General features: G+C 66.7%; 197 protein-coding genes, 4 tRNA genes and 1 pseudogene (2 of these 202 running past the window's edge). 115 read left to right on the plus strand and 87 right to left on the minus strand.

Annotated elements, in window-relative coordinates; all coding sequences use genetic code 11:
- The 7 genes from xrtB to OTERR_RS16155 all read right to left on the minus strand — a co-directional run.
- A protein-coding gene (gene xrtB, locus OTERR_RS09775; RefSeq protein WP_149425634.1) for an exosortase B crosses the window boundary here: on the minus strand, positions 1-610 show its 5' portion. It extends 362 nt beyond the left edge of the window; 610 of the gene's 972 nt are visible here — the first part of the coding sequence; it begins with the start codon at positions 608-610; the stop codon falls past the left edge of the window.
- Between the two features lie 7 nt (positions 611-617).
- The gene (epsG, locus tag OTERR_RS09780; protein WP_246154110.1) at positions 618-1526 is read right to left on the minus strand and encodes a chain length determinant protein tyrosine kinase EpsG; all 909 of its coding nucleotides are present in this window, start codon (positions 1524-1526) and stop codon (positions 618-620) included.
- 33 nt (positions 1527-1559) lie between these two features.
- Complete coding sequence (gene epsF / locus OTERR_RS09785; RefSeq protein WP_054621370.1) at positions 1560-3002, minus strand: chain length determinant protein EpsF; 1443 nt, start codon at positions 3000-3002, stop codon at positions 1560-1562.
- Between the two features lie 18 nt (positions 3003-3020).
- Complete coding sequence (epsE, locus tag OTERR_RS09790; RefSeq protein ID WP_082396998.1) at positions 3021-3944, minus strand: polysaccharide export protein EpsE; 924 nt, start codon at positions 3942-3944, stop codon at positions 3021-3023.
- 65 nt (positions 3945-4009) lie between these two features.
- Positions 4010-5029 carry an EpsD family peptidyl-prolyl cis-trans isomerase gene (locus OTERR_RS09795; RefSeq protein WP_149425635.1) on the minus strand — a complete coding sequence of 340 codons (1020 nt, stop codon included), beginning with the start codon at positions 5027-5029 and terminating at the stop codon, positions 4010-4012.
- Between the two features lie 324 nt (positions 5030-5353).
- A complete protein-coding gene (epsL, locus tag OTERR_RS09800) occupies positions 5354-6595 on the minus strand; it encodes an XrtB/PEP-CTERM-associated polysaccharide biosynthesis outer membrane protein EpsL (protein ID WP_149425636.1) in 1242 nt (413 codons plus the stop codon).
- 102 nt (positions 6596-6697) lie between these two features.
- Complete coding sequence (locus OTERR_RS16155; RefSeq protein WP_223115924.1) at positions 6698-6883, minus strand: hypothetical protein; 186 nt, start codon at positions 6881-6883, stop codon at positions 6698-6700.
- 6 nt (positions 6884-6889) lie between these two features.
- Between OTERR_RS16155 and OTERR_RS16160 the strand changes: the two genes are divergently transcribed.
- Entirely contained in the window at positions 6890-7666 is a 777-nt protein-coding gene (locus OTERR_RS16160; RefSeq protein ID WP_149425638.1) for a tetratricopeptide repeat protein, read from the plus strand.
- A 207-nt stretch (positions 7667-7873) separates the two neighbouring features.
- On the opposite strand, the gene OTERR_RS09815 is transcribed toward OTERR_RS16160, so the two are convergent.
- From OTERR_RS09815 to acs, 5 genes are all read right to left on the minus strand, one after another.
- Positions 7874-8137, minus strand: coding sequence for a DUF4212 domain-containing protein (locus OTERR_RS09815; protein WP_054621375.1), 264 nt, complete (start codon positions 8135-8137; stop codon positions 7874-7876).
- Positions 8138-10225, minus strand: coding sequence for a sodium:solute symporter family protein (locus tag OTERR_RS09820; protein WP_187775212.1), 2088 nt, complete (start codon positions 10223-10225; stop codon positions 8138-8140).
- Positions 10226-10238: 13 nt separating this feature from the next.
- Positions 10239-10949 (minus strand): 3'-5' exonuclease, encoded by a 711-nt coding sequence (locus OTERR_RS09825; protein WP_149425639.1) that lies wholly within the window; start codon positions 10947-10949, stop codon positions 10239-10241.
- 10 nt (positions 10950-10959) lie between these two features.
- Positions 10960-12870 (minus strand): DUF294 nucleotidyltransferase-like domain-containing protein, encoded by a 1911-nt coding sequence (locus OTERR_RS09830; RefSeq protein WP_054621376.1) that lies wholly within the window; start codon positions 12868-12870, stop codon positions 10960-10962.
- A 237-nt stretch (positions 12871-13107) separates the two neighbouring features.
- Positions 13108-15096, minus strand: coding sequence for an acetate--CoA ligase (gene acs, locus OTERR_RS09835; protein ID WP_054621377.1), 1989 nt, complete (start codon positions 15094-15096; stop codon positions 13108-13110).
- A gap of 292 nt (positions 15097-15388) precedes the next feature.
- On the opposite strand from acs, the gene OTERR_RS09840 reads away from it, so the two are divergent.
- The 3 genes from OTERR_RS09840 (at position 15389) to OTERR_RS09850 (ending at position 17958) form a co-directional block, all read left to right on the plus strand.
- Positions 15389-15913, plus strand: coding sequence for a TIGR00645 family protein (locus OTERR_RS09840; protein ID WP_054621378.1), 525 nt, complete (start codon positions 15389-15391; stop codon positions 15911-15913).
- A gap of 80 nt (positions 15914-15993) precedes the next feature.
- Positions 15994-17529, plus strand: a complete 1536-nt coding sequence (locus tag OTERR_RS09845) for a fumarate hydratase (protein ID WP_054621379.1) — start codon at positions 15994-15996, stop codon at positions 17527-17529.
- Between the two features lie 81 nt (positions 17530-17610).
- Positions 17611-17958: a RidA family protein gene (locus OTERR_RS09850; RefSeq protein ID WP_149425640.1), complete on the plus strand. Its 348-nt coding sequence runs from the start codon at positions 17611-17613 to the stop codon at positions 17956-17958.
- Between the two features lie 216 nt (positions 17959-18174).
- Here OTERR_RS09850 and OTERR_RS09855 read toward each other — a convergent pair whose 3' ends face one another.
- From OTERR_RS09855 to OTERR_RS09865, 3 genes are all read right to left on the minus strand, one after another.
- Positions 18175-20076 (minus strand): propionate--CoA ligase, encoded by a 1902-nt coding sequence (locus OTERR_RS09855; protein ID WP_149425641.1) that lies wholly within the window; start codon positions 20074-20076, stop codon positions 18175-18177.
- Positions 20077-20137: 61 nt separating this feature from the next.
- On the minus strand, positions 20138-21271 hold the full coding sequence (locus tag OTERR_RS09860; RefSeq protein ID WP_149425642.1) for a GGDEF domain-containing response regulator: 1134 nt from the start codon (positions 21269-21271) through the stop codon (positions 20138-20140).
- Complete coding sequence (locus tag OTERR_RS09865; protein ID WP_149425643.1) at positions 21268-22290, minus strand: oxidoreductase; 1023 nt, start codon at positions 22288-22290, stop codon at positions 21268-21270. Before OTERR_RS09865 ends, OTERR_RS09860 begins: the two co-directional genes overlap by 4 nt.
- Before the next feature lie 231 nt (positions 22291-22521).
- On the opposite strand from OTERR_RS09865, the gene OTERR_RS09870 reads away from it, so the two are divergent.
- Both OTERR_RS09870 and OTERR_RS09875 read left to right on the plus strand, forming a co-directional pair.
- Complete coding sequence (locus tag OTERR_RS09870) at positions 22522-23025, plus strand: C40 family peptidase (protein ID WP_054621384.1); 504 nt, start codon at positions 22522-22524, stop codon at positions 23023-23025.
- A 247-nt stretch (positions 23026-23272) separates the two neighbouring features.
- Positions 23273-24325, plus strand: a complete 1053-nt coding sequence (locus OTERR_RS09875) for a Fe(3+) ABC transporter substrate-binding protein (protein WP_149425644.1) — start codon at positions 23273-23275, stop codon at positions 24323-24325.
- Between the two features lie 313 nt (positions 24326-24638).
- Here the strand turns inward: OTERR_RS09875 and OTERR_RS09880 are convergent, their stop codons facing one another.
- Together OTERR_RS09880 and OTERR_RS09885 are read right to left on the minus strand one after the other, a co-directional pair.
- Positions 24639-25247, minus strand: a complete 609-nt coding sequence (locus OTERR_RS09880) for a hypothetical protein (protein WP_149425645.1) — start codon at positions 25245-25247, stop codon at positions 24639-24641.
- 284 nt (positions 25248-25531) lie between these two features.
- A complete protein-coding gene (locus tag OTERR_RS09885) occupies positions 25532-27169 on the minus strand; it encodes an ABC transporter permease (protein ID WP_425466036.1) in 1638 nt (545 codons plus the stop codon).
- 94 nt (positions 27170-27263) lie between these two features.
- Between OTERR_RS09885 and OTERR_RS09890 the strand changes: the two genes are divergently transcribed.
- The 14 genes from OTERR_RS09890 to OTERR_RS09955 all read left to right on the plus strand — a co-directional run bounded on the left by OTERR_RS09890 (position 27264) and on the right by OTERR_RS09955 (position 40831).
- Positions 27264-28406 carry an ABC transporter ATP-binding protein gene (locus OTERR_RS09890; RefSeq protein ID WP_149426505.1) on the plus strand — a complete coding sequence of 381 codons (1143 nt, stop codon included), beginning with the start codon at positions 27264-27266 and terminating at the stop codon, positions 28404-28406.
- On the plus strand, positions 28403-29140 hold the full coding sequence (gene aat, locus OTERR_RS09895) for a leucyl/phenylalanyl-tRNA--protein transferase (RefSeq protein WP_054621388.1): 738 nt from the start codon (positions 28403-28405) through the stop codon (positions 29138-29140). The genes OTERR_RS09890 and aat overlap by 4 nt, the downstream gene beginning before the upstream one ends.
- A 2-nt stretch (positions 29141-29142) precedes the next feature.
- Positions 29143-29901 carry an arginyltransferase gene (locus OTERR_RS09900; RefSeq protein ID WP_149425647.1) on the plus strand — a complete coding sequence of 253 codons (759 nt, stop codon included), beginning with the start codon at positions 29143-29145 and terminating at the stop codon, positions 29899-29901.
- A gap of 180 nt (positions 29902-30081) precedes the next feature.
- Positions 30082-31125: a quinone-dependent dihydroorotate dehydrogenase gene (locus tag OTERR_RS09905; RefSeq protein WP_149425648.1), complete on the plus strand. Its 1044-nt coding sequence runs from the start codon at positions 30082-30084 to the stop codon at positions 31123-31125.
- A gap of 154 nt (positions 31126-31279) precedes the next feature.
- On the plus strand, positions 31280-31864 hold the full coding sequence (gene rsxA, locus OTERR_RS09910) for an electron transport complex subunit RsxA (protein WP_054621391.1): 585 nt from the start codon (positions 31280-31282) through the stop codon (positions 31862-31864).
- Positions 31864-32454: an electron transport complex subunit RsxB gene (gene rsxB, locus OTERR_RS09915; RefSeq protein ID WP_054621392.1), complete on the plus strand. Its 591-nt coding sequence runs from the start codon at positions 31864-31866 to the stop codon at positions 32452-32454. Before rsxA ends, rsxB begins: the two co-directional genes overlap by 1 nt.
- Positions 32454-34409: an electron transport complex subunit RsxC gene (gene rsxC / locus OTERR_RS09920; protein ID WP_149426506.1), complete on the plus strand. Its 1956-nt coding sequence runs from the start codon at positions 32454-32456 to the stop codon at positions 34407-34409. The genes rsxB and rsxC overlap by 1 nt, the downstream gene beginning before the upstream one ends.
- Positions 34406-35449: an RnfABCDGE type electron transport complex subunit D gene (locus OTERR_RS09925; protein WP_149425649.1), complete on the plus strand. Its 1044-nt coding sequence runs from the start codon at positions 34406-34408 to the stop codon at positions 35447-35449. Before rsxC ends, OTERR_RS09925 begins: the two co-directional genes overlap by 4 nt.
- An 82-nt stretch (positions 35450-35531) precedes the next feature.
- Entirely contained in the window at positions 35532-36173 is a 642-nt protein-coding gene (rsxG, locus tag OTERR_RS09930) for an electron transport complex subunit RsxG (protein WP_149426507.1), read from the plus strand.
- Complete coding sequence (locus tag OTERR_RS09935; protein WP_149425650.1) at positions 36170-36859, plus strand: electron transport complex subunit E; 690 nt, start codon at positions 36170-36172, stop codon at positions 36857-36859. Before rsxG ends, OTERR_RS09935 begins: the two co-directional genes overlap by 4 nt.
- Positions 36860-36911: 52 nt before the next feature.
- Positions 36912-37514 carry an endonuclease III gene (nth, locus tag OTERR_RS09940; RefSeq protein ID WP_246154490.1) on the plus strand — a complete coding sequence of 201 codons (603 nt, stop codon included), beginning with the start codon at positions 36912-36914 and terminating at the stop codon, positions 37512-37514.
- Between the two features lie 10 nt (positions 37515-37524).
- The gene (locus OTERR_RS09945) at positions 37525-38628 is read left to right on the plus strand and encodes an FIST C-terminal domain-containing protein (RefSeq protein WP_149425651.1); all 1104 of its coding nucleotides are present in this window, start codon (positions 37525-37527) and stop codon (positions 38626-38628) included.
- Positions 38629-38657: 29 nt separating this feature from the next.
- Entirely contained in the window at positions 38658-39089 is a 432-nt protein-coding gene (locus tag OTERR_RS09950) for a DUF1841 family protein (RefSeq protein ID WP_054621461.1), read from the plus strand.
- A 95-nt stretch (positions 39090-39184) separates the two neighbouring features.
- Positions 39185-40831, plus strand: a complete 1647-nt coding sequence (locus tag OTERR_RS09955; protein WP_054621397.1) for a methyl-accepting chemotaxis protein — start codon at positions 39185-39187, stop codon at positions 40829-40831.
- 261 nt (positions 40832-41092) lie between these two features.
- Here the strand turns inward: OTERR_RS09955 and OTERR_RS09960 are convergent, their stop codons facing one another.
- From OTERR_RS09960 to acuI, 3 genes are all read right to left on the minus strand, one after another.
- Positions 41093-42172 carry a M48 family metallopeptidase gene (locus OTERR_RS09960; protein ID WP_187775214.1) on the minus strand — a complete coding sequence of 360 codons (1080 nt, stop codon included), beginning with the start codon at positions 42170-42172 and terminating at the stop codon, positions 41093-41095.
- 10 nt (positions 42173-42182) lie between these two features.
- Positions 42183-43514, minus strand: a complete 1332-nt coding sequence (locus OTERR_RS09965; protein ID WP_149425653.1) for a DUF898 family protein — start codon at positions 43512-43514, stop codon at positions 42183-42185.
- Between the two features lie 128 nt (positions 43515-43642).
- The gene (gene acuI, locus OTERR_RS09970; protein ID WP_149425654.1) at positions 43643-44641 is read right to left on the minus strand and encodes an acrylyl-CoA reductase (NADPH); all 999 of its coding nucleotides are present in this window, start codon (positions 44639-44641) and stop codon (positions 43643-43645) included.
- 210 nt (positions 44642-44851) lie between these two features.
- Here acuI and OTERR_RS09975 point away from each other — a divergent pair, with 210 nt between their 5' ends.
- The 6 genes from OTERR_RS09975 (at position 44852) to OTERR_RS10000 (ending at position 53608) form a co-directional block, all read left to right on the plus strand.
- Positions 44852-45928, plus strand: coding sequence for an alkene reductase (locus OTERR_RS09975; protein WP_149425655.1), 1077 nt, complete (start codon positions 44852-44854; stop codon positions 45926-45928).
- 9 nt (positions 45929-45937) lie between these two features.
- Positions 45938-46792 carry an AAA family ATPase gene (locus OTERR_RS09980; RefSeq protein ID WP_054621402.1) on the plus strand — a complete coding sequence of 285 codons (855 nt, stop codon included), beginning with the start codon at positions 45938-45940 and terminating at the stop codon, positions 46790-46792.
- A gap of 9 nt (positions 46793-46801) precedes the next feature.
- The gene (locus tag OTERR_RS09985) at positions 46802-48262 is read left to right on the plus strand and encodes a sensor domain-containing diguanylate cyclase (RefSeq protein WP_149425656.1); all 1461 of its coding nucleotides are present in this window, start codon (positions 46802-46804) and stop codon (positions 48260-48262) included.
- Positions 48256-49446 (plus strand): vWA domain-containing protein, encoded by a 1191-nt coding sequence (locus OTERR_RS09990; protein WP_149425657.1) that lies wholly within the window; start codon positions 48256-48258, stop codon positions 49444-49446. Before OTERR_RS09985 ends, OTERR_RS09990 begins: the two co-directional genes overlap by 7 nt.
- A gap of 193 nt (positions 49447-49639) precedes the next feature.
- Positions 49640-50470, plus strand: coding sequence for a substrate-binding periplasmic protein (locus OTERR_RS09995; protein ID WP_246154115.1), 831 nt, complete (start codon positions 49640-49642; stop codon positions 50468-50470).
- Positions 50471-50482: 12 nt separating this feature from the next.
- Positions 50483-53608, plus strand: a complete 3126-nt coding sequence (locus tag OTERR_RS10000; RefSeq protein WP_149425658.1) for an EAL domain-containing protein — start codon at positions 50483-50485, stop codon at positions 53606-53608.
- Between the two features lie 328 nt (positions 53609-53936).
- Here the strand turns inward: OTERR_RS10000 and tfpB are convergent, their stop codons facing one another.
- Positions 53937-55793, minus strand: a complete 1857-nt coding sequence (gene tfpB / locus OTERR_RS10005) for a type IV pilus assembly ATPase TfpB (RefSeq protein ID WP_149425659.1) — start codon at positions 55791-55793, stop codon at positions 53937-53939.
- A gap of 239 nt (positions 55794-56032) precedes the next feature.
- Here tfpB and OTERR_RS10010 point away from each other — a divergent pair, with 239 nt between their 5' ends.
- On the plus strand, positions 56033-56422 hold the full coding sequence (locus OTERR_RS10010) for a hypothetical protein (protein ID WP_054621406.1): 390 nt from the start codon (positions 56033-56035) through the stop codon (positions 56420-56422).
- A 131-nt stretch (positions 56423-56553) separates the two neighbouring features.
- On the opposite strand, the gene OTERR_RS10015 is transcribed toward OTERR_RS10010, so the two are convergent.
- From OTERR_RS10015 to OTERR_RS10035, 5 genes are all read right to left on the minus strand, one after another.
- Positions 56554-56937 (minus strand): VOC family protein, encoded by a 384-nt coding sequence (locus OTERR_RS10015; protein WP_054621407.1) that lies wholly within the window; start codon positions 56935-56937, stop codon positions 56554-56556.
- 331 nt (positions 56938-57268) lie between these two features.
- Positions 57269-59203: a molecular chaperone HtpG gene (gene htpG, locus OTERR_RS10020; protein ID WP_149425660.1), complete on the minus strand. Its 1935-nt coding sequence runs from the start codon at positions 59201-59203 to the stop codon at positions 57269-57271.
- 189 nt (positions 59204-59392) lie between these two features.
- The gene (locus tag OTERR_RS10025) at positions 59393-62032 is read right to left on the minus strand and encodes a diguanylate cyclase (RefSeq protein WP_149425661.1); all 2640 of its coding nucleotides are present in this window, start codon (positions 62030-62032) and stop codon (positions 59393-59395) included.
- The gene (gene greB / locus OTERR_RS10030; protein WP_054621464.1) at positions 62029-62598 is read right to left on the minus strand and encodes a transcription elongation factor GreB; all 570 of its coding nucleotides are present in this window, start codon (positions 62596-62598) and stop codon (positions 62029-62031) included. The genes OTERR_RS10025 and greB overlap by 4 nt, the downstream gene beginning before the upstream one ends.
- A 103-nt stretch (positions 62599-62701) precedes the next feature.
- Complete coding sequence (locus OTERR_RS10035) at positions 62702-63022, minus strand: hypothetical protein (protein ID WP_054621410.1); 321 nt, start codon at positions 63020-63022, stop codon at positions 62702-62704.
- Between the two features lie 184 nt (positions 63023-63206).
- On the opposite strand from OTERR_RS10035, the gene OTERR_RS10040 reads away from it, so the two are divergent.
- Genes OTERR_RS10040 through OTERR_RS10055 form a run of 4 tightly spaced genes read left to right on the plus strand, consistent with a single transcriptional unit; the run spans position 63207 to position 66140 of the window.
- Positions 63207-63419, plus strand: a complete 213-nt coding sequence (locus OTERR_RS10040) for a YdcH family protein (protein ID WP_149425662.1) — start codon at positions 63207-63209, stop codon at positions 63417-63419.
- A gap of 44 nt (positions 63420-63463) precedes the next feature.
- Positions 63464-64771 (plus strand): O-acetylhomoserine aminocarboxypropyltransferase, encoded by a 1308-nt coding sequence (locus OTERR_RS10045; RefSeq protein WP_149425663.1) that lies wholly within the window; start codon positions 63464-63466, stop codon positions 64769-64771.
- A gap of 20 nt (positions 64772-64791) precedes the next feature.
- Positions 64792-65580, plus strand: a complete 789-nt coding sequence (locus tag OTERR_RS10050) for an alpha/beta fold hydrolase (protein WP_149425664.1) — start codon at positions 64792-64794, stop codon at positions 65578-65580.
- 53 nt (positions 65581-65633) lie between these two features.
- A complete protein-coding gene (locus OTERR_RS10055; RefSeq protein ID WP_054621413.1) occupies positions 65634-66140 on the plus strand; it encodes a DUF3124 domain-containing protein in 507 nt (168 codons plus the stop codon).
- Positions 66141-66234: 94 nt separating this feature from the next.
- Here OTERR_RS10055 and OTERR_RS10060 read toward each other — a convergent pair whose 3' ends face one another.
- From OTERR_RS10060 to OTERR_RS10070, 3 genes are all read right to left on the minus strand, one after another.
- Positions 66235-66630 (minus strand): hypothetical protein, encoded by a 396-nt coding sequence (locus OTERR_RS10060; protein WP_149425665.1) that lies wholly within the window; start codon positions 66628-66630, stop codon positions 66235-66237.
- A gap of 135 nt (positions 66631-66765) precedes the next feature.
- Complete coding sequence (locus OTERR_RS10065) at positions 66766-67773, minus strand: inorganic phosphate transporter (RefSeq protein ID WP_054621415.1); 1008 nt, start codon at positions 67771-67773, stop codon at positions 66766-66768.
- Between the two features lie 9 nt (positions 67774-67782).
- Positions 67783-68421 carry a DUF47 domain-containing protein gene (locus tag OTERR_RS10070; RefSeq protein WP_054621416.1) on the minus strand — a complete coding sequence of 213 codons (639 nt, stop codon included), beginning with the start codon at positions 68419-68421 and terminating at the stop codon, positions 67783-67785.
- 291 nt (positions 68422-68712) lie between these two features.
- Here OTERR_RS10070 and fabI point away from each other — a divergent pair, with 291 nt between their 5' ends.
- Genes fabI through OTERR_RS10085 form a run of 3 tightly spaced genes read left to right on the plus strand, consistent with a single transcriptional unit; the run spans position 68713 to position 72156 of the window.
- A complete protein-coding gene (fabI, locus tag OTERR_RS10075) occupies positions 68713-69480 on the plus strand; it encodes an enoyl-ACP reductase FabI (protein ID WP_054621417.1) in 768 nt (255 codons plus the stop codon).
- Between the two features lie 43 nt (positions 69481-69523).
- Positions 69524-70942: a bifunctional enoyl-CoA hydratase/phosphate acetyltransferase gene (locus tag OTERR_RS10080; RefSeq protein ID WP_054621418.1), complete on the plus strand. Its 1419-nt coding sequence runs from the start codon at positions 69524-69526 to the stop codon at positions 70940-70942.
- A complete protein-coding gene (locus OTERR_RS10085; RefSeq protein ID WP_246154117.1) occupies positions 70939-72156 on the plus strand; it encodes an acetate/propionate family kinase in 1218 nt (405 codons plus the stop codon). Before OTERR_RS10080 ends, OTERR_RS10085 begins: the two co-directional genes overlap by 4 nt.
- Before the next feature lie 580 nt (positions 72157-72736).
- Here the strand turns inward: OTERR_RS10085 and OTERR_RS10090 are convergent.
- Complete coding sequence (locus OTERR_RS10090) at positions 72737-73465, minus strand: ABC transporter ATP-binding protein (RefSeq protein WP_149425666.1); 729 nt, start codon at positions 73463-73465, stop codon at positions 72737-72739.
- 443 nt (positions 73466-73908) lie between these two features.
- On the opposite strand from OTERR_RS10090, the gene OTERR_RS16375 reads away from it, so the two are divergent.
- Complete coding sequence (locus OTERR_RS16375) at positions 73909-74439, plus strand: arylesterase (protein WP_246154120.1); 531 nt, start codon at positions 73909-73911, stop codon at positions 74437-74439.
- Positions 74440-75160: 721 nt separating this feature from the next.
- Here OTERR_RS16375 and selD read toward each other — a convergent pair.
- Positions 75161-76216 (minus strand): selenide, water dikinase SelD, encoded by a 1056-nt coding sequence (selD, locus tag OTERR_RS10100; protein WP_149426509.1) that lies wholly within the window; start codon positions 76214-76216, stop codon positions 75161-75163.
- Positions 76217-76295: 79 nt separating this feature from the next.
- On the opposite strand from selD, the gene mnmH reads away from it, so the two are divergent.
- Positions 76296-77366 (plus strand): tRNA 2-selenouridine(34) synthase MnmH, encoded by a 1071-nt coding sequence (mnmH, locus tag OTERR_RS10105; protein WP_149425668.1) that lies wholly within the window; start codon positions 76296-76298, stop codon positions 77364-77366.
- A gap of 238 nt (positions 77367-77604) precedes the next feature.
- Here mnmH and OTERR_RS10110 read toward each other — a convergent pair whose 3' ends face one another.
- Positions 77605-78495: a DMT family transporter gene (locus OTERR_RS10110; protein ID WP_149425669.1), complete on the minus strand. Its 891-nt coding sequence runs from the start codon at positions 78493-78495 to the stop codon at positions 77605-77607.
- 294 nt (positions 78496-78789) lie between these two features.
- Positions 78790-79374, minus strand: coding sequence for a class I SAM-dependent methyltransferase (locus tag OTERR_RS10120; protein ID WP_149425670.1), 585 nt, complete (start codon positions 79372-79374; stop codon positions 78790-78792).
- 223 nt (positions 79375-79597) lie between these two features.
- Between OTERR_RS10120 and OTERR_RS10125 the strand changes: the two genes are divergently transcribed.
- From OTERR_RS10125 to OTERR_RS10170, 10 genes are all read left to right on the plus strand, one after another.
- The gene (locus tag OTERR_RS10125) at positions 79598-82285 is read left to right on the plus strand and encodes a bifunctional acetate--CoA ligase family protein/GNAT family N-acetyltransferase (RefSeq protein ID WP_054621423.1); all 2688 of its coding nucleotides are present in this window, start codon (positions 79598-79600) and stop codon (positions 82283-82285) included.
- 490 nt (positions 82286-82775) lie between these two features.
- Positions 82776-84392, plus strand: a complete 1617-nt coding sequence (locus tag OTERR_RS10130) for an ABC transporter substrate-binding protein (RefSeq protein WP_149425671.1) — start codon at positions 82776-82778, stop codon at positions 84390-84392.
- A 21-nt stretch (positions 84393-84413) separates the two neighbouring features.
- The gene (locus tag OTERR_RS10135) at positions 84414-85391 is read left to right on the plus strand and encodes an ABC transporter permease (RefSeq protein ID WP_149425672.1); all 978 of its coding nucleotides are present in this window, start codon (positions 84414-84416) and stop codon (positions 85389-85391) included.
- A gap of 4 nt (positions 85392-85395) precedes the next feature.
- On the plus strand, positions 85396-86226 hold the full coding sequence (locus OTERR_RS10140) for an ABC transporter permease (RefSeq protein WP_149425673.1): 831 nt from the start codon (positions 85396-85398) through the stop codon (positions 86224-86226).
- The gene (locus OTERR_RS10145; protein WP_149425674.1) at positions 86223-87884 is read left to right on the plus strand and encodes an ABC transporter ATP-binding protein; all 1662 of its coding nucleotides are present in this window, start codon (positions 86223-86225) and stop codon (positions 87882-87884) included. The genes OTERR_RS10140 and OTERR_RS10145 overlap by 4 nt, the downstream gene beginning before the upstream one ends.
- A gap of 22 nt (positions 87885-87906) precedes the next feature.
- Complete coding sequence (locus OTERR_RS10150) at positions 87907-88758, plus strand: VOC family protein (RefSeq protein ID WP_149425675.1); 852 nt, start codon at positions 87907-87909, stop codon at positions 88756-88758.
- 136 nt (positions 88759-88894) lie between these two features.
- Complete coding sequence (locus OTERR_RS10155) at positions 88895-90208, plus strand: NAD(P)/FAD-dependent oxidoreductase (RefSeq protein WP_149425676.1); 1314 nt, start codon at positions 88895-88897, stop codon at positions 90206-90208.
- Positions 90205-91398, plus strand: coding sequence for a M20 aminoacylase family protein (locus OTERR_RS10160; protein WP_149425677.1), 1194 nt, complete (start codon positions 90205-90207; stop codon positions 91396-91398). Before OTERR_RS10155 ends, OTERR_RS10160 begins: the two co-directional genes overlap by 4 nt.
- A gap of 525 nt (positions 91399-91923) precedes the next feature.
- Positions 91924-93438: an HD domain-containing phosphohydrolase gene (locus tag OTERR_RS10165; RefSeq protein ID WP_149425678.1), complete on the plus strand. Its 1515-nt coding sequence runs from the start codon at positions 91924-91926 to the stop codon at positions 93436-93438.
- Positions 93439-93442: 4 nt separating this feature from the next.
- Positions 93443-94648 (plus strand): HD domain-containing phosphohydrolase, encoded by a 1206-nt coding sequence (locus OTERR_RS10170; protein ID WP_149425679.1) that lies wholly within the window; start codon positions 93443-93445, stop codon positions 94646-94648.
- 90 nt (positions 94649-94738) lie between these two features.
- Here OTERR_RS10170 and OTERR_RS10175 read toward each other — a convergent pair whose 3' ends face one another.
- The 6 genes from OTERR_RS10175 to OTERR_RS10200 form a co-directional block, all read right to left on the minus strand.
- Positions 94739-94963, minus strand: coding sequence for a hypothetical protein (locus OTERR_RS10175; protein ID WP_246154122.1), 225 nt, complete (start codon positions 94961-94963; stop codon positions 94739-94741).
- Between the two features lie 233 nt (positions 94964-95196).
- Entirely contained in the window at positions 95197-95400 is a 204-nt protein-coding gene (locus OTERR_RS10180) for a DUF3460 family protein (protein ID WP_054621431.1), read from the minus strand.
- Positions 95401-95495: 95 nt separating this feature from the next.
- Positions 95496-95732, minus strand: a complete 237-nt coding sequence (locus tag OTERR_RS10185) for a DUF3567 family protein (protein ID WP_054621432.1) — start codon at positions 95730-95732, stop codon at positions 95496-95498.
- A gap of 118 nt (positions 95733-95850) precedes the next feature.
- Complete coding sequence (locus OTERR_RS10190; RefSeq protein WP_054621433.1) at positions 95851-96561, minus strand: 3'-5' exonuclease family protein; 711 nt, start codon at positions 96559-96561, stop codon at positions 95851-95853.
- 78 nt (positions 96562-96639) lie between these two features.
- Positions 96640-97605 carry a hypothetical protein gene (locus OTERR_RS10195; RefSeq protein WP_149425680.1) on the minus strand — a complete coding sequence of 322 codons (966 nt, stop codon included), beginning with the start codon at positions 97603-97605 and terminating at the stop codon, positions 96640-96642.
- 141 nt (positions 97606-97746) lie between these two features.
- Positions 97747-100077 carry a TonB-dependent receptor gene (locus tag OTERR_RS10200; protein ID WP_149425681.1) on the minus strand — a complete coding sequence of 777 codons (2331 nt, stop codon included), beginning with the start codon at positions 100075-100077 and terminating at the stop codon, positions 97747-97749.
- Positions 100078-100544: 467 nt separating this feature from the next.
- Here OTERR_RS10200 and OTERR_RS10210 point away from each other — a divergent pair, with 467 nt between their 5' ends.
- The 9 genes from OTERR_RS10210 (at position 100545) to OTERR_RS10250 (ending at position 109964) form a co-directional block, all read left to right on the plus strand.
- On the plus strand, positions 100545-101903 hold the full coding sequence (locus OTERR_RS10210) for a sialidase family protein (protein WP_187775215.1): 1359 nt from the start codon (positions 100545-100547) through the stop codon (positions 101901-101903).
- A complete protein-coding gene (locus OTERR_RS10215; RefSeq protein WP_149425684.1) occupies positions 101900-102409 on the plus strand; it encodes a TlpA disulfide reductase family protein in 510 nt (169 codons plus the stop codon). Before OTERR_RS10210 ends, OTERR_RS10215 begins: the two co-directional genes overlap by 4 nt.
- 176 nt (positions 102410-102585) lie before the next feature.
- On the plus strand, positions 102586-104622 hold the full coding sequence (gene siaA / locus OTERR_RS10220; RefSeq protein WP_054621438.1) for a biofilm regulation protein phosphatase SiaA: 2037 nt from the start codon (positions 102586-102588) through the stop codon (positions 104620-104622).
- Positions 104623-104654: 32 nt separating this feature from the next.
- Entirely contained in the window at positions 104655-105197 is a 543-nt protein-coding gene (gene siaB, locus OTERR_RS10225) for a biofilm regulation protein kinase SiaB (RefSeq protein WP_054621439.1), read from the plus strand.
- 2 nt (positions 105198-105199) lie between these two features.
- A complete protein-coding gene (gene siaC, locus OTERR_RS10230; RefSeq protein ID WP_054621440.1) occupies positions 105200-105577 on the plus strand; it encodes a biofilm regulation phosphoprotein SiaC in 378 nt (125 codons plus the stop codon).
- Positions 105578-105580: 3 nt separating this feature from the next.
- The gene (siaD, locus tag OTERR_RS10235) at positions 105581-106393 is read left to right on the plus strand and encodes a biofilm regulation diguanylate cyclase SiaD (RefSeq protein ID WP_149425685.1); all 813 of its coding nucleotides are present in this window, start codon (positions 105581-105583) and stop codon (positions 106391-106393) included.
- Positions 106394-106502: 109 nt separating this feature from the next.
- Positions 106503-107039 (plus strand): flavin reductase family protein, encoded by a 537-nt coding sequence (locus tag OTERR_RS10240; protein WP_149425686.1) that lies wholly within the window; start codon positions 106503-106505, stop codon positions 107037-107039.
- Positions 107040-107263: 224 nt separating this feature from the next.
- Positions 107264-108784, plus strand: a complete 1521-nt coding sequence (locus tag OTERR_RS10245) for an efflux transporter outer membrane subunit (RefSeq protein ID WP_187775216.1) — start codon at positions 107264-107266, stop codon at positions 108782-108784.
- A gap of 7 nt (positions 108785-108791) precedes the next feature.
- The gene (locus tag OTERR_RS10250) at positions 108792-109964 is read left to right on the plus strand and encodes an efflux RND transporter periplasmic adaptor subunit (RefSeq protein WP_149425688.1); all 1173 of its coding nucleotides are present in this window, start codon (positions 108792-108794) and stop codon (positions 109962-109964) included.
- Between the two features lie 205 nt (positions 109965-110169).
- Here the strand turns inward: OTERR_RS10250 and OTERR_RS10260 are convergent, their stop codons facing one another.
- The 5 genes from OTERR_RS10260 to clpB all read right to left on the minus strand — a co-directional run bounded on the left by OTERR_RS10260 (position 110170) and on the right by clpB (position 117609).
- Positions 110170-111330 carry a sensor domain-containing diguanylate cyclase gene (locus OTERR_RS10260; protein ID WP_149425689.1) on the minus strand — a complete coding sequence of 387 codons (1161 nt, stop codon included), beginning with the start codon at positions 111328-111330 and terminating at the stop codon, positions 110170-110172.
- 1 nt (position 111331) lies between these two features.
- Positions 111332-112528 carry an FIST N-terminal domain-containing protein gene (locus OTERR_RS10265; RefSeq protein WP_149425690.1) on the minus strand — a complete coding sequence of 399 codons (1197 nt, stop codon included), beginning with the start codon at positions 112526-112528 and terminating at the stop codon, positions 111332-111334.
- Positions 112529-112536: 8 nt separating this feature from the next.
- Entirely contained in the window at positions 112537-113097 is a 561-nt protein-coding gene (locus tag OTERR_RS10270) for an OsmC family protein (protein WP_054621447.1), read from the minus strand.
- Between the two features lie 56 nt (positions 113098-113153).
- Positions 113154-114698, minus strand: a complete 1545-nt coding sequence (locus OTERR_RS10275) for an NAD(P)-binding protein (RefSeq protein WP_054621448.1) — start codon at positions 114696-114698, stop codon at positions 113154-113156.
- A gap of 325 nt (positions 114699-115023) precedes the next feature.
- On the minus strand, positions 115024-117609 hold the full coding sequence (gene clpB, locus OTERR_RS10280) for an ATP-dependent chaperone ClpB (RefSeq protein ID WP_054621449.1): 2586 nt from the start codon (positions 117607-117609) through the stop codon (positions 115024-115026).
- Positions 117610-118216: 607 nt separating this feature from the next.
- Between clpB and OTERR_RS10285 the strand changes: the two genes are divergently transcribed.
- The 11 genes and pseudogenes from OTERR_RS10285 (at position 118217) to OTERR_RS10330 (ending at position 136317) form a co-directional block, all read left to right on the plus strand.
- Positions 118217-119614, plus strand: coding sequence for a GntP family permease (locus OTERR_RS10285; protein ID WP_054621450.1), 1398 nt, complete (start codon positions 118217-118219; stop codon positions 119612-119614).
- A gap of 60 nt (positions 119615-119674) precedes the next feature.
- Positions 119675-120427 (plus strand): beta-ketoacyl-ACP reductase, encoded by a 753-nt coding sequence (gene phbB, locus OTERR_RS10290; RefSeq protein WP_149425691.1) that lies wholly within the window; start codon positions 119675-119677, stop codon positions 120425-120427.
- 177 nt (positions 120428-120604) lie between these two features.
- Positions 120605-122026 carry a sigma-54 interaction domain-containing protein gene (locus tag OTERR_RS10295; RefSeq protein ID WP_281290330.1) on the plus strand — a complete coding sequence of 474 codons (1422 nt, stop codon included), beginning with the start codon at positions 120605-120607 and terminating at the stop codon, positions 122024-122026.
- Positions 122027-122315: 289 nt separating this feature from the next.
- Entirely contained in the window at positions 122316-123518 is a 1203-nt protein-coding gene (locus OTERR_RS10300; RefSeq protein ID WP_223115925.1) for an ABC transporter substrate-binding protein, read from the plus strand.
- Positions 123519-123528: 10 nt separating this feature from the next.
- A complete protein-coding gene (locus tag OTERR_RS16165; RefSeq protein WP_223115926.1) occupies positions 123529-125337 on the plus strand; it encodes a methyl-accepting chemotaxis protein in 1809 nt (602 codons plus the stop codon).
- A gap of 9 nt (positions 125338-125346) precedes the next feature.
- Positions 125347-126939 (plus strand): acyl CoA:acetate/3-ketoacid CoA transferase, encoded by a 1593-nt coding sequence (locus tag OTERR_RS10310; RefSeq protein ID WP_149425692.1) that lies wholly within the window; start codon positions 125347-125349, stop codon positions 126937-126939.
- A gap of 296 nt (positions 126940-127235) precedes the next feature.
- A complete protein-coding gene (locus OTERR_RS10315; protein WP_187775217.1) occupies positions 127236-128828 on the plus strand; it encodes a methyl-accepting chemotaxis protein in 1593 nt (530 codons plus the stop codon).
- Positions 128829-128999: 171 nt separating this feature from the next.
- A complete protein-coding gene (locus OTERR_RS10320) occupies positions 129000-130646 on the plus strand; it encodes a methyl-accepting chemotaxis protein (RefSeq protein ID WP_054620428.1) in 1647 nt (548 codons plus the stop codon).
- Between the two features lie 255 nt (positions 130647-130901).
- A pseudogene (locus tag OTERR_RS16730) lies at positions 130902-130982 on the plus strand (ESPR-type extended signal peptide-containing protein); the annotation flags it as partial.
- 24 nt (positions 130983-131006) lie between these two features.
- A complete protein-coding gene (locus OTERR_RS10325; RefSeq protein WP_246154124.1) occupies positions 131007-134687 on the plus strand; it encodes an autotransporter domain-containing protein in 3681 nt (1226 codons plus the stop codon).
- A 334-nt stretch (positions 134688-135021) separates the two neighbouring features.
- The gene (locus OTERR_RS10330) at positions 135022-136317 is read left to right on the plus strand and encodes a DUF805 domain-containing protein (RefSeq protein ID WP_149425695.1); all 1296 of its coding nucleotides are present in this window, start codon (positions 135022-135024) and stop codon (positions 136315-136317) included.
- A 177-nt stretch (positions 136318-136494) separates the two neighbouring features.
- Here OTERR_RS10330 and moaE read toward each other — a convergent pair whose 3' ends face one another.
- The 6 genes from moaE to yoaA all read right to left on the minus strand — a co-directional run bounded on the left by moaE (position 136495) and on the right by yoaA (position 142700).
- Positions 136495-136947: a molybdopterin synthase catalytic subunit MoaE gene (gene moaE / locus OTERR_RS10335; protein ID WP_149425696.1), complete on the minus strand. Its 453-nt coding sequence runs from the start codon at positions 136945-136947 to the stop codon at positions 136495-136497.
- A gap of 4 nt (positions 136948-136951) precedes the next feature.
- Positions 136952-137206, minus strand: coding sequence for a molybdopterin converting factor subunit 1 (gene moaD, locus OTERR_RS10340; protein WP_149425697.1), 255 nt, complete (start codon positions 137204-137206; stop codon positions 136952-136954).
- A gap of 26 nt (positions 137207-137232) precedes the next feature.
- Positions 137233-138471 (minus strand): molybdopterin molybdotransferase MoeA, encoded by a 1239-nt coding sequence (locus OTERR_RS10345; RefSeq protein ID WP_149425698.1) that lies wholly within the window; start codon positions 138469-138471, stop codon positions 137233-137235.
- Between the two features lie 19 nt (positions 138472-138490).
- Positions 138491-139009, minus strand: coding sequence for a molybdopterin-guanine dinucleotide biosynthesis protein B (gene mobB / locus OTERR_RS10350; RefSeq protein ID WP_425466037.1), 519 nt, complete (start codon positions 139007-139009; stop codon positions 138491-138493).
- A gap of 190 nt (positions 139010-139199) precedes the next feature.
- Positions 139200-140465 carry a circularly permuted type 2 ATP-grasp protein gene (locus tag OTERR_RS10355; protein WP_149425699.1) on the minus strand — a complete coding sequence of 422 codons (1266 nt, stop codon included), beginning with the start codon at positions 140463-140465 and terminating at the stop codon, positions 139200-139202.
- A gap of 123 nt (positions 140466-140588) precedes the next feature.
- Positions 140589-142700, minus strand: a complete 2112-nt coding sequence (gene yoaA, locus OTERR_RS10360) for a DNA repair helicase YoaA (RefSeq protein ID WP_149425700.1) — start codon at positions 142698-142700, stop codon at positions 140589-140591.
- Positions 142701-143110: 410 nt separating this feature from the next.
- On the opposite strand from yoaA, the gene OTERR_RS10365 reads away from it, so the two are divergent.
- The gene (locus tag OTERR_RS10365) at positions 143111-146008 is read left to right on the plus strand and encodes a bifunctional diguanylate cyclase/phosphodiesterase (RefSeq protein WP_149425701.1); all 2898 of its coding nucleotides are present in this window, start codon (positions 143111-143113) and stop codon (positions 146006-146008) included.
- 180 nt (positions 146009-146188) lie between these two features.
- On the opposite strand, the gene OTERR_RS10370 is transcribed toward OTERR_RS10365, so the two are convergent.
- Positions 146189-146431 (minus strand): hypothetical protein, encoded by a 243-nt coding sequence (locus tag OTERR_RS10370; protein ID WP_082396630.1) that lies wholly within the window; start codon positions 146429-146431, stop codon positions 146189-146191.
- Between the two features lie 797 nt (positions 146432-147228).
- Here OTERR_RS10370 and rlmD point away from each other — a divergent pair.
- Positions 147229-148617 carry a 23S rRNA (uracil(1939)-C(5))-methyltransferase RlmD gene (rlmD, locus tag OTERR_RS10375; RefSeq protein WP_149425702.1) on the plus strand — a complete coding sequence of 463 codons (1389 nt, stop codon included), beginning with the start codon at positions 147229-147231 and terminating at the stop codon, positions 148615-148617.
- 95 nt (positions 148618-148712) lie between these two features.
- On the opposite strand, the gene OTERR_RS10380 is transcribed toward rlmD, so the two are convergent.
- Positions 148713-149342 (minus strand): Bax inhibitor-1 family protein, encoded by a 630-nt coding sequence (locus tag OTERR_RS10380; protein WP_246154126.1) that lies wholly within the window; start codon positions 149340-149342, stop codon positions 148713-148715.
- Between the two features lie 304 nt (positions 149343-149646).
- Here OTERR_RS10380 and OTERR_RS10385 point away from each other — a divergent pair.
- A tRNA-Ser gene (locus OTERR_RS10385) sits at positions 149647-149734 on the plus strand.
- Positions 149735-149895: 161 nt separating this feature from the next.
- Here OTERR_RS10385 and queD read toward each other — a convergent pair.
- Positions 149896-150342: a 6-carboxytetrahydropterin synthase QueD gene (queD, locus tag OTERR_RS10390; RefSeq protein ID WP_054620418.1), complete on the minus strand. Its 447-nt coding sequence runs from the start codon at positions 150340-150342 to the stop codon at positions 149896-149898.
- Between the two features lie 87 nt (positions 150343-150429).
- Between queD and OTERR_RS10395 the strand changes: the two genes are divergently transcribed.
- On the plus strand, positions 150430-151275 hold the full coding sequence (locus OTERR_RS10395; RefSeq protein ID WP_149425703.1) for a radical SAM protein: 846 nt from the start codon (positions 150430-150432) through the stop codon (positions 151273-151275).
- 45 nt (positions 151276-151320) lie between these two features.
- Here the strand turns inward: OTERR_RS10395 and OTERR_RS10400 are convergent, their stop codons facing one another.
- Positions 151321-151626: a helix-turn-helix domain-containing protein gene (locus tag OTERR_RS10400; RefSeq protein ID WP_054620416.1), complete on the minus strand. Its 306-nt coding sequence runs from the start codon at positions 151624-151626 to the stop codon at positions 151321-151323.
- A gap of 301 nt (positions 151627-151927) precedes the next feature.
- Here OTERR_RS10400 and OTERR_RS10405 point away from each other — a divergent pair, with 301 nt between their 5' ends.
- From OTERR_RS10405 to OTERR_RS10515, 24 genes are all read left to right on the plus strand, one after another.
- The gene (locus tag OTERR_RS10405) at positions 151928-153160 is read left to right on the plus strand and encodes an aspartate kinase (protein ID WP_054620415.1); all 1233 of its coding nucleotides are present in this window, start codon (positions 151928-151930) and stop codon (positions 153158-153160) included.
- A gap of 92 nt (positions 153161-153252) precedes the next feature.
- Positions 153253-153345, plus strand: a tRNA-Ser gene (locus OTERR_RS10410).
- A 76-nt stretch (positions 153346-153421) separates the two neighbouring features.
- Positions 153422-153498 (plus strand) — tRNA-Arg (locus OTERR_RS10415).
- A 148-nt stretch (positions 153499-153646) separates the two neighbouring features.
- Positions 153647-153895, plus strand: coding sequence for an acyl carrier protein (locus OTERR_RS10420; protein ID WP_054620414.1), 249 nt, complete (start codon positions 153647-153649; stop codon positions 153893-153895).
- A gap of 3 nt (positions 153896-153898) precedes the next feature.
- Entirely contained in the window at positions 153899-155149 is a 1251-nt protein-coding gene (locus OTERR_RS10425; RefSeq protein ID WP_149425704.1) for a beta-ketoacyl-[acyl-carrier-protein] synthase family protein, read from the plus strand.
- A gap of 133 nt (positions 155150-155282) precedes the next feature.
- Positions 155283-155576, plus strand: coding sequence for a phosphopantetheine-binding protein (locus tag OTERR_RS10430; RefSeq protein ID WP_149425705.1), 294 nt, complete (start codon positions 155283-155285; stop codon positions 155574-155576).
- Positions 155576-156298, plus strand: a complete 723-nt coding sequence (locus tag OTERR_RS10435) for a COG4648 family protein (RefSeq protein ID WP_246154129.1) — start codon at positions 155576-155578, stop codon at positions 156296-156298. The genes OTERR_RS10430 and OTERR_RS10435 overlap by 1 nt, the downstream gene beginning before the upstream one ends.
- A gap of 17 nt (positions 156299-156315) precedes the next feature.
- A complete protein-coding gene (locus OTERR_RS10440; protein WP_223115927.1) occupies positions 156316-157740 on the plus strand; it encodes an AMP-binding protein in 1425 nt (474 codons plus the stop codon).
- Complete coding sequence (locus tag OTERR_RS16170) at positions 157737-158078, plus strand: ApeI family dehydratase (protein WP_223115929.1); 342 nt, start codon at positions 157737-157739, stop codon at positions 158076-158078. The genes OTERR_RS10440 and OTERR_RS16170 overlap by 4 nt, the downstream gene beginning before the upstream one ends.
- Entirely contained in the window at positions 158075-159025 is a 951-nt protein-coding gene (locus OTERR_RS10445; RefSeq protein ID WP_054620408.1) for a lysophospholipid acyltransferase family protein, read from the plus strand. The genes OTERR_RS16170 and OTERR_RS10445 overlap by 4 nt, the downstream gene beginning before the upstream one ends.
- A 23-nt stretch (positions 159026-159048) precedes the next feature.
- The gene (locus OTERR_RS10450; RefSeq protein ID WP_223115930.1) at positions 159049-159645 is read left to right on the plus strand and encodes a LolA-related protein; all 597 of its coding nucleotides are present in this window, start codon (positions 159049-159051) and stop codon (positions 159643-159645) included.
- Positions 159642-162056, plus strand: a complete 2415-nt coding sequence (locus tag OTERR_RS10455) for an MMPL family transporter (RefSeq protein ID WP_149425708.1) — start codon at positions 159642-159644, stop codon at positions 162054-162056. The genes OTERR_RS10450 and OTERR_RS10455 overlap by 4 nt, the downstream gene beginning before the upstream one ends.
- A gap of 2 nt (positions 162057-162058) precedes the next feature.
- Complete coding sequence (locus OTERR_RS10460; RefSeq protein WP_149425709.1) at positions 162059-162778, plus strand: alpha/beta hydrolase; 720 nt, start codon at positions 162059-162061, stop codon at positions 162776-162778.
- Positions 162775-163626 carry a polysaccharide deacetylase family protein gene (locus OTERR_RS10465; protein WP_149425710.1) on the plus strand — a complete coding sequence of 284 codons (852 nt, stop codon included), beginning with the start codon at positions 162775-162777 and terminating at the stop codon, positions 163624-163626. The genes OTERR_RS10460 and OTERR_RS10465 overlap by 4 nt, the downstream gene beginning before the upstream one ends.
- Positions 163627-163635: 9 nt before the next feature.
- Positions 163636-164370, plus strand: a complete 735-nt coding sequence (locus OTERR_RS10470) for a class I SAM-dependent methyltransferase (RefSeq protein WP_149425711.1) — start codon at positions 163636-163638, stop codon at positions 164368-164370.
- Positions 164371-164493: 123 nt separating this feature from the next.
- Entirely contained in the window at positions 164494-165693 is a 1200-nt protein-coding gene (locus OTERR_RS10475) for a beta-ketoacyl-[acyl-carrier-protein] synthase family protein (protein ID WP_149425712.1), read from the plus strand.
- 8 nt (positions 165694-165701) lie between these two features.
- Positions 165702-166526 carry a beta-ketoacyl synthase chain length factor gene (locus tag OTERR_RS10480; RefSeq protein WP_149425713.1) on the plus strand — a complete coding sequence of 275 codons (825 nt, stop codon included), beginning with the start codon at positions 165702-165704 and terminating at the stop codon, positions 166524-166526.
- A complete protein-coding gene (locus tag OTERR_RS10485) occupies positions 166520-166972 on the plus strand; it encodes a hotdog family protein (protein WP_054620402.1) in 453 nt (150 codons plus the stop codon). The genes OTERR_RS10480 and OTERR_RS10485 overlap by 7 nt, the downstream gene beginning before the upstream one ends.
- Before the next feature lie 20 nt (positions 166973-166992).
- Positions 166993-167712: a 3-oxoacyl-ACP reductase FabG gene (gene fabG / locus OTERR_RS10490; protein WP_149425714.1), complete on the plus strand. Its 720-nt coding sequence runs from the start codon at positions 166993-166995 to the stop codon at positions 167710-167712.
- Positions 167712-169028, plus strand: a complete 1317-nt coding sequence (locus OTERR_RS10495) for a cation:proton antiporter (protein ID WP_187775219.1) — start codon at positions 167712-167714, stop codon at positions 169026-169028. Before fabG ends, OTERR_RS10495 begins: the two co-directional genes overlap by 1 nt.
- A gap of 313 nt (positions 169029-169341) precedes the next feature.
- On the plus strand, positions 169342-169668 hold the full coding sequence (trxA, locus tag OTERR_RS10500; protein ID WP_054620400.1) for a thioredoxin TrxA: 327 nt from the start codon (positions 169342-169344) through the stop codon (positions 169666-169668).
- Positions 169669-170116: 448 nt separating this feature from the next.
- On the plus strand, positions 170117-171373 hold the full coding sequence (gene rho, locus OTERR_RS10505; protein ID WP_054620399.1) for a transcription termination factor Rho: 1257 nt from the start codon (positions 170117-170119) through the stop codon (positions 171371-171373).
- 103 nt (positions 171374-171476) lie between these two features.
- The gene (gene rpmE / locus OTERR_RS10510; RefSeq protein ID WP_054620444.1) at positions 171477-171692 is read left to right on the plus strand and encodes a 50S ribosomal protein L31; all 216 of its coding nucleotides are present in this window, start codon (positions 171477-171479) and stop codon (positions 171690-171692) included.
- A 201-nt stretch (positions 171693-171893) separates the two neighbouring features.
- Positions 171894-173567 carry a hypothetical protein gene (locus tag OTERR_RS10515; RefSeq protein WP_149425715.1) on the plus strand — a complete coding sequence of 558 codons (1674 nt, stop codon included), beginning with the start codon at positions 171894-171896 and terminating at the stop codon, positions 173565-173567.
- A 169-nt stretch (positions 173568-173736) separates the two neighbouring features.
- Here OTERR_RS10515 and orn read toward each other — a convergent pair whose 3' ends face one another.
- Positions 173737-174279 (minus strand): oligoribonuclease, encoded by a 543-nt coding sequence (gene orn, locus OTERR_RS10520; RefSeq protein ID WP_149425716.1) that lies wholly within the window; start codon positions 174277-174279, stop codon positions 173737-173739.
- 119 nt (positions 174280-174398) lie between these two features.
- Between orn and OTERR_RS10525 the strand changes: the two genes are divergently transcribed.
- The 6 genes from OTERR_RS10525 (at position 174399) to OTERR_RS10550 (ending at position 181957) form a co-directional block, all read left to right on the plus strand.
- A complete protein-coding gene (locus OTERR_RS10525; protein WP_149425717.1) occupies positions 174399-175652 on the plus strand; it encodes a M48 family metallopeptidase in 1254 nt (417 codons plus the stop codon).
- Positions 175653-175696: 44 nt separating this feature from the next.
- A complete protein-coding gene (locus tag OTERR_RS10530; RefSeq protein WP_149425718.1) occupies positions 175697-176026 on the plus strand; it encodes a cytochrome c in 330 nt (109 codons plus the stop codon).
- 66 nt (positions 176027-176092) lie between these two features.
- Positions 176093-176455 carry a 4a-hydroxytetrahydrobiopterin dehydratase gene (locus OTERR_RS10535; RefSeq protein WP_149425719.1) on the plus strand — a complete coding sequence of 121 codons (363 nt, stop codon included), beginning with the start codon at positions 176093-176095 and terminating at the stop codon, positions 176453-176455.
- A 61-nt stretch (positions 176456-176516) separates the two neighbouring features.
- Complete coding sequence (gene rsgA, locus OTERR_RS10540; protein WP_149425720.1) at positions 176517-177479, plus strand: ribosome small subunit-dependent GTPase A; 963 nt, start codon at positions 176517-176519, stop codon at positions 177477-177479.
- A gap of 132 nt (positions 177480-177611) precedes the next feature.
- Positions 177612-180044: a mechanosensitive ion channel domain-containing protein gene (locus OTERR_RS10545; RefSeq protein WP_149425721.1), complete on the plus strand. Its 2433-nt coding sequence runs from the start codon at positions 177612-177614 to the stop codon at positions 180042-180044.
- Between the two features lie 596 nt (positions 180045-180640).
- The gene (locus OTERR_RS10550; RefSeq protein ID WP_149425722.1) at positions 180641-181957 is read left to right on the plus strand and encodes a methyl-accepting chemotaxis protein; all 1317 of its coding nucleotides are present in this window, start codon (positions 180641-180643) and stop codon (positions 181955-181957) included.
- A 339-nt stretch (positions 181958-182296) separates the two neighbouring features.
- Here the strand turns inward: OTERR_RS10550 and OTERR_RS10555 are convergent, their stop codons facing one another.
- Positions 182297-183466 carry a mandelate racemase/muconate lactonizing enzyme family protein gene (locus tag OTERR_RS10555; protein WP_149425723.1) on the minus strand — a complete coding sequence of 390 codons (1170 nt, stop codon included), beginning with the start codon at positions 183464-183466 and terminating at the stop codon, positions 182297-182299.
- A gap of 244 nt (positions 183467-183710) precedes the next feature.
- Between OTERR_RS10555 and OTERR_RS10560 the strand changes: the two genes are divergently transcribed.
- From OTERR_RS10560 to OTERR_RS10570, 3 genes are all read left to right on the plus strand, one after another.
- On the plus strand, positions 183711-184625 hold the full coding sequence (locus tag OTERR_RS10560; RefSeq protein ID WP_149425724.1) for a LysR family transcriptional regulator: 915 nt from the start codon (positions 183711-183713) through the stop codon (positions 184623-184625).
- Positions 184626-184644: 19 nt separating this feature from the next.
- The gene (locus tag OTERR_RS10565; RefSeq protein ID WP_149425725.1) at positions 184645-185448 is read left to right on the plus strand and encodes a hypothetical protein; all 804 of its coding nucleotides are present in this window, start codon (positions 184645-184647) and stop codon (positions 185446-185448) included.
- Between the two features lie 198 nt (positions 185449-185646).
- Complete coding sequence (locus OTERR_RS10570) at positions 185647-186645, plus strand: virulence RhuM family protein/type II toxin-antitoxin system death-on-curing family toxin (RefSeq protein ID WP_149425726.1); 999 nt, start codon at positions 185647-185649, stop codon at positions 186643-186645.
- Between the two features lie 117 nt (positions 186646-186762).
- Here OTERR_RS10570 and rlmF read toward each other — a convergent pair whose 3' ends face one another.
- Positions 186763-188031: a 23S rRNA (adenine(1618)-N(6))-methyltransferase RlmF gene (gene rlmF / locus OTERR_RS10575; protein WP_149425727.1), complete on the minus strand. Its 1269-nt coding sequence runs from the start codon at positions 188029-188031 to the stop codon at positions 186763-186765.
- Positions 188032-189023: 992 nt separating this feature from the next.
- On the opposite strand from rlmF, the gene OTERR_RS10580 reads away from it, so the two are divergent.
- Together OTERR_RS10580 and OTERR_RS10585 are read left to right on the plus strand one after the other, a co-directional pair.
- Positions 189024-191906, plus strand: a complete 2883-nt coding sequence (locus OTERR_RS10580) for a bifunctional diguanylate cyclase/phosphodiesterase (RefSeq protein ID WP_149425728.1) — start codon at positions 189024-189026, stop codon at positions 191904-191906.
- 74 nt (positions 191907-191980) lie between these two features.
- Positions 191981-192415, plus strand: a complete 435-nt coding sequence (locus OTERR_RS10585; RefSeq protein WP_149425729.1) for a bacteriohemerythrin — start codon at positions 191981-191983, stop codon at positions 192413-192415.
- Positions 192416-192470: 55 nt separating this feature from the next.
- Here the strand turns inward: OTERR_RS10585 and OTERR_RS10590 are convergent, their stop codons facing one another.
- The 3 genes from OTERR_RS10590 to OTERR_RS10595 all read right to left on the minus strand — a co-directional run bounded on the left by OTERR_RS10590 (position 192471) and on the right by OTERR_RS10595 (position 194248).
- Positions 192471-193334 (minus strand): FUSC family protein, encoded by an 864-nt coding sequence (locus OTERR_RS10590; protein WP_246154132.1) that lies wholly within the window; start codon positions 193332-193334, stop codon positions 192471-192473.
- A 6-nt stretch (positions 193335-193340) separates the two neighbouring features.
- Positions 193341-193577 (minus strand): hypothetical protein, encoded by a 237-nt coding sequence (locus OTERR_RS16380; RefSeq protein ID WP_246154133.1) that lies wholly within the window; start codon positions 193575-193577, stop codon positions 193341-193343.
- Positions 193578-193873: 296 nt separating this feature from the next.
- On the minus strand, positions 193874-194248 hold the full coding sequence (locus tag OTERR_RS10595) for a hypothetical protein (RefSeq protein ID WP_054620385.1): 375 nt from the start codon (positions 194246-194248) through the stop codon (positions 193874-193876).
- A 218-nt stretch (positions 194249-194466) separates the two neighbouring features.
- On the opposite strand from OTERR_RS10595, the gene OTERR_RS16035 reads away from it, so the two are divergent.
- Positions 194467-194637, plus strand: coding sequence for a hypothetical protein (locus tag OTERR_RS16035; protein WP_187775220.1), 171 nt, complete (start codon positions 194467-194469; stop codon positions 194635-194637).
- A 157-nt stretch (positions 194638-194794) separates the two neighbouring features.
- Here the strand turns inward: OTERR_RS16035 and OTERR_RS10600 are convergent, their stop codons facing one another.
- The 8 genes from OTERR_RS10600 to OTERR_RS10635 all read right to left on the minus strand — a co-directional run bounded on the left by OTERR_RS10600 (position 194795) and on the right by OTERR_RS10635 (position 203385).
- Positions 194795-196237, minus strand: a complete 1443-nt coding sequence (locus OTERR_RS10600) for a DegQ family serine endoprotease (protein ID WP_149425730.1) — start codon at positions 196235-196237, stop codon at positions 194795-194797.
- 601 nt (positions 196238-196838) lie between these two features.
- A complete protein-coding gene (locus tag OTERR_RS10605) occupies positions 196839-198461 on the minus strand; it encodes a methyl-accepting chemotaxis protein (RefSeq protein ID WP_149425731.1) in 1623 nt (540 codons plus the stop codon).
- Positions 198462-198668: 207 nt separating this feature from the next.
- Positions 198669-198932 carry a DUF2249 domain-containing protein gene (locus OTERR_RS10610; RefSeq protein WP_054620382.1) on the minus strand — a complete coding sequence of 88 codons (264 nt, stop codon included), beginning with the start codon at positions 198930-198932 and terminating at the stop codon, positions 198669-198671.
- A gap of 330 nt (positions 198933-199262) precedes the next feature.
- Positions 199263-200441, minus strand: coding sequence for an acetyl-CoA C-acyltransferase family protein (locus OTERR_RS10615; protein WP_149425732.1), 1179 nt, complete (start codon positions 200439-200441; stop codon positions 199263-199265).
- 53 nt (positions 200442-200494) lie between these two features.
- On the minus strand, positions 200495-201484 hold the full coding sequence (locus tag OTERR_RS10620) for a CobD/CbiB family protein (RefSeq protein ID WP_054620380.1): 990 nt from the start codon (positions 201482-201484) through the stop codon (positions 200495-200497).
- A gap of 252 nt (positions 201485-201736) precedes the next feature.
- Positions 201737-202369, minus strand: coding sequence for a CoA pyrophosphatase (locus OTERR_RS10625; RefSeq protein ID WP_082396620.1), 633 nt, complete (start codon positions 202367-202369; stop codon positions 201737-201739).
- On the minus strand, positions 202366-202623 hold the full coding sequence (locus tag OTERR_RS10630; protein WP_054620378.1) for a hypothetical protein: 258 nt from the start codon (positions 202621-202623) through the stop codon (positions 202366-202368). The genes OTERR_RS10625 and OTERR_RS10630 overlap by 4 nt, the downstream gene beginning before the upstream one ends.
- A 117-nt stretch (positions 202624-202740) precedes the next feature.
- A complete protein-coding gene (locus OTERR_RS10635; protein ID WP_054620441.1) occupies positions 202741-203385 on the minus strand; it encodes a retropepsin-like aspartic protease family protein in 645 nt (214 codons plus the stop codon).
- 61 nt (positions 203386-203446) lie between these two features.
- Between OTERR_RS10635 and OTERR_RS10640 the strand changes: the two genes are divergently transcribed.
- Positions 203447-204205 (plus strand): type 1 glutamine amidotransferase, encoded by a 759-nt coding sequence (locus tag OTERR_RS10640; protein WP_149425733.1) that lies wholly within the window; start codon positions 203447-203449, stop codon positions 204203-204205.
- A 144-nt stretch (positions 204206-204349) separates the two neighbouring features.
- Here the strand turns inward: OTERR_RS10640 and OTERR_RS10645 are convergent, their stop codons facing one another.
- A complete protein-coding gene (locus tag OTERR_RS10645) occupies positions 204350-205651 on the minus strand; it encodes a Glu/Leu/Phe/Val family dehydrogenase (protein ID WP_149425734.1) in 1302 nt (433 codons plus the stop codon).
- A 242-nt stretch (positions 205652-205893) separates the two neighbouring features.
- Here OTERR_RS10645 and OTERR_RS10650 point away from each other — a divergent pair, with 242 nt between their 5' ends.
- Entirely contained in the window at positions 205894-206139 is a 246-nt protein-coding gene (locus OTERR_RS10650) for a pentapeptide MXKDX repeat protein (protein WP_054620375.1), read from the plus strand.
- Between the two features lie 86 nt (positions 206140-206225).
- Here OTERR_RS10650 and OTERR_RS10655 read toward each other — a convergent pair whose 3' ends face one another.
- From OTERR_RS10655 to OTERR_RS10690, 8 genes are all read right to left on the minus strand, one after another.
- Positions 206226-207842, minus strand: coding sequence for a cytochrome D1 domain-containing protein (locus OTERR_RS10655; protein ID WP_149425735.1), 1617 nt, complete (start codon positions 207840-207842; stop codon positions 206226-206228).
- An 8-nt stretch (positions 207843-207850) separates the two neighbouring features.
- Positions 207851-209083 carry a heme d1 biosynthesis radical SAM protein NirJ gene (gene nirJ / locus OTERR_RS10660; protein WP_149425736.1) on the minus strand — a complete coding sequence of 411 codons (1233 nt, stop codon included), beginning with the start codon at positions 209081-209083 and terminating at the stop codon, positions 207851-207853.
- A gap of 185 nt (positions 209084-209268) precedes the next feature.
- Positions 209269-209997, minus strand: a complete 729-nt coding sequence (locus tag OTERR_RS10665) for an HD domain-containing protein (protein WP_082396613.1) — start codon at positions 209995-209997, stop codon at positions 209269-209271.
- Positions 209998-210128: 131 nt separating this feature from the next.
- Positions 210129-210677: a siroheme decarboxylase subunit beta gene (gene ahbB, locus OTERR_RS10670; protein WP_223115932.1), complete on the minus strand. Its 549-nt coding sequence runs from the start codon at positions 210675-210677 to the stop codon at positions 210129-210131.
- Entirely contained in the window at positions 210674-211207 is a 534-nt protein-coding gene (locus OTERR_RS10675; RefSeq protein WP_149425737.1) for an Lrp/AsnC family transcriptional regulator, read from the minus strand. Before OTERR_RS10675 ends, ahbB (OTERR_RS10670) begins: the two co-directional genes overlap by 4 nt.
- Positions 211200-212303 (minus strand): siroheme decarboxylase subunit beta, encoded by a 1104-nt coding sequence (gene ahbB / locus OTERR_RS10680; protein ID WP_342780100.1) that lies wholly within the window; start codon positions 212301-212303, stop codon positions 211200-211202. Before ahbB (OTERR_RS10680) ends, OTERR_RS10675 begins: the two co-directional genes overlap by 8 nt.
- 9 nt (positions 212304-212312) lie before the next feature.
- Entirely contained in the window at positions 212313-213509 is a 1197-nt protein-coding gene (locus OTERR_RS10685) for a cytochrome D1 domain-containing protein (RefSeq protein WP_149426517.1), read from the minus strand.
- 379 nt (positions 213510-213888) lie between these two features.
- Positions 213889-214524, minus strand: coding sequence for a TlpA family protein disulfide reductase (locus OTERR_RS10690; RefSeq protein ID WP_149425738.1), 636 nt, complete (start codon positions 214522-214524; stop codon positions 213889-213891).
- A gap of 320 nt (positions 214525-214844) precedes the next feature.
- Here OTERR_RS10690 and OTERR_RS10695 point away from each other — a divergent pair, with 320 nt between their 5' ends.
- The 3 genes from OTERR_RS10695 (at position 214845) to OTERR_RS10705 (ending at position 216636) form a co-directional block, all read left to right on the plus strand.
- Complete coding sequence (locus tag OTERR_RS10695) at positions 214845-215372, plus strand: hypothetical protein (RefSeq protein WP_054620372.1); 528 nt, start codon at positions 214845-214847, stop codon at positions 215370-215372.
- A 5-nt stretch (positions 215373-215377) separates the two neighbouring features.
- Entirely contained in the window at positions 215378-216061 is a 684-nt protein-coding gene (locus OTERR_RS10700; protein ID WP_246154134.1) for an SCO family protein, read from the plus strand.
- An 80-nt stretch (positions 216062-216141) separates the two neighbouring features.
- Positions 216142-216636: a copper chaperone PCu(A)C gene (locus OTERR_RS10705; protein WP_149425739.1), complete on the plus strand. Its 495-nt coding sequence runs from the start codon at positions 216142-216144 to the stop codon at positions 216634-216636.
- Positions 216637-216745: 109 nt separating this feature from the next.
- On the opposite strand, the gene OTERR_RS10710 is transcribed toward OTERR_RS10705, so the two are convergent.
- On the minus strand, positions 216746-217138 hold the full coding sequence (locus OTERR_RS10710) for a hypothetical protein (RefSeq protein ID WP_054620370.1): 393 nt from the start codon (positions 217136-217138) through the stop codon (positions 216746-216748).
- A 108-nt stretch (positions 217139-217246) separates the two neighbouring features.
- A complete protein-coding gene (locus tag OTERR_RS10715) occupies positions 217247-217645 on the minus strand; it encodes a c-type cytochrome (RefSeq protein ID WP_425466013.1) in 399 nt (132 codons plus the stop codon).
- A gap of 338 nt (positions 217646-217983) precedes the next feature.
- Between OTERR_RS10715 and cobA the strand changes: the two genes are divergently transcribed.
- The 3 genes from cobA (at position 217984) to OTERR_RS10730 (ending at position 220533) form a co-directional block, all read left to right on the plus strand.
- Positions 217984-218841, plus strand: coding sequence for a uroporphyrinogen-III C-methyltransferase (gene cobA, locus OTERR_RS10720; protein WP_149425741.1), 858 nt, complete (start codon positions 217984-217986; stop codon positions 218839-218841).
- A gap of 364 nt (positions 218842-219205) precedes the next feature.
- Complete coding sequence (locus tag OTERR_RS10725; protein ID WP_149425742.1) at positions 219206-219991, plus strand: SDR family NAD(P)-dependent oxidoreductase; 786 nt, start codon at positions 219206-219208, stop codon at positions 219989-219991.
- Positions 219988-220533 carry a hypothetical protein gene (locus OTERR_RS10730; RefSeq protein ID WP_149425743.1) on the plus strand — a complete coding sequence of 182 codons (546 nt, stop codon included), beginning with the start codon at positions 219988-219990 and terminating at the stop codon, positions 220531-220533. Before OTERR_RS10725 ends, OTERR_RS10730 begins: the two co-directional genes overlap by 4 nt.
- Positions 220534-220721: 188 nt before the next feature.
- Here OTERR_RS10730 and OTERR_RS10735 read toward each other — a convergent pair whose 3' ends face one another.
- The 8 genes from OTERR_RS10735 to OTERR_RS10765 form a co-directional block, all read right to left on the minus strand.
- Positions 220722-221606, minus strand: coding sequence for an ethylbenzene dehydrogenase-related protein (locus OTERR_RS10735; protein WP_054620366.1), 885 nt, complete (start codon positions 221604-221606; stop codon positions 220722-220724).
- An 89-nt stretch (positions 221607-221695) separates the two neighbouring features.
- The gene (locus OTERR_RS10740; protein ID WP_082396610.1) at positions 221696-222319 is read right to left on the minus strand and encodes a NapC/NirT family cytochrome c; all 624 of its coding nucleotides are present in this window, start codon (positions 222317-222319) and stop codon (positions 221696-221698) included.
- Between the two features lie 147 nt (positions 222320-222466).
- Positions 222467-224164: a cytochrome D1 domain-containing protein gene (locus OTERR_RS10745; protein ID WP_054620365.1), complete on the minus strand. Its 1698-nt coding sequence runs from the start codon at positions 224162-224164 to the stop codon at positions 222467-222469.
- Between the two features lie 507 nt (positions 224165-224671).
- Positions 224672-226285: a rhodanese-like domain-containing protein gene (locus tag OTERR_RS10750; protein ID WP_149425744.1), complete on the minus strand. Its 1614-nt coding sequence runs from the start codon at positions 226283-226285 to the stop codon at positions 224672-224674.
- Between the two features lie 8 nt (positions 226286-226293).
- On the minus strand, positions 226294-226884 hold the full coding sequence (locus tag OTERR_RS10755) for a cysteine dioxygenase family protein (protein ID WP_149425745.1): 591 nt from the start codon (positions 226882-226884) through the stop codon (positions 226294-226296).
- Positions 226885-227009: 125 nt separating this feature from the next.
- Positions 227010-227234 carry a hypothetical protein gene (locus OTERR_RS16735; RefSeq protein ID WP_187775221.1) on the minus strand — a complete coding sequence of 75 codons (225 nt, stop codon included), beginning with the start codon at positions 227232-227234 and terminating at the stop codon, positions 227010-227012.
- Between the two features lie 159 nt (positions 227235-227393).
- Positions 227394-228254 carry a tetratricopeptide repeat protein gene (locus OTERR_RS10760; RefSeq protein WP_149425746.1) on the minus strand — a complete coding sequence of 287 codons (861 nt, stop codon included), beginning with the start codon at positions 228252-228254 and terminating at the stop codon, positions 227394-227396.
- Positions 228255-228819: 565 nt separating this feature from the next.
- A tRNA-Leu gene (locus OTERR_RS10765) sits at positions 228820-228904 on the minus strand.
- Between the two features lie 111 nt (positions 228905-229015).
- On the opposite strand from OTERR_RS10765, the gene queA reads away from it, so the two are divergent.
- A protein-coding gene (queA, locus tag OTERR_RS10770) for a tRNA preQ1(34) S-adenosylmethionine ribosyltransferase-isomerase QueA (RefSeq protein WP_149425747.1) crosses the window boundary here: on the plus strand, positions 229016-229301 show its beginning. Its footprint extends 785 nt past the window's final position; 286 of the gene's 1071 nt are visible here — the first part of the coding sequence; the start codon lies at positions 229016-229018; the stop codon falls past the right edge of the window.

Consider the following 229301-nt stretch of genomic DNA (forward strand, 5'->3'; position numbering starts at 1 on the left):
GCAACTGGTATTGCCCGACCGTGAGCATCACCCCGGTCCGCCCCACCGGATAGCCGGCGGCGTAGAGCAGCCGCTCCGCCAGGAACGACACCGCCTGCTTGAGCGGACTGGTCAGGGCATCGAGGATGGCCTCGGGGATCGGCACCATGAAGATCAGGAAGAACAGGGGAAACCAGAGCAGGCGCACCGCCGCGCCCCCCAGGTAGAGCAGGAGCACCCCCGCCAGCACCGGGATGAGGGACGACACCTCGAACAAGAGGATGTCCTGGGAACGTCCGAGCACGTAGCAGGCCAAGCCGAAGACCAGCAAGGTCCAGCCGGCCACGGGCCGCGGCTGGGGCAACACGGCCGCGAGGCGGCTGCGCTTCTGCCACATCAGCCAGAGGGCCACGGCCAGAACGATGGGGCCGTGGGCCTGCTCGTCGGTCTGCCACAGTCCCCGGGCCAGGCCGATCCAGGATGGCAGGTAGAGGACGGCCAGGCCGATCGCCAGGGGCAGCCACTCCAGCCAGCGCCGCGGGGCCCGGGGAGTCTCCCCGCTCCGCGGACGGCCGCTGTCGGCATGGATCACCAGGGCAGGCACCGGATAGGAGGCCACGGAGCGGGACATGGCGGCATCAATCGTCGTTGAGGACCGTGCCCACCACGGCAATGCCGGCTTGCTGCAAGGAGCGTCCCAGCCCGGCCAGGTCGGCGGCCAGGGTCATGCCCTTGCGCGCTACCAGCACCGCGCCGCCGGCCCGCCCCGCCAGGGCGCTGGCATCGGCATAGAGGGCCGCCGCCGGCGTATCGAGCAGGATCACGTCGAAGTTGCAGGCTACGTCGTTGAGCAGGGAGTTGAACTGGGGCCGGGAGAGCAATTCCTGGGGATTGGGCGGAATCGGCCCGGACGGCAGCACGGACAGATCCACCAGGGCGCCGATGCGCACCACCGCATCCGCCAGCCCGGCGCGTCCGGCCAGGATCGAGGACAAGCCGACCCGGTTTTCCAGGTGGAAGATATCGGCCTGATGCGGCGACCGCAGGTCGGCGTCGATCAGCAGGGTGCGCTCCCCCAACTGGGAAAACACCACGGCCAGGTTGGCGGCGATGAAGCTGCGCCCCTCGCCGTGCCCCGGGCTGAGGATGGGCAGGATGCGTCGGGCGCTGCTGGAGCCCGGCTCGCCATCGAACCAGCGCAGCATCAGCTGGCTGCGCAAGGCCCGCAGCTGCTCGACCAGGGGGGTGAAGGGCGAGAAGGCGGCCACCAGCTCCTTGCTGACGCTCAGATCGCCGGGCGCCAGGTAGGGGTAGTCGAACTGGCGCGACAGGGCAAACTGGATGTCCTCTTCGCTTAGCAAACCAAGACGCAGGGCGGCATCGCCGAAGCGGAGTCCCTCGTCGCGCTGGTTGCGCAGGATGATTTCCGCGTCTTCCGGCGTCAGCCGACCCGCATCCACCAGGATGGCTCCCATGGCCCGGTCATTGCCTGCGCCTCCCGGCGGCGGGCGACCACCGGGGACGATATAGGCGGCATTCATGTCCATGGAAATTCTCCCGAGTGGGAAAGAAGGAATGGGTCAGAAACCTGCCGGCTTGAACCCGGACGCGGAGGCATCGATCAGGCGGCCGTTACGCCGGCCGGGCAGCCGGGCAAGGCGACGCCAGCGCGAGATGCGCGGCGCGGCGTTGGCAAGCACACCGATCAGGGGCGCATCCACCGCCACCACCAGGTCGTCGGCAGAACGTACGCGGCGCTGGCGCACTTCCTTGGTGAGGGCCAGGCACACGCCCAGGAGCAGGCCGGCAAAGGCGGCCAGGATCAGGTTCAGGACGATCTTGGGCCGGGACGGCTGGAGCGGTTCGGTGGCCGGGGTGAGCACCGAGATATTGGTCTGGATCGACTGGCTTTCCAGCTTGCTCTGGGTAAGGCGCATGCTCACCGCGTCGTAGCTCTTCTGGGCCGACTCCAGGTCCTTTTGCAGCACCGACAGTTCGTCCCGCTGGCGGCGCAGTTCGAGCACCCGCTTCTTCTGCGCTTCCATGGCGGCGACGATCTCGCCTTCCTTGAGGCGGCTGGCCTTGCCCGAGGAACCGACGCTGTTGGCGATGTGGCGGCTTTCCGCATCGATGCGCTGCTTCAGCTCGGCGATTTCGCTTTCCTGGCGCTGGTACTGGGGATGGTTGGTGCCCAGGTTGACCGCCGTGTCCTTGAGCTTGGACTCCAGGCGCGCCAGGTCGATTTTCAGGCCGTTGATCAGGGGGCTCTGCACCACTTCGTTCAAGGTGTCCGAGGCACTGCCGGTGCGCTGCCGGGTCATCAGGTCCGCCGTCTGGTTCTGGGCCATGGACAACTGGGTCGACAACTCGTTGAGCTTGTTGGTCTCGTAATCGAGACGCTCGTCGGCCGCCACGATGCCGCTGCGTTGCTGGTATTCGGACAGGGCTTTCTGGGCCTTTTCCATCTGCTCGCGCAGCACCTTGTTCTGCTTCTCGAACCACAGGGCGTACTGGCGCGCCGGCTCGACCTTGAGTTCCAGGTTGATGTCGATGTAGGCCTGGGCGTACGCATTGGCGACCGTGGCGGCAAAGCCCGGGTCGATCGCCGAGTAGGCGATATTGAGCACGTTGCTGTCCCGGGAGGGTTTGACGTCGAGCTTCTTCTGCAGCACCTGCACCAGCCAGGTGCTCAACTGCCCCTTGCCATCGGTCTCGTCGAGCCATTGCTGGCGCACCGCCGGACTTTCGTCGAGGCGCAGCAGACGCACGACCCGCTCGGCCACCCGGTCGCTATTGACGATGTCCACCTGGGTGGCCATGTAGCCCGGGGTGATCAAGGCCGGCAGCACCATGCCGACGATCGGGTCGGGGGATTTGACGTCGAGCACGACCGAGGTTCCGGCGGTGTATTCCTTGGGCAGGATCAGGCTGATCACCAGGGTGCCAAGCATCGTCACCGCCAGGGTCAGCATCACCAGACGAAGGCGGGCGCGCAGGACGAGAATGAGTTGATGGAAGTTCATGGCGTCCCCGCTTTCGGCTCAGAAGAGGCTCTCGCGCACATAGAGGACGTCGTCGGCCCGTACCGCTTCGTCCATTTCCGGCGAGAGTTTTTCCAGGATGCCCTGGGCGTTGCGCCGGTGCAGCCGCAACGAACGCTCCGTACCCCGCACGGTGGGGCCGCCACCCTGGGCCAGGGCCTGCATCACGGTCATGTTGCGCTCGACCCGATAGGCCCCGGGACGCTGCACCTCGCCGTAGATGTAGAACATGGGCGCCCGGTGCACGTAGAGGGTGTCCCCCGGCGCCACGGCGATGTCGTCCTCGGACTGGTTGTTGAGGTACAGGGAGGCGACGTCGATTTCCTGGCGGAAAGGCTTGCCGTCCCGGGTCCCCATGACGATCACCGTGTCGGCGCCGGTCGGCGCAATCCCCCCGGCCTGGGCCAGGGCCTCGGAAACCCGGGTGTTGGTGGTTTCGAGCGGGAAACGCCCCGGCCGATTAACCTGGCCGAGCACGGCCACCTGGTTGCCGCGCACCTGGAGCAGCACGATGTTGACCTGGGGCATCTGCACGAAGCCACCCTTCTTCAGGGCATCGGCAATGCGCTTTTCGCCTTCGCCGAGGGGCAGGCCGCCGACCTTCACCGGCCCGACCAGGGGGTAGGTGATGACCCCGTTTTCGGAAACCCGGGTTTCCAGGGTCAGGTCCGGGTTCTGGAACACGACGATGCGGATGGCGTCGCCCGGGCCCAACAGATATTCCCGGGGCGTACTGGATGCCACCACTGCCGCGGCACCACTAGGAGCTGCCGCATTGAGCGCCACCTGCTGTTGCTGGGCGCCGGCTCCCCCCACTCCGAGCAGCAAGAATGCTGCCACCGTGCCGAGCAATCCGCGGGCCGTCGCCGCGATCAGGGCATGCCGCCACCCCCGCTTCGTCCATCCGGCTGTTGATCCGTTCATGATCCACCTCCGTTCATCCGCGGTGTGCCGGCCGGGCCATCCCGGCTGCAGACCGGGTTAAAGCCTCATTTCAGACCCGCCACGCCCTTGGCCACCGTGGCCTCGTGGGCGCCCTTGTCTGTCTTGGTCTGGCCATCCTTGGCCGGTTCGGCCGTGGTCGCCACCTTGACCCCTGTCCCGGCCTGGGCGGCGGGAGCGCTGGGAACGCTGGGAGCGGCGGCCAGGGGAGCGGAGAACTCGCCCAGGTATTCGATCTTGGCCTGGGTCCGGAGCTGTCCGATTTCCTTCTTGATCGCCTCCCCCGCCCGTTGGTTGGCGAGGAAGAGGCGAATCCGCGGCGTGGCGGCGGCCTCGTCCAGGGGCGCGGACTGGGAAGCCACGACCTTGATGACATAGGTCGTGGCGGCCGTATTCACCACACCCACCCGGCCATCGCGGATCTCGTACAGCTGTTCGAGGACATCGAGGGGTACCTGTTCGGCCGTGCGCACTCCGGCGCTGGCCGAGAACTTGACCTCCTTGCTACGCAGCCAATTGGCTGCGTCGTCGAAGCTCTTACCCTCGGCGATCATGTCCTGCAGCGGCTTGACCAGCTCCGGCTTGGCCGGAAAGGCCAGCTCTTGCAGGCTGTAGATGCGGCGTTTGGCGAACAGCTGCGGATTGTTGCTGTAGTAGCGGGAGATTTCCTCGGGGCTGGGCTTGGGCAGGGCCCCGGCCACCTGATCCAGGTAGGCCTGGGCCAGCACTTCACGCTTGGCCGCCTCCATGGCTTGGATCACCTCGGGAGTCCGGTCCAGATTCTTCTTCAGGGCCTGCTCCACCGCCAACTGCTGGTCCACCAGCCGGTCCAGCACTTCCCGGCGCACCTTGGGCACCATCTCGGGCGGTACGCCCCCCACCTTGGTCAGCACCGTGTTGATCTGGTGGATGGAGATTTCATCGTCATTGACCTTGGCCGCCAGCTGAGTGACCGGCTTCTTGCCGCTCCCTTCCTCGCCGCAGCCGCCGAGTGCCAGCGCGATAAAGGCGGCGGCAAGCAGGCCCGCGGTGGTCGTCGTTTGTGCATGACACCGATGGAAAACCATGGAAGTGACTCCCCCGAAGCCGGGGCCACTGCGGGACGGAAAGGTCGGGCAAGGATGGCCGCCGGTGATGGATGACGGGTAGAACCGGAGCAGAACAAGCGGGCTCCGCGCGTTCCGAACAGGGGGAGCGACACCTGAGCTAGGCTCGGGCCCCCTCTCCCACGCGGCTGAAGATTCTGAAACGATGCTATGCAGCCGGGGACGGGGGCGAAATAGTCCGGACGGACTAATGACAAATAAAACGCTGCGGAATCAAGGCGGCACCAGGTGGGCCACCGCATCGGGCCGTTGCAGCCCGATGCATGAAACGTCAAATAATGCCGATCAGAACGTAATCTGGCCCGACACGCCGACGGCGTTGCCGGAATAGTCGTAGCCGAAGAAGTTGGACACCCGGCTGTAATGCTGGATGAAGGTACTCAGCTGGATGGTGCGGGTGGGTTTCCAGTCGAGGGACAGCTGGGTGTTGCGCAGCACGTCACGGCGCGCCGGGCTGATGCTGAGCAGGCCGCCGCGGAAATCCCGGTAGATGTTGTCCCACTGCAGGCGCAACAGGGTGGTGTCGGTGATCTGCCAGGAGGGGATCACCGAGTAGGTTTCGGTGACCGTGTAGCTGGAGAAGAAGTCCTGGTAAGCCGCCAGGTCCCGGCTGCCCACCAGCTGCAGGCGCGTCTTGGCGGTGGCGTCCCAGTTCCATTCGAGACGCCCCTGGGTGCCGGAATAGTTGCGGCTGACAAAGTTCTTATGTTCCCGGGAAACGTAGTTGAGCTTGGCGTTCAGGCTGGTCTTGCCGGTGAGCTGCCACTGCACGCGCAACTCTTCCTCGCTCTGGGTGAATTCGCTGTCGAGTTGGTTGAAGGGGTTGGCCTGGCGCTTCAGGTAGTCGCCGCTGCCCTGGCGCGTCAGCAGGGTGACCGAATTGCCGGCCAGGGAGACGTAGCGCCCGCCGACTTCGTAGTAGCGCAGGCGGAAATCACCGTCCTGGAAGAAATTCTCGCTGTTGTTCTGGGTACGCTGGCCGATGGCCCCCACCAGGCGCCAGGTGCCCTGGGCATTGGCTTCCATGTCGAAGCGCTCGTTGCGGATGGTGCGCAGGTTGCGCGGGGTGGAGAAATCCCGGTAATCGACGAAGCTGTTGAGGAATTCCTGCCGGTCGGCAGTCAGGTTGCCCACCACGTTCGGGGTGAAGGCCCAGCGCCAGGCGCCGGTGTAGTTCTTGGCGGTGAAATCCAGGTTGCTGTAGGTGGCGTAGCGGTAGTTCACCAGGCGGGCGTCCAGCGTCACGCGCTGGGAGGCGAACGGTTTATCCACCCGCAACCCCAGGGTGCCGGCGGTGATCAGGTCGGAACGCTCGGACTTGCCGAACACCCGGTTCGCGTCGAAGCCCGTGGGCAGGCGAAAGAGGTTGCTGTCGTACTGGGAGGACAGCCCCGCCACCACGTTGACCACATCCTGGTCGTCGGCCCACAGCGGCGCGGAGCCGGTCAGCAAGGCCAGGGAAAGGCAGCAGCCCGTCCAGCGGGGCCGGGAAATGGAGCCGACGAGGGAAGCAGACCGGGTACGCATCACCAGTTCCTTGAGGTGAGGATTGTTAGGAGTGGAAGTGCCAGCATCCTAGGGGATTCGCCGGGCATTGCCAACGGCATCGGGGCCCCGGGCGGCAGGCGTTCATGCCGGGCAACCGGTTCCGCCGGCAATGCACAGCACCTGGCGCACGTAGGCCAGGGCCAGCCACAGCCAGAACAACACGAAGAAGGTCAGCAAGGGGACGTGGGCGTCGACGATGAAACGCGGCGTGACCCGGCGCATGGCCCGCACCACCGGCCCCGTGACCAGCTGGAAGAGCCGGTACACCGGGTTATGCTGCCGCGTCTTGCCCGCCAGCACAGCCAACACGCCCTGGCCGAGAAGCGCCATGCCGGCCACCTCGACGAGGGCGCGCAGGATGCTGATAATCAGCGGCAAACCTTCCATAACCCCTTCCATCGTCGCATCGTCGTCGAGACCTCGCCCCCGGAGCCGGCCCTGCAGCCCCCTACTTTCGAGCCCCTTGAATACTGGCGGCATTATGCCCGAGGCTGGCTGTGCCATTTCTTCGGCCGCGACGAACGGGCGGCGGCGGCCTACCGCGAGGCGGACGCCTTCCGCCCCGGCGACCCCGCCTGCCCGCGCCTGCTCGGCTACCTGGCGGCGCGGCGCGAGGATTGGGGTGAGGCCGTCGCCTGGTTCGCCTGCGCCGTGGAACGGGCCCCGGACCACGCCGAAAGCTGGTTCAACCTGGGTTTCGGCAAGGATAAGGAGGGCGACGACGAGGACGCCATCGCCGCCTTCCGCCGCGCCCTCGCCCTCAAGCCCGGCATGGACCGGGCCTGGTACGGCCTGGGCCTGTTACTGGCCCGCCAGGGAAAGCCCGACGAGGCGATTGCGGCGCTCCAGGAAGCCACCCGGCTGCAGCCGATGAACGGCGTCGCCTGGTACCAGCTGGGGCGGGCCTGCCATCAGGCCGGCGAGGATGCGCGGGTGGCGGAGATCATCGAACGCCTGGCCCGCTTCGACCCGCAGCACACCGCCGCGCTGGTCCGGGAGAGCGGCCGGACCGATCTGGCCCACCTGGTGGTGGAATTACCGGGACGCTGATCCGCCAAACCCTAGGCGGGGCGCCGATCTTCAGGCATGCCGCCCGGAAACCCAATAGGGACGCGGCTTTTCAGCCATACCCTCTGGAGATCGTTATCTGGCGCGGCGATCCGGGCAGCACCGCCGGAATTCATACGCACCTCCGCCTCCCTCGTCCCGTACGTCCCGCCGCGTCTACGCCCCCCTGGCCGGGTGCGCCGGTCATGCTCAGTCCTCGTCTTCGTTGACCCCGTATTCCCGGTCGAGGCGCTTCATGTAGCGGGCGTAGAACCAGATGATCAGCACATAGACGACCAGGGAGCCCTGGGCGGCCATGTAGAAGCCCAGGGGAAAGCCGGCGACGACGACCTGGTTCAACTCCCGGGCGTAGAAGCTGGCCACGAAGGTAACGATGAACCAGATGGCCAGCAGGACCCCGGTGATGCGCAGGTTCTTGCGCCAGTATTCCTGGTGCTTCTGGGTGAGCTTCATCTAGAACCCCTCCCGTTCAAGACGGGGGTAGCGAATCCGGGTCACCACGTTCTGGGTGGCGTGGGGCGGCGGCGGCGTGAGCAGGCTGACCACCACGATGGTGATGAAGCCCAGGGGCACCCCCCATACCCCGGCGGCGGTGGAGTCGATGCCGAACCAGGGGTCCATGGCGATGCCGTGCAGCCCCAGCCAGGGGATGCTGTCGAACTGGACCCGGACCATGTAGTAGAGGGTGATGGTCAGCCCCACCACCATGCCGGCCACCGCGCCCGCCCGGTTGGCGCGGCGCCAGAAGATACCCATCACCAGGGCGGGGAAAAAAGCCGCCCCGGCGATGGAGAAGGCCCAGGCCACCATGTAGAGGATGGTGGAAGGCCGCTGCGCCGCCAGGGTGGCGGCGCAGATGGCCACCACCAGCAACAGGGATTTCGATACCACCAGCCGCCACTGGGTCGAGGCTTGGGGACGGAAGATCTTGTAATAGACGTCGTGGGACAGGGCGCTGGTGATCACCAGCAGCAGCCCGTCGGCGGTGGACAGGGCCGCCGCCAGGCCGCCGGCAGCCACCAGGCCGGAGACCACATAGGGCAGGCCGGCGATTTCCGGGGTGGCGAGCACGATCACGTCCGGGTTGAGCGACAGCTCGGCCCATTGCAGCAGGCCGTCCCGGTTGATGTCCTCGATGTGTACCAGCCCCACCTTGCCCCAGGCCGCCACCCAGGAAGGCAGCTTGATGATGGGTGTATTGATCAGGTTGGAGAAGACTTCCAGCTTGGCGAACACGGCGTAGGCCGGCGCGGCGATGTAGAGCAGCAGGATGAAGAACAGGGACCAGAACACCGACTCCCGTGCTTCCCGCACCGTCGGCGTGGTGTAGTAGCGCATCAGCACGTGGGGCAAGGCCGCCGTGCCGACCATCAGGCAGAACACCAGGGACAGGAAGTTGAGCCGGGCATAGTGCGACTCCATTTCCGGTCGCTCGGGGAAAGCTTCGGCATGGCGGATCGGCTGGGCGCCCCGGTCCGCCGCCTCGCGCATCTGGGCTTCCCACTTCACCCGGGCCTCCTCCGGGCTATGGGGCAATTCGCGGCGGGCTTTTTCCACCGCCACGATGTCGCGCAGCAGAGCGTTGTTAGCCTTGAGGTCGTTGAGCTTGACGGTCAGCCGTGCCCGCTCTTCTTCCAGGGAATCGGGCAGGCGGACGATGCGTTCGTAGATGGCATCGGCCCGGGCCCGGTAGAGATCCCGGGCCTCCTTTTCCGCAGGCAGGTCGAAGATCTTTTCCTCCAGCCGGGAGACCTGCTGCACCGCCTCGCCGTAGGCCACCGGCGGGACCACGCTGCCGCTGACCTTGTAGCCGAGGATGCACACCGGGGTCAGGTAGGCGATGATCAGCACCACGTACTGGGCCACCTGGGTCCAGGTCACCGCCCGCATGCCGCCGAGGAAGGAACAGACCAGGATGCCGGCCAGGCCGACGAACACGCCGATCTCGAACTGCAGGCCGACGAAGCGGCTGGTGATCAGCCCAACTCCATAAATCTGGGCCACCACATAGACGAACGAGGCCAGGATGGCGGCACTCACGCCCACCAGCCGTGGCACGGTGCCGCCGTAGCGGGCGGCAAGAAAGTCGGGAATGGTGTACTGGCCGAACTTGCGCAGGTAGGGCGCCAGCAGCAAGGCCACCAGCACGTAGCCGCCGGTCCAGCCCATGACGTAGGCCAGGCCCTGGAAGCCGGACAGAAAGAGCATGCCGGCCAGGCCGATGAACGAGGCGGCGCTCATCCAGTCGGCCCCGGTGGCCATGCCGTTGAACAGGGCCGGCACGCGCCGCCCGGCCACGTAGTACTCGGTCACGTCGGAGGTACGCGACAGGATGCCGATGGTGGCGTAGAGCAGGATAGTGAACAGCAGGAACGCGTAGCCGATCCAGCGCGGCGGCATGCCCAGCTGTTCCAACCCGGCCAGGGCCAGGACGAAGGCGATGAAGCCCAGGGTGTAGGCCAGGTAGTAGCGGCGCAGTTGGGGAACGAAGCCGTTACCCCCGCGGATCGGACCAAACCAACGCAACCAGCCCCGTGCCATTGCTGCTCCCTGTTCAGGCGCTGCGGCGCAGCCAGCGCCGGGCCTTTTCGATTTCGATGAAGGACTGGGGCGTTTCCGACCCGCGCACCGAGGCCTTGGCCATCGCCACCTGGAGCAGCATGGCGGTAGCCAGGGCGTCGGAGACGGCGTTGTGGCGCAGGATGTTCTCGATGCCGAACAGGGCCAGCCAGTGGTCCAGGCCAACGTGGCCGTCGAGCAGATCCTTGTACAGCTCGGGCACCACCCAGGCCAGGTCGATCCAGGCGTGGTCGGTCTTTTTCCCCAGGTAGCGCAGCATCGCCCGCTCGATCATGGTCTTGTCGAACAGGGCGTGGTACGCCACCAAGGGGTCCTTGCCCACGTAGTCCAGGTAGGCGAGCAGGGCCTCGGCCGGATCCACGCCGCCCTGCTGAGCTTGGCCTCCAATGCCGTGGATGAGGATGTTCTCGGTGTCGCTGACCACGTCCTGGCGCAGGATGACCTCGAAGGAATCGGCCGGATCGATCACCCCGTTGGTCACCGCCACGGCGCCGATGGAGATGAGCCGGTCCTTGCCCATGTTGAGGCCGGAAGCCTCCACGTCCACCACCACGTAGCGGCTGCGGTAATGGGATTGCCCCAGGTCGGCGGCCGGCAGCGCCTGCCAGCGGTCCAGGCGGGCACTCAATTCCGGCGCAAGCTCCACCGCTGGCGCCCGGTTGAACAGTCTGCTCAGCCAGTTCATCGCCGGCTCCTCACAGCTGGTAATCCAGCTTGAGGCGCAATTGCAGCTTGCGCGCCTGACGGAAGGCTTCCTTGAGAATGCGCCGGTCCAGCTCGTTGAGTTTGTCCGGATCGATGCGGTTGTCCCCGGGGCGGCCGCCGTCGGTTTCCAGGTGCTGGTGGCGCAGGCGCAGCAGCTGGATGTAGTTGAAGGCTTCCACCACCGCCGAGACGTCGTCCTGGCCCTGCCCCAGCTTGTTGGCGGTCTGACGCAGACGCTGCACGGTGTTGGTGTTGTGCACGGCGGCGGCCAGGGAGTAGATGCGGGCCACGTCGATGAACAGGCGGGCGCCGTACTTCTTGAGGTCGATGGTGCCCGGGTAGTCGGGCTCCAGGTCGGTGACGAAGTCGCGGATCTTGCCCAGGGGCGGCACCACCTGCAGGGCGTTGGCCGCCATCATGCGCAGGAAGGAAGGATTGATCTGGGTCAGGTTGAACAGGGCCAGGCGCAGCCGGTCGGCCAGATAGCCTTTGCCGTAGAGGGGGCGGAAGTCGAAGAAGATGGTGGCGTTGAGCAGGGCCACCGGGTGGGGCTTGCGGATCCAGTCGAAGAAGCGTTCCTGCCACTCCTCCAGGGTCAGGCACCATTCCGGGTTGCTGGCCATGATGTTGCCCTTGCAGCGCGGGAAGCCGCAGGCATCCAGGTCGTCGTTCACGTCCCGGGCGAACTCCAGCAGGCGCAGTTGCAGCTGCTCCCGGTCCATGGTGTCCGGGCAGACGTAGATGATCCCGTTGTCCTGGTCGGTGCAGAAGGTCTGTTCCTCGCGCCCCTCGGAACCGAAGGACAGCCAGGCCCACTCGATGCCGTAGAGGTCGTGACGCACCAGGGCCAGTTCGATGATGCGCCGGGTCAGGGTGTCGTTGAGGGCCGAGATGAACTGGGTCAGCTGCTCGGCGCCAACGCCCTGGGCGAGCATGTTCATGGCCAATTGGGCCACGTCCTCGCTGGCCTGCTTGAGGGTCGCCATGTCCGGCGCCTTCTCGATCGACTGGCGGATCTGGCGCAGGCCCACCCGCTGCAGGGTGAACAGGTCGCGCTCGGAAATCACCCCCTGCAATTTTCCGTCCCCGTCCACCCCGAGCACGTGGCGAATGCCGTGCATGGCCATGGCCAGGGCCGCGTCGTAGGCGGTGGCCCCCAGGTGCAGGGTGTGGGGGTGGGCCGTCATCACCGCGGTGATGGGGCTTTCCAGGGAAACACCGGGCAGCACCACCCGCTTCAGCAGGTCGCTCTGGGTGAAGATGCCGATGGGCTTGCTCTGCTCGTCCACCACCACCATCGAGCCCAAGTGCTCCTCGGCCATGTTTTCCAGCACCTGGCGCAGGGTGGCGGCGGCGGTGACGGTCACCGGTGGGCGCTTGAGCAGGTTGGCCAGGGAGGTGTTGAGGGTCTGCTGCTCCGCCGCCCGCTGGGCGAACTGGACCTGCAACTGCTTGCGCGACTGGTTGAGCAGAGAGGCGATGTACTGGGTGCAGAACAGGTTGAAGACCTGGCTCATGCGCATCAGCGCGAAGAAATCGTCGGCGTCGAGCTGGTAGCAGAAGGTGTCTTCGAGAGCCGCGTAGAGGTTGGTCGAGGCCCGCTGGGCGGTCACCGCGCCGATGGGGAAGCACTCCCCTACCCCCAGGGTCAGGCTGGAGTACTCGGTGACGTTCACCTCTCCCACCTGGCTGGCACCGACCTTGCCGCGCTGAATGATGTAGAAGGTCTTGGGCGGCCCGGATTCCGGCGTCAGGATGCGGGTGTCCTTGGCAAAGTAGCCCAGCTTGGCCCGCTCGGCGAGAAAGCGCAGGGCCTCGGGCTCCATGCGGTCGAAGGGGGAGTGCTGGCGCAGGGAATCCGCTGTCGCCTTCACCAGCATCTGGGTCGCGCTGTTGCTCATGGTCTGCCTATTCTCCCTTGATCCGCCACTGCTGCGCCATGCCGCGGTTACCGCGGCGGAGGCAACCCCTGGCCTCCGCCGCGTTCGGCGCATAAAAGAATGAGGCCGACGCGTCTACACGCGCCGGCCCAAATGGCGGTTGGATTGTAATTGTCCGCCTGTCTCAGGGCTGCCGGACCCGTCCCCCGGGTCCGGCAGAGTCTCCCCCTCGCTCCTCGGATCTGTTCTTGAAGCGACTTAGCTGCCGGCCTGCTTGAGCTGGTCGAGAATGGCCGGGTTCTCCAGGGTGGAAACGTCCTGGGTGATTTCCTCGCCCTTGGCCAGGGAACGCAGCAGGCGGCGCATGATCTTGCCGGAACGGGTCTTGGGCAGGTTCTCGCCGAAGCGGATGTCCTTGGGTTTGGCGATGGGGCCGATTTCCTTGCCCACCCAGTCCTGCAGCTCCTTGATCACGGCCTTGGCGGCATCGCCATTGGGACGGGCGCCCTTGAGCACGACGAAGGCGCAGATGGCCTCGCCGGTCAGGTCGTCGGGACGGCCCACCACGGCGGCTTCGGCCACCAGGGGGTTGGAAACCAGAGCCGACTCGATTTCCATGGTGCCCATGCGGTGGCCGGAGACGTTCAGCACGTCGTCGATGCGGCCCATGATGGTGAAGTAGCCGTTCTTGGCATCGCGCACCGCGCCGTCACCGGCCAGGTACAGGGTGCCGCCCAGGTCTTCAGGGAAGTAGGACTTCTTGAAGCGCTCCGGATCGCCCCAGATGGTGCGGATCATGGACGGCCAGGGCTTCTTGACCACCAGGAAGCCGCCCTTGCCCCATTCCACGTCGGCGCCGGTCTCATCGACGATGGCGGCCTGGATGCCAGGGAACGGCAGGGTGCAGGAACCGGGCACCAGCGGGGTGACACCGGGCAGCGGGGTGATCATGTGGCCGCCGGTCTCGGTCTGCCAGAAGGTATCGACGATGGGGCAACGGCCGCCGCCCACGTTCTCGTAGTACCACATCCAGGCTTCCGGGTTGATCGGCTCGCCCACCGAGCCCAGCAGGCGCAGGGACGAGAGGTCGTAGCTCTTGGGCGCCACGGCCGGATTGGCCTCGGCCGCCTTGATCAGGGAACGGATCGCGGTGGGCGCGGTGTAGAAGATGGAGACCTTGTGCTCCTGGATCATCTTCCAGAAACGGCCAGCGTCCGGGTAGGTCGGCACGCCTTCGAAGACGATCTCGGTGGCGCCGCAGGCCAGGGGGCCGTAGGTGATGTAGGTGTGGCCGGTGACCCAGCCGATGTCGGCGGTGCACCAGAAGACGTCGTTGGGCTTGACGTCGAAGGTCCACTTGGTGGTCAGCACCGCGTGCAGCAGGTAGCCGCCGGTGGAGTGCTGCACGCCCTTGGGCTTGCCGGTGGAACCGGAGGTGTAGAGCAGGAACAGGGGATGCTCGGCATCGACCCACTCAGGCTCGCAGACCTCGGATTGGCTGTCGGTGATGTCGTGCCACCACACGTCGCGACCCGCCTTCATGGCGCAGGCGCCGCCGGTGCGCTTGTAGACGATCACGGACTTGATCGCGCTCTTGCCGGCGACCAGGTCGAGGGCCTCGTCCACCGCCGGCTTGAGGGGGATGTGCTTGCCGCCGCGGGCCTGTTCGTCGGCGGTGATGATGGCCACCGCGCCGGCGTCCAGGATGCGCTCTTCCAGGGACTTGGCGGAGAAGCCGCCGAACACCACGGAGTGGGTGGCGCCGATGCGGGCGCAGGCCTGCATGGCCACCACGCCTTCGATGGACATGGGCAGGTAGATGATGACCCGGTCACCCTTCTTGATGCCCTGGGCCTTCAGCGCGTTGGCGAACTTGGCCACGCGGGAGAGCAGATCCTTGTAGGTGACCTTGGTCACCTCGCCGCCGTCGGCTTCGAAGATGATGGCGACCTTGTCGCCGTTGCCGGCTTCGACGTGCTTGTCCAAACAGTTGTAGGAGACGTTGAGCTTGCCGCCGGTGAACCACTTGTAGAAGGGGGCCTCGGACTCATCCAGGGACTGGGTGAAGGGCTCCTTCCACACCACGTGTTCCTTGGCCAGACGGGCCCAGTAGCCAGCGTAGTCACGGTCGGCCTCGGCGCACAGAGCCTGGTAGGCTTCCATGCCGGAAACGGTGGCCTGCTTCACGAAAGCCTCGGAAGGGGCAAAGACCCGGTTTTCCTGGAGGACGGATTCGATCTGGGACATGCTACATCTCCTCTGTAATGTTCGTGTGCCGCGGCCTGCCCCGTTCCGGCCAAGGTTTGACCGGTGGTCAATTTGCCGTTGGGAGGCCGCGCACTGACTACTGCGGACTAGCGCGGTGACGACGATTTAACGCGTTACGCCTTACAGTGCCCTTACATTTTTGTGGTGCAGCGCGTCAATACCGAGCCGTATCCATCAAGCGTTTCGGCGATCTTTGGTGCTAAAATTTTGCAGTTTTGTGGGCCTACGGGGCCCAAAGTTTCCGCCCTCCTCTTTTTACCCACCTGTCCTGATGAAACCCGCCATTCAAAAGCTCGAAAACTTCATCTTTTTCAGCCGCTGGTTACAGGCCCCGCTTTACCTTGGCCTGATCGTGGCCCAAGGTATTTACGTTGTCCAGTTCATGGTGGAGCTGTCTCACCTGGTCGCCGACATCGGCCACCTGGACGAGACCAGGACGATGCTGATCGTGCTCGGCCTGATCGACGTGGTGATGATCGCCAACCTGCTGATCATGGTCATCATCGGCGGTTATGAGACCTTCGTCTCGCGCCTCGACCTGGAAGGACATCCCGACCAGCCGGAGTGGCTGTCCCACGTCAATGCCGGTGTGCTCAAGGTCAAGCTGGCCACGGCCCTGATCGGCATTTCCTCGATCCACCTGCTCAAGACCTTCATCAATGCCGCCCAGCTCGATGACCGGGTCATCATGTGGCAAGCCATCCTGCATGGCCTGTTCCTGGTTTCCGCCTTCATGATGGCGCTCACCGACAAGGTGATGAACCAGACCCTGCTGTTGCAGCACAAGGATCACTGAGCGGCGCGCCCGTTGCCGGCCGCTCCCGCCCTCCCTTTCCCGTTCGTCTTTTCGCGACCTTTCCACCCACGAGCCCAGCCATGACGACTATCCGCCAGGAAGACCTCATCCAGTCCATCGCGGACGCTTTCCAGTACATCAGCTACTACCACCCCCTGGACTACATCAAGGCCCTGGGTGAAGCCTACGAGCGTGAGGAATCCCCCGCCGCCAAGGACGCCATTGCCCAGATTCTGACCAACTCCCGCATGGCTGCCGAAGGCCATCGCCCCATCTGCCAGGACACCGGCATCGGCATGGTCTTCCTCAAGGTCGGTATGAACGTCCGCTGGGACGACGCCACCATGAGCCTGCAGGAAATGGTCAATGAAGGCGTGCGCCGCGCCTACGCCAACCCGGACAACCCCCTGCGCGCCTCCGTGCTGGCCGACCCGGCCGGCGCCCGCAAGAACACCAAGGACAACACCCCGGCCGTGGTGCACTTCGAGATCGTCCCCGGCGACCACGTGGAAGTGATCTGCGCCGCCAAGGGCGGCGGCTCCGAAGCCAAGTCCAAGTTCGCCATGCTCAACCCCTCCGACGACCTGGTGGACTGGGTCCTCAAGAAGATCCCCGAGATGGGTGCCGGCTGGTGTCCTCCCGGCATCATCGGCATCGGCATCGGCGGCACTCCCGAGAAGGCCATGCTGCTGGCCAAGGAGTCCATCATGGCCCCGGTGGACATCCATGATCTGCAGGACAAAGCCAAGAGCGGTGCCAAGCTGACCCGCGCCGAAGAGCTGCGTCTGGAACTGTACGAAAAGGTGAATGCCCTTGGCGTCGGTGCCCAAGGCCTGGGCGGCCTCACCACCGTGCTCGACGTCAAGGTGCTGGACTACCCCTGCCACGCCGCCAACCTGCCCGTGGCCCTGGTGCCCAACTGCGCCGCCACCCGCCACTGCCACTTCCACCTGGATGGTTCCGGCCCCGCCAAGATCGAGCCGCCCAAGCTGGAAGACTGGCCCGCCGTGACCTGGACCCCGGACCTGAAGGCCGCCACCCAGGTCAATCTGGATACCCTGACCAAGGAAGAAGTGGCTTCTTGGAAGCCGGGCCAGAAGCTGCTGCTCAACGGCAAGATGCTGACCGGCCGCGATGCCGCCCACAAGCGCATCGCCGACATGCTGGCCAAGGGCGAGAAGCTGCCGGTGGACTTCACCAACCGGGTCATCTACTACGTCGGCCCCGTGGATCCGGTGCGTGACGAAGTGGTCGGACCCGCCGGCCCCACCACCGCCACCCGCATGGACAAATTCACCCGCATGATGCTGGAGAAGACCGGCCTCATCTCCATGATCGGCAAGTCCGAGCGCGGCCCCGTCGCCATCGAGGCCATCAAGGACAACAAGTCCGCTTACCTGATGGCCGTGGGCGGTGCCGCCTACCTGGTGGCCAAGGCCATCAAGAGCGCCAAGGTGGTGGGCTTTGCCGACCTGGGCATGGAAGCCATCTACGAGTTCGAGGTGCAGAACATGCCCGTCACCGTGGCGGTCGACTCCTCCGGTACCAGCGTGCACAACACCGGCCCGAAGGAATGGCAGGCCAAGATCGGCAAGATCCCGGTCGCCGTCGCCTAACCCCTAGCCCGGCCTGGCATTTGCCAGGCGGTCAGCAAGAAGCCGGCCCCGCGCCGGCTTCTTTTTTATCTGGAGCTCCCCATGACCATCCAACGCCACGGCGTCACCCGTCGCTACGCCGACAGCACCGCCTTCGCCGGCACCGCCTACCTGGTGGAAGTCCCCCAGTCTCTGGAGGCCGACGCCGCCACCCAGACCGGCGAAATCCTCGCCAGCCTCGACCGCCTGCTCGCCCAGGTGGGGAGCAGCAAGGAGCGCCTGCTGCTGGTCACCATCTACCTGGCCGACATGGCCGACTACGACGCCATGAACGCGGTGTGGGATGCCTGGGTGCCCGCAGGCCACGCCCCGGCCCGGGCCTGCGTCCAGGCCCGGCTGGCCAACCCGGGCTACCGGGTGGAAATGGTGGTGGTGGCCGCCCAAGGCTGACCTTCCGCCAGCCCCCCTCAGCCAAACCCCGCGCCAGTCGGGCATCTTCGCGCCCCTACCGCCGAACCCCGCGTCCCTATTTGTTTTCCAGGCAGGGGCCGCGAAACACCGCGCCCCGCTTGGCGTTCCAACAGGGCACAAAAAAACCGGCCGGCCACCTCGCGGTGGCCGGCCGGTTTTTTTCCAGGCCCGCAACGGCCCGGCAAGGGACCTCGATCAGCCAGCCAGGGCTTGCTTGATCTGCTCCAGGGAAGACGGATCTTCAATGGTGGTCATGTCGCCAGCGTCGCGGCCTTCGGCCAGGGCCTGCAGGGAGCGGCGCAGCAGCTTGCCCGAGCGGGTCTTGGGCAGGCCGGTGACGAAGTGCACCCGGCTGGGGCGGGCGATGGCGCCGAGGCTCTCGTCCACCTTAGCCATCACTTCCTTCTCCAGTTGCTGGCGCAGCTCGGGGGTCGCCACCCGGGCGGCATCCTTGACCACGGCGAAGGCCATCGGCATCTGGCCCTTGAGGGCGTCGTTGACGCCCACCACCGCCACTTCGGCGATGGCGGAGTGGCCTTGCACGGCCTCCTCGATTTCCCGGGTGCCGAGACGGTGACCGGCCACGTTGATCACGTCGTCGGTGCGGCCGAGGATGAAGTGGTAGCCCTCGTCGTCCTTGATGCCCCAGTCGAAGGAGGAATAGACCTGGGGTTCGGTGAACAGGCTGAAGTAGGTCTTGACGAAGCGGTCGTCGTCGCCCCACACGGTGGACAGGCAACCGGGCGGCAGGGGCGGAACGATGCCGACGATACCCTTCTCATTGGCGTCGCAGACCGAGCCGTCCTCGCGGAAGATCTTCAGGTTGTAGCCATAGACCGGGAAGCTGGGGGAGCCGAACTTGAGCTTGGTGTCCTCGACACCGCGCACGGTGGAGAGGATCGGCCAGCCGGTTTCGGTCTGCCAGTAGTTGTCGATCACCGGGATCTTCAGCTCGCCCATGATCCACTCGTGGGTCGGCTGGTCCAGGGGCTCGCCAGCCAGGAACAGGTGCTTGAGGCTGGAGAGGTCGTACTTGTGCATGTACGCCGGGTCCTGCTTCTTCAGGACGCGGGCCGCCGTGGGGGCGGAGAACATCACGTTGACCTTGTACTTCTCGACGATCTGCCACCAGATGCCGGCGTCCGGGCGCAGCGGGGTGCCCTCGTACATGATGGTGGCCATGCCGGCGAGCAGCGGGCCGTAGATGATGTAGGAGTGGCCCACCACCCAGCCGATGTCGGAGGTGGAGAACATGGTCTCGCCCTCGCCGCCGCAGTAGATGTGCTTCATGGTGGAGGCCAGCGCCACGGCGTAACCGCCGGTGTCGCGCTGCACGCCCTTGGGCTTGCCGGTGGTGCCGGAGGTGTACAGGATGTAGGACGGTTCGGAGGATTCCAGCCAGGTCACGGGCACCTGGGCATCCAGGTGCTGGGCGCGCAGTTCGGCGTAATCCACGTCACGGCCGGCCACCTTGGGGAAGCCCTTGTCCAGGCCGCGGTCCACGATCAGGACCTTTTGCGGCGGGGTCTGGGCCAGGGCGCAGGCCTCGTCCACCAGATGCTTGTAGGGCACGGCCTTGCCGCCGCGCATACCGGCGTCGGCGGTAACCATCAGCTTGGGCTGGGCATCGTCGATGCGGGTGGCCAGGGAGCCGGAGGCAAAACCGCCGAACACCACGGAGTGGATGGCACCGATGCGGGCACAGGCGAGCATGGCGAAGCAGGCCTCGGCGATCATCGGCATGTAGATCAGCACCCGGTCGCCCTTGGTCACGCCCAGGCTCTGGTAGATGGCGGCCATGCGCTCCACTTCGCGCTGCAGTTCGGCGAAGGTGTAGACCTGCTCGGTGTCGGTTTCGGTGGAGATGAAGATCAGCGCTTTGTCGTTGGGGCGCTTGGCGGCGTGACGATCCACCGCGTTGTAGCAGAGGTTGGTTTCGCCGCCGACGAACCACTTGGCAAAGGGCGGGCGGGAGAAGTCGCAGGTTTGCTCGAACGGCTTGTGCCAGTCGATCAGCTTGGCTTGCTCGCGCCAGAAGGCGTCGGGCTGATCGATGGATTGCTGGTAGAACTCCTTGTAGCTCGTACTGCTGGACATGGGTCTTCTCCCTCGTGTTTCTTTTACTGTCATCCCCACCCGGGTCGCAGCTACGTACCAATCAGGCAGCGCTATCCCGTGGGTGGCTTTGGTTGAGTTGGCGTTCCAGGTCTTCCACTGGAAGCTGCCATTGTAATTCATAATTCAAAAATCGCAGGAGGGGCAGCACGCGCAAAGCCAGCTCCCGGCTGCCACCGCGCACCATGTCGCCACGTCCCGCCTCAAGCAGCGCCAAGGCCCGATCCACGGTCAGGGCATCGGGGCGACGCCCTTCGGCTTCGCACCCCACCACCCGGTTGCCACCGCCGGCCATGGCCTCGCCCATCCGTTCCCCGGCCAGGATCAGGAGGTGGTTTGCCGAAGTGGACTGGTCGTCGTTGTTGTTGGCCACCCCGATGCTCACCGACAGATCGACGCGTTGGCCATGAAAGGCCACATGGGCAGTTTCCACCGCCTCCTTGAGACGTAGCGCAAAGGTTCGGCAGGAAGCCCCCGGGGTCCCCGGCGAGACGATGGCGAACTGGGCCGAGCCGTAATGTCCCAAGCTGTCCTCGCGGCGGATCTTGCCTGCCAGGAGGCGCCCGAACTGAGCCACCAGTTGCTCCACCACCGCCGCGCCGTACTGTTCGGTCAAGGCCGGTAGCCGGTCGAAACCGATCATCAGCAAGGACACTTCCCCGCCCTTGCGCTGGGCCAGGGAACAGGCCTGATCGGCCTGGCTTTCCAGGTAGCGGCGGGTGAACAGGCCGGTCAGCGGATTCTTCATCGCATCGTCGCGCACCGCATCCAGGGCTTCTTCAGCGGTGGCCAGCCGGATCTGCGCATCGAGCCGGGTCAGCAGCTCGGCGGTGCCCACCCCCTTGCTGATGAAGTCGGAGGCACCGGCCGCCCGGGCCCGGTTGCAGGCATCGTCGTCGTCCTCGCCGGAAATCATGATCACCGGCAGGCGGCGGATGCGACCGATCTTGGATTGGCGGATGCGTTCGAGCAGACCGTAGCCATCCAGCACCGGCATCGACAGATCGGAGATCACCGCCTGGATGGTCGGATCGAGCACCAGGGTCTGCCAGCCGGTCTCGCCGTCGCCCTCCTCCCGCACCTCGAAGCGCCCCTTCAGGTGGCGCATCAGGGAAGCGCGGACGATGCGCGAATCGTCGACGATCAGCACCTTGGGCGGCTGCACCGCATCGTTCATGACTGGCCTTCCAGGGACGGATTCACCGCCACCACAGCCCGGCCCTTGGCCTGGCCGGCGATATAGGTCTCGAACTCCTGGGGCAGGTCGGCAAAGGCCACGGTTCTGGTCAGGGAATCAAGATGGCGCGGCTTCAGGTCGCCGGCCAGCCGGTCCCAGATGTGCTGGCGCATGGGGAAACCCATGTAGCCGGAATCGACGCCAAGCAGGCTGACGCCGCGCAGGATGAAGGGGGCCACGGTGGTCGGCAGGTTCATGCTGGCCGCCAGGCCGATCGAGGCCACGGTACCGGCCTGCTGCATGGTGGAAAGGATCCAGGCCAGCACCTCGCCGCCCAGATTGTCCACCGCCCCGGCCCAACGGGCGTTGTCCAGAGGGCGGATCTTGGCCAGGTCCAAGTCGCCGCGCAGCAGGATGTCCCGGGCCCCGAGGGATTTCAGATAGTCGCTCTCCTGGGGCTTGCCGGTCAGGGCGGTGACGGCATAGCCGAGGCCGGCCAGCATGTCCACCGCCAGGCTGCCCACGCCACCGGTGGCGCCGGTGACGATCACCGGTCCATTGGCCGGGGTCAGGCCGTTGTCTTCCATGCGCTGCACGGCCAAGGCCGCGGTAAAACCGGCGGTGCCCAGGGCCATGGCGCGCTTGAGGTCCAGGCCGGCAGGCAACTTGACCACCCAGTCGGCGGGCACCCGGGCCACTTCGGCATAACCGCCATGGTGCGCCACGCCGATATCGAAGCTGGTGGCAATCACCTTGTCACCGGGGGCAAAGCGGGGGTCGCCGCTCGACTCCACCACACCGGACAAATCGATACCGCCGACGCAGGGGAAGCGGCGAATGATCTTGCCCTTGCCGGTCGCCGCCAGGGCATCCTTGTAGTTGATGCTCGAATAGGCCACCCGGATGACCACCTCGCCCGGGTCCAGGTCCGTCTCGTTGAGCGTGGTGAAGCCACTGACCACGGTTTTCTTGCCTGCGACGTCCCGCTCTTCGATCAACAATGCCTTGAATGCCTGCACGGTAACTCCTGGAATCGTTATAAGGCCGCGCCCCTGGGTTTCCCGTTCAGGCGCCGGCGGTTGGCTGGTGCGGGGGATTATAGCCATGCGCCGCCACGCGCCACGCCCCTGGCGCAGTGGCATTGCGCCAGATCAACCGGGCCGGGCGAGCTGGACCACGCCATGACATGAAAATTCCCTGATATTTCAAATGCTTTACAAGGGACTGATTTTGAAATAAAGTCCGGCCCCATGCGCAAAAAAACCCTCAAATTCCTGACGGCCATGGCGGCGGCGATTCTCGTCTCCGTCCCGTTCTCCGTCTCGGCAGATGAGCTCAAAAGCGACGAACAGAGCTTTTTCCAACGGTATTCCAGCGGTGTTCAGGAACTGATCATCAAAGGCCTGGAATTCGTCGGCGTCCCCTACCGCCGCGGCGGCACCAACCCGGACGTCGGCATGGACTGCTCCGGTTTCGTGCAGCGCGTCTTCTCCGAATCCATCGGCATCAACCTGCCGCGCACCGCCCGGGAAATGAGCGGCGTTGGCGAACAGGTATCCAAAACCGAACTCAAGCCGGGCGACCTGGTGTTCTTCAACACCATGCGCCGCACCTTCTCCCACGTCGGCATCTACCTCGGCAACAACCAGTTCGTTCATGCGCCCCGTCCCGGCGGCGAGATCCGTGTCGAAGACATGCGCCAGAGCTACTGGACGCAGCGCTACGACGGCGCGCGACGCATCACGGAACAGTAAGCGCCTCGGCGCTTAACGTCAAAACCGGCCCCAAGGCCGGTTTTTTCTTGGCCGCGGCGACGGCATCTCAAGGCCGGAATCCGGCGGGAGCAGTTCCATCGATCCCGGCTAGGTCAAAACAAGAAGATTTCTCATTTACACCTCCACCCGGTCTAGCTAGAATCCCATCGGACTACCCAGCCCCGCCCGAGCCTTGGCGCACAAGCGGTGCCGCCCCCCCTGCTCAGACGATCACCGGAGGATATTGATGAAGACCGTGAAGCTCCTGAAGTTGCCGTTTGGCCGTTCCCTGCTGGCCATCGCCTTGGCCGGCACGGCCCTGGGCGCCCCCCTCGCCCAGGCCGCCGAGGACAAGGTGCTCAACCTCTACTCGGCCCGCCATTACCAGACCGACGAGAAGCTCTACGAGAACTTCACCAAGCAGACCGGCATCAAGATCAATCGCATCGAGGCCAAGGAAGACGAGCTGCTCGAACGGATCAAGAACGAGGGCGCCAACAGCCCGGCCGACGTGTTCCTGACCGTGGACGCGGCCCGCCTGGCGGTGGCCCACGAGCTGGGCCTGTTCGCCCCGGTCAAGTCGAAGGTGCTCGAATCCCGCATCCCGGCCAACCTGCGCACCGACGACTGGTTTTCCTTCTCCACCCGGGCCCGGGTGATCGTCTACAACAAGGCCGCGGTCAAGGCCGCCGACGTGCAGACCTACGAGGACCTGGCCGATCCCAAGCTCAAGGGCAAGTTCTGCTCCCGCTCCGGCTCCCACCCCTACAACCTGTCCCTGATGTCGGCCATCATCGCCCACCAGGGCGAGGCCAAGGCCGAGCAATGGGCCCGGGGTCTGGTGGCCAACTTCGCCCGCGCCCCCAAGGGCGGCGACACCGACCAGATCAAGGCCGTGGCCGCCGGCGAGTGCGGCGTGACCATCTCCAACACCTACTACGTGGCCCGCATCATGCGGTCCGACAAGGCCGAGGACAAAAAGACCATGGAAGCCGTGGGCGTGATCTGGCCCAACCAGAAGTCCTACGGCACCCACATCAACGTTTCCGGCGGCGGCATGCTCAAGACTGCGCCGCACAAGGAAGCGGCGGTGAAGTTCCTCGAATACCTGGCCTCCGACGACGCCCAGCGCTACTTCGCCGACGGCAACAACGAATGGCCGGTGGTGGCCGGGCTCAAGTTCGCCAACCCGGCCCTGGACAGCCTCGGCAAGTTCAAGGCCGACGCCCTGCCGGTAGGCTCCCTGGCCATGTACCGGACCAAGGCCCAGGTCGTCTTCGACCGGGCCGGCTTCCGCTAAACCCAGGCCTGGGGTAACGCCCCGGCCCGTGACGGAGTCGAACCAAAGCAAACGCCCCGCAGTCGCGGGGCGTTGTCGTTTGTGGCGCAAACCGAAACCGCCGATTACCGGGTTCCGGCAGTGCGGCAGCCGCAGGAGTTTGCCGGCAATCGGCCGGTGGCCAAAAAGCCTCGGCCGGACGATTCATTAAGATTCATTAATAAAACTAATACAATCGCTCAGCCAAAAACAAAAGGTCCGCGCCAGTTCTTGAGTTTCACTGGACCAACCTTCGAATACATGAAGAAAATTAATGTATCGAGGCCGTTCCACGTCACGCCACCGGAGCCACCCGCACCAGGGCCGGATCGGCCGCCCGTTCGAGCAGTACCCGTACCCGCCCCTGCCAGCGGGCACGGAAATCGGCCCCCATGGCCTCGTCGGCTTCTCCCATCAAGCAGGCCCCCATCAGGGCGCCTATTTCCGGGTCCGCCGGCACCAGGCCCAGGTCCAGGGCCACATCCACCGCCGCCCCCGTGGCCAGCCGCGTCAAGCGGACGTCTCCCGGCACCCCGCGCCCGAAGCCGAGCAGGTTGCGGCGGTTGAAGCGCCCCGCCAAGCCGCGAAAGCCCGAATCCTCGGTGGCCCCGGTGACCAGGGTGAACACGCTGGCGGTGACCCCGGTCACCCCCTCGTCGCGCCGCCCGGGAAGTTCCACCAGGATGCCGCCCCGCTCCGGCAAACCCTCCGGGTAGAGAGCCGCCAGACCGCGGCAGGCCATCAGCCAGGCCCCGGCCACGGTGGGACAGGAATGGCCGGTCAGGCGCACCGCGTCGGTGTAGGAGTAGGTGAGCACGCCCTCCTCCGCCGCGCCGAGAAAGTCGGCCAGGGGGTCGCGCACCGTCAGGGTCGGGGCAAAGGCAAAAAAGTCGGGCATGGGCATGGCCGGGCTCCTTCAGGCAGGCGCCGGCCGGCGCGCGGGGCGCCCGAGGCCGGCGGAAAGCAGGTGGGGACAAGGGAGCAGGCAGTGTGGCGCCCCCGGCCCGCCCCGGCTTTGGCCTGGGTTAAATCCACGGAGCGGCGACTGGCGACCGCCGCTTAGAGTCGAAGGGCCATGGAAGCGCCCCGCAGGCGCGGCAAAGGCGCGGCAAGAATGCGACGAAGGCAGGCCGCCCGCTGGGGAGCACACCGGAAGCCGCATCCTCGGCCCCGGGGCCGCAGGCAGCCTCAGCCCTTGCGGCTGCGGGCGATCTGGCGCGACAGGGCGATCAGGGGCAGCAGCCCCACGGCGACGATGGCCAAGGACGGTAGGGCCGCCTCGGCCAGGCGCTCGTCGGCGGCCAGGGTGTAGGTCTGGGTGGCCAGGGTGTCGAAGTTGAAGGGGCGCATCACCAGGGTGGCGGGCAACTCCTTCATCACGTCCACGAACACCAGCAGAGCGGCGGTGAGCAAGCTGCCGCGCAGCAGCGGCGCATGGACCCGCACCAGGATGCGCCCCTGGGTCAGCCCCAGGCTGCGCGCCGCCTCGTCCATGTGCGGGGTGATCTTGCCCAGGCTGGCCTCCACGGTCTGCAAGGCCACGGCCAGGAAGCGCACCAGGTAGGCATAGACCAGGGCGCTGATGCCGCCGGTGATGAGCAACCCGGGATTGCTGCCAAACCAGGCCTGCCACTGGCCCGCCAGCCAGTTGTCGAGACGGGTCACCGGGATCAGCACCCCCACCGCGATCACCGAGCCGGGCACCGCGTAGCCCAGCCCCACCAGCCGGTTCAGCACCCGGGCCGCCGGACGCTTGGCCAGCCGCGCCCCGTAGGCCAGCAGCAGGGCCAGCAGCACCGCCACCAGGGCGGTGAGCGTCGCCAGGATGGCGCTGTTGCGCGCCAACAGGGCGAAGCGCTGCCAGCCCAGGCCCTCCTCGCTATCCCCCAGGGCCAGCCGCACCAACAACAGGGCGGGCAGGACGAAGCCCATCAGCAGCGGCAGGGTACACCCCAGGGCGGCCAGCCAGCCCTTGACCCCGACCAGGCGGCCCCGCGCCGGCCCCCGTCGGTTGCCGCTATTGCCAAAGCGGGCACGCCCACGGGAGGTGCGCTCCAGCACCAGCAGCAGGGCAACGAAGCCGAGCAGGCAGGCCGCCAGCTGGGCAGCGGCGACCCGGTCCCCCAGGGAGAACCAGGCCCGGTAGATGCCGGTGGTGAAGGTCTGCACGGCGAAGTAGGCCACCGTGCCATAGTCGGCCAGGGTTTCCATCAGGGCCAGGGCCACGCCGGCGGCCACCGCCGGGCGAGCCAGGGGCAGGGAAATGCGGAAAAAGCTGGCCCAGGGCGACAGGCCGAGCATCCGCCCGGCTTCGAGCAACCCACCGCTGCGTTCCAGGAAGGCGGTGCGGGCGAGCAGATACACATAGACGTAAAGCACCGAGACGAACATGGCGATGGCCCCTCCGAGACTGCGCACCTCGGGGAACCAGTAGTCGCCGCGTTGCCAGGCGAAGGTCTCGCGCAGGGCCGTCTGCAAGGGGCCGACGAATTGCAGGAAGTCGGTATAGACGTAGGCCAGCACATAGGCCGGCATGGCCAGGGGCAGCACCAGGGCCCATTCGAAGAAGCGCCGCCCGGGGAACTCGTGCATGGTGGTCAGCCAGGCCGCCCCCACCCCCACCGCGGCCGTCCCCGCCCCCACCCCCAGGCACAGCCAGACGGTGTTGAGCAGGTATTCAGGCAGCACGGTGCCGGCCAGGTGGCTCCAGGTATCGCTGGTGCCGCCCTGGGCCAGGTTGGCCAGAACGCTGGCGACAGGCAGGCCGACCAGGGCGGCGACCGCCAGGGCGAGGAGCAACAGGGGACTGACGCGGAAGGAGGAAATCACGGGAATCGCCGGAGGGGCGCTGAGCGGCGCGGGTTTTTCGGCCATTATAATGGCGATGATGAGAATGCTTCTCCCCTCGACCGCTCCCGCCATGGCCCACCTCGAACTCCAGCACGTTGTCCAGCGCTACCCCACGCCCACCGGATTTCACACCGTGGTCGACGGCATCAGCCTGACGGTGCCCCCCGGCACCATCGCCTGTCTGCTTGGGCCGTCGGGCTGCGGCAAGACCACCCTGCTGCGCTGCATCGCCGGGTTCGAGGAAATTGCCGAGGGTGAAATCCGCCTGGCCGGCGAGGTGGTCTCCCGCCCCGGCTTCCACCTTCCCCCGGAGCAGCGCCGCATCGGCATGGTGTTCCAGGATTACGCCCTGTTCCCGCACCTGACCGTGGCCGCCAACGTGGCCTTCGGCCTGGGCGACCTGCCGCGCGCCGAACGCATGCCGCGGGTCGAGGAAATGCTCCGGTTGGTGGGCCTCACCGGCCAGGGCGAAAAATTCCCCCATGAGCTCTCCGGCGGCCAGCAGCAGCGCGTCGCCCTGGCCCGGGCCCTGGCCCCCCGGCCGCGCCTGGTACTGCTCGACGAACCCTTCTCCAACCTGGACACCGAGTTGCGCGAGCGCCTCTCCCTGGAAGTGCGCGACATTCTCAAGCAGAGTGGCACCACCGCCATCCTGGTGACCCACGACCAGCACGAGGCCTTCGCCATGGCCGACGAGGTGGGGGTGATGCACGGCGGCCGGGTGCAGCAGTGGGACACGCCCTACAACCTCTACCACCGGCCGGCCAACCGCTTCGTCGCCGATTTCGTCGGCCAGGGTGCCTTTCTCCCCGGCCTGGTGGTCAGCCCCACCGAGGTGACGGTGGAACTGGGCCGGCTCGAATCGTCCCTGCCCCTGGAATGCAGCGCCCTGTGCCAGACCTGCGACAGCTGCCCTCTGGCCCGGGAAGGCTGCCATGTGGACGTGCTGCTGCGCCCCGACGACGTGGTGCACGACGACCTGAGCCCGGTTACCGCAGCCGTGGAACACAAGGCCTTCCGCGGCGCCCAGATCCTGTACACCCTGCGCCTGGACAGCGGTGCCCAGGTGCAGGCCCTGGTGCCCTCGCACCACAACCACGCCCTGGGTGAAAAGATCGGCATTCGCCTCGACGTGGACCATGTGGTGGCTTTCAAGACCCCGGCCGCGACAAGCACCGCCCCTCGTCAACCGGCCAGCGCCAGCGCGGCATGATCACCTGGCTGGCGCCGGGCGCCACCCCCTGCTTCCCCCCCACCGGGCTGGCCCTGGACGAACCCAACGGCCTGCTCGCCGCTGGCGGCGAGTTGAACGCGGCCTGGCTGTTGGCCGCCTACCGGCGCGGCATCTTCCCCTGGTACAGCGACGACCAGCCGATCCTGTGGTGGACCCCGGACCCGCGCATGGTGCTGTTCCCCGGCGAATTCCGCCTCTCCCGTTCCCTGGCCAAGCGGCTGCGCCAGGGGCGCCTCGACAGCGGCCCCTACACCGTGCGCCTGGATACAGCCTTCCCCCAGGTCGTGGCGGCCTGCGCCCAAACCCCGCGCCCCGGGCAGCACGGCACCTGGATCGTGCCCGCCATCCACCGCGCCTACGGCGAACTGCATGAACTGGGCTACGCCCATTCGGTCGAAGTCTGGGTGGAGGAGCGGTTGGTGGGTGGCCTGTACGGCGTCGCCATCGGACGGATGTTCTATGGCGAGTCGATGTTTTCCCTGGAAAGCGACGCTTCCAAGGTGGCCTTGGCCCACCTCGTCCGCTTCCTCCACGCTCATGATTTCGAACTGATCGATTGCCAGATGCGCACGCCCCACTTGGCCTCTCTGGGGGCGCGGGAAATTCCCCGACGGGAATTCGAGGCGCATCTGGCCGAACTGACCGCGCCCTCCGTGGCGTACGATGGAGCCCGATGGCCCGCTGACGGGGCCCGCATTCCTCTGCAAGGTTAACCATGGCGCTGCTCGACGACTCCGAACTGCCCTTTTCGCTGCTGCAGTTTTACGCCACCTCGCCCTACCCCTGCAGCTATCTGGCAGACCGGACCGCCCGTTCCCAGGTGGCCACCCCCACCCACCTGATCACCACCGAGGTCTACAGCGCCCTGGTGCGGCGGGGCTTTCGCCGCAGCGGCGTGTTCACCTACCGCCCCTGGTGCGACCACTGCCGGGCCTGCGTGCCGGTGCGCCTGCCGGTGGCCCGCTACACCCCGGACCGCTCCCAGCGCCGTGCCCTGCGCCGCAACGCCCATCTGACCGTACGCGAACTGCCCCTGGGGTTCTACGACGCCCACTACGACCTCTACAACCGCTACCAGGCAGCGCGCCACCCGGGGGGTGGCATGGACCAGGACAGCCAGGAACAGTACGCCCACTTCCTGCTGCAAAGCCGGGTGGACACCCGGTTGGTGGAATTCTCCGACGCCGGCCGGGTACTCATGGTCAGCGTCATCGACGTGCTCAGCGACGGCCTCTCCTCGGTCTACACCTTCTTCGAACCGGACCTGCCCCAGGCCAGCCTGGGCACCTACAACATCGCCTGGCAAGCGGCCCAGTGCCAAGCCAACCACCTGCCCTACCTGTACCTGGGCTACTGGATCCGGGAAAGCCCGAAGATGGCCTACAAATCCCGCTTTCGCCCCATGGAAGGGCTGATCGACGGCGAATGGCGCGAACTCGGCCCCGCCGACCTCGGCCTTGACGAGCCGGACTGACCCCCACCGCCTGCGCAGCCGCCCCTGGCCAAACCCCGCGCCAGTAGCCAATCTCCACGGGGTATCCGCCAAGAACAAGCAATGGCGCGCCTCGGCGAGCACCTATCGCCGAACACCGCGCCCCGCCTAGACCTTCAGGCGACGGTCGGCCAGCTTCCGGGGCTAGGGTAAAATGGCGGGATGCTCTATACCCTACTGCGCTCCGCACTCTTCTCCCTCGACCCCGAAACCGCCCACCACCTGGGCCTGTCGGGGATGAACTTCGCCGCCGCCGCGGGCCTCTCCCGCCTCGTTGCCCCCCGCGTCCCCGCCCATCCGGTCGAAGTGATGGGCCTGACCTTCCCCAACCCGGTCGGCCTGGCCGCCGGCCTGGACAAGAACGGCGAATACATCGACGGCCTGGCCGCCATGGGCTTCGGCGCCATCGAGATCGGCACCGTCACCCCCCGCGCCCAGCCCGGCAATCCCAAGCCCCGCCTGTTCCGCCTGCCCCAAGCCCAGGCCATCATCAACCGCATGGGCTTCAACAACCACGGCGTGGACGGCCTGCTCGCCAACGTCGCCCGCTCCCGCTTCGCCCAGAGCGGCGGGGTGCTCGGCATCAACATCGGCAAGAACTTCGACACCCCGATCGAGAAGGCCGCCGACGATTACCTGACCTGCCTGAACAAGGTCTATGCCGTGGCCAGCTACGTCACGGTCAACATCTCCAGCCCCAACACCAAGAACCTGCGCGAACTGCAACGTGACGAAGCCCTGGACGACTTGCTCGGCCAGCTCAAGGCGGCCCAGACCCGGCTCGCCGAGCAGCACGGCCGCTACGTGCCCCTGGCGCTGAAGATCGCCCCGGACCTGGACGACGCCCAGATCGTGGCCATTGCCGATGCCCTCAAGCGCCATCGCATCGACGGGGTGATCGCCACCAACACCACCATCGGCCGGGAAGGCGTCGAGGGCCTGCCCCACTCCGAAGAGGCCGGCGGCCTGTCCGGCGCGCCGGTGCGGCTCAAGTCCGACGCCGTAGTACGCGCCCTGGCGACGGCCCTGGCCGGCGAAGTGCCGATCATCGGCGTCGGCGGCATTCTCAACGGCCTGGACGCCCGCAAGAAGGTGGAAGCCGGCGCGCAAATGGTGCAGCTGTACACCGGCTTCATCTACCGTGGCCCGGACCTGATCCGGGAAGCGGTCAACGAACTGTCCCGGGTGTTGCCAGCCAAATCCTGACCTGAATGTCTACCCGGGGCGCCCCCTAACGCCCCGGGTAGACACCCCGCCGTGCCACCGGCATGGTTGAAGGCCGCCGCGGGGAAGCCGATAATTCGCGCCAGCCCATCCAGCCTCGCAGCCAAGGTAACCAACGCAGCAACGTCCTCCTGATATGAGCCATTACCTCTTCGTGGTCATCGGCGCGGTGCTGGTCAACAACGTCGTGCTGGTGAAGATCCTCGGCCTGTGCCCGTTCATGGGGGTTTCCAAGAAGCTGGAGACCGCCTTCGGCATGGGCGCCGCCACCACCTTCGTGCTGACCATGGCGACCGGCGCGTCGTACATCATCGACCACTTCCTGCTGCTGCCCTTCGGCCTGGAATACCTGCGCACCCTGTCGTTCATCGTCACCATCGCCGCCATCGTCCAGCTCACCGAGATGGTCATCCAGAAGTCCTCCCCGGTGCTGCACCAGACCCTGGGCATCTACCTGCCCCTGATCACCACCAACTGCGCGGTGCTCGGCGTGCCCCTGCTCAACATCGCCAACCGCCACAACTTCGTCGAGTCCCTGCTTTTTGGCGCTGGTTCGGCGGTGGGCTTCTCCCTGGTACTGATCCTGTTCGCCGGTATCCGCGAGCGGATCGACGGCGCCGACGTGCCCACCCACTTCAAGGGCACCGCCATCGCCATGGTCACCGCCGGGCTGATGAGTCTGGCCTTCATGGGTTTCTCCGGTCTGGACAAGTACCAGTAATGCTCGCCGCCATCGCCGTCATGGCCCTGGGCGCCCTAGTCCTGGGCGCCGCCCTGGGGTACGCCTCGATCAAGTTCAAGGTCGAGGGCGATCCCCTGGTGGACAAGATCGACTCCTGCCTGCCCCAGACCCAGTGCGGCCAGTGCGGTTTCGCCGGCTGCCGCCCCTACGCCGAAGCCATCGCCAAGGGCGAGGCCGACATCAACCAGTGCCCCCCCGGCGGCGAAGAAGGCATCCGCCGCCTGGCCGACCTGCTCGGCCGCGAGTTCAAGCCCCTGTCCGCCGAACACGGTGTGGAAAAACCCAAGGCCGTGGCCCTGATCGACGAGCAGACCTGCATCGGTTGCACCCTGTGCATCCAGGCCTGCCCGGTGGATGCCATCGTCGGTGCCGCCAAGCAGATGCACACCGTGGTGGACGCCCTGTGCACCGGCTGCGAGCTATGCCTGCCACCCTGCCCGGTGGAGTGCATCACCATGGAACCCATCGCCGAGGACATTGCCACCTGGAAGTGGAAGTACCCGGTGGTGGCGATCACTCCGGCCTCGGCCACGACGCCGCCCCCTTCCTCCCCCGCGCAGGCCGCCTGATGGGCATCTTCTCCTTCAAAGGCGGCGTCAAACCCGCCAGCCACAAGGCCGAATCCACCGTCCTGCCCATCGCCGAAGCGCCCCTGGTGGCGCGCTACGTGGTGCCTCTGCACCAGAGCATCGGCGGCACACCCCGGCCCTGCGTCGCCGTGGGCGATGCGGTGCTGCGTGGCCAGCGTATCGGCGAGGCCGACGGCTGGATCTCGGCGGCGGTGCACGCCCCCACCTCGGGCACCGTGGTGGCCATCGAGGACGCCCCCATGCCCCACCCCTCGGGCCTGCCCGCCCCGGCGGTGGTGATCGAGGCCGACGGGCGGGACGCCTGTATCGAGCACCGGCCGGTGGACCCGGCGGCCCTGGGCCCGGACGGGGTGCGCGCCTATTTGCAGCAGAGCGGCGTGGTCGGCCTGGGTGGGGCCGTGTTCCCCTCCCACGCCAAGCTCAGCGTCGGTAAGGCCGGCGCCCTGGACGAACTGGTGATCAACGGCGCCGAGTGCGAGCCCTACATCACCTGCGACGATCTGCTGATGCGCGAGCGGGCCGAGGGTATCGTCGCCGGCATCACCCTGTTCCGCGACCTGCTCAAGCCGAAGCGGGTGTTGATCGGCATCGAGGACAACAAGCCCGAGGCCATCGCCGCCATGCGGGCCGCGGTGGCCAAGGCCGGCGAAGATTTCGCCGTGGTGGCGGTACCCACCCGCTACCCCACCGGCGGTGCCAAAGAGCTGATCCGGGTGCTCACCGGCAAGGAAGTGCCCGCCGCCCAGCGCTCCACCGACCAGGGCGTGCAGTGCTTCAACGTCGCCACCGCCTACACCGCCTGGCGTGCCGTGGCCTTCGGCGAGCCGGTCACCTCCCGGCTGGTCACCGTCACCGGCAACGTGGCCACCGCCCGCAACTGGGAGGTGCGCATCGGCACCCCCATCGCCGAGGTGATGGCCCTGGCCGCCCCCAAGGCGGATACCGACGGCGTGGTCATGGGTGGCCCGATGATGGGGGTGATGCTGCCGGACACCGCCGCCCCGGTCATCAAGGCCACCAACTGCCTGATCGCCCACTCGCCGGCCCTGTTCCCGCCCAAGCCGGCGGAAATGCCCTGCATCCGCTGCGGCGAGTGCGCCCGGGCCTGCCCCCACCAGCTGCAGCCCTTCGAACTGTACTGGTGGAGCCGCGCCAAGAACTTCGGCAAGGCCCAGGAATACGAGTTGTTCGACTGCATCGAGTGCGGTTGCTGCAACTTCGTCTGTCCTTCCCGCATTCCCCTGGTGTCCTACTTCCGCTTCGCCAAGAGCGAGATCTGGGCCCGGGAAAAGGAAAAGAACGCCGCCGAGGCGGCCAAGGCCCGCTTCGAGTTCAAGCAGTTGCGCGACGAGCGGGAGAAAGCCGAGAAGGCCGAGAAACTGGCCAAGGCCGCCGCCCGCCAGGCGGAAAAGGCGGCCGCGGAAAAAGCCGCTGGCACAACCACAGCGTCTGGACCGGCCACACCCCCAGCCAGCGGGGTGGCAGCGCCTGCCCCGGCTGCCAGCGATCCTGATGCCGCCAAGAAGGCCGCCATCGCCGCCGCGTTGGAACGGGCCCGGGCCCAGCGTGCCAACGTGGCACCGCGCAACACCGATGATCTGAGCCCGGCCCGGCAGGCTGAAATCGCCGCCATTGATGCCCGCCGCGAGGCCATCCAGACCACGCCGCCCCCTGTCGCCGGGGGCAATGGCGGCGACGCGCCCGTGGATGCCGAAGCGGCCAAGAAGGCGGCCATCGCCGCCGCCATGGCCCGGGCCCGGGCCCAGCGCGCTGCCGTCCAGCCGCGCAATACCGACAATCTGACCCCGGCCCAGCAGGCCGCGGTTGCCGCCATCGACCAGCGGCGCGAGAGTGCTGGCCTCGCCGGCCCCACGGTGGCCGCCGAAGTGTCGCCCCCGGCCGCCCCCGGCGCCGAACCGCCTACCTCATCATGATCGACCAACCCGCGCCCTACCTGCTCAAGCCGGCCAGCGTCACCCAGGTGATGGCCCAGGTGCTACTCGCCCTGCTGCCCGGCATCGCCGCCTACGTCTGGTGGTTCGGCCCGGCCATCCTGGTCCAGCTGGCCATCGCCAGTGCCACGGCACTGGCCGCCGAGGCCCTGATCCTGGCCCTGCGCGGCAAGCCCCTGGGGCCGTTCCTGAGCGATCTTTCGGCCCTGGTCACCGCCTGGCTGCTGGCGCTCACCCTGCCGCCCACCCTGCCCTGGTGGCTGACGGTGGTGGCCGTGCTGTTCGCCATCGTGGTGGCCAAGCACCTCTACGGCGGCCTCGGTCAGAACCCCTTCAATCCGGCCATGGTCGGCTTTGCCGTGGTGATCGTCTCCTACCCGGCCCTGGTCTCCCAGTGGCCCGGCATTGCCGGCCCGGACACCTTCGCCAGCCAACTTGACGCCATTCTCGGCCAGCGCGCCGGCCTGGATGCCCTCACCGGCGCCACTCCCCTCGACCACCTGAAGACCGCCCTGAAGCTGGCCGAGGGCAGCGGCAGCGTGGCCATGGTGCTGGGCGATGCCACGGTCTACGGCCACGTCGCCGGCAAGGGTTGGGAATGGGTCGGCCTGGGCTACCTGGCCGGCGGCCTGTTCCTGATCGCCCGGCGGATCATGACCTGGCACGTCCCGGCGGCCTACCTGGGCGCCATGGCGCTGCTCGCCGGCGGGCTGTGGCTGTTCGACAGCCAGAACTTTGCCTCGCCCCTCTTCCATCTGCTCTCCGGCGGCACCCTGCTCGGCGCCTTCTTCATCGCCACCGACCCGGTCTCCGGCAGCACCACGCCCCGGGGCAAGCTGATCTTCGCCGCCGGCGCCGCCAGTCTGGCCTACGTGATCCGCGTGTTCGGCGGCTACCCGGACGGGGTGGCCTTCGGCGTGCTGCTGATGAACCTGTGCGTGCCGCTGATCGACATGTACACCCAGCCCCCCATCTTCGGCGCCAAGGCCATGGCCGCCGCCGGACGCAAGGGAGAACGCTGACATGCACGGCACCTCTCCCCAAAACCCTGCCACGCCCGAGACGGCATCCGTCGCTCCGGCCGGTGAAATCGGCGCCGCCACCATGGCACGGCGCACAGCCCTGATCCTGTTCGCCTTCGTCATCGTCTTTACCGGCCTGCTGGCCGGGGCCTACCAGCTCACCCGGCCAGCCATCGAGGCCTCGGCCCGGGAAGAGAAGATGCGCCTGATCAACGAGGTACTGCCCGCCGGCAGCTACGACAACGACCTGCTCGGTGACGCCCTCAAGCTGCCGCCCACTCCGGAACTGGGCCTGGCCGACGGTGGCGAGGCGCTGCGCGCCCGGCGTGGCGGCGAGCCTGCCGCCCTGGTGCTCGAAGCCATCGCGCCGGACGGTTACGCCGGAGCGATCCGCCTAATCCTGGCGGTAAGCGCCGACGGCCGGCTGCTCGGCGTGCGCGTCACCCAGCACAAGGAAACACCGGGCCTGGGCGACTACATCGAGCCGAAGAAGGACAAGAACAAGGAGCGCCCCTGGATCCGCCAGTTCGACGGCCTGTCGCTGGCCACGGCCGCCGCGGCCGAATGGCGGGTCAAGAAGGACGGCGGGCGCTTCGACTCCATGGCCGGCGCCACGGTCACCCCCCGGGCGGTGGTCAAGGCGGTGAAGAAGGCCCTCGATTACGCCGCCGCCAACCGCGACGCCCTGTTCGACTCCCCTTCTGTAGGCAAGGAGCAGCCATGATCCGCCGCGACGAAATCGCCACCATCGCCGGCAACGGCCTGTGGAAGCAGAACACCAGCCTGGTGCAGATCCTCGGCCTGTGCCCGCTGCTGGCGGTGACCACCAATGCCACCAACGGCGCCATGCTGTCCCTGGCCACCATCCTGGTGATGGCCCTGTCCGGCGTGGCCATCGCCAGCCTGCGCAACCTGATTCCCCACGAGATCCGCATCCCGGTGTTCATCCTGATCGTCGCCGCCCTGGTGACGGTGGTGGACCTGGCCTTCAACGCCGGACTGCACAGCCTTTACCTGGTGCTCGGCATCTTCATCCCCCTGATCGTCACCAACTGCATCGTGCTTGCCCGGGTGGAAGCCTTCGCCGCCAAGAATCCGCCCCTGCACAGCACCCTGGACGGCATCTTCATGGGAATGGGCATGCTCTGGACCCTGACCCTGCTGGGCGGGCTGCGCGAGCTGATCGGTGCCGGTACCCTGTTTTCCGGCATCGACCTGGTGATCCCTGGCGCCAGCGCCTTGCGCCTGTTACCCGCCGACTATCCGGGCCTGCTGATCGCCCTGCTGCCCCCGGGCGCCTTCGTGCTGCTCGGTTGCCTGATCGCCTGGAAGAACTGGCTGGAATCGCGGGCCCGCCGCCCCGCTTCCCACCCCGGCACCACCCCGGCCATGGCCGACCCGCAGGGATGAACCGTTGAACGCCACCAAACGCCTCGAAATTTTCCGCCGCCTGGCCGCCGCCATGCCGGCCCCCACCACCGAACTCGAATACGAAACGCCCTTCCAGCTGCTCGTCGCCGTGGCGCTCTCAGCCCAAGCCACCGACAAGAGCGTCAACCTCGCCACTCGTCGCCTCTTCCCCCTCGCGCCAACGCCGGACGCTATGCTCGCTCTAGGTGAGGAGGGGCTGATGGAACACATCAAGACCATCGGCCTGTTCCGTACCAAGGCAAAGAACGTGATCGCCACCTGCCGCCTGCTGCTCGAACGCCACAACGGCGAAGTGCCGCAGACCCGGGAAGCGCTCGAAGCCCTGCCCGGGGTGGGCCGCAAAACCGCCAACGTGGTGCTCAACACCGCCTTCGGCCAGCCCACCATCGCGGTGGATACCCACATCTTCCGCGTCGCCAACCGTACCCGGCTGGCGCCCGGGAAAACTCCGCTGGCGGTAGAGCTGGCCCTGGAAAAAGTCATTCCGGCCACGTACAAACAGGACGCACACCATTGGCTGATTCTGCACGGTCGCTATACCTGCAAGGCGCGCAAGCCTGACTGCGGCGCCTGCGTGATTGCCGACCTGTGCGAGTACCCCGACAAGACTGCGGATTCGCCCCCACCCCTTTGAACACGTTGTAATGACCGTAGCCACCGCGCTTGTCGCCGGCGTCGATGCCACTCCCCAGCTGGCGGAGGAAGCAGTTCGCGTCGCCCTGGAAAAACTCGAAGGGCAGCACCCTCGTGCCGCCCTCGTTTTCCTTTCCGAAGAATTCAACCGGAACGCCCGGGAAGCGCTGCGCAGCGTTTCCCGCATCACCGCCACCACCCAGATCGCCGGGGCGGTGGCCATGGGGGTGTGCACCGAAGAAGGCTGGGTGGTGGATCGCCCGGCCGTGGCCATTTTGCTGCTCTGCGGCGACGACGGCCTGGCACCGACCGGAACGGGCCTGCATCTCTCCCTGGCCGGCACCGCCCACCTGCTCTCCGACTGGCAGAGCGGGCCGCCCCGCTTTGGCGGCTGCTTCAGCCGCCTGGGCGGAGGCTTTGCCCACCGCCAGGCACCGCCGGCCACCCCGGTGTGGAGCCACGGCCGCCTGGCCAGCGACGGCCGCGCCGAAGTGTGCTTCCCCGGTATGGACATCGACTGGGGAGTATCCCTTGGCCTGGAACTGCTCGGCAGCTCCAGCTTGGTCACCGGCGTCGAAGGCTACGACCTGCACACCCTGGGACAGCGTCCGGCCCTCGAGGTACTCAAGGAGGTTCTGCCTGACGACCTGCGCCAGCGCTCGCCCCTGCCCCTCCATCAGTTGGTGGCGGTAATCGCCGACGGCAATCCGGAAGAAGCCCTGGCTGCCGGCCGGGCCCGCATCGTGCCGGTTCTGGCCGGCAACCTGGACCGTTCCCTGACCCTGGCCCGGCGCGTCACCCCCGGTGCCCAGATCACCTGGGGCCTGCGCCAACCGAGCGGCGCCCAGCACGAAATGAGCGCCACCCTGGCGCGTCTGCGGCAAAAAGCCCCCCACCCGGAATTCGGCCTGATGTTCTCCTGCATCGGCCGCGGCCCCTACTTCTACGGCAGCGACGACCTGGATCTGCGCGCCTTCCGCGACGCCTACCCGGGCATGCCCCTGATCGGTGCCTACGGCAGCGGCCAGCTGGTGCCCACCCCCAACGGCGGCGCCCGCCTGCTCAACAACAGCGTGCTGGCGGCAGTCGCCTCGCGTCACGCGGCGGCCTCCTAGCCACCTCCCCCTTTCCTGCCATGACCACCATGTTCAACCCTTCCCGAGACCAGGTGCGCCAGTTTTTCTGCGACACCTACCGCAAGTGGCGCGAAGGCGCCGTGCTGTCCGGCGCCGAAGTACCGGCCGCCGACATCATCGCCCTGCACCCCGAATACCACGCCCTGCTGGCCGACCCGGATGCCCTGGGCCGGGAATGGACGCCAGAACAGGGGGCGATGAACCCTTTTCTGCACCTGTCCCTGCACCTGGCTGTCGCCGAGCAGCTGTCGATCGACCAGCCCCGGGGCATCCGCGCCGCCTACGACGGGCTGCGCCGCCGCCTCGACGATGAACACGACGCCCTGCATCGCCTGCTCGAATGCCTCGGCGAGGCGGTCTGGAAGGCTCAGCGTAACGGCGGCGCCATGGATGCCGAGGGCTACCTCGAGGCCATCCGTCGCAGCGCTCCTGGCGCCTGAAAGCATGTTTTAATCGCCCACGCCCTACCCCTGCACCACCGGCAAGCGCCCTGAGAGGCCCGCCGTTCAAGTCGTAATACTCGGAGGAGAACAACATGCTGGAAAAAATGCGCCTGCGCACCAAGATGCTCGTCATCACCGCCACGGTTTTGCTCGGGCTGATTCTGATGACCGTGCTCTCGGCGCTCAATACCCGGACCGAGCTGACTGAGGCGCGCAAGGCCCTGGTCCGCGCCCAGGTGGAAAACGCCTACAGCATGATCGCCGGCTTCCAGGCCCAGGAGGCCGAAGGCAAGCTGACCCGGGAGGAAGCCCAGGCCCGCGCCAAGGAAGTGATCCGTCTGACCCGCTACGGCGGCGAGGACGGCAAGGCCGAGTACCTCTACATCTGGACCACCGACGGGGTGAGCGTGATGCACCCGATCAAGCTCGAGTGGGCCGGCAAGAACATGTCCGAGCAGGTCAAGGACATCCAGGGCCGCTACACCATCAAGAACCTCGTCAACGGTGTCGCCAACGCTTCTTCGGCCTACGTCGAAACCCTCTTCCCCCGCCCCGGCCAGCCGCCGGAAAAAGCGGTGCGCAAGCTCCAGTACGTGATGAAATTCACCCCCTGGAACTGGGTGGTGGGTACCGGCATCTACCTGGACGACGTGGAAACCGAGTTCCGCAACCGCCTCACCGTCAGCCTGTCGATCACGGCCGTGATCCTGCTCGCCATCGGTGCCATCACCTTCCTCATCAGCCGCAGCATCCTGCGCCAGGTCGGTGGCGAGCCGGCCGAAGCCATCGAACTGATGGCCCGCGCCTCGGCCGGCGACCTGACGGTCACCGTGGCCAACGCACCCGAGGGCTCCATGCTCGCCTCCTTCGCCACCATGGTCGCGGCCATCCGCGCCATGGCCCGGGAAATCGGCCAGGGCTCGGAAACCCTGGTGAGCAACGCCGAACGCATCAGCACCGCCTCCAAGGAAGTCTCGATCTCGGCCCACCAGCAAGCCGACGCCACCTCGGCCATGGCCGCGGCGATCGAGCAGATGACGGTGAGCATCAACCACATCTCCTCCAGCGCCCAGGACACCCGCAGCGAGTCGCTGCGCTCGGCGGAACTGGCCGAGCAGGGTGAGAGCCGGGTCGAGGAAGCGGTGCGGGCGATGAACGCCATCGCCGGAAGCGCCACCCAGACGGCCGACAAGATCCGCTCCCTGGAAGAGCGGGCCCAGCACGTTTCGTCGATCGCCGGGGTGATCAAGGAAATTGCCGCCCAGACCAACCTGCTGGCGCTCAACGCCGCCATCGAGGCGGCCCGGGCCGGGGAAGCCGGCCGCGGCTTCGCCGTGGTCGCCGACGAGGTACGCAAGCTGGCCGAGCGTACCTCCACCGCCACGGTGGAGATCGAGGAAATGCTCCAGGGCATCCAGGGCGAAACCAGCGAAGCGGTCCAGGTCATGGGCGCTGCCCTGCCCGAGGTGGAGGCCGGCGTGGCCATGGCCGAGAACGCCGCCGAATCCCTGCGCGGCATCCGCGAGAGCGCCGGCAACACCCTGGAGCGCATCAACGACGTGGCCGATGCCACCCACGAACAGAGCGCCGCCAGCACCAGCATCGCCCAGAAGGTCGAGCACATCGCCCAGATGGTCGAAGAAACCAGTGCCGCCATGCAGAACACCGCCGCCACGGCGGAAAGCCTGGAGAAGCTGGCCGCCGAGTTGAACGCCCTGGTGCGCCGCTTCAAGTACTGACCCGCCAAACTCCAGCAGGCACGGGCCTCTCCGCCCTGCCTGCCTGAAACACCGCGCCCGTACTCGATCCTGGGGCATACCCTCGGGAAATCAAGTACGGGCGCGGTGTTTCAGGGGGGCTGTTTTAGTCTGGTATTGCGCCGGGCGGCACGCTGTATCTGCCCGCTGTATCCGCCTCAACCCAGGCCCAGTGCAGCAACGAATAGGCTGCCGCCCGTCCCCGCTTCTGGATACGACGGCCGCCCCAGCCGGGGCGGCGATTCAGCGGGCCGGGGTGGCCGACAGGGTGCGCAGGGCGGCAATGCGCGCGGCGGTATCAGGATGGGAGGCCAGCAGATCACCCTGCCCGCCCCCGTCCTTGCCGGGACTGCCGTGGGACGCTTCCAGCCGGGCCAACATCGTTCCCAGGGTCTGGGGCGAAATTCCCACCGCCAAGAGCTTTTGCGCCCCGTAACGATCGGCCTCAAACTCGAACCCCCGGGAATAGCGGGATTCCAACACCAGAGCGCCCAGGCCGCTGGCCAGGGAAGAGACATCGCCCAGGTAGACACCGACGACAAACGCCACGACCGAGCTTTGCATCAACTGGCGCAGACTGTGACGGTAGGCCACATGCCCCAGTTCGTGAGCCACCACAGCGACGATCTCGTCATCGTCCTTGGCCAGCTTGACCAGGGGATCGAGTACGACGATATCGCCGCTGGGCAGGGCGAAGGCGTTGGCCCCCACCCGGGGTGCGGCGCGGAAATGCAGGGTGTAGGCCGGTACCCCCGGCTGGTGGCCGAGCGTGGCCGCCACCCGATCGCGCAACGCCTGCTGGCGATCCGCACTGAGAGCTGTGGGCTGCAGCAACGGCCCATCCAGAGCCTGCATCGCCAGCTCGGAAATATGGCGCGACACGGCGGCGGGTACCAACGGCGCCACCTTGGCCGCCGCCCAGGGCAAGCCCCACTGATAGCCGGCGGCCAACAGTGCCACGGTCAGCATCAGGGATGCCACCGTCCAGGTCCAGCGCCGCTGCAAGCGCACCGCCAGGCCCTCGCCCCGGGCCGCCGGCTCCAGGGCCCCGGCCAAGGCGCGCAGCGCGTCCTGCGCTGCAGTGGAGCCTCCAGCAGACACCTCGCAATAGGCGCCCTGCGGCAGGGTCAGCAAACGGGGCGCCCCGCCCAGGGCTTCTCCCAGACGGCAGGACGCCAGGGGCACGGCAAAGTCGACCATGCCTCCGCTCACCCGTAGCTGCTCACCTGACACGGTGAGGTACACCTCATGCCGCCGCGCCGTACGGCCATCGAAATAGGCGGCCGGCAAGGAGGACAAGGACAGCGGGGAAAGCTGGGACACCGTCATGGCCTTAAAACGCCACGTCCAGATCGAACATGTCCGCCGCTTCGTCACCCAGGGCGCTGGCCCGGGTACTTTCGCCGACGACGAATTCATCCAGGCTGCCCCGGGCATTGAGGGACAGATTGCGCGCCCGGTAGGCAGCCAGGCGCACTTTGGCCCAAGGCCAGAACAGGCCCAGGGTGCAAATGATGGCCACCCAGTTGCTAAAGACGATGCCGAAGTATGGCAACACCCGCAGCTGGCTGGAGAAGCCGTGATCGGCCAGCTTGGTGTGGTTCCACACCAGGTTGGTGATGCTCACGGTGATGTAGGGCAGGAACAGCAACTGGAAGGCCAGGAAGAGCCCGACCATCAGCACGGGAACGATCAGACTCATGGCCGGCCCCCCCAGGGTGACCAGCAGGAACAGGGCCGCACCGACCCCGATGCCGCCCAACAAGGGCTTGAGGAAGATGGTGAAGAAAGCCCCCGACCCCACGGTGCACGCAAACGGGGCCGTGCCGTAGTACAGGTTGTCGAGGACGAAACGCTTCTGCCGCTGCAGCCACATGGGGAACAGCAGCCCCAACGAAACCAGGGTTAGCAGGCCAAAGCCGACGAAGGTGGTCAGGGCCTGACGGTAGGTGCCGTGAAAGGAAAAATGCAGCCCCCGGTAGCTGGTGTTATGGGCGCGAAAGCGAAAGGCCCGCACCGCCAGCCAGGGCACCGCCGGAATCAGCGCCAGCAGAGCGATGCCGTGGGCCAGCGGGCCGATTTTCTCGGTGACCGACAGGGCCATCAGCAACACGAAGGCCACTGCCCGTCCCTTGAGGATGGCGGAAGGCTGGCCATGGTAGGTAAAGCCGCTGCCGTCGAGCAGCAGGTTGCGGTGGAAGTACTGCTCGCGCCGCACCTTGGCCCAGGCCGAATAGATACCCAGGGTGATGATCGAGAGGAAGAGATTGACGATCCAGATGCGGAAATACTCGCCGCCGCTGCCGACAAATTCCAGGTCGAAACGCTGCGGCCCGGACTGGGCGGCATCATTGCTGGCATGGCCAAGACCTTGGCCGCCGGTGGCTGGCCGGGAATGGGGTTCTGCGACACGAGCGTCCTGGCTCGCCCGGGAAGCCGCCGGATGGGTGGCGTCGTACGCCTGGCGGCGCTCCGGGTCGGACAACACCTTGTAGGCATGGCGCAGGGCATCCAATGCCTCCGGTCCCGGCGCTTCCCCGCTCGCCAGTCCGTGCTGCAGGCGGGCCAGGCCACGGCGGTATGCCGCGGCGATTTCCACCGACGTGGCCCCAAACGCAATCCCCAGCACGCCGTAGTGGTCGGCGGCAAATTCGCTGCTCGTCATGAAACCCCCTGTGTTTTTTATTGACCGGAAACTGACGTTCCTTATCAGGGGGGAATTCTAAGCCGGCACTATGCGATCCGGGTGAAAGCGCAATGTGGAAACCCAAAAAAAACAGGCTCGGTCGGCGCTCAGTCGGCGATATCCACCACCAGGCGGCCGCGGACCTGGCCATTGACGATATCGTGGGCCGCCCCGATCACATCCTTCAGGCGGATATGCCGGGTCATGGCCTCCAGTTTGGCCAGGTCGAGATCCCGGGCCAGCCGCTGCCATGCCTCGCGCCGCACCGCCTGGGGCGCCATGACGCTGTCGATGCCGCACAGGGTGATGCCGCGCAGGATGAAGGGCGCCACGGACGAGGGGAAATCCATCCCCTGGGCCAGGCCGCAGGCGGCCACGGCGCCCCGGTAACGGGTCCCGGCACAGACATTGGCCAGGGTATGGCTGCCCACCGTATCCACCGCGCCGGCCCAGCGCTCCTTGCCCAGGGGGCGTCCTGGCGCGGACAGTTCGGCCCGGTCGATGATGCTGGCGGCCCCCAGTTGCTTGAGGTAATCGGTTTCGCTGGAACGCCCGGTGGAGGCGATTACGCTGTAGCCCAGCCTGGCAAGCAGGGCCACCGCCACCGAGCCCACCCCGCCGGCGGCGCCGGTGACCAGCACCTCCCCCTTGTCCGGCGTGATGCCGTGGGCCTCCAAGGCCTGGACGCAGAGCATGGCGGTATAGCCGGCGGTGCCAATGGCCATCGCCTGAGCCGGTGTAAAGGCAGCAGGCAGGGGCACCAGCCAGTCGCCCTTGACCCGGGCCTTGGCGGCATAGCCGCCCCAATGGCCCTCCCCCACGCCCCAACCGTTGAGAATCACGTTGTCCCCAGGCTTCCAGTCCGGGTGGCTGCTTTCGAGCACGGTCCCGGCAAAATCGATACCGGGCACCAAGGGGTAGCGTCGCACCACCGGCGCCTTGCCGGTAATGGCCAGGCCGTCCTTGTAATTGACCGTTGAAGCGGCCACGGCCACGATGACATCGCCCTCGGTGTTGGCGATCAGGTCGCTATCGTTGAGCTGGGTCAGCCGGGCGCTCACCGCGCCGGTGTCGCCGGATTTTTCCACCAGGATGGCATCGAACATTGTGGTCTCCAGAGCATCGAATGAAGCTGAATCGGAACGTAATGAAATACCCGGCTATGACAGAAACAAAATCGTTCTGCCGTACAATCCAAAAGATACAAAATAGGTAAAATCGTTACCTATAACATAACCAAATAATAAACCCAGCCTACCCGGCCGGTGTCGCGCGATCCGCACGCCAGCCCTGGCGCGGCCCCGCAGGAGAACATCATGGCTGATCTTTTTTCCCCAGTCGACCTTGGGGCCCTGGCCTTACCCAATCGCATCGTCATGGCGCCGCTGACGCGCAACCGGGCGGTAGCCGGTGATGTTCCCTCCCCCCTCGCCCCCACCTACTATGCTCAGCGCGCCACGGCCGGCCTGATCGTCACCGAGGCCAGCCCGGTCTGCCCCGAGGGCCACGGCTACCCGCGTACTCCGGGCATCCACAGCCCGGCCCAGATCGACGGCTGGCGGCAGGTGACCCGAGCGGTGCACCAGGCCGGCGGGCGCATCGTTCTGCAACTCTGGCATGTCGGGCGAATTTCCCATCCCAGCCTGCAGCCCGGCGGCGCCCTCCCGGTGGCCCCTTCCGCCATCAAACCTGCCGGCCAAGCCTGGACGAGCACCGGTCTGCAGGACTTCATCACGCCCCGGGCCCTGGCCATGGCCGAAATCGGCGGCATCGTCGAGAGCTTCCGCCAGGGGGCAAAAAATGCGCTCGATGCAGGCTTCGATGGGGTCGAGGTCCATGGCGCCAATGGCTACCTGCTCGACCAGTTTCTCCGCTCGGGCACCAACCGGCGCAACGATGCCTACGGCGGTCCGGTGGAAAACCGGGCCCGGCTACTGCTGGAAGTGACCGAGGCCGTCTGCGACGTCTGGGGAAGCGATCGGGTCGGCGTGCGCCTGTCGCCGATCAGCCCATTCAACGACATGGCCGACGCAGCCCCCCAGGCCACCTTCGAATACGCTGCGCGGCAGCTTTCGCCCCACGGCCTGGCCTACCTGCATGTGATCGAGGACGGCGCCGGCAGCCCGGGCGAAGCCGCCCTTCCCTTCGACTTCACCGCCCTGCGCCAAGCCTTTGCCGGACCCTACATCGCCTGCGGCGACTACGACCTGGCCCGAGGCAACGCCGCCATCGCCAGCGGCCATGCCGACGCCGTGGCCTTCGGCCGATTGATGCTGGCCAACCCCGATCTGGTGGAGCGCTTCCGCCGCAACGCCCCCCTCAACACGCCCGATACCGCCACCTTCTACAGCAGCGAGGAAAAGGGCTACACCGACTACCCCACCCTGGGCTGATCTCTTTCCATGACTTCACCACGCTTTACCGGTACCGATCGCTACGTCGCCCCGCCCGACCTGACCCTGGCGGTGAACGCCGCCGCCACCCTGCAGCGCCCCTTGCTCATCAAGGGCGAACCGGGCACCGGCAAGACCCTGCTGGCCGAAGAAGTGGCCCGGGCCCTGGGGCTGCCCCTGTTCCAGTGGCACATCAAGTCCACCACCAAGGCCCAGCAGGGGCTCTACGAGTACGACGCCGTCTCGCGGCTGCGCGACGGCCAACTGGGCGACCCACGGGTCCACGATATCGCCAACTACATCGTCCCCGGCGTGCTGTGGCAGGCCTTTGCCTGCGACACCCCGTCGGTGCTGCTGATCGACGAGGTGGACAAGGCCGACATCGAGTTTCCCAACGACCTGCTGCGCGAACTCGACCGCATGGAGTTCCATGTCTACGAGACCCGCGAGACGATCCGGGCCAAGCACCGGCCCATCGTCATCATCACCTCCAACAACGAAAAGGAGCTGCCCGACGCCTTCCTGCGCCGCTGCTTCTTCCACTACATCCGCTTCCCCGACCGGGACACCATGGCCGGCATCGTGGACGTGCACTATCCCGGGCTGAAGAAGGAACTGCTGGCCGAGGCCCTGGAAGTGTTCTTCGGCCTGCGCGAGGTGCCCGGGCTGAAGAAGAAACCCTCCACTTCGGAACTGATCGACTGGCTGAAACTGTTGCTCGCCGAAGACATCCCCGCCGAAGCCCTGCGCGCCAAGGACGGCAAGACCGCCCTGCCCCCGCTGCACGGCGCCCTGCTCAAGAACGAGCAGGACGTGCACCTCTTCGAGCGTCTCATCTTCCTCAACCGGCAAGGACGCGGCTGACCCCCTCCCATGCTCACCGACCTCCTCGATCTCGCCCCCGAGCACGGCCGCCCCGGCGACTCCGCCGACATCGACACGGCGGATGCCCGCGCCCGCGCCTTGCTGGAAGTGTTCCCCGTCCCGGTGACGGTTTCCCGCCTGAGCGACGGCGCCCTGTTCTACTGCAACCGCCGTGCTGAGGATCTGCTGGAGATCCGTGGCCTGGACCTGCACAACCTGGCGTCGACGAGCTTCTACGCCCACCAGGAGGAACGGGCCGAGATGATCCAGGAGCTGCTCCTGGCGGGCCAGGTCACCGACAAGGACCTGCGCTTCCGCAGCCGCAGCGGACGGGAGTTCTGGGCCCACCTGTCGGCCCAACGCTGCCGCTTCGGCGACGAAGAGGCGATCATCGTTTCCTTCCACGACGTGCACCAGCAGCGCATCGTTGCCGAAGCCACCCGCTCTCGGGAAGCCTTCCTGCGCAGCCTGTTCGACGCCTTGCCGATCGCCGTGATCCAGACCGACCAGCAAGGCCGCATCGAGTTCATCAACCACGCCTGCCAGGCCCTGTTCGGCCTGTCACTGCACGAATTCCGCCGCCGCGACTGGTGGCGCACCCTGTTTCCCGACAAGGACTACCGGACCTTTGCCTCCGAACACCTGACCCGCCTGACGAACCAGGCGCGGAAGCGCCGCAACCAGGTCGGCAACGGCGCCAACGGTTCGAGCGATCGCATGGAGTTGAAAGCGGTCTGCTATCACCCGCGCCGCGAAGAGCGGGACCTGGAATTCGTCTACGTGGACATGGGCAGCCACGGGCTGTGGACCCTGGTGGACATCACCGAACAAAACAGCGCCGAGCGCTCCCTCCTCGCCGCCAACCTGGACCTGCAGCAGCAGCTCGCCGAAAACCAGCGCCTGCAGGCGCAACTGCGCGAGCAGGCGGTACGGGACCCCCTCACCGGGCTGTTCAACCGTCGCTACCTGGACGAGATCCTCGACGGCGAACTGGCCCGTGCCCGGCGCCAGGGCTATCCGGTCACCGTGGTGATGCTCGACATCGACCACTTCAAGCGCCTCAACGACACCTACGGCCACCAGGCCGGCGACGAGGTGATCCGCCGCCTGGGCGGCACCCTGCGGCGCAACTCACGCACTGGCGACCTGCTCTGCCGCTACGGCGGCGAAGAATTCATCCTGGTGCTGCCCAACATGGGCCTCGACGATGCCCAGACCCGTTGCGAGGAATTGCGCCGCTCCTTCGCCAGCGAGCCGGTGCTGTTCGGCGAGCACCTGCTCTCGGCCACCCTATCCGGCGGCATCGCCCTCTTCCCCGGTCACGGCACCACCCGGGACGAACTGATCCAGGCGGCCGACGCCGCCCTCTATGCCGCCAAGGCCGCGGGGCGTAACCGCCTGCGCCTGGCCGAAGCGTTGCCGGCAATCCCCCTGGAGCCCTCCACCACCGCGGTACCCCAGCAGTGCTGATCGATTTTTTCCTCCACCTCAAGCAGCGCGGCTTGCCGGTTTCCCTTACCGAATTCCTGACCCTGCTGGAAGCTCTGGAGGCCCGGGTCATCACCGCCAACAGCGATGATTTCTACCTGCTCGCCCGTACCGTGCTGGTCAAGGACGAAGCCCGTTACGACCTGTTCGACGCTGCCTTCGGGGAGTACTTCCGCGGAATCGCCGCCCTGCCTGACCCTAGCGCCGCTCTGGCGCGGACCTTGCCCGAGGAGTGGCTGAAGCTGCTTGCACAGCGCGTCCTTTCCGCCGAGGAACGGGCCCAGCTGGAAAAGCTCGGCTGGGACGAACTCTTCAAGCGCCTCAAGGAACGGCTCGACGAGCAGAAGGAGCGCCATGCCGGCGGCAGCAAGTGGATCGGCACCGGCGGATCGTCGCCCTTTGGTCACGGCGGCTACCACCCGGAAGGCATCCGCATCGGCGGCCCTTCGGCCGGCAACCGCACCGCGGTGAAGGTCTGGGAAAAGCGTGAGTTCCGCAATCTGGCTGACGACGTGGAACTGGGCACGCGCAACATCAAGGTAGCCCTGCGCCGGCTGCGCCGCTTCGCCCGGCAAGGCGCCGCCACCGAACTGGACCTGGATGCCACTATCGAGGGAACGGCGCGTAACGCCGGTACCCTGGATCTGCATCTCCGCCCGGAACGGCACAACGCGGTAAAGGTGTTGCTCTGCCTCGACGTGGGCGGCTCCATGGACGACCACATCCGGGTCTGCGAGGAACTGTTCTCCGCCGCCCGCAGCGAGTTCAAGCACCTGGAACATTACTACTTCCACAATTGCGTCTATGAGAGCCTGTGGCGCGACAACCGGCGCCGCCACGACGAACGCATCGCCACCTGGCAGGTGTTGCACACCTACCCATCCGACTACCGGCTGATCTTCGTCGGCGACGCCACCATGAGCCCCTACGAGATCGTCCAGCCCGGCGGCAGTGTCGAGCACTGGAACGAGGAGCCCGGCGCCGCGTGGCTGAAGCGCATGCTGGCGGCTTTTCCCCATGCGGTCTGGCTCAACCCGGTGCCCGAAGCCCACTGGCCCCACAGTCATTCACTGCGCATGGTGCGCGAACTGATGGGCGAACGGATGTACCCCCTTACCCTGGACGGGCTGGCCCGGGCCATCCACGCCCTTGGAAAAGGGCGCTGATCTACGGCTGTGTCATAATTCGCGATTGCCCTGGCGACCCCGGCCCCTGCTAACCACATCATGACGGGGCAGGGTTATTGGGGCAAAATCCAGGCCTGCGTGGCCTTGACCGCCGCTCTCCCAGACATTGGCGCATCGCCAAGGCCATTTCCGTTCGCCCCCGCTGTCCGGGTTTCACGATAGTCCTCGCTCCTTGTCCACCGTCCTGCGCTCCCTCCTGGCTTTCGACTGCTGGCGCCACTGCCTGCTGGCAGGGGCGCTCCTGCTCATCGCCGGCCCGGCCGCCGCCCAGGGCAACCGTCTGGCCGACGTGCAAAGCCGCGGCGAGCTGCGGGTCTGCATCTGGCCCGACTACTACGGCATCTCCTTCCGCAATCCGAAGACCCGCCAGGTCACCGGGGTGGATGCGGACATGGCCCGGGAACTGGCCAAGGACCTGGGGGTACGGCTGCGCCTGGTGGATAGTTCGTTCGCCACCCTGACCGACGACCTGCTCAAGAACCGCTGCGACCTGGCCATGTTCGCCATCGCCATCACCCCGGCCCGCAGCGCCGTGCTGCGCTTTACCCGCCCGCACCTGCGTAGCGACATCTACGCCATCACCTCCCGGGCCAATCGGCGCATCAAGAACTGGGACGACATCGACCAGCCCGACGTGGTGGTGGCCGTGGCCAAGGGCACCCTGCACGAGCCGGTCATGCGCGAGCGGCTGCGCCAGGCCACCCTGCTGGTCACCACCACCTCCCATGAGCGGGAGAAGGAAGTGGAAGCCGGGCGGGCCGACGTGTTCATGACGGATTTTCCCTACAGCCGGCGCATGGCGGACTTTGCCGACTGGGCCCGGGTCGTGGCGCCGCCTTCCCCCTACCACCTGTCCGATTACGCCTACGCCATGAAACCCGGCGATGACCGCTGGTACGGCCGGGTCGAACGCTTCATGTCCGACATCAAGCGCGATGGCCGCCTGATGACCGCGGCCCGCCGCTACGGGCTCGACCCCATCGTGCTCACCACCGACCGCTGAGCAGATATCCCCGTGGCCACGCCTTCCCTCTCCGACGCCACCACGCTGCGCCGTTTTGCTTCCCCCCTGCTGCTGGTGACGGCGCTGCTGATCGGGCTGCTGTCCCTGACCGTCGGCTACTTCGTCTGGCGCCAGCACAACGACCAGTTGGCCCACGGCGAAGCCCTGGCGGCAATGCACGCGCGACTGGCGGAAGACCAGTTGACCCAGAGCCTGCAACTGCTCGAACTGGCCCTGGGCAGCCTGGCCCCCCGGGTCGCCGCGGAAAGCACCGCAGAAAAACAGAGCGCCATCCTGCGCAGCGCCCTGGCCAACATGCCGATGCTGCGGTCCCTGAACGTGCTCTCCCCCCAGGGGCAGATCGTCGCCAGCAGCAACCCGGCCAACGTCGGCCGCCGCCCCGAACCGAGCGACCTGGCGCCGACCATGGCCACCGCCGGCGACGACTTCCGCATTGCCATTCCGTGGGCAGGCCGTGATTTCGCCGATGGCGAAGGCGTTCCAGCCATGGAGTCGGGACGCAGCGAACGCCGCATCCGCCAGGAATTCCTCCCCGTCCTGTACAGCCGGGACGCCGCGGCGGGGACGGAAATCACCCTGGTGGCGGCCGTCAATCCGGACTTTTTCCTCAACCAGTTCCTGCTCAACCTGGAAGACACCCAGGGCGTGCTGCGGGTGTTCCGCTACGACAACCGGCTGCTCTTTTCCACCCTGGAAAACGATGAGGGCCTGATCGGCCAGCGCCTGCCCGGCGCCCTCTTCGTCAGTCGGCTGCGCGACAGCGAATCCGGCGTCGGGATGCAGCGCCTGGAAGACGGTCGCCAGACCCAGGCGGCGTTCCGGGCCTCCCATCGTTATCCGGTGCTGGTGATGGCCCACGTTCCCGAAGAAATGCTGCTGGCCGGCTGGGGCGCGGAAACCCAGCGCCTGCTGCTGGTGGGCGGTCCGGCCTTCCTCGGCCTGCTGGTACTGGCGGGACTACTGCAACGGGAGCAACTGCGCCGGCGGCGGGAAAAAGCCGCCGCCATCGAGCGGGAACGGCACCGCCTCGCCACCGTGCTCGATTCGCTGCCGGCCAGCGTCGCCCTGCTCGACCGTAAGGGCAAGGTCCTGTTCGGCAATCCGGCCTGGCAGGCCAGCACGCCCTGCCACACGCCCGACGGCGAGGATGACGCCGAAATTTCCCCTCCTTGCCTGCCCTTCGAGGCCGCCTGCCAGGGCCAGAAGTGCCAGCAGCGCCAGTGCCAGCTCCCCGCCGCAACGCAAAAGCTGCTCGCCGACGGCCAGCCCTTCGACCTCGAACTGTCTCTGGGTGCGGCGCCGAACGTTCGCTGGGTGCGCATCCTGGGCAACCCGATCCCGCCGCTGCAAGAAGACGATGCAGCCCAGGGGGGCGCCGTGGTGATGCAGATGGATATCACCGAGCAGAAAGGCTTTGCCGAACAGCTGCGCCTCTACACCCGCATCTTCGAGTACAACGCCGAAGGCATCGCCATCGCCAATGCGCAGAACGAGATCGTCTGGGTCAATCGCGCATTCCAGGAGATCACCGGCTACAGTGAGCATGACGTGCTGGGCAGAAATCCCTCCCTGCTCAGCTCCGGCACCCACGACCCGAGCTTCTACGCCCAGATGTGGCGCGATCTGGAACAGCGCGGCTACTGGCAGGGCGAAATCGCCAACCGGCGCAAGAACGGCGACCTGCTACCCGGCTGGCTGACCATCTCGGCCATCGAGAACGATGCCGGCGAACTCACCCACTACGTGGCGATCTTCTCCGACATCACCGACCGCAAGGCCTCGGAAGCGCGCATCCGCTTCCTCTCCGAGCACGACTTCCTCACCGGGCTGCCCAACCGGGGCCTGTTCGCCGACCGGCTGTCCCAGGCCATCAACCGGGCGGCCCGCCACGGCGCCCGCCTGGCGGTGCTCGACATCGACCTGGACCGTTTCAAGGCGATCAACGACTCCCTCGGCCACAGCGTCGGCGACCAGTTGCTCCAGGAAGTGGCCCAACGGGTGGCGGCCTGCGTGCGCAGCAGCGACACGGTCTGCCGCCAGGGAGGCGACGAGTTCCTGATCCTGCTCGACGAGGTGGGCGACACCGATGCCGCCGCCCGGGTGGCGGTGCATCTGGTCCAGGCCATTTCCCGGCCCTACGTGATCGACGGCCATCCGCTCATCGTCACGCCCTCCATCGGCATCGCCATGTACCCGGACGACGGCACCACGGTGGAAGGCCTGGTCAGCTGCGCCGACATGGCCATGTATTACAGCAAGGGGCGGGGCCGCAACGCCTTCCACTTCTTCAAGCCGGAAATGACCGCCCAGGCCACCGAGCGGCTGGCCATCGAGTGCGGCCTGCGCGGCGCCCTGGACAAGGAAGAGTTCTCCCTGCTCTACCAGCCCCAGGTGGACCTGGCCAGCGGCGCCATCATCGGCGTCGAGGCCCTGATCCGCTGGAACGACCCGCAACGCGGGCTGCGCAGCCCCAACGAGTTCATCGCCCTGGCCGAGGAAACCGGCCTGATCGTGCCCATCGGCGACTGGGTGCTGCACGAGGCCTGCCGCCAGGCCCGGCAGTGGCGCGACCTGGGCCTGGCGCCGATCACCGTGGCGGTAAACGTGGCCGCCCCCCAGTTCTACCGCCCGGGCTTCATCCAGACCGTCGGCGACACCCTGGCGGCCTACGGCCTGCCCGGCAGCGCCATCGAACTGGAAGTGACCGAGCGGCTGATCCTCGAAACCCGCAACGAACAGCTGGAACTGCTCGAACAGCTACGTCGCCTGGGGGTGCAACTGTCGATCGACGATTTCGGCTCCGGTTACTCGTCCCTGGCCTACCTGCACCGCCTACCCATCGACAAGCTGAAGATCGACCGCAGCTTCATCTGCGACCTGGGGACCCACAGCGGCGACGCCACGATCACCGAAACCATCATCCACCTGGCCCACGACCTGGGCTTGACGGTGCTTGCCGAGGGGGTGGAAACCGAGGCCCAGCGCGACTTCCTGCAATCGCGGGGGTGCGACTCCTTTCAGGGCTTCCTGTTCAGCGAGCCGGTCAGCGCCGAGGCGGTCACCCAGCTGCTGCAGGCAGAACGCCGCGCCCCCACCAGCGGCCAGACCGCAGCCTGAGCCCCGGGGCTGCCCGGGGCGGGCCATCCTGGCCGGAACGGGCCGAGAGGCGGCGGCATTGCAGTCAGCCCGTCACGGGCTGCCACGAGGCTCAAGACGGCCAGAGGCGGCCCAGCCCGCAGCGCTGGCGATTTCCCATACCGTGCCGGATCCTTCGGCCCGACTCGCGCACCGCCCCCTTGTCGTGATTACCCGGCCTCCCAGGCCAAACCCCGCGCCAGTACTTGATCTTCAGACCCCAACCCCGGAACGCCGCGCCCCTGGCCGATCTTCAGGCATACCCTCTGGAGAAGCCCGTCTTTCCTAGCGATCAGGGCAGCGGTTGAACTCAGCCCTGATTGGCTGGCGGGGCGACCTTGACCACCTCGGCCAGGGTCGTCTGCCCTGCCGCCACCTTCATCGCCCCGGACACGCGCAGGGGCTTCATACCTTCCCGGTAAGCCTGATCGCGCACCCGGGCGATATCGGTCTGGGGCACGATCAGTTTGCGCATCTCGGGGCTGAGCAGCAGGATTTCGTACAGGCCGACCCGGCCCAAGTAGCCGGTCATGCGGCACTCCAGGCAGCCTTCCGGGTGGGGCAGCTGGGCCGGCGCGGTGGCGCGCCAGGGCACCACCAGGTTCTTCCACGCCTCCTCTTCTTCGGCGCGCAGGGGGGCGCTCTTCTTGCAGTGGGGGCACAGGGTACGCACCAGGCGCTGGGCCATCACGCCGAGCACGGTGGAGTTGATCAGGTAGGACGGCACCCCCAGGTCGAGCAGGCGGGTGACCGCCGAGGGGGCGTCGTTGGTGTGCAGGGTGGACAGCACCAGGTGGCCGGTCAGCGCCGCCTGGATGGCCATTTCGGCGGTGGCCAGATCGCGGATCTCGCCGATCATGATGATGTCCGGGTCTTGCCGCATCAGGGCGCGCACCCCGTCGGCGAACTCCAGGTCGATGCCGTGCTGCACCTGCATCTGGTTGAACGCCGGCTCCACCATCTCGATCGGGTCCTCGATGGTGCAGACGTTCACCTCCGGGGTGGCCAGCTGCTTCAGGGTCGAATACAGGGTGGTGGTCTTGCCCGAGCCGGTGGGGCCGGTGACCAGGATGATGCCGTTGGGCTGGCTGGTCATCCAGTTCCACTTCTGCTGGTCCTCGTCGGAAAAGCCCAGGTCGGCGAAGTCGCGCACCAGCACTTCCGGGTCGAACACCCGCATCACCAGCTTCTCGCCGAAGGCGGTGGGCAGCGTCGACAGGCGCAACTCGATCTCCTGGCCGGCCGGGGTGAGGGTCTTGATGCGGCCGTCCTGGGGGCGGCGCTTCTCGATCACGTCCATGCGGCCGAGCAGCTTGATGCGGCTGGTCATAGCGGTCATCACCGCCATCGGCACCTGGTAGACCTGGTGCAGCACCCCGTCGATGCGAAAGCGCACGATGCCCAGGTCGCGCCGCGGCTCGACGTGGATGTCGGAGGCGCGCTGCTCGAAGGCGTACTGCAGCAGCCAGTCCACGATATGGACGATGTGCTGGTCGTTGGCGTCGAGCTGGCGGTTGCTGCTGCCCAGCTGCACCAGTTGCTCGAAGGAGGACAGGCCGGGCACCGGCGTGCTGCCCTTGCGTTTCTGCGCCCCCTTCACCGAGCGGGCCAGGTTATAGAACTCCACCAGGAAGCGCGAGATCGCCAGGGGGTTGGCGATCACCGGACGGATGTCCTTGCCCAGGACCGCGCGCAATTCGCCCTGCCATTCGGTCAGGTAAGGCTCGGCAGTGGCCACCACCACCTCGTTGGCCGTCACCTCCACTGGCAGGATGGCAAAGCGCTTGGCGTAGGCCGAGGAGGCCACCTCGGTCACCGTGGTCACGTCGATCTTGAGCGGATCGATGTGGTAATAGGGCAGGTTAACCCGGCCTGCCAGCCACTCGGCCAGGGCATCCAGGGTCAGGGGCTTGCCGCTGCGAGCATCCTTGAAATGCTGGTCGGCGACCACCGCCAGGGGATGGACCGGGTCCCGGTAGAGGCGCCGTTCCCGGGCCAGCCGCTCCCCCTCTTCCTTGGTGATCACCCCGTCCTTGACCAGCCATTCGAGCGCCCCGTTGAGGGTCAGGCGGCGCTGACCCGAATTACTGCCCCGCCCTCCTCCGGCAGAGCCGGAACGGGACGAAGCGGGGGCATTGGCAGCGGGGGGAGTGACGGCGGAGGACATGGCGGCGGGGGCAGAAAAGGTGAAAAGGCCAAGGACGACAGCTCGGGTCCAGCCAGTTACCGCACTATAGCTCGCCTGGAGCCATCCCACGCCGCTGATCCCGCCCAGGGCGCCGTAAATCCGTAAATCCATGCCAGGCGCGGCCCCCACCTTGCCCTCGTCATCGGCTGGCCTATAGTCTAAACGGTGGCCGATAGCGGGATGCCGGCCTAATTTTGTCCTTCACCAAGGAATCCGCCATGAATAAGAAACTGCTCCTAGCCTGCCTGCTCGCACTCGGCTGTAGCGCCGCCTTCGCCCAACCGGGCCCCGGCCCGGGACCCGGTGGTGGACCGGGGCCCCGTGGTGGCGGCCAGCGCGGCATGATGGACTGCAGCCGGGCCATCGATCCGGCCTTGTGCGAATCGCACCGGGCCGCCCGCCAGCAGGCCTGGGAAGCCTGCCGTGGCAAGTATGGCGTCGAGCGGCGGCGTTGCATGCAAACCCAGATGGTCTCGCCGGACTGCGCCAAGTCCCCTGACCCCGCCACCTGCGAGCGCCACCAGAAGGCCCGCCAGGCCTGCCAGGACTCGATGGGTCCGGCCCACATGCAGTGCCTGCGGGATTATCTGGCCCCGGGCAACCGCTAGCCATTGGTTCTTTTCCGGGGCAGGACTGGTGCCCCACCGAAACGGCCCGGCCCAGGATGGCGCCGGGCCGTTTTGCGTGTCGGGGAACGCCCCAGGCCCAGCCTCCCGTGGGGCAACCGCCGCCAATCCGCTCAGGCCGGGTAGTTGGAGACTTCGATCAGGTTCAGGTCCGGGTCGCGGAAGTAGAACGACTGGATCGGCCCAATGGCGCCGGTGCGGGCCACCGGGCCTTCGACGATCGCCACGCCGGCAGCGCGCACGTGGGCCATGGCCGCCTCCAGGGGAGTAGCAGTGATGAAGCACAGGTCGGCGGACCCCGGGGTGGGCCGCTCGGCCTTGGGCTCGAACTCCTTGCCGGCCTGGTGCAGGTTGATCTTCTGCCGGCCAAAGGAAAGCGCCTTGCGTCCGGCGCCGAAGGTCACCGACTCCATGCCCAGCACCCGGGCGTAGAAGTCGCAGGTGGCGTCGATGTCGCGGACGGTGAGGACCAGGTGGTCGAGGCGGTCGATCTGCATGGGGTATCTCCGGGGAATGCGGCCGGCGTCGCTGTTATGGATGGTGCCCGAACGGTTGCCCCTGGCACTCCGGGCATCCCAGACACCCCAGACACCATTTACCGGCGGTAAAGCGCATGCGGTGCCCGGATCGCCAGCTTAGCAAATCCTGTTGCCCCGGCTGAAAGTCCGCGCCAGTCGGCCATCTCCAGCCCCCCTGCCCGAAGCGCCAATGAAAACGGGCATCTCCAGGGATACCCCTTGAAGATGCCCGTCTGGCGCGGACTTTCGGGGCATGCCCGAAAATCCGTCATGCCGGCCCAGCCGCTGGCCGGCCGACGTTGCCGCCGCCTTACTTGCCGGAGATGGCCAGCATCAGCGCGTTCATGCGCTTGACGAAGCCGGCCGGGTCTTCCAGCTGGCCGCCTTCGGCCAGGATGGCCTGTTCGAACAGCAGGTGGGCCCAGTCGTTGAATTGCGCTTCGGCCTCGCCCTTCAAGCGCACCACCGCCGGGTGCTCCGGGTTGATTTCCAGGATCGGCTGGTAGGCCGGGGCCTGCTGGCCGACCTGTTTGAGGATGCGGGCCAGGTTGCCGGACACGTCGTGCTCGTCGGACACCAGGCAGGCCGGGGAATCGGTCAGGCGCAGGGTGATGCGCACATCCTTGACCTTGTCGCCCAGGGCCCCCTTGACCTTCTCGGTCAGGTCCTTGAACTCGTCGGCGACCTTCTCGGCGGCCTTCTTCTCTTCCTCGTCCTCCAGCTTGCCCAGGTCCAGGCCGCCCTTGGCGACGGACTGGAGGGGCTTGCCGTCGAACTCGGTGAGGTGGCCCACCACCCACTCGTCCACCCGGTCGGAGAGCAGCAGCACCTCGATGCCCTTCTTGCGGAAGACTTCCAGGTGGGGGCTGTTCTTGGCGGCGGCGAAGGTGTCGGCGGTGACGTAGTAGATCTTCTCCTGCCCGTCCTTCATGCGCGCCACGTAGTCGGCCAGGGACACGGTCTCGTCGGCGGCGTCGGTGTGGGTGGAGGCAAAGCGCAGCAGGCCGGCGATGCGCTCCTTGTTGGCGAAGTCCTCGCCCACGCCTTCCTTGAGCACCTTGCCGAATTCCTTCCAGAAGGTGGCGTACTTGTCCTTGTCGGTCTGCTCGTCGCTGTTGGCCAGGCCTTCGAGCATGCCCAGCACGCGCTTGACGCAGCCGCCGCGGATGGTGTCGATCTCACGGCTTTCCTGGAGGATTTCCCGAGAGACGTTGAGGGGCAGGTCGTTGGAATCGACCAGGCCGCGCACGAAGCGCAGGTAGGACGGCATCAGCTTCTTGGCGTCGTCCATGATGAAGACGCGCTTCACGTACAGCTTGACGCCATGGCGCACGCCGCCGTCCTGGCCCCGGTCCCACATATCGAAGGGTGCGCGGCCGGGGATGTAGAGCAGCTGGGTGTATTCCTTGGTGCCCTCGACCTTGGCATGGACCCAGGCGAGCGGGTCCTCGAAGTCGTGGGCGACGTGCTTGTAGAAGGCCTTGTATTCGTCGTCGGAAATCTCGGCCTTGGGGCGGGTCCACAGGGCGGAGGCCTGGTTGACCGTCTCGTCCTCGTCCTTGACCACGGACTCGCCCTTCTCCTGATCCCACTCTTCCTTCTTCATGACGATGGGCAGGACGATGTGGTCGGAGTACTTGCGCACCAGGCTCTTCAGGGTCCAGGCGGAGAGGAACTCGTCCTCGCCCTCTTTCAGGTGCAGGACGATGTCGGTGCCGCGGCCGGCCTTGTCCACCGCTTCCACGGTGTAGTCGCCCAGGCCGGCGGATTCCCACTTGACGCCCTCGCCGGCGGGCAGGCCGGCGCGGCGGGAGATGACGGTGACCTTGTCGGCGACGATGAAGCTGGAGTAGAAGCCGACGCCGAACTGGCCGATCAGGTGGCTGTCCTTCTGGGAATCGCCGGTCAGGCTGGAGAAGAATTCCTTGGTGCCGGACTTGGCGATGGTGCCCAGGTGGCGCACCGCCTCGTCCCGGCTCATGCCGATGCCGTTGTCGGAAATGGTCAGGGTGCGGGCGGCCTTGTCGTAGGACAGGCGCACCTTGAGGTCGCCGTCGCCCTCGAACAGCTCGGGCTTGCCCATGGCCTCGAAGCGCAGCTTGTCGCAGGCGTCGGAGGCGTTGGAAATCAACTCGCGGAGGAAGATTTCCTTGTTGGAATAGAGGGAGTGGATCATCAGGTGCAGCAGTTGCTGCACCTCGGCCTGGAAGCCCAGGGTTTCTTTGGCGGCAGTTGCAGTGGTCATGTCAGTACGTGATCACGATGAGAAACGGAACACGACTTACATGGGGGCACGCCTGGAGATTTCAAGCCCCCGGGCAAGAACAACGTCGGGGAGAACGACATTCGCCCGGCCCACCAGGCGGTGAGTCGCAGCCCCTGCCGCCCCTCGGCCCGGCGCAATGATGGCCAGGCCGGTTGCGGGCAGCGGCGGTCAGTTCAGGGCGCCGTTGTTGAACACCGCCTGGTTGCGGCCGTTGCGCTTGGCCTCGTAGAGGGCTTCGTCGGCCCGGGCGAAGAGGCGGTCGAGCACGTCGTCCCGCTCTACCCGCACGGTCACGCCGATGCTCACGGTAAGGCGCAGGGGCACGCCGTCGGCGAGCATGAACGGTTCCGCCGCCACGGTCTGGCGCAACCGCTCGGCCACCTGCATGGCGCCGACGCCGTCGGTTTCGGGCAGCACCATGGCGAATTCCTCGCCGCCCATGCGCCCCAGCCGGTCCACCTCGCGAATTCCCGTGCCCAGGCAGGCGGCGATATGGCGCAGGGCCGCATCGCCGGCGGCGTGGCCGTGGGTGTCGTTGATGCGCTTGAAGTGGTCCACATCAATCATCAGCACGCCCAGGGCATGGCCGAAGCGGCGCGAGCGGGCCCATTCTTCCCCGGCCGTATCGAGGAAACGGGAGCGGTTGGCCAACCCGGTCAAGGTGTCGGTGGTGGCCAGGCGCTGCAACTCGGCCGAGGCCCGGGAACGTTCGATGGCAATCGCCGCCATCTTGCAGGCATGGTCCAGGGTTTCCTGCTCCAGGGGGGTGGGTCGGCGGCAATCGTCGAGGAACAGGGTGAACACCCCCAGCGAGTCGCGCCCCGGCGACATGATCGGGGTGGACCAGACCGACAGCACCCCCAGGCGGTCGAGGCGTTCCCGGGAAGGCGAAAAGCGCGGATCCAGGCGCACGTCGTCGCACAGATGCTGCACGCCGAAATGCAGGGCCGGGCCGCAGGTGGCGTCCCGGGCGAACAGCACGCTGCTGGTCAGGGTTTCCCGGAACCAGGCGGGCAGGGAAGGCGCAGCGCCGAGGGACATCGGTACGCCGCCATCCTCCCGGGCGGGCCCGCCGCGCAGCAGAACCATGGCCCGGGCGCGGGGCACGGCTTTTTCCACCTTGCCGCTGAGCAGTTCCAGGGTGCGCTGAAGCGGCGCATCCTCGGCGATCAGGCGCAGGACCTGGCGTTCCACCGCCAGCATGGTTTCGGCGTGTTTGCGCTCGGTGATGTCCACCGAGGCGGCAATGGTCAGCTGGCGCCGGCCAAGACGGATCGCCCGGCGGTAGGACAGGTAATGGCGCGGATTGTCCGTATCCAGCGCCAGACGTTCCTCGCGGACCACCACCTTGCCGGACTGAACGGCCTTCAGGTCGTCCTCACGCAGGCGCTTGATGGTTTCGGCGGGCAGCACCTCTTCGTCCGGGCACCCGACCAGGTCGGGCTTCCCCTTGCCCAGCACGGACGCGGCCAGTTCGTTGACCACGACGAAGCGGCCAGCCTCGTCGCGCACGGTGACCATCAGGGGCAGGGTGTCGAGGATCGACTCGGTCAGGTTGGACTGCTGTTCGAGCTGCTGGCGGCTTTCGGCCAGGTCGCTCTCTGAGCGGCGCTGCTCGGAGATGTCGGAAAAGACGCAGACGTAGTTGGAAATGATGCCGGCGGCGTTGCGCACGGCGGTGATGGTCATGGCCTCGGGGTAGATCTCGCCGTTCTTGCGCCGGTTCATGATCTCGCCGCGCCACTCGCCGCTCTCGGTGATGCGCTCGTACATCGCCTCGTAAAAGGCACGATCGTGCAGACCGGACTTGAGCAGTCGGGTGTCCCGGCCGATCGCTTCTTCCGCCGTGTAGCCGGTAATCAGGGTGAAAGCCGGGTTCACCGAACGGATGATCTGGCGATGGTCGGTGATCATGATCGCTTCCAGGGAGGTTTCCGCCACCTTGGAAGCCAGGGCCAGGGCCTGTTCCGATTTTTGCAGGCGCAGGGCCTGATCGGCCAGGGCGGCCTGGAGTTCGCGGACGTATTCCTGCTCGACGCTGTCGAGAATATCGGCATAGGACAGCAGGCCGACGATGTCGCCGTCGTCCCCCGCCACCCCCAGGTGGCGGATACGCCGCTCGGCGAACAACTGGCGCGCCTGGTAGAGGGTAGCGTCGCGGGGCACGATGATCAGCGGGAAGGAGGCCACCCGACCGGCGGTGGTGGCCAGGGTGCCCTGACTGATCAGGCGCAGCACGTCCTGCCCGGTGAGGATGCCTTTCACGCCCTTGGCGCAGACGATGGCGGCATCGCAGCGCGCCTCGCGCATGCGCTGCACCACCTCGGCCATCGGCGTCTCGGCCTCCACCTGCAGGGGCAGACTCTTCACCACCGACTCGACGTTGCGCAAATGCACGTAGAACTCGATGCCCTGGTTGTTCACCACGTCGGTCTGGGACACCACCCCCTGGGCCCGCCCCGAACCATCGACCACCAGCAGATGGCGAATCCGGTCCTGCTTGAAGCGCACCGCTGCCTCGCCCAGGCTTGCGTGGTCGGGCAGGGTCTTGACCGGGGTGCTCATCACTTCGATCACCGGCCGTTCCAAGGCGTGGGGATCGTTGAAATCGAGCGCCAGTGCATCCTTCTCGGTCCAGATACCCAGTACCTGCTCGGGCAGCGCCGGATCCACCACCAGAATCGATCCGCAGCGGGCTTCGTGCATGCGCGAGGCGGCCACCGCCAGGGTCGTATCGGGGCTGCAGACCAACAATTCCCGCTGGAGGATGCGCGTCACCGGCAGGTCGTAATGCATGATCGTCGTCAATCCCAGACCTCGTAGCGTATATCGGTGATTTCAATTTCCCGCAGCCCCACCGGGCTCTGGAAACGAACCACATCGCCCTCGCGGGCCTTGAGCAGTGCCCGTGCCAGGGGCGAAATCCAGCTGATGCGGCCGCGGGTCACGTCGGCCTCGTCCACACCGACGATGGTGTAGACGGCCTCGTTGCCCGCTTCGTCGCACACCGCCACGGTGGCGCCGAAAAAGACTTGTTCCACGTTTTCCTGCTGGCGCGGGTCCACCACCTGGGCGATGTCGAGCCGCTTGGTGAGAAAGCGGATGCGCCGGTCAATCTCGCGCAGGCGTTTCTTGCCGTAGAGGTAATCGCCGTTCTCGGAACGGTCGCCGTTGCTGGCGGCCCAGGACACCACTTCCACCACCCGCGGCCGCTCACGCTTGATCAACTCGTCCAGCTCGGTCTTGAGCCGGGCGAAACCGGCGGGGGAGATGTAGTTGCGCGTGCCCTGGGGAAGGCGCAGGGCCGGAGCGAGATCCTCGTCCCCGTCATCCCCCTCGTCGCCGTCATTTTCCCGCACGAATGCCTTGTTCATGGCCAGCACCAAAACGTCGATTTTAGGCGATCGGACCTGCGATCACCACTGCAAAAAGCCAGCGCCCGGCACAGGGCCGGGCGCTGGCGAAAAAGCAAAGCGCTCAGAAGCCGATCTGGAACGCCGGCACATCGATGCGCACCGTGGGCCGTTGCAGCGCCGCAGCGGTGTTGCGGGCAAAGGTCTGCCCCCAGGTGTTACCGGCACCGAAACGGGCCTCGCCGCCGTACTTGGCGACATTGAGGATCTTGTCGATGATCAGCACCTTGCCCATCGGGTTGGTGGGCTCGCACTCCAGGTCGACGAACTCCTTGTCGAACCAGCGGCGGGCATCCGTATCGCTGGTTCCCTGCAAATCGGCTTCGGTGAAGCGGAAGGTGTACTCCCGGTCCCGTCCATAAACTACGACCACGTCGTACTGCATGTCCCCTCCTTGATTGTGGATTTGGTGAGAGAACCTCATTCTAACGCCAAAGCCATTTCCGCCAAGGGGGCTCGGTTTCCCGCCATGGCGCCCTTCGCCGCGGCGAACGAGGCCAGCCAAACCGATTGTTTTTGTCATGGCCCCGCCCTACCATTGCGGGCAACGCTTCTGAGACCCCCATACCGTGACGCTGACCGCGGAAGAAATCGAGGAAATCAACGCCCGTCTGCATGCCCTGCAGGTGGAGCATCGGGATCTGGACGAGGTGGTCACCCGCCTGGTGGCCAACCCCCCGACCGACCAACTGCTCGTGCAACGCCTCAAGAAGCGCAAGCTGCAGCTCAAGGACCGCATCACCCTGCTCGAAGGCATGCTGGTCCCCGACATCCCGGCCTGAGATCGCGCCCAGCAAACTCGGCCCCACCCCTCAGGAGACTCCCCATGGCCGGAATCGACGGCTATTCGCTGGATACGCTCGCCCTGCACGCGGGCACCCCGCCCGACCCCGCCACCGGCGCCCGGGCCCTGCCGATCCACCTCTCGACCTCCTTCGTCTTCCGCGACGCCGACCACGCCGCCGCCCTGTTCGACCTGGAACGGGCCGGCCACGTCTATTCGCGCATTTCCAACCCCACCGTGGCGGCCTTCGAGGAGCGCATCGCCGCCCTGGAAGGGGGGATCGGTTCGATTGCCACCGCCAGCGGCCAGGCCGCCCTGTTCCTCGCCCTCTCCACCCTGATGGGGGCCGGCGGCCATGTGGTCGCCTCCCGGGCCCTGTACGGCGGCTCCCATAACCTGCTCGCCTACACCCTGCCCCGCTTCGGCATCACCACCACCTTCGTCGATCCCCGGGACCCGGACGCCTGGCGTGCCGCCATCCGCCCCGAGACCCGCGCCTTCCTGGCCGAGACCCTGGGCAATCCGACCCTGCCGGTGCTGGACATCCCGGCGGTAGCCGCCATCGCCCACGAGGCCGGCATCCCCCTGGTGGTGGACGCCACCCTGACCCCGCCAACCCTGCTGCGCCCCTTCGACCACGGCGCCGACATCGTCGTGCACTCCGCCACCAAGTACCTGTCCGGCCACGGCACCGTGGTGGGCGGCGTGGTGGTGGACAGCGGCCGCTTCGACTGGGAGGCCAATGCCGAGCGCTTCCCCCTGCTCACCGCGCCCTACGACGGTTTCCACGGCATGGACTTCGCCGAGGAGTCGCCGGTGGCCGCCTTTCTGCTGCGTGCCCGGCGCGAGGGCCTGCGCGACTTCGGCGCCTGCCTGTCGCCGATGAACGCCTTCCAGATCCTGCAAGGCATGGAAACCCTGGGCATCCGCATGGAGCGCCACTGCGCCAACGCCCGCACGGTGGCCAACTTCCTGGCCGAGAGCCCCGTGGTGGAGTCGGTGTCCTACCCGGAACTGGCCAGCCACCGGGACCACGCCCTGGCGCAGAAGCTGCTGCCCAAGGGCTGCGGCGGGGTGCTGACCTTCGACGTCAAGGGCGGCCGTGAGGCGGGCAAGCGGATGATCGAATCCCTGCGCCTGTTCTCCCACCTGGCCAACGTGGGCGACGCCAAGTCCCTGGTGATCCACCCGGCCACCACCACCCACTTCCGCATGGACGACGCCAGCCTGGCCCAGGTCGGTATCGGTCCGGGCACCATCCGCCTGTCGGTGGGCCTGGAAGACTCGGCCGACCTGATCGAGGACCTCTCCCGCGGCCTGGCCGCCGTCGCCAAGCTGCTCAAGGGCTGAGCCCGAAACCGGACCGATCCATGGAACTGACCGTCAACCACCATCCCGTCTTCGTCTATACCGGCGGCGTCGCTTTCGACCCCGCCCGCCCCGCCGTGGTGTTCATCCACGGCGCCGCCCACGACCATAGCGTGTGGGCGCTGCAAACCCGCTACCTGGCCCACCACGGCCATGCCGTGCTGGCTCCCGACCTGCCGGGCCATGGCCGCTCCGGCGGCGCTCCCCTGGCCTCGGTGGAAGCCCTGGCCGACTGGGTGATCGCCCTGCTCGACGCTGCCGGGCTGGACAAGGCCGTGCTGGTGGGGCACTCCATGGGCGCCATGACCGTCCTCGAAGCCGCCGCCCGCCACCCGGCCCGGGTGAGCAAGATCGCCCTGCTCGGCGCGGCCTTTCCCATGGGCGTGTCCGAGGCCCTGCTCGCCGCCGCCCAGGACGATCCGGAAACGGCCTACAAAATGGTCAACCTGTGGTCCCACGCCCCCGCCACCCACGTCGGCGGCAACCCCACCCCCGGGGTGTGGCAGACCGGCCTCAACCTGGCGATCATGCGCCGCTCCAAGCCCGGCGTGCTGCACCGGGACCTGCTCAACTGCCAGGCCTACCTGGGTGGGCTGGAAGCCGCCGCCAAGGTGGCCTGTCCGGCCCTGCTGGTGTGCGCCGACCGGGACCTGATGACCCCGCCCCGGGCTGTCCAGGGCCTGCGTGACGCCATTGCCGGCGTGAAAGTGGCGTCCATCGCCGGGGCCGGCCACGCCATGATGGCCGAACGTCCCGACGCCGTGCTCGACGCCCTGCGGGATTTCGTCTGAGCCCGATTTCGTCGTCCCTCGGCTTTCCGCCCTGTTCTTTCGTGGAGCCCGCCATGACCCGACCGCCTTCCTCCCCGCTTCGGCGCCGCTTCGCCCTCGGAACCGCCATCGCGCTGCTGCTCGGCGGTTCCCTGGCCCAAGCCCAGGAAGCCCCCGCCCTGTCCCGGGGCCAGACCCTCTACCTGCCGGTGTATTCGCACCTGTGGCACGGCAACCGGGACAAGCAGGGGCGGCCGGAAATCGTTTACCTGTCGGCCCTGGTCAGCATTCGCAACACGGACCCGACCCGTCCCCTGCGCGTCACCCAGGCCCGTTACTACGACACCGCCGGCAAGTCCCTGCGCGACTTCGTCAGTCAGCCCCAGACCGTGCCGCCCCTGGGCACCCTGGAACTGTTCATCGAGCGGCGCGAGGCCGAGGGGGGGTCCGGCGCCAACTTCCTGATCCGCTGGCAGGCCGACGCCGCGATCAACCCGCCCCTGGTGGAGGCAGTCCATACCGACCTCTACGGCAATCGGGCGATCTCATTCAACACCCAGGCCCGGCAAATCAGCGAATAAGCCGCATCAGCCCCAATGCAAAGGCCTCCCACCTCGGGAGGCCTTTGCATTGGGGCGCCGGCATCGCAGCCAGCCTAGACCAGCCCAGACACCCCTACTTGCCCTTGGCGGTCTTGGCGGCAGGGATCACCCAGCGGTCCCCGTCCTTGCACAGCACGTACTCATCGCTGCCCTGGCGCTTGTCGTGGAAGTTTTCCACTCGCACCCGGCGGCACCCCTCCTGGCCGACCGGTGCCTTGTCGGGCGTGATGCGCCCGCTACTGCCGGTCCGGTCGTTGCGCCACGCCACCGTCTGACCATCGGCGGCATTGTTCAGGGCATCCTGCAGCGTCTTTTCCATCAAGGCCACGTCCTCACGGCTGAAGTGGCCGACTGCCGATTCCTTGAGGAAATCGGTATTGCCGGCCCAGACCGGCGCGAACGGCAAACCGCCGACCAGAACGCCCAACAGCCAGGGGCGGAAATGTGTTCTTTTCGCGATGCTAGCCATAACCCCTCCTCATGGACTTCACGTATTCATCATGGTCGCTGCAATCGCAGGGGGCAAGCGCAGGGGACAAGAAAAACGGCCCGATGAAGCACTTCATCGGGCCGTTTCGGGAACAGGGGGGGGGCTACCAGAGGGTCAGAGCACCAGGCTGCCGATCCACCAGGCAAAGGCCGCCACCAGGGCGCTGGCAGGAATGGTCAGGATCCAGGCCCAGACGATGCCGCCGGCCACGCCCCAGCGCACCGCCGACACCTTGCGCGCCGAGCCCACCCCGACGATGGCGCCGGTGATGGTGTGGGTGGTGGAGACGGGGATGCCCAGCATGGTGGCCAGGAACAGGGTGATGGCCCCGCCGGTCTCGGCGCAGAAGCCGCCCACCGGCTTGAGCTTGGTGATGCGCTGGCCCATGGTCTTGACGATACGCCAGCCACCGAACAGGGTGCCGAGGCTGATCGAGACGTAACAGGCGATCACCACCCACGTCGGGATCGGGTCCGCCTTGGCGGTCATGCCGGCAGCGATGAGCAGCATCCAGATGATGCCGATGGTCTTCTGCGCATCGTTGCCGCCGTGGCCCAAACTGTAGAGGCCGGCGGAAATCAGCTGCAGACGACGGAACCAGCGGTCGACCCTGCGCGGCGTGGAACGGCGGAACAGCCAGGCGACGATCACCATCAGCAAGGTTCCGAGCAGGAAGCCGAGCAGGGGCGAAACGAAGATGAAGGCCACGGTCTTGAGGATGCCGCCGGCGATCAGGGCATCGGGCCCGGCCTTGGCCAGGCCGGCCCCAACCAGCCCACCGATGAGGGCGTGGGACGAGGACGAGGGGATGCCGTAGTACCAGGTGATGATGTTCCAGGCGATGGCCCCGATCAGGGCGCCGAAGACCACGATGTGGTCGACGATGGCCGGATCGATGGTGCCCTTGCCGATGGTGGTGGCTACATTGAGGTGGAAAACCGCCACGGCGATGAAGTTGAACATCGCGGCCCAGGCGACGGCCTGGTGGGGTTTGAGTACGCCGGTGGAGACGACGGTGGCAATGGCGTTGGCCGCATCATGAAACCCGTTCATGAAGTCGAAGGCCAGCGCCAGAGCCACCAGCACGATCACGACCCCCAGGCTGATGGTCAGGGTATCCATGGGTGTCGATCAGGAGTTTTCGAGGACGATGCCTTCGATGATGTTGGCCACATCCTCGCAGCGGTCGGTAACGGTCTCGAGGATTTCGTAGATGGCCTTCAGCTTGATCAGCTGGCGCACATCCGGCTCGTCGCGGAACAGGCGGGAAATGGCGCCGCGCATGACCCGGTCGGCATCGGATTCGAGCCGGTCGATTTCCTGGCAGGTCTTGAGGATGGCCTGGCCCTGGTCCAGGGTCGGCAGCAACGACACCGCGTGACGCACACGCTCGCAACAGGACAGGCAGATCTCGGCCAGCTGCTTGGCTTCCGGCGTACCGCGGCGGATGTCGTACAGGGTCAGGGTCTGGGCCGCGTCCTGGATCAGATCCAGGATGTCGTCCATGCGGATGATCAACTGGTGGATCTCGTCCCGATCCAGGGGCGTGATGAAGGTCTTGTGCAACAGCGAAACCGTTTCGTGGGTGACCTTGTCGGCCCGGGTTTCGGCGGTATCCACGGCTTCAGCGTAGGCCCGGGACTCCTCATCGGACTTGCCGAGCTGGGTCATCAGCCCGACCAACGCCTGCCCCCCCTGCACGACCAACTCGGCATGGGCGTTGAACAGGTCAAAAAATTTGCCCTCTTGGGGCATGAAGCGACCGAACATGGATGGTGTCGAGAAATAAAAAAGAAATATTTTAGCATTCTCCCCCGCCGCTCCCGCGCGCTCCTGTGACTTTTGTCAGAAGTAACAGCGAGTACTCCAATGGTTTCCCCGGGCACCGGCCAATACGGGACCGCCGCTTCATGCCGCTGTCACCCGAATGGCTTATGATCTGGTTATTCTGCATTGCAACTACGACCTACCCGATTGCATTGATTAATATCAAACCGTCGATGTTGCAGTGCAACTAAAGTAGTTAAACACCCTCCAGATCAATTTCATAAGGGATACTCCATGTTTAACCTGAACGGTAAAAAAGGCCTCGTGGTTGGCGTCGCCAACGATAAAAGCATCGCCTACGGCTGTGCCAAGGCCTTCAAGAGCTGCGGAGCGGAACTGGCCCTGACCTTTCTAAACGCCAAGGCCGAGCCTCATGTTCGCCCCCTGGCGGAATCCCTGGGCGCCAGCCATTTCCTGCCCCTGGACGTGGAGCAACCGGAACAGATGGAGGCAGTTTTCGCCACCTTGGAAAAATCCTGGGGAAAACTCGACTTTCTCGTCCACTCCATCGCCTTTGCCCCGCAGAACGATCTGCACGGCCGGGTGGTCGATTCCAGCCGCGACGGTTTCCTGCGCGCCATGGACATTTCCGCCCACTCCTTCGTGCGCATGGCCAAGCTGGCCGAGCCCTTGATGAAGGACGGCGGCTGCCTGCTGACCATGAGCTACCTGGGCGCCGACGAAGTGGTGGAAAACTACGGCATCATGGGTCCGGTCAAGGCCGCCCTGCAGTCCGCCACCCGCTACATGGCATCCGAACTGGGCCCCAAGGGCATCCGCGTGCACGCCATCTCCCCGGGGCCGCTGCTGACCCGGGCCGCTTCCGGCATCGCCAACTTCGACCACTTGATGCAGGACGCCATCGAGCGCTCGCCCCTGCACCGCCTGGTATCGATCGACGACGTGGGCGCCCTGGCGGCCTACCTGGTCAGCGACGTGGCCACCACCCTGACCGGCGGCACCATTTATATTGACGGCGGCTACAACATCGTCGGCGGCTGACGCCACGCAGCCCCCGCTCCCGACCCCCTTTCCTGGAGGCCTTATGCAAAGCCCGAACCACGACGACTTCATCGAGAACCGCACCTATGACGAGATCAAGGTGGGAGATTCCTCCCACCTGGTGCGGACCCTGCGTCCCGAGGACATCCAGCTGTTCGCCGTGATGTCCGGCGACGTCAATCCCTCGGTGGTGGATCCGGAATTCGCCGCCAGCGGCCTGTTCCGCGAAGTGGTGGCCCACGGCATGTGGTCGGGAGCGCTCATTTCCACCGTGCTCGGCACCCAGTTCCCCGGCCCGGGCACCATCTACATCGACCAGACCCTGCACTTCTCGCGGCCGGTGACCATTGGCGACACCATCACCATCACCATCACCGCCCAGCAGAAGTTCGATCACAACAAGCACATCCTGTTCGACTGCGTCTGCGTCAACCAGGAAGGCCTGCAGGTGGTGCGCGGCACCGCCGAGGTGCTGGCCCCCACCGAGAAGATTCGCCGGCCGCGCATGCACATGCCGCAGATCACCATCGCCGACAAGGAAGCCCGCTACCAGGCTCTGATCGCCCGGGCCCGGGGCAGCAAGCCGGTGGACGTGGCAGTGGCCCACCCCTGCGACGCCGAATCCCTGAAGGGCCCGATCCAGGCCGCCCGGGAAGGGCTGATCGACCCGATCCTGGTCGGCCCCGAAGCCAAGATCCGCCAGCTGGCCGAAGAGCTGGGCCTGGACATCTCCCCCTACCGCATCGTCAACACCCGCCACAGCCACGAATCCGCCGCCCTGGCGGTGACCCTGGTGCGCAACGGCGATGCCGAGGCGCTGATGAAGGGCAGCCTGCACACGGACGAGCTGATGGGCGAGGTGGTGGCGCGCACCACCGGGCTGCGCACCGAGCGGCGCATCTCCCATGTCTTCTACATGGACGTGCCGACCTACCACAAGCCGATCATGATCACCGACGCGGCGATCAACATCGCCCCGACTCTGGAAGACAAGGTCCACATCACCCAGAACGCCATCGACCTGGCCCACGTGCTCGGCATCGAGCAGCCCAAGGTGGCGATCATGTCGGCGGTGGAGACGGTCAATCCCAAGATCCAGTCCACCCTGGAGGCCGCCGCCCTGTGCAAGATGGCCGACCGGGGCCAGATCAAGGGGGGCCTGCTCGACGGCCCCCTGGCCTTCGACAACGCCGTGTCGATCGTCGCCGCCAAGACCAAGGGCATCAAGTCCGCGGTGGCTGGCGACGCCGACATCCTGATGATGCCCGACCTGGAGTCCGGCAACATGGTGGCCAAGCAGCTCGAATACCTGGCCAACGCCCTGTCCGCCGGCATCGTGCTGGGCGCCCGGGTGCCCATCGTGCTCACCTCCCGGGCCGACACCGCCGAGACCCGCACCGCCTCCTGCGCCATCATGGCCCTGATGGCCCAGGCCGCCCGCAAGAAGGAGGACGCCGCGTGAGCCTGCCCCCGTACTACCCCGACAACGAGAAGCCCTGCGTCCTGACCCTCAACGCCGGCTCCTCGTCGATCAAGTTCTCCCTGTTCGAGCTCGATGCCACCGCCCCGGCCCTGGTGGGCCAGATCGACGGCATCGGCGCCAAGCCCCACATCAAGGCCAAGGACGGTGCCGGCAACAAGCTCGACGACGTAGACCTGGACATCACCGGCTCCCAGGAGCGCCAGCACCACCAGGCCCTGCTCTACCTGGTGAAGTGGCTGCGCAGCCACGGCGAGGGCTGGAAGGCCAAGGGCGTCGGCCACCGGGTGGTGCACGGCGGCGAGAAGTACGCCGCCCCGGTGCTGCTCACCCCGGACATCCGCCGCGAACTGGCCTCCTTCGTCTCCCTGGCCCCCCTGCACCAGCCCCACAACCTGGACGGCATCGACGCCATCGGCGAGATCCTGCCGGACGTTCCCCAGATCGCCTGCTTCGACACCGCCTTCCATCGCAGCCAGCCCGTCCTGGCCCAGACCTTCGCCCTGCCCCGGGCGCTGACCGACGAAGGGGTCAAGCGCTACGGCTTCCACGGCCTCTCCTACGAGTTCATCGCCCGCAGCCTGCCCGCCCACACCGACCGGGCCGACGGCCGGGTGGCGGTGGCCCACCTGGGCAACGGCTCCAGCATGGCCGCCATGGTCGGACGCAAGAGCGTCGCCTCGACCATGGGCTTCACCGCGGTGGACGGCCTGATGATGGGCACCCGCACCGGCAATCTTGACCCGGGCGTGGTGCTCTACCTGCTCGACGAAAAGAAGATGGACGCCGCCGCCATCACCAAGCTGCTCTACAAGCAGTCCGGCCTGCTCGGCGTCTCGGGCATCTCCCAGGACATGCGCGAGCTGCTGGCCTCGGACCACCCCCACGCCAAGGAGGCGGTGGACCTGTTCTGCTACCGCATCTCCCGGGAGCTCGGCTCCCTGGCGGCGGCAGCCGGTGGCCTGGACGTACTGGTGTTCACCGCCGGCATCGGCGAGCACGCCGCCCCGGTGCGCGAGCAGGTCTGCGCCCAGGCCGGCTGGCTGGGCATCAAGCTCGATCGGGAGGCCAACAACGCCCCCTCCAAGCTGCCGCGCTGCATCAGCGCGCCGGACAGCGCGGTGGAGGTGCTGGTGCTGCCCACCGACGAGGAATGGATGATCGCCCACCACACCCAGCGCCTGCTCGGGCTGTAAGGACCGCCCCCTTTCGGGGACGCCCCGCGGGGGCCGCCGGCGCAATCAGCCGGCGGCCCCCGCGCCGTTTTCGGGGATGGAGTTCAGCCACGGAGCCGGCCGGCTGGCCATGGCGGCACAGCGGATTCGGAGCCATCCGGGGCGGCCAGGACTCTCCGCATTCCCAGAATTCCCAGAATTCCCAGAATTCCCAGGATTACGAGGCGTCCAGGATTGCCAGGTCACTCCACGCACTCACGGTGTTCCGGCCCTGCATTGCGGCGGTAGCGCCCGCCAGGCGCGCCAGGCACGGGGGCCGGATCAAGGCAACGTAACCGGCCCCGGGAGCCGGGGTGCGACGGGTGCGCCGCGGCTGCGGAAATGCGGCAAAGGGGGAGAAAAGCGGAGAAATCACCGGCCAGCGCGTAGGCCACCACGCCAAACCCCGCGCCAGTAGCCGATCTCCAGGCATCAGTCCCGTATAGCAAGCATTGGCGCGGCTCTCCAGGCATACCCAACGAAAGTCCGCGCCCCGCCTAGGTTTCCGGGCAGGGGTCGGTTGAAGACCAAGGCGGACGGGCAACCCCGGCCCGCCCCGGCGTCAGCCCTCCAGCCGCCCGGCGTTGAGCTTCAGCACCCGGGAGCAGCGGGCCGCCAGGTGCTCGTCGTGGGTCACCAGGATCAGGGTGGTGCCCTCGTCGGCGTTGAGGGCGAACATCAATTCGATGATCTTCTCGCCGGTGGCCGCGTCCAGGTTGCCGGTGGGCTCGTCGGCCAACACCAGCCGGGGCGAAGTGGCAAAGGCCCGGGCAATGGCGACGCGCTGCTGCTCGCCGCCGGACAAATGCTTGGGGGTGTGGGAAAGCCGGTGCTCCAGCCCGACCCGGGCCAGCCAGCTGCGCGCCACCGCCGCGGCGTCGCGCCGTCCGGCCAGCTCCAGGGGCAGCATCACGTTCTCCAGGGCCGACAGGGCGGGCAGCAACTGGAACGACTGGAAGACGAAGCCTAGGTGCTGGCCACGCAGGATCGCCCGGCGGTCCTCGGACAAAGGCGCCAGGTCGGTGCCGGCCAGGCGCACCTGGCCGCTGCTCGGGGTGTCCAGGCCGGCCAGCAGGCCGAGCAGGGTGGACTTGCCCGAGCCGCTCGCTCCCACCACCGCCACCGTTTCCCCCGGCCTCACGGCAAAGCTGATCTCGTGCAGAATGGGCAGCGGCGCGCCTTCGGCGGTGGTCACGGTCTTCGACAGGGCGATCGCTTCGATCACCGCGCCGTGGGGTTCGGCCGCGTCGGGCAACTCGGTCGCCGCCGACAGGGAACTGGTAGAAGCCATGGGCAAGGACGGAAAAAAGGATGAGTGAACGGCAGGAACAGGTGTTACCGCGCCCGCAACCGGGTTTCGGGCAACCGGGCCCTGGCATTATCGCCCGGATTGGGGGCGGCATTCGCGGCGCTATTCGTGGTTCTATTCGCGACGGAATGCACAGCGGAGTGGCCAGCAGGATCAGCGGCAGGATTCGCCACTGGATTGGCGCCCCGCTTGGCCGCTGGCTCGACCGGCGACAGCCCTCCCCGCCTCCGCCGGGCGTCGGCACGGCGGCGTGGGCCGCCGGTCCCACCTCCACGCACCCATGCGCTCATGCCGCGAACCGGGCGCCAGCCCGACCCGGACGGCTCCCGGCGCGCGCCCGGGGCCTGCTTGCTACGGCCCTGCTGGCCCTGCTGCTCCCCATCCCGACCGTCCAGGCCGCCCCGGCGGGAGTACGCACCCTGCTGGTGTTCGGCGATTCCCTGTCCGCCGGCTACGGCATCCGCCAGGACGCGGCCTGGCCCTCCCTGCTGGCCGAACGGTTGAAAACCAAGGCCCCGGCCTACACCGTGCTCAACGCCAGCATTTCCGGGGAGACCACGGCCGGGGGCGTGTCGCGCCTGCCGCCCCTGCTGGAAAAGCACAAACCGGCGGTGGTGGTGATCGAGCTGGGCGCCAACGACGGCCTGCGCGGCCTGCCGGTGGGCGAGATGAAGAAGAATCTGGTGACCATGACCCGGGCGGCCAAGGCCGCCGGCGCCAAGGTGCTGCTGGTGCGCATCGAACTGCCGCCCAACTACGGGGCCTACGCCCGCACCGTGGGGGATGCCTTCAACGAGGTGGCCAAGGCGGAAAAATTGCCGGTGCCGCCCTTCCTGCTCGACCAGGTGGCGAGCGACCGCCGCCTGTTCCAGGCCGACGGCCTGCACCCGGTTGCCGAGGCCCAGGGCCGGCTGCTCGACAACGTCTGGCCGGCGCTGGCCCCCCTGCTCAAATAAGGGAACGACATCCTTGCTTTGCCTCGGGCGAGGTAAAGGCGAGGTGAACAACCAGGACACCAGGGGGTACCACGTCGGACGGCGAATCGCTGTGCCTTTGGTGAAGCGTGGTGCTCTTGGTGCCTTGGTGATTCGCTTTTCCTGGTGGTTCGCTTTTCAGCGTTGCCCTCACCTGGCACTGGCGCAATCTGAACCGCCGGGTTTCGCCTGACGGCGAGCTACTTTCTGTCCGGCGACAGAAAGTAGCCAAAGAACGCCGTGCCCGCTCCCCCGCCGGCAGGCCGGTAAAACTGGCCTGCCGGTGCCCTGCGCTACTCGCCCGGGACGGGGGCTGCGGAACTCGGCCTGCGGCCTCGGACAGTCCTCGCCCTGTTCCGTCCCGGCCTGCGTTGCTCGGCGGGGAAGAAGGGCACACATGGCGCTGGGGCACGTGTTGAGGCACTACCCGGAAAGCCACGACTGGCGCGGCGTTTGAAGGCATGCCCCCTGAAAGCCGCGCCGGTATTGGCTGAGCGGGAAGGCACAGTGTAGATCGTTTATTGGCGCGCCTTTCCAGGGCGTGCGCAAAAACTGGCCACTACATACGACCCTGCCATCCCGCGACACTTCTGCTAACGCTGCGTTGCTAGCGGTCCAGCCGGTTTCCTCGGCGCCCCTTTGGGGACCGGACTGCCTTGGTGGTCCGCTTTGCAGCGCTCAGCGCGTCAAGCAGACACGCCCTTTAAACAAGCCGCAGCCGCGGCGTTTCGCCGGCTACCGGGGCCAGTTCGCCGATGGCGGCGGCCTCGGCGAAGCCGGCGGCGCGGAAGGTGGCCAGCACCGCGTCCGCCTGGTCCGGTGCGCAGGCCACCAGGAGGCCGCCGGAGGTCTGGGGATCGGTCACCAGCTTCTGCTCCCAGCCGTTGGCGTCCATGCCCGGGGCCAGTTCCACCTGGTCGCCGTAGCCGGCCCAGTTGCGGGTGGAGGCGCCGGTGGCGATGCCGTCTTTCACATGGGCCACCGCCTCGTCGATCAGGGGCAGGTCGGCGAAGCGCACCCGGGCGTCCAGCTGCGAGCCGCGGCAGATTTCCAGCAGGTGGCCGGCCAGGCCGAAGCCGGTGACGTCGGTCATGGCATGGACCGCGTCCAGCCCGGCCAGGGTGGCGCCCACCTTGTTGAGGGTGGTGGTCCAGCGCACCATGGTCTGGTAGCCCTCGGGGGTCAGCTTGCCCTTCTTCAGGGCGGCGGAGAGGATGCCCACGCCCAGGGGCTTGCCCAGGATCAGCACGTCGCCGACTTGCGCCCGGTCGTTGCGCTTGACCCGCTCGGGATGGACCACGCCCAGGCCGACCAGACCGTAGATGGGTTCGAGCACGTCGATGGAATGGCCGCCGGCCACGGGAATGCCGGCCTCGCGGCAGATGCTGGCGCCGCCTTCGAGGATGCGCCCGATCACCTCCAGGGGCAGCTTGTCGAGGGGCATGCCGACCAGGGCCAGGGCCAGCACCGGGGTGCCGCCCATGGCGTAGACGTCGGACAGGGCGTTGGTGGCGGCGATGCGGCCGAAGTCGTAGGGATCGTCGACGATCGGCGTGAAGAAGTCGGTGGTGGCCACCAGGGCCTGGCTGTCGTTGAGCCGGTACACCGCCGCGTCGTCGCTCGATTCGGTGCCCACCAGCAGGTCCGGGGGAATCACCCCGGGGGGCATGGTGGCGAGGATTTTTTGCAGGACGGCGGGGGCGATTTTGCAGCCGCAGCCGCCGCCGTGGGAAAATTGCGTCAGTTTTACTTCCATGATGTCCTCTCCCGGGCGTCCCACCGGGCCGAACCACGTCGGCCACGCAATTGGCGGGCTTCACGCCACGGAATCTAAGTCCATGAAAAACGGGGTTGCCACCGTAGCACAGCTTGCGGAATTCGACGAAATCATCGACGTCCGCTCCCCTCTCGAATTCGCCGAGGACCACATCCCCGGGGCCATCAACTGCCCGGTGCTGAGCAACGAGCAGCGGGCCGAGGTGGGCACCCTGTACAAGCAGGTGTCGCCCTTCGAGGCCAAGAAGCTCGGCGCCGCCTACATCTCGGCCAACATCGCCGCCCACCTGCGCGAACGCTTCCTCGACCGGCCCAAGCACTGGAAACCCCTGATCGTCTGCTGGCGCGGCGGCATGCGCTCCGGCGCCATGGTCACCGTATTCCGCTCCATCGGCTGGAACGCCCAACAACTCCACGGCGGTTACAAGGCCTACCGCCACCTGGTGGTGGAGGCCCTGGACGAACTGCCGCCCCGCTTCACCTGGCGGGTCATCGCCGGGGCCACCGGCAGCGGCAAGAGCCGGGTACTGCACCACCTGGCCGCCGCCGGCGCCCAGGTGCTGGATCTGGAAGGGCTGGCCTGCCACAAGGGCTCGGTGCTCGGCGTGCTGCCCGGGGAACCCCAGCCGGCGCAGAAGTGGTTCGAGACCCGGCTGTGGCAGACCCTGAGCGGCTTCGATGCGGCCCGGCCGGTGTACGTGGAGGCCGAATCGCGCAAGATCGGCAAGCTGCACCTGCCCGAAGCCCTGATTACCGCCATTCGCGGCGGCGCCTGCCGGGTGGTGTCGGCCACGGTGCCGGCCCGGGTGGACTTCCTGCTGCGCGACTACGACTACTTCCTCACCGACCCCAACTGGCTGATCGAGCGCCTGGCCGGACTGAAGGCCCTGCGCGGCGGCGAGACCATCGCCCGCTGGACGGCCCTGGTGCAGGCCGGCGACTTCCGCGCCCTGGTCGAGGAACTGCTCACTGGCCACTACGACCCGCTCTACGCCGCCTCCCAGGACCGCAACTACACGGGCCTGGCCGCCTCCCGGGACTACGCCGCCGACGACCTGTCGGAAGCCGGCATCGCCACGCTGGCGGCGGCCATCCTGGCGGACGACACCCGGGACGCCGCCCTCACCGCCTGACGTCGCCCCGGCGGGCCCGGACGCCAGCCCGCCAAGCCGGCCACACGCCCACCATCACCGTCCGGCCCGACGCTAGGGCGGTTTGAGGTACGAGACGGCGGCGCGGCACCAGGAAGTGCCGCACCCACCCCTTGGAAGTCCGCGCCAGATGCGGACCTCCAAGGTGGCATCGTGAAACACAAGGACTGGCGCGGCTCTTCAGCCACTCCCCTCGCAGATCCAGACAGGACGCGGCGTTTCAGGCCCCGGCAACCCACAACCCCTTACCCCGGGCCGCCTGGCGCCGCCGGGCCCAGCCGTTCAGAACCAGGGCCGCCCCCATCACCGCGCCGCCGGCCAGCAGCCGAGCCAGATCGGTCTCGTGGCGCCACACCAGCAGGCTCAAGGCCAGGCCGGCGGGGATGTGCATGTTGTTCATGATGCCCAGGGTGCCCGCATCCACCTGGCAGGCACCCTTGTTCCAGAAGTAAAAGCCCAGGGCCGAGGCGCCCAGGCCCATGAAGGCAAGCACGCCCCATTGCAGGCCGGTGGCAGGCAATTTGGCCGGGTTGCCGAAGATCAGGAACGACGGCAGGGCCACCGCCAGGGCGCCGAGGAAGAAGAAGCCGAAGGTGCGGTAAGCCGGCCACGGGCTCGGGTAGCGCGCCACCACCTGGCGGTAGCCCACCTGGCCGGCGGCAAAGGTCAGGTTGGCCAGTTGCAACAGGAAGAAGCCGGTGAGGAAGTGGCCGCTCAGGCCGCCGTAGCGGATGATCAGCGCCCCACCCACCGCCACCAGGGCGGCCACGCTGGCCCAGGGATTGAAGCGCCGCGCCAGCAGGTCGTCGAGCAGGGTCACGTAGACCGGGGTGAAGATGGTAAACAGCAGCACTTCCGGCACCGTCAGGTAGCCGTAGGAGCGGTACAGGCACAGGTAGGTGACGCCGAACTGGAGCGCCCCGGCGGCCACCGTGCCCCACAACAGGGGCGCCGGCACGCCGCGCCAACGAATGAAGGGCAGGAAGGCGGCGCCGGCCAGCACCACCCGGGTGAGCACGGCGAAGTCGCTGTCCACACGCCCGGCGATGAATTCGCCGATCAGGTTGAAGGACAGGGCCCAGACGAAGGTGATGAAGATCAGGTAAGGCATGGGGAAGCGGAGTCGGTAGGCGCGGCGCGCCAAACCCGTTATTGTCCCCCGTCCCGGGGTAAAAACCGAACCCCGGGCATTCGCCCCCGGCGGACGGGCTGGCCCAGGGAAGCGGCGCGGCCCCACGTTGACCGCCGGGCCGGGGGTGCCTGGTACGGCAGCGGGAAGGATTCGGCGGCGTGACTGCCGTGACGTCGCGACCTGCTCCTGCTCCTGCTCCTGCTCCTGCTCCTGCTCTGGCTCCTGCTCCTGCTCCTGCTCTGGCTCTGGCTCTGGCTCTGGCTCTGGCTCTGGCTACAGGCGCACCGACAGATCACCGGCCACGGCGCACAGGCGTTGCAGCACCGCCGGGCGCTGGCCCTGTACATCCTGCGCACCGCCCACCTCCCCTTCCTCGTAGGCCACCACCCGCCAGCCCTGGGACTGGGCCCAGCGCAGCAGTTCCTGGGGCTGGAGCAGGAAGTCGGGGCGGGAAGGCTTGCCGAAGCGCTCGTTGCCGGCCATGAAGGTTTCGTAGATGAGCACCCCGGGGGTAGCGAGCAGGGCAGCCAGGTCCGGCAGGCGGGGGCGGTGCAGGTAGTGAGTGACGACGATGCCGGCGAAGCGCCGCCCGGCCAGGGGCCAGGGCGCATCCAGGGGGCCTTCTAGGTCGGCGGCCAGGGGCGCAACCCCGGCGACATCGGCCAGTCCGGCCAGGGCCTCGGCATCCCGATCCACCGCGCAGACCGGGTGGCCGCGCCCGGCCAGGAGGCGGCTGTGGCGGCCGCTACCGCAGGCCAGGTCGAGCGCGGCGCCGCCGGTGGGGATCAGGGGAGCGAAGCGCGCCACCCAGGGCGACGGGGCGCCGTTCGCAGTAGAAGAGAAAGAAGTGGCAATCATTGGCACAATTCCAAAACGTGGTCGTGGGAAATAACGTCAGGCGACGTCGACCGGCGGCGGATTATGACAGGATCACGGCGGTTGACCTTGCGCAAATATCGGCTGCGACACCGTTGCCCTATTGCCCCGTTATGGTAGATTGCTGCATCGCACAATAAGCCATCGCATTCAATAACTACAGCCGCCCCAGCCCAACGCGCGGCGCTCCGTGGAAACGCTCAAAATGGTCGAAGAACACTATCTCACCCCCCTATTCGAACCTAAATCGGTGGCCGTGATCGGCGCCTCGGACCGGGAAAACTCGGTGGGCAGCGTGATCTTCCGCAACATGCTCGACGCCGGTTACAAGGGCCGCCTGTTCGCCGTCAACCCCAAGCACAGCGAAGTGCACGGCACCCCCTGCTACAAGACCATCGAGGACGTGGGCGTGCGGGTGGATCTGGCGCTGATCGCCACCCGGCCCCAGACCGTGCCGGGCATCATCGAGCAGTGCGGCCGCGCCGGGGTGAAGTTCGTGGTGATCATCACCGCCGGCTTTGCCGAAGCCGGCCACCAGGGCGCCGCCCTGGAGCGCAAGATGCTGGAGATCGCCCGCAGCTACGGCGTGCGCATCCTCGGCCCCAACTGTCTCGGCCTGATCCGCCCGACCCTGGGCCTCAACTCCACCTTCGCCAACGTCAATGCCAAGCCGGGCAACCTGGCCCTGGTGTCCCAGTCCGGCGCGCTGTGCGCGGCCATTCTCGACTGGGCCAAGGTCAACGACGTGGGCTTTTCCTCGGTCATTTCCCTGGGCACCTCGTCGGACATCGAGTTCGGCGAGATCCTCGACTACCTGGTCTACGACAACCGCACCCACTACATCCTGATGTACGTGGAAGGCATCCGTAACGCCCGCCGCTTCATGAGCGCGGTGCGTTCCGCCGCCCGCATCAAGCCGATCGTGCTGCTCAAGGCCGGCCGCTACGAAACCGGCTCCGCTGCCGCCCTGCTCCACTCCGGCGTCAAGGCCGGCTCTGACGCCGTGTTCGAGGCTGCCATCAAGCGCGCCGGCGTAGTACGGGTGTCCAACATCGGCCAGCTGTTCTACGCCGCCAAGGGCATGGCCACCAAGTTCCGTCCCCAGGGCAACCGGCTGCTGATCATGACCAACGGCGGCGGCCCCGGCGCCATGGCCGCGGACCACGCCGCCGAGCTGAAGATCCCCCTCGCCGACCTGTCCCAGAACACCATCGCCGCCCTCAACGCCTGCTTGCCCACCAACTGGTCCCACGCCAACCCGGTGGACATCGTCGGCGACGCCACGCCGGAACGCTACCAGGCCGCCATCACCGCCTGTATGGACGACCCTGGGGTCGATGGCCTGCTGGTGATGCTCACCCCCCAGGCCATGACCGACCCGATGGGCGTGGCCAAGGCAGTGATCGCCACCCTGGAGGCCGGCAGCAAGCCGATCGTCGCCTGCTGGATGGGCGAGGCCCAGACCTTCGAGGCCCGCAAGGTGCTCACCGACGCCGGCATCCCCGCCTTCCGCATGCCCGAGACGGCGGTGGAGCTGTTCCACCACATCTCCACCTACTACAAGCACCAGAAGCTGCTGCTGCAGACCCCGGAACCCATCTCACGCCAGGCCAAGACCGAGACCGAAGGCGCCAAGATGCTGATCGAGGCGGTGCTTTCGGAACGGCGCAAGGTGCTGTCGGAGATGGAATCGAAGTCGGTGCTGCGCGCCTTCAAGATCCCCGTGGCCCAGACCATGGTCGCCCGCACCGCCACCGAATCCCTACTGCTGGCAGAGCAGATCGGCTTTCCGGTGGCGATGAAGGTCGATTCCCCGGACATCCAGCGCAAGACCGAGGCCGGCGGCGTACGCCTCAACATCACCTCCGCCGCGGCGGTGCGCAACGCCTACCTGGACATTCTCGACACGGTGGCGCGCAACCACCCCAACGCTCGCATCAACGGCGTTTCCATCGAGCCCTTCGTCGCCCGGCCCAACGGCCGCGAGCTGATGGTGGGGGTGGTGCGCGACCCGACCTTCGGCCCGGTCATCACCTTCGGCGCCGGCGGCCAGGAAAGCGAGATCTTCTCCGACCGCGCCGTGGCCCTGCCGCCGCTCAACGCGGTGCTGGCCGAGGACCTGATCCGCTCCACCAAGGTCCACGCCCTGCTCGGCGAATACCGCAACCAGCCGCCGGTGAACATGGACGCCCTGGAAGACGTGCTGCTGCGCATCTCCGAAATGGTCTGCGAGCTGCCCTGGCTCCAGGAGCTTGACCTCAACCCGCTGATCATCGACGAGAACGGCGCCATCGCCGCCGACGCCCGCATCGTCATCGACTTCGCCCCGGTCTCCGGCGACCGCTACGCCCACATGGCCATCCACCCCTACCCCAGCCACATGGTCGAGGAATGGGTGCTGCCCGACGGCCAGGTGGTGCACATCCGCCCGATCCGCCCCGAGGACGCGGAGATGGAAAAGGACTTCGTCGCCCACATGTCCGACGAATCCAAGTACTACCGCTTCATGGACACCATCCGCGAGCTGACCCAGTCGATGCTGGTGCGCTTCACCCAGATCGACTACGACCGGGAAATGGCCTTCGTCGCCGTCACCGAGGAAGGCGGCAAGGAAGTCCAGGTGGGCGTCTCGCGCTACGTCCTCAACCCGGACGGCGAAACCGTCGAGTTCGCCCTGGCGGTGGCCGACGACTGGCAGAAGCGCGGCGTCGGCCGCAAGCTGATGAGCGCCCTGATCGAAGCCGCCCGCCTCAAGGGCTACCGGGCCGTGGTCGGCGACGTGCTGGCGCTCAACTCCAAGATGTTCAAGCTGATGACCAGCCTGGGCTTCACCATCCACCCCCACCCCGAAGACCCGGCGGTGAAGCGTGTGATCAAGCCGTTGCAGAGCTGAATCGGCAACCTGCGGCGGGCGGCCACGCCGTCCCGCCGCGCACCGAGTAAAGAGGGCGGGATCGTGCCCGGCCGGCAGGTCCGTCCGGGCCCAAGTATCCCGCCCTCGCCATTTTTGCCCCTCCCCACTCCGCCGCACCCTTTCGGCCGGATGTGTCCGGCCAGAGTACCGGCGTTGCTCGGCGCTCACTGCGCGCCGCTCGCTCCCGTCATTCGGCCCGCGGTCTGGTCGCCCCTCGGCCGAACCCATTGCCAGTTGGGTATCTCCAGCCAGGCATCGCTGCAAGCCTGAAATGGCGCGGCATTCCAGAACCCCATCGCCGAACTCCGCGCCAGTCCTTGCGATTCGGCCACCTATCTTTTTGCTCGCCCATAACACGGCACCGCGGCATGTGACATTCCGCATATACCGTTATCAGTTTTTTTCAGTTCGCGACTGCTCCCCCGGCTCCTAGACTTCGCCGTCTCTCATCCCCATCCGGAGACCGTCCATGAAGCTAACCCGCCGCGAATTGTTGTTGTCTTCCGGGGCCTTTGCCGCCTCGGCCCTGTTCCCCCCCCTGCTCTACGCCCAGCAAGGGCAGCCCGCCGGTGCGCCGCGCAAGGGCGGCGTGCTCAACGTGCACCTGGGGTCCGAGCAACGCATCCTTAACCCCTCGCTGCGCGCCTCCACCGGCGTCTACATCGTCACCAGCAAGATCATCGAGTCCCTGGTGGACCTAGACGCCAACGGCAAGGTGGTGCCGGTACTGGCCACCGCGTGGAAGGCCTCGGCCGACGGAAAAACCGTCACCTTCAAGCTGCGCGAGGGCGTCACCTGGCACGACGGCAAGCCCTTCACCGCCGCCGACGTGCAGTACAACGCCCTAGAGCTGTGGAAGAAGCACCTCAACTTCGGTACCGCCCTGCAGCGCTACCTGGAGGCGGTGGATACCCCGGACAAGCACACCGCCGTGTTCCGCTATTCCCGCCCGATTCCCCTCGACCTGCTGCTGCGCGGCCTGGCCGACCTGGGCTACGTGGTGCCGCGTCACGTCTTTGAAGGTACCAACGTACTGGAGAACCCGGCCAACACAGCGCCTATCGGCACCGGGCCGTTCAAGTTCGTCCAGTACGAGCGCGGCCAGTTCATCATTGCCGAGCGCAACCCGCGCTACTGGCGCAAGGACCAGCCCTACCTGGATCGCATCGTCTGGCGCATCGTCACCGACAAGTCGGCCGCCACAGCCGCCCTGGAAACCGGCCAGGTACAACTCAGCGCCTACTCCCAGCTGACCCTGGCGGACCTGGACCGGCTCAGCCGCAACCCGGAATTCACCGTCACCAGCAAAGGGTCGGAAGCCAACCAGTTCAATAACACCCTGGAATTCAACTTCCGTCGCAAGGAACTGGCCGACGTGCGAGTGCGCCGCGCCCTGGCCCACGCCATCAATTCCCAGTTCTTCATCGACAACTTCCTCTATGGCCAGGGCAAGCCGGCCACCGGGCCGATCCCGTCCACCTCGACGGCCTTCTACCCGGCCGGCAGCAAGCAGCCCTACCCCTATGACAAGAAGCGCGCCGAGGCCCTGCTCGACGAGGCCGGCTACAAGCGCGGCGCCGGCGGCATCCGCTTCAGCCTGAAACTGGTGGGCATTCCCAACGGCGAGGATGTCCCACTGCTGGCCACCTTCATCCAGCAGTCTCTGGCCGAGGTGGGCATCAAGGTAGAGATCGCCAACTACGACTATGCCGGCGCCCTGGCGGCGGTCTACAAGGAGCACAACTTCGACATCGCCACGGGTTGGCACCAGTACCGGGGTGACCCGGCGGTGTCCACCACGGTGTGGTACCGCTCCGGCAGCCCGGCCGGCTCGCCCTGGACCAACCAGTACGGCTGGCAGTCGGACAAGGTGGACAAGCTGATCGACGACGCCGCTTCCGAGATCAACCCGGTCAAGCGCAAGGCGCTCTACGCCGAGTTCGTGCGCGAGGTGAACGAGCAACTGCCGATCTGGTTCGTCACCGAACGCCAGTTCTACTCGGTGGAAAGCAAGAAGCTGCAAAACAGTGCCAGCAGCACCCGATGGCCGTCGAGCAGCTGGAACGACGCCTGGCTTAAGGCCTAACCCCGGCCACGGCTGCTTCCCATGCGTTTCTTGTCCCTTGCAGGGCGGCGGCTGGCCGCCGCCCTGCCGGCCTTGATCATCATCCTGGCCGGCCTTTTCCTGCTCCTACAACTCGCCCCGGGCGACACAGTGGATGCCTTGGTCGCCCAGGTGGGTGGCAGCGACCCGACCATGATCGAGGAACTGCGCCGCCATTACGCCCTCGATCAATCCACCTCGGTGCGTCTAGGCGACTACCTGTGGCGCCTGCTCCACCTCGATCTGGGCCATTCGGCCATCTACGGCAAGCCGGTGGCCGACGTCATCGTCGAACGCCTGCCCGCCACCCTGCTGCTGATGGGCTCGTCCCTGGCCTTGGCCTTCGCCGCCGGCATGGCGTTGGGCGTGATCGCGGCGCGCCGGGTGAACCGCTGGCCCGACACCCTGATCTCGACCCTGGGGCTGATCTTCTACGCCACCCCGTCATTCTGGTTCGGCCTGATGGGCATCTTCGTCTTCGCCGTGTACCTCGGCTGGCTGCCTGCTGGCGGTTTCGGCAGCATCGGCGCCGATCCGCACGGCCTGTCCCTGGTTCTCGACATCGCCTGGCACCTGACCCTGCCGACCCTGACCCTGGCGCTGATCTTCCTCGCCATCTACCTGCGCATCATGCGTGCCTCGATGCTCGAAGTGGCGACCCTGGATTTCGTGCGCACCGCCCGAGCCAAGGGCCTCTCCGACACCGCTGTGGTGACCCGCCACATCCTGCGCAACGCCCTCTTGCCGATGGTCACCCTGCTCGGTCTGCAGGCGGGCACCATGCTCGGCGGCTCGGTGGTGGTGGAGTGCGTCTTCGCCCTGCCCGGCCTGGGCCGACTGGCCTACGAGTCGGTGATGCAGCGCGACCTCAACACCCTGCTCGGCGTGGTGTTCGTCTCGGCATTGCTGGTCATCGTCATCAACTTCGTGGTGGACCTGCTCTACGTCCGCCTCGACCCGCGCATCAACGGGGGGCGCTGATCCCATGGACTTTCTCAAACGCTATTGCCGCAACCCGGCAGCCGTGTTCGGCCTGGTGCTACTCCTGGCCGTACTCGGTTTGGCCGCCAGCGCCGACCTGTTCTATCCCCAGAACCCCCTCGGCCTGGCTGGACGGCCCTTGCAGTGGCCCTTTGCCAATCCGGCCTTCTGGCTTGGCACCGACCACACCGGCCGGGACATCGCCGCCCAGATCTTCCACGGCGCCCGGGTGTCCCTGTTCATCGGCCTGGTGGCCACGGTCATCGCCATTGCCATCGGCATCGTTGTCGGCGCCCTTTCCGGCTATTACGGCGGCCTGCTCGACGACATGCTGATGCGTATCACCGAGGCCTTCCAGATCCTGCCCAACTTCCTCCTGCTGCTGGTGCTGGTGGCGGTGTTCGGCTCCCAGCTGTCCACGGTCATCGTCGCCATCGGCGTGGTCTCATGGCCGCCGGCGGCACGCCTGACCCGGGCCGAATTCCTCACCCTGCGCCACCGGGAATTCGTCCAGGCCGGCCGCACCCTGGGCCTAGGCGACGCCCGCCTGATCTTCCGCGAGATCCTACCCAACGCCCTGCCGCCGGTGGTGGTGTACGCCAGCGTAATTATGGCCGTGGCCATCCTGCTGGAAAGCGCCCTGGCCTTCCTCAACCTGTCGGACCCCAACGTGCCCTCCTGGGGCAACCTGATCGGCGGCGGCCGCGGCGTGCTACGCGTGCAGTGGTACGTCTCGGCCATCCCCGGGGTGGCCATCCTGCTTACTGTGCTGGCCGTCTCCCTGGTCGGCCAGGGGCTCAACGACGCCCTCAACCCAAGGCTGAAGAACCGATGAGCACCGTCCTTTCCATCCAGGGCCTGACCGTGGCCCTGCCCGCCGACGCCGACCGTCCCCACGCCCTGCGCGACGTGGCGCTGGAACTCAACGCCGGCGAGATCCTCTGTGTCGTCGGCGAAAGCGGCTCGGGCAAATCCATGACCGCCAGCGCGGTGATGGGCCTGCTGCCCGACCTGGTGCGGTCTTCCGCCGGACGGATCGAGTTCGACGGGCGCAACCTGCTGGAACTGCCCGACGCCGAGCTGCGCCGCATCCGCGGCGCCAGGATCGGCATGATCTTCCAAGAGCCGATGACCGCCCTCAACCCGCTGCGCACCGTGGGCGACCAGATCGGCGAGCTGTTCCGCACCCATACCCGGTTGAGCGCCAAGGACATCGCCGCCCGGGTCCAGGCTCTACTCCACGACGTGCGCCTGCCCGATCCGGCCGCTGCCGCCCGAGCCTATCCCCACGAGTTGTCCGGCGGACAGCGCCAGCGGGCCATGATCGCCATGGCCGTGGCCCTGGAGCCGGCGGTGCTGATCGCCGACGAGCCAACCACCGCCCTGGACGTGACCACCCAAGCCCAGATCCTGCACCTGATCCGCGAGTTGCAGGCGCGCAAGGGCACCGCGGTGCTGTTCATCACCCACGACTTCGGCGTGGTCGCCGAGATCGCCGACCGGGTAGCGGTGATGCAGCACGGCGTGGTGGTGGAACAGGGCCCAGCCGAGGCCATCCTCAACCGCCCCCAGCACCCCTATACCCGGGAGCTGATCGCCGCCGTGCCGCCCCTGGCACCCCCGCCGGCCCACCAGCCGGAGAACGGGCCGGAGGCCGCGCCGATCCTCACCCTGGACCGGGTGAGCAAGACCTACCGCAGCGGCGGCTGGCTAGGCCGGAGCAAACGGGTCACCCACGCGGTGCGCGAGGTCAGCCTGGAACTGCTTCGGGGCAGCACCCTGGGCATCGTCGGCGAAAGCGGCTCGGGCAAATCGACCCTGGCCCGCTGCATCGTGCGCCTGCTCGACCCGGACGACGGCCACATCCACTTCACCGCCCCGGACCACTCCCCCCTGGACTTGGCTACCCTCAGCCGCCGCCAGCTACGGGCCCATAGCCGCCATGTACAGATGGTCTTTCAAGACCCCTACGCCTCCCTCAATCCGCGCCGTCGGGTCGGGGAGCAGGTCGCCCAAGGGCCCATCGTGCACGGCACGCCCCGGGCCCAGGCCCTGGCCCGGGCCCGGGAGCTGTTCGAACTGGTCGGCCTGGACCCGGACGCCACGCGCCGCTACCCCCACGAATTCTCCGGCGGCCAGCGCCAGCGCATCGGTCTGGCCCGGGCCCTGGCCCTGGAGCCCCAGGTGCTGGTGGCCGACGAGCCGGTGTCGGCCCTGGACGTGTCGGTCCAGGGCCAGGTGCTCGACCTGCTGGCGCGACTGCGCCAGCAGTTGGGGCTGTCCCTGCTGTTCATCACCCACGACCTGCGGGTCGCCGCCCAGATCTGCGACCGCATCGCGGTGATGAAGGACGGGGCTGTGGTCGAGGCCGGCAGCGCCGCCCAGATCTTCACCAGCCCCCGCCATTCCTATACCCAAACCCTGCTCGACGCGGTGCCGGGGCGCCAGTGGACCCCGCCCCACGCCACCGACCTCCGACGCATCGCCGCCTGATCCCCGTTTTCCGGAGTACGCCATGCCCTCCCCCGCCGCCCAGCTCGACCACGTGGTCATCAACGTCGCCGACCAGCTCGACCAGGCCGCCGAACGCTACCGCCGCCTCGGCTTCACCCTCACCCCCCGGGGCCACCACTCCCTGGGGTCTAGCAACCACCTGGCCATCTTCGGTAACGACTATCTGGAACTGCTCGGCTACGAGCCGCAAAACGCCGAACGGGCCGCCGCCTACTGGGGCACCTTGCCGGGCCTGGCCGGGCTGGTGTTCAAGAGCCAGGACTCGGACGGCCTGTTCCGCGACCTGACGGCCCAGGGCGTAGCCCTGGACGGCACGGCCCCGGCGGCGTTCTTTCGCCCGGTGGAGCTGCCCGACGGCTCGTCCCGGAATGCCCGCTTCCGCACCGTGCGCCTCGACCCGGCCGCCGTGCCCAACGGCCGTATCTTCTTCTGCCACCATCTTGACCCGGACCTGGTCTGGCGCCCCGAGTGGCAGCGCCACGCCAACGGTGTCACCGGCCTGCTCCAGGCGGTGGTGGCGACGCAGGACCCGGCGGCCTCCATCGACCTGCTGGCACGCACCTTCGGCAGCGCCACAGTGAGCCCCATCGACGGCGGCCAGCGCCTTACTGCCGGCCGGGGCAGCGTCGATTACCTGGTGCCAGACGCAGTGCGCGTCCGCTTTGGCGACACCACCCTGCCCAGCCCCGACGGCCGCGACCGCCAGGTCGCCCTGGTGTTGCAAAGCGTGTCCCTGGCCCAGACTCGGGACACTCTGACGGCTGGCGGCATCGCCTTCGACCAGCAGGCCCCGGACCAGTTGGTGGTGCCCGCCCGGGAAGCCTTCGGCGTCGCCCTGGCCTTCCGCGCCTAAGCACCGCTCCCCAGGGGGTTCCCGGCAGGGGTCGGGGGCGCCTCTGGCGGCAGGACCGAGGTTTGCCGCCAGAGGCGCCCTCTTCCCGCCTCCCCCCCTTCCCGATTTATCCGCTCCCGATCCCACGAGGCTGCCCATGCCTGCCCTGACAACTCCTTCCCTGCCTTCCCTGTGGTCGGCCACCGCCACGCCGCCGCCCCCAACCCAACCCCTCGACCACGATGCGGTGGCCGATGTGGCCATCATCGGCGCCGGTTATGCCGGCCTGTCCGCCGCCCTGCACCTGGCCGAAGCGGGCCGGCACGCGGTGGTGCTGGAGGCTGTCGAGATCGGCCACGGCGGTGCCGGGCGCAACAACGGCATGGTCATCCCTGCCCTGACCCGGGCCTACCCGGCCGACCTGCGCGCTCGCTTCGGCATCGTGCGGGGCGATCGGCTGGCACGGCTGGTGGCCGGCTCCGCCGCCTTCACTTTCGACTTGATCCGCCGTCACCAGATTGCCTGCGACGCGGTGCAGACCGGCTGGACCCAGCCCGCCCATTCCCCCGGCCGGGCCCGCTTGGCCCGGGACCGTTTCGAGCAGTGGCAAGCCCTGGGGGCCGACGTGGCCTACCTGGACCGAAACGAAACCGCCACTCTGAGCGGCTCGCCCCTCTACCACGGCGCCTGGCTGGCCCGGAGCGGCGGCCACGTCAATCCGCTCAAGCTGGTACGCGGTCTGGCCGGCGCTGCCCAGGCCGCCGGGGCAACGATCCACACCCAATCACCAGTCACCGCCGTGGCCCGGGACGGTGAGGGCTGGCGCCTCGCCACCCCCAGCGGCTCGCTGCGCGCCGCCAAGGTGATCGTCGCCACCGACGCCTACAGCGACAATCTGTTCCCACAATTGCGCCGCTCGATCGTGCCGGTGCGCTTCTTCCAGCTCGCCACCGCCCCCCTGCCCGAGGCGGTGCGCCGTCAGGTGCTGCCCGGCTGCCAGGCCCTCTCCGATACCCACGCCGATATGTACTTCGTCCGTCCCACGGTGGACGGAAGGCTGGTGAGCGGCGGCGCCCTGGTCCTCAACCACCGCTGGCAACCGCGCCTGGCCCGGCACGTGGCCGGCCGGCTGGCCCGCATGTTCCCGGCCCTGGGGCCCTCGGTGAGTTTCGACTACGCCTGGGACGGCCATGTGGCCATCACCACCGACTTCCTGCCCCGCCTGCACGAACTGGCCCCGGGCATCGTCACCGTGGCCGGCTACAACGGCCGGGGCGTGGCCCTGGCCACCGCCAGCGGCAAGGTCCTGGCCGACGCCGTGTTGGCGGGCGGCTCCTCGGCGGACCTGGCCGACCTGGACATTCCCCTCACTCCCCTGGCCCCGATTCCCCTGCACGGGGCGCTGACCCGGGTCGCCTCGCTTGAATTACTGCGTTACCGCTGGCGCGATACCCAGGAAGTTGCCGCATGAACACCACCATCCTCCCCCGCATCCCCCCCGCCGTCGCCGCCCTGGGCGAAGCCATGCGCGGCTGGCGCCATCACCTGCACGCCCATCCGGAAACCGCCTTCGAAGAAGTGCAGACCAGCGCCTACGTGGCCGAACTGCTGAAGAGCTTTGGCATAGAGGTGCACACCGGCATCGCCAAGACCGGCGTGGTCGGGGTCATTCCGGGCAAGGCCCCGGGCCCCTGGGTGGGCCTGCGCGCCGACCTGGACGCCCTGGACATCCCGGAAGCCAACGACTTCGACCACCGCTCCCGCCACCCGGGCAAGATGCACGCCTGCGGCCACGACGGCCACACCGCCATGCTGCTCGGCGCCGCCAGGTACCTGGCCGAAACTCGGGACTTCACCGGCACCGTGGCGGTGATCTTCCAGCCGGCAGAAGAAAACGAGGGCGGCGGCCGGGCCATGGTGGAAGACGGCCTGTTCGAGCGCTTTCCCATTGAATCGGTGTACGGCCTTCACAACTGGCCCGGCCTGGAAGCTGGCCGCTTCGCCATCAGAGCCGGGGCCCAGATGGCCTCCTACGACATCTTCGAGATCACCCTGGAAGGCCAGGGCGCCCACGCCGCCATGCCCCACCTGGGACGCGATTCCATGGTGGCCGCCGGCCAGCTGGTGGGCGCCCTACAAACCATCGCCAGCCGCGACACCAACCCCCTGGATTCGGTGGTGGTCAGCGTCACTCAGATCCACGGCGGCGACACCTGGAACGTGCTACCCCAGAGCGCCGTGCTGCGCGGCACCGTGCGCGCCTTCTCCCCGGAGGTGCAGAACCTGGTGGAGCGGCGCATCAACGAGATCGCCCAGGGCATCGCCGCCACCTTCGGTATAGCCGCCCGGGTACGCTACGAGCGACGCTACCCGCCCACGGTGAACGCCGCGGAACCGGCCCGTCTGGCGGCGGCCGCCGCCACCGCCCTGGTGGGCGAGGCGGCCGTAGATACGTCCCCCGGCCCGGCCATGGTGGCCGAGGACTTCGCCTTCCTCCAGCAAGCCCGCCCCGGCGCCTACATCTGGCTAGGCGCCGGCCCCGGTCGCCTCGGCTGCCTGCTGCACAACCCAGGCTACGACTTCAACGACGAAATCCTGACCTTGGGAGCGAGTTATTGGGTGGAGGTAGTGCGACGGGTGTTGGGAGAGGCAAAGAGCTAAAGCGCGGCGTTGGCCGCAAGCCGATGAGCGCCTTGATCGAAGCCGCCCGCCTCAAGGGCCACCAGGCCGTGGCCGGCAGGTCCGTCCGGGCCCAAGTATCCCGCCCTCGCCATTTTTGCACCTTCCCCGCTGTGCCCCACCCCACCACCCCCATCTACCGGACTCGGTTGCCGCCCGGTGCCGCAGCACCTGACGGTGATACCCCGCGGAACACCGCGCCAGTTGGGCATCTTCAGGCAGGCATGGCTAAACTCAAGGATCGGCGCGGGTTTTCACAGGCACCCCGTGAAGGTCCGCGCCAGTCCTAGGGTTTAGAGGCATGGAGTTTGGCCCGGCGAGATCGGACAGCAACATCGGACGCCGCGCAGGAACGCGCCGACCTCATGGGATCGTGGCGACGCCCGGCTGGGCAGCGAGGGCATGATTTCCTGGCCGTGATGAATCTCCTCGGTCCCGGCGGGCGGCGGTGATAAGGTCAGGCTATTCTGCTTTTCCCGCATCCTCCTTGCCCGAAGGTCAGCCGCCATGCTCTCGCCCACGCCCCTGGAAAACGCCGTCTGGCGCTTGCTCCCCCAGGCCCTGGCATGGGTGGACGTGGCATCCCTGACCATCGCCAGCGCCAACCCGGCCGCCGAGCAGTTGTTCGCCAGCACCGGCCTGACGGTGCCCGGCGCCGCCCTGCTCGAACTGTTCCACCCGATCGACAGCAGCCACTTCGTTGCCGCGATGCACCTGGGCAATGCCGGCCCGGAACAGGTCGTGCATCTGCCCGGGGGCCGGGTAGCCACCGCCCGCTGGCTGGGCACCACGCCCGAGCCGCCCCGCACCCTCGCCCTGCTCCTCGTCACGCCGGACACCCAGGCGCCCGCCTCGGTGGATGAGGCCACCCAGCTGGCCTGGGCCTTCGACGCCCTGCACGGCGCCACGGCACGGGCGATCCAGGCCCAGAACGAGGCGGAATTCCTGGCCGCCAGCTGCGCCGGCATCACCGCCCAGGGGCGCTATCCCCTGGCCTGGATCGGCCTGGCGGCGGACGACGAACAGAAGCGGGTGACGGTTGCCGCCAGCGCCGGGACGGCCAGCCATTACCTGGACGGCATGGAATTCAGCTGGGGCGACAATCCCCACGGCCACGGGCCCACCGGCCAGGCCATCCGCAGCGGCAAGACCCAGCTCAACAACCAGGCCAGCTACAACCCGGCCTTTGCGCCGTGGAAAGCCCGGGCCGCCGGCTACGGCCTGGCGGCCTCGATCTCGGTGCCCCTGACCCTGGACGGTCGTGTCGTCGGTGCGCTGATGGTCTATTCCCGCGAGGTGAACGCCTTCGGCGCTACGGAAGTGCGCCTCTTCGAGCAACTGGCCCAGTATCTGGAACTGGCCCTGAGCGGATTTCGCGCCCGGGAGGCACTGCAAGCCGAGGCCGCCTTGCGCGCGACCGCGGCGGCCAAGCTGGAGCAAATCCTCGAACAGGCCATCGAAACCCTGTCGGAAACCCTGGCCGAGCGCGACCCCTACACCGTCGGCCACCAGCTCGAGGTGGCCGAGATTTCACTGAAGATCGCCCGGCACATGGGCTTGAGCGAAGAACGCTGCCACGCCCTGCGCCTGGCGGCGGTCGTCCACGACGTGGGCAAGATCCGCATTCCCATCGAGCTGCTGACCAAGCCCACCGTGCTGCGCCCCCAGGAAATGGCGGTGCTGCGCCAGCACGTCCAGGCCACCATCGACATCCTGGGCAAGATCGACTGGCCCTGGCCCCTCAAGGAAATCGCCGGCCAGCACCACGAGCGCCTCGACGGCAGCGGCTACCCGGCCGGCCTCAAGGGCGACGAGATCATGCTCGAAAGCCGCATCCTGGCGGTGGCCGACACCATCGAATCCATGTCCGCCAGCCGCCCCTACCGCCCGGCCAAGGGCCTGCCGGCGGCCCTGGCCGAAATCGCCGCGCACCAGGGCACCAAATACGACGCCGAGGTGGTTCAGGCCGCCCTGGCCGTGATGCGCCCCGAGCTGGCCGCGCCCGATCGCGGGGAGGCCTGATCCAATGCTGGCCCACCACTTCTTCGAGCTGATCAGCGTCCCCGTCCTGCTGTTCGCCATCTTCGTCCTGGCCGATTCGTTCTCGCCGCGCCTGCCCGCCTGGCTGCCGCGCTACTGGGTGCAAGTCGCCGTCTATGCCGTGCTGGCGGTGCTTTCCCTGCAGTTGAGCTTCAAGATCGACAACGGCGTATATATCGACACCCGCAACGGGGTGATGGCGGTGGCCACCATCGCCCTGGGGCCCCTAGGCGGCTTCATCGTCAGCCTGGCCGGCGCCGCCACCCGCCTGAACATGGGCGGGGGCGGCGCCATTCCCGGTTCCCTGAGCATCCTGAGCGCCTGGGCCCTGGCCACGCTGGTGCTGGCAGGGTATCGCCGTATCGCGCCCCACGGCCGGGCCACTGCCAGCCCCCTGGTGCTGCTGCTTGCCGGCATCGGCGGCGGCCTGGCCTCGATGGCCTCGCTGTCGTGGATCGCCTTCCACCGCGGCGAGAGCCCGGATTCGTCGTTGCTGACCATGGCCGCCACCGCCCAGGTGGTGAGCGCCCTGCTGCTGGGCGGATTGATCCACCTGACCGTCAGCCGCAGCGCCGCCCTGGCGGCGGGCCGTCAGGCCAATGCCTCGCTGCGCCAATCGCTGCGCCAAACCATCGGCTCCCTGGCCGCCGCGGCGTTGCACCGCGACCCGGCCTCGGCCACCCACCAGCAACGGGTGGCCCACCTGGCGGTGGCGGTGGGGCGCAAGCTCGGCCTGCCGGCCGAGCAGCTGGAAGGGCTAGAACTGGCCTGCCTGGTGCACGACGTCGGCCAGATCGAAGTCCCGGGCGAAATCCTCTCCCGTCCCGGCCCCCTGACCCCGGCCGAGTACGAGTTGATCAAGCTGCACTCGGTGATCGGCTACGAAATCCTCAAGGACGTGGATTTCCCCTGGCCGATTGCCGAAATCGTCTACCAGCACCACGAGAACCTGGACGGCACCGGCTATCCCCGAGGCCTGGCGGGCGAGGCGATTTGCCGGGAAGCGCGCATCCTGCGCGTCTGCGACATCGTCGAGTCGATGTCGTCCCACCGGGTCTTCCGCCCCGAGTTCGGTGCCGAGCGGGCCCTGCGTGAAATCGAGCGGATGGCCGGCAAGGAACTGGACCCCCAGGTGGTGGCGGCCTGCACCGCCCTGTTCCGGCAAGACCATTACACCCTGCCCAAACCCTGATCGCGGCACCTGCCTGGCCGCAAGGCTGACAGCAATAAAAAACGGCAAAGCCGCTTAGCCTTGCCGTTTTTTATTGCGCCAGGGCGCCGCTCAGGCGAGGAAGGTTTTCTGCTCCTTGAACAGCTTGCGCGCGTCGCTGTGGGCCTGGTCCAGGTTGCGCAGGGACGGGTCGTCGTCGTGGGGGCAGAAGTATTCCTTGTCCTGGGCGGCCATCACCAGGGCGATCGCCGCCTGGTCGCTCACGTCGTATTTCTCGGTGATGAGGGTGGTCACTTCGTCCAGGTACTCTTCGTAGGTCATGGGGCGTGGGGGCATGGGCGCGGCTCGGGCAAGATGAAGGGTAAGGGCACCGGCGCAATAGCAGGGTTGCAGCAGGCGCCATGGCCGGCATTATCCCCCGGCAGGGGCGTGGTCGCGGGGCAGGCCGCCCAGGCGGGGCGAAGCGTCGATAAAAAGGGATACGTCGATAAGGCGATGGGACGCTGGCGGGATGAAAAAAACGGCAAGGTCGGAAACCTTGCCGTTTTTTCTACCGCAACCAGCCCGACTTACTTGGTGGTCACGTCGTAGGGATACGCCTTTTGGGCCACCCGGGATTCCTGCTGGCGCCGCAGTTCGTCCAGCGTCTGCGGACGATCCCACCACAGGGCGCGGCCCTTGGCCTGATCCTCGGCCCAGGCCGGATTCTTGGCCAGCGCCTCGTCGATGAACTTGGTGTGGTCAGACACGTAGTCGGAAACGACACGTCCCATGGTCTATCCCCTTGAGCGTCGAAAAAAGCGGGATTATACCGGCAGTTCACGCCATTTCCGGGACGACTACCAATCTGACCGCCCGGCCCCCACGTTCAGTGGAAGCTGATGGGTTGCGTCGCCCCCTCGCAGTAGTCGGACAGGAAAGCATCGATCTCGTCGCTATCGCCCTGCTGTTCAGTGACCACCTGGCGCATGGCGTCGTGAAAATGATCCGCCTGCACCCCCTGGATGAACATCATGCGGCCGGAGTCCTTCTCCACCAGTTCGTAACCGTGCTGGGCCACGTAGGACACCACTGCATAGTGCTCGCTGTTGAAGACCACTTTCATGTCGGCTCCTCTCTAAAACGACGGCTCAGTTCCCCAGATGGGGAGCGGAGTGTCGTTTTCAAGGGTTCGGACTTTTCCCGCCGGGAAAAGTGCCGAGGCGCCGTTAGGAAAAACGTACCTATTTGTCGCCGGACGTAACGGCGGCATCGCCGCCAGCCGCCGCCGCAGCGGCCAGGGCCTGGGCTTCCGCCTCCTCGTCGGCCTTGGCGGCAGCCCGCTCGGCCCGCCAGGCCTCGACGTAGGCGGACAGGTCCTCGGCGATGCCCAGGCGCTCGCGCTGTTCCTTCCAGAACGACCACATGTTGCAGAACAGGGCGCCCTGCTCCAGGGCGTCGTCCAGGGCCACGTGGGTGTGGGGAAAATCCTCAAACCAGGCCTGGGGCAGGCGCGGCTTGACCGTCTTGCGATAAGGCAGGCCGGTGATGCTCATGGCGAAGGTCTTGATGTCGAGGGCCGACCAGGAGAACGGACAGCGGCCGGCAAAGCGCATCAGGTACCAGAACATGTAGGTGAAGTCGAAACCGGCCGGGTAGGCGACGAACACCGGCTTGCCCGGCAGCTCCTCGACCCACTTGGCGTACTCGGGCATCACCTCTTCCGGCGGGCGGATGTTCTCCCGGTGGGCGGCCCAGGCCTCGGGCTCGGTCTTCCACCAGCGCATGGTTTCCGGGTGGCCGGCGGCGCCGGGGAGCAGCTCCAGGTTGGCGCTGTAGGTGGCGATCAGCTCCTTCTCCTGGGTGTAGACCGCCGAGGCGAAGGACAACATGGAATGGGGACCGGGGATGGGGCCGTCCGCCTCCACGTCGGTACTGACGAAAATCTCTGCCATGAAAAAACGCCCTTGAATCGTTGCTGTTGCAAGGGCGCCATTGTAAGGGACGGCGGGGCGGATCGCCCCGGCCCACGACTAGAACTGGAAGGACATGCCGCCGACGAAGGCGCGGCTGGCCACCAGCTGGATGCCGTTCACGTTGCGGTAAACCGGCAGCTGCACATAGCCGTAGAGCTGGACGGTCTTGGCGGCGGCGTAGCTCAGGCCCGGACTGACGAACGCGTACTTGCCGCCGGACAGGGCCGGCTCGGCGTTCGCGCCCCGGTCATGATCCTTGCGCAGGGCGTTGATCTGCAGGGTGGCGGACAGATCGCCGGCCACGGACTGGTTGTAGCCCAGGGTGACGGCGGTCTGGCTGCCCGGGCGAAACGCGTCCTGGGTCAGGGCCGCCTGCTGATAACTGACCTGGCCGAACCAGGCGGCACCGGGCGTAAGCCCCCGGTGGGTGTAATAGCCGCCGACGATCAGGTCGGTGCTGCCCGAGCCAGGCTGCAGAGCCCGTTCGGCGCGGCTGCCGTCGCCATTGCTGACGGTATGGCTGCCGGTGGACAGCTTGACGCCGAACTGGACGCCGTAGCGGTTGAGCGGGTCGTCATCGTTGGTGACGCTGTAGTTGGCCAGGGCCTTCACGTCGCCCAGCCGGGTGAAATTCCACTTCTCGTAGGTGGCGTCCCCGGCCGGATCGGCCACGTGCTCGTGGAGGCGCTGCTGCACCGGGACCACGAAGGAGAAGCCCCAGGCATTGGAGGCGGTGTAGTCGTAGGTGGCGATCAGATTGCGATTGTTGGTGCGCTTTTCCAGGGCATCGCTGTCGTCATCGGCGGCGGAAACGCCGCGGGTGCCGCGCCACAAGCGGTTCTGGTTGATGGCCTCGTAACGCAGATCGAGACGGCTGCTGCCCGGTTCGGAGGGCACCCCTTGCATGGCCCAGTTGGTGTTCACCACACAAAAGGCCTGCCCGCAGGAGGCCTGGGCCATCCCGGCGACACCACCCAGCAGCAGGGCCAGGGCCAAGCGCGATCGAATTGATTCCATGGACATGCACAAACTCACAAAAGCACGAAACGGAGAGGCCCTCGGAGGGGCGGTCGCCGGACCTGTCCCACGACTCCCGGCCATTCTAGGCAGTGCCGTCCCGATTACTTTGATGCAGCTTAGAGTTTGACCGCGCCGGCCCGCCGCTTACAGGTCGAAGCGGAGTTCCGCATGGACGGTGCGCTGCGGGTAGGGGTGGGCGGCAAAGCTCTGGTAGTTGTTGAGGTTGTTAACCCCGGCGGAAGCGGTGACCTGCTTGGCGATCTTGTAATTCACCCGGGCATCGACGATGAAGAAGCTGCTCACCCCGCCATAGGTGCTGCCGTGAGTATCGCTGTTGTCCAGGTTGCCGTACTGCTTGCCGCTGTAGCGACCGGCCAGGGTGTAGGACAGGGCCGCACTCTGCCGCCAGGTGGCCACAAGGGTGGCGCGCCAGTCGGGGACCCGGGGCTGGTGCTTGCCCACCGTGGCCGGGTTCTTGCCGTTGCGCAGGATTTCGGAATCGGCGTAGGTGATACTGCCCATCAGGTCGAGGCCGCGCAGGCCGACGTCGCTGGCCTGCAGGGAGGTTTCCACCCCCTGGGTGCGCACCTGGTCGATGTTCTGGATGTTGGTGACGTTGGGAAAAACGGTGACGTTGGTCTGGCTGTAGAGGGCGTCGCGGACGTTCTCGTGGAACAGGGAGACGCGCCACAGGCCATTGTCGAAGGCCCGCTCGGCAGTGAGTTCGGAGGACAGGGCTTTTTCCGGCTTGAGGCTGGGGTCGTTGTTGACGATCGTGCCAGAGCTGATCGAGCCCTGGAACAGCTCCTGCACCGTCGGCATGCGGTAAGCCTGGCCGACGGAGGCGCGCAGCAGCCAGACCGGAGTGGCGGCGAAGCTGAGGGACAGCTTGGGCGAGAAGTGCCCCTCGTCCCGCTCGCCATGGTGGATGGTGGTGGTGGCATTGGCCGTGGCGCCATCGAAGGCACGCCAGCGCTCGTAGCGCCCGCCCAGCACCAGCTTCCAGTCCGGGGCGAAACGCCAGGCATCCTGCACGTAGAGGGCCTGGGTCTCGGTCTTGCCGGAAAAGGCCGAAGTGCGCTGGCCCAGGCTGCCGGTCAGCCAGTTGCTGGTGCTGTAGACCCGGCTGTCGAGCACGTAGCGGTCGTAGTGGTAGCCGAACTGCACCTGGTGGCTGCCCACCCCGGTGCCATTGGGGCGCCAGTCGCCCTTCAGGTCGAGGGTCTGCCAGCCGGTGCCGTCGCCCTTGGCGACCGTGCCGGCGCCGCCGTTCTGGGCCGCCGGCAGGGCCACCGAGGGGGCCCGGGTGTCGTCCTGGGCGATGTTGTACCAGCTGGCCACCGCCTCCCAGTCCCATTCGCCGCGGGTGTTGCTCTTCAGCCCCACGGCCTGCATCCAGTGCTCCTCGTTGCGCCGGCTCGGTTGGAACTGGCTGGCGTTGAGGGTGTAGCGCTTGCCGTCGATGTTCACGTTGCCGCTGTAGACCGGATTGCCGGTGGCATCGCGCAGGTAGCTCTGCACCGTCGAATCCGAATTGTTCTGCCACACGCCGACGGTGTAGAAGCCGCGCAGGGTTGGGGTGAAATCGTAGGCCAGCTTGAGCTTGGCGTTGTCCTGGACGGTGTGGTCGATGCTGGTGGCGCCGAAGATCACCCGGCCCTTGCCGGTGGGGTCGCTGTCCTTGTAGGCGCCGCTCACCACCTTGTCCCCTGCCCCGGCGGCGGTGGAGGACAGCCCGGCAGTGGCGAAGCTCATCGGATGACCCTTGGCGTCAATATGGTTGGCCGAGAACACCGCCGCCAGGTCGCCGGCCCGGCTACCCACCGTGGCATTGGCCTGGTAGCCCGGGTAGCTATCGTGGGTGCCGTAAAGGCCAAAGCGTTCGCTGAACATCTGGGCCTTGGCGTGGGCCTCGAACTTCTCCGGCAGGCGGGTCGTCATGAGCACCGTGGAGCCCAGGGAATTACCCGGCAGGGCGGCGGAGAACGGGCCGTAGATCACGTCCACCCGCTCGATTTCCTCCGGCGAGACCAGGCCCCAGCGCGGGGGGAAGTCGTAGCGGTTGCCGAGGAAGTTCGACAACAGCACGCCGTCCGCATAGACCAGGGTGCGAGCCGAGGCCAGGGTGCCCGAGGTGCGGTTGGCGACGATGCCGTTGCGGTCGCCCTCGTAGCGCTTGCGCACCTGCAGGCTGGGCAGGTAGCGCAGGATGTCGGCGGTATCGACCACGTTCACCTTTTCGGCGATCTCCGCCGCCGACATTCCCTCGGCAACTGCCGGCAGCTGACTGGGCAGACCGCCGAGGCGCGCTGCGGAACTGCCGCCGGCGCCGCCGCTGACCGTGACCTCGGCTAGTTCCTTTTCGTCCGCCCAGGCGGGGTGAGCCAGCCCGGCCAGGCCGGCGGCGACCCCCAGGGCGACAAGGGCACGGGCAACGGCGGCGGCCGCGGGGGTGGGGCGAAGGGGGCAAGACATGGTGGAAATCCCTGAGATGTTTTTTGTGCGGCTGCTGGATTCGGGGGCCTCGGGTTGGTTGTCCCGGTTCTGCGCTCTCTCGCCCGGACAATGGAGCGAAGCAGAGGCATAGAACGGATACGAATCGAACGCCCACGGTGATGCGCCGATTCAGCACCGATCCAGCGGCGCGGATGATGCGCGCCCGCTCCTGTGCCGGGAATGTGGCATTTTGTCGCGCCCGAGCCGCCCCCCGACGCTGCTAGGATGAGCGCCGTCATCCCTCGTTCCGGGCCTGGTGCGGTGGTTTCGCCCAGCCTCGGTAGCGGGTCGTCCGAATGCCTCGGCTCCCTCCAAAAAAGGGGCGCCGCGTTCCCCGAATTCCGTTTCACCCCGGAAGCACCACCCTGGTACCCCTGTCGGTCATGCCCGCCCTCGTCCTACCGCCTTCCCTCCCGCCGCACCTGCGACCCAGCCCGCTCACGGCAGTGCCACGCGTTGCCACCCTGCTGTCCGCCCTGTTCGCCGGCGCCCTTGCCATCACCCCAGCCCAGGCCCACGAGGGGCACGACCATGGCGCCGCGCCGGTCAGGAGCGCGAGCCCGGCCAAGGCCGCCCGCCCCCCGGTGGCGGTGGGTGCGGTCTTCGACGCCAGCGGTCGGTTGTGGCGGGTGCGGATCGCCCCGGAGCGGGAGGGCCGCCTGGTGGTGGATCATTCCGACGACCGTGGCGCCCACTTTTCCAACCCGGTGAACGTCAATGCCGCTCCGGAGCCGGTGGCCGCCGAGGGCGAGTTGCGCCCGCAAATTATCGTGGCCCTGCCCGACGGCGCACAGCGGCAGGCCGGGGATGCCGCCCGGGTCTGGGTGGCGTGGACCTCGCCCCTGGCCAGCGTGCCCTATGCCGGCCACGTGCGCTTCGCCCGTTCCAGTGACGGCGGACGCCATTTCGATGCGCCGCTGACGGTCAACGACGACCGGGCGCCGATCACCCACCGCTTCCAGACCCTGCACCGTAGCCCGGACGGGCGGCTTTTCCTGGCCTGGATCGACAAGCGCGAGGGCGAAGCCGCCAAGCGCCAGGGCCAGGCCTACCGGGGCGCAGCCATCTACTACGCCGAATCCCGGGACGACGGTGCCACCTTCAGCACCAATGCCCGTCACGCCGCCCATACCTGCGAATGCTGCCGCATCGCCCTGGCCGACGACCCCAGCGCCCCTGCCGGACTCGCGGCCAATCGCCCCCTCGCCCTGTGGCGCCACGTTTATAGCGACGCCCAGGGCAAGAGCCTGCGTGACCACGGCCTGGCGCCCCTGGGGGGCATCGCCGACGGTGCCGAGCCGCCCCGGGGCAGCGACGACCGCTGGCAGGTGGATGCCTGCCCGCACCATGGCCCGGCCCTGGCAGTGGCCGGCGATGGCACCCGCCACCTGGCCTGGTTCAACTTGGTCGGCGCCACGCCTGCCCTGCAATACCAGGCGCGCGGCCGCGACGGCGCTCCCCTCTTCCCGCCGCGCAAGGTCGGTGGCGACCTGGCCGCCCACCCGGCCCTGTTCGTACGCGACCGCCAGGTCTGGCTGGCCTGGAAGGAGTTCGACGGCCAGACCACTCGGGTCTTCGTCGAGCACTCCGCCGACGGCGGCCGCAGCTGGAGCGCCCCCCGGGCCCTGGCCACCAGCGACGGCGCCTCGGACCACCCCCAGTTGATCGACGACCGGGGCCGCCCCTACCTGTCGTGGAATACCCTCCAGGAAGGCTATCGCCTGGTGGCCCTGGAGGAATCCTCTGCCGCCACGCCCACCGCCCCGCTGACCGCAGCGACTGTCCCCCCAGACAACACCCGATGAACGCCCTCTTCCCCCGCTGCGGCATTACCCTGCGCCGCTTCTGGCTCGCCACCCTGCTCACCCTTACCGCCCTGCCCGCCCTGGCAGGCACCCTGACCCCTCTGCAGGCCGGCGATTACGCCCGGCTCAAGGCGACGCGCAGCGGCAAGCCTTTCGTCGTCACTCTGTGGGGCGTCGATTGCCCCTACTGCAAGGGTAACCTGGCCATGCTGGCCGCCGCGGCCAAGAGCAATCGCAAGCTCGACCTGGTGGTGATCGCCACCGATACCCTGGCGGAAGCGGATGCCATCGCGCCCTTGCTGCGCCAGGCCGGTCTGGCCGAGCGACGCACCTGGGTGTTCGGCGACGCCGCCCCGGAACGGCTGCGCTTCGAAATCGACCGCCAATGGCGCGGCGAAATGCCCCGCACCTACCTGTTCGACGCCGATCATCAGGTCACGGCGGTCAGCGGCGCCCTGAGCGAGGACGAGCTCCGTCAATGGCAGCGGCGTAACGGCCTCGACTAAGCCGGACCTATCCCCCTGGCGTGCTTGCCGACGGCCGGCGGGCCCCCGCTTGCCTGCCGAGGTATTCGATCCACATGGACAGCCCCCGGTCGACCTCCCTAAGATAGCCCCCTTGCCGCATGCGCGTCTGTGTGCCGGGGCCGCCAGACCGGCCGCCGTCCAACGAGGGGATTCCGTTGCACCGAGAAGAAAACATTCAAACCGGCGGCGCCAACCGCTTCGGCTGGGGGCTGCGTGCCCGCACCGCGGCGCTGCTGTTTGGTCTGGCTGGCACCCTGGTCGCCGCCGGATTGATCATGGGCTACCACGTCACCAATGACATCCGCAGCCATTTCGGCGCCGCCTTCGCCCGCAACAACGCCCTGCTGACCCAGCAGCGCATCCTGTCCCTGCTCGGTCGCGAATTGGCCTTGGCCCAGCGCCTGGCCGATTCGGACCTGCTGCATGAGTGGATCGAGGACGAGGGGAACGCGGAAAAACGGCAGCGTTTCTTCCGCGACGGCGACAGCTACCGCCGCGGCTTTTCCGACCAGAGCTTCTTTCTCGCCAGCGCCCTGTCCGGCAACTACTACCAGAGCGACGCCGACGCCGGCCTGAGTGCCAAGCCCCGCTACACCCTGCACCCGAACGCGGCCGACGACGCCTGGTTCTACGCCACCCTGGAGAAGGTCAAGGACTACGCCATCAACGTCAATCCCGACGAAAAGCTGCGGGTCACCAAAGTGTGGGCCAACGTCGTGGTGCGCAACCGGGAAGGCCGGCCGATCGGCCTGGCCGGCACCGGCTTCGAGTTCTCCCGCTTTCTCCAGGAATTCGTCGCCTCAGGGGAACCGGGGCTGACCACCCTGATCGTCAACCGGGCCGGCACCATCGTTGCCCACCCCGACCCGGCCATGATCGAGTACGCCGCCGTCAGCAAGGCCACCTCGGAAAAAAGCATCTTTCACCTGATCCGCGACGAGGAGGAGCGCCAAGCCCTGCGCACCGCCCTGGCGGAAAGCGCCAGCCACGTGGAGCAGGCGACCACCCTGACGGCCCACCTGGACGGCCAGAAGCGTCTTCTCGCCCTGGCCTACATCCCGTCCCTGGATTGGACGGTGATCACCACGGTGGACCTGGCGGCGAGCAAGGTGCTCGACCAGGGCCTCATCGCTGGGGTGGCAATCGGCGGCACCGTCCTGCTGCTCCTCATCTTCGCCCTGACCACGGTCGGCTTCGACCGCCTGGTGCTGCTGCCCCTGGCCCGGCTCACCGAATCGGTGCGGCAGATCGCCAGCGGACGCTACGACGTGCGGCTGCGCTCCCGGCGGCGCGACGAGATCGGCGAATTGACCCGGGCCTTCGACACCATGGCCCAGCAGGTGCGCGCCCATACCGAAGACCTGGAGCGGCGCGTCGCCGAGCGCACCGCGGATCTGGCCGATGCCAACCGGCAAATGGCCGAGACTCACCGCAAGCTGACCGACAGCATTCGCTACGCCAGCCTGATCCAGAGCGCCATCCTGCCCGACCGGGAACTGGCCCAGGCCTTCCACGGCGAATACTTCGTCCTCTGGCTGCCCCGGGATGTGGTGGGGGGCGACCTTTATCTGTACCGGGCCAACGCCGACGGCTGCCTGTTCGGCGTGGTCGATTGCGCCGGCCACGGCGTGCCCGGTGCCTTCATGACCATGATCGCCCACGCCGCCATCGGCGTGGCCGCCACCGACACACCCTGGGACGACCCGGCCGCCCTGCTCGCCCGTACCGACGAGGTGGCGCGGACCATGCTCCCCAGCGACAACCGCTTCGGCCAGATCGCCACCAACATGGACATGGGCCTGTGCTACGTGGACCTGCGCCGCCGGGTGGTGCGCTTCGCCGGCGCCAAGCTGTCCCTGTTCTGGAGCGACGGCAGCCAGTGCCACGAAATCCGCGGTCAGCGCCGCGGCGTCAACGACCGCAAGCCCGGCACCTACGAGAACAGCGAAGTCGGCCTCCAGGCCGGCCGCACCTTCTACCTGGCCACCGACGGCATCCTCGACCAGGCCGGGGGCGAACACGGCTACGGCTTCGGCGAGCGGCGCTTCACCGAGTGGGTGCAGGCCAACGCCGATGCGCCCTTGGGCGAACAGCGCGACCGTCTGGCCGCCTATCTGGAGCGCTACCGGGGCGCCCTCCCCCAGCGTGATGACATCACCGTGATGGCGTTCCGCTTCGATGATCAGCCGTAACCATTAAAATAGCCTCCCCCACTGGAGAACCCATGGAGCAACTCGACGTTTTTTCCCTGCGCGAGATATTCAATCGCCAGAAGATCATGCTCTGCTTCAACGGGCCGTTCACCGCGACCCTGATCGAAGAGATCGGCAAAGCCCTGCGCAACCACATGGAAGGCTTGCAAGAGTCCCCCTCGTCGGTCTCGGACGTGTTTTCGGTGTATATCGAACTGACGCAAAACATTCGCCGCTACACCTTGCTCAAGGAGTTGCAGGAGCACGCTGCCACCTCCACCATCGTGGTTTCCCATGACGACGAGGGCCGCTATGTGGTCAGCGCCGGCAACGTGGTCAGCGCCTCGGACGGGGCCAGCCTGGCAGCGCGTATCGCCGCCCTGGCCAAGCTCGACAAGAACGAACTGAAGGCTGCCTTCAAGGCCCAACTGCGCCAGCCCCGGGACGAGCTGAGCAACAACAGCGCCGGCCTGGGTTTGATCGACATGGCCCGCAAGGCTTCCCAGCCCCTGATCTGCTCCCTGCGCCCGATCGACGGCGAATGGTCCTTCTTCAGCCTGCGCGTAGTGCTATAAAAATGACAAATCTCAACATCACCGAAACCAGTTCCACCCCGGCCATCGAGGCCGACTGGCAGGCCGGCGTCATCCGGATGAAGGGGGATTCCTACCCGGAGAATTCCTTCGAGCTGTTTCAGCCGGTCGTGGACTGGGTCAGCCAGTTCCTCCGCGAAGCAAAGCGCCCGCTGCGCCTCGAACTCGACCTGCTCTACCTCAACACCAGCAGCATCCGCGCCCTGATGGACATTCTCGACATGTTCGAGGAAGCCCACAGGAAAGGCACAGAAGTCAGCGCGGTGTGGCGCTACGATGCGGCCAACGAGCGGGTCGGCCAGCTGGCCGAGGAGTTCAAGGAAGACTGCACCTTCGCCTTCGACATCACCGCCAAGGCTTGAACCGTGTCCAGCCGATCAGAGGAAACCGAGTTCGACGAACGCATCGAGGCACTGCTGCGGGCGGCCGAGCACGGCAATCCGCTCCTACCCGCCTTCGAAGAACTGTTCGATCGCTACCGGGCGCAGCAGCGCCTGCTCGATCGGCTGACCCGCATTTCCGACCACTTCCAGCAGGCCGAGCGGGATCGGGGACTGAACTACGTCGACCGCTACCAGCGCAAGGTGCGCCAGATCGAAAAGATCGTGCGCATCAGCGACCGCTACCAGTCGATGCTGCGGGAGCTGAACGACCGCCTGCACCTGATCTCGACCCGGGACGAGCTGACCGGCCTGCCCAACCGCCGCTACCTGCTGGAACGCCTCGACACCGAGATCAGCCAGGTGGCGCGCAACGGCGGCACCTTCTCGGTGGGCCTGGCCGACATCGATCACTTCAAGGCCGTCAACGACACCCGGGGCCATGCCGCCGGCGATGCGGTGCTGGCCCATACCGCCCGCTGCATCCAGGAAAGCATCCGCGATTACGATGTCTGCGCCCGCTGGGGTGGCGAAGAATTCCTCATTCTTTTCCCCCAGTGCGGGGTCGCCGATGCCCTCAGGCTAGCCGAGCGGGTGCGCCACGTGGTCGAGGACCAGACCCGGGCCCTGGGCCTCTCTCCGGTCATCACCCTGAGCATCGGCATCACGGAGTTCCGTCCCAGTGAAACGGTGGATGCCATGCTCCGGCGGGCCGACGAGGCCCTCTACCGGGCCAAGGAATCGGGGCGCAACTGCACCGTCAGCGCCGACCAAGCCGACCGCCCCCGCGCCCCCTGAATCCGTAGCGCGGCCGGCAACCGCCCCGCCGCGAGGGCGCCTTGCACAGATTCCCTTGGCGCGCCCCCACCCTCCATCCACAATGGTGCGAACGATGGAGGGATTTTCCATGGCCAAGCGCAAACTCCCCCTGGGCCGGGTCTACGGCCTGCTCGAACCCGGGCCAGTGGTCCTGCTCAGCACCTGGGACGGCGAGCGGGCCAACGTCATGGCCATGTCCTGGCACACCATGATGGAGTTCGAGCCGCCCTTGGTGGGCTGCGTGGTCAGCGGCCGGGACCATTCCTTCGCCGCTCTCTGCGACACGGGCGAATGCGTCATCAACATCCCCACCGTCGCGCTGGCCAAACAGGTGGTCGGCTGCGGCAATACCACGGGCAGCGACACCGACAAGTTCACCCGCTTCGGCCTCACCGTCAGCCCGGCCAAACAGGTATCCCCCCCCCTGATCGACCAGTGCTATGCCAATCTGGAATGCACCATCGCTGATCGCCAACTGGTGGAGCGCTACAATTTCTTCGTGCTTGAAGTGGTCCAGGCCTGGATCGACCCGGCCGTCAAAGACCCGCGCACCCTGCACCACCGGGGCCACGGCGCCTTCATGGTGGCGGGCGAGACGATCAAACTGCGCTCGCGCATGAAGTAGATCGAGCGGCCAGGATCGCCCCGCCCGATAAGGCTGGACAGGATGCCCAACACGCCGGCCCGCCGCCTGTAGCCAGGCGGCGGGAGGCATGGATACAGCCTGTTGCAAAACTCCGCTTGAACTCCCTGCGGCCAATCTGCATGCTTGCGCATTGGCAATCCCACGACGTGACCCAGGGTCTGTACGCCCGGCACCCGTGCGCGTCTTCAGAAGAAACATCAACGATGGCCTTTCAGCCCTTACGCATGCCACCACGGCGGACCCTCGGCACCCTCGCCATCCTGTCGGTCCTCTCAGGCTGCGCTGCCGTCGGCCCCAACTACGAAGCCCCCACGCTTACCCAGACCGAGGTGCCGAGCCATTGGACGTCGAGCACCGCGCTCGCCACGACCCCCACCGCCGCTGCAGGTGACATCCACGGCCACGACTGGTGGCGCGAATTGTCCGATCCAGTGCTGGATCATTTGATCGCCGAAGCATTTGGCAGTAGCCCGACCCTTGAAGCCGCCATGGCCAAGCTCAGGCAGTCCCGCTCGCGGACGACCCAGTCAAATGCCGCGGCCTTGCCGACGCTGGATGGCAGTGCCAATGCCGAAAGCAGCGCCAGTGATTCTTCGGGCAAGAGCCTCACCGAATCCTGGCTGTCGATGAACGCCTCCTGGGAGATCGACCTGTTCGGTGCGGTGCGACGCGGCAAGGAAGGCGCCCTGGCCCGGGAAGCGGCCCAGGCGGCGACCCTGGCGGATGTCCGCGTCAGCCTGGCCGCCGACGTCACCGATGCCTACCTGAGCGATCGGGCCTGCCAGTCGTACGTGGCCTTGAGCGAGCAGGATCTGGCCTCCCGGGAGGCTACGGCGCGGCTCACCGCCGCCAGCGTCAAGGAAGGCTTCACCGCCCCTTACCAGGCGGTGCGCAGTACCGCCTCGGTGGCCGAGGCCAAAACCCAGTTGGCGGCCACGCGGGCCTACTGCGAACGCCTGGAAAACCAGCTCACCCGCCTCACCGGCATCCCCCGCCCGGCCCTGATGAAAGCCCTGGCCGACAAGCCCACCGGCCTGGAACGACTGCCGGTGCCCAAGCACTTCAGCATCGCCATCCCCAAGGATGCGCTGATGCAGCGCCCCGACATCCGTTCGGCGGAGCGCCGCCTGGCAGCGGCTTCGGCCGACATCGGCCTGGCGGAAGCGGACCGCTATCCCCGGCTGACCCTCAACGGCGACCTGGGCTACACGGTTTCGGAATCCAGCGGCTCCAGCGGTGGCGGCGCCCTGTCTTTCGGCACCTGGTCCTTCGGCCCTTCCCTGAGCCTGCCGATCTTCGACGGCGGCCGACGCAAGGCCGCCGTGGAAATCGCCAAGTCCCGCTACGACGAGGCCCTGGCCGACTTCAAGGCCAAGACCCGGGAGGCCATCCAGGAAATCGAGGACGCCCTGACCCGCTACGCCGCTGCCCACGAGCGCGCCGAGAACGCGCGGGTGTCCGCCAGCCAGTACCAGCGCTTTTTCGATTCGGTGGATGTCCGCTTCCGTGAAGGTGCGAGCAATCTGCTCGAACTGGAAGACGCTCGCCGCGCCATGCTGAGCGCGCAACAAACCCTGCTGAGCGTCCAGCAAGAGCGCATCCAGGCCTGGGTGGCGTTGAACCGCGCCACCGGCGGGGGCGCCCTGTACAAATCCGACGTTGCCAGCGACACGCCTGCCGCTCCCCAAAGCGGCACGCTGGTCGAAGCCGGCCATCCTGATTGAGCGATTCATGTTGCCCTCTGCCAAAAATATCTTCTCCGAAAAGCGCCTGATGGCGCTCCTCGCCTTCGCCGTGCCCGCCGCCCTGGTGCTCGGTGCCGCCACCTTGTCGAACGCACAGCCCACGAGCGAGGCCGCCACCATTGAACCGGCCACGGTCGGAAATGCCCAGGCCCAGGTCGCCGCACCGCCCCCCAAGCCGATTCCTTCGGTTGCGGTGATGCATCCGAAGAGCGAAGCCTGGCCAGATCTGATCGATGCCAGCGGTAACGTCATGCCCTGGCAGGAAACCCGTATCGGCTCGGAAGTGGGCGGGCTGCGCCTCTCCAAGGTGCTGGTGACCGTGGGTGATACCGTCAAGAAGGGCCAGGTGCTGGCCCGCCTCGATGCCGCCACCGTGGAAACCGACCTGGATGCAGCCAACGCCCAGCTTTCCGAAGCCCAGGCGGCACTGGCCCAGGCCACGGCCACCCAGGAGCGGGGCAAGCGCCTGGCCTCTTCCGGCGGCGTCAGTCAGCAGGAACTAACCCTCTACGATACCCAGCGTCGTACTGCCGAGGCCCGTCTGAGCGCTGCCCAGGCCCAGGTCAAGCGCCAACAACTGCGCCTGGAGTACGCCACCCTGGTCGCCCCCGACGATGGCGTGATTTCCTCGATCTCCACCGCCGAAGGCACCATCGTCTCTGCTGGCAGCGAACTGTTCCGCCTGATCCGCCAGGGCCGTCTGGAATGGCGCGCCGAGGTCAAGGGCGAGACCCTGCTGCGCCTTTCCCCGGGCCAGGAAGTCACGGTGAAAAGCCCCCTGGGGCCCGAGGTGAAGGGCCGGGTGCGACAGTTGTCGCCGACCATCGACGTTGCCAGCGGCAACGGCCTGGCCTATGTGGACCTGCCCGCCGGCACGAATCTCATGGCCGGTCTCAACGTTTCCGGCACCATCAGCATGGGCAAGCGCAAGGCCCTGGTCCTCCCCAAGTCTGCCGTGGTCCGCGACGACAATGGCAACCGGGTGCTGACCGTGACCAACGACAGCAAGATCGACGTCGTCAGCGTCAAGACCGGCCGCAGCAGGGACGGCCTGGTCGAGATCGTGGCCGGCCTGGACGAACGTGCCCAGGTCGTGTTCAAGGGTCAGAAAGGCCTGGCGGTGGGCGACACGGTCAAGACCGAGACGGACGCACACTAGCCTTCTTTACTGTCGCCCAAACGCCAACGCCGCCCCTCAGGGCGGCGTTGGCGTTTGAGCGACCTGCCCGGGCTTATACCAGGGTCAGGGTCACGCCGATATTACCCCGGGTGGCGTTGGAGTAAGGGCAGACCACATGGGCCTTGTCCGCCAAGGCCGAGGCTGCGCCCCGGGCCACGAGCTTATTAATGCAGGCGGTGCGCGCCTAGCGTCCGCCCACGAAATGCACCGCCCGCTTACCGCTCTTCTTCACGCCATACATGGCTTCGTCGGCGCGGCGGAGCAGCGTGGCGGCGTCGCTGCCGTGCTCGGGGAAGACGGCGATGCCGATGCTCGCACCGACCTGGCAGTGGAGGCCGTAAGCATCCATGGGCCGGCAGATTTCAGCCAGGGCCTTTTCGGCAACAACCCTGGCCCCTTCGGCGTGCTCGATGTGGGGCAGGATGATGATGAATTCGTCACCGCCAATCCGTCCCACCGTATCGGACTTGCGCACGCTGGCCTCGAGGCGCTGGGCCACGATACGCAGCGTGGCGTCCCCGGCGGCGTGGCCCAGGGTATCGTTGATCGCCTTGAAACCATCCAGGTCGACGAACATCACCGCGCTCTTGAACCCATCGCGGGCGGCCAGAGTCACGGCCTGCTGCAGCCGGTCGGTGGCCAAGCGCAGGTTGGGCAGTCCGGTGAGCGGGTCGTAATTGGCCAGATTCTCCGCCTGTTGCAGGCGTTGCCCGGTGAGCACGGCGGCCAAATAGGCGCCGACCGCCTGGACCGTCTCGACGTCGCTCCTCCCCAGGCGGGGCAGGAAGGGACGTTGTTCGCGCACCCGGCCAGTGACGAGCAGGGCAACGACCTCACCGTTCAGGAGGACAGGGCTGGAGATCAGGTAAGGCAGGCCCAGGGCGCTGCGCACCTCGGCCAGACGCTCATCGGGATCGGCCCGGGTGAGCAACACGGGGCGTAGAGGATCGAGCATTTCGGCCGGAACCACGATGGTACGCCCGCCGATTTCCTGCTGCTCCGCCTCGTCGTAGCCCTGCAGCACGACGGCGCTGAAGCTGCCATCGTCGTTGGGGGTGAGCACGGCGGTGCGCTGCATGTTGAGGGCGCTGTTGATGCGCCGGCTGATGGCGTGAAAGGCGCTGGCGTAATCCGTGTCCTGCCCCAGGGTGACGGCCAGTTCCCCCATCAGGGTGAAGCCGCGGCGCTTTTGCTCCAGTTCGTGACGGATCGCCGCGGCGATGGTATCGGCCCGGACCAGGCTGGCGGCCAGTTGCTCGCTGCGCTTGCGCAGGTAGGCCACCTCGCGGCGTAGTTCGTCGAACTCGGCGGAGGTGGTAGCAGCGGATGCGGTGGTAGTGGCCATGTCAGATGCTGAACAGACAGAACACGCCGGTCCAGTCCAGGGCCCGGGGGCGCCCCAGCACCGAACCGACTTCGACGCCGGAATAGATGCCCAACAGCGGCACCCGTTCGCCGACGACCCGCTGGACCACCGCCGCGTCTTCGGCGTCGATGCCGGCAAAGCCGGCGGCCCGTCCGGCGCAGTCGATGTAGAAGGCAAACACCGGCGTGCGCCCGTCGAGCCCGGCGAACAGGCTTTCGATGCGCGGTGCGATGTAATCCATATTGACGCTGCGGTGCATGACCTGGAACTGGGTGCCTTCGACCATGTCGGGCTCGAACATGACCAGCCCACCGCGCTTTCGGTCGATCTTCAGGCACATGCGGTTAACGTAGGCCGACTCGTCGAAGTCGCCCCACTTGTCGCCCATGTTCACCCCCAGGGTAACGAAAAAGCCGAAGTCTTCCGGAGCGATGGCATCCCCGAGAATGCTGCCGATGACCTCCAGCGCCGGCCGGCCGTCGATTTCCAGAATGGTCTGGGCGTCGGCCTTGGTCACCGTGTAGTAGCCGGTGCAAGGCTGGCAGCCGTGCATGATGATGCTGTCCATGCGCACGCCGGCAGAAAACAGCAGAGCCAGGGCGTGGCGCTCGGCGATACCTTCGCCGGTCCACTGCCGGGTCGGGGTGCCCACCATGTCGCCGGTCAAGCCTGCGCCGACCAGGGCCGGCAGATAACCGAGGGAGCGCTCGATACCGGTCAGCAGCGGTGTGGCCATGAGCATGCTCATCCGCCCGCTGGTGCGATCGACCGTGTCGTAGAACAGCACCACCGGCGATTCGGGCCCGGTGCCCAGGGCCGCCAGGCGCTGGCCGATCCGCTCACCAACCAGGGTTTCGCCCTCGGCCAGATCGCCCTCGGCGATGAGCTGGCACTCCACCGAATCGAGGGTGAAGGCGGCCAGCCCCACCTGGTCGCCGGCGTAGCCCAGGCAGCGATTGGTCAGGGTGCCCACGGCCCAGCCACCGACGATGCGCGCCCGAGGCCCGACCACCGCGGCGACCGCCTGGCGCAGAATCTGGGGATCGTGTCGCGCCGTGGAGAACAGCAGCACCAGGTCGCAGCTCTCCAGTTCGGCCTGGGTCAACGCATCCCGGGCCGCTTGAGCACCGGCGGCGAGGGAGTCCGGATTGTCGCTGTAGCCAACGCCTACCCGCATCGCTGCCCCTACTCGACGATGACCGTGCTGCTGGTGACGGGAATCGGCTTGAGCAGGGAGTTCAGGATCGCCGACTTGCGGTCCAGCGTCTCCTTGCTGCGGCGCAATTGTTCCGGACTGCCCTTGCCCTTGAGGGTGACCGTGTAATGGACGCCGGAAGCGCCACAGGGCACTTCCCGGTCGATGCCGAGCACACCGAGCAGATTCCAGTCCACCGCCGCCTCGACCTCGATGCTGTCCAGTTCGGTGCCGAACAGGGCGGCGTTGGCGGCAATGCCCGCGGTCAGGCAGCCGCAGATCGCCGCGGCGAGCATTTCCCCCGGGTTGGGGTGGGCATCGTGGCCGCCCATGGGGGGCGGCTCATCCATGGGCAAGGTGAAGACGCGTCCGGGACGGGAGGCCACCTGGCCATTGGAGTAGAACTCGGAAATGGTGGCGTCGCAGCGCGCGCCGCCTTTCCAGGTCGATTTGGCGACGAACTTCACCTCCGCGACGCCCTTGTCAGCCTTAGCCGCCTCGGCAAAATTACCCATCGACTCCAGGTCGATCCCGTTCAAACCCTTGCTCATACTTTTTCCCCGATTGATTGGTTGGTGCAGTGAAAAGTCCCCGGTGGCGGCTCGGTTCAGCCCGCCTCGCCGTGGACCAGACGACGGATGTAGGCAGGCACGCGGCCAGCCCCGTGCACGTCGTGGCGGTATTTGGAGGTGAAGTTCGGTTTCAGGCCGAGCATGACCTCGGCGGTATCCACCGCGCCGATCCAGCACTCTTCCTGCAGGCCAACGCCGGTGGTGTAGCCCCCCACCAGCCACACACCGTTGTGGCCTTGCAGGGCGGGCAGGGATTCCTGGGCCTGATAGGCCGCCATGTCCATGATGTTGTGCTTGAAGCGGAACATGGTGCAGTTGCCGCCGCTGCCGTTCTTCCACGGCGGCAGGAGGATGCTCTCGTCCGGCAGCGGGTTGATCGGATTGAGGGTGCAGAAGAAATTGGGCAGGTAGCTCTGGGCGCGGAACTGCTCGTTCTGCCAGTTGTAGTCCGGGTTGGCCGGGTCGTTCTGGTGGCGGTTGCACCAGTAGGTCATGGAGTAGCCGATGTGCTCCGGGGCGTAGTCCCGGGGGATGTTGAGGTTGTAGGTGCTCCAGGCATTGGCGTTGGGCGGCAGGACGCCGGTGGCGTTATGCACGAACACCGAATCCTCCGATGCGCGGAAGCGCCCCAGGGTGGCGGCCAGCCCGGGGGCGGCCTGGCTCGGCTCCTCGAAACGTCCGAGCACGTCCCAGGCCTGCTTGGCGACCACCACGGCATCGAAGCCCTCAACCTCCGGTGCGGCATCCGGCGCCCGGGACGGGCGCGTGCTGACCAGCACGATGCCGGAAGGATCGATACTGAAAGTGGCGCGGGTATTCACCCGCATGGCCGCAGTGGACGCACTGCCGTCGAAGTTCGGGTCCAGGTAGGCACACAGGGCATCGACCCAGCTGCGCACCCCGTCCACCCAGTACATCCGCTCCGGGTCCGGGGTAGGCTGGCGGCCCAGTCCCTCTTGCAGGTAGTAGTAGTGCAGGATGACGCGGAAGGGCAGCTCCCCGGGTGGCACCTTGCTGGTGAAGTACATGCCGACGATGCGCGGATAGAGGCAGCGATTGACGAACTCGGTGTTCTTCGCCAATCCGGACGCCTCGAGAAAGGTCGCCACGGTCATGTACTTGTAGCGCGGGTTGTCGCTGTACATCAGCTCCTGCAGGTGTTCCTCGCAGAAGCGGCGGAAATCGAGGAAGCCTTGTTCGATGGCCGGCGAGGCCTCGGTGCTCCAGCCCTTCTCGATGGTGAAGCCGGTCTCGATTTCGGCGCTGGGCGTGCCGTCCCGGGCGATGGTGGAGTAGGAGGCCACGTCCTGCAGGGGCTTGTAGCGGACCTTGAGGCTGTCCATCACCTTGACGAGTTCCTGGTAGCCGGTCTTGGAAAAATCGTTAACGCCCAGGTCTACCCAGCGGGTGCGGCCCTCCCCCAGGCCGACGTCGATCCCGCGCACGGTGCGCATGTTGCCGCCCATGTGGTGGACATCTTCGAAGACGGTGAAGCCGATCCCCTGTTGCTTGCACACATAGGCCGCCGCGAGGCCGCTCAAGCCGCCGCCGATGATGGCGACCCTGTTGATTTTTTTCATCCCCCCTCCTTCTTCCCTGGTGCCGGTCTGGTTCCGGGGCACGAGCGAACGCCCTGCCCCGATGGGCGTCGGCCGCATGTATATCAACGTCATTTACCAATGTAAACAATGCAAATTCATCTACATCACTGATTTTTACCAAAAAAAAACAAGTTTTAGCTGTCAAATACAGTCAAAACAGCGTCAAAAAAAAGTCAAAAGACGCGGCTTGAACTATCGAAAAAACCTTTAAAAAAAATGCCAGCGGCGATCGAACCTCCGGAAAATTGACAAAAAAAAACGGCGGGCCGAAGCCCGCCGTTCCTGGTTCTGTAGCGAAACTGGCTTATGCCTTGTGAAAACGCATCACGCCGTTCTCGCAGGTGACCCGGATGCTGTCCTTCGGCCCGAATTCGCCTTGCAGGATCAGCCGCGCCAGGGGGTTCTCGATCTCGCTCTGGATGGCGCGCTTCAGGGGGCGCGCGCCGAACACCGGGTCGAAGCCGGTCTGGGCCAGTTCGGCCAGGGCACTGTCGTCCACCTGCAAGCCCATCTCCATCTTCTCCAGACGCTTTTCCAGGTACTGCAACTGGATCCTGGCGATGTTCTTGATGTGGGCCTCGCCCAGGCTGTGGAACACCACCACCTCGTCGATACGGTTGATGAACTCGGGGCGGAAGTAGGTCTTCACCTCGGCCATCACCGCCACCTTGATCACGCCGTAATCGTCGCCGGCCATCTGCTGGATCATCTGGCTGCCCAGGTTGGAGGTCATGACGATCACCGTGTTCTTGAAGTCCACCGTGCGGCCCTGGCCGTCGGTCATGCGGCCGTCGTCCAGCACCTGCAACAGCACGTTGAAGACATCCGGGTGGGCCTTTTCCACCTCGTCCAGCAGGATCACGCTGTAGGGCTTGCGCCGCACGGCCTCGGTCAGGTAGCCCCCTTCTTCGTAGCCCACGTAGCCCGGCGGCGCGCCGATCAGGCGGGCCACGGAGTGCTTCTCCATGAACTCGCTCATGTCGATGCGGATCAGGTGTTCCTGGGAATCGAACAGGAACTCGGCCAGGGCCTTGCACAGCTCGGTCTTGCCCACGCCGGTGGGGCCGAGGAAGAGGAAGGAGCCGTAGGGCTTGTTCTCGTCCGACAGGCCGGCGCGGGAACGGCGGATGGCATCCGACACCAGCCGCACCGCCTCGTCCTGGCCGACCACGCGCTGGTGCAGGCGGTCTTCCATCTTGAGCAGCTTCTCACGCTCGCCCTGCATCATCTTGCTCACCGGAATGCCGGTGGCCCGGCTCACCACCTCGGCGATTTCCTCGGCGCCGACCTCGGTGCGCAGCAGCTTGAACTTCTGCGCCTTGCCTTCCTTGTCGCTGGCCTCGGCAGCCTTCAACTGGGCTTCGAGCTGGGGCAGCTTGCCGTACTGCAGCTCGGACATCTTCTGCCAGTCGCCCTTGCGTTTGGCCTCGTCCATCTGCAGGCGGATCGCCTCGATCTCTTCCTTGATGTGCTGGGAACCCACCACCTGGGCCTTTTCAGCCTTCCAGATCTCTTCCAGGTCGTTGTATTCCCGCTCCAGGCGTTGCAGTTCCTCTTCGAGCAGTTGCAGGCGCTTCTTGGAAGCCTCGTCGGTTTCCTTCTTCATCGCCTCCCGCTCGATCTTGAGCTGGATCATGCGCCGCTCCAGCTTGTCCATGGACTCGGGCTTGGAATCGATTTCCATCTTGATCCGGGCGGCGGCCTCGTCGATCAGGTCGATGGCCTTGTCCGGCAGGAAGCGGTCGGTGATGTAGCGGTGGGACAGCTCGGCGGCGGCGACGATGGCCGGGTCGGTGATATCCACGCCGTGGTGCAGCTCGTACTTCTCCTGCAAGCCGCGCAGGATGGCGATGGTGGCTTCCACGGAAGGCTCGTCCACCAGCACTTTCTGGAAGCGGCGCTCCAGGGCGGCGTCCTTCTCGATGTACTTGCGGTATTCGTCCAGGGTGGTGGCGCCGATGCAGTGCAACTCGCCCCGGGCCAGGGCCGGCTTGAGCATGTTGCCCGCGTCGATGGCGCCCTCGGCCTTGCCGGCGCCGACCATGGTGTGGATCTCGTCGATGAAGACGATGATGCGGCCCTCTTCCTTGGCGATGTCGTTGAGCACCGCCTTGAGGCGCTCCTCGAATTCGCCCCGGTACTTGGCGCCGGCCAAGAGCGCGGCCATGTCCAGGGACAGGACTTTCTTGCCCTTCAAGGTTTCCGGCACTTCCTCGTTGACGATGCGCTGTGCCAGGCCCTCGACGATGGCGGTCTTGCCCACGCCGGGCTCGCCGATCAGCACCGGGTTGTTCTTGGTGCGCCGTTGCAGGATCTGGATGGCGCGGCGGATTTCGTCGTCCCGGCCGATCACCGGGTCGAGCTTGCCGCGGCGGGCCCGCTCGGTCAGGTCCACCGTGTATTTCTTCAAGGCTTCGCGCTGGGATTCGGCCTCCTGGCTATCCACCCCGGCACCGCCACGCACGGCGGTGATCGCCGCCTCCAGGGGCTTGCGTGCCAGGCCGTGCTGCTTGGCGATGCGCCCGGCATCGCCCTTGTAGTCGGTGAGTGCCAGCAGGAACAGTTCAGAGGCGATGAACTGGTCACCGCGCTTCTGGGCCTCTTTGTCGGTCAGGTTGAACAGGTTGGTCAGATCGCGGCCCACGGTCACTTCGCCGCCGCTGCCTTCCACCTGGGGCAGGCGCTTGATGGCCTGCTCGATGTCGGTCTTCAGCGCCGGCACGTTGACCCCGGCCCGGGAGAGCAGGGAACTGGAGGCGCCGTCGTCCTGGTTGAGCAGGGCCAGCAGCAGGTGGGTCGGCTCGATATAGGGGTTGTCGCCGCCTACCGCCAGGCTCTGGGCGTCGGCGATGGCCTGCTGGAATTTGGTGGTGCATTGATCGAAGCGCATGAACGGGTCCTCGGCAATGGTGCAATGTTGGGATGGATCCTATGTTGGGCCCTGCCGGATGAATTTCAAGCGCCATTCGCCGGATCCATCCGCTGAGCCATTGCTCGCCTCCGGCATGAACGGCCCATCCCCGCCGGGAGAGCACGCCTTGCACTTGCGATCCCCGCGCCAATAGGGGATCTTGGCGCCCCCATCCTGGGAACCCGCGCCTGGCGCGGAGTTCCAGAGGGCATGCTCGGAGAACAAGGACTGGCGCGGGTTTCCGGGCAGGCCATCCAAATCTCTAAAACGAGACACTCCGGCGCTGTCACAAAAGCGTCAAAACACGCCTGTATTCATGCGCTTAGCCAACAGCCCCACCCTGTCTGTCGCGGGGCTGACGGGCGGGTCTATGGCCGGAACGCAAAACCGTGCGCCAGCGGGGTTTTCCGTCCCGTTTTGGCGACTTGGCCCCGGCCAGCCCATCTCGGCGCCACCGTGCCGGAACCGTTCTTTCAACAACATCAAGGCGTTAGCCCATGCCCGAGGCGGTGGGCACGGCGGTTGCTAATTGGCCCTCGTCCGGCCACGGCCGCACCACAACAACATCAACGTGAGAGGAGCAGTAATGAGCTTTTTAATTGTGCTGGCAGCGCTGGCGCTGCTGATGTTCGTAGCCTACCGGGGCTACAGCGTGATCCTGTTCGCCCCCGTGGCGGCCCTGGGCGCGGTACTGCTGACCGACCCGTCCCTGGTGGCGCCGATGTTCACCGGCCTGTTCATGGACAAGATGGTCGGCTTCGTGAAGCTGTACTTCCCGGTCTTTCTGCTCGGCGCCATCTTCGGCAAGGTGATCGAGCTGTCCGGCTTCTCCAAGTCGATCGTCGCCGCCGTGATCAAGGTAGTGGGCGCCAAGCGGGCCATGCTGTCGATCGTGCTGGTCGGCGCCATCCTCACCTACGGCGGCGTCTCCCTGTTCGTGGTGGTGTTCGCGGTCTATCCGTTCGCCGCCGAGATGTTCCGCCAGAGCAACATCCCGAAGCGGCTGATCCCGGGCACCATCGCCCTGGGCGCCTTCACCTTCACCATGGATTCCCTGCCGGGCACCCCGCAGATCCAGAACATCATCCCCTCCACCTTCTTCAAGACCGACACCTGGGCCGCGCCCTGGCTGGGTACCCTGGGGGGCCTGTTCATCCTGGCCCTGGGCATGGTCTACCTGGAATGGCGCCGCCGCCAGGCGGCCGCCGCCGGTGAAGGCTACGGCACCAACCTGATCAACGAGCCGGAGCCCTTCGAGCACACCAACCTGCCCAACCCGCTGATCGCCCTGCTGCCCCTGGTGCTGGTGGGCGTGATGAACAAGGTGTTCACCATCCTGATCCCCGAGTTCTACGGCAAGAGCCACTCCTTCGTGCCGGCGGTGATCGGCAAGGCTGCCCCGGTGGTTCAGGAAATCTCCAAGATCGTCGCCATCTGGGCGGTGGAAGGGGCGCTGCTGGTGGGCATCCTCACCGTGTTCATCTTCGGCGGCAAGGCCGTCATCAGCCGCTTCGCCGAAGGCTCCAAGGCCGCCATCGCCGGTTCCCTGCTGGCCTCGATGAACACCGCCTCGGAATACGGCTTCGGCGCCGTGATCGCCGCCCTGCCCGGCTTCCTGGTGGTGGCCGACGGCCTGCGCGCCATCCCCAACCCCCTGGTCAACGAAGCCATCACCGTCACCGCCCTGGCCGGCATCACCGGCTCGGCCTCGGGCGGCATGAGCATCGCCCTGGCCGCCATGGCCGACACCTTCATCCAGAGCGCCCAGGCCGCCGGCATCCCCCTGGAAGTGCTGCACCGGGTCGCCGCCATGGCCTCCGGCGGCATGGACACCCTGCCCCACAACGGCGCCGTCATCACCCTGCTGGCGGTGACCGGCCTGACCCACCGCCAGTCCTACAAGGACATCTTCTCGATCACCCTGATCAAGACCCTGGCGGTGTTCTTCATCATCACCCTGTACTACGCCTTCGGCATCGTCTGATCGCCCCGGCAGCAACCAGGCAGCCCTACGGGGCTGCCTTTTTTCGACTAGGAGTAAGCAATGACCCAATCCGCACAACGCATCGCACTTGTCACCGGCGCCATGGGCGGGATCGGCTCGGCGGTTTGCCAGGAACTGGCGAAGGCGGGCTACAAGGTGGCGGCGAACTACCACCCGCAGTTCGACAATCCGGACGAGTGGCTCAAGGAACAGGCCGAGGCCGGGTTCAAGGATTTCGTGCCGGTGGCCGGCGACGTGTCCGACTATGAGTCGTGCAAGGCCATGGTGGCCGAGGTGGAAGCCAAGCTGGGCCCGGTGGACATCCTGGTGAACAACGCCGGCATCACCCGGGACAAGTTCTTCGCCAAGATGGAAAAGGGCCAGTGGGATGCGGTGATCAACACCAACCTGAACAGCCTGTTCAACGTCACCCACCAGGTGTCGGCGAAGATGGCCGAGCGGGGCTGGGGCCGGATCATCAACATTTCCTCGGTCAATGGCGTCAAGGGCCAGGCCGGCCAGTCCAACTACTCGGCCGCCAAGGCCGGCGTGATCGGCTTCACCAAGGCCCTGGCCCAGGAACTGGCGGCCAAGGGCGTGACGGTCAATGCCATCGCCCCGGGCTACATCGCCACCAAGATGGTCATGGCCATCAAGCCGGAAATCCTCCAGACCATCGTCGATTCCGTGCCGATGAAGCGCCTGGGCAAGCCCGAGGAAATCGGCGGCCTATGTGCCTATCTGGCCTCCGACATGGCCGGCTTCGTCACCGGCGCCACCATCAACATCAATGGCGGGCTGTACTACCAGTAAATTGATCTGCATCAGCAAAAAAGGGGCCTACGGGCCCCTTTTTGTCGCACTGCAGCTTTAACCGCAACGGCCTAAAGGCATACTATGAACGCCCGTTTGGATTTGCCCTTTCCGCCCATGCCCCTCGCCCTCACCGCCCCCGAACTCGTCGATTTCCAACGTGTTCGGGAACGCGCCATGCAGTCGCTCTTCGAGAGCCTGGAAAGTCTCTGCGAAGGGACCCTGGTGGTGGATCGGGACAGCCGCATCGTCTGGATCAACGACCGCTACGTGAAGCGCTTCGGCTTCGCCACGCCGGAAGATGCGATCGGCAAGCGGGTCGAGGAAGTCATCCCCAATACCCTGATGGGCGAGGTGGTGCGCAGCGGCAAGCCGATCCTGCTCGACATCCTGGAAGCGGAGCCGGTGCCCTTCGTGGTCACCCGGCTGCCCCTCAAGGACGACGCCGGCGAAGTCATCGGCGCCGTCGGCTTCGCCCTCTACGACAAGCTCCAGCCCCTCCAGCCCCTCTACGGCCGGCTCAGCCGCCTGCAGCAGGAACTGGCCCAGGCCCAGAAGAAACTGGCCGAGGAACGGCGCGCCAAGTACACCTTCTCCAACTTCGTCGGCATCAGCCCGGCCACCATGGAACTGAAGCGCCAGGGCCGCCGCGCCGCCCGGCTCGACACCACCGTGCTGCTGCTCGGCGAAACCGGCACGGGCAAGGAACTGATCGCCCACGCCATCCACTCCGCCTCGGACCGGGCCGACAAGCCCTTCGTCGGGGTCAACGTGGCGGCCATTCCCGACACCCTGCTCGAAACCGAATTCTTCGGTGCCGCCCCGGGCGCCTATACCGGCGTGGACAAGAAGGGCCGCATCGGCAAATTCGAACTGGCCAACGGCGGCACCCTGTTCCTCGACGAAGTGGGCGACATGCCCCTCAATCTCCAGGCCAAGCTGCTGCGCGCCCTGCAGGAACAGGAAGTGGAGCCGGTGGGCTCGAACCGGGTGATCAAGGTCGATGCCCGCATCATCGCCGCCACCTCGGTGGATCTGGCCAAGCGGGTGGCCGAAGGCCGCTTCCGCAGCGACCTCTACTACCGTCTCAACGTGCTGTCGGTGACCGTGCCGCCGCTGCGCCAGCGCCTCGATGACCTGCCGGTGTTGTGCGAGCACATCCTGGAAAACATCGCCCAGCGCACCGGGCTGCCCCAGCGCGAGCTCGATGCAAGCGCCCTCGATCTGCTGCGCCGCTGCCCCTGGCCCGGCAACATCCGCGAACTGCGCAACGCCCTGGAGCAGGCCACCCTGCTTTCCGACCACCTGCGCCTGTCCGCCGCCGACTTCACCAATCTGAGTCCGGCCACCGAACCCGCCGCTGCCACCGCATCCCGCGCCGATGACGATGCCGACGCGCCCCTCACGCCGGACGACATTCCCGCCTACAGCGAAGCGGTAGCCGACTTCGAGCGGCGCCTGATCCGCCAGGCACTGGCCGCCTGCGCCGGCAAGGTGCCCGAAGCCGCCCAGCGCCTTGGCCTGGGCCGGGCCACCCTGTACAAAAAAATCGCCGCTCTGGGCATCGCCACCGGCAGTACCGCGGCCAAGGCCCCGTAAGGGCTAGCCGCCAGCCCTCCCGCGGGCAATCTCGCCACCAAACGCCGGGCTTGTCCCGGCGTTTTGCTGGAAATTGCACATCTCCGCCCCGAGACAATCCCGGCGATGAGACGGTTTCGCTGAGCGAAAGCCCGGCAATCGTCTCCCCCCCGAGACAAGCGCCCTTGAGGCGCCTTGTGTTAAACCTGGATTTCCCTTTTATTTCAATACGCTGAAACCTCTGGCACGGCCCCTGCGATAGGAATGGGACGAGCGGACAGCAGATCCGCCGCCATTTGGAGGAGAGCCCATGTCACCGTTGTTTCAGCGCCTATGGCGCCATTGCCGCTTCGCCCTGCCCCGTCGGCAGGTCATCCCCATGGTGGCCTTGGCCACCCTGGCCGGCCTTCCCCAGGCCTGGAGCGCCCCGCCGACCTTGTCTCCACCCACCGCCGGCGACCTGGTGATCGGCCAGGTCGCGCCGTTGAGCGGCGTACTTGCCAGTACCGGCGAGCAGATGGTGCTGGGGGTGAAGCTGCAGGTGGAGCTGACTAACGCCCGGGGGGGCATCAACGGCCGTCGAGTGCGCCAGGTGGTGGCCGACGACGGTTACCGGGTCGAAGACACGGTGGCCCAGACCCGGCAATTGCTGCAACGGGACAAGCCCCTGGCGCTGATCGGTTTCGCCGGCACCGCCAATGTCGCCGAACTGCTCAAGCAGGGCATCCTGGCCGAGGCGCGCATGCCCCTGGTGGCGCCCTACACGGGAGGCGAGCCGCTGCGCTCGCCATTCAACCCCTTCGTGTTCCACATCCGTGCCAGTTACGCCGACGAGGCGGAGTACATGGTGGACCAGCTCACCGCCATGGGCATCACGCGCATCGCCGTGTTCTATCAGGACGACGCGTTCGGTCGTTCCGTCCTGGCCGGGGTCGAGGCGACCCTGAAGCGGCGCAAGCTGGACCTGGCAGCGGCAGCCGGCTACGAGCGCAACACCGCCCGGGTCGACGAGGCGGTGGCCAAATTGCGTGCCGCCGATCCGGGCACCATCGTGATGGTGGCCACCAACAAACCGGCGGCGGCCTTTGCCAAGGCCTACCGGGCGGCCGGTGGCGCGGCCCAGCTGCTCAACCTCTCGGTGGTTGACCCGGCCGAACTGGTCAAGCTGGCCGGCCTGGACAGCGTCCATGGCCTGGGCATCACCCAGGTCGTGCCGTCGCCGGACAGCATGTTGCCGGTCGCGCGCGAATACCGGGAGGCCCTCAAGCGCTACGCTCCCGGCATCGCCCCGTCTTACGCCGGGTTCGAGGAATTCATCGGCGCCAAGGTGCTGTTCGAAGCGATCCACCGGGCCGGTGCCAACCCCACGCCGGAGCGGGTGCTGCAATCCCTGGAAGCGCTCGGCACCTACGATGCGGGGGGCCACCCGCTGCGCTTTTCTCCCGGTAACCGGGTGGGCTCACGCTTCGTCGAAGTCACCCTGATCGGCCGTGGCGGCCGGCTGATGCGCTGAGGCGGTGGCCATGCGACTCAACGACCTGCCCCCCGCCCTGCTGGCCACGCCCGCCGCACCGCCGGCAGCCCCGGGACGTGCCCCCCACCCAGCCACGGTCGCCGGGGATACCGAGGCGCCGCACTACGGCGGATTGCTGCTGGCGACCCTGGGGGCGGCCCCCCTGCTGCCCGTGGCCACCGGCGCCCTGGGAGCCTCCCTGACGCTGTGTGCCCTGAGCGCCTTGCCCGGAATCCTGCTTGCCGGTGCCGGCGCCTTCGCCCTGCACCGCCGTCTGCTGGCCCCCTTGGCCGAACTGCGCGCCGGGTTGCAGGCGGCGGCCGCCAGCGGCGGCGACCTGACCCGCCACCCCGGACATGACGCGGCCGGCCCGGCCGGAGCCGTGGCGCGAGCCTATGCCGCCTTCACCGGCAAACTGGGCGACCTGCTCGACACCACCCGGCAAAAAACCATCGGCATCGCGGTCGAGGCCAGCCGGCTGAAGATCCACGTTGGCGAAGCGGCGGCCGGCGCCGAACGCCAGGAGACCCTGGCCGGCGAGATCGCCACGGCCGGCAGCGCCGTGACCGAGACGGCAACCGATGTGGCCGAGCGCACCCGGCACCTGAGCGAGGCCACCGGCGAACTGCTGGCCGGCACGCGCGCCTCCTACGATCAATTCCTTGCTCTGGTAGCGCGCATCGATGCCATGAAGCAGCGCCAGGACGCCTTCACCGCCACCGTGGATACCCTGTCGGGGCACGCCCAGGAAATCGGCGACGTGACCCGGTTGATCCAGGAAATTGCCGAGCAGACGAACCTGCTGGCTCTCAACGCCGCCATCGAGGCGGCCCGGGCCGGCGAAGCGGGCCGGGGTTTCGCCGTGGTGGCCGACGAAGTGCGTAAGCTCGCCGAGCGCGCCCGCTCCGCCACCGAGCAAATCACCGGGCGAATCGCCACCGTGGCGGACCTGACCGGCCAGACCCACCGCCTCAACGGCGAGATGCACGACGAAACCGCCGTTGCCCGGGAGGTGGTGGCCCAGGCGGCCGACGGTTTTGGCGCCATGGTCGAGCGTTTCGAGGCCATGGCCGGCACTCTGGGCGCCATCGATGGCGCCATGCACGGCGTCGAATCGGCCAACCGGGACATCCTGGACAAGGTGCGGGAGATCGAAACCCTGTCCCATGGTATCGGCGCCAAGATGCGTGCCTCGGTGGCGGCGGCCGCCGCCCTGAGCGAGGGCACCGAAGGGGTGCTCGCCTCCGCCAGCGTCTTCCGTACGGGCCGGGGGGCCTTCGAACAGGTGGCCGAGGCCTGCGCCAGTTACCGGGACCGCATCCAGGCCCTGCTCCAGGGGCTGGCCGACCGGGGCGAGAACGTGTTCGACCAACAGTACCGGCCGATCCCCGGCACGGTCCCGCAAAAGTTCGCCACGGCCTACGACCGGGCGGTGGAGGCGCCCCTGCAAGACATCTACGACGCCGCCCTGGCTGCCATTCCCGGCGCAGTGTCGATGATCGCGGTGGATGTCAACGGCTATGCCCCCACCCACTGCCGCCAGTTTTCCGTCGAGACGGACGATCCGGAACACAACCGGACCTACAGCCGTCATAAACGCATCTTCGACGATGCGGTGGGCCTGCGCTCGGCACGCAACACCACCCCGGCCCTGACCCAGACCTATGCGCAGTCCGGCACCGGACGCCTACTCACCGAGATCGCCACCCCGATCATCGTGGCCGGGCGTGACGGCGTGCCGCGCCACTGGGGCAACCTGCGGGTGAACGTGTCGCCGGACGTGCTCACGTCCTCCCAACCTTCCAGCCAACATCGTTAGGATTTCCCCATGAGTGCTAGCCCGAACGCCCCTCGCCGCCAGAAGATCGTCTCCGCCCGGGAAGCGGTGAGCCACATCCGCAACGGCGCCACGATCGCCACCGGCGGTTTCGTCGGTATCGGCTTTCCCGAGAACATCGCGGTAGCCCTGGAAGCGCGTTTCATCGAACAGGCCGCCCCCCGGCAGCTGACCCTGGTGTACGCTGCCGGCCAGGGCGATGGAGCCGAACGCGGCCTCAACCACCTGGGCCACGCCGGTCTGGTGAAGCGGGTGGTGGGCGGCCACTGGGGTCTGGTACCCAAGCTGCAGCAATTGGCGGTGGACAACCAGATCGAGGCTTACAACCTGCCCCAGGGGGTGATCGCCCACCTGTTCCGCGACATCGCCGCCGGCAAGCCGGGGCAGCTGTCGCGCATCGGTCTGGGCACCTTCGTCGATCCCCGCTTCGGCGGCGGCAAGATCAACGCCTCAACCACCGAGGAGCTGGTCACCCTGACCGAGGTGGGCGGTGAGGAATGCCTGCTCTACCGTACTTTCCCGATCCATGTCGGCATCATCCGCGGCACCACGGCGGATGCCGACGGCAACATCACCATGGAGCGGGAGGCCCTCACCCTGGAGGCCCTGGCCATCGCCACCGCCGCCCACAACTCGGGGGGCATCGTCATCGTCCAGGTCGAGCGCATCGCCGAGCGGGGCACCCTGCACCCGCGCCAGGTGAAGATCCCGGGCATCCTGGTGGATTACGTGGTGGTGGCGGAAAAGCCCGAATACCACATGCAGACCTTCGCCACCGCCTACGACCCGGGCTTTGCCGGCGAGATCCGGGTGCCGGTGGATTCGATCCCGCCCATGGAGATGAGCGAGCGCAAGATCATCGCCCGCCGTGCCGCCATGGAATTGAAGCCCGGCGCCGTGGTGAACCTGGGCATCGGCATGCCCGACGGGGTATCCGCCGTGGCTGCCGAGGAAGGGGTGCTCGACCTGCTGACGCTCACCACCGAGCCCGGCGTGGTCGGCGGCGTGCCCGCCGGGGGCCTCAACTTCGGCGCAGCGGTCAATACGGCCGCCATCGTCGATCAGCCCTACCAGTTCGACTTCTACGACGGCGGCGGCCTGGACCTGACCTTCCTCGGCCTCGCCCAGGCCGATGCCGAGGGCAACCTCAACGTCAGCAAGTTCGGCCCGCGCCTGACCGGGGCCGGCGGCTTCATCAATATTTCCCAGTCGGCCAAGGAAGTGGTCTTCGTCGGCACCTTCACCGCCGGTGGCCTGGACGTGGCGGTGCAGGACGGCACGCTGGTCATCCTCCAGGAAGGCCGTACCCGCAAGTTTGTCGAACTGGTCGAGCACCGCACCTTCAGCGGTCCGGTGGCGGCCAAGCGCGGTCAGCCGGTGCTGTACATCACCGAGCGCTGTGTCTTCCGCCTGACCGCCGAGGGCGAACTGGAGCTGATCGAGATCGCCCCCGGCATCGACCTGGACAAGGACGTGCTGGCCCTGATGGACTTCCGTCCCAGGATCAGCCCGGAGCTCAAGCTGATGGATGCCCGTATCTTTGCCGCCGGCCCAATGGGGCTGCGCGAGATGATCGCCGACTAACCCCCTGCCGCCCCCCCTGGCCGGCCCCAGCGCTGGTCATCGACCCCGGCCTATGGCCGGGGTTTTTCTTGGCCGGCGGCTGGCAAGAGTTATCGGCACTACCGGACCCGGTCATACCCGCCCGGCACGCAGCCCTCGCCCAAGCTGTCAATTGACTGACATTACAGCGTCGTTCGCCAGGTTATGTGTATAAAATATTGGTACGTATTTATATTCAAATAACCAAAAACACCATGAAAACGCCCGTTCCTCCCCCTGCAGTGAATCGTTCGTTTCGCCAATCCCTGCTCTTTCCCATGTTCGCCCTTCTGGGTGTCGCCGCGTTGTGCATCGCCGGGGCCTTCGCTTACGCGCTCCACTCCCTGGACCGGGTTGCCGGGCGCTTCGCCGACTTCATTGACCAGGACCAGGCGCGCCTGATCGTGGTCCAGGATCTCTACGCCCAGGGGCTGCAATCGGGCCAGGCCCTGCGCAACATCGTCCTCGATCCAGGAAATCCCCTGGCCTTCAAGAATCTGGACAACGCCCACAAGAAATTCGACGAAGCCCTGGCCCGGGCCAAGGGCTTGGGCGCAAGCGACGCAGACTTCGCCAAGGCCATGGAACAGGCTGCCGCCGGTTGGGCGCCGCTTCGCAGCATTCGCGATGGCATCGTTGCCCAGGCCAAGCAGGATACGGCCAGCGCCGCCACAGCCCTGAACAAGGACGAAACCCCGGCCTGGCGCAGGCTGCGCCAGGTACTGATGGATGAGATCGCCCGTCAGGAAAAGGCCGTCAACAACACCCGGGACACCGTCCTCGATCAGGCCGCCACCACCCGCCGCCTGACCATGCTGATCGCCGGCGCCACCTTGCTCCTCGGGGGCGTGCTGGTGGCCCTGACCGCCCTCTCCTTGCGCCGCCCTCTGGCCGAACTGGAGCGCTCCATGGCGCAATTGGCGTCAGGGGACGGAGACCTGACCCGCCGTCTGCCGGTGAAATCGGCCAACGAAGTGGGTCGCATCGCCCTCTCCTTCAACCAGTTTGCCGAGCAGCTCCAGGCCACGGTTCGCGATATCCATGGCATCGCCGCCCAGGTCAGCCAGGCTGCCGGCAACATCGCCACTCAGGTCGGCGAAGTGGCCACGTCCACCCGGGAGCAGACCGAATCGGCGGCAACCATCGCTGCCGAGGTCGAGGAGCTGACCACCAGCATCGCCACCGTGGCCGACTCCGCTGACGGGGTGCGCGCTACCTCGGACCGCAGCCTGGCGGCCAGCGAGGAGGGCCAGCACAACGTGGCGGCCCTGATGGCTGAAATCGAGGGAGTGGAAAACACCGTCGGCGCCATCGCCACCGCGGTGGCCGACTACATTGCCAGCACCCGCACCATCTCGGCCCTCACTGAAGAGGTCAGCGAGATCGCCAACCAGACCAACCTGCTGGCGTTGAATGCCGCCATCGAGGCGGCTAGGGCCGGGGAACAGGGTCGGGGGTTTGCCGTGGTGGCCGACGAAGTGCGCAAGCTCGCCGAAAAATCGGCCAAGTCGGCTGCGGAGATCGGTGGCGTCACCCAGACCGTGGGGGCCAAATCCGCCGAACTGGACGCCGTCGTTCAGCAAGGCCTGACCGCCCTGCGCGCCAGCCACGCCACCCTGGACCAGGTGGCTGCCCTGCTCGGGGAGAGCGGGCAGACCGTGGCGACCACCCACAAAGGTATCGACGAGATCAGCGATTCGGTCCGGGAGCAGCAAACCGCCAGCCAGGACATCGCCGTCAACGTCGAGCGCATTGCCCGCCTGGCCGAAGCCAACGACGCCCACATGAGCGATGCGGCCGCGGCGGCCCGTTCCTTCCAGACCCTGGCCGAATCGCTGCGCCAGACGGTGGGGCATTTCCGTATCGGCTGATCGGCGCCTGGCCTTGCCCGGCCAGGGCAAGGCCAGTCATGCCTTTTGTCATAATTATGGATACAGAAACGGCATGTTATATTTCACTCCCTGGAGCCTTTCCCTGTTTTACAAGGGAATGACAATTTTCCGAGACTATCGGCTCCATCGATTCCATAGGGAGAGAATTACATGGCCAGCCCCGCAGCCCAGGGCCTCACGGTCCGGACGCGCTTCACGCTTCTCATTGTCGCCAGCGTCGCCATTCTGGCCGTCATCTTCGCTCTCATCCTGGCCGCCCAGCGTGATCGCCTGATCGAAGACCGGAAGGAGCAAGTACGCAACCTGATCGACGGCGTGGTGACCATGGTCACCTACTACGAAGCTCAGGCCAAGAACGGCCAGATGGAGCCCGAAGCCGCCAAGGCCGCCGCCCTCGGCGCCATACGCGCAATGCGCTACCGCAAGAGCGAGTACTTCTTCGTCCAGAATCTGGACAACAAGATGCTCATGCACCCGATCAAGGCCGAACTGGAAAACAAGGACATGTCGGGTCTGAAGGATCCCACCGGCAAGCTGTTCTTCCAGGAATTCATGCGCGTAGTTAAGGCGTCCGGCGCGGGCTACGTGGATTACCTGTGGCCCAAACCGGGCGCCGAAGCACCGGTGCCCAAGCTGTCCTACGTCAAGCTCTTCGAACCCTGGGGCTGGGTGATAGGTACCGGCATCTACATCGACGACGTGGATAGCATCTTCCGCGACCAGGCGCTGAAATTCGCTGCCTATATGGGTGTCGCCGTGGCCTTGCTGGCCGCCTTCCTCCTTCTCACCTACCGCAGCATCATCCGCGCCCTGGGTGGCGAACCCCGGGATGCCAAGGAAGCCGTGGAACGCATCGCCCATGGCGACCTGAACCAGAACATCCGTCTCGCCCCCGGCGACGACGCCAGCCTGATGGCCTCGATGAGCGCCATGCAGCGTGAATTGCGCAGCATGATCGGCCAGGTCATTTCCAGCTCCGAGCAACTCACCCAGGCCGCCGATCAGTTGCTTGCCACCTCCGAGGAAGTCACCGGCAGCGCCCTGCACCAGAGCGAGGCCTCGTCGGCCATGGCCGCGGCGGTGGAAGAAATGACCGTATCCATCGACCAGGTCGCGGAAAACGCCCGGGTCGCCCATGGCATCAGTGTCGCCTCCGGTGAACTGTCGGAACAGGGCACCGAGGTGATTCACGGCGCCGCCGGCGAAATGCGCCAGATTGCCGACTCGGTGCGTGCGTCCTCGGCCATCATCGAAGAACTGGGCCAGCAATCCAACGAGATCACCGCCATCGTCAACACCATCAAGGAAATCGCCGACCAGACCAACCTGCTGGCGTTGAACGCGGCCATCGAGGCGGCCCGGGCCGGTGAGGCGGGTCGCGGCTTTGCCGTGGTCGCAGACGAGGTGCGCAAGCTGGCGGAACGCACCGGCCATTCCACTCAGGAAATCGCCGCCATGATCGGCAAGATCCAGAGCGGTACGCGCAATGCGGTGAGCAGTATGGAAGCGGGGGTGACTCAGGTGGAGAACGGCGTATCCCTGGCCAACCAAGCCGGCGATTCGATCCTGCAGATCCGCGATTCTGCCGCCCGGGTGCGCGACGTGGTGAACGACATCACCGCATCGATCAAGGAACAGAGCACCGTGTCCAGCGACATCGCCAAGAGCGTCGAGCGCATCGCCCAGATGTCCGAGGAAACCGCCAGCGCCATCGCCCACTCTGCCGACGCGGCACGGCGCCTGCACGAACTTTCCAGCACCCTGCAAGGGGCGGTCGGGCGCTTCCGTATCCAGTAACAGAGAACACTACCCCATGAAAAAAGGCGCCTTAGGGCGCCTTTTTTCATGGGGTGACAACATCGACAGAAAACGCTGGAGAAGAAATGGGAAAGTCTTATCCAGCCTGGCCTTCCACGTGACTTATTACTTTTGACTTATATCACGGCAAAACTCAAGCGCATAACATGGCGCCCAAATAACGCTTTTGTACTAATGACACTGGCCTTCGACGGAGTCTCCCATCGAAGGCCAGTATGCGTCTTGAGATTGCACATGAACAAAATTTACCGCCTGGTTCGGAACCATAAGCTGGGCCGCCTGCAACCCGTCCCGGAAACCGCTACCTGCCGAGAGGGCTTGACATCGGGAAACACGACCGTGGCGGCCGGTAAATCCCCCCTCCTCCTCTCCCCCCTTCCCCTGACCGCTCTCGCCCTGGTCTCATGGCTCCCGGCAGCCCACGCCGACTCAGTGCTGTGGAACGGCACGACAACCACCTGGGGGACTAACGGCAACTGGGTATGGAATGGCCATGCACCAACCGGTAGCGATACCGCCGTAATCAACACAGACAGTACCCTATCGCCGCTCATTGCCAGCGGCACTAGCGGCAATGTCGGAACACTAGTGGTCGGTGGTGGCGCTGCTGGCCGCCTCCAGATTCAAGGGACGCTGAACAGCACTACCGGACTTATCGGTAATGACAACAACACCACCTCAACTACCGGCACAGTCACCGTATCAGGAGCAACGGGGAACTGGAGCAACAGCGGCGACCTGTACATCGGCAACTACAGCACGGGTAGTCTCAACGTCAGTAGTGGCGCCAGAACTTCGGCCAGCGAGCTTTACGTTGGCGGTGCAAGCACGGCCAACGGCACTGTCGATCTCCAGAACAGCGACTCGACACTCACCGTGAGCAGCCGCGCGTTCATCGGCCATGCCGGTACAGGCACGCTTAACCTGGCGACAGGAACGAGCATGAGCAGCACCTACGCCGTCCTCGGCGAACAGGCGGGCAGCCGTGGGACAGCCAACGTGCAGGGCGGCTGGAACGTCGGAAGCGGCCAGATGCTGGTCGGTAACGACGGTCAGGGCATCCTGTCGATCACCAATGGGGGCACGGTATCCAATGGGGTTGGTAGCATCGGAGCCGGAGCCAACGGCCTGACCAGTACGGCGCTGGTGAGTGGTGTCGGCAGCATGTGGAGCAACAGCGATCGCCTGTTCGTTGGCATCCGCGGCCAAGGCCAACTCGACATCACCCAGGGCGGCCAGGTCAGCAGCGCCGACGGCGTTCTGGCCCGCTATGCCGGAGCCTTTGGCACCGCTACCGTAGATGGCAGCGGCTCCCGCTGGACCATGGCCGGTGACCTGCGTGTCGGCGGCGACACTACCGACCCAGCCACGCCCGGTGGCACCGGCACCCTCACCATCAGGAATGGCGGAGCTGTCAGCAGCAATGCGGGCTACCTGGGCGACGCTGCCAACGCCACTGGCACCGTCACCATCAACAACGCCAGTTGGGTCCTCACCGGACGCCTGGGTATCGGCAATTACGGCACCGGCAGCTTGACCATCGAGAACGGTGGCACAGTCACCTCAAGCGGCGGCCTGATCGGCTGGAACGCCTCCAGCAGCAGCAACCAGGTCACAGTCACCGGCGGCACCTCCCGGTGGACCATGACCGGCCATCTCTTCGTCGGCAATGAGGGCCAGGGTAACCTAAGCATTCAAAATGGCGGCCAGGTCAGTAGCGTCGACGGCTACGTCGGCAGCGAAAGCAATCCGCTCCAGAGCAGCGTCAGCCTGAGCGGCAGCGGCTCCTGGTGGACAACGACGGGGGATCTGTTCGTCGCCCATAACAACGGCGCCAAGGGGCTACTCACCATTGCCGGAGGCGCCAGTGTCGTTACGGGACTGCAAGCCATCCTGGGGGATCTTGCCGGCTCCAACGGCACAGCCAATCTGAGCGGGACAGGTACGACCTGGAGCGTCGGTAATGAGGTTAACGTGGGCCGTTTCGGCGCCGCCATCCTGACCATCACTGACGGCGCTACCCTCACCAGCAACAAGGGCTATCTGGGCAACGAGGCTGGATCCAGCGGCGCAGTCACCATCAGTGGCTCCAACAGTCTATGGAACAGTACCGGCAAACTGTACGTCGGCAATAGCGGCAGCGGCACACTGACCCTGGTCAACGGCGGTCGCGTCCAGGCCACTGCCCTGGTCATTGCCAATACCGCCAGCGCTTCTGGCACCCTCAACATCGGCGCTGCCGAAGGCCAAGCTGCAGCGGCCCCCGGCACAATCAGTGCCGGGAGCATCACCTTGGGCGCCGGCAACGGGACCCTGGTGTTCAACCACACGGCATCCAGCTACCTGCTTGCCCCCACTCTTGCAGGTAACGGCACGATCAAGGTCCTGGCTGGCACGACCACCTTCCAGGGCAACAACTCCTTCACCGGCACGGCTGGCATCGCCTCCGGCGCCACCTTGAACCTGAGCACTGGCGCGACCTTTGGCGGCACCCTGAACGTTGCGCAAGGCGGTACTCTCAACGCCGTTTCAAACACCGTTGGCACCATCAACAACAACGGCACCCTGGGCCTCCAGTCCTTCAATACTGTCTACCCGACTATCACCATCACCGGTAATTTCGCCCAGGGCTCGACGGGTACACTGCTGATCGGTGCCAAGAGTGCGGCAGCCGGGGACTACACCCGCTTGAACGTCGCCGGCCAAGCCAGTCTAGGCGGAACCTTGAGCGTGGACGTGGCCAACGGCAGCCCCCTGGCTCCCGGCCAGCGGCTGGTTCGAGTCATCGACGCCGGAGGTGGTATCCAAACCCGCTTTGCCAGCATCACTGACAACAGCGCCCTGTTCGATTTTTCCCCCGTCTATAGCGCTACCACCCTGGATCTTCTCCTGGTCGCCGCAGGTAGCAGCGGCGTCAGCACCGCCGTACAGAGCACAGGCAACACGCCCGGTACCGGTGCGGCAGCGGTCCTTGACCAGGTCATTGCCACCGACCCGAGCAGCCCCCTGGCCACCCTGTTTGTCCCGCTGACCAACAAGGCGCAGATTTCCAGTGCCGTCTCGCAAACTCTGCCACTGCTCACAGGCGGCAGTACCCTGGCCGCCCAGGGCTTTCTGGGCGGAATCAATCAGATGATCCACTCGCGCATGGCAAGCCAACGGGGACTTGCGTCCGGCGACGGTTTCCTCGGCGACCAGCGCCTGTGGATGAAACCGTTCGCATCTCTGGCTAATCAGGCGGACAGCAATGGTGCCGCCGGCTTCCGGACACGCATCGGCGGCGTGGCGTTCGGTAGCGATGCCCAGCTTTCGGACCGAGCCCGCACCGGTCTTGCCTTCGCCTACGCAGGGGCCAATGTGGACGGTAATTCGTCGGCCGCCCCCAACAATGCCCAGGTTCAGCTCTACCAGCTGATCGGCTATGGCAGTTACCAGCTGGACTCCGGAGCCGACCTGGGATGGCAGGTGGATGTGGGTAACAACCACAACCAGGGGCGCCGCCATATTCTCTTTGCTGGCACTACGGCCCAGAGCAGCTTCGACACCCTGTCGGCCCATGCCGGCCTTCGCCTGAGCAATACCTGGCCCCTGGCGGCCAATACCAGCGTCACCCCATCCTTCGGCCTGGATTACACCTGGCTGCGGGATGCGGGCTATACGGAAACGGGGGCGGGTGCACTCAACCTGAAGGTAAACTCTCGCAGCGCCGAGCAGTTGCTACTCTCCAGCGACATTCGCGTCGGTCATCGACTGGACAATGGGCTGACTCTGGCGGGCAATGTAGGTGTAGCGTACGACACCACCGCACGACAATCCGCCATCACGGCCGCCTACGCAGGTGCTCCAGGCGCCGCATTCATCACCCGGGGCATCAACCCGGACCCCTGGGTAGTGCGCGGCGGACTGGGCGTGGCCAAGAGCACCGCCAGCGGCCTGGAAATCCAGGGACGCATCGATGCTGAGCACCGCCAAGGCTTCAACAACCGTACAGCCTCGGTCAATTTCCGCTGGGCCTTTTAACGCGGGTATTCCCATGGGGCGTCGATCCGAGGGGAGCCGCCCCATGCCACGCGTCAGTCTTGAAGCCAGGAATCAAGTCCCACCACACGGAATTGACCTTTTCCCCGACAACAGGCCCCAGCCCCACCTTCACGTTGCGGGGGGCCGGGGTGACTAGGGTTGTTGGGCAAAAGCGGATCTGAGGCGACCAACGTTCAATCATCCGCGCGAGCCGACTGTGAAAGACGACAGGACGGCCTCGGCTGCACCAAGCTCCCTTGCTATATTCTTGGCATAAAAATACGTCTGACAGTATCGCCAGGGACGAGAAAACAGGCTGCGGGAAAAAGAGAAGATGACAGAACTTTATCGCGTGCTCATTTCCGGCCGCACCGTCTCCGGACGCCCACTGGCCGAAATCTCCGATCAGGTCGGTGCTGCATTCAAACTACAGGGGGATCAGCTGGCGCAGATGCTCTGCGGCAGGCCGGTGACCGTGGTCAAAAGCGCCACCGGAGCGGTCGCCGAGCAATGGCTTGTGCGCCTGCGTAGCCTCGATCTTGAAGCCATAAAACAAGCCCTCAATCCTGTTGCGCCCGTCGCTCCTGCCGTCCCTGCTGCCCCGGCGAACGCCACCGCCGAGAGCCTCCCCCCCGTTGCCGTCGCGACTGTAGCGGAAGTGGTCTGCCCCAAATGCGGCGAGGCCCAGCCCAAGCGCACCCTGTGCCGCCAGTGCGGGCTCGACATGCCGCGCTACGAGCAAGCCCAGCAGCAGGCCGCCGAAGAGGCCCAGGCCGAGCGGCTGGCCACGCCACAAACTCGCAGTTACGGCCCGATACAAGGGCCACGGGTGGCTGCGGATATCGACGGCGCCAGCCTCGTCGGCATTGGCTTTGACGGGCGACTTGGCCGCCTCGACTACCTGGCTAGCGGCTTCATCGCCACCGCCATCTGGCTGGCCGGCGTGCTCCTGGCGGTGAGCACGGGCCAGCTGTTCATCGCCGGCCTGGGCATTTTCATCGGTCTGGTTTACGCAGTGCGCTGCCTGGCGCTTCGCCTCCACGATGCGGGCCACACCGGCTGGCTATCCCTGATCGCCGCGGTGCCCATCATCGGGGTCCTGATGACCCTGGCCCTTTTCTTCATCCCCGGCAGCCGGGACGACAACGACTACGGGGCACCGCCCCATACTGGTGGTAGCAAGCGTCTGCTCATTTCCCTCGTCGTGGTCGGCCTGATGTTCGCCACCGCATTCAAACAGATGACCCGCAGCCCCGAGAACGTCCTGAAGTTCACCCAAGTCCTGGCCGTCGGTGCTGATCGGATGGCGCCGCCCAACGATGAGGACGATGAAGATGAGGGCAGCACTATGCCACCGGTGACGCGCTATGCCGCCAGCAATCAGGTGGACCTCTACGTCATGCCCGGTTGTGGTAGCTGCGACCAGATGCACGGCTGGCTCCGCGCCAACGGCATCCAGCCGGCGGTGTACAACGTGGACGGCGACCCCCAGGCGGCGGCGCGCCTGTACGAAATCCTCGGCGGCGGCGCCCAGCACATCATGCTGCCGGTACTGCAGGTCAACGGCAAAGTCTTGCCCGGCAACCCGGGCATCGGCCTGGTCCACAACCACCTGCGCCCCGCTTCGTGAAGGCCAGCCCCCCGCCAGGACATCGCTATGGCTGACACTGGCGACCTACCAAGAACGAGGTTTCAGCCGGCTTTCCCATATAGCCGATGATGGTCCTGAAATCGCAGACAAAAGGCCGCCTCAAGGCGGCCTTTTCACAATTTCCAACTAGCGAAAAAACGTCAGCGGCTAAGCCGCCTAGTTTTCCCAGCGCCCTGCTGCCACGTCATCCGTCTCCCGGGCGTCCACCCAGCGGGCGCCCTCGGGGGTTTCCTCCCGCTTCCAGAACGGCGCACGGGTCTTCAAATAATCCATGATGAACTCACAGGCAGCGAAGGCCTCGCCCCGGTGGGCACTGGTCACCGCCACCAGGACAATCTGGTCGCCGATGTCGAGCCGGCCGACCCGGTGGATGACGGTCACATCGAGCAGTGCCCAACGGCCCCGGGCCTCGTCGACGATGGTCGCCAAGGCCTTTTCGGTCATGCCCGGATAGTGCTCCAGGGTCATGGCCGCCACCGCGGCGCCATCGTTGCGGTCGCGCACGTAGCCGACGAAGCTGGCGCAGGCCCCCACTGCGGGCTGGCCCCGGGTCAAGGCGGCCAGCTCGACACCGACGTCGAAGTCCGCTTCCTGGACGGCGATCTTCATGGCCTCAGCCCCCGGTCACCGGCGGGAAGAAGGCCACCTCGTCGCCCTCCTTCACCGCCGCGGTGAGCGGCACCATATCCTGGTTCACCGCACAGCGCAGGTTCTTGAACGAGGCCAGTTGCGCCCAGGCCTCGCCGCGGGCGGCCAGATGGGCGCGCAGGTCGGCCACGGTAGCCACCCCGGGGGATAGGGCCAGGGATTCGGACGAGACCCCCAGTGCTTCCTTGAGGGCGGCGAAATACAGCACGGTCACGGTCATGGCGTTTTATTCCAGGGCAACACAAATCAACCGAGCAACTCGGCCAGGGGCAGGAAGCGGACGATATCCCCCGGGGCGATCACGGTCCCCGGTGGATTTTCCACTAGGCCGTCGGCCCAGGCCACCGAAGTGAGCACCCCGGAGCCCTGGTTGGGGAAGCATTCCAGCTCGCCGTTGGCCCCCAGGCGCACGCGCAGGAACTCGTGGCGCCGGGGGTCGGGGCGTGTCCAAGCGAAGCCGGCGCGCATCGGGTAGCTGCGCGGCGCGGCGTCGGCCACACCCTGGAGCTTGAGGACGAAGGGGCGCACCAGGGTAAGGAAGGTGACGAAGCTGGACACCGGGTTGCCCGGCAGACCGATGAAGGGCACCTCGCCGGACGGACCGTCGCCGCCGCGCACCGCCCCCAGAGCCAGGGGCTTACCCGGCTTGATCGCCACCTGCCACAGGTCGAGGCGGCCTTCGGCCTCCACCGCCGGCTTGACGTGATCCTCCTCGCCCACCGAAACGCCGCCGGAGGTGACGATCAGGTCGGCCTGCTGTACGGCTTCGCGCAGGGCCGTACGGGTAGCTTCGAGCTTGTCCGGCACCTGGCCCAGGTCCTTGACCTCGCAGCCCAGGCGCTCCAGCAGGGATACCAGGGCAAAGCGGTTGGAGTTGTAGATGGCCCCCGGCGGCAGCGGCTCGCCGGGCATGCGCAGTTCGTCGCCGGTGAAGAACACCGCCACCCGCACCCGGCGGTGTACCGGCAGAGTGGCCAGGCCGACGGAGGCGGCCAGGGCCACGTCCTGGGGCGTCAGCTTGCGCCCGGCAGGCAGAATGGTGTCGCCCTCGCCGATGTCCTCACCGCAACGGCGCACGGCGCTGCCCACATTGGGTATTTCCAGCAGGGTCACCTGCTGGCCGTCGGCGCCGGCCTCGGTGCGCTCCTGCATCAGCACCGTATCTGCTCCCGGGGGAATCGGCGCCCCGGTAAAGATGCGCGCCGCAGAACCGGGGCGCAGGGGTACGCCCACCGAGCCGGCGGTAATGCGCTGGGAGATCGGCAGCGTGACCCGGCCATCGGCACCAACCGCTGCGACCGCGTCGGCATGGCGGAAGGCGTAGCCGTCCATGGCCGAGTTATCCAGGGGCGGTACGGCGATAGTGGACTGCTGGGCCTGGGCCAACACCCGGCCGGCGCAGGCAATGGTAGGAATGGCACGCACCCCGCTCACCGGCGTGGCGGCGGCGAGGAGGCGGTCGAGGGCGTCGTGGAGGGTCAGCATGGGCGTTCTCTCGGGTCGGTCAGGCCACGTCGGCAGGGCGGACGTAGGCCACGATAAAGGCGGCGATCGCTTCCGCATCGTTCAGGTCGAGGCGGGACAAGGGCGGCGGCAACACCATATCGGCATCGCTGGCCACCGCCACCACATAGGGATTTTCAGGATAGATCAGGGGGCGGCCATGAGCCGGGCGGTGGATCTCGATCTTTGGGATCGGGTCGTTCTTGAAGCCTTCCACCAGCACCAGATCGCAGGCCGACAGACGCTCCAGGTGCTCGGCCAGGGTCGGCTCCGCCGCCCCGCGCAGTTCGTGCAGCAGAGCGAATCGGGAATTGCAGGTGATCAGCACCTCCGCCGCTCCGGCCTGGCGGTGGCGGAAAGAATCCTTACCCGGCTTGTCGATGTCGAAATCGTGGTGGGCATGCTTGATCAGGGACACCCGCAGGCCCCGGGCGATCAGGCGCGGGATCAGCTGTTCGATCAAGGTGGTCTTGCCCGACCCCGAGTAACCGGCAAAACCGAACACGGTCTTGCCGGCGATGCATGGCGTCAGGTCGCTGGCGCGGGGAACGGGCTGGTCGGGCGAAAGTGACACGGGCGGCAATGGCGATGAAGTCGGCGTGGGCAGCGAAGTCATGGACGAACGATAGCGTGCAACCGGGCGTGATGCCACGGCACGGGTCAAAAACAGACGGCTCGGCTAGCCGAAGCGGGGCGCCGCGCCTGGCGGGTCAGCCGGCCACGCCCAGCACCGGTGCAAAACCACCGCCCGGGGTGCGGAAGTTGGTGGTCTGGCCCTGGTAGAGGCGGGCCGCCACCAGTTGCACCTGGCCGGCGTAGGCGTAGTTGCGTACATCCACCTTGAGCGGCAGGACGCCCTCTTCCCCGGTCACGGCGCGGGTGGAGGGCGGCACCAGGGCCTGGGCGACGTAGCCGCCGACGGCGCTGGCGGCGACGATCTCCTCGAACACCCGCTTGGTCAGTTTGTCGCCCCGGTAGGCGGCGCGACTGCCGAAACCGGCAGCGGGCTTGAAGAACCAGCGGCGGCGCTCGCCCCACAGGGCATCGGCGTTGTCTGGCGTGACCAAGCGGGTCTCGGCCACGCAGGCCGCAATCGCCGCCCGGGTGGCAGCATCGGCCCCGGCCTCGGCCAGCCAGGCAGCGTCGGAAAGGTTGGTCATCAGGCGCTTGTCGGCGAACAGGGCGTGAGCCGCCGGATGGGGGGTGATCACCGCGGCACCGCTGCGCCACGCCTGGCGCAGGGCCTGGGAGGCCGGCGCCTCCAGGTAGAAGTCGGTGAGACGGTTATAGACCAGGTCCACCGGTTGGCCCTGGTGGATCAGCCGCTGCCCGTCCCAGGCCAGCTCGGACGGATCGGTCACCGCCGCCTGCCAACCATGGCGGGCGAGCAGGTCCACGGTGAGGGCGAACTCCGGTGCCAGATATTGCTCGGCCGGCGCCTCATCCACCACTACCACCCGAGGCATGGCGGCGCGCTTACCTTCCCGGGCCAACTCGGCGGCGAACATGGCGGCGATTGCCTCTTCCAGGGCGGCTCCCTGACCGGGCTGCCAGGCGTCGAGCAGGGCTGCCATGAGCAGGGCGCCGCCGGCGTTGGTATTGATCTCGATCAGGCGCGGGCCTTCCGCTGACAGGTGGAAGTCGTAGCCCATGAAGGCCGAAGCCGCCAAGGGACGACCCGCGGCAGCCTGGCTGTCGATGCCGGCCCGCTCGGCGGCGCTGGCCGGGGCCTGGGCCAGGGCCAACTCGCGCCAGGCCGGCAGGGCTGCAACTGCTTCCATGGCGGCGGCGAAGGCGGCCATGGCATCCAGGTCGGCCTGGGCGACATGCAAGCGGCTGGCGGAAAAAAGGGTCGGCCGGCTGGCCAGGGCGGCACCGCCGAGGCGGGCCTCGAGCACCGCCGTATCGGGCCGCCCGGTTTCGGGAACGGCATTGCGTTGATCGGCGGCGGCGCGTTGGGCGTCAGGCGAAGTCATCACAGGCACTCGCATGAAAAGAATCGGTATCGGGGTTCAAATGGCAGGATAGGGCTGGGGCTGGCACCTCGGTACGGTGCAGCAGCCCATGACAGAGCACCACCAGGGGCCACCGGGCGGCCTTCAGTCCCGACCATCGGTAAAGAAGTCCACCACCACCTGCTCGTCCCGGGTGCGTCGCATCGGCGGCAGGCTGCGCCAGACGCGCCGGCCGTAGGGTTTATCGACCATGCGCGGGTCGCAGATCATCAGCACGCCCCGGTCGGTCTCGCTGCGGATGAGGCGGCCGGCGCCCTGCTTGACGTTGATCACCGCCCGGGGCAGCTGGTAGTCGATGAAGGCATTACGACCGGCCTTGTTGAGGTGCTCGATGCGCGCCGACAACACCGGATCGTCCGGCGGGGCGAAGGGCAGCTTGTCGATGACCACCAGGGACAAGGCCTCGCCGCGCACGTCCACCCCTTCCCAGAAGCTCTGGCTGCCCACCAGGACGGCATTGCCGAGCAGGCGGAAGCGGTCGAGCAGCTCGTTCTTGCTGCCCTCGCCCTGGATCAGCAGGGGGATGTCGAGCCCCTCGTCTTCGATGCGCGCCTTGAGCAGCTCGTGGATGCGACGCATGGCGCGCAGTGAGGTGCACAGGAAGAAGGCGCCGCCCCGGGCGGCCTTGAGCACCGGCCAGGCCTTGTTCATCACCGCGTCCGGATAGGCGGGATTATTCGGGTCGGGCATGCCGGACGGCGAGTACAGGATGGCCTGCTCGTCGTAGCGGAAGGGGCTTTCCCAGCAAGCGGTCTCGACTTCCCACAGGCCCATCTCGGCGCAGTAGTGGGTGAAGTTCTGCTGCACCGCCAGGGTGGCGGAGGTGAAGATCCAGGCCCGGGGATGCCCCCCCATCTGGCGGCGGAAGATGCGGGCAATCGACAGGGGCGTGGCGTTGAGTTGCAGGGCGTGGGTATAGGCCTCGGCCCAACGGATGTGCTCCACCGGGGTGGCCTTGTCGGAAGGGCCGTCCTGCTTGGCGTCCGGGGCAGGCGCCTCGGAGAAGGCCGTCTCGTCTGCCTCTCCGGGCACCCCGCTGCGCCACTTGTGAATCAGGGCGGCCAATTCCAGGGAACGCTCCCAGCAATTCTTCAGCCCCTCGCTGCGCCCAGCCTGGGTTTCCAGCACGGCGGCCAGGTGGTCGATGGCGGCCTCGAAGCCGTCCAGGGCCGATTCGAACTGGGGGAAGCGGGCCAGCTGGGCCAGGGAATAGCGGGCCGGGTCGAGGGGCACCGCCAGGCGCAGGTCCTTGGCGGCTTTTTCCAGGACGGCGCAGGCCGGCGGCAGATCGAGGCAATCCCGGGCGTCGGTGAGGGCCTCGGCCCGAGTGTCCCGAGCCAGGTCCACGGCCTGGGCGGTGGACACCGACTCGCCGAAGAACAGGCTGGCGGTTTCCGGCAGCTGGTGGGCCTCGTCGAAGATCACCGTGTTGCAGGCCGGCAGCAGTTCGGCGGAGCCTTCGTCCTTCAACATCACGTCGGCGAAGAACAGGTGGTGGTTCACCACCACCACGTCGGCCTCCTGGGCCTGACGGCGGGCGGCCAGGACGAAGCAGTCCTTGTGGTTGGGGCATTCCTGGCCCAGGCAGTTCTCCCGGGTCGAGGTGGCCATGCCCCACACCGGCGCGGCTTCCGGCACGTCCGGGCATTCGGCCTTGTCGCCAGTGCCGGTGATGGCGGCAAAGCGGGCAATGCGCTGGATGTAGGTGGCGTCGTCCCGGGTGAGGAAGCGGCCTTCGAGCAGGGAGCGCTGCAAGTGGTAGTGGCAGACGTAGTTGGCCCGCCCCTTGAGCAGGGCCACCTTGACCGGGGCGTTGAGCACACCGCGGACCAGGGGAATGTCCTTGGTAAACAGCTGGTCTTGCAGGGTCTTGGTGCCAGTGGAAACGATCACCTTGCCGCCGGAGAGCAGCGCCGGCACCAGGTAGGCGAAGGTCTTGCCGGTGCCGGTGCCGGCCTCGGCGACGAACACCCGGTTCTCGGCCACGGCGTCGGCGATACGCAGCGCCATTTCGCGCTGCTGCGGGCGCAGCCGGTAGTGGCCCACCGAGGCGGCCAGGGGGCCGTCGGGGCGGAAAATCTGCTCCACCCGGCCACCCAGGGCCGAAGCGGGAATGTAGGCGTGAGCGGCCGCCGGCTCGGCGGGAACGTCTGCCACGATGGCAGAGGTGCTAGAGGGAGAAAGAGAGGAAGCCATCGGTCGAATCTTGCGGGGTGCCGAATCGTATCAGATTGGCACCGCGAGCCATGCGCCCGCCCCCTCCTCCACCACTCCATGGCCTGCCAGAAAATTGAGGAGAAATTCAGTCAACGCTAAAATACGCCAAAGGTTATAGAGTCGATTCCTCATGGACTGACTCGCGTCCATTGGCCGTGCAGAGCTAGAGCGGGATTTGCCCCGCTCCCTCTGTTTTTTTCCTTCCTTGCGGCCCCTGCTTGCGTTGCCCAAAATCATCCAAGCAGCTGACAAAATCCAAGGCCGAGACCGATTCCAGGCGACAGTCGGACACACCTTCCGCGCCCAATCCCCCCGCCGGATGCCGCCCGCTCCCTTGCTCCCTTACTTCGCCGGGCGGCCCCCATTGCCGCCAGGCTCTCGATTGATTCATGTCTCCCCCCTTTTTTTCCCGCAACCTGAAGCACCTGCCGCTCGCGGGAATGCTCGTGATCGTCTTGACCCTCTGCGTCGGGCTGGGTGGCTACTTCACCTGGCAATACGCCCGGACCTTTCGCGACAACCTTAACCAACTCCACCAAGCCACACAGGCCCAGCACCAGGCCCAGCTCAAGACCCAGGCTGACGCGGCCCGAACCGATCTCAACCACACCCGCGCCCTGGCCGAAGCCCGACTGCGGCTGCGGCTGCAGCAGGAAGTGGAAGAAGGAGTCTCCATTGCTGCCGCCCTTTACCAACAGGCACAACAGCGCGACAGTGCCGCCACCCGTCGCCTGATCGCCGATGCCCTGCGCCCGGTCCGTTTCTTTGCCGGACGCGGCTATTTCTTTATCTATAGCGAAGACGGGCAGGCCATCCTGGCACCCGGGGAACCTACAACTGAAGGCCACTCCGTGGCCGGCGTGCACGATGACACCGGCCAATCCATCCTGGCCAGTCTTCGCCAGGCCGTGGCCAACCCGGAAGGCGCGGGGTTCGTCACCTACCGCTGGCATGCACCGGGCGAACGGGAACTGCGCCACAAGATTTCCTACGTGCGGCGCTTCGCCCCCTATGGCTGGCTGATCGGTGCCGGAGATTTTGTCGATGCGGTGGAAATGGAAATGCAGCAGGAGGCCCTGGCGCGCCTGCGCACTTTTCCGGTACTGAAAAACGGTGAACTGCTCGTGATGAGCCGGAGCGGCCGGCTGCTGTTGGCTCAGGGCCTTCCCGCCCTGGAAGGACTGGCAAGCCAGGATATGCCGTCGCCGGAACTTCAGGCCGCTACCGCCCAATTACGTGATGCGGCGGCCAATGGCGGCGGCTTCGTCTCTCACGCCTGGGTCAAACCCGGCACCCAGGTGGAGGAGGATGGTCCGCCCCCACCCCTGACGCCGCACCTGGCCTATGTCACGCCGCCGGATGCCTGGGGCTGGTCCTTGGTCAGCGGTATCGAGCAGAGCGTGATCGATGCCGCCGAAACCGAGCAGCGCGCCGACCTGGAAGGGCAACTGGCCCGCCAGGGCAGTGCCATCGTTCTGGTCCTGTTGGTGACGGTGACGGTGACCATGCTCTTCGCCATTTTCTACGCTCGCTGGCTGGAAACCCTGCTGCGCCGCTACCGCCAGGACAGCATCGAGCACACCGAGGCCCTAGAGGCCAACGCCCAGGATCTACGCCTGGCAGCACGGGTCTTCGAAAGCGGCAATGAGGCCCTGATCGTTACCGATCACACCAACGCCATCGTCGCGGTCAACGCTGCCTTCACCCAGATCACCGGCTATAGCGCCGCCGAGGTTCTGGGCCACAATCCCCGCCTGCTGTCCTCGGGCTACCACGATGCCGAGTTCTACCGGCAGATGTGGGAATCGATCACGACGACCGGGACCTGGAGCGGCGAGATCTGGAATCGGCGCAAGGATGGCAGCCTGTATCCGGAATGGCTGCACATTTCCACCCTGTTCGACGAACATGGCCAGGCCACCCACCGGGTTGCCGCCTTCTCCGATGTCTCCGAGCGCAAGGCTGCGGAGGCACGGGTACGCTACCTGTCCGAGTACGACTCGGTGACCAGCCTGCCCAACCGCCTGCTACTCGAAGAACGTACCAACGAGGCGATGATCGCCGCCCGACGCAACCACAGCGGGCTGACCCTGTGCATCCTCGACCTGGACCGTTTCAAGACAATCAACGATTCCCTCGGCCACGGCGTCGGCAACCGGGTGTTGCACACGGTAGGCGAGCGCCTGGTCGAAGCGGCAGGCGAAAACGCCACAGTCAGCCGGCTGGGCGGAGACGAATTTGCCGTGATTTTCCCTGGAACCGCCGAGGAAGCCTGCGCCGCGGCAGCCGCCACCTCACTGATGAACAGCCTGAGCCAACCGCTGGTCGTGGACGGCCACATCCTGGCCATCAACTGCAGCGTCGGCGTCGCCCTGTTCCCCGGGGACGGAGGCGATTTCGACACGCTGCTGCGTAACGCGGACTCGGCGGTGAACCACGCCAAGGAAACCGGGCGCAACCGTATGCAGTTTTACCGGGAAGAGATGAACGCCCGGGCCCTGGAGCGGCTCTCGCTCGAGCAAGCGTTGCGCCGCGCCCTGGAAGCCCAGGAACTGACCCTCTTCTACCAGGGGCAGTTCGACCTGGCGACAGGCCGTCTGCTCGGCGCCGAGGCCTTGCTGCGCTGGCAGCATCCGGAACTCGGACTGGTGCCGCCCGATCGTTTCATTCCGATTGCCGAAGATACCGGACTGATCCTGTCCATCGGCCGCTGGGTCTTGGTCGAGGCTTGCCGCCGGGCTGCCTCGTGGCAGCGCCCCGGACAAGCGCCGGTAACGGTGGCCGTCAATATCTCGGCCCGCCAGTTCCACCATGGCGATCTGGTGGCCGAGGTTGAACACGCCCTGGCCCAATCAGGATTGCCCGCCGCCCAGCTCGAACTGGAAGTCACCGAGAGCGTGCTGATGGGTGGCATCCAGCCGGTGATCGACACCCTGGACCAACTCAAGGCCATGGGGGTACGCCTGGCTCTCGACGATTTCGGGACGGGCTATTCCAGCCTGGCTTACTTGAAACGCTTCCCTCTCGACGTCCTCAAGGTAGACCGCTCCTTCATCCGGGCCCTGCCCCAGGATCAGGACGACGCGGCGATCGTGGCTGCCATCCTGGGCATGGCCGGCCACCTGGGCCTCGCCACCGTTGCCGAAGGGGTTGAAGACGAAGCACAACGCGCCCATCTGCTGGCCCAGGGCTGCCAGGTGGCCCAGGGCTACCTGTTTGCCCGCCCCCTCCCAGCCGAGGAATTCGAAGCCCGCCTGGGCGAAGCCACTCTGACCCCAGCCTCCTGAGGCATCTCCCTGGCTTGCTTGCCTGCTGCGCGCGCCAGAGCCACCTGCGTTGCGCCTTCATGGCAGCAGCAAGACGGGGCATATCCATAGTTCTGTTGCCACCGCCCCTACGTCCCCACAAACGTCGGGACGAAAAAAAACCGGCCCGATGGGCCGGTTTTTCTGACTGCTACGCCGAGATTACTTCTTGTCGGCGGGAGCAGCTTCAGCCGGCTTGGCAGCGTCAGCAGCCGGAGCAGCGCCTTCGGCGGGCTTGGCAGCGTCAGCGGCGGGAGCGGCAGCAGGAGCTTCGGCAGCGGGAGCGGCGGGAGCAGCAGCAGGAGCTTCAGCAGCGGGAGCCGGGGCCGGAGCGGGTTCTTCCTTCTTGCCGCAAGCGGAGACGGCCAGAGCAACGAGAGCAGCAACCAGGAGAGACTGTTTCATTTGTTAATTCCCTTTATGGAGGAGAGAAAGGTACAGATCCGAAATTATTCAGAGGCCGACCGGGGGGGATCGACCAGCCTATGATTGTAGCACCTTTTTAAAAAAAGGTAGGAAGGGCAACCTTTAATCTTCATTCTCCTTGCATGATCATGAAATAACCCGCCAAGCCAGGCTAGAGGCCTAACGGATAGATCACTGCCAGCCCCCACCGGCATTCCACGACTCCGTAAAGCGTTGCCGATAAGGCAACCGAAATAGCGGTTGTGCGGGGATATCTCGCCCCACCGGCTGACCCGGGTGAAACCGTGCTCCCCACCCCCAGCTTACCGTCCAGGATCAAGGGGGTGCGAAACGGTAAACACTAGTTTGGCAGATGGCGCACCGCCATCCGTGGCACAAACACTTTCCCCACTGCGGCAGACGCAGATAACAAGACACCTAAGGAGCATCTTTGGCCAGAGCGATGAGCAGGACAGCTCCGGCGAGAAATCCCATCCAGTCCCCAGACAGGGCCTGGCTTGGCCTGGGAGCTCGAGGGCAAAGGGCGTCAAACCAGAGCCGAGTAGCAGCCCCCCCCTCGGAATGCCGTTTCCCGGCACGCCTTGGAACAGGAGCCCCCATTGCGCCCTTCTCATTCGCCCATGATGTAAAGACCCCGGCAGCTATGTGCGCGCGCAGGCGGTTTGCCGCCACCAGACACAAACCAAGCGCGATGTTTATCGACTGCTCCCGCAGACAGGCATTGAAAAAAGCCCAGTGAGCGCTAAAATCTCGCGTTTTTTCAGGGGGCTACCCTCATGTCGCAACCCTCCCCCGCCCTCGTCGACACCAACCTCGACGCCACCCTTGAAACCCCGCCTGCACCGCCAGTCCGCCCTGCCCGCGCTCCACGCATAGCCCAGGTCGAATCTCTGGATCACGAAGGCAAGGGAGTGGCCCACGTCGAAGGCAAGACCATCTTCATCGACGGCGCCCTGCCCGGCGAAGTGGTGGAATATTCCAGTTACCGCAAGAAGCCGGCCTTCGAGATCGCCCAGGCAACCCGCATCATCAAGGCCGCTTCGTCTCGGGTTGTGCCGCGCTGCCCCCATTTCGGCGTATGCGGCGGTTGCGCCCTGCAGCATGCCGATCCAAGTGCGCAAGTGGCGGCCAAACAGCGGGTGCTGGAAGATAATCTGGCCCACATCGGCAACGTCAAGCCGGAAGAAATTTACTCCCCGCTGCAGGGCAGCCCCTGGGGCTACCGCCACCGGGCCCGGCTGAGCGCCCGACTGGTACCCAAAAAAGGCGGCATGTTGGTGGGCTTCCACGAGAAGAAGAGCAGCTACATCGCCGACATGAGCGAATGCCACGTGCTGCCCAAGCGGGTCTCCGATCTGCTCCTGCCACTGCGCGAACTGATCGGCGCCCTGTCGATCAGCGACCGCATGCCCCAGGTGGAAGTAGCCGTGGGTGAACGCTGTCTGGCCCTGGTGTTGCGGGTGCTGGAACCGATCAACGGCGCCGACGAGGAACTGCTGCGCCGCTTCGCCGACAGCCACGGCGTCGTCTTCTACCTGCAGCCGAAGGGACCGGACACGGTGACCCGTTTCTATCCCCTGGATGCCCCCCCACTTACCTACACCCTGCCCGAATTCGGCATCGAGATGAATTTCTCGCCCACCGAATTCACCCAGGTGAACTACCCGATCAACCGGGTACTGGTGCGCAAGGCGTTGCGCCTGCTTGACCCGCAGCCGGGCGAGCGCATCGCCGACATGTTCTGTGGACTGGGCAATTTCACCCTGCCCATCGCCCGTTCCGGCGCCAAGGTATTCGGTGTGGAAGGCAGCGAAGCCCTGGTCAAGCGCGCCTTCGAGAACGCCCAGGCCAACGGCCTGGCCAGCCAGGTGGATTACGGCGTGGCCAACCTGTTCCTGGGTACGCCGGAGATCGTGGCGGGCTGGGGGCACTTCGACAAGATGCTGATCGACCCGCCCCGGGAAGGCGCCATCGAACTGGTGAAATCCCTGGGCCCGGACAGCCCCAAGCGCATCGTGTACGTCTCGTGCAACCCAGCCACCCTGGCCCGGGACGCTGCCGTGCTGGTTCACCAGCAGGGCTACGTGCTGCGCGGCGCGGGCATCGCCAACATGTTCCCTCACACAGCCCACGTGGAGTCCATCGCCTTGTTCGAGCGGGAGTAGTAAACGCTCCCTCGCTTGACCGGCAAAGGCCGATAACGAAGAAGGCGCCCCGAGGGGCGCCTTCTTTCATGAAGCATCCGGTGCAGACAAGCGCGTCAGTCGCGTTCGCCGGCGAAGGCCATCAGCAGGTTCAGCAGGTTGACGAAGATGTTGTAGATATCCAGGTACACCGCCAGGGTGGCGGTGATGTAGTTGTCTTCGCCGCCGTCGATGATGCGCTTGATGTCGTAGAGCAGGTAGGCGGAGAAGAGCATCACGGCCACGGCGGAGATGGTCAGGGCCAGCGCCGGGATCTGGAAGAAGATGTTGGCCAGGGAGGCCACCAGCAGCACGATCACTCCGATGAACAGGAACTTGCCCAGGTAGGACAGATCGGTCTTGATCACCGTGGCCAGGAACGACATGGCAAAGAAGGCGCCCGCGGTGCCGGCCGCAGCCATGAAGATCAGGGAGCCGCCGTTGGAAAAGCCCAGGGCGAAGGACAGGATGCGTGACAGCATCAGCCCCATGAAGAAGGTGAAGCCGAGCAGCAGGGCCACGCCCATGCTGCTGTGCTTGGTCTTCTCAATGCCCCACATGAAGCCGAAGGCAATACCGAGGAAGAGCAGGAAGCTCACCATCGGGCTGCCGGCAAAGAAGGAAAATCCCATCTTGATACCGACCAGGGCACCGATGGCGGTGGGAATCATGGACAGGGCGAGCAACAGGTAGGTATTCCGCAGCACTCGGTTTTGCTGGACAGAACGTTCCTGAGAAGCACTGCCGGTGGACATTTGGAACTGCGGTTGCATGGCGCTACCTCCAGATAGAGAGAATTGCGTTTATTTTGAGTGGAAAAGCGGCAATCCAGTTGCCGTTGTTATGTAGCGGTTTGTCACGTTGCGTGATCCCCCGCGGTACTGCGAAGCAAGGTGGCCATATGCTATCATCCGCCCGCTTTGTCGCAGCCGAGTTGAATGAAACGGCATTCGCCAACCAAAAGCGGGAACGGGTCAATTACATACGCCGCCCTTACACCGTACAGATTTTGGAGGCTTGGGTGAGTGGTTTAAACCAGCAGTCTTGAAAACTGCCGATGGGCAACCATCCGTGAGTTCGAATCTCACAGCCTCCGCCAAACACACCATAACGGCCCTTCATGGGCCGTTATTTTTAGGGTACCCGATCGGACCGAATCACCTCAGGCGATCCAGTCAGACCAGGGTCAGGCTTGAGTTTAACGAAACCACTCCCTTAGTGCGTAACACCAGGTAACACCCCAAAGGGTGACAAAAGGGATTACTCGGGCCGAACCGCGTCAGCCCAACAATTCGGGGTTTCGTACAAGCGCACGCGCTGCAGGCGCAAATGATTGCCGTAGGTATCTCGATAAACCTCGTCGAGAAGTTGGAAGGCGCGCTGGGCCAGATTTTCCGCGGTCGGCACACAAGGCATCAGCACCGTTTTGTGGTCCGGCATACTGCGCAGAAAGCTAACCAGTGGCTCGTCCCGCTCAAAAACCAGGAAGGCATGATCCCAGCGGTCCACGATATGTTCCTTGGCCAACGCCTTGACTTCGGCAAAGTCCATCACCATGCCGTTGGCAGCATCACCATCGAGTTGAATCACCTCTCCGGACAGAGTGATTTCCAGCGCATAGCGATGCCCGTGCAGATGGCGGCACTGGCTTTTATGATCGGGAATGCGATGGCCGGCATCGAATTCCAGGCGGCGGGTGATCTGCATTGAAGACAACGGGAAAGCCCGGGGGATGGCGAGGCGGGGCAGCGAGTATATCATTGCCTCCACCCCCTCCTTGCCTGCCCTGCTGCCATGCTCACCCCGACCGACCACAACCGCGACATCGCCGGACTCACCTATGTCTACCCAGTGATCTCGCGCCGTGCCCGGGGGGTTTCGCTGGGAATCAACCTCAACACCAACAACGCCTGCAACTGGGCGTGCGTCTACTGCCAAGTCCCTAATCTGACCCGGGGCGGCCCACCGCCTGTCGACCTGGCGCTGCTTGAAACGGAACTGCGCGCCTTCCTTGCCCAGGTTGTGCACGGTGACTTCATGGCTCGGCAGGTTCCCGCAGACGCCCGACGCCTTTCCGACGTTGCCTTTTCGGGCAACGGGGAGCCAACCAGTAGCCCGGAGTTCGAAGCTGCGGTAGAACTGGTCATAGGCGTGCTCAATGAGTTGCACATTCGCGCCGCGGATGGAACCCCTTTGCCGATTCGGCTCATTACCAACGGCAGCCTGTTGCATCGCGAATCGGCCCGCCGTGGCATCGCCCGCATTGGCGAACATGGCGGGGAAGTGTGGTTCAAGGTGGACCGTGCCACGTCCGAGGGAATCGCTGAGGTCAATCGCGTCAACCTCAACCCCGAACACATGCGCCTGAATCTGTTGCGTAGCGCCGACCTGGCGCCCACCTGGATTCAGACCTGCTTATTCGGCCGGGATGGGAAAGACCCGGACGAAACGGAGCTGCAGGCCTATCTGAACTTTGTCGCCTCGGTGCAAACCCGCATACAGGGCGTGCATCTCTACGGAATCGCCCGGCAAGTCATGCAGCCAGGTGCCGAACACTTGTGGCGGCTCCCCGAACAGACCCTGGAAGCCGTGGCCAAACGCCTCAAAGAAAAAGGGCTCAAGGTTACGATCAACCCTTGAGCCCTTCCGTCCCGGGAACTCCCGGGCACATTCACTGCTAACCGCTTACGCCGCTTTCTTGACCTTGGCCTTGGCGGCCTTCTTCAGGTTCTTGTACAGATCCGGCTCAAAACAGCGCAGGTAATCGATCACTTCAATATCTTCGCGCTTGACGCGTTGGATATCCACCTGCTCCACATGCACCAGTCGCAGAAGCTCCTTGACGGGTTTAGGCATGTTGCGGCCGCTCTCATAGCGGGAGCCACCGCTCTGGGTAACACCGATCTTGGACCAGAACTGCTGCTGATTCAGACCCAGCTTGCGACGAATTTCACGGGGATCGAAGTTCTCGATCGCTTTGACATTGCTCATGATAAAAGCCTCTCTAAACACTGTTCTCAAGTCCGCAGCTTGTGGCTGCACTTCTACCCCCTGCTCTGCTTGTCCTATTCCGAACAGGCTATGACTTAAGTTATAGGTGAAGTATAACCCGATTTCATAAACTTGCAAGTAGCATTAATACCTAGTTCCCACTGTGGGCCTGGGATTGCCGCCACAAATATCCCTGCCATCAGCAGGGAAAAGCCTAAACGCACCACTCCCCCACCCACTGCCAACCCGTTTGCAGGTTGGGTTACAATCCCAGGTTTTTCACATACCTATTGGATAGTCGATGGCGCTGATAGTTCAGAAATATGGCGGCACGTCGGTTGGTACGACGGAACGCATCAGGAACGTGGCCAAGCGGGTGGCCAAGTTCAAAGCCATGGGGCACGATCTTGTGATCGTGGTTTCCGCCATGAGCGGCGAAACGAACCGCCTGATCGGCCTGACCAAGGAAATCTCGGCCACCCCCACTCCGCGTGAGTTGGATGTGGTCATTTCCACTGGCGAACAGGTGACCATCGGCCTGCTGTCCATGGCCCTCGAAGCCGAAGGCATCCCGGCCCGCAGCTATACCGGCGGCCAAGTACGCATCCTTACCGACAACACCCACACCAAAGCGCGCATCCTCGCCATTGACGAGGAAAACATGCGCCGCGATCTGAACGCCGGCCGCGTGGTCGTGGTCGCCGGTTTCCAGGGCGTAGACGAAGACGGCAACATCACCACTCTGGGTCGCGGCGGCTCCGATACCACCGGCGTGGCTCTGGCTGCCGCCCTACGTGCCGACGAATGCCAGATCTACACCGACGTGGATGGCGTCTATACGACCGACCCGCGCATCGTCCCCGAAGCTCGCAAGCTTGACCGCATCACGTTCGAAGAGATGCTGGAAATGGCTTCGCTAGGCTCCAAAGTCCTGCAGATCCGCTCGGTCGAATTCGCCGGCAAGTACAAAGTCAAATTGCGCGTGCTGTCCAGCTTCGAAGAAGTGGGACAAAGCGAGGGCACGCTGATTACCGTTGAGGAAGACAGCAATATGGAACAACCGATCATCTCCGGCATCGCCTTCAACCGCGACGAAGCCAAGCTCACCGTCCTCGGCGTGCCCGATCGCCCCGGTATCGCCTACCAGATTCTGGGCCCCATCGCCGATGCCAACATCGACGTGGACATGATCATCCAGAACGTCGGCCGCGACGGCACCACCGACTTTTCCTTCACCGTCAATCGCAGTGAATTCGAAAAGGCCAAGGCAGTTCTGGAAGGCGTCAAGACCCACATCAACGCCCGCGAAATCGTCGGCGACAACAAGATCTGCAAAGTCTCCGCCGTCGGCGTCGGTATGCGTTCCCACCCGGGCGTGGCCTCCCAGATGTTCCGCACCCTGGCTGAGGAAGGCATCAACATCCAGATGATTTCCACGTCGGAGATCAAGATTTCCGTCGTCGTCGATGAAAAGTACCTGGAACTGGCCGTACGCATCCTGCACCGTACTTTCGGCCTGGACCAGGCAGCCTAAGGGCTGCGTAAGCACGCAGTATGTTTGACCGGGAGCGGGTAAGACGCTATTATCCGCCCCTCGCAAAGACGAGAGCCGAAAGCTCCCGTCTTGGAGACGTGGCCGAGAGGTCGAAGGCACTCCCCTGCTAAGGGAGCATACCGGCAAAACCGGTATCGAGGGTTCGAATCCCTCCGTCTCCGCCAAGCGTTTTTTGAACAAAATGTTAAAAAACACTTGGCAAAATCGGAAACGGTACATATAATTTCGTTTCTCAAGTGCGCGCCCGTAGCTCAGTTGGATAGAGTACTTGGCTACGAACCAAGGGGTCGGGCGTTCGAATCGCTCCGGGCGCGCCAGTAATACGAAAAAACGCTGCTTTCGCAAGAAAGCGGCGTTTTTTCATTTCTAGCCCCTATTTCCCTATATTTCACCTTGTCACGCCAGACCGGCGACAGGATCCGGGCGATTCGATTAAAATCCCCAAAAAACTCAGGGAAATATCTTATGGACACGCTGACCCTCATCCGCGACTTCATCCACGAGAAGGCTGGTACGCCGCTGGAACAAATCACGACCGAAGCCGTGCTTCAGGAAATCGGCGTCGACTCCCTGATGCTGCTTGACCTGATGTTCGACTTCGAGGATCACCACGGCATCAAACTCCCCACCGATACCCCCAATCCCAAGACCGTGGGTGAGCTTGTCGAGATTTTCGACAAGTTTGCGACCACCGAGCCCAGCGCCGGCGCCTGACCGATGGGCCAGCGACGCGTTGCCGTCACCGGACTGGGTATCGTTTCCCCTTTCGGCACCGACCTGGAAGACTATTTCGCCCGCCTTTGCCGGGGTGAGTCTGCCATCCGTTTCTACAGCACCGACATTCCCCGCCCCCTGGCGCTGCCTGCCGTCCATTGCGATAGCTTTGACGGCGGCGCCCAACTGGGACGGGGTCTGGCCCATACCATGGACCGCTGCTCCCAGCTGGGCGCGACGGCTGCCTTTGCCGCCTGGCGGGACGCCGGCTTTGCCGACGACGGTGCCACCACCTTGCCCCATCGCAACGGCGGTGTGGCCTGGGGCACAGCCCTGGGCGGAACGCTGACCTTCGAGCAAGGCTACCGGGATCTCTACATGCTCGGCCGGGAGCGGGTCTCGCCCCTGTCCGTGGTGCTCGGCATGAACAATGCCGCCGCCTCGCACATTTCCATTCAGCGTAAGCTGCCGGGTCCCTGCCACACCTACACCATTGCCTGCGCTTCGGCAGCGGTGGCCATCGGCGAGGCCTTTCATCGCATCCGTCGCGGCGAATCCGACCTGATGATCACCGGCGGCTCGGACTGCCCCCTTGGCTACGGCGTCGTCCGGGCCTGGGAAGCCCTGCGAGTGGTCGCGCCGGGGGACGAAGCCAGTTCCTATCGCGCCTGCCGCCCCTTCAGCGTGGACCGGACCGGTCTGGTGCTGGGCGAGGGTGCCGCCGCCCTGATCCTGGAAGACTGGGATCACGCCCAGGCCCGCAGGGCACGCATCTATGCCGAAATGGTCGGCTACGGCACCACCAGCGATCACAGCCACCTGGTCAAGCCGGAAGCCGAAGGCCAAGTGCGCGCCATCCATGCAGCCCTGGCGGACGGGAACCTGGACCCCGCCCACATCGGCTACATCAACGCTCACGGCACGGCCACCCGGGAAGGGGACCCGACGGAAATCGCCGCCCTGCGCACCGTGTTTGGCGCACACGCCGAACATCTGCCGGTGAGCGCCACCAAGTCGATGCACGGTCACCTGATGGGGGCTACCGGCGCGGTTGAAGCGCTGGTCACCACCATGGCTCTGGCCCGGGGAACGATCCCCCCTACCGCCCATCTGGACACCATCGACCCAGAGTGCAGCGGGGTGCGCCACGTCACCACCGGTAGCGGAGCACTCCCGGCACCGGAGGCGGCGCTCTCCAACTCCTTCGCCTTCGGCGGTACCAATGCGGTACTCGCTTTCCGCCGCGCCTCATAAGCCCGGCGGAACCGCGCCTGCCTCGGCGTCGCCGGGCAGGCACGGTAAAATCTCTCCCTCCCTGCCCGGCAAGCTCTCGGGTGGCTTTCCTCATAAAAACAACGACAACCTCACAACGCTGGTACTCACGGTCATGTCTGAAAACGCAGCTAGCAACGCTCAACCCAACGATCCCGTCCTGCAACAGGAGGTTGCCGAACTGATCGTCTCCGCCCTCAATCTGGACGTTGCACCGGCCGATATCGCACCGGGCGACTCCCTCTACGGCGAAGGCCTCGGCCTCGACTCGATCGACATCCTGGAAGTGGCTCTGGTGGTTTCCAAGCGCTACGGTTTCCAGTTGCGCGCCGACAACGAAGACAACGTGCGCATCTTCAGCTCCTTGGACAGCCTGACCCGGCATATCGCCAGCCACCGCACCAAGTGATGCCTGCCCTGGCTCGCCTGGCCCGGACGAGCCGCTGGGTGTTCCTGGCGGTGGCGGGCATCAGCTATCCGCTCCTGGCTCACTACACCACGGCTCACCAAGCTGCGGACTCCCTTACTGGAGCAGGTCCTGATGCCCCGCTGACCATGCTTGGGGCCCTGTTGGCCATCACGCCCGCCACCTTGATTGCCCTAGCCTTGGCCTGGCGCTCGTCACGGCGGCTGCTCTGGCTGCCCGCCTTAGGGGGCGCCCTTGGGCTGCTCGCCTGGCACTGGCAACTTCTCGAAACCCATTTCAGCTGGCTGTACCTGTTCGACCACGCCGCCAGCAACGCCATGCTCGGCGTCGTCTTCGGCCGCACCCTGCGGGCCGGACAAACGCCCCTGTGCACCACTTTCGCCGCCATGGTTCACGACCACATGCCCGACGAACTGGTCCGCTACAGCCGCCAGGTGACCGTGGCCTGGACCCTGTTCTTTGCCGCCACGGCCACCCTCTCCCTGCTGCTGTTTGCCTTTACCTCCCGGGAGGTCTGGTCGATTTTTGCCAACCTGCTCTCCTTGCCCCTGCTGGTGGCCATGTTCGTCGTCGAATACGCCGTGCGGCTAGTCAAGATGCCTTGGATGCGCGGTGAGACCAGTATCCTCGATGCCGTACGGGCCTATGTCCGCAGTTCCCGACAAGGTGCCACGGCAGCACCGTCGCTTCCGCCGCGTCCCTGAGCCCCCTCGCCGCCACCATGGATCACTCGCCCCTCGTCATCCACCCGTCCCCCGCCGACACCCTCGCTTACCGTGAAACCGGGACGGGCCAGGTGCGCCCTGTAGCGGTACGGGAATTTCTTGCCGACATCACCCGGGTCGCCGCGACCATGCCTGCCGGCGGCTACGTGCTCAACACCTGCGCCGACCGCTACCGCTTTGCCGTGACCCTGGCGGCAGCCATTGTCAGCGACCGGATCAGCCTGTTGCCCTCGACCCACACCGCAGAGATGGTGCGCCGCATGCGCGACTTCGCCCCGGACGTGTTCTGCGTCACCGATCAGGCCGATAGCAGCATCGACCTGCCGACCTGCCGCTACCCCGAGGCAAAGGTGACCGATGCCCCGGCCGAACTGCCCGACCTGCCGGTGCCGCAGATTCCCGACGGACGCAAGGTCGCCTATGTGTTCACCTCCGGCTCCACTGGCGCTCCAGTGCCCCACGCCAAGCATTGGGGCAACCTGGTGCGCAATGCTCAGGCGGAAGCCCGACAGCTGGGCCTGGACGCCGCCACCGGCGCACCGCGCCATGCCATCGTCGGCACCGTGCCCCCCCAGCACATGTTCGGTTTCGAATCCACCGTGCTGCTCGCCCTGCAATCCGGTGCCGCCCTGCACGGCGGCCGGCCCTTCTACCCCGCGGATATCAGCGCCGCCCTGGCGGCGGTACCTCGCCCCCGCATCCTGGTCACCACCCCCTTCCACCTGCGCTCCCTGCTGGCGGAAGAACAGGTGGTGCCACCCGCCGATCTGCTGCTGTCGGCCACAGCTCCCCTTTCCGAACAATTGGCGCGCCAGGCGGAAGAATGCTTTTGCGCCCCTCTGATGGAAATCTACGGCAGTACCGAGACCGGCCAGATCGCTACCCGGCGCACCACTGCCGGCGCCGCCTGGAAAACCTTCCCCGGAGTGCGCATCCACACCGAGCCCGCCGACGCGCCGGAAGAACCGCCACGCTTCTTCGCCGCCGGCCTGCACCTCGACCAGCCGGTGCCCCTGGGCGACATCCTCGACCTGCGCGACGCCGAGAACTTTTTGCTGCTCGGGCGCAGCGCCGACCTGATCAACATCGCCGGCAAGCGCACCTCCCTGGCCTATCTCAACCACCAGCTGACGGCCATCACCGGCGTGGCAGACGGCGCCTTCCTCATGCCCGATGAAGAGGCTGCCGACGGCGTCACCCGGCTAACCGCCTTCGTCGTCGCCCCGGGACTGAGCGCCGCCACCATCATCCAGGCCCTGCGCGAACGAATTGATCCTGTGTTCCTGCCCCGCCCCCTGGTCTTTGTCGATGCCCTGCCGCGCAACGCCACCGGCAAACTGCCCCGGGAGGCCCTGAAGACCCTCAAGGCCCTGCAGAGCGGCAGTCACGCCCCCACCAAGATCGCCCGGGAGAAGGCATGAGCCCCGTACTGCCCCTGCGCATCAGCCCCCGCCACCCGGCCTTGGCCGGGCACTTTCCCGGCAACCCGATCGTCCCCGGGGTGGTACTGCTCGACGAGGCGATCCATGCCCTGGCCGTCCAGGCCGGACTGGCGACGGCGGGTCTGCAACTGGGGGCAGTCAAGTTCCTGGCCCCGGTTCGCCTCCCGGCCGCAGGCCCCGATGCCGAACTGGCACTGACCTGGAGCGGCAGCATCGCCCCAGGTGGCAATCTGCGTTTCGAGCTGACCGCCGCCGACGGCACCAAAATCGCCAGCGCCACCCTCACCTGGCCGGGAACGGCCGACGCGAGCCCATGAGCGCCCCCTCCTTGCCACCATCGTCCCGGCAAGCCTGGGCGACCCGTCCAGAGCGCAGCAACATGTTCTGGCTACGGGTGATGACCTGGATTTCGCTGCGCCTCGGCCGTCCGGCAGGGCGCCTGGTGCTGCACCTGATCGCTGCCTATTTCCTCGCTTTCGCCCCCACCGCCCGGCGCGCCTCCCGGGATTACCTGCGCCGGGCCCTGGACCGCACCCCGGGATTGGCCGACCTGTACCGCCACTTCTTTGCCTTCGCCACCACCATCCACGACCGGGTTTACCTGATCAACGATCGTTTCGACCTGTTCGATCTCGACATCGACGGTGAAAAGCTCATCGACGAAGCCAGCCGGGGCGGTCGCGGCGCCTTCCTGATGGGCGGCCACCTAGGCAGCTTCGAGGCGATCCGCGCCCTGGGACGCCGCCACCCCCGGCTTACCATCGCCACCCTGATGTACGAGGAGAATGCGCGCAAGATCAACGCCATGCTCACGGCCATCAATCCGCGCGTGCGACACAACGTAATCCCCTTGGGCAAGCTCGACTCCATGCTCAAGGTGCGGGAGAGCCTCGACCAGGGCATGATCGTCGGCATCCTCGCCGACCGCTCCCTGGAAGCAGGCCCAGGCCTGGCCCTGCCCTTTCTCGGCGGCACCGCCACGTTCCCCCTCGGCCCTTTCCGTATGGCTGCCATGCTGCGCCGGCCGGTGATCTTCATGGCCGGGCTCTATGCCGGCGGCAACCGTTACCATATCCACTTCGAGACCCTGGCCGACTTCTCCGCCACCGCCGCCGGCGAGCGTGACGCCGCGGTGCGGGAAGCGGTACGCCGCTACGCCACCTGCCTGGAAGCCCAGTGCCGGCGCCACCCGTACAACTGGTTCAACTTCTTCGATTTCTGGCAGGCCGAAGGCCCCCCGTCCGGGGCACCAGCCGCATCCTGACCCGCCAATCCATGCCAATGCCCATGACTCCTTTTCGGCTTGAACGCCTGGCACGCACCGCCCTGTTCGCCGCTCTGCTGGCCCTTCCCTCCGGAGCCGCCCTGGCGGCGGACTTCGACCTGGGCCAGTTGATGCAGACCCTGGCGCAAAACCGGGGCAACCGTGCCGTATTCGTCGAAAAGAAATACCTGGCGGTACTCGACAAACCGGTGGAATCCTCCGGCGAACTGCTCTACGTCGCCCCGGGCCGCCTGGAAAAGCGCACCCTGAAACCCCGCCCCGAGTCCGTGGTCCTGGATGGCGGCATCCTCACCGTCGAGCGCGGCAAGCAACGGCACCAACTGGTGCTGCAGGATTACCCAGAGGTGTCCGCTTTCGTCGAAAGCATCCGCGGCACCCTGGCCGGGGACCGCAAGGCCCTGGAGCGGGTCTACGGGTTGCACCTGGAAGGCTCGCTGGAGCGTTGGACCCTCTACCTGCTGCCTAACGACCCGAAGATGGCGGCCCTGGTGTCGCGCATCCGTATCGCCGGTACCAAGGGCGAGGTGCGCAGCGTGGAAATCCTCCAGGCCGACGGCGACCGCTCGGTCATGGCCATCGACAAGGCCGGCGCCCCATGAGCCGCGCCCTCTTGCGCCCCCGTATCACCGCCCTGGTGCTGTGGCTGGTATTCGTCGCCAGCTGCCTGGCGGTGGTGGCGCGCAGCCACTTCACGGCCGACCTGACCGCTTTTCTGCCGAAGACGCCGACAGCGGAGCAGCAGCTGCTGGTGGATCAGCTCAAGGATGGGGTGGTGTCCCGCCTCATCCTGGTCGGCATCGAAGGCGGCGACGCCGCTACCCGGGCCACCCTGTCCAAGGCCCTGGGCGCCAGCCTGCGCCAGGACAAGCAGTTCTCCGCGGTAGCCAACGGCGAATCGGTCGGCCTGGAGCGGGACCGGGAACTGCTTTTCGCCCACCGCTACGCCCTCTCCCCGGCAGTGACGCCGGAACGCTTCAGCGAAGCCGGGCTGCATGACGCCATCGCCGAGAGCATCGACCTGCTCGCCTCCCCTGCCGGGCTGCTGCTGAAGTCCCTGCTGACCCGGGACCCCACCGGCGAGATCGTCCAGCTGCTCGGCCAGCTCGATTCTGGCCAGCGCCCGCCCTCCAGCCACGGCGTGTGGGCCTCGCGCAACGGTGACCGGGCCCTGCTGGTAGTGCAGACCAACGCTGCCGGTGCCGACACCGACGCCCAGGAAACCGCCATCACCACCCTGCGTCAGGCCTTCTCCGCCGCCCAGGAACAGGTCGGTACCGCCACCGCCCGGGACGCCCGGGTGGTGATGACCGGTCCCGGCGTGTTCTCCGTATCGTCCCGCGCCACCATCAAGGAAGAAGTGGCCCGCCTGTCCCTGATCAGCACCGGCCTGATCGCCACCTTGCTGCTGCTCATCTACCGTTCCCTGCCCGCCCTGGTGCTGGGTTTGCTGCCGGTGGCCTCCGCCGCCCTGGCCGGGGTGGCGGCGGTGAGTCTCGGCTTTGGCCTGGTGCACGGCATTACCCTCGGCTTCGGCACCACCCTGATCGGCGAGGCCGTCGATTACGCCATCTACCTGTTCGTCCAGTCCGAAAACCGCAACCAGGGCAACACGGCGGACAGCTCCGGCGCCGACACCGGTTGGGTGAAGGCGTTCTGGCCCACCATCCGCTTGGGAGTGCTGACCTCAGTATGCGGCTTCGCCGCCCTGCTCTTTTCCGGCTTCCCCGGCCTGGCTCAATTGGGCCTGTACTCCATCGCCGGCCTCCTCGCCGCCGCCCTGATCACCCGCTACGTGCTGCCCTACCTGCTGCCGCGCAACTTCCGCATCCGCGACGTCACCCCCCTGGGCCTGCGCCTAGCGGGGTTGATCGCCTTTGCCCCACGCCTGCGCTGGCCCCTGATCCTGCTGAGCGTGGCGGCCCTGGCGGTGATCACCCAGCACCACGACCGCCTGTGGAGCCGCGAACTGGGGGTGTTGTCGCCGGTAGCGGCAGCGGACCAGCAGCTCGACACCGAACTGCGCGCCGACCTGGGGGCCCCGGATGTGCGCTACTTGGTGGTGGTGTCGGCCAGCGACAGCGAAGCCGCGCTGCAACAGGCCGAACGGGTCGGCCGCCGCCTCGACGCGCTGGTGGAGGAAGGCGAATTGGCCGGCTACGAAAGCCCGGCCCGCTACCTGCCCAGCACCGCCACCCAGGCCCGCCGCCTGGCCAGCCTGCCCGAGGCCGATGAACTGCGCCGCCGCCTGGCCGTTGCCGTGGCCGACCAGCCATTGCGGGCCGAGCGCCTGGCGCCCTTCATCGCCGACGTCGAAGCCGCCCGCCGCCAGCCGCCCCTGGCCCTGGCCGATCTGGAGGGATCCTCCCTTGCCCTGGCGGTGGACTCCATGCTGGTGCGCCATCAGGAAGCCGGCCAGCCCGACCGGGTCACCGCCCTGCTGCCGCTCAAGGCGCCACGCAGCGGCCCCCACGCCAACGCGGTGGACGTAGCACGGATCAAGGCCGCCCTGGCCGAGGAGCAGACCGCATCGCCCCAGGCCGCGATCCTGCTGGTGGACATGAAGGGGGAAATGGAAAACCTCTACGCCAGCTACCTGCACGAGGCGATTCTGCTTTCCCTGGCCGGGGTCGGCGTGATCGTCGCCCTGCTGACCGCCACCCTGCGCTCAGCCCGCCGGGTCGGCCAGATCCTGGCCCCCCTGTTTGGCGCCGTAGTCACCGTCACGGCGGGGCTCCTGCTGGCCGGCCAGCAGCTGACCATCCTGCACCTCATCGGCCTGCTGCTGATCGTCGCGGTAGGCTCCAACTACGCCCTTTTCTTCAACCAGGGGGCTCTGGCACCGCGCACTCTGGCCTCGATCTTTCTCGCCAACCTGACCACCGTGGCCGGTTTCGGCGTCCTCGGGCTGTCCAGCGTGCCGATCCTCATCGCCATCGGCGCCACGGTCGGCCCCGGGGTAGTGCTGGCGTTGCTCTTCTCGGCAATCCTGGCCCAGCGCCGCCCAGCCTGATCATGGACGTGGTCTTCGATCGCCATGTACCGGAGAGCGGTCAGGGTGCCGATACCCTGGTCGTGCTGCTGCCCGGGGCCTATGGGACCCCGGCCGATTTCATCCGCGAAGGCTTCGTCGCCGCGGTGCGGCAGCGCAGCCTGGCCCTCGATGTGGCGCTCGCCGATGCCCACCTGGGCCTCTATGGCGACGGCTCGGTGTTCGCCCAGATTCACGACGGACTGATCCAGCCTGCCCGGCAGCGGGGTTACCGCACCATCTGGCTAGCCGGCATTTCCCTCGGCGGCCTGGCCAGTCTGACCTACGCCAGCCGCCACCAGGGCAATGGGGCCCCCGACGGGGTAATGGTGCTGGCCCCCTACCTGGGCAACCGGGCGATCACCGGTGCCATTGCCGCTGCCGGCGGCCTGGCGAACTGGACGCCCCCCGCCCTGACTCCCGCCGACGTGGGCTACGAGGAATGCCAGGCCTGGTCCTGGCTGCGGACCCGCCAAAGCATGGCCACACCACTGCCGGTGCATCTCGGCTACGGCGACGCGGATCGTTTCATCGCCGGCCAGCGCCTGATGGCCGGGGTCCTGCCGGCAGACGACGTGGTCACCCTGCCCGGCGGCCACGACTGGCCAACCTGGCGCACCCTGTGGCATGCCATGCTCGACCGCTTCGACTTGACCGCTCCGCCCCACAACGCGGCGCCGTGCCTGGATACCCCCCGGCCATGAGCACCGTCTTCGCCGCAACGCCAAGCCCCCGGCGCCGCCCCTGGCGCCCCACGCCCCTGGTCTGGCTGACCCTGGCCATCCACCTCGGGCTGCTGCTGGCCGTGCCTTTGGGGCTGAGTTGGGATTTCTGGCGCTGGGGCCTGGCCTTGTTCGTCGCCAACCATGCCGTGCTCAGCGTCACCGGCTTGTGGCCGCGCAGCACCTGGCTGGGCCCCAACCATCGGCGTCTGCCCGCCGCAGCCGCGGCCCGGGGGGAAGTCGCCCTGACCATCGACGACGGCCCCGATCCGGCCGTCACCCCCCGGGTCCTCGACCTGCTCGACCGCTACCAGGCCAAGGCTACCTTCTTTTGCATTGGCACCCGGGCCGCAGCCCACCCGGACCTGGTGCGCGCCATCGTCGCCCGGGGGCACCAGGTGGAAAACCACAGCCAGGGCCACCCGCTGCATTTCGCCACCCTGGGTATGGGTGGCTTCGCCCGGGAAATCGGTGCCGCCCAGAATACGCTGGCGCACCTCACCGGCCGCCCCCCCCGGTTCTTCCGAGCCCCCGCCGGGTTGCGCAACCCCTTCCTCGACCCGGTCCTGGCCCGCCTCGGCCTGGAACTGACCGCCTGGACCCGGCGCGGCTTCGACACCCGCTGCGGCGATGCCGCCACCGTGCTGGCCCGTCTCACTCGCGGTCTAGCGGCCGGCGACATCCTGCTGGTGCACGACAGCAATGTGGCCCTCGACCGACAGGGCGAGCCCGTGGTCCTGGCCGTGCTCCCTGCCCTGCTCGACGCCATCCGCGCCCGAGGCCTGACCCCGGTGACGCTCGACCAGGCCTTCCCTTCTTCCTCCGCCTGACTGCCGCCCATGCGCGACACCTTCATCCGCTCCCTGATCGACATCGCCACCCGTCCCTACCTGGCTGCCGGTACCTTTGCCTGGCGCTTTGCCCGCGGCAAGCTAGGTGGCGACCCGGCGTTTACCGCCCTGCTGCGCGACAAACTGCTACCGCATCACCCCGATGGACTGCGCCTGCTCGATTTGGGCTGCGGCCAGGGCCTGCTCTGCGCCTGGCTGCACAGCGCCCAGCAACGCCATAGCCGGGGTGAGTGGCCGAGCGGCTGGGGACCGGCCCCGCGCCTGACGTCCTACACTGGCGTCGAACTGATGCCTCGGGACATCGCCCGGGCCCGGGCCGCCCTGGCCGAGCACGGCAGCACGGCCACCCTCACCCAGGGCGACATGTGCACCACCCCCTTCCCTGTCTCCGACGCGGTGGTCATCCTCGACGTGCTGCATTACGTGGACTACGCCGCCCAGGACGAGGTACTGCACCGGGTCCGGGACTGCCTCTCCCCGCAGGGCACCTTGCTGTTACGGGTAGGCGATGCGGAAGGCGGTTGGCGCTTTCGCGTGAGCAACTGGGTGGACCACGCCGTAACCTTCGTGCGCGGTCATCGTCTCTCCCGGCTGTACTGCCGTCCGCTGCGGGCCTGGATCGCCGCCCTGGAGAAACTCGGCTTCGTCGTCACCCCCATTCCCATGAGTCAAGGCACGCCTTTCGCCAACGTGCTGCTCAAGGCGCAGCGATCGCCTGGATAGCCCTTCGCCACTGACGCCGCAAAGCCACAGGCCGATTATTCATCTTTGATAAAATCCCGTACGCGGCGGGCCTGCCCGCCGCTTCCGCCACCCCGCCAGCCGCCCTTCTGATTGCTTGACGCCGTGACTCCCCTGCTTCTGTCCCACTACACCGCCACCAGTTGCCTGGGCGCCGGCCTGGACGCCACCCTGGATGCTTTGCACGCCGGGCGTAGCGGTCTGGTCCCCTGCACCTTCGAGACCGTCGACCTGCCTACCGCCATCGGCGAAGTAGCCGGGGTGGATGACGAACGCCTACCGGCCGGCCTGGCCGAATGGGATTGCCGCAACAACCGCCTGGCCCAGCGCGGCCTCATGCAGGACGGCTTCGCCGAAGCCGTGCGAAGCGCCATCACGCGCTACGGCCGGCAACGGGTCGGTGTCTTTCTCGGCACCAGCACCGCCGGCATCCTGCAAACCGAGCAAGCCTACCGGCGCCGCGACCCGGCCAGCGGCAAGCTGCCTGGCGATTTCATCTATCGCACCACCCACAACACTTACTCGGTGGCCGGCTTCGTGCGCGCCTGGTTCGACCTGATCGGACCGGCGGTGGCGGTGTCCTCGGCCTGTTCGTCGAGCGCCAAGGTGTTCGCCTCGGCGCGACGCATGATCGAAGCCGGGTTGATCGATGCGGCCATCGTCGGCGGCGTTGACTCCCTGTGCCTCACCACCCTGTACGGCTTCAATTCCCTGGAACTGCTCTCGCCCCGCCCCGCGCGCCCCTACGACGCCGACCGGGAAGGCATTTCAATCGGCGAGGCCGCCGCCTTTGCCCTGCTCGAACGGGCTCCCGCCCAGCCGGCGGCGGACGATGTGCTGTTGGTCGGTATCGGCGAATCGAGCGACGCCTACCACATGTCCTCGCCCCACCCGGAAGGCCTGGGCGCAAAGATGGCCATGGAACAGGCCCTGGCCGGCGCAGGCCTGGCCCCGGACGGGATCGACTACATCAACCTGCACGGCACCGCCACACCGAGCAACGATGCCGCCGAAGGCAAGGCGGTGGCCGCCCTGTTCGGCGACCGGGTACCGGCCAGCTCGACCAAGGGCCACACCGGCCACACCCTGGGGGCCGCCGGCGGTCTGGAAGCGGTGATCGCCGCCCTGGCCCTGACCCACGGCTTCATGCCCGGGGGCGTGAACACCACCACGCCGGACCCGGCGATTCCCATCGACTACCTGCTCGCCAACCGCAATGGCCCGGTAACCCGGGTGCTCTCCAATTCCTTCGGCTTCGGCGGCACCAACTGCAGCCTGGTCTTTGCCCGGGGAGACGCCCGATGAGCGCACCCATGACCCTTTCCGCCTACCTGGACGGCATCGGCCTGCTCGGCCCGGGCCTGACCCACTGGCCAAGCGCCCAGCCGATCCTGGCCGGCAGCGCCCCTTACGCCCCCACCCCCACCGTACTGCCGGCCCCGGCCATGTTGCCCCCGGCGGAGCGGCGCCGTACTGGCAAGAGCGTCAAGCTGGTACTGGCCATCGGCCACGCGGCCCTGGCCGCCGCCGGCCGCGATCCGGCCGCCATGGCCACGGTGTTCGCCGCGTCGGGGGGGGACGGCGACAACTGCCACGCCCTGTGCGAGGTGCTCGCCTCCGACGACCGCACCGTCTCGCCGACCCGCTTCCACAACTCGGTGCACAACGCCCCGGCCGGCTACTGGGGCATCGCCACCGGCGCCATGGCCACCTCCGACGTGGTCTGCGCCTACGACGCGAGCTTTGCCGCCGGCCTGCTCGAAGCCCTGACCCACGTGGCCGTGGACGGTGAAGCCAGCACCCTGATCGCCTACGATGCGCCCTACCCGGAGCCCCTGCAGAGCGCCCGACCGATCGCCGACAGCTTCGGCGTCGCCCTGGTGCTCGCACCCCGGCCCGGTCCGGCCACGATGGCCAGACTCAGCGTCAGCCTGACCGACGAACCCCCGAGCCCCACAGCCTTTTCCGGCCTGGAGGCCCTGCGCACCAGCGTTCCCGCGGCACGCAGCCTGCCCCTGCTGGAACTCCTTGCCCGACTCGGCGCTCCGCAAGGTGCCGGGCGGGTGGTGATCGACTATCTGGCCCCCACTCACCTGGCGGTGACGGTGGAGCCCCTGGACGGCAGCACCTCATGCTGAACCGGGACGACATCGCCGCACGCATTCCCCATCAGGGCGACATGTGCCTGCTGGCCCGGATCGCGTCCTGGGACGGGGAGTCGATCCACGCCACCGCCACCAGCCACCGGGACCCGGCTAACCCTCTACGCGCTCACGGGCGCCTGGGCGCCGCCACCGGCATCGAGTACGCCGCCCAGGCCATGGCCATGCACGGCGCCCTGCTGGCCGACGCCGGCGGTCACGCCGAGCGACCCCGGGCCGGCTACCTGACCAGCGTGCGGGGCGTCGAGCTGCACGCGGCGCGTCTCGACGACCTGGCCGACGACCTGGAGATCCGCGCCGAGCGTCTCTCCGGTGACGATAACCACGTCCTCTACGCCTTTTCCGTCACCGCCGGCGCCTCCCTGCTGCTGAGCGGCCGAGCCGCCGTGGTGCTCGACAGCGCCGCCCTGCCCTCCTCCTGATCGTGATCGGAACAACGTCCATGAAACGCGCCCTCGTCACCGGCGGCAGCGGCGGCATCGGTGCCGCCATCTGCCGCCGCCTCGCCCGGGACGGCTACCACGTCGTCATTCACGCCAACCGCAATCGGAGCAAAGCCGACACCCTGGCCAGCGAGATCACCGCCGCTGGCGGCAACGCCAGCGTACTGGCCTTCGACCTCACCGACGGGGCGGCGACCCGGGCCGCCCTGGAGGCGCTATGCGACGAGGCGCCGGTCCAGGTGCTGGTGAATAACGCCGGCATTCACGCCGACGCGCCTTTTCCCGGCCTCTCCGAAGCCCAGTGGCACGACGTGATCGATGTTTCCCTGAACGGCTTCTTCCACGTCACCCAAGCGGTATTGATGCCGATGATCCGCACCCGCTGGGGGCGCATCGTCAATATCTCGTCGATCGCCGCCCTGAGCGGCAATCGGGGCCAGGTGAACTACTCTGCCGCCAAGGGAGCGCTGCACTCGGCCACCAAGTCCCTGGCCCTGGAAGTGGCCAGCCGGGGCATCACGGTCAATGCCGTAGCGCCGGGCATCATCACCACCGAGATGAGCGAATCAGCCTTCGACGCCGAGACGGTAGCCCGCCTGGTGCCGATGAAACGGGAAGGAAAACCCGAGGAAGTGGCCGATCTGGTGGGCTTCCTCTGCTCCGACCAAGCCGCCTATATCAGCGGCCAGATCATTTCCATCAACGGGGGGATGCTCTGATGAGCGCACCGGCCGAGGCGATGCACCAGGTAGCGGTGCACAAGACCGAACTACTGCTGTTCTTCACCCTGATCCAGCTTTCGGTGATCGTCCTGGCCGGCCGCATCGGCGGCGCCCTGGCCCTGCGCTTCGGCCAATCGGCGGCGGTGGGCGAGATCATCGTCGGTATCCTGCTCGGCCCGTCCCTGTTCGGCTGGCTGGCTCCGGACCTGTTCGCCTACGTGTTCCGCTCCTCGGCCCCGGAGCCGATGCAGATCCTGTCCCAGATCGGCCTGCTACTCTTGATGTTCCAGATCGGCCTGGAGTTCGACTTCGGGCACCTGACTGAAAAACGCAACCGTACCGCCGTCACCCGGGTGGCCACCGCCGGCCTGTTGCTGCCCTTCGCCCTGGGCGCCGGCTTCGGCTATGTAGCGGCGCCGCTCCTCAATCCCGGAGCCAACGCGGTGGCCTCGGCACTGTTCATCGGCACCGCCTTCTCGATCACCGCCCTGCCCATCCTGGGTCGAATCATGATCGAGTTCGACCTGACCAAGACCCCGCTTGGCGTCATCGCCATCTCCGCCGCCGCCATCAACGACGTGGTTGGCTGGCTGCTGCTGGCCCTCGTCACCACCCTAACCGTGGCCGACTTCAGCGGCCCGGACTTCGCCCTCAAGGTACTGCTGGTGGCCGTGTTCTTCGCCACCAGCTGGTTCGCCGTGCGCCCGGCGCTGAAGGCGGTGATCCGCTGGACCCAGCGCCAGGAGAGCCAGGGCTTTCGCCTCAACAACAACCTGCTGGGCATCGTCATCGCGGTGATCTTCATCGCCGGCATGACCACCTTCCAGCTCGGCATCTTCGCCATCTTCGGCGGCTTCATGATGGGCGTGATCCTGCACGACGAGCACGACCTGGTGGCCGCCTGGAAGGAGCGCATCGGCCACTTCGTCACCGTCTTCTTCCTGCCCATCTTCTTCACCTATACCGGGCTGCGCACTAACGTCGGCGGCCTCGACAGCCTGGCCGCCTGGGGCTGGTGCGCCCTGATCATCGCGTTGGCCACCGCCGGCAAGTTCGGCGGCTCCTACCTGGCAGCCCGCTCCTGCGGTCTGAGCCACCACGAGGCCAACGTGCTCGGCATCATGATGAACACCCGGGCCTTGATGGAGCTGATCGTCATCAACGTAGGCTACGACCTGGGGGTGATTTCCCAGCAGACCTTCACCATGCTGGTGCTGATGGCCATCGTCAGCACCGTGGTCACCACCCCGGGGCTGCGCCTATGGCTGCCCAAGATCGGCTTGGCGGTGCCGGGCAAGCCGGTCCGCGCCTAAGCGCTTCCGGACAGGATGATCCGGGGTGGAAGCTGGCGCCGGAATGCCCCGGCGCCAATTCCCGCAATCCCCGCTGCGCAAGACGGGAGCTCCTGCCATCGACTCCCAATCGGGGTCAATGGCGCCATGCTGCGGTCAAACCGCCACACAACGCCGAGCCTATCGTCGCCATAGCCAAACCGCCCCTTCCCCTGCCTTTTTTTTTTCGCTAGCATCCGTATTCGTTGATTCAGCACTCAGGCGGCCCCCGGAGCCCAGCTCCGTTCCTATCCCCTTCCGGTCGCCTCCCATCCCCTCCCGAGGCAAACGTTTCATGAGCGAACACATCCATTACGTCTCCGACGACTCCTTCGACGCAGAAGTGCTCCAGTCCCAGCAACCCGTGCTGGTCGATTACTGGGCCGAATGGTGCGGTCCCTGCAAGATGATCGCCCCGATCCTCGACGAAGTCGCCAGCGAGTATGCCGGCAAGCTGAAAGTGGCCAAGGTCAATATCGACGAAAACCAGGCCACGCCCGCCAAGTACGGCATCCGCGGCATCCCCACCCTGATGATTTTCAAGAACGGCAACGTGGAAGCCACCAAGGTCGGTGCCCTGAGCAAATCCCAGCTCACCGCCTTCATTGACAGCACCCTGTAAAGTCGCTACGCTGCGACGCAATGGCAGTCCGGTAACGCATCGCCGGACTGCCCCGAAATCCGAAAAGCTTCCCCCGCCCTTACGTTGTTCGCGTAAATCGCGCCGTCGCTCCGCCATCCAAGCGGTTCCTGCGACCCGGGCCGATCAGTCGCTCTCGCAGCACTGGTGAAGCATCACCGGCCACCCCGGTCAGCTTCCGATCCGCTCCGAAATTTTCGGTATTTTCACGACACCCGATTCCTTCCGGCGTTCTTCTCTCCGTCCTACCGGTTTCCGTTACGACTTCGCCCGATTCAGGCTGCCTCCAACTTTCCTGGTCCCACCGGCACCCCAGCGTTCATCTTCCGCACCTGCCAAGGTTGCGCGTCCGCACTTTACCTCCCGACGCTCGCCCGGTGCTTTGCCCGATTGACCGCCCGCCGGCCTTTCCCGCACCTTTCCCGACTCTATGCATCTCTCCGAACTCAAAGCGCTCCATGTGAGCCAGCTCCTCGAAATGGCCGCCGGTTTCGGCATCGAAGGCGCCAACCGGCTGCGCAAGCAGGAACTGATCTTCGCCCTGCTGCGCCACCAGGCCAAGAAGGGTGAGAGCATCTTTGGTGACGGCTGTCTCGAGGTGCTGCCCGACGGCTTTGGCTTCCTCCGCTCCCCGGACATCTCCTACCTGGCCGGCACCGACGACATTTACGTCTCGCCGTCCCAGATCCGCCGCTTCAACCTGCACTCCGGTGATTCCATCGAGGGCGAGATCCGCACTCCCAAGGATGGCGAGCGCTACTTCGCCCTGGTCAAGGTGGACAAGATCAACGGTGAGGATCCGGCGGTCTGCAAGAGCAAGATCCTGTTCGAGAACCTGACGCCGCTGCACCCGAACCAGATGCTCCGTCTGGAGCGGGAGAACCGTTCCGACGAGAACATCACCAGCCGGGTGATCGACATGATCTCCCCCATCGGCAAGGGCCAGCGCGGCCTGCTGGTGGCTCCGCCGAAGTCGGGCAAAACGGTGATGCTGCAGAACATCGCCCACGCCATCACCGCCAACCACCCGGATGTGGTGCTGATTGTGCTGCTGATCGATGAACGTCCCGAGGAAGTGACCGAAATGCAGCGCACCGTGCGTGGTGAAGTGGTCGCCTCCACTTTCGACGAGCCAGCCACCCGCCACGTCCAGGTCGCCGAGATGGTCATCGAGAAGGCCAAGCGCCTGGTCGAGCACAAGAAGGACGTGGTCATCCTGCTCGACTCCATTACCCGCCTGGCCCGGGCTTACAACACCGTGGTACCGACCTCCGGCAAGGTGCTCACCGGCGGTGTGGACGCCAACGCCCTGCAAAAGCCCAAGCGCTTCTTCGGCGCCGCCCGCAATATCGAGGAAGGCGGCTCCCTGACCATCATCGCCACCGCTCTGATCGACACCGGCTCGCGCATGGACGAGGTGATCTACGAAGAATTCAAGGGCACCGGCAACATGGAAGTGCACCTGGACCGGCGCATGGCGGAAAAACGTATCTACCCGGCCATCAACCTCAACCGCTCCGGCACCCGTCGCGAAGAGCTGCTGCTCAAGCAGGACGTGCTGCAAAAGGTGTGGATCCTGCGCAAGGTCCTCTACAACATGGACGACCTGGAAGCCATGGACTTCCTGCTCGGCAAGATCAAGCAGACCAAGAACAACGACGAGTTCTTCGACGCCATGCGCCGCTGAGGCACAGACGACCGAAAGCCTTGCCTTTTCAAGGCCACTCCCCCATAATTCCCGTTTTTCATTGGCCGGCCAAAACCGCCGACCACGCATGAAAGGGTTCAAAATGAAGACCGGTATCCACCCCGAATACAACGAAGTGCAGGTGACCTGCTCCTGCGGCAACACCTTCGCCACCAAGTCCACCATGAACAAGGCTCTCCACGTGGAAGTCTGTTCCTCTTGCCACCCGTTCTACACCGGCAAGCAGAAGATCGTGGATACCGCCGGTCGCGTTGAGAAGTTCAACCAGAAGTTCGGCGGCCTGCGCCGTTCCGCCTAAGGGCGACGGATCACCGGCCCCTCGGCCGGTAGGATCGCAAAAAGGCAGCCCGCGGGCTGCCTTTTTTGTTTATCCCACGTTATCCCGTTATCCCGCGCGACACCATCCACGGCCCGTTTCGTTCCATTGTCATTTTCCCCACGGCACTTTTCGCCGCACCCCGTAGAATTTCACCCTTCGTCGGACTCATTGCCTGCTCGGATGCCGCCCCGCCCCTACCTCCCCTTGCCCTGGCCCGGACTGATCCTCCTGGCGGGACTCTTCCTCCTCACCGGCCTGGTAGGCCCAGCCCCGTGGAAGGGGGAAGACGCCATCAATCTGGGTGTGGCCTGGGAATTCACCCAGGGGGCGCCCTGGTACGCCCCCCGACTGGCCGATGCGGCCTTCAACGAAGCTCCGTTGTACCACTGGGTGGCCGCCTTGCTCGCCACGCTGCTGGCACCGCTGACGGCGTTTCACAACGGCGTGCGCCTGTCCAACTTCCTCTGGCTGGCTGCCGCCCTGCTCGCTTTGACCGCCCTGGCCCGACGCACCCGGGACAAGGAGGCCGAACAGGTCACCCCGTACCTGCTCCTCGGCGGTATCGGCCTGGTGGTGCACGGCCACGAAGCCCAACCCCAACTGGCCGTATTGGCCACCCAGGCCCTGGGCCTGTGGAGCGCAACGCTGCTCATCGACAAGCCCTGGCGCGGCCTGTTGCCCGGCGGCCTGGCCCTGGGCCTGGCTTACCTGGCGGGCGGAACTCTGGCCGCCGCCCCGGTGGCGGCGATGCTTCTCGCTGCCCCCTGCTTTCCCCCGCCCCGCCCCCATGTGCCGGCCTGGTTAGCCGAAACCCTGCCGGCGCCGAAATCCCCTTCCCGCCTGCCCGCCGTCGCCGCCCTGATCGGTGCCCTGGCCCTTGCCGCTGCCTTGGCGGCCCTCTGGCTGGTTCCCCTGGCCGAACAGGCCCCTGCCCGCTTTGCTGCCTGGCTGACGGCCGACCGCGCCACTCTTAGCGATGGCGGCATCGGCAAGAACCTGGCCGACCTGCTGGCCCTGCTCGCCTGGTTTGCCTGGGTCCCCCTTCCCCTGGCCGGCTGGAGCCTGTGGCGGCGACGTCACAGTCTGGCCACCCCGGCGGTGGCCCTGCCCCTGATCCTGCTGCTGGCCAACCTGATCGCCCGTAGCCTGACCGCCACCCAGGCTCAGGACGCCCTGGTGTTCTACGTCCCCCTCACCGCCCTGGCGGCCCTGGAAGCGACCCGGCTGCGCAAGGGTGCGGCAGCCGCCTACTCCTGGTTCGCCGTGATCACCTTCACCCTGGCCGGCGCCTACGTATGGCTCGGCTGGACGGCCATGGTGGCTGGTTGGCCCGAGCCCCTGGTACGCACCCTGCACCGCCTCACCCCCGGGTTCGAGGGCCGCATCGAATTGCTGCCGCTGCTGCTGGCCCTGGCCGTCACCGCCCTATGGGGCTGGCTGCTGTACCGGGCCTCCCAGGTGCGTACCACCGCCGAGCGCTCCCTGTTCCGCGGCCCGACCCACTGGCTGGCCGGACTGACCCTGGTCTGGGTGCTGGTGATCGCCCTGTGGCTACCCTGGCTCGAATACGGCCGTAGCTACGACGGCACCATCGCGGCGATGCGCCAAGCGATGCCCGACGGCGCTGCCCCGGCCTGCGTTTCGGTGCGCCTGGCCCCCGCCCAGAAAGCCCTGGTGCGCTACACCACCGGCTGGCAGTTGAAGAGCGAAAGCCGTGGCCGGGAAAGCTGCGGCTGGCTGATGATCCAGACCGCGCCCGGCGAGGAACGCGTCCAGCCCGGTTGGGAACGGGTCTGGGAAGGTCACCGCCCCGGCGATCGCAGCGAACGCCTGCGCCTGTTCAAGCGGCGCTGAGCGCTCAGTCTGCATTCCACGGCCGGCTCCGCCAGGCGCCGCAACAAAAACGCCCGACGGGTTTCCCGGTCGGGCGTTTTTGTTGTGCTGGACTGCGTCAAGCGCAAGACCGTCGACAGGGGCGAGTGCCCCGCCCGGAAAACCACACCGGGCCCAGCCTGATTCCGGCTTACTTGAAGAAATTGGTCCGGTAGTAGCGCAGCTCGTCGATGGACTCCAGGATGTCGGAAAGGGCCGTGTGGGCGCCCTTCTTCTTCAGCCCGGCGAACACCTCGGGGCGCCAGCGCCGGCACAGCTCCTTGACGGTGGACACGTCCAGGTTGCGGTAGTGGAACCAGGCTTCCAGGGTCGGCATGTAGCGGGCCATGAAGCGCCGGTCCTGGCCGATGGAGTTGCCGCACATCGGCGTCACCCGCTTGTCCACGTACTGCTGCATGAAGGCCAGGGCCTGGGCCTCGACAGTGGCCTCGTCGGTGGTGGAGGCCTTGACCCGGGCGATCAGGCCCGATTCGCCGTGGGTCTTCTGGTTCCAGTCGTCCATGCCGGCCAGCACCGCATCGGGTTGATGTACCGCCCAAACCGGCGACTGGGCCACCACGTCCAGGTCGGAGGTGGTCACCACCATGGCCAGTTCGAGAATGCGGTCCCGGTCCGGTTCCAGGCCGGTCATCTCCATGTCCAGCCAGACGAGGTGGTTGGGGTCCTGTGCCATAATCCTTCGAACTCCAAAAAGCGCCATTGTGTCACAGCAACAGGCGCCCCCGCCTTTGCCGCGCCGCTGCGCCCCGCCTTTTTCCCCAACGCCCCGACACCCGACTTCCTCCGCCGACCGTGACCGCTTCCGCCTTCACCACCCTCTTCCTCGCCCTGCTCGGCCTGTCCCTGGCCGTGCGCATCTGGCTGGCCCTGCGCCAGATCCGTGCCGTGGCCACCCATCGGGATGCCGTGCCCGAGCGCTTTGCCGACCGGGTGACCCTGGCCGCCCACCAGAAAGCCGCCGACTACACCGCCGTGCGCACCCGCTTCGGGCTGCTCGGCCTGGCGGTGGAAACCGCCGTGCTGCTGGCCCTCACCCTGGGCGGCGGCATCGCCGCACTGCACGGCTTCTGGCAAGGGGCGATCGGCGCCGACACCCGCCCGATCCTCTACGGCCTGGCTCTGATCCTGTCGGTGATGGCCATCTCGGGCATCGTCGAAATTCCTCTCGGCCTGTACCGCCAGTTCGTCATCGAGGAGCGCTTCGGCTTCAACCGCATGACCCTGGGCCTGTACGTGGCCGACGCCCTCAAGGGCGCCCTGCTCGGCTTGCTCATCGGCGCCCCGGTGCTGGCCGCCGTGCTGTGGCTGATGGGCCGCACGGGCGAATTGTGGTGGCTGTGGGTGTGGGCCTTCTGGTGCGGTTTCAACCTGCTGCTGCTGTTCGTCTACCCGACCTGGATCGCCCCCCTGTTCAACAAGTTCGCGCCGCTCCCCGAGGGCGAGCTGAAGGCCCGCATCGAGGCCCTGCTGGCGCGCTGCGGCTTCGCCGCTTCGGGCCTGTTCGTCATGGACGGATCCAAGCGTAGCGCCCACGGCAACGCCTACTTCACCGGCTTTGGCGGCAACAAGCGCATCGTCTTCTTCGACACCCTGATCGAGCGTCTCTCGCCGGCCGAGATCGAGGCCGTGCTGGCCCACGAACTGGGCCACTTCAAGCGCCACCACATCGTCAAGCGCATCGGCCTGACCTTCGCCCTGTCCCTGGGCTTCCTCTGGCTGCTCGGCCAGTTGATCGAGGCCCCCTGGTTCTTCGCCGGCCTCGGGGTGCCCGCTGCCAACACGGCCCTGGCCCTGACCCTGTTCTTCCTGGCGGTGCCGGTGTTCACCTTCCCGTTCACCCCGCTCTCCAGCCTGCTATCGCGCCGCCACGAGTACGAGGCCGACGACTATGCCGCCGAGCACGCCTCCGCTGCCGATCTGGTGCGGGCCCTGGTCAAGCTCTACGAGGACAACGCCGCGACCCTGACCCCGGACCCGTTGCACTCGCTCTTCTACGATTCCCACCCGCCCGCAGCCCTGCGCGTGGCGCACTTGCAGGGCGGCTAGGCCGCACCCTCAAACCCCGCGCCAGATAAGGAGTTCCAGAGATCATGCCCTACAAGCGACTATCCACGCGCCTCTCCACGGTCATGCTTCTGAGCGCCTTATCTGGCGCGGCGTTCGGCGATGCCATCGATCACGCCAACCCCAAGCATGGCAAGCAGCTGCACGACGCCGCCTGCACCAGCTGCCACAAACGCATGTACGGCGGCGATGCCGGCGCCATCTACACCCAACCGGGGCGGATGATCTCCGACCGTACCGAGCTGTTGCAGCGGGTCGCCCTGTGCGTCTCGCGCAACCACCTGAACTGGTTCCCTGACGACGAAGCCGACGTGGCCCGCTACCTCAACGACAGCTACTACCACTTTGCCCGCTGAGCGCCACCGAAGCCCCGCCAGCCCGCCATCAGGCCCCACCGATCCCCCTTGCCCGGGAGCACCGCCATGACCAGCCCCAGCCTGCCTACCCTGGACGATCTGCTCGCCACGCCCTGCGCCCCCCTGCGCGGCCCGGCCCATCGACTCGATCCGGCAACCGTCGCCAGCCTGCTGCAACTGCTGCCCAGCTGGCGCCTGGATCAGGGCGCCATCGCCGCCACCTACCGCTTTGCCGACTTCGCCACGGCGCTGGCCGCCGCCAACCGGGTCGGCGCCCTGGCCGAGGCGGAAAACCACCACCCGGACCTGACCCTGGGCTGGGGCCGGCTGACCGTGCGCTTTGCCACCCACGACGTGGGCGGCCTGTCGATCAACGATTTCCGCGCCGCCGCCAAGGTGGCCCGCCTGCTCGCCGCCCCCGGCGCGTAAACTGGCGCCTGCGCCGCACCACTTCTGCCCCCCCTTACACCACCTACCTCCCGCTTCCTACATGGCCGGTCCCGCCCGCAGCAACGCCCCATCCCGCACCCACGCATCCGCCCCCGGCCGCGCCGGCAAGCACGCCGCACCGCTGCTCTCGGGCACCGTCATCGCCGCCTTCGGCCGCCAGTACCAGGTCGCTCCGGACCGGGGCGAGCCCTTGCTCTGTTTTCCCCGCGGCAAAAAAAGCGAGATCGCCTGTGGCGACCGGGTCCAGGTGGAACAGACCGCCCCCGGCCAGGGGGTGATCGAGGCCGTGGCCCCCCGGGATTCCCTGCTCTACCGCAGTAACGAATTCCGCCAGAAACTGATCGCCGCCAACGTCACCCAGATCGCCATCGTGGTGGCCACCGAGCCTTCCTTCTACGACGACCTGGTGACCCGCTGCCTGGTGGCCGCCGAGGACCAGGAGATCCGCGTCCTGATCGTGCTCAACAAGTGCGACCTGGCGCCCCGCCTGGCCGAAGCCCGGGCGCGCCTGGCGCCCCTGGTCAAGCTCGGCTACACGGTGATCGAACTGTCGGCGCTGGAAGGGGCCGGGCTGGACGAATTGCGCGCCCATCTGGCCGGCCAGGTGACGGTGCTGGTGGGCCAGTCCGGTATGGGCAAGAGCACCCTGACCAATGCCCTGATCCCGGAAGCCCAGGCCGCCACCCGGGAGATTTCCGCCGCCCTCGACTCGGGCAAGCACACCACCACCCACGCCCGCCTCTACCCCCTGCCTGGGGATACGGCCGGCGGCGCCCTGATCGATTCCCCGGGCCTGCAGGACTTCGGCCTGCACCACCTGGACCAGGGCGCCCTGGAATACGCCTTTCCCGAATTCCGCGCCCTGCTCGGCCAGTGCCGCTTCCGCAACTGCCAGCACGATCAGGAGCCCGGCTGCGCCTTCCAGGCCGCCCTGGCCGCCGGGGAGCTGGATCCGCGCCGCTTCGCCACCTTCCGCCAGCTCCTGGCCAGCGCCAACGCATGACCGCCGGTACGACCCCGCGCTGATCGTCGCACCGGGGTCCGCCCCCCTTCTTACGAGGTGCCCATGTCCCCCATGCCCCGCCCTCCTGCCCAACGACACCGCGTCTTTTTTTCGCTCCGTTTCCCAACGCGCTTGCCGACGCTTGTCTCTGCACGCTCCCCAGCGCCATGCCGCGCCCTGGCCGCCCTCCTGCTCGCCCTGGTGCTGGGCACCCCCGCCCCGGCCGCCCTGGCCCAGGGCAGCCTGCTCGCCCCCCTGCTCAAGGGCGAAGGCAAGACGGCCGCTGCCCCTACCGCCAAGGACGGTGCGACCAAGGAGGACAGCGATGAACTGACGGCGGTGACCAAGGCCCTGGAGCAGGCCCGCCAGGCCCTGGCCCGGCAGCCCGCCACAGGTGCCGGCTCAGAGGAGCGCCTGGAGCGCCAATACCTGCTCGCCCAACTGGCGCGCAGCCTGGACCGGCAGAAGGACACCCTGGAGAAGTTGCGCCGGGTGCAGCAGCAGACCGCCGACCAGGAAGCCCAGGCCAAGACCTGGAAGGGCTTCGACTCCCCGGCCCCCTATTCCGCCCTCCTCGCCGACCAGCTGCGCGATGCCCGGGACAACGCCCTGGCCCAGGCCAAGGCGTCGGAGGTTCGCCAGACCCTGCTGCGCGACGAGCAGGCCGCCGCCACCGAGAAGTACAAGGCCGCCCAGGTGCAATTGCGCCAAGCCGAAGAGAAGCTGCCCCCCGTGCCGCGCAACGGCGGCAGCCCGGATGCGGGCGTGCAGGAGGCGCGGGACCAGGCCGAACTGCGCAGCCGCCTGGCTGCCCAGGCCGTCGCCGAAGCCGATGCCGGGGTACGCCTGGCCAGCGCCGAGGTCACCCTGTACCGGACCCAGGCCGCCTTCCACGGCCAGCAGCTCGACGCCATCCGCAATGCCGTGCGCTTCTCCCAGGCCGACCTGGACACGGTGCTGGGCGAGCTGGACAAGGAACACGCCATCCAGGAAGCCGCCCTGGTGCGCCAGCGCCAGCGCACGGCCAAGGCCCAGCAGGCCCTAGACGACGCCGAGAAGGCCCTGCTGCGCGCCCGGGAACGCCCCGCCCCGCCGCCCGGCAGCAGCGCCGCCACGGCCCACAACGCCCAACTGGCGGCCCTGGCCCAGACCGCCGCCCTGCGCCGCATCCAACTCGACAACGCCCACCTGGCCTACGACACCCTGCAGAGCATGCTCACCATCCGCAGCCAGGAACGCCAGGCCTGGCAGTACCGCTGGATGCTGATGAACACCCGGGACGCGGCCAAGCTGCGCGAGACCTCCCAGAGCTTCACCCAGGTGCTGGAGCGGCTCGACTCCTGGACCCGCTACCTGAACGGCGAGATCGACCTGGCCATCGGCCAGGCCAACGACTACCAGCGCCGCCTGCGGGCCACCGCCGTGGCCGAGGAAGAAGCCAACCTGCGCGAGTTCCAGCGCGCCTACCAGGCCCGCGCCGACATCTACCGGGACGCCCTGCAGGTGGTCAGCAACCTGCAGCGCACCCTGCGCCAATGGCAGCAGGAATTCGACGCCAGCCGGGGCGACCTGTCCCTGGGCGACCGGGCCGCCGGCTGGGCCACCACCCTGGCCAGCAGCGCCCGGGTGCTGTGGAACTTCGAACTGTTCACCGCCGAGGACACCCTGGAAGTGGACGGCCGCCAGGTCAAGGCCGTCCGCAGCGTCACCGTGGGCAAGAGCATCGGCGCGGTGCTGCTGCTGGTGCTCGGCTACGTGGTCAGCGCCTGGCTGGTGCGGCGCCTGCGCCGGCTGGCGGTGGAGCGCTTCGGCGTTCAGCCGGCCCTGGCCAAGATCCTCAGCCGCTGGGGCCACTTCATCCTGCTCGCCGTGCTGTTCGTCATTTCGCTCGACCTGGTGAAGATTCCCCTCACCGTGTTCGCCTTCCTCGGCGGCGCCCTGGCCATCGGTTTCGGCTTCGGCGCCCAGAACCTGCTCAAGAACCTGATGAGCGGCATCATGCTGTTGATCGAGCGCCCCCTGCGGGTCGGCGACCTGGTGGAAGTGGGCAACGTGGTCGGCACCGTCACCAACATCAGCATCCGCTCGTCGATCGTGCGCAACGGCGACGGTATCGAGGTGCTCATCCCCAATTCCAGCTTCCTCGAAAACAACGTCATCAACTGGACCTACAGCAACGCCCGGGTGCGCCGTGCCATCAAGGTGGGGGCCGATTACGGCGCCTCGGCGCGGCAGGTGTCCGAGGTGCTGCTCGGCGTGGCCGGCCGCCACGGCCAGGTGCTCAAGGAGCCGGCGCCCCGGGTGCTGCTCGAAGACTTCGGCGCCGATGCCCTGATGTTCAGCCTGGAATACTGGATCGACTACGCCCAGGGCGCCGACGCCCGGCAGATCGCCAGCGACCTGCGCTTCATGATCGAGCGCGCCTTCGCCGACGCCGGCATCGGCATCCCCTTCCCCCAGCGGGTGGTGCACCTGCACCCCGCCGCCGCTGCCGCCGCAGCCACTGCTGCCCCCGGCGACACCGGCCCGGCCAGCCCTGGGGCTCCGGCCCCCCAATCGTCCTGACCGGCAGTCTCGGGCTGTCCCCAATTTCTGTGGGCAGCCCTGTGGATAAACGGAAAAATCCCCGCCGCCTCAGACAGATGACAGCGCGCCCGTTTTTTGGGCGCCCGCAAGCATCCGCCCTTGCCCGCTGCCCGCGCTGACCACGCGGCCCCTGCTGTCCACGTTCTCCCCGGCTTCTCTGCCGTGCCCCGTTCGCGCGGGCGCACAGCCGCCCTCGCCGGTTCCCACCATGGTGGCAAGCGAGCCCCTCCCCCTGTGTGCAGACCCCAGCGCTCACCTGACCTGTCGACGACCGCGCCGTACTTGTCCTGACAGCAGGCCGCGCCTTGCCACGCACCGTGGCAGCGGCTGGAGCAGTGGATGCGCTTTCCTTCCCGGCAGCCCCGCCGATCAGCCCGATCCCGTGGCATAGGTCCTCGACTATCCCTATCACCTTGGTGATAATCACCTAGACAAAAATATTTTTGTCTAGGACAATAACTATTCAAACCCTACAAGGGGTCGGTTTTCGTCCAGTCACCCCAGTACATTCTTGTCCCATACCGGGGACTGGGTCGCAACCCAACGGCACCATCCGTGCCTCACGAAAGACAACCATGCTCGGCTTCACCACGTCACTCAAACAGCAACTTGCCGCCAGCGAAGCCGCCCGGCTTCCCCTGCAAACCCTGTTCGACGCCATGCGCCGTACCGTGGCGATGATCGAGTTTGGCGCTGACGGCGTCATCCTCGATGCCAACGCCAACTTCGGCCAGGTGATGGGCTACGCCCCCGCCGAGCTCATCGGGCAGCATCACCGCATTTTCTGCTCCCGGGAGCTGGCGGCATCGGCCGACTACGCGCGCTTCTGGGAACAGCTGCGCCGGGGCGAATCCTTCAGCGGCAAGTTCGAGCGCGTCCGCAAGGACGGCGCGCCGGTATGGCTGGAGGCCACCTACTTCCCCGTACTGGATGCCAACGGCGCCGTGAGCCGCATCGTCAAGATCGCCAGCGACATCACCGCCCGGATCATCGAGGCCACCCGGGCCCGCAACCTGGTGAGCGCCCTCAACCGCTCCATGGCGGTGATCGAGTTCGACATGGACGGCACCATCCTCGATGCCAACCCCAATTTTCTTGCCACCATGGGTTATCGGCTCGAGGACATCCGGGGCCGCCACCACCGCATCTTCTGCACCCAGGATTACGTCACCAGCCCGGCCTACCAGGCCCTGTGGCTGCAACTCAACCGGGGTGAATTCTTTGCCGGTGAATGCGAGCGGGTGCACCGCGACGGCCAGAGCGTGTGGCTGGAAGCCACCTACAACCCGGTGAACGACGAGCATGGCAAGCCCTATCGGGTAATCAAGTTCGCTACCGACATCACCGAACGGGTGCTGCGCCACCGGGCCGAACAGCAGGGCGCCCGTACCGCCTACGAGATTTCCCGGGAAACCGCGCAGCTATCCACCGACGGCGAACGCATCATCCTCCAGGCCATCGACAAGATGCGCGCCCTGGCCGCCCAGGTGGGGGATTCGTCCCAGCAGGTGGAAAGCCTGGGGGCGCAAACCAGCCAGATCACCTCGATCGTCAATACCATCAAGGAAATCGCCGACCAGACCAATCTGCTCGCCCTCAACGCCGCCATCGAAGCCGCCCGGGCCGGCGAAGCGGGACGCGGCTTTGCCGTGGTTGCCGACGAGGTGCGCAAGCTGGCCGAGCGCACCGCCAAATCCACCACCGAAATCTCGACCATGATCACCACCATCCAGGGCGAGAGCCAGGCGGTGATCGACTGCATGGCCGCCAGCCTGACCGAAGTGGATGCCGGCGTGGCCCACGCCAACGAGGCCGGCGCGGCGATCAACCGCATCCGACAGGGCGCCCGCAACGTGGTCGAGGTGGTGGAAAAGCTCTCTTCCGCCATCTGATCGGGTAGTCGGCACGACGCTATTCGGCGCCCCCACCTACCGCGCCATCATCCCCTAACCGCCCGGTCACCCGACAGCCGCCCCATGATCGGAGCGGCTGCCCCCAGTTTCTGTGGGCGGGTCTGTGGATAAGGCAAAAAAATGGCGTTACGTCAGGCACATGACGAGCCGCCCAAAAAACAGGCAAAACAAAAGCCCATGGCTGGAACCCCGCGTCCTGCGGGCTTCTCCGACCATGGGCTCTCAAACGCCGCGACTGGCGCGGGTTTCCACGTGGGTACCGTGAAGGTCCGCGCCAGCTCTAGGGTTTAGGGCAGCGGCCTGCGCGGGCCGGGGCGGTCAGGCCTCGCCCAGTTGCTTCATCTCGGCGTACAGGTCGGCCTTGCCTTCGAAGCCGATGCCCGGCAGTTCCGGCAGGGTGACGTAGCCGCCCTCAACCTTGACCCCGTCGGGAAACCCGCCGAAGGGCTGGAACAGGTCCGGGTAGGATTCATTGCCGCCCAGGCCCAGGCCGGCGGCGATCGCCAGGGACATCTGGTGGCCGCCGTGGGGGATGCAGCGGGACGGGCTCCAGCCGTGGTCCTTGAGCATGTCTAGGGTGCGCAGGTACTCCACCAGGCCGTAGGACAGGGCACAGTCGAATTGCAGCCAGTCCCGATCCGGGCGCATGCCGCCGTAGCGGATCAGGTTGCGGGCGTCCTGCATCGAGAACAGGTTCTCGCCGGTGGCCATGGGGCCGGCGTAGTGGTTGGCCAGCTCGGCCTGGAGGGCGTAGTCCAGGGGATCGCCGGCTTCCTCGTACCAGAACAGGTCGTACTGGGAGAGGGCCTTGGCGTACTCGATGGCGGTCTTCAGGTCGAAGCGGCCGTTGGCATCCACCGCCAGCTTGTGGCCGCTGGGCAGGATGGAGAGCACCGCTTCGATGCGCTTCATATCGTTGGCCAGGGTGTCGCCGCCGATCTTCTTCTTGACCACGGTGTAGCCCCGGTCAACGTAGCCCTGCATCTCGCGCTTGAGGGCTTCCAGGTCCTGGCCGGGCCAGTAGTAGCCGCCGGCGGCATAGACGAACACCTGGCGGTTGGGGGTGCCGCTGCCGTAGCGCTCGGCCAGCAGCTGGAACAGGGGCTTGCCCTCGATCTTGGCCACCGCGTCCCAGATCGCCATGTCGATGGTGCCCACCGCCACCGAGCGCTCGCCGTGGCCGCCGGGCTTCTCGTTGGTCATCATGCAGGCCCACACCTTATGCGGGTCCAGGTTGGCGCCGCTGTCGTCCTGCAGGGATTCGGGGGCGGCCTCCAGCAGGCGGGGGCGGAAGCGCTCGCGGATCAGGGCGCCCTGGCCGTAGCGGCCGTTGGAGTTGAAGCCGTAGCCCACCACCGGCTTGCCGTCGCGGATCACGTCGGTGACCACCGCCACCAGGGACAGGGTCATCTTGGAAAAATCGATGTAGGCGTTGCGGATGGAGGACTTGATCGGGAGGGTCACTTCCCGGATATCGACGATGCGCATGGCGGTTCCTTCGCGTGTTCTCTGATTGGGGTTGGGGTGGGTGCGGGGGGTCGTGCTTGCGCGCCGCGCCGACTGCTACGCCGCTGGCCCTTCTCCGCGACGCCCGGAACCGGCACTGCGCCGCATTGCGGCGTGTTGCGGAGGCTGATGGTTTGCCCGGGCATTCAACAGGACGAAGGATACAAAGTTCCTACCGCTCTATAATCAACCGCAAAATCACACCATTCGTGAGTTGAATTCAAAAATGAGCCCAACGGATACCGCCCCTTCCAGTTCCTCCCCCTCCGATCTGGCCTTCTTCATCCTGGTGGCCAAGCAAGGCAACCTGTCCGCCGCCGCCCGGGAACTCAACGTCACCCCCTCGGCGGTCAGCAAGCGCCTCGCACAACTCGAAAACCGCCTCGGCGTGCGCCTGGTCAACCGCACCACTCGGCGCATCAGCCTGACCCACGAAGGCGAGTCCTACCTGGCCGGTGCTACCCGGCTGCTCGGCGAAATCCGCGAAATGGAAGAACAGCTCGCCAGCGCCCGGGCCGTGCCCCGGGGGCTGCTGCGCATCAACGCCACCCTGGGCTTCGGCCGCACCCACATCGCCCCCCTGGTGGCCGACTACGTGCGCCGCTACCCGGACGTGGACGTCCAGCTCCAGCTCACTCACCGCCCCCTGGACCTGGTGGAAGAAGCCTTCGACGTAGGCATCCGCTTCGGCGAACTGCCCGACACCCGGCTCACCGCCCGGCGCATCATGGCCAACCGCCGCCGCCTGCTCGCCGCCCCCGCCTACCTGGCCCGCCACGGCCGCCCGGAAACTCCGGCGGACCTGACGCGGCACCAATGCATCATCCACCGCCAGAACGACGACGCCTACGGCGTATGGCGCTTCACCAAGGGCAAGGAGATGGAAACGGTGAAAGTGCGTGGCGCCCTATCGAGCAACGACGGCGACGTGGTGCAAAACTGGGCCCTGCAGGGCCTGGGCCTGGTGGTCCGCTCCGAATGGGACGCCGCCCCCCTGATCGCCGCCGGCCGCCTGGAAGTGCTGCTGCCCGGCTACGACCTCCCCCCCGCCGACCTGCACGCGGTGTACCCGGAACGGCTACACCTGTCGGCCAAGGTGCGGGCGTTTATTGATTTGCTGGTAGGGCATTTTGAGGGGTAGGGGCTGAAAGGATTACTGGATGGCTGCGGTCGGCCAGGAGCTGCCATTGACTATTTCATCCCTCAGCAGAAATTCGAGGCCCAATTTTGGTGTCGGTATTATTGAATTTTTTATACGAATGCCTTCAAGGCTCTTTCCTTGCCCCATAGGATATTTTTTTCAGCATAATAGGCGCATGAAAAACCTAATTCGCATCTCCGAAAAGCTCAAGGAAGCAGACTTCTTTCTGCGCCAGATGACTCGCAGTCATGGAAATATTGAAGAGCTTAACTATTACTTCAGCGCCTTTGTAAGTGCTGCAAGGAGCGTGACCTTTGTGCTCCAGTACGTTGGGAGCGTCGTCGAGGGCTTTGACTCTTGGTACGCGGATGTTCAATCCCGTCAGCGTTCGGACAAAGTTGCCAAGTATCTGCTCGAAGCAAGAAATGAAAGCCAAAAGACAGGGGCGCAACCCATTGCTTACGGCGAGGTCATTCGGCTGCCTAGCGGTGAGGAGACACTCATTAACTTCTTCTCTTACATCGGTTCATCGCCTCCTGCTGAGGTGCCAGACATGGACGTCTTGACTACATGCAATCACCAAATGAGGAATCTTGTCCAAATCGTCATCGAATTCTTCGACAAGTTTGAAGATTCCGTTTGGGATGCATCTCAAGAAAAGCGAAGCACCGTCGAAAACCTCAGTAGTGTCCGGCATAAGATTCATGGCGGTGAAACACCAGATGTACTTTGGCAGCAGTTGGTCGACGTCATTGGTGGCACTGATTTTTTGCCGCCACGGCCATCCCAAGAAATTATCGATTTGCGAAAAAGATATGAATAAACAGCACTATCGAATGCCGCCCAATCATTCATTCCACTGGAGCTGCACGAAAAGCCGCGCAGGCAGGTGAATCTGGATGTTTCTGACCGTCCGCTTTTCCGAGGCACAAACTACCGCTATGGGTCGCTAACAGCCATCTAAAACGCTCCAAAAGACATTACGCCGTTTCTAACCAGTTAAGATTTTCTTGAGGCACTTATGAGCGATGAACAGCCCCAACTGGTGATTTTCCAGGAGGCCGGCCAGCCGGTTGAAGTGCACCTGGATACCGGGCGCGATACGGTGTGGCTGTCGCAGCGGCAGATGGCTGAGGTGTTCGACACCACGCCTGAAAACGTGCTCATGCACCTCAAGAACATCTATCGGGATGGCGAACTGGATGAGCAGGCAACTGCTAAGGATTTCTTAGCAGTTCGCCGGGAAGGCACGCGGCAGGTGCGCCGTACGATCAAGCATTACGATCTGGACGCCATCATCTCGGTCGGTTACCGCATCAGTTCGAAGCGTGCCGTAGCCTTCCGCCAGTGGGCCACCCGCACCCTGCGCGAACACCTTACCCGGGGCTACACCCTCAACCGGCAGCGCCTGGAGGCCAACGCCCGGGAGCTGGAAGCGGCACTGCTGCTGGTGAAGAAGGCGGCGCAAAGTCCGGAGCTGCTGGCCGACACCGGCCGGGGGCTGGTGGATATCGTCACCCGCTACGCCCAAACCTTCTTGCTGCTGCAACGCTACGACGAGGGTCTGCTGGCCGAGCCCCGGGAGCAGCGCGGCGGGGTGCTGCCCACGGTGGTAGAGGCCCGCGCCGCCCTGGCACGGCTAAAAGCCGACCTGATGGCCCGGGGCGAGGCCACCGACCTGTTCGCCCGGGAACGGGACGAGGCCTTTGCCGCCCTGCTCGGCAACCTGGACCAGACCGTGTTCGGCGAGCCGGCCTACCCGAGCGTGGAGGCCAAGGCGGCGCACCTGCTGTATTTCGTCATCAAGAACCATCCGTTCTCGGACGGCAACAAGCGCAGCGGCGCCTTTTTGTTCGTGGATTTCCTCAACCGCAACGGCCGCCTGCTGGATGAAGCGGGCCAACCGGTGATCAACGACATCGGCCTGGCGGCCCTGGCCCTGCTGGTGGCCGAATCGGCCCCGGCCAACAAGGACACCATGATCCGCCTGATCATGAACATGCTGGCCCCGGGCAACTGACGCCCCCCAGCCTGTCGGGTGCTTAGCGGGCCAACGGCAACGCCCGGGACAGACGACTTCCGCGGCCCCGGGCGGGTGACTGCCGCGTATCAGGCAGACCCTTCTCCTCTGCCTCTCCTAAAACCCCCACCCCACCAACCGGCTCTGTTTCTGCCCCTGGGCCATGGGGATCACAACGGTGCGGCGGGCGCCGGCCCTGGCCAGGGCGCGCTGGATGGCGGGGAGGTTGTCGGCTTTTGATACCAGGGTGGTGAACCAGCGGCATTGGCTAGCGAAGGCGGCGCTCTCGGCGATCATGCGGGCGATGAAGCCGAGTTCGCCGCCGGGGCACCACAGTTCGGCGGCGCGGCCGCCGAAGTTGAGGGCGGGGGCATGGCGGGTGGCGGCCGGGTTCTGGATCTCCCGGGCCACGCTGGCCGGGGCGCCGCGGCGGGGGTCGTCTCCGCGCCCGTGCTTATCGCCATATCCGCCGCCGTCCCGGCCCTGGCCCGGCCCCTTGCCGGAGCCAGCCTCCCGGCCCAGGTTGCGCCATTTGCGCTCGGTGCCGGCCTGGGCGTCGTCGGGGGAGGCGTGGAAGGGCGGGTTGCACAGGGTCAGGTCGAAGCGTTCGCCGGGACGGATGATGTTGCGGAAGATGGCCTCCGGCGCGGGTTGGCGGCGCAGTTCGATGGCCGCCTTGAAGTCCGGGTTGGCGTCCAGGATGGCCTGGGCGCTGGCCAGGGCGCCCTGGTCCACGTCGGCACCGACGAAGCGCCAGCCGTATTCGGCGTGGCCGATCAGGGGATAGACGCAGTTGGCGCCGACGCCGATGTCGAGCACCTGCACCGCCGGGCCGGTGGGGATGGCGCCACGCCCGGCCTGGGCTTGGTCAGGGGCGCCCGGCCCCATGCCTGGGCCCGGGGTCGCGTCCCCTTGTTGCGCGCCATGCCCTTCGCCCCGCACACCATTACCCTCGCCGCGCCCAGGGCCTGTCCGGCCATTGCCCTTTCCGCCGTTGTGCCCGCTCCCCTCTCCCGCCAGCAGATCGGCCAAGCAGTGGATGTAGTCGGCCCGGCCGGGGATGGGCGGGCACAGGTAGCCGGCGGGGATGTCCCAGTCGCGCACGCCGTACTGGACGAGCAGCAGCGCCCGGTTGAGGGCTTTCACCGCCGCCGGGTCGGCGAAGTCGATGGACAGGTCGCCGTAGGGGTTGGGCCCGACGAAGGACGCCAGCGCGGGGCTGGCGGCGATCAGGGCGGCGAAGTCGTAGCGGCCGGTGTGGCGGTTGCGCGGGTGCAGGGCCGCTGCCTTGGCAACCTTGGCGGTATTGCTGGTCTTGGCCGATTTGGCGACGCGCGCAGATCGGGACGGTCGGGCGGGCGCAACGGCGCGGGGAGGGGCGCGCATGGGGTGGCTCGGGGTCGGGATGAAAACGGGGGAGACAGGATAAACGACCCGGCAAGGGGTGGGGCCCTGTTTATTGGCGGCTGGCGCCAGGTAGCGGCGGCCGACCAGGGGCTGTAGTGGGTGTCGGCATGGGTAGGGCCAGGCCAGCGGCGGATAAAAGCGTTGCCGGGCGGGCGTCAATTCGGCATCGATTGGGTATCGGGTGGAACAGGGCTGGGCGCCAGACAGGACTCGGGTGGGACTGGGGGAGTAAGCGCAGCCCCCCGGTTCCGGTTTTCTCCCCGCATCTCCTGCGCCCCTATTCCCTGCACTACCGTTCTCCTCGGCCCTATTTCCCCCCTTCCCCCGCGCGCCTTCCCCAGCCCGGGAGGTTTTCCCCGCTTTTCGTGGGTAAGGCTGTGGATAAGCGCAAAAACCACCTTGCGGGTCAATGACATGACACGCTGCCTCAAAAACAAGCAGGGGCGCGGTTCTCCAAGGTGCCACCTCTGAAAGCAAGCATTGGCGCGGCGTTCCGGCATGGCATCGCCAAATCCCGCGCCAGTCCTTGTGTTTAGGCCGATGGGGTATTGAGCTGCCTTCACTCCGGCAGCCCGTACCGCACCCAGGCTGGGGATTTTCCCCCGCCTAGGTTGTGGCGTTCCAGCGCACGGCGCCGCTGCGCGATGGGGGCACAGGCAACGGTGTGGCCAGAAAAATCGTGGCGTGGCCGTGCGCCACGTCGCAACCCCCGTCTCTTCGGCGCCTCGCCGTGGCCCCTGGCGGGCCGCCTCAACGGGGGCAGCACTCCGTTTTGACTTAAATTAATCAAAAATATTTAAAAATCATTAGGATAGAAGCATCAAACCGGGCTGTTTTCAGCCACAGGCATCGGGCCCCTGCCCTTTGCTGACCACGAAAATTTGCGGATTCGCAATGCGGACGGATGCCCGCACTGCCGGCGCAGCCGGCCCGGGCCGAAGCTCGCGCCCCCCCACTCCCGACACGCGCCCATGACCACGCCAGAACAACGCTCGGACAAGAACTGGTCCGCCCGACTGCGATCCGCCATCGGCACCTTCGTCAGCCACCCCAGCCTGGCCCGGGACGCCGCGGTTTCCGCCATTCTCATCATTGGCATCGGTGTCGCCGGGCTGTTTTATTCGATCGAGCAGCTGAACCGGCAATCGGCCCTGGCGGAAGTCGTCAATGCCTCGGGGCGGTTGCGCATGCTCTCCCAACAGATCGCCTATGCCACCCACCGCACCGCCGACAATGACGGCGCCGCCCGGCACGCCCTCCCCGCCCTCAAGGAACGGTTCCGCAGCGGCCTCGCCGACATCGAGGCGCGGGGCCACGCTCTCGGCCTGTTCGAGTCCGACGATCCGGCCGGCCGGGACGCCCTGGCCCACCTCCAGACGGAATGGGCGCATTACCAGCAGGTGACGGGCAGGTTTCTCGGCGAGACGTCGAGCAACGCCTACACCCGGGAGGAAGTCCACGGCTTGGCCGCCGAGGCGGAAAAAATGCTCGACGCGGCGGATGCCGTGGTGCAGACGGAGCTGGCCACCTCGGCCCGGGAGAAGGAAAAGCTCCACGCCCTGATCCCCGCCGTCTTCAGCCTGGGGATCGTCGCCATCCTGCTGCTTGGCCTGTACAACTACTTTCTGATCAGACGGCCGCTGAACAAGATCGGCACGCTGTTCGAACGCATCGCGGCGGGGGATTACACCGCCCGGGTAGAGGTGGGCCGCCGCGACGAGTTCGGCCAGCTGGCGGAACGGCTGAACCGCAACGTGAGTACCGTCGCAGCGCTGCATGCCGAGCAACTGCGGGCGGAGCAGGCCATTCGCGAGAGCGAGCTGCGCAACCGCACCCTGTGGGAAGTCAGCACCGACGCCATCGTCATGATCGACGTGCACAACACGATCCGCTTCACCAACCCGGCGGTGTTGCAGGTGTTTGGCTACACCCAGGAGGAGCTGCTCGGTCAGGCGCTTTCGCTGATCCAGCCGCCCCGCTTCCAGCAGCAGCACCGGGAGCAGTTCGACCGCTACATCCAGACCCGGGAGCGCCGCCTGGACTGGTCCCGGGTTGAACTGACCGCCCGGCACAAGTCCGGCCAGGAAATTCCGGTGGAGTTGTCCTTTGCCCACATGGTGCTCAACGGGCAGAGCTGGTTCGTCGGCTTCTTCCGCGACATGACCCAGCGCAACGCCGCCATCGAGAGCCTGCAGATCCGCAAACGGGCCATCGATTCCACCGGCGAGGGGATCATGATCACCGACGCCCAGAAGGACGAATACCCGATCATCTACATCAACCCGGCCCTGGAGCGGATCACCGGCCGGCCGGCCGATTCGATCCTGGGCCGGAACGGCCGGCTGCTATCCGGCCCGGCCCAGGGGGAACCGGGCCTGCCGGCCCTGGGGCTGGTGTTCGTCGACGAGCGGGACGGCACCATTGAACTGCAGGGACGGCGCGGCGACGGCGAGCCCTACTGGATCGAGCTGTCGGTGGCGCCGGTGCACAACGCCAGCGGCGAGATCAGCCATTACGTCAGCATCTTCAAGGACATCACCGAGCGCAAGCAGTACGAGATGGAGCTGGTGCGCAGCGCCACCTACGACGCCCTGACCGGCCTGCCCAACCGCTTGCTGCTGCAGGACCGGCTGCAGCAGGCGATCACCAACAACGAGCGCCACAAGCGCGAGGTGGGGGTTCTGTTCATCGACCTGGACAACTTCAAGACGGTCAACGATTCCCTCGGCCACCATTTCGGCGACCGGCTGCTCAAGGCGGCCAGCGCCAAGCTCGGCACCTGCCTGCGCGACGGCGACACGGTGGCCCGCTGGGGCGGCGACGAATTCGTCGTGCTGCTGCCGGAGATGGCCTCCCGGGAAGACATCCGCATCGTCGCCGAACGGATCCTCGACCAGCTGCACGAGCCGATCTTCATTGACGACCGCGAGATCTACTGCACCGCCAGTATCGGCGGCAGCATCCACCCTAGCGACGGGGCCACGCCGGAAGAGCTGCTCAAGCACGCCGATGCGGCCATGTACCAAGCCAAGGAGCACGGCAAGAACAAGTACCACCTCTACTCGCGCAGCATCCAGGCCAGCATCGACCGCCGCCTGGCCCTGGAAGTCCAGCTGCGCAAGGCGCTGCAGAACGAGGAGTTCCTGCTCCATTTCCAACCCAAGGTGGATATCGGCTCGGGCCGGGTGGTGGGGGCGGAAGCCCTGATCCGCTGGCAGCACCCGGAGCACGGCATGGTCTCCCCCGCCCTGTTCATTCCGGTCGCCGAGGAGACCGGGCTGATCCTGGAAATCGACAAATGGGTCATCCGTGCCGCCTGCCGCGAGGTGGAGCGGCGCCGCACCCTGGGCATTGCCTGCGGCAGCATCGCCATCAACCTCTCCGCCCGCCAGTTCAGCCGTTCCACCCTGTGCGCCGACATGGCCGAGATGGTGAAGCGGTACCGGCTCCAGCCCGGGGACATCGAGATCGAAATCACCGAAAGCACGGTGATGGGCAACCCGGCCAAGGCGGCGGAAATCCTCCAGGGCCTGCGCGCCCTGGGCTTCACCCTGGCCATCGACGATTTCGGCACCGGCTATTCCAATCTGGCGTCCCTCAAGAACTTCCCGATCCACACGCTGAAAATCGACAAATCCTTTGTCCAGGACCCGGCCATGGTGCGGGCCATCATCCAGCTCGCCATCAGCTACCGGCTGAAAACCGTGGCCGAGGGCGTGGAAGACCAGGAGACGGTGGCCATGCTGGCGACCATGGGGTGCGACATCATCCAGGGCTTTGTTTATTCAAAGCCCCTGCCCCTGGATCAGTTCATTGACTTCGCCCATCGCTTCCCCCCCGGGGATGCGCGCTGATTACCGCCACCGTTTCTTCACGCTTGCCGACTCACGCGTCAACCGCCCAGGGCGGTTCACCACAAGGAAAAACAATGCGATTGGTATGGAGCGAACGACTTCGCACCGGCATCCGGGAAATCGACCTGCAGCACCAGGGGTTCATCGACATCATCAATGACCTGGAAGACTTCTGCCACGATGGCGCCGCCCGGGACAGCCAGGCACCAGGCCGCGATCTCGACCGGATCCTGGCCCAATTGATGGCCTATGCCGAATTCCATTTCGCCACCGAGGACGCCCTGATGGGCAGGCACCTGCCCGAGTCCTCTCCCCACCTGCTCGTCCATGCCCGCGCCCACGCCGGGTTCGGCCAGCACATCCAGGCCTTCAGGCGCCGCCCCGAAGGCGAGCGGCTGGCAGCGGCCGGCCAACTGCTCGACCACCTCAAGCGCTGGTTGGAGCAACACATCCTGGGCGTGGACAAGAAGCTGGTCGAACTGATCGAGGCCCGGCACGACCACGCATGATCCGCCCCAGCCACCCGCCGGGGCCAGGCGCGGCGCCCTCCCGACGTAGCGAGGCTTAGCGCGGGAGCAACCGGCCCGGCGTCAGGCGGCGCAGCTGGCGGCCCAGCACCTCGCGCAAGCGTGGGCTGTGCAGGCAGATGCCGCCGATCAGGCCGACGATGCTGCCGAGCACGGTGTCGAAGAAGCGTGCCTGGATCACTGCGCCGGGGGAGCCGTGGCCCAGGGTGGCGGCCTCGGCGAGCAGGATGGTCATGGGGGTGATGAAGATGGCGGCAAACCCGTAGTGGCGCACCACCGCGGTTTCGACCACGAAGGTCAGCGCCATCATCACCAGGGAGATGGTCCAGTTGTCCAGGGGCAGCAGCAACAGGCCCCAGGCCACCAGCAGGCCGATGGCGGTGCCGAGTACCCGGTGCAGCTGCTTGTTCCACACGGCGCGCAGCGACATGCCCTGGATCACCACCAGGCAGCTCACCGGCACCCAGTAGGCCCGCTCCAGCTGCAGGGCCTGGGCGAGCACCAGGGAGATGCCGACGAATACGCCGATCACCACCGAATCGAAGACGACAAAGTCGAAGGTGGCCGGCGCCAGGGGCGTGACCGGCTGGGGTGCCTGGCGGCGCAGCACGTAGAGGCTGTAGAACAGGGCGATCAGGCAGGCCAGCAGCGCCCCCATGAAGATCAGCCCGACCCGCAGGGGCACCTGCTCGACCGCGGTGGGCGAATAGGCGCCGATGGAAGCGACCATGATGAAGAACAGGCTGCCCGGCACACCGACCCGGTAGAAGCGGCAGACCATGGACACCAGGATGGTGATGAAGATCAGCGCCACCATCATCAGGGCCGGTACGAAGTGGCTGATCAGCCCCAGGGTGTAGCAGGCCGACAGGCCGAAGGCACAGGCCATCAGCGACACCATGCGATGCTAGAGGGGCGTGTTGGGGGTATAGAGAAAGATCAGCCCGCCCAGGGACGAGACCAGGCCGTAATCCATATGGCCGAACCAGGCCCCCACCAGCAGCGGCAGCCCCGAGGCCAGGGCGGCGGCAAAGGGCATCTGCCAGGGCCGGTCGCTCGGGTGGATGGTGGCCAGCTGGCGCCACTCCTCCCGCAGCATGGCCCGGAAGCCATGCCATACCGTTCCCCCATCCCTGCGCGTCATCGTTCGTCCTTTCGCGGCGGGCACATCCGGCCCACGGTGTTTTTTCCCGTGCATTCCGACAGGCAAAGGCGGCGCACCGTTCATTGGCCTGGGCAACGGCGGGTCTTGTGCCAGGCGCCCCAGGCCGGAACGCGGATCGTGGCGGGAGTCGCGAAGGGCGACGTTGGCCAGCAGAGACCGCGCTCGCCCTAGCATCTAGCCGCAGGAGAAGACGCCCCCGTCGGCGGGGGGAAGACCCGGCCCCGCCACCAGAGGCAAGGAAGGCCGCCCCACGGCTGTCGATCTTTTCCCTGCCCTCAGGGCGCGGGGGGCTCGTCGAGCAGCCGCTCGCATTCCGCCATCAGGGCCTGGGCCGTATCCGAGGTGTGATTGGGGTCGAGGGCTTCCATCATGTCGTGGGCGGTGTACAGCCCGGCCTCCCGGGACAAGGAGGCGGCGATGCGCCGGGCCAGCTGGTCGCTCAGGGCCGACAGGTGGCGGCGCTCGTCCATCGCCAGGGTGCGCTTGGAGCGGGTCAGCCAGTCGGCCACCAGGCTGGCGCCCTGGGCCTCGGTCGGCCACTGGCCGTGCTCGTAGTAGGCCGTCAGGCGCTCCGCCACCAGGGCGAAGATCAGGGCCGCGCGCACGCCACGGGAGCTGGCGGCAGGGTGGGAAGGGGTTTCGGCAGCCATGGCAAGGGGTCGTCGGAAAAGGACGCCACCCTACCATTCTTTGCCCCGCCGGGACCGCAAGCGCGCCGCCTTCTGCCCCGACGGGCACCCCCACGCCCGCCACAAACCCGCGTCCTGAGCGGGTCGCCACCAACCACTGTACATTCATACAGCAGTTGGTTATGCTTGGTTCCACTGACAGGTCGTAATCCTCCCCATCCTCCCAGGAGTCACTTGCCATGAAACGTATCCAGAAGTGGTTCGAGCAGATCGCCGGCATCACCCAAGAAGAGCGCGAACGCTGGGCCCTGGCCCAACAGGTCTTCGCCACCCAGCCCATCGACGTGCTGGCCTTGCAGGTTCCTGCCTACTGGCGGCGCAAGGCCCGGGTGTCCGGCGTCCAGCGCTGAAGCGGACCTCCAGCCACAGTCACGAAAAAGCCGGCCGGGCCCCATGGGGCCTGGGCCGGCTTTTTCGTGGCGGCTGGTCCGACGCTACGGTCCGGGGCGGCCATAAACAACCTGACCGGCCCCGGACATGCCTTGGGCTTCTGCCGACACTCCCGACTTAGCCCAACTCAACGGGTACGAAGATACGGGTATCGCCCCGCTCGATCAGCACGGCGGCGTGCTTGCCCGCCTTGGCCAGAAGCCCGCGCAACTGTTCGGCGCTGGTGACCGGCTGGCCATTGATCGACAGGATGATGTCACCGGACTGGATGCCGGCCCGGGCGGCGGCGCCGCTGGCGTTCTGCACCAGCACGCCGCCCTTCACATCGGCCTGACGCTGTTCTTCCGGCGACAGGGAACGCACGGCGACGCCGAGGCGCCCCTTGGCGCTTTCCTCGTTGCCCTGTAGAGCGATCTTGGGTTCGCTGGCGCTGCCGACCTTGACCGCGATTTCCTTGTTCGAGCCGTGCCGCCACACTTGCAACCGGGCCACGTCGCCGGGCCGCATGCCGGCCACCGTGGCTGCCAACTCGCCGGAATTGGTGATGTCCTTGCCGTCGATGCTCAGCACCACGTCCCCCGGTTCCAGGCCGGCCTTGGCGGCGGGGCTGCCCTTCTCCACCGAGTTGACCAGGGCTCCAGCGGGTTTCTTCAGGCCGAAGGAATCGGCCAGGGACTGGTTGATCTCCTGGATGGTGACGCCCAGGCGGCCGCGTTGGACCTGACCGTTGGTGACGATCTGCTTTTCCACGTTCATCGCCACTTCGATGGGGATGGCGAAGGACAGGCCCTGGTAGCCGCCGCTGCGGGAGTAGATCTGGGAGTTGATGCCGATTACCTCGCCGGCCATGTTGAACAGGGGGCCGCCCGAGTTGCCCGGGTTCACCGCCACATCCGTCTGGATGAAGGGCACGTAGCTGCCATCCGGCAGGGAGCGGGACTTGGCCGAGACAATGCCGGCGCTGGCACTGTTCTCGAAGCCAAAGGGGGAGCCGATGGCCAGCACCCATTCACCCACCCGGGTGGCGGTGGAGCTGCCGATCTTCACCGTGGGCAGGCCCTTGGCATCGATCTTGAGCACGGCCACGTCGCTGACCTTGTCGATGCCGCGTACCTTGGCCTTGAACTCGCGCTTGTCGGTGAGCTTCACCGTCACCTCGTCCGCACCTTCGACCACGTGGGCATTGGTCAGGATGGTGCCGTCCGAAGTGATGATGAAGCCGGAGCCCAGGCCCCGCACCGGGGCTTCGCCGCCGGGCTGGGGAGCACGGAAGCGGCGGAAGAATTCGTAGAAGGGATCGTCCGGGTCGAGCTGGGGCAGGCCACCACTATCGGCAACCTGGCGGGTACCGGTCACGCTGATGTTCACCACGGCCGGCCCGTTGCGTTCGACGATGCCCCCCATGTCGGGCAAGGCGGCACTAGGGGCGGCAACGGCTGCCACCGGCACGGCGGCATCGGCGCGGCCGATGGCCGAGATGTGACAGAAGGAATAGGCACCGCCCACGGCGGCGGCCATGGACAGGGCGATGACCGTCAATTTCAGAGCTTTTGCATTCATCGTTAGCCTCCGCAAAGTTCAAGATGCGTGAGTTGCCCGAGGAATCGGCCCTTGCCGGATCGGGACCACGGCACCCGGCCCGGCGCTGCATAAATGCAGGGGTTGGGCCGCATACACTTCATGATTGCCAAGAACGCCGCCGTTGGCAGTTGCAGTTCTGCACCGATCGGTTGAAGTTGTGCAGCATTCTGTTTCTTTTTGTTTGCCCGCTGCCGCTAGCGCCCCGCCATGGAAAACGGCGCCTGTCGGCGCCGTCCGCTCGCCCCTGCTCCGCCATTCCCGCCCCGAAGACGTGACTTGGTAAATACCCGCGCCCTCCCATTCGCTCCGAATCCGGGGTCTGGAGGTGGGTCTGGTTGCTGCAGGCGTTGCCAGTGCCCAATCTTGAGCGGGTAGGAGACCCCGATGCGGGGCACGGTCGGCGCAGGAATGGAGTCTCCCGGCATTGCCCCCCGGCGGGGGCGCCAGCGTCCAGCCACAATGACGGCGGCCGAAAACGAAAGCCCCGGCCGAGTCAGACGCGGCCGGGGCGCAGGATCAGGAGCAAGGGGCGGGGCCGGCGGTCACGCGGCCCCGGCACCCGCCGGGACCCGGCAAGGCGTCAGCCAGCGTAGCGGAAGTAGCCGATCAAGCGGCGCAGTTCGCCGGCGGTGTTGCGCAGGTGGGAGACGCTGTGTCCCACGCTTTCCACGTTGCGGGCACCGTTCTCCAGGCTGTTGGCGATATCGGCCACGCTGCTGCTGATGTCCTGACTGGCCTGGGATTGCTGCACCGTGGCCGAAGCGATGTGGGTCGCCATGCCGTCCACTTCGCGGGATTCCCCGACCACTGCCGTCACCCCCTGCTCCAGACCGGCGAACTCGGCATCGTGGCGGCCGATCAGGCTTTCCGCCGCCTGGATGCGCCCCGTGGCTTCCTGGGACAGGTTGTGGATGCTGACCACGGTCTCGGTGATCTGCTGGGTTTCCTTGCGGGTGCGTTCGGCCAGCTTGCGCACCTCATCGGCCACAACGGCGAATCCCCGGCCCGCCTCGCCTGCCCGGGCCGCCTCGATGGCGGCGTTGAGGGCGATCAGGTTGGTCTGGTCGGCTACTTCCTGGATCGCCTGGGTGATGCGACCGATCTGGGCCAGGGATTGGCCGAGCACCGCCAGGGTCTGGTTGGCGTCACCCACCGCCTCGACGACGGCGGTGGAGGCATGGCGGCCTTCGCGCATGCGTTCGCTGACTTCGCTCATGCGGTCCCGGGTTGTGGCCGCGGCATCGGCGGTGCGGGCCGCATCCCCGGCCACTTCGTGCACCGTGACGCTCATCTCCTCGATGGCGGCAGCGATGCGCCCGGCTGCATCGGACTGGGCAGCCGAATGCTGGGCCACCTGATCCATGTCGGCGGCCAGCACGTCGGCGTTGCCGCTCACCTGGTCGGCCATCTCGGCGATTTCAGCCAACATCACCTTGAGGTGGGACTGAGTGGTGAGCAGGCCGTCGAACAGGCGACCGCTCTCGTCGCGGCGCTGGTGATGGATCAGCTCGGAGAGGTCGCCCTGGGCGATCCGGTCGAGGCTGCTTTCGAGCCGGCTGAAGGTGGTGAAGATGTCGCGGTGCACCCAGGCCATGGCGGCCCCGGAGAGCAAGCCGAGCAGGGTCAGCCCCTGGACCAGGTAGCGCACCAAATCGGTGTCCAGAGCGAAATCCGCACCAAACCAGCTCAGACCGCAGGAGAGGAACAGGGCCCCCATCACGCCGCCGGTGAGCAGTCCGAGGCGCTTGCGTAAGCCGAAGCGGCTGGCCGGCAGGGGCCGGGGCAGAGCCTTGCCGGTTTCGTTCAAGCGCGCGTAGAGCGCTTCCGCCGCCTTGACCTGCTCACGGCTCGGCTCGGTACGCACCGACATGAAGCCGATAGTCTGGTTGTCCTGACGCACCGGCACCACCAGGGCGTCGACCCAGTAGTGGTCGCCGTTCTTGCAGCGGTTTTTGACGATGCCGCGCCAGGGACGTCCGACCTTGAGGGTCTCCCACAGGTCGAGAAAGGCCTGGGGGGGCATCTCCGGGTGACGCACCAAGTTGTGACTTTTACCGATCAGTTCGTCACGGTTGAACCCGGAAAGCTCGACGAAGGCGTCGTTGGCGTAGGTAATGACACCTTTGAGATCGGTCTTGGAAACGATGTACTTGCCCGGTGGGAACGGACATTCCACACCGGTGACGGGGAAATTCTTTTTCATCTTGTCCCACAGCTCCCTGAAACACGTTATGCATTATGCCGAATATTTACTCATTAGGAATAATCACGTAATTCGGCACAGGCACTAACCTTAGGCAATAAGTGCGCCATAAACAGCAAGTTACCCTCGCTCCACTACAACATCGTGAATAAAAAAAGCCCCCGAGAAACTCGGGGGCCGGACGGGGAGTTTCTGTGCTAGACGAATTCAGCCCTGGATGCGGAAATCGATGACGATCTCGCCGGGCTCGCGCTGCACATACTGGATGGCCACGCGGTCGCCAAAGAACTGGTTGATCTGGGCGAGCAGCGGGATCGGGTCGTGGTCGTTGCAAAAGCGCATGGTTTCGCCGGGCTGAAGCGCATCGAGGGCACCGAAGATGGCGGCGTGGCGAAAACGCTTGGCGATGCCGCGGGCGTCAAAACCGTAGGTGCCGTCCTGGAAGACGGGGATGGAACAATCGTGGGCCATGAAAACTCCTCTGTGTGGGGGAAAATAAATTCCCGACTATTTTTGTCGGGTAATGATCCCGCCGCTTTGATTCCCATCAATTTGCCCACGACAACCCCAGGGGCCCGTATCCGCAGCACCGCTTTGGAGGCAAGTCGGGGGGCCTGGGCACAAGCCGTCGGAGCGGTTGCATCTCCAGCCGGAGCAAACGGCGTCTATTCCGCCAGCTCCGGTGGGACAAAGGAGAGGTTCCACGTTGGGGCGCTTCCCGTAGCAAAAAAAAACGGCATACCCGGAGGTATGCCGTTTTGCCTGGCAGCGGACCGGCGCAAACCGGTCACCGGGGCGGGATCAGATGCGCTCGAAGATCGCCGCGATGCCTTGGCCGCCACCGATGCACATGGTCACCAGGGCGTACTTGCCATTGACGCGCTGCAGCTCGTACAGGGCCTTGGTGGCGATGAAGGCACCGGAGCAACCGACCGGGTGGCCCAAGGCGATGGCGCCGCCGTTGGGGTTGGTCTTGACCGGGTCGAGGCCCAGGCCCTTGGACACGGCGATAGCCTGGGCGGCGAAGGCTTCGTTGGACTCGATCACATCCATCTGGTCCAGGGACAGGCCGGCCTTCTTCAGCGCCAGCTTGGAGGCCGGGATCGGCCCCTCGCCCATCACGTCGTTGGGCACGCCGGCGACGGCGTAGGACACCAGGCGGGCCAGAGGCTTGTAGCCAGACTTGGCGGCTGCGGCGGCTTCGGCCAGGACGAAGAAGGCCGCGCCATCATTGATGCCGGAGGCGTTGCCGGCGGTGACGGTGCCGTCCTTCTTGAAGGCCGGTTTCATCTTCGCCAGGGACTCCATGGTGGTGGCCCGGGGATGCTCGTCGGTATCGAACACCACGTCGCCCTTGCGGGTCTGCAGGGTGATGGGGACGATCTGGGACTTGAAGCGGCCTTCGGCGATGGCGCGGGCGGCACGGGTCTGGGACTCCAGGGCGAAGGCATCCTGCTCTTCGCGGCTGATGTTCCACTTGGTCGCCAGGTTCTCGGCGGTGATGCCCATGTGGCCGACACCGAAGGGGTCGGTCAGCACGGCCACCATCATGTCGATGGCCTTGGTATCGCCCATGCGAGCGCCGGAGCGCAGGGCCGGCATCATGTAGCTGCCGCGGGACATGACTTCGACGCCGCCGCCGATACCGTATTCACAGTCGCCGAGCAGGATGTTCTGGGCGGTGGAGACGATGGCCTGGAGACCGGAGGAACACAGGCGGTTCACCTGCATGGCCACGGAGTCCATGGGCAGACCGGCCTGGATGGAGGCGACGCGGGAAACGTAGGCGTAGCGGGAGTCGGTGGGCACGCAGGTGCCGACGGTCACGTAGTTGATCTGCTGCGGATCGACACCGGCACGAGCCACGGCTTCCTTCATCACCAGGCCGCCGAGTTCGGCAGGCTCAAGCGTGCTCAGGGAACCACCAAAACCGCCGATGGCGGAACGCGCGGCGCTCAGGACAACAACTTCTCTGCTCATGAAACTCCCTCCTTATAAAACCTTGGAAAAGCCACCATCCGGAACGATCCGGTCTAGCCCACCCAACTGGCCAGGCCCAGCAGCAGCAACAAGAATAACCACAGCACCAGGGCCCGCCATACCAGGCCCACGGCGCTTTGCAGCGAATCCACGTCAGCGTCCTCACCTACCCCCAGTTCGGCACGGTCGGTAAGTTCGCCCCCTTCCATCAGGGGTTGGCCGAGCCGGATACCCAGGGCACCGGCGCCAGCCGCCAGGACGATGCCCAGCTGCCCCTGGCCCCAGGCCGCGGCCTGGGTGCGCCAGCAGTAGGCCGCATCCTCGAAATTGCCGACGATGGCAAAGGCAAAGGCCGTCACCCGCGCCGGCAGCCAGTCGATGATGGCAAACGATTGTTGCGAAAATTCGCCGAACCGGCCGAATTCGAGCGCCTCGACCGCCACGCTGCCGTCCACGCCCGGAGACGTTTCCGCCAGCGGAGACCCGGCGGCGAGACGGGAGCGGCTGCCCCACTGGTCGGCCAGGTGGGCGGCCAGCCGGTACAGCACAGCCCCCATCGGGCCGGGCAGCAGGACGAACCAGAACACCACGGCGAAGACGTGGCGGTAAGCGGCGGCCAGGCCTTCTTCGATGGTGACCCGGGCAATCTCGTCGGATGAGAAGGATTCAGCGCTACGGCCACGCCAGGACGTCAGCAATTCGCGTGCCCGGGGCAGATCGCCGAGGCGCAGGGCCAACTGAATGTCGGTGACGAAATGGCTGAACTGGCGAAAGCCCATGGTCAGGTACAGCACCAGGACGTTCCATGCCCAGCCGAGCAGGGGCGACACCTGGCAGAGCAGGAAGAACACCAGCCAGGAGCCGCCGGCCAGCAGCACGGCCAGGGTCAGCCAGGCGAACACGCCGTGGCGGTATTCCCCGGCGTTGAGGTGGCTTTCCAGAAAATCGGCGAACCGGTCGAGCGGTCCGAGGATCAGCCGACGGTCGGAGAGGGGGCGCACCTGCTCGATCAGCAGGGCTGCAATCAGGGAAAACAGGCTCATCGGTAGTTTGATGGGCCGGCCGCTCCATGGCATGCCGGAGCGGTGCACGGCCTCTTGGAAAAGTTCTGGGCGGGTGATGAGAATCAGACCGCACGATAACACAACCCGTCGGCCCCTCCGTTGGCAACCCTGTGCAGTGCAGCAATTGGCGAGCGGCGGAAAAGGCGCAGGGCATGGCGAACGTCCTGCCCGGCCCCCTCCAACCGGCCGGGCCCTGCCGGCGGCATGGGAGGAAAACGGACGATGCGACGGTCAGCCGGGGTGCCGTGCCAGGGCGTCGGCCAAGGCTACGATCATGCCCGCCGTGGCGCCCCAGATATAGCGCTCGCCGTAGGGCAGCGCGTAATAGTGGCGCAGCCGTCCCTGCCATTCCCGGGCATGGCGCTGGCGGTTGGCCGGATCGAGCAGAAAGGCCAGGGGCACCTCGAACACCTCGGCCACCTCGCGGGCGTCCGGCGCCAAGGCAAAGGGCGGCGTCAGCAGTCCCACCACCGGCGTGATGCGAAAACCGGTGGTGGTGAAATACTCGGGCAGGTAGCCAAGGACCTCCACGGCACTGCGGGGCAAGCCGATTTCCTCCTCGGTCTCGCGCAGGGCCGTGGCCAGGGGAGACGGATCCTCGGGTTCCACCTGCCCCCCGGGAAAGCTGATCTGCCCCGGATGGGCGGAAAGATGGGAGGTGCGCTGGGTGAGCAGAACCGAGGGGGTGCCTTCGTGGCGGACGATGGGGAACAGCACCGCCGCGGCGCGCAGCCCGGACGGTTCCACGCCGGGCTCGCGAATTTCGCTCTGGTACGGTTCGGACTGGAGGGCGTGACGCAAGTCCGCCAGGACCGGCGGGATGAGGACGGGTGCGGCAGGTTGCAGCAAGGGGGATGCCGTCACCGCTGCACCTCCGCCTCCTCGATTTCGGCGTTCACCGACTCCAGGGCGTCCTTGAGGGTCTCTTCGGCCAGGCCGTTGATGGTGGTGGCCACCATGTCGGCCGCCTCGATCGCCTTGACGGGCAAACGCTTGCTGTCCAGGCCGGCGATCAGCACGGCGGCGGCGCCCGCCACCTGCAGCAGTTGACGACGTTCACCCATGAGCATTTCGAGTTCCTGTCGCAGTAGCCTGATTTCTGCATCGCGTTCGGGCATGGGTGTCTCCTTGCAGCGTATTACCGCTTGATATTTTAAGGCGGAGCGCAGCTCCGCCGGATTGATGCGAACGACCTATTGCCGCGCCGGTGCAACGGATGGCATGGGTCAAAAGCGTCAGAAGCGTTTCTTCAACGTCATCTTGTCGCCATCCCGCTGCATTTCGAAGCGGTTCAGCACGCTCATGCCCAGCAGGATGAAGGGCATGTCGGTGGCGGTCACTTCAGCATCGACGTTGTGAACAGTGACGTCGCCAATCCGCACCGTGTCGAGTTTCAGACGGAAGGTGCGGACCGCTCCGTTAGCGGTCTGGGCATAGCCGGCTTCTCCCCGGCTGGGGTCGATGCCCAGGCGGCGGGCTTCGCCCGGGCCCATGACCAGGTTGGTCGCCCCAGTATCCACCATGAAGCGCACCGACGTGCCGTTGATCGCGCCGCCGGCGATGAAATGACCACGCAAATCGGCGTTGAGGGTCACCGACGTGCCACCCGAATCGCCGCTGACCGAGGTTTGCTGACCGATGCGCACGCTACGGCGCTTGCCGTCGATTTCGAGCATGGCTCGGTCGCTTTCCACCGCCAGCACCTTGATCCCTTCCGGGCTTTTCTGGCCGACGGCCACGGTGCGCGGCGGACCGTTTTCAACCACCAGGATCGCCTTGCCAGGAAACACCCCGGCGACGCTGACCTCCAGGGCCTGGGCCAGGCCCGGCAGGAGGGAGCCAGCCAACAGCACGGCGAGAGGTCCACGGGACTTGCGCAAGGACGAACACGGCAGCGCAACGCTAGAATCGTTCAGCCTGTTCACTGCGGAAACCTGCTCCATGCGTCCCGTCGCCATTTTTCGTCATTTCCCCTCGGAAGGTCCGGGCTATTTTGCCACATTCCTCGATGCCCTCCGTATCCCCTGGACCCTGATCGCCATCGACCGGAACGAGCCCGTACCCCTGCTCAGCGCGAGGGGAAAACCAGCGGATCGGGACGGCACTTTCCCCACTCCATTCCCCTATTCCGGACTCTGTTTCATGGGCGGGCCGATGAGCGTCAACGACCCCCTGCCCTGGATCGACGACGCCTGCGCCCTGATCCGCCAGGCGGTGGCTGCCGGTGTCCCGGTGATCGGCCACTGCCTGGGCAGCCAACTGCTGGCCAAGGCCCTGGGCGGCAAGGTCGGACCCAACCCGGTCAAGGAGATCGGCTGGGGTGACATCCAGGCGATCCCCGGGGACGCAAGCAGCCGCTGGCTAGGCGACATTGCCGCTGCCCCGGTCTTTCACTGGCACGGTGAAACCTTCACCTTGCCGGCGGGTGCCGAACGCCTGGCGCAAAGCGCCGCCTGCGCCAACCAGATGTTCGCCCTGGGCCCCCACCTGGGCATGCAGTGCCACGTGGAGATGACCCCGGAAATGATCGCCGCATGGTGCAGCGCCTGGCCTGCCGAAGTGGCCGGGCTACCGGCCCTGCCCGACTCGGTGCAGACCCCGGCACAGATGCAGGCCGACACACCACGCCAGTTGCCGGCCATGCGCGTCCTGGCCGACCGGCTCTACGGCGAGTGGATCAAGGGGCTGGCGCGGGATTGACCGGCGATGCCCAACCGCTACGGATGGCGGCCAACGCACCGCCATCCGTAGCCGAGGTTCCCCAGGGCGCACTCAAGCACACGCCCGGATCGCGCCGCCAGGGGCGCAGCGTTTGCCGGCGACGGGCCGCCCCCCGCCCGGAACTCAGGGGTAGAGGCCGCGCATCACCCGGGCGCGCAGCACCCGGGTCGCACCAACCACATAGGCGGCAGTGCGCAGGGTGATGGCCTTGGAATCGGCCACCTCCCAGACCGCGGCGAAGGCCTCGGCCATGATGCGGTCGAGCCGGTCGTTGATCTCGGCCTCGCTCCAGAAGAAGCTGTAGATGTCCTGGACCCACTCGAAGTAGCTCACCGTGACGCCGCCGGCGTTGGCCACCACGTCCGGGCAGACCAGGATGTTGCGCCCGTGCAGCACCTCATCGGCCTCCGGCAGGGTCGGACCGTTGGCCCCTTCCACCACCATGCGCGCCTTGATGCGTTCGGCCCGGCCCGGGGTGATCTGGGCCTCCAGGGCGGCGGGCACCAGGATGTCGCAGTCCACATCCCAGAAGTGCTCGTTGTCGATCACCTCCGCCCCGGGAAAACCGGCGAAGCCCCCGCTGGTACGGCGATGCACCTGGAGCGCCTGGGGATCGAGGCCGGCGCCGCTGTGGACGGTACCCGACACATCCTGCACGGCGACGATTTTGGCCCCGGCATTGTGGAAAATGCGCGCCGCCGCGTCGCCCACATTGCCCAGGCCCTGGATCGCCACCCGGGCGCCCTTCATTTCCAGGCCGATGCGCCGCGCCGCCTCCCGCGCCACCACATACACGCCCCGGCCGGTGGCATCGTGGCGCCCCAGGCTGCCGCCCAGGGAGATGGGCTTGCCGGTGACTACCCCGGTAACGGTGGCGCCCTGATCCATCGAGTAGGTGTCCATCATCCAGGCCATCACCTGCTCGTTGGTGCCCACGTCCGGCGCCGGAATGTCCTTGTCCGGGCCGAGCAGGATGTTCACCTCCGAGGTATAGCGCCGGGTCAGCCGCTCCAGCTCGTTGCGCGACAGGGTGTTGGGATCGACCCGTACGCCGCCCTTGGAGCCGCCGAAGGGCACGTTCACCACCGCGTTCTTGATCGTCATCCAGGCCGACAGGGCCATCACTTCGGACAGGGTCACGTCCTGGTGGTAGCGGATGCCGCCCTTGCCCGGTCCCCGTGAGGTGTTGTGCTGCACCCGGTAGCCTTCGTAGTGGGCGTAGCTGCCGTCGTCGCGACGGATCGGCACGTCCACGATGAGGATGCGCTTGGGCCGGCGCAGGGTCTCGACGTGGGGCTGGAGCGACTCTTCGAGCATCGGCACGACTTTTTCCACCTGGGCCAGATAGGTTTCCCAGGGACCGAGGTTGTCGGCGGACAGGTATGACGGCAGGGAATCGAGGTAGGGCTTGAGGCTGGCAGTCATGGCGGGTCCTCCGGGGTATGTACCGCTCCGTGTCGTTTGCCGGTGAGACAGTACCCACCGGCCAGGGTTCGTCCTGTCCGTGCCGGCTGAATGGCAGCGCCGACCCCCCGTGGAAAGCGGCCGTTCGTCCGGCCAAGCCTCAAGCCGACGCAGCAACGGCGAACCGGCGGGCCCCGCTGTGGTCAGTTCAACATCGGCCCGGACCGGGGCGTCCGTTTTTCCACCAGCAAAGGAGTATCGCGATGTCCAAACTGTGCGCCACCCTGCTCGCCTCCTGTTTCCTCCTGGCCGGTTCCCCGGCCTTCGCCCAGGACACCATGAAGAAGGACGGCATGCCGAAGGAAGAAATGAAGCAGGACGCCATGTCCAAGGACGGCATGGCCAAGGAAAAACCGGCCAAAAAGCACCACAAGGCGGCCAAGAAGCACACGGCCAAGAAAGCCATGGAGAAGGAAGGCATGGACAAGGACGACATGATGAAGAAGTAGCCCGCGGCTACCCAAACGCAAACGCCCCGCCGTCGGAACCTCCGGCAGCGGGGCGTTTTCCTTGGCCGGCACGGCCGGCCCGGGGTTCAGTGGCTGGTGCCTTCGGACAGGTTGATCTTGTTGAAGACGTTGTACTTGCCTACGGGCTTCTTCATCGGGATGCGCTTCACTTCCTTGAGGGTGGCCGCATCGAACACGATCAGCGCCCCGTCCTGCTCCCACAGGCTGGCCAGCACGTATTTGCCGTAGCGGTCGAACTCCACGTGGGCCAGGGTCTTGCCCGGCTCGGGGCGCAGCTTGGCCACCACCTCCAGGGTGCGCTTGTCGATCACCTGCAAGGTGTCGCGCCCCTCCGGGCTCATCATGGAATCGACCCAGGCGTAGGGCGATTTCTCGTGGCTGCGCAGGAAGAAGCCCGGGCCCAGGGTGGGGATGGTGGCCACGGTCTTCCAGGTGTCGGTGTCGATCACCGTGACCTTGCCCGAGCTCAGGTTGGGCGAGGCCATCACCCGCTTGCCCTGCCAGTCGAAGGTGATGCCCGAGCCCAGGTGGGGCATGCCGGAAAGATCCAGGTCGGCGATCTTGCGCCGCACGTCCAGGTTCACCACCTGGCCCTTGGTGGCCTCCCGGGAGGCGCCGAGCAGGTTCACATAGTCCTGGGTGAAGAAGAAGTCGTCGAGTACCTGGTCGAGCTTGATGCGGCGCGGGGTGAACTGGCCCGGCAGGGGGTTGCCCTCGCGCATCCGGTAGTCGTGCACCAGCCCTTCCCACACCTCCGGGGCGTTCTTGTCGTAACGGATCTCCCAGGCTTCGGGCACATCCTTCAAGGCCACCACGAAGCTGTGGCGCGGCGCGGCGGTATACACGGCGGAGACCCGGCTGCTCTGCTTGCCGCTGGCATCCGTCACCGGATAGATGCGCTGCACCGCCAGGTCCTTGGCCGACAGCAGCACCAGGGTGCGGGGCAGGTAGTTGGCCACCATCACCCACTCGCCGTCGGCGGACACGGCCACGTTGCGGGTATTCAGCCCGGCGCGGATCTCGCCCACCACCTTGAGGTTCCACAGGTCGTACTTGGTCACCCAGCCGTCGCGGCTGGCGAAGAACACGTAGCGCCCGTCCTTGGTGAACTTCGGCCCGCCATGCAGGGCGTAGCGGCTCTGGAAGCGGTGGATCGGCTCCAGCTTGTCGCCGTCGAGGACCGAGACGTGGTGGTCGCCGGTTTCCACCACCAGAAAGACGTTCAACGGGTCGGCGGCGAACACCGGCTTGGCCGGCAGCTTGTCGGCGTCCGGCAGCAGCCAGCGCGAGGCAGCCATGTCGGCCTCGCTCCAGGTCGGCGTCGGCACCACCGGGGTGTAGATCCAGTCGGCCACGGCCTTGATCTGATCGGCCGAGAGCCGGTCGGCAAAGGGCAGCATCTGGGTGGCCGGCCGGCCCTGGCCGATGACCTTGACCGCCTCGGCCTTCTTCAGCCGCTCCAGGCTTTCCGGCAGCAGGGCCGGGCCGGTGCCGCCGGTGCGGCTGGCACCGTGGCAGCTGGCGCAGTGGGTGGCGAACAGGGCGGCCGGGTCGCTGGCCGCGGCTGCAGCCGTACGGGGCGAAGCGGTGGTGATGGCATCTTGCGCCTGGGCGGCGGCAAAAGGCGCAACAAAGAGACCTGCCAGGAGAACCAATAGGGACGCGGGTTTCAGAGGGGGCATCGCGGATCTCAAGGATTGACGGGGGTTAGCGGGATGGCTGCCCGGAGCGCCTTATCTGGCGCGGGGTTTGCGGCATCGCCCTGGGCGGATTGCCAGCCCGGCGGCAGGCCGATCTCATCGTCGGCCAGGTAGCAGCCCGGGTCCTCGCTCCACGGATCGCCGGTCAGTTGCTGGGCGCGCACCCGGGTGTTGCCGTTGCAGATGGCCAGGTGGGCGCAGGCGCCGCAGCGCCCGGTGACCGCCCGGGGGTGCTGTTTGAGGCCGGCCAGCAGTGGGTCGGACAGGTCGGTCCAAATCTCGGAGAAGGCTCGCTCCTTGACGTTGCCCAGAGTGTGGTGCCACCACATGGTGTCCGGGTGCACGTTGCCCAGGTTGTCGATGTTGGCCACGTTTACGCCACTGGAATTGCCGCCCCACTGGGTCAGCTTGGCGCGGATGTGCTCTGCCTTTTCCGGGAAGCGGCGCTGCACCCAGTGGAGGAAATACACCCCGTCGGCATCGTTGTTGCCGGTGGTGAATTCCTTGGCCTCGCCCTTTTCCACCCCGGCCCAGCAGCGCTCGAACAGCATGTCCATGGCCGCCCGGGTGCTCTGGTGGTGGGCGTCGGTCTTGCGGTTGCGGTTGCCCCGGCCGGCGTAGTTGAGGTGGCTGAAGTAGAAGCGGTCGATGCCTTCGGCCTCCACCAGGTCGAGCAGCCCGGGCAGGTCGTGGGCGTTGTCCTGGGTCATGGTGTAGCGCACCCCAACCTTGAGCCCCCGGTCGCGGCACAGGCGCACGCCGTGCAAGGATTTCTCGAAGGCGCCGTCCATGCGGCGGAAGCGGTCGTGGGTCTCGCGGATGCCGTCCAGGGAGACGCCCACGTAGTTGAAGTCCAGCTCGGCGATGCGGTCGATGTTGGACTCGTCGATCAGGGTGCCGTTGGACGACAGGCCGACGTAGAAGCCCATGGCTTTTGCCCGGGCGGCGATCTCCCAAATGTCGTGGCGCAGCAGGGGCTCGCCACCGGAGAGGATCAGCACCGGCACGCGGAAGCCCTTCAGGTCATCCATCACCGAAAACACCTGGGCGGTGGACAGCTCGCCGGGAAAGTCCTTGTCGGCGGAGATCGAGTAACAGTGCTTGCAGGTGAGGTTGCAGCGGCGGATCAGGTTCCAGATGACCACCGGCCCGGGGGGCGGGCGGCGCGGCCCCACCGGGGTGGGGGCAACCAGTTCCTGCAGGTATTGGGTGATGCGAAACATGAACCCCTCCTGAATTATGCGGCGCGTAGTGGGCAGAATAAGCCAGCCGGGCGACAGGCGTAAGGCCCGCCGCGGCAGAGCGCCTTGTGAGGCGCATTACACCGCGGCAAACCGCGCCCGGCGTTGATTTCGGTCAGAACGCCCGCCAGCCGGGATGAGCGGCGGGCAGCACGGTGGCGTAGCCTTCAGGCCGCCGACGGGGTCTGTGCCGGCGGAATTTCCGCCAGCAACTGCTCGACCCAGCCGCGCATGAAGGCGGTGCGCCGCTCGGCTTCGGCCCGGCCGGCGGCGGTCTGCATGGTGGCGGCCAGGGTGAACAGCTTGGCCGGGAAGTGGTCCAGGGTGTAGGCCAGGTCGTCCACCGGCCGGCCGCCGGGCAGGGGCAAGGGTTCCGCCGGGCAATACAGGGGCCGGCCGAGCTGGCCGCCCACCACCAGGCAGCGGGCGATGCCCACCGCTCCCAGGGCGTCGAGCCGGTCCGCGTCCTGTACCACCCGGGCCTCGATCGACTCGGGGGGAATGCCGGCGGAAAAGCTGTGGGCGGCGATGGCCTGGCCGATGGCCGGCAGCCAGCCGGCCGGGTAGCCCGCCTGGGCCAGCCAGGCCACGGCCTTTTCAGCAGCCAGGCGCGAGGCCCGGGGCCGGTCCGGCGAATCCTTGGCCACCGCCACGCAGTCGTGCAGCCAGGCCGCCGGCAGCACCACCTCCAGGCGGGCGCCCTCTTCCGTCGCCAGGCGCCGGGCGTTGGTCACCACCCGGCGCAAATGCTCGTCGTCGTGGGCGGCATCGGCCGGGGCGCAGGAGCGGGCGAAGGCGGCGCAGCGGGCCTCCCAGGCGGCCAGGGTGGCGGGATCGAAGGGATCTAAGGAATCGGCCGCCGTGGCGGGCACGGCGGCGGGATTGGAAATCGTCATGTCGGGGGAAATACCGTCGTTATCGTTGGTCCGGCCGGATTATCGTCGCCGGCCTGGGAACTACGGATGCCGATACTACCTGCGAAGGCTACAGGCGCTGCCGGGCAGATCGCCCGCAGGCGGCGGCCGGCTCACTCGGCCAGGCGCAGCCCGGCCTTTTTGAGGATGCGGGTGGAAAACAACACGTCGTGGCCGCGGCAGGCGTCGCCCAGCAGGGCTTCGATCCGGGCCACCTTGGCGCGCACCTCGTCCCGGGAGGCGCCGTGCACCATGGCGAACAGGTTGTAGGGCCACAGGGGCAGGCGGCGCGGGCGGCGGTAGCAGTGAGTGACGAAATCCAGGCCGCCGATCAGCGGCCCCAGCGCGGCCACCCGGGCGTCGTCCACGTCCCACACGCTCATGCCGTTGGCGGTCCAGCCAATGGCGTAGTGGTTGGGCACCACGCCGATGCGGCGGATCACGCCGTTTTCCACCAGCCGGGCGAGGCGCGCCCGCACCTCGGCGCCCGAGAGGCCCAGGGATTCGCCCACGGCGTCGTAGGGGCGGGGCACCAGGGGCAGGCCGGCCTGGGTGGCGAGCACCAGCCGGCGGTCGAGGGGATCGAGGATCGGCGCGGAGCCAGTTTCGGTTTCCGGCATGGCACGGGCCGCGCCCGGCGCGTTGAGGATGGCGTCGCTCATACCCGGGCCTCCAGCTTCATCTCGACGAAGAATTCCTCTTCCTTGGGGAAGGCGAACACCGGCAGGCCAGTGGCCGCCTCGATGGCGGCGATGGCCCGGGGGATGCCGTCCGGGGTCTCGGTGGCGAGCACGAACCACATGTTGAGGGCGTGCTCGCGGCGGTAGTTGTGGGCCACCTCGGGCAGGGCGTTGACCGCCTCGGCCACCGCCTCGTAGCGCTCCTCCGGCACCGCCAGGGCGGCCAGGACGAAGGCGCCGCCCATGCGCTCGACCTGAAACAGGGGGCCGAAGCGGGTCAGCACCCGGGCCTCCAGCAGAAGCTCGATGCGGGCGATCAGGGTGGCCTCGTCACAGCCCAGGGCGGCGGCAGCCTCGGCGAAGGGCGCCTCGCTCAGTGGGAAATCGCCCTGCAGGCGGGCCAGGATGGCCCGGTCCAGGTCGTCCAGGGGAATCGGCGTGAACGCGCCGCGCCGGGAGGTTTCCGGGGCGGCGGCGGATGAAGGGGGCGAAGGAGGCACGGGGTCAGGCATAGCGGGCTCCGGTCTGCTTGTAACGGGTGCGCGAGAACAGCACGGCGTGGGCGTAGCCCTCCAGGCCGAGGCGGCCGCGCAGGTCGGCGATGGTGGCTTCCACCGTGGCCCGGTCCTGGCCGTGGATCATGCAGAACAGGTTGTAGGGCCAGTCCGGCAGCACCCGGGGACGGCGGTAGCACAGGGTCACCGCCGGCTCCTGGGCGAGGCGCTCGCCCAGGGCGTCGGCGGCCGCGTCGGGCAGGTCGTGGACCAGCATGGCGTTGGCGGTGTAGCCCAGCTCGTGGTGGCGTACCACCACGCCGAAGCGTTTGATGATGCCCTCGTCCACCCATTGGCGGATGCGGGCGATCACCGCGGCCTCGTCGCTGCCGATGCGCTCGGCGAGCAGGGCGAAGGGGCGGATGAAGAGGGGCAAGCCTTCCTGCAAGGCCATCACCAGCCGGCGTTCGCCCTCGTCCAGGGTACGCGGCGGGACGAAGGGCTGGGCCGCGGGGGCCCGCGCCATGGCCGGAGCCAATTCCGCCCCACCCAACGCGCCCGGCGCCCCCAGGCCGAAGCCCAGATCGATGTGGTACTCGGCCAGCAAGGGCAGGCGCAGCACCGGCAGGCCGACGGCCGACTCGATGGCGGCCAGGGCCGAGGCCAGGCGGCCCTCGGAACCGGCGGTGGCGACGAACCACAGGTTGTAGCGGTGTTCCCGCTCGTAGTTGTGGTTCACCTCGGGAAAGCGGTTGACGATCTCCGCCACCGCCGCCAGTTGCTCCGGTGGCACCGCCACGGCGGCCAGGGTCGAGGCGCCGATGCGCTTGGGGGCGAACACGGCGCCGACCCGGGAAATCTTGCCCGCGCGCTTGAGGCCCTCCAGGGCCTTGAGCACCTCGTTCTCGACAACGCCGAGGCGGGTGGCCAACTCGGCGTAGGGCGCGGCGCACAGGGGAAAGTCGCGCTGAAAGTCGTTGAGCAGGCGAAAGTCCAGGGAATCGGGCGCAGGGGTGCCCCCCCCGCCCGGCGCGCCGGAGGCCGCCACCGTACCGTCAGGCGCCCCCAGCGAGGCCCGCTTCCCGCCCAAACCGCCCAGGGGTGGAACGCTCACGCCGCCGCCTCAGAAGCCCAGCCGGTTGGCCCGGCTGGTGAAGAAGATGCCGGAGGGCGACTTGGCCGCCAGGGTGGCCACCGGAGCGAAGGTGGCAGTGTCGTAGACCACCACCTTGTCGTCGTCCCGGGCCGAGATCCACACCTGCTCACCCCGGGGGGTGAATTCCAGGTGCAGCACGGCCTTGCCCGGCTCCAGGGTCTTGGCGATGGTGTTGGTCAGGGTATCGATCACCTGGACCCGGCTGTAGTCGGGCACGGCGAAGTTCACCCACACCTGGCGCCCGTCGGGCCGGGCCATGACGAATACCGGCTGGCCGGCCACCGGGATGCGGCCCACTTCCTTCCAGGTGGTGAGGTCCACCACCAGCACCTCGTGGCGGCCGATGGCGGGCAGGTAGGCCCGGTTGCCGGCCACGGCCCAGCCGCGCAGGTGGGGCATTTTGAACACCGGCAGCTTTTCCTCGCCCCGGCCGTAGTGGGCCAGCACCCGCTCCACGCCCTTGTCCGGCTGCCACAGGTCGAGTTTGGCGATACCGTCCTCGCCGAACAGGCCGGCCAGGTAGTAGCGGCCGTCCGGGGTGATCAGGGCGTCGTAGGGCTGGTGGCCGATCTTGCCGATCTTGGTGACCTTGGGCGCCTTCACGTCGGACAGATCGGCGATCCAGATGGCATCGGCGTCGAACAACGAATAGATGAAGCGCCGCCCGGGCAGGTCGGCGATGCCCACCACCCGAGAGAATTTCTTGCTGCCGTCGGCGGCGGTGTACTCGGCGGGCAGGTCGGCCACCAGTTCCAGGGTCTTGGCGTCGAACACCTTGACCCCGCCCGGCTCGTAGTTGGCCGCGGCCACCAGGGTGCCATCCTGGGAAACGGCGCCGCCGATGGAGTTGCCGCCCTGGATGACGCGCTTGGCGATGCCGGCGGTGAGCAGATCCACCTTGGTCAGGCCACCGTCGCGGCCGAAGATGTAGGCGTAGCGCCCATCCCGGGAATAGACGGCGGAGGCGTGGGACAGGTCGCCCAGGCCGGCCACCTGGGCGTAGGGGGCCCGGGCGGTGGTGTCCACCAGGGTCAGCTGGCCCGAGGCCCGCTCCACCACCAATCCCAGGTCGCCGGTACCGCGCAGGGGCTGCCCGGGGGCGGCGCAGGCGGCCAAGCCGGCGGCCAGCGCCGCCAGCAGCGCGGCCTGGCCGGTCCGGCGCATCCGGATGGCCCAGGTGGTGAATGGTCCGGCGGCACCCTGCCGCGCGATTTTCCGGCTACCCGGATACAGGCAGATCCCCTTCATCGATGCCTCCCTCAGTATGGTGGCTGGCCCCCGCGCGGCGGGTACCAGATCGTGCAATCGTACAAATCGGCGCGCCGGTGACAATCCCGGTCTGGGGGGCATTGTCGGCAAAGCCCCACCCCGACGCAAAGGGATCGGCGAGCGGGCTTGATACCGGTCAAACCCCGCGCCAGGCGCGGACTTTGGCCATGTTACCAGTCACCCGCCGGGCACGGCGGATGCCGCTGGCGAGACCTTGCTGGGGTGGCAACCTGCACTTCAGTCACCACGGCCAAACCGATCAGCGATCCGGCGATCAGCCGCGGGGCAGCTTGGCTTCGATCTCGTCCCGGGTCACGGCGCCGACCTTGGCCAGCAGCGGATTGCCGTTGGCCTCGATCATGATCGAATAGGGCAGCCCCCCGACGCTGTTGCCGAGGCGGCGCATCAAGCCCAGCCCGGCCATGGGCGGGATCAGCACGTTGGAATAGGAGACGCCCATGGACTTGAGGAAGGTGTTCACCCCCTTGAGCTCCTCCTCCACCGCCACGCCGACCACGGTCAGATCCTTGCGGGCGGAGGCCAGGGCCGTCAGCTCCGGCATCTCGCGCCGGCAGGGAGCGCACCAGGTGGCCCAGAAATTCACCAATAGGCGCTTGCCCCGGTAGGCCGCCAGGGTAGCGGGCTTGCCGTCGAGGCCGGTCACCGGGGTGCTGAACAAGTCGTCCAGGGCCGCCTTGTCCAGGGTGGCGGCCTGGGCCTCGGCAGAGCCGAACAGGGCCAGGGCCGACACGCCGCACAAGGCTGGCACGCTCACGCCCCCCAGGGCGACGAGCAGACGGCGGCGCATCGGCGAAGTCAGGGCCATGGAACCGGCGAAATCGGTGGGATAGGTGGAACAGGCTGGGGAAGAATCGGCCGCAGGACGGCTGGCCAGGGGCATTTCAAGCATCGACGCAGACTCCGGAAACGATGGGGGCAAGCATACCCGGGATGGGGCGCGGCCACGAGGGCCGCCCCGGGCCGCCGGTCCCTCCCGCGCCGGGTTTTTGATCCGCGGCAAACGGCTGCGGGCCGGGGCGGTGCGACAATCGGCCGCAGCGGCAAACCCGGGGAAACGGGTGACACCGCCCCCCGCCGTCCGTACACTTTGCGACACGGTGTGCACTGGGCTGCACCAGCTGCATCTGCCGCCCCGCTACCGCGCCGTTGGCCCCGCATCCAGTTTCCGTACCGTTGCTTGCGCCGGTCGCCCTAACCTCGTCTGCCCTCATGATCCGCATCCTGCCCCGCTCCTCCGGCCTGACCGACCTGGTGATCTTCGCTGCCGTGGTCGCCCTGGGGGTGGCCGCCTGGCGCTTCGCTCCCCTGCTGCTGCAACAGCCCGACGTGGCCCTGCCCGACCAGGAGTGCGCCCTGGGCCGCGAGGCCTGCCGCGCCGAGCTGCCCGGCGGCGGCACCCTGACCCTGGAAGCCCGCGCCGATGCCGGCGGCGACCTGCAGCCGGGCCAACCGATGCAACTGACCGCCACCCTGGCCGGCGCCGCAGCGGATGACGTGACCGTGGTATTCACCGGTGCGGAAATGGAAATGGGCTATAACCCGGCGCCTCTTGCCGCCGCCCCGGCGGGTGCCGCGGCCCTCGCCGGCACCACCGTCTTCCGCGGCCCGGCCACCATCCCGGTGTGCGTCACCGGCCCCATGACCTGGCGCGCCACGGCCAACCTGCGCCAGTCCGGCCGCACCGTGGCTGTGCCCTTCCGCTTCGCCACCGGCGGCACCGCCGCCAACGGCCACTGACCGCCATGACCGCACCGACGCCCGAACCCGCCCACAATACCGCCCACGATCCCGCCGCCCGCCGGGTAATGATCGCCACCCTGGTGCTGCTGGTGGCAGTGATCGCCGCCCTGGTCGCGTGGCAACCCGGCCGGCCCGACCGGGGTAGCCCGCCGGGCGATGGCCGAAATCTCGATTTCACCCTGCAATCCGCCGACGGCCCGGTGCGCCTGGCCGATTACCGGGGCCAGGTGGTGGTGGTGTATTTCGGCTACACCTTCTGTCCGGACGTCTGCCCCACCTCCCTGGCTACCCTGGGCGCCGCCCTGGAATCCCTGACCCCGGCCGAACAGGCCCGGGTGCAGCCCCTGTTCATTTCGGTGGACCCGGCCCGGGACACGCCGGAACAGCTCAAGTCCTACAGCCGCTTCTTCCACCCCCGCCTGCGCGGACTGACCGGCAGCCCCGAAGCCATCGCCGAGGTGGCCAAGCGCTATGGCGTGTATTACGCCGTGCAGAAGCCGGCCGCCCCCGCCGCGGCGCCAGCGCCAGGCAATGGGCGCAGCGAGGATGCCGGCTACAGCGTGGACCACACCTCGGTGCTGTACCTGATCGGGTCCGACGGCAAGCTCGCCGCCCAACTGCCCCATGGCACCCCGCCCGACGCGGTGGCCGCCGCCTTGCGCCGGCTGATCCCGGCGGCCTCGTGAGCCGCCCACCCCGCATCGTCCCGTTTATCCCCGCTTACCCCTGCTGATTCTTTCGCCGTTCACCTTGTGAGGATTGCCCCATGCGTCTGCTGCTCACCCTGCTCGCTTCCGGCCTGACCGCCCTGAGCGCCGCGTCCCCCGCCGCCTTCGCCGCCGATGCGGCCGGCCTGTCCGTCAGCGCCCCCTTCGTGCGCGCCGTGCCGCCGACGCAAAAGGTCACCGGCGCCTTCATGACCATCAAGAACGCCGGCAGTACCGACCGCAAGCTGGTGGCGGCGGAAAGCCCCGTGGCTGCCAGTGTCGAACTGCACAACCACATCAACGACAACGGCGTGATGAAGATGCGCCCGGTCAAGGAAATCGAGGTCAAGGCCGGCGGTGAAGCCGCCCTCAAGCCGGGCAGCTACCACATCATGCTGATCGATCTGAAGCAACCGGTGAAAGAAGGCGACCAGGTGCCGGTCACCCTCAAGTTCGACGACGGTTCGACCCTCAAGGTGGAGGCTCCAGTGCAACGCCCGGCCCCGGCCGCACCGATGGCACCGATGAGCGACCACGGCCATATGAAGCACTGACCCGCACAGCCCCGCCCCAAACAAAACGCCCTGCCAATCCGGCAGGGCGTTTTGTTTGGTACGGCGACGGTAACTTGGCACGTTGGCGGCCAGGCGGCAACACCGTGCCTCAGGGCATACGGGCACGCCAGCCAGTGTGCTTTCCCCGGTGGAAGATGGCCAGTTGATGGGTGCGCTCGAAGTACTCCGGGGCGTCGGGCACCGGCACCACCTCGCCCATGCCTACCGGCAGGAGCGACAGATGGGCGAAGCGGGCGGCGTGGTCCACGTCGATCTCGACCCCGTCGGACAGGCCGATTTCGTTGCGCAGGTAGTCGACGATGGCCCCGGAAAGTTCGTCGGCCATGTGCAGGAAAGCTTCCCAGGTGCGGGGCAGGATCACCGTGTCGAACACCACCGAGACCAGGGAGTGGCCCGGGTAGGAGCGGATCGGCGTGGCGGTGATGCGGCAACGGCAATCGAAGCGGCGTTCGATGCCGCGGCGGATATCGTCCAGGTTCATGGGCTTTCTCCGGGTGGAGGTTGCTCCCGTGCAACCGCCCTGCCGGACCGCCCCGAAAAAAATCAACGACGGGACAGCGACGCGCCGGCTTGCGCCGTCGGCCGCGATCTAGTTGCCTGAGTCGGGAAATCCGCGCATCAGCTGCTGCACCACCCAGGTCGCCTCCGCCTCGCTCAACATGCTGCTCCAGGGCGGCATCGGCGTCCCCTTACGTCCATAGAACACGGTGGCGGCCAAAGATTCCATCGGCTTGCCGGCCAGGGCCTCCGGGGTCAGGGCCGGCCCCAGGCCGCCCTTGAAGGTCATGCCGTGGCAGGAGCCGCAATCCTGGCGGACCATGCGGATGATTTCGGCGCGGCGCGCCGGGGCGGGGCTTACCCCCGCCTCGGCGGCGGCCCGGGCAGGTGGCGCGGCCAGCAAAGCGGCGCACAGACCGGTCAGCAACAGGGCCGCCGCCAGCCGCCGGGGGGCGCTGGGGCGGGAAAAAACGGCGATCGCCTCGGTCACGGCATTTGGCTCCGGAAAAAAGGGCGGGATGGGCATAACGCTAGCAGAACAAGCAGGGAAAACGGGGATCGAAGCGGATGACAGCCCGGTAGAATCCCGGTGCGACACCCGCCGCCTACGCGGAGCGACGAGCACATCCGGCCATAACCCTACTCTGATCGTGGCGGCGCCGAGCCTCCTTGACCCGAATCAAGGAGGGACGGGGCCATCCGGGCAAACTCCGGCCATGACGTCCGCGTCGGCCCGCCGAGGGTTGCGCGGGCACCGGCGCAGCGGTTTCGTGTTGTTGTTCCCTGCCTCCCGACGTATGCTTTGACGCCCGAGAGAGAGTCCATTGAATGAAGCTCCTGCCCAATGACCCCAATACCCGCCGCGCCATCGAGCCCGGCAAGGTCTACCTTGTGGGGGCCGGCCCCGGCGATCCGGAGCTGCTGACCCTGCGCGCAGCCCGCCTGATCGGCGCCGCCGACGTGCTGGTCTACGATCATCTGATCGGCGAGTCCATCCTCGACATGGCCCCGGCCACCGTCCGCCGGGTGTTCGTCGGCAAGGAATCGGCCAACCATTCCCTTCCCCAGGATGACATCAACCACCTGCTGGTGAAGCTGGCCCAGGAAGGGCTGCGGGTGGTGCGCCTGAAGGGCGGCGACCCGTTCATCTTCGGCCGGGGCGGCGAGGAGATCGAAGTCCTGGCCCGCCACGGCATCCCCTTCGAGGTGGTGCCGGGCATCACCGCCGCCGCCGGCTGCGCCGCCTACGGGGGCTTTCCCCTCACCCACCGGGAGCATGCCCAGACCCTGGTGTTCGCCACCGGCCACCTCAAGGACAACACGGTGGATCTGGACTGGACCGCCCTGGCCCGGCCGCGCCAGACCGTGGTGTTCTACATGGGGGTGGCGGCGGCCAAGGAAATCTGCCGCCAACTGATCGCCCACGGCCTGCCCGCCGACACCCCGGCCGCCGCCATCGAAAAGGGCACCACGGTGCGCCAGCGGGTGGTGGCCGCCACCCTGGCGACCCTGCCCGAGCGCATCCGTCTCGACCACGTCAAGCCGCCGGCCCTGCTGGTGGTGGGCGGGGTGATCAACCTGCGGCAATGCTGCACCTGGTTCGACCCGTGCGACGACCGGGCCCCGACGCAAGAGAACGGCCACCACGCCGCCCCCCTGGCCGCGGCGCAACACGCCACCGCCTGACCCCCTCCCCCGAAACCGAGCACTGGCGCGGCTTCGGGGGCAGCACCCTTGCAGAGTCAATATTGGCGCGGCCTTCCGGACTAATACGCTGAAGACGCCCGACTGACGCGGTGTTTCAGGCCATCTCCCTGAAGATCCGCACCAGGCTTTGCTTTCCGAAGCGGCATCGTGGAGATGCCCGTCCGGCGCGGGGTTCGGCGGTTCTTGCCCCGCCCACGGCCATGCCGCTAGAATCCGCCCCCTCAGGGGCGCGAAGGGGCGCCCTCCCGCACAAGAGGCCCTCACCCTTCTCATCGCATCGTGGATGTGACCCACCGATTCGCCTGGCGCAGCGGGACGCCGAATAGCGAATAGGACCGTTCACATGACCACGTCACTCGCCGTCGTCACCGGCGCCGCCTCCGGCATCGGTTTCGCCCTCAGCCAGGAACTCGCCGCCCGCGGCAACGATGTCATCGCCATCGACTGGGCGCCACCGCCGTTCCGCGACGCCCCCCGCATCACCGCCCTCCAGGCCGACGTCAGCGACGCCGCCGCAATGCAGCGCATTGCCGCCGCCTTTGCCCGCCGCCCCCTCGCCTACCTCTTCGCCAACGCCGGCATCGCCGCGCCCGGCTCGGTTTTTGGCGCCAGCGCCCAGGACTGGCAGCACGCCTGGGCGGTCAACACCCTGGGGCCGCTTCACACCCTGCGCAGCTGGTGGCCCCATCTGGAGGCGGCCGGAGGCAGCGCTATCGTCACCGTATCGGCGGCGGCCTTGCTCGCCTACCCCGGGGCGCCCCTGTACCGCACCACCAAGGCGGCCCTGCTCAGCCTGCTGGAAGGCCTCTACTATGAAACCCGGGATTCCGGCGTGACGCTGCACGCCCTGTGCCCGGGCCTGGTGCAGAGCGGCATCCTGGACAACGCCCGGCTGCGCCACGGAGCCGCCCTGGCGGATACGCCCCTCACCCGCTACCTGGACGACGCCCTGCGCCGCGCCGAGCCTGCCCGGGACTTCGCCCGGCGGGTACTCGACGACCTGGCGGCAGAGCCTCCCCCGCCGTTTTACTGGTTGCCTCATCCGGACACCCGCGCCGGCGTTGAACAGCGCCAGTACGGCGTACTCGATGGCGGCCACCCGACCCTGGCCTTTGGAGCCGCGCGATGACCGCCCCCGTCGAGGAGTTGAAGGTGCGCGCCCGCCTGTTGCGCAAGGCCCTGGCGGCGCGGGAGCCAGCTGCCCTGGCGCGGGCCGAGGCCACGGCCCGGCAGCGGCGCTGGCCGACTGGCGAAGGCTGCTCCCTGTCCCGCTGCCTGAACCTGGTGGCGGTGGAGGCCGGCTTTACCCACTGGGACCACGCCCGCACCGTCCTGGCCGGCAACGCCCGTCCAGGCAGCGACATGGGGCGGTTCTGGTACGCCCCGGCCTGCGCCGCCCTGCTCAACCACTGGTGCACCAGCCTGGCCGAGGCCCGCCTGGCGCTGGCGGCGGCACCAGGCCGCTACCTGCTGCCCTACGGCCGGCAATTCGTAGTGGTGGAAACCCCGTTCATCGCCGCCTTGGGCCTGGACCCGGACGATCCGGCCTGGAGCGCCCTGGAGCGGGACGTGGCGGGCGGCTACGGCAGCGCCCCGTGGCGCGTCCTGGCGGCCGCCCGGCTGGCCGCTACCCGGGGGAATACGGGCCAAGCCGGCCACAGGCCCCGCTAGGGGATTCCCCGGCCGATCCGGGCAACCCCGCCTGCCAGCCGGCGGGACGGCCCGGCGTGCCGGAATCGCCGGCCACAACGCCAACTGCCTGGCGCACAAAAAGAAACCCCGTGGAACTCCGCGACTGGCGCGGGATTCCACGGGGCGGGCAGCGGCCGCCGCCGGTGCGCGGCCGCGCACTACGCCGCTTACTGCTTGGCGGCGACGATATCGCCCTTGGTGTCGATCCCCAGGGTGTAGCCGAAGCTGACCTGGTGGAAGCGGCCCACGGTGTAGTCGTCGTGGATGGCGAAGCCGAAGTTGTAGGCCTTGCCCGGGGCCAGGGTCACGTCGCCCTCGCCGCCCGGGGCCAGTTTGCGGGTGAAGGTCACCGTCCAGGTGTCGCCCTTCTGCTCGCCCTTGGCCTCGACCAGGCCCTTGCCGCCTTCCATGACCCGCTTGTCGGCCACGTAGCCGTCGTGGCTCTTGCCCTTGGAGGTCCACTGGATCAGGTCGTAGTACTTGCCGGACGCCAGGTTGCCGTCCTTGACGTACTTGGTCTTCTTGTCGTCCTTGCCGTCGGGCATGGTGCGCGCGTCGTTGTGGCAGGTGGCCCAGCAACCGCCCTGGTCGGCCAGATCGACCTTGTGGTCTTCGAGCATGAAGGCCAGCTTGACCGGGTTGTCCTTGTCCATCTTCTCGCCGCCGCCGGCGGGCTGCTTCCAGGTGAAGCGCAGGTAGAGGTTGGCGCCGTCGTGGGCGGCCTGCACCTGGACCGGGATCGAGCCGGCCTTGCCCTTGATCGGGCGGGGCTCGTTGCGGGCGCCGGAGGCGATCTTCTTGCCGATGTCGGCCACTTCCTCCTCGTGGCAGCCGATGCACTGCTCGCCCTTCTTGATGCCCTTGGCGCCGCCGTGCTCGCTGCCCTTCATGATCCATTCGAGGGGTGAAGCGCCGGGGTAGAAGACGGTGATTTTCTTGGCCGGCACCTTGCTCCAGTCGGGAGCGGCGGCGTTGGCGTTGCCGGCGGCGAAGGCCAGGCCGCAGGCGGCGGCCAGAGTGAGCTTGCTGAGCGAGGTCAGAGCGGTGGTCATGGGGATTCTCCTGTGACGAAAGCGGGTCGGGTGAAAAGGGCGCGATGGCGCGGACGAAGGGCCCGGGCGGCGCGGCCGCCCGGCGCCGCTCACTCGTCGTCCTCGTCGGTCATGTCCTTGGGTTTGTGGTGGGCGATGCCCTTGTGGCAGTCGATGCAGGTACCGCCATCCTGCTGGGCCAGTTCGTGCTGCTTACGCGCCCGCTGCTTCTGGGAATCGGCGTTCATGCCCTGGAAGCTGTGGCAGTTGCGGCACTCGCGGGAATCGCTCTTCTTCATGCGTTCCCACTCGTGGCGGGCCAGTTCCAAGCGCTTGGCCTCGAACTTTTCCTTGGTGTCGATGGTGCCCACCAGCTTGCCGTACACCTCTTTGGAAGCCTGGATCTTGCGCAGCACCTTGTAGGTCCACTCCTTGGGCACGTGGCAATCCGGGCAGGTCGCCCGCACGCCGGTGCGGTTGGTGTAGTGGATGGTCTGCTTGTATTCCTGATAGACGTTGTCCTTCATCTCGTGGCACGAGATGCAGAACTCCAGCTTGTTAGTCGCCTCCATGGCGGTATTGAAGCCGCCCCAGAGAATGATCCCGGAGACGATGCCTACCGAGAGCAGGGCAAGCACCGAATACTTGGTGCTGGGTTTGCAGAGACAGCCGCACAAGCGGCGGAAAAGGCCCTCCCGGGGGGCCGGAGATTGGTCGGGAGTGTGTTCGGACATGGTGGTCCCACCTGTGCCCGCCGGGCCGTAACCCGACGGATCGGAACTGGAAAGGTGGCGGCGGGACGGACCCGCCGCCGGTCGGTACCGTTCACCCGCACCGGAGGGCGTCCCCTCACGGGGAACGCCGCCCGGTGCATGGCAGGCTTAGTACACGTCGTGCTGGGTGTTGAGGATGTTGAACTTGCCGGTGGGGGTGATCATCTTCGGATCGGTGATCACCTTCTTCACGGTCAAGGTCTTGTCGTCATACACCACGATGGCCGACTGGTCGGTCTTGCCACCCCACAGGGAGATCCACACCTCGGTGCCGTCGGCGCTGTATTCCGGATGCACGGCGCGGCGGATGGCCTTGGTTTCCGGCAGGCCGGAGTCCTTGGCCACGTTGAGGATCTTGGTCGGCTTGGACAGGTCGCTGATGTTCCACACCGCCACCGACTCGGCCACTTCCCGTTCCGGGTTCTGCGGCGCGTCGGCCCACAGGTGCTTGGACTTGGGATGGGTCTTGACGAACAGGTTGCCGGAGCCGGTGTTCTTGACCTCCTGCACCACCTTCCAGGCGTTGGCCTTGTGCTTGGCCGGGTCGGTGCCGATCAGGGAGATCACGTCGGCGCCCAGGTGGCCGGTGGCCCACACCGGACCGAACTGGGGATGGACGAAGTTGGCGCCGCGACCCGGGTGGGGGATCTTGGCCGTGGGCACCAGGGCCGCCAGCTTGCCTTCCTTGGTATCGACCACCGCCACCTTGTTGGAGGCGTTGGCGGCCACCAGGAAGTAGCGCTTGGACGCATCCCAGCCGCCGTCGTGCAGGAACTTGGCGGACTCGATGGTGGTTTCCTTGAGGTTGTTGATGTCGGAATAATCCACCAGCTTGATCTGGCCGGTCTCCTTGATGTTCACCACCCACTCGGGCTTGGTCATGGAGGCGACGATGGAGGCCACGCGGGGTTCCGGGTGGTACTCGCCGTCCACGGTCATGCCGCGGGTGCTGACGATCTTGATCGGCTTGAGGGTGGCGCCGTCCATGATGGCGTACTGGGGCGGCCAGTAGCCGCCGGCGATGGCGTACTTGTCCTCGAAGCCTTTGAACTTGGAGGTATCCACCGAACGGGCGTCGTAGGCCACCTTGACCTCGGCCACCACCGCCGGCTTCTCCATCCACAGGTCGATCAGGGACAGGCGGCCATCGCGGCCGATCACGTACACGTAGCGGCCGGAGGCGGAAACGCGGGAGATGTGCACCGCGTAGCCGGTCTTGACGATGCTGCTGATTTCCTTGGTATCGCCGTCGATCAGCGCCACCTCGCCGGTATCGCGCAGGGTGACCGACATGATCTTCTGCAGATTCAGCTTGTTCATCTGCTTCTTGGGCCGCTGATCCACCGGAACGATCAGCTTCCAGGTTGCCTCCATGTCCTTCATGGAGAACTCCGGCGGCACGTCCGGAGGCGTCTGGATGTAGCGGGCCATCAGGTTGATCTCATCCTTGGACAGGATGTCGTCGAAGTTCACCATGCCGCCTTCGGTACCGTAGGAGATGATCTTCTCCAGACGGCCGGTGCCGAGCTTGGTGGTGCCCCCTTCCTGAGTGGAGCCGTCGGGCAGTTTCTTGGTCCAGTGCGGCTCCAGGTTCTTGCCGGTGGCGCCCTTGCGCAGCACGCCGTGGCAGCCGGCGCAGCGCTCGAAGTAGATCTTCTTGGCCTGTTCCTTCTCGGCTGCCGTCAGTTCAGGGCCGGCGGAACCGGAGGCCTGGGCAAAGGCGTTGCCTACGGCGAAGGGAAGTGCGGCCAGGGCGAAGGCTCCCCCGATTGCCCAGCGTCGCGTGCTAATGGTCTTCTTGGTCATGGTTCTCACTCTCCGTAAAAGGGGGACACGAACCAGACCGGCGCCAAGGCGCACGGGACCGGCCCCGCGGAGAGTCGGCTACCCGTGGAGGTCCACGGGCATGCCAAGAGAGTGTCGCTGCCACGCGCCTGGAAACGCCCCCTAGGGGGCGAATCGCTGCGCCGATCGACGTGCAACCTGACCTGTTGTGGCGACGGCTCCGAAACCTCCCCTTCGGAACGACCGGCTCAAGGACTCCCGACCCCTATTACCTGGGAGTTGCACCTTGCCGGATTCATATCCACCGCGGAAAGGAAGGTACCCTTTCCGCCAACGGGGAGACTTTGACAAAACTTAAAAATCCCCAAGCAGGACAAAGCCTTACAGCGGCAATGGTTAATGACAAACGAATAAATTAACGTCATTAATGGCCGATCAAAAACGGCCGAAACGATGGGGGTGTGAAGAACGCTCCCGGGCTGCAAAATCGGGGAACCCGGCGGGTTTTACCGATAGGTCAGATAACGGTCAGATCACGAAAAACCCGTGGGTGCCGTCCCGCTCCAACTGGGCCACCAGACCGAATTCCCAATCGAGATAGCCCTGCATCGCTTCCCGGGGATTGTCGGTGCCCTCGTAGGGGCGTCGGTAGCGGTCGATGGGTGGCGAAGCCAGGTGCTCCTCACCAGTCGCCGTCGGCTGATCAGCGGTGATCCAGGCCGGGGTGCCACCTTGCAGCACCACCACCTCGCCAGATACCAGGGGCGCCAGCTCCGCCGCCGCCAGTCGTGCCAAGCCATCGTCCTGACTGCCGTCGCCGGCCACCACGTAGCGACTGGCCGACGGCAGCGTGGCCACGGCGGCGGCCAGAGCGGAACGCAGGACAAACCAGGCGCCGGGAATATGGGCACGGCGATAGGCGATGCCGGGCGACACATCCACCACCAGCGCCTTGGCCGGGGTGGCGAGCCAGTCGGCTAGGGTCGCCGGCGTCACGGCGGCAATCTCGGGCAGGGCCGGCAGGGGTGCCTGCCAGGGGCCGCGTGCGCCGAAAGCGTCGGCCGGAACATCATCGAGCACCGCCACCTCCCAGCCCATCTGGGCCAGCCAGGAGGCGCTCATGTTGGCCCGGGCGCCGTCGTCGTCCACCAACACTAGGCGGGCGCCGCGCACCGGGGCGACCATCTCGGTCTCCTGAACCAGCTGGCCGCCGGGGGTGGAGCGGAAGCCCGGCAGATGGCCGGCGGCGTATTCCTCCGGGGTGCGCACGTCGAACAGGTAGGTGGTGCGGCCGGCCTCGCCGCGCCAGCGCTCCAGGTCGGCCAGGGTGGCGCGGGCCACGCCGGCCCGGTCGGCCACCCGGCGGGCCCGGGCAGCGGCCTCGTCCCGGGCGGCGTCGGACACGGGGGGGAAGCGCCGCCCCTGGCCCTTATCGAGGGCTTGGCCAGCCAGGGTCCAGCCGATGGTACCGTTGCGCAGGGCGGCCACCGGATTGGGAATGCCGGCATTCACCAGGGACTGGGTGCCGATGATGCTGCGGGTGCGGCCGGCACAATTGACGATCACTCGGGTCTCGGGCCGGGGCGCCAGGGTGGGCACCCGCAGCACCAGCTCGGCGCCGGGCACGCTGGTGGCGGTGGGGATGCTCATGGTCTGGTACTCGTCGAAGCGGCGGGCGTCCACGATCACCACGTCGGCCCCGGTGTCGATCAGAGCCTGGACCTCCTCGGCGGCTAGGGACGGGGTATGGCGCTTCGCCTCTACCAGCTCGCCGAAGGCCTTGCTCGGCACGTTCACGTCGCGGAACACCTCGCCGCCGGCGGCGATCCAGCCGGCCAGTCCGCCGGCAAAGAGGGCCACGTCCGTATACCCCAGCGCGATCAGGCGGCGGGCGGCGGTGTCGGCCAGGCCGCCCGGGGCGCCGTCGTCGTCGAGCACGGCTATGGCCACGTCGCGGCGCGGCAGCTTGGCGTAGGCATCCAGCTCGATGCGCGCCAGGGGCAGGTTGGCGGCGAACAGGGGATGGGCCTGGGCGTGGGGGTCTTCCTCGCGCACGTCGAGGAGCGCGATCTCGCGCTTTTCCAGCAGGGCGGCGCGCACTTCGGCGTAGGTGCGCACGGGCAGGGCAGGCGGAATACTCATCGGCGGCATTAGCTCCACAGGTTGGGAACGAGGGCACTGGCGTACCCGGAGACGAAGGACTTGGCCGCGCCGCTGGCCGGGTCGAAGACATGGCGGTCGATGCGGCCGATGTTGCCGCCATAGACGTGAATGCTGATCGACGCCTGGTCGGCCAGGTCGTTGGCCACCTCGTGCACGTCGCCGATGCGGGGCGACACGGCGGTCACCTGGCCGGGCAGCAGCACGCTGGAACCGCTCACGACGAACGAGCCGTCGGCCTGGCGCGCGTAGTCGGTGGCCCGTTCCCGGCCGCGCAGGCCACCCACCAGCCCCCACACGGTGTGGTCGTGCACCGGGGTCTTCTGCCCCGGCCCCCAGACGAAGCTGACCACCGAGAAGCGGTCGAAGGGATCGGCGTAGAGCAGGTATTGCTGGTAGTAGGTCGGATGGGGCGCGGCAAAGGCCTCCGGCAGCCAGTCGTCCTGGGCCACCAAGCGGGCGAGCAGCTGTCCGCCCTCCGCCAGGATGCGCGGTTCGGCCGGGTTGGTGTGGAGCAGGGCCGACAGGTCCCGCACGAAGGCGAGCAGCTTGCTTGGGCTGGGTTGGTGGGGTTGGCTCATGGCGTTCTTGAAATGAAACATTCAGGGCGCGGAAAAGAATCCGCGTTCCGGGATCCACGGCCCACGTCCAGGGGAGCCGAAGGGAGCGCCCCCGTCCCAGCCCCCCCATTGGCGGATTCCCGCGGCTAGGCGGCGGCCATCCTCACAAAACGGCCCATGGACAGGGGAGACAGGTGTGGGCTCTGGGTGAAGGGCTCGCAACCGAGCAGCGCGCAGTTCTGGACGACGGCGATAAAGGCGCCCCAATGGGTAATGGATAAGTGTGGGAAGCGTTGCAGACGCGATACGGCAAAAACCCTGCAAGTGGGCCGGAAATGATCTGGCGGCCGACTATAGGCAAGGACGGGCATGCCGGCTATGCCGTTTTTCTGCTATCGATATGCACACAAAATCCAGCACGAGCCCCTCATGAGGCGCCAAGTGAGGTCTGACCAGGCGAGGTACCCGAGGCCGAAGCAGCCCCGGGTGCCATGGCCACCTCGGCAGAGGCATGATGCATGGGGCTGCCGTCAATTCCAGTCGTCGTCACTGCCGGCGCCATCGTCCCAGGATGAGGTATCCGTCACACCGAAATCGGTGCCGCCCAGGTCGTTGAAATAGGTGCCCTGAAACGTGGGGCCGATGTCGGCCAGGCCATTGCCGGCGGGCGCTTGGGGCGTGCCATGCCCCTCCTTGCCGTCGAGAAAATGATGCATCAGGGCTTCGCCAGCCACTACCCCAGCACCGACCGCCGCACCGGTGGCCAGGCCGCCCATGACCCGGGAGCCTAGCCCCGGTTCCGCCGTGCCGGCCGCTCCATACGCCGGAGCACCATAGGGGCTGTTAGGGACGCCGTAAGGGGCTCCCGGCCCTGCTCCCGAACCGTTTCCTGCCGGCATGCCGTTGCGCCGGGCCATCAGTCGTGTCGCCAGGATGATGAAGGCGACCAGTCCCAGCCCGGCGGCGGCGAGCCCCCAGGGAAACGCCCCCTGGTTGCCGGGCGGTACGGCCAAGGCCTGGGGCAACGGCTGTTGCGACGCCGTCCGGGCCGAACCGGAATTGGAACTCCCCAGCAGGCCTTTCAGGTTCTGCACGGCTTGGGGCTTGGCGAACGGCAAGCCGGGCGCCAGGCGCTCCGCCGTCGCCAACTCGGCCGCAGCTTTCTGGAACTGGCCCTGCTTGGCCAGCAGCTCGGCTTCGACATAGTGCGCTTTGCCGCTCTCCGGATGGGCCTGCAGTACCTGGTGCATCATCGTCTGCGCCTGGGCCAGATTGCCGGATTGGGCAGTCTGGTAGACCTGGTGCAGGGTAGGCTCATCGGCCAGGGCGGCTCCGCTGAAGCACGCGGCGGAAAACAGCATCGCCAACCCCATGAAAACAGTTCTGATCATTTCGGCGCTCCTTGAAAACACGAACCCTGACGGGTGGGACAGGTCTTGGACGGGAAGGTAGAGGCCACTCGAACCGTGCGAACGTTTCCGGCCAACCGGCCCACCGGGCAAAGGTAGGAGTGCTGGGGCAGCGCTTCAAGTGTCGTTTGGCAACCAATCCGTAACACCGTGTTTCCAGGACAGCAGGAGCTCTTCGAGCAGGGGTGTGACGCGTGGGTAGCACGGCGGGAACAGGGCAAGTCACAAGGAGAGTGGGGCGAATCGAGACCGGGGAGCGGCACGGCCGGCTGCTATAATTCCGCCCTCTTCGCGTTTCGCCTGAGCCCGGCGCCAGTTTTGTGGCATCGCTACGCCTCGTGGCGGCTTGCCACGGAATATGGCGGCGACGGGGGAGCGGGGTGAAGACACCGCCAGCGGGCACATACCCCATGCACCTCCTGGCCGCCGCCCAGTTCTTCTGGCACCAGGCGTTTCCTAGCCACATTTCCAGGCAACAAAAAACGCCCGAAACCGAAACGGTTTGGGGCGTTTGCTGTGACTTGCCGCAAAAGTTGGATTTTTGCTGTGGTGCCGGAAGAGGGACTCGAACCCTCACGCCTTGCGGCGGCGGATTTTGAATCCGCTGCGTCTACCGATTCCGCCATCCCGGCACGGGCTGCCCACGGTTCGGTTATAACCCGTTGGGCTTGGCAAGGAGGCGGATTATCCAGTATCCCGCCCCCGGCAGCAAGCCACTGCTCACGTCATTTTTTTGTTTTGGTATGTCCCTCACCGTCGACGATTTCGATTTTCCCCTGCCCCCGGAACTGATCGCCCAGCACCCGGCCGCGCAACGCACCGCCAGCCGCCTGCTGCACGTGGACGGCGGGGCGTTATCCGACCGCCAGTTCACCGACCTGCCTTCTCTGCTCGCCCCCGGCGACCTGCTGGTGTTCAACGACACCCGGGTGATCAAGGCCCGCTTCTTCGGCGCCAAGGAAAGCGGCGGCGCCGTGGAGGTCCTGGTGGAGCGCATCGTCGAACCTCACCGGGCCCTGGCCCAGGTGC

The sequence above is a fragment of the Oryzomicrobium terrae genome, from assembly GCF_008274805.1.
Lineage (GTDB): Bacteria > Pseudomonadota > Gammaproteobacteria > Burkholderiales > Rhodocyclaceae > Oryzomicrobium > Oryzomicrobium terrae.

What these genes read in the sequence shown, in the direction of transcription:
- OTERR_RS10015 (WP_054621407.1), bottom strand. Translation starts at nt 56,937, where the DNA reads ATGCAGATCGACCGCCTCGACCACCTGGTCCTCACCGTCCGCGACATC.
- OTERR_RS10295 (WP_281290330.1), top strand. Translation starts at nt 120,605, where the DNA reads ATGCAGTCGCTCTTCGAGAGCCTGGAAAGTCTCTGCGAAGGGACCCTG.
- OTERR_RS10450 (WP_223115930.1), top strand. Translation starts at nt 159,049, where the DNA reads ATGACTCCTTTTCGGCTTGAACGCCTGGCACGCACCGCCCTGTTCGCC.
- acs (WP_054621377.1), bottom strand. Translation starts at nt 15,096, where the DNA reads ATGTCCCAGATCGAATCCGTCCTCCAGGAAAACCGGGTCTTTGCCCCT.
- OTERR_RS10405 (WP_054620415.1), top strand. Translation starts at nt 151,928, where the DNA reads ATGGCGCTGATAGTTCAGAAATATGGCGGCACGTCGGTTGGTACGACG.
- OTERR_RS10725 (WP_149425742.1), top strand. Translation starts at nt 219,206, where the DNA reads ATGACCACGTCACTCGCCGTCGTCACCGGCGCCGCCTCCGGCATCGGT.
- OTERR_RS10620 (WP_054620380.1), bottom strand. Translation starts at nt 201,484, where the DNA reads ATGAGCCTGTTTTCCCTGATTGCAGCCCTGCTGATCGAGCAGGTGCGC.
- OTERR_RS10750 (WP_149425744.1), bottom strand. Translation starts at nt 226,285, where the DNA reads ATGAGTATTCCGCCTGCCCTGCCCGTGCGCACCTACGCCGAAGTGCGC.
- OTERR_RS10565 (WP_149425725.1), top strand. Translation starts at nt 184,645, where the DNA reads ATGGCTGCGGTCGGCCAGGAGCTGCCATTGACTATTTCATCCCTCAGC.
- moaD (WP_149425697.1), bottom strand. Translation starts at nt 137,206, where the DNA reads ATGACCGTGACCGTGCTGTATTTCGCCGCCCTCAAGGAAGCACTGGGG.
- OTERR_RS10655 (WP_149425735.1), bottom strand. Translation starts at nt 207,842, where the DNA reads ATGCCCCCTCTGAAACCCGCGTCCCTATTGGTTCTCCTGGCAGGTCTC.
- OTERR_RS10605 (WP_149425731.1), bottom strand. Translation starts at nt 198,461, where the DNA reads ATGAAAAAGAATTTCCCCGTCACCGGTGTGGAATGTCCGTTCCCACCG.
- tfpB (WP_149425659.1), bottom strand. Translation starts at nt 55,793, where the DNA reads ATGTCCTCCGCCGTCACTCCCCCCGCTGCCAATGCCCCCGCTTCGTCC.
- clpB (WP_054621449.1), bottom strand. Translation starts at nt 117,609, where the DNA reads ATGCGCTTCGATCAATGCACCACCAAATTCCAGCAGGCCATCGCCGAC.
- OTERR_RS10195 (WP_149425680.1), bottom strand. Translation starts at nt 97,605, where the DNA reads ATGTCCATGGAATCAATTCGATCGCGCTTGGCCCTGGCCCTGCTGCTG.
- OTERR_RS09830 (WP_054621376.1), bottom strand. Translation starts at nt 12,870, where the DNA reads ATGAGCAACAGCGCGACCCAGATGCTGGTGAAGGCGACAGCGGATTCC.
- OTERR_RS16735 (WP_187775221.1), bottom strand. Translation starts at nt 227,234, where the DNA reads ATGCCCGTCCTTGCCTATAGTCGGCCGCCAGATCATTTCCGGCCCACT.
- epsG (WP_246154110.1), bottom strand. Translation starts at nt 1,526, where the DNA reads ATGGACATGAATGCCGCCTATATCGTCCCCGGTGGTCGCCCGCCGCCG.
- OTERR_RS10285 (WP_054621450.1), top strand. Translation starts at nt 118,217, where the DNA reads ATGAGCTTTTTAATTGTGCTGGCAGCGCTGGCGCTGCTGATGTTCGTA.
- OTERR_RS16170 (WP_223115929.1), top strand. Translation starts at nt 157,737, where the DNA reads ATGAGCCCCGTACTGCCCCTGCGCATCAGCCCCCGCCACCCGGCCTTG.
- nth (WP_246154490.1), top strand. Translation starts at nt 36,912, where the DNA reads ATGCCGGCCCCCACCACCGAACTCGAATACGAAACGCCCTTCCAGCTG.
- OTERR_RS10065 (WP_054621415.1), bottom strand. Translation starts at nt 67,773, where the DNA reads ATGGATACCCTGACCATCAGCCTGGGGGTCGTGATCGTGCTGGTGGCT.
- OTERR_RS10570 (WP_149425726.1), top strand. Translation starts at nt 185,647, where the DNA reads ATGAGCGATGAACAGCCCCAACTGGTGATTTTCCAGGAGGCCGGCCAG.
- siaC (WP_054621440.1), top strand. Translation starts at nt 105,200, where the DNA reads ATGACAAATCTCAACATCACCGAAACCAGTTCCACCCCGGCCATCGAG.
- OTERR_RS16160 (WP_149425638.1), top strand. Translation starts at nt 6,890, where the DNA reads ATGCTGCCGCGTCTTGCCCGCCAGCACAGCCAACACGCCCTGGCCGAG.
- OTERR_RS10125 (WP_054621423.1), top strand. Translation starts at nt 79,598, where the DNA reads ATGGTCGAAGAACACTATCTCACCCCCCTATTCGAACCTAAATCGGTG.
- OTERR_RS10060 (WP_149425665.1), bottom strand. Translation starts at nt 66,630, where the DNA reads ATGGCTAGCATCGCGAAAAGAACACATTTCCGCCCCTGGCTGTTGGGC.
- OTERR_RS10440 (WP_223115927.1), top strand. Translation starts at nt 156,316, where the DNA reads ATGGATCACTCGCCCCTCGTCATCCACCCGTCCCCCGCCGACACCCTC.
- OTERR_RS10270 (WP_054621447.1), bottom strand. Translation starts at nt 113,097, where the DNA reads ATGAGCAAGGGTTTGAACGGGATCGACCTGGAGTCGATGGGTAATTTT.
- yoaA (WP_149425700.1), bottom strand. Translation starts at nt 142,700, where the DNA reads ATGGCTTCCTCTCTTTCTCCCTCTAGCACCTCTGCCATCGTGGCAGAC.
- OTERR_RS10640 (WP_149425733.1), top strand. Translation starts at nt 203,447, where the DNA reads ATGCGTCCCGTCGCCATTTTTCGTCATTTCCCCTCGGAAGGTCCGGGC.
- siaB (WP_054621439.1), top strand. Translation starts at nt 104,655, where the DNA reads ATGGAGCAACTCGACGTTTTTTCCCTGCGCGAGATATTCAATCGCCAG.
- OTERR_RS10175 (WP_246154122.1), bottom strand. Translation starts at nt 94,963, where the DNA reads ATGCCCCCACGCCCCATGACCTACGAAGAGTACCTGGACGAAGTGACC.
- mnmH (WP_149425668.1), top strand. Translation starts at nt 76,296, where the DNA reads ATGAAAAACGGGGTTGCCACCGTAGCACAGCTTGCGGAATTCGACGAA.
- OTERR_RS10315 (WP_187775217.1), top strand. Translation starts at nt 127,236, where the DNA reads ATGTTCGCCCTTCTGGGTGTCGCCGCGTTGTGCATCGCCGGGGCCTTC.
- OTERR_RS10110 (WP_149425669.1), bottom strand. Translation starts at nt 78,495, where the DNA reads ATGCCTTACCTGATCTTCATCACCTTCGTCTGGGCCCTGTCCTTCAAC.
- OTERR_RS10045 (WP_149425663.1), top strand. Translation starts at nt 63,464, where the DNA reads ATGGCCGGAATCGACGGCTATTCGCTGGATACGCTCGCCCTGCACGCG.
- OTERR_RS09875 (WP_149425644.1), top strand. Translation starts at nt 23,273, where the DNA reads ATGAAGACCGTGAAGCTCCTGAAGTTGCCGTTTGGCCGTTCCCTGCTG.
- OTERR_RS10080 (WP_054621418.1), top strand. Translation starts at nt 69,524, where the DNA reads ATGCAAAGCCCGAACCACGACGACTTCATCGAGAACCGCACCTATGAC.
- OTERR_RS10460 (WP_149425709.1), top strand. Translation starts at nt 162,059, where the DNA reads ATGGACGTGGTCTTCGATCGCCATGTACCGGAGAGCGGTCAGGGTGCC.
- OTERR_RS10590 (WP_246154132.1), bottom strand. Translation starts at nt 193,334, where the DNA reads ATGGTGTCGCTGATGGCCTGTGCCTTCGGCCTGTCGGCCTGCTACACC.
- OTERR_RS09980 (WP_054621402.1), top strand. Translation starts at nt 45,938, where the DNA reads ATGACTTCACCACGCTTTACCGGTACCGATCGCTACGTCGCCCCGCCC.
- OTERR_RS10420 (WP_054620414.1), top strand. Translation starts at nt 153,647, where the DNA reads ATGGACACGCTGACCCTCATCCGCGACTTCATCCACGAGAAGGCTGGT.
- rho (WP_054620399.1), top strand. Translation starts at nt 170,117, where the DNA reads ATGCATCTCTCCGAACTCAAAGCGCTCCATGTGAGCCAGCTCCTCGAA.
- OTERR_RS10470 (WP_149425711.1), top strand. Translation starts at nt 163,636, where the DNA reads ATGCGCGACACCTTCATCCGCTCCCTGATCGACATCGCCACCCGTCCC.
- OTERR_RS10400 (WP_054620416.1), bottom strand. Translation starts at nt 151,626, where the DNA reads ATGAGCAATGTCAAAGCGATCGAGAACTTCGATCCCCGTGAAATTCGT.
- OTERR_RS10535 (WP_149425719.1), top strand. Translation starts at nt 176,093, where the DNA reads ATGACCAGCCCCAGCCTGCCTACCCTGGACGATCTGCTCGCCACGCCC.
- OTERR_RS10665 (WP_082396613.1), bottom strand. Translation starts at nt 209,997, where the DNA reads ATGACGATTTCCAATCCCGCCGCCGTGCCCGCCACGGCGGCCGATTCC.
- OTERR_RS10745 (WP_054620365.1), bottom strand. Translation starts at nt 224,164, where the DNA reads ATGACCAAGAAGACCATTAGCACGCGACGCTGGGCAATCGGGGGAGCC.
- OTERR_RS10760 (WP_149425746.1), bottom strand. Translation starts at nt 228,254, where the DNA reads ATGATCAGAACTGTTTTCATGGGGTTGGCGATGCTGTTTTCCGCCGCG.
- OTERR_RS10650 (WP_054620375.1), top strand. Translation starts at nt 205,894, where the DNA reads ATGTCCAAACTGTGCGCCACCCTGCTCGCCTCCTGTTTCCTCCTGGCC.
- OTERR_RS10130 (WP_149425671.1), top strand. Translation starts at nt 82,776, where the DNA reads ATGAAGCTAACCCGCCGCGAATTGTTGTTGTCTTCCGGGGCCTTTGCC.
- nirJ (WP_149425736.1), bottom strand. Translation starts at nt 209,083, where the DNA reads ATGTTTCGCATCACCCAATACCTGCAGGAACTGGTTGCCCCCACCCCG.
- ahbB (WP_223115932.1), bottom strand. Translation starts at nt 210,677, where the DNA reads ATGAGCGACGCCATCCTCAACGCGCCGGGCGCGGCCCGTGCCATGCCG.
- OTERR_RS16165 (WP_223115926.1), top strand. Translation starts at nt 123,529, where the DNA reads ATGCGACTCAACGACCTGCCCCCCGCCCTGCTGGCCACGCCCGCCGCA.
- OTERR_RS09965 (WP_149425653.1), bottom strand. Translation starts at nt 43,514, where the DNA reads ATGACGAGCAGCGAATTTGCCGCCGACCACTACGGCGTGCTGGGGATT.
- OTERR_RS10090 (WP_149425666.1), bottom strand. Translation starts at nt 73,465, where the DNA reads ATGGCTTCTACCAGTTCCCTGTCGGCGGCGACCGAGTTGCCCGACGCG.
- OTERR_RS09815 (WP_054621375.1), bottom strand. Translation starts at nt 8,137, where the DNA reads ATGAAGCTCACCCAGAAGCACCAGGAATACTGGCGCAAGAACCTGCGC.
- acuI (WP_149425654.1), bottom strand. Translation starts at nt 44,641, where the DNA reads ATGTTCGATGCCATCCTGGTGGAAAAATCCGGCGACACCGGCGCGGTG.
- aat (WP_054621388.1), top strand. Translation starts at nt 28,403, where the DNA reads ATGATCACCTGGCTGGCGCCGGGCGCCACCCCCTGCTTCCCCCCCACC.
- OTERR_RS10160 (WP_149425677.1), top strand. Translation starts at nt 90,205, where the DNA reads ATGAACACCACCATCCTCCCCCGCATCCCCCCCGCCGTCGCCGCCCTG.
- OTERR_RS10755 (WP_149425745.1), bottom strand. Translation starts at nt 226,884, where the DNA reads ATGAGCCAACCCCACCAACCCAGCCCAAGCAAGCTGCTCGCCTTCGTG.
- OTERR_RS10595 (WP_054620385.1), bottom strand. Translation starts at nt 194,248, where the DNA reads ATGGCTGCCGAAACCCCTTCCCACCCTGCCGCCAGCTCCCGTGGCGTG.
- OTERR_RS10155 (WP_149425676.1), top strand. Translation starts at nt 88,895, where the DNA reads ATGCCTGCCCTGACAACTCCTTCCCTGCCTTCCCTGTGGTCGGCCACC.
- OTERR_RS10615 (WP_149425732.1), bottom strand. Translation starts at nt 200,441, where the DNA reads ATGAGCAGAGAAGTTGTTGTCCTGAGCGCCGCGCGTTCCGCCATCGGC.
- OTERR_RS10730 (WP_149425743.1), top strand. Translation starts at nt 219,988, where the DNA reads ATGACCGCCCCCGTCGAGGAGTTGAAGGTGCGCGCCCGCCTGTTGCGC.
- OTERR_RS10560 (WP_149425724.1), top strand. Translation starts at nt 183,711, where the DNA reads ATGAGCCCAACGGATACCGCCCCTTCCAGTTCCTCCCCCTCCGATCTG.
- OTERR_RS10310 (WP_149425692.1), top strand. Translation starts at nt 125,347, where the DNA reads ATGAGTGCTAGCCCGAACGCCCCTCGCCGCCAGAAGATCGTCTCCGCC.
- OTERR_RS10430 (WP_149425705.1), top strand. Translation starts at nt 155,283, where the DNA reads ATGTCTGAAAACGCAGCTAGCAACGCTCAACCCAACGATCCCGTCCTG.
- rlmD (WP_149425702.1), top strand. Translation starts at nt 147,229, where the DNA reads ATGTCGCAACCCTCCCCCGCCCTCGTCGACACCAACCTCGACGCCACC.
- OTERR_RS10495 (WP_187775219.1), top strand. Translation starts at nt 167,712, where the DNA reads ATGAGCGCACCGGCCGAGGCGATGCACCAGGTAGCGGTGCACAAGACC.
- phbB (WP_149425691.1), top strand. Translation starts at nt 119,675, where the DNA reads ATGACCCAATCCGCACAACGCATCGCACTTGTCACCGGCGCCATGGGC.
- rlmF (WP_149425727.1), bottom strand. Translation starts at nt 188,031, where the DNA reads ATGCGCGCCCCTCCCCGCGCCGTTGCGCCCGCCCGACCGTCCCGATCT.
- OTERR_RS09795 (WP_149425635.1), bottom strand. Translation starts at nt 5,029, where the DNA reads ATGGTTTTCCATCGGTGTCATGCACAAACGACGACCACCGCGGGCCTG.
- OTERR_RS10370 (WP_082396630.1), bottom strand. Translation starts at nt 146,431, where the DNA reads ATGAAACAGTCTCTCCTGGTTGCTGCTCTCGTTGCTCTGGCCGTCTCC.
- OTERR_RS10645 (WP_149425734.1), bottom strand. Translation starts at nt 205,651, where the DNA reads ATGACTGCCAGCCTCAAGCCCTACCTCGATTCCCTGCCGTCATACCTG.
- OTERR_RS10600 (WP_149425730.1), bottom strand. Translation starts at nt 196,237, where the DNA reads ATGAATGCAAAAGCTCTGAAATTGACGGTCATCGCCCTGTCCATGGCC.
- OTERR_RS10185 (WP_054621432.1), bottom strand. Translation starts at nt 95,732, where the DNA reads ATGAAAGTGGTCTTCAACAGCGAGCACTATGCAGTGGTGTCCTACGTG.
- rsgA (WP_149425720.1), top strand. Translation starts at nt 176,517, where the DNA reads ATGGCCGGTCCCGCCCGCAGCAACGCCCCATCCCGCACCCACGCATCC.
- OTERR_RS10240 (WP_149425686.1), top strand. Translation starts at nt 106,503, where the DNA reads ATGGCCAAGCGCAAACTCCCCCTGGGCCGGGTCTACGGCCTGCTCGAA.
- OTERR_RS09840 (WP_054621378.1), top strand. Translation starts at nt 15,389, where the DNA reads ATGAAACCCGCCATTCAAAAGCTCGAAAACTTCATCTTTTTCAGCCGC.
- OTERR_RS10190 (WP_054621433.1), bottom strand. Translation starts at nt 96,561, where the DNA reads ATGGCAGAGATTTTCGTCAGTACCGACGTGGAGGCGGACGGCCCCATC.
- OTERR_RS10585 (WP_149425729.1), top strand. Translation starts at nt 191,981, where the DNA reads ATGCGATTGGTATGGAGCGAACGACTTCGCACCGGCATCCGGGAAATC.
- epsL (WP_149425636.1), bottom strand. Translation starts at nt 6,595, where the DNA reads ATGCGTACCCGGTCTGCTTCCCTCGTCGGCTCCATTTCCCGGCCCCGC.
- OTERR_RS10480 (WP_149425713.1), top strand. Translation starts at nt 165,702, where the DNA reads ATGACCCTTTCCGCCTACCTGGACGGCATCGGCCTGCTCGGCCCGGGC.
- OTERR_RS10550 (WP_149425722.1), top strand. Translation starts at nt 180,641, where the DNA reads ATGCTCGGCTTCACCACGTCACTCAAACAGCAACTTGCCGCCAGCGAA.
- OTERR_RS10300 (WP_223115925.1), top strand. Translation starts at nt 122,316, where the DNA reads ATGTCACCGTTGTTTCAGCGCCTATGGCGCCATTGCCGCTTCGCCCTG.
- OTERR_RS09845 (WP_054621379.1), top strand. Translation starts at nt 15,994, where the DNA reads ATGACGACTATCCGCCAGGAAGACCTCATCCAGTCCATCGCGGACGCT.
- OTERR_RS10245 (WP_187775216.1), top strand. Translation starts at nt 107,264, where the DNA reads ATGGCCTTTCAGCCCTTACGCATGCCACCACGGCGGACCCTCGGCACC.
- OTERR_RS09850 (WP_149425640.1), top strand. Translation starts at nt 17,611, where the DNA reads ATGACCATCCAACGCCACGGCGTCACCCGTCGCTACGCCGACAGCACC.
- OTERR_RS10170 (WP_149425679.1), top strand. Translation starts at nt 93,443, where the DNA reads ATGCTGGCCCACCACTTCTTCGAGCTGATCAGCGTCCCCGTCCTGCTG.
- epsE (WP_082396998.1), bottom strand. Translation starts at nt 3,944, where the DNA reads ATGAACGGATCAACAGCCGGATGGACGAAGCGGGGGTGGCGGCATGCC.
- OTERR_RS10355 (WP_149425699.1), bottom strand. Translation starts at nt 140,465, where the DNA reads ATGACTTCGCCTGACGCCCAACGCGCCGCCGCCGATCAACGCAATGCC.
- OTERR_RS16380 (WP_246154133.1), bottom strand. Translation starts at nt 193,577, where the DNA reads ATGACGCGCAGGGATGGGGGAACGGTATGGCATGGCTTCCGGGCCATG.
- OTERR_RS09935 (WP_149425650.1), top strand. Translation starts at nt 36,170, where the DNA reads ATGATCCGCCGCGACGAAATCGCCACCATCGCCGGCAACGGCCTGTGG.
- trxA (WP_054620400.1), top strand. Translation starts at nt 169,342, where the DNA reads ATGAGCGAACACATCCATTACGTCTCCGACGACTCCTTCGACGCAGAA.
- OTERR_RS10215 (WP_149425684.1), top strand. Translation starts at nt 101,900, where the DNA reads ATGAACGCCCTCTTCCCCCGCTGCGGCATTACCCTGCGCCGCTTCTGG.
- OTERR_RS10710 (WP_054620370.1), bottom strand. Translation starts at nt 217,138, where the DNA reads ATGAACCTGGACGATATCCGCCGCGGCATCGAACGCCGCTTCGATTGC.
- OTERR_RS10150 (WP_149425675.1), top strand. Translation starts at nt 87,907, where the DNA reads ATGCCCTCCCCCGCCGCCCAGCTCGACCACGTGGTCATCAACGTCGCC.
- OTERR_RS09975 (WP_149425655.1), top strand. Translation starts at nt 44,852, where the DNA reads ATGGCTGATCTTTTTTCCCCAGTCGACCTTGGGGCCCTGGCCTTACCC.
- OTERR_RS09870 (WP_054621384.1), top strand. Translation starts at nt 22,522, where the DNA reads ATGCGCAAAAAAACCCTCAAATTCCTGACGGCCATGGCGGCGGCGATT.
- OTERR_RS10135 (WP_149425672.1), top strand. Translation starts at nt 84,414, where the DNA reads ATGCGTTTCTTGTCCCTTGCAGGGCGGCGGCTGGCCGCCGCCCTGCCG.
- htpG (WP_149425660.1), bottom strand. Translation starts at nt 59,203, where the DNA reads ATGACCACTGCAACTGCCGCCAAAGAAACCCTGGGCTTCCAGGCCGAG.
- OTERR_RS10705 (WP_149425739.1), top strand. Translation starts at nt 216,142, where the DNA reads ATGCGTCTGCTGCTCACCCTGCTCGCTTCCGGCCTGACCGCCCTGAGC.
- fabI (WP_054621417.1), top strand. Translation starts at nt 68,713, where the DNA reads ATGTTTAACCTGAACGGTAAAAAAGGCCTCGTGGTTGGCGTCGCCAAC.
- OTERR_RS10145 (WP_149425674.1), top strand. Translation starts at nt 86,223, where the DNA reads ATGAGCACCGTCCTTTCCATCCAGGGCCTGACCGTGGCCCTGCCCGCC.
- OTERR_RS10395 (WP_149425703.1), top strand. Translation starts at nt 150,430, where the DNA reads ATGCTCACCCCGACCGACCACAACCGCGACATCGCCGGACTCACCTAT.
- OTERR_RS10330 (WP_149425695.1), top strand. Translation starts at nt 135,022, where the DNA reads ATGACAGAACTTTATCGCGTGCTCATTTCCGGCCGCACCGTCTCCGGA.
- OTERR_RS10010 (WP_054621406.1), top strand. Translation starts at nt 56,033, where the DNA reads ATGAATAAGAAACTGCTCCTAGCCTGCCTGCTCGCACTCGGCTGTAGC.
- OTERR_RS10690 (WP_149425738.1), bottom strand. Translation starts at nt 214,524, where the DNA reads ATGCTTGAAATGCCCCTGGCCAGCCGTCCTGCGGCCGATTCTTCCCCA.
- OTERR_RS10250 (WP_149425688.1), top strand. Translation starts at nt 108,792, where the DNA reads ATGTTGCCCTCTGCCAAAAATATCTTCTCCGAAAAGCGCCTGATGGCG.
- OTERR_RS10140 (WP_149425673.1), top strand. Translation starts at nt 85,396, where the DNA reads ATGGACTTTCTCAAACGCTATTGCCGCAACCCGGCAGCCGTGTTCGGC.
- OTERR_RS10695 (WP_054620372.1), top strand. Translation starts at nt 214,845, where the DNA reads ATGATCCGCATCCTGCCCCGCTCCTCCGGCCTGACCGACCTGGTGATC.
- OTERR_RS09950 (WP_054621461.1), top strand. Translation starts at nt 38,658, where the DNA reads ATGTTCAACCCTTCCCGAGACCAGGTGCGCCAGTTTTTCTGCGACACC.
- OTERR_RS09820 (WP_187775212.1), bottom strand. Translation starts at nt 10,225, where the DNA reads ATGGCACGGGGCTGGTTGCGTTGGTTTGGTCCGATCCGCGGGGGTAAC.
- OTERR_RS09825 (WP_149425639.1), bottom strand. Translation starts at nt 10,949, where the DNA reads ATGAACTGGCTGAGCAGACTGTTCAACCGGGCGCCAGCGGTGGAGCTT.
- OTERR_RS10265 (WP_149425690.1), bottom strand. Translation starts at nt 112,528, where the DNA reads ATGCGGGTAGGCGTTGGCTACAGCGACAATCCGGACTCCCTCGCCGCC.
- OTERR_RS10345 (WP_149425698.1), bottom strand. Translation starts at nt 138,471, where the DNA reads ATGCTGACCCTCCACGACGCCCTCGACCGCCTCCTCGCCGCCGCCACG.
- OTERR_RS09985 (WP_149425656.1), top strand. Translation starts at nt 46,802, where the DNA reads ATGCTCACCGACCTCCTCGATCTCGCCCCCGAGCACGGCCGCCCCGGC.
- OTERR_RS10435 (WP_246154129.1), top strand. Translation starts at nt 155,576, where the DNA reads ATGCCTGCCCTGGCTCGCCTGGCCCGGACGAGCCGCTGGGTGTTCCTG.
- rsxB (WP_054621392.1), top strand. Translation starts at nt 31,864, where the DNA reads ATGCTCGCCGCCATCGCCGTCATGGCCCTGGGCGCCCTAGTCCTGGGC.
- OTERR_RS10275 (WP_054621448.1), bottom strand. Translation starts at nt 114,698, where the DNA reads ATGAAAAAAATCAACAGGGTCGCCATCATCGGCGGCGGCTTGAGCGGC.
- OTERR_RS10740 (WP_082396610.1), bottom strand. Translation starts at nt 222,319, where the DNA reads ATGTCCGAACACACTCCCGACCAATCTCCGGCCCCCCGGGAGGGCCTT.
- moaE (WP_149425696.1), bottom strand. Translation starts at nt 136,947, where the DNA reads ATGAAGATCGCCGTCCAGGAAGCGGACTTCGACGTCGGTGTCGAGCTG.
- OTERR_RS10165 (WP_149425678.1), top strand. Translation starts at nt 91,924, where the DNA reads ATGCTCTCGCCCACGCCCCTGGAAAACGCCGTCTGGCGCTTGCTCCCC.
- OTERR_RS10555 (WP_149425723.1), bottom strand. Translation starts at nt 183,466, where the DNA reads ATGCGCATCGTCGATATCCGGGAAGTGACCCTCCCGATCAAGTCCTCC.
- OTERR_RS09905 (WP_149425648.1), top strand. Translation starts at nt 30,082, where the DNA reads ATGCTCTATACCCTACTGCGCTCCGCACTCTTCTCCCTCGACCCCGAA.
- fabG (WP_149425714.1), top strand. Translation starts at nt 166,993, where the DNA reads ATGAAACGCGCCCTCGTCACCGGCGGCAGCGGCGGCATCGGTGCCGCC.
- OTERR_RS10735 (WP_054620366.1), bottom strand. Translation starts at nt 221,606, where the DNA reads ATGACCACCGCTCTGACCTCGCTCAGCAAGCTCACTCTGGCCGCCGCC.
- OTERR_RS10055 (WP_054621413.1), top strand. Translation starts at nt 65,634, where the DNA reads ATGACCCGACCGCCTTCCTCCCCGCTTCGGCGCCGCTTCGCCCTCGGA.
- OTERR_RS10320 (WP_054620428.1), top strand. Translation starts at nt 129,000, where the DNA reads ATGGCCAGCCCCGCAGCCCAGGGCCTCACGGTCCGGACGCGCTTCACG.
- OTERR_RS10365 (WP_149425701.1), top strand. Translation starts at nt 143,111, where the DNA reads ATGTCTCCCCCCTTTTTTTCCCGCAACCTGAAGCACCTGCCGCTCGCG.
- OTERR_RS10180 (WP_054621431.1), bottom strand. Translation starts at nt 95,400, where the DNA reads ATGGGACGTGTCGTTTCCGACTACGTGTCTGACCACACCAAGTTCATC.
- rsxC (WP_149426506.1), top strand. Translation starts at nt 32,454, where the DNA reads ATGGGCATCTTCTCCTTCAAAGGCGGCGTCAAACCCGCCAGCCACAAG.
- OTERR_RS10675 (WP_149425737.1), bottom strand. Translation starts at nt 211,207, where the DNA reads ATGCCTGACCCCGTGCCTCCTTCGCCCCCTTCATCCGCCGCCGCCCCG.
- OTERR_RS10685 (WP_149426517.1), bottom strand. Translation starts at nt 213,509, where the DNA reads ATGCGCCGGACCGGCCAGGCCGCGCTGCTGGCGGCGCTGGCCGCCGGC.
- OTERR_RS10070 (WP_054621416.1), bottom strand. Translation starts at nt 68,421, where the DNA reads ATGTTCGGTCGCTTCATGCCCCAAGAGGGCAAATTTTTTGACCTGTTC.
- OTERR_RS09860 (WP_149425642.1), bottom strand. Translation starts at nt 21,271, where the DNA reads ATGAACGATGCGGTGCAGCCGCCCAAGGTGCTGATCGTCGACGATTCG.
- OTERR_RS09855 (WP_149425641.1), bottom strand. Translation starts at nt 20,076, where the DNA reads ATGTCCAGCAGTACGAGCTACAAGGAGTTCTACCAGCAATCCATCGAT.
- OTERR_RS10515 (WP_149425715.1), top strand. Translation starts at nt 171,894, where the DNA reads ATGCCGCCCCGCCCCTACCTCCCCTTGCCCTGGCCCGGACTGATCCTC.
- OTERR_RS10200 (WP_149425681.1), bottom strand. Translation starts at nt 100,077, where the DNA reads ATGTCTTGCCCCCTTCGCCCCACCCCCGCGGCCGCCGCCGTTGCCCGT.
- OTERR_RS10455 (WP_149425708.1), top strand. Translation starts at nt 159,642, where the DNA reads ATGAGCCGCGCCCTCTTGCGCCCCCGTATCACCGCCCTGGTGCTGTGG.
- OTERR_RS10445 (WP_054620408.1), top strand. Translation starts at nt 158,075, where the DNA reads ATGAGCGCCCCCTCCTTGCCACCATCGTCCCGGCAAGCCTGGGCGACC.
- OTERR_RS10580 (WP_149425728.1), top strand. Translation starts at nt 189,024, where the DNA reads ATGACCACGCCAGAACAACGCTCGGACAAGAACTGGTCCGCCCGACTG.
- OTERR_RS10630 (WP_054620378.1), bottom strand. Translation starts at nt 202,623, where the DNA reads ATGCCCGAACGCGATGCAGAAATCAGGCTACTGCGACAGGAACTCGAA.
- OTERR_RS10035 (WP_054621410.1), bottom strand. Translation starts at nt 63,022, where the DNA reads ATGCAGTACGACGTGGTCGTAGTTTATGGACGGGACCGGGAGTACACC.
- epsF (WP_054621370.1), bottom strand. Translation starts at nt 3,002, where the DNA reads ATGAACTTCCATCAACTCATTCTCGTCCTGCGCGCCCGCCTTCGTCTG.
- OTERR_RS10425 (WP_149425704.1), top strand. Translation starts at nt 153,899, where the DNA reads ATGGGCCAGCGACGCGTTGCCGTCACCGGACTGGGTATCGTTTCCCCT.
- OTERR_RS10050 (WP_149425664.1), top strand. Translation starts at nt 64,792, where the DNA reads ATGGAACTGACCGTCAACCACCATCCCGTCTTCGTCTATACCGGCGGC.
- rsxG (WP_149426507.1), top strand. Translation starts at nt 35,532, where the DNA reads ATGGCACGGCGCACAGCCCTGATCCTGTTCGCCTTCGTCATCGTCTTT.
- OTERR_RS10260 (WP_149425689.1), bottom strand. Translation starts at nt 111,330, where the DNA reads ATGGCCACTACCACCGCATCCGCTGCTACCACCTCCGCCGAGTTCGAC.
- OTERR_RS10700 (WP_246154134.1), top strand. Translation starts at nt 215,378, where the DNA reads ATGACCGCACCGACGCCCGAACCCGCCCACAATACCGCCCACGATCCC.
- OTERR_RS09900 (WP_149425647.1), top strand. Translation starts at nt 29,143, where the DNA reads ATGGCGCTGCTCGACGACTCCGAACTGCCCTTTTCGCTGCTGCAGTTT.
- cobA (WP_149425741.1), top strand. Translation starts at nt 217,984, where the DNA reads ATGAAGCTCCTGCCCAATGACCCCAATACCCGCCGCGCCATCGAGCCC.
- OTERR_RS10610 (WP_054620382.1), bottom strand. Translation starts at nt 198,932, where the DNA reads ATGGCCCACGATTGTTCCATCCCCGTCTTCCAGGACGGCACCTACGGT.
- queD (WP_054620418.1), bottom strand. Translation starts at nt 150,342, where the DNA reads ATGCAGATCACCCGCCGCCTGGAATTCGATGCCGGCCATCGCATTCCC.
- OTERR_RS10530 (WP_149425718.1), top strand. Translation starts at nt 175,697, where the DNA reads ATGCCCTACAAGCGACTATCCACGCGCCTCTCCACGGTCATGCTTCTG.
- rpmE (WP_054620444.1), top strand. Translation starts at nt 171,477, where the DNA reads ATGAAGACCGGTATCCACCCCGAATACAACGAAGTGCAGGTGACCTGC.
- OTERR_RS09945 (WP_149425651.1), top strand. Translation starts at nt 37,525, where the DNA reads ATGACCGTAGCCACCGCGCTTGTCGCCGGCGTCGATGCCACTCCCCAG.
- orn (WP_149425716.1), bottom strand. Translation starts at nt 174,279, where the DNA reads ATGGCACAGGACCCCAACCACCTCGTCTGGCTGGACATGGAGATGACC.
- OTERR_RS16035 (WP_187775220.1), top strand. Translation starts at nt 194,467, where the DNA reads ATGAAACGTATCCAGAAGTGGTTCGAGCAGATCGCCGGCATCACCCAA.
- greB (WP_054621464.1), bottom strand. Translation starts at nt 62,598, where the DNA reads ATGAACAAGGCATTCGTGCGGGAAAATGACGGCGACGAGGGGGATGAC.
- OTERR_RS10120 (WP_149425670.1), bottom strand. Translation starts at nt 79,374, where the DNA reads ATGATTGCCACTTCTTTCTCTTCTACTGCGAACGGCGCCCCGTCGCCC.
- OTERR_RS09925 (WP_149425649.1), top strand. Translation starts at nt 34,406, where the DNA reads ATGATCGACCAACCCGCGCCCTACCTGCTCAAGCCGGCCAGCGTCACC.
- OTERR_RS09955 (WP_054621397.1), top strand. Translation starts at nt 39,185, where the DNA reads ATGCTGGAAAAAATGCGCCTGCGCACCAAGATGCTCGTCATCACCGCC.
- OTERR_RS10465 (WP_149425710.1), top strand. Translation starts at nt 162,775, where the DNA reads ATGAGCACCGTCTTCGCCGCAACGCCAAGCCCCCGGCGCCGCCCCTGG.
- rsxA (WP_054621391.1), top strand. Translation starts at nt 31,280, where the DNA reads ATGAGCCATTACCTCTTCGTGGTCATCGGCGCGGTGCTGGTCAACAAC.
- OTERR_RS09890 (WP_149426505.1), top strand. Translation starts at nt 27,264, where the DNA reads ATGGCCCACCTCGAACTCCAGCACGTTGTCCAGCGCTACCCCACGCCC.
- OTERR_RS10485 (WP_054620402.1), top strand. Translation starts at nt 166,520, where the DNA reads ATGCTGAACCGGGACGACATCGCCGCACGCATTCCCCATCAGGGCGAC.
- OTERR_RS09880 (WP_149425645.1), bottom strand. Translation starts at nt 25,247, where the DNA reads ATGCCCATGCCCGACTTTTTTGCCTTTGCCCCGACCCTGACGGTGCGC.